The 221,705-nt window shown below is 71.9% G+C and carries 223 protein-coding genes and 1 rRNA gene (1 of these 224 running past the window's edge); 99 read left to right on the top strand and 125 right to left on the bottom strand.

Annotation, left to right across the window (positions count from 1 at the left end; genetic code table 11):
* Both ACZ7OU_RS19065 and ACZ7OU_RS19060 read right to left on the bottom strand, forming a co-directional pair.
* A protein-coding gene (locus ACZ7OU_RS19065; RefSeq protein WP_470256086.1) for a beta-1,3-glucanase family protein crosses the window boundary here: on the bottom strand, nt 1-951 show its 5' portion. It extends 408 nt beyond the left edge of the window; 951 of the gene's 1,359 nt are visible here — the first part of the coding sequence; its start codon is at nt 949-951; its stop codon lies off the left edge, out of view.
* 316 nt (nt 952-1,267) lie between these two features.
* Nucleotides 1,268-2,473, bottom strand: coding sequence for an NAD(P)/FAD-dependent oxidoreductase (locus ACZ7OU_RS19060; RefSeq protein ID WP_470256085.1), 1,206 nt, complete (start codon nt 2,471-2,473; stop codon nt 1,268-1,270).
* A gap of 116 nt (nt 2,474-2,589) precedes the next feature.
* Here ACZ7OU_RS19060 and ACZ7OU_RS19055 point away from each other — a divergent pair, with 116 nt between their 5' ends.
* Entirely contained in the window at nt 2,590-3,483 is an 894-nt protein-coding gene (locus ACZ7OU_RS19055) for a TAXI family TRAP transporter solute-binding subunit (RefSeq protein ID WP_470239031.1), read from the top strand.
* On the opposite strand, the gene ACZ7OU_RS19050 is transcribed toward ACZ7OU_RS19055, so the two are convergent.
* Together ACZ7OU_RS19050 and ACZ7OU_RS19045 are read right to left on the bottom strand one after the other, a co-directional pair.
* On the bottom strand, nt 3,480-4,877 hold the full coding sequence (locus ACZ7OU_RS19050; RefSeq protein ID WP_470238736.1) for a sensor histidine kinase: 1,398 nt from the start codon (nt 4,875-4,877) through the stop codon (nt 3,480-3,482). The genes ACZ7OU_RS19055 and ACZ7OU_RS19050 overlap by 4 nt on opposite strands.
* A 4-nt stretch (nt 4,878-4,881) precedes the next feature.
* Entirely contained in the window at nt 4,882-5,556 is a 675-nt protein-coding gene (locus ACZ7OU_RS19045) for a response regulator transcription factor (RefSeq protein ID WP_470239032.1), read from the bottom strand.
* 295 nt (nt 5,557-5,851) lie between these two features.
* On the opposite strand from ACZ7OU_RS19045, the gene ACZ7OU_RS19040 reads away from it, so the two are divergent.
* The 5 genes from ACZ7OU_RS19040 (at nt 5,852) to ACZ7OU_RS19020 (ending at nt 10,010) form a co-directional block, all read left to right on the top strand.
* Nucleotides 5,852-6,580: an amino acid ABC transporter ATP-binding protein gene (locus ACZ7OU_RS19040; protein ID WP_470239033.1), complete on the top strand. Its 729-nt coding sequence runs from the start codon at nt 5,852-5,854 to the stop codon at nt 6,578-6,580.
* 56 nt (nt 6,581-6,636) lie between these two features.
* Complete coding sequence (locus ACZ7OU_RS19035; RefSeq protein ID WP_470238737.1) at nt 6,637-7,494, top strand: glutamate ABC transporter substrate-binding protein; 858 nt, start codon at nt 6,637-6,639, stop codon at nt 7,492-7,494.
* Nucleotides 7,495-7,569: 75 nt separating this feature from the next.
* Nucleotides 7,570-8,256 (top strand): amino acid ABC transporter permease, encoded by a 687-nt coding sequence (locus ACZ7OU_RS19030; RefSeq protein WP_470238738.1) that lies wholly within the window; start codon nt 7,570-7,572, stop codon nt 8,254-8,256.
* Nucleotides 8,253-9,158 (top strand): amino acid ABC transporter permease, encoded by a 906-nt coding sequence (locus ACZ7OU_RS19025; RefSeq protein WP_470256084.1) that lies wholly within the window; start codon nt 8,253-8,255, stop codon nt 9,156-9,158. Before ACZ7OU_RS19030 ends, ACZ7OU_RS19025 begins: the two co-directional genes overlap by 4 nt.
* A 114-nt stretch (nt 9,159-9,272) precedes the next feature.
* The gene (locus tag ACZ7OU_RS19020; protein ID WP_470256083.1) at nt 9,273-10,010 is read left to right on the top strand and encodes an SDR family NAD(P)-dependent oxidoreductase; all 738 of its coding nucleotides are present in this window, start codon (nt 9,273-9,275) and stop codon (nt 10,008-10,010) included.
* Here ACZ7OU_RS19020 and ACZ7OU_RS19015 read toward each other — a convergent pair.
* Nucleotides 9,964-10,653 carry a YoaK family protein gene (locus ACZ7OU_RS19015; RefSeq protein WP_470256082.1) on the bottom strand — a complete coding sequence of 230 codons (690 nt, stop codon included), beginning with the start codon at nt 10,651-10,653 and terminating at the stop codon, nt 9,964-9,966. The two genes, ACZ7OU_RS19020 and ACZ7OU_RS19015, sit on opposite strands and share 47 nt — an antisense overlap.
* Nucleotides 10,646-11,590 carry a DUF4037 domain-containing protein gene (locus tag ACZ7OU_RS19010; RefSeq protein ID WP_470256081.1) on the bottom strand — a complete coding sequence of 315 codons (945 nt, stop codon included), beginning with the start codon at nt 11,588-11,590 and terminating at the stop codon, nt 10,646-10,648. Before ACZ7OU_RS19010 ends, ACZ7OU_RS19015 begins: the two co-directional genes overlap by 8 nt.
* A gap of 173 nt (nt 11,591-11,763) precedes the next feature.
* Here ACZ7OU_RS19010 and ACZ7OU_RS19005 point away from each other — a divergent pair, with 173 nt between their 5' ends.
* Nucleotides 11,764-12,615: a helix-turn-helix domain-containing protein gene (locus ACZ7OU_RS19005; RefSeq protein ID WP_470238743.1), complete on the top strand. Its 852-nt coding sequence runs from the start codon at nt 11,764-11,766 to the stop codon at nt 12,613-12,615.
* Here the strand turns inward: ACZ7OU_RS19005 and ACZ7OU_RS19000 are convergent.
* From ACZ7OU_RS19000 to ACZ7OU_RS18975, 6 genes are all read right to left on the bottom strand, one after another.
* Nucleotides 12,602-13,726: an amidohydrolase family protein gene (locus ACZ7OU_RS19000; protein ID WP_470256080.1), complete on the bottom strand. Its 1,125-nt coding sequence runs from the start codon at nt 13,724-13,726 to the stop codon at nt 12,602-12,604. The genes ACZ7OU_RS19005 and ACZ7OU_RS19000 overlap by 14 nt on opposite strands.
* Nucleotides 13,723-14,247, bottom strand: a complete 525-nt coding sequence (locus ACZ7OU_RS18995) for a GNAT family N-acetyltransferase (RefSeq protein WP_470256079.1) — start codon at nt 14,245-14,247, stop codon at nt 13,723-13,725. The genes ACZ7OU_RS19000 and ACZ7OU_RS18995 overlap by 4 nt, the downstream gene beginning before the upstream one ends.
* 116 nt (nt 14,248-14,363) lie before the next feature.
* Complete coding sequence (locus ACZ7OU_RS18990; RefSeq protein WP_284741074.1) at nt 14,364-15,116, bottom strand: succinate dehydrogenase/fumarate reductase iron-sulfur subunit; 753 nt, start codon at nt 15,114-15,116, stop codon at nt 14,364-14,366.
* On the bottom strand, nt 15,113-17,029 hold the full coding sequence (locus ACZ7OU_RS18985; protein WP_470238746.1) for a fumarate reductase/succinate dehydrogenase flavoprotein subunit: 1,917 nt from the start codon (nt 17,027-17,029) through the stop codon (nt 15,113-15,115). Before ACZ7OU_RS18985 ends, ACZ7OU_RS18990 begins: the two co-directional genes overlap by 4 nt.
* Before the next feature lie 61 nt (nt 17,030-17,090).
* On the bottom strand, nt 17,091-17,915 hold the full coding sequence (locus ACZ7OU_RS18980; RefSeq protein ID WP_470238747.1) for a hypothetical protein: 825 nt from the start codon (nt 17,913-17,915) through the stop codon (nt 17,091-17,093).
* A complete protein-coding gene (locus tag ACZ7OU_RS18975; protein WP_163046790.1) occupies nt 17,912-18,199 on the bottom strand; it encodes a hypothetical protein in 288 nt (95 codons plus the stop codon). The genes ACZ7OU_RS18980 and ACZ7OU_RS18975 overlap by 4 nt, the downstream gene beginning before the upstream one ends.
* A 254-nt stretch (nt 18,200-18,453) precedes the next feature.
* On the opposite strand from ACZ7OU_RS18975, the gene edd reads away from it, so the two are divergent.
* The 4 genes from edd to ACZ7OU_RS18955 all read left to right on the top strand — a co-directional run bounded on the left by edd (nt 18,454) and on the right by ACZ7OU_RS18955 (nt 24,516).
* Nucleotides 18,454-20,334, top strand: a complete 1,881-nt coding sequence (gene edd / locus ACZ7OU_RS18970) for a phosphogluconate dehydratase (protein ID WP_470256078.1) — start codon at nt 18,454-18,456, stop codon at nt 20,332-20,334.
* Entirely contained in the window at nt 20,331-20,936 is a 606-nt protein-coding gene (gene eda, locus ACZ7OU_RS18965) for a bifunctional 4-hydroxy-2-oxoglutarate aldolase/2-dehydro-3-deoxy-phosphogluconate aldolase (RefSeq protein ID WP_470256077.1), read from the top strand. The genes edd and eda overlap by 4 nt, the downstream gene beginning before the upstream one ends.
* A 212-nt stretch (nt 20,937-21,148) precedes the next feature.
* Nucleotides 21,149-23,116 carry a PEP/pyruvate-binding domain-containing protein gene (locus ACZ7OU_RS18960; protein WP_470256076.1) on the top strand — a complete coding sequence of 656 codons (1,968 nt, stop codon included), beginning with the start codon at nt 21,149-21,151 and terminating at the stop codon, nt 23,114-23,116.
* Between the two features lie 17 nt (nt 23,117-23,133).
* Nucleotides 23,134-24,516, top strand: coding sequence for an MFS transporter (locus tag ACZ7OU_RS18955; protein ID WP_470256075.1), 1,383 nt, complete (start codon nt 23,134-23,136; stop codon nt 24,514-24,516).
* Nucleotides 24,517-24,563: 47 nt separating this feature from the next.
* Here the strand turns inward: ACZ7OU_RS18955 and ACZ7OU_RS18950 are convergent, their stop codons facing one another.
* The 4 genes from ACZ7OU_RS18950 to ACZ7OU_RS18935 all read right to left on the bottom strand — a co-directional run bounded on the left by ACZ7OU_RS18950 (nt 24,564) and on the right by ACZ7OU_RS18935 (nt 28,663).
* On the bottom strand, nt 24,564-25,091 hold the full coding sequence (locus tag ACZ7OU_RS18950) for a regulatory protein RecX (protein ID WP_470239034.1): 528 nt from the start codon (nt 25,089-25,091) through the stop codon (nt 24,564-24,566).
* Between the two features lie 205 nt (nt 25,092-25,296).
* Nucleotides 25,297-26,343, bottom strand: a complete 1,047-nt coding sequence (recA, locus tag ACZ7OU_RS18945) for a recombinase RecA (RefSeq protein ID WP_247012292.1) — start codon at nt 26,341-26,343, stop codon at nt 25,297-25,299.
* Nucleotides 26,344-26,581: 238 nt separating this feature from the next.
* Complete coding sequence (locus tag ACZ7OU_RS18940) at nt 26,582-26,776, bottom strand: DUF3046 domain-containing protein (protein ID WP_470238752.1); 195 nt, start codon at nt 26,774-26,776, stop codon at nt 26,582-26,584.
* A gap of 39 nt (nt 26,777-26,815) precedes the next feature.
* Nucleotides 26,816-28,663 (bottom strand): Hsp70 family protein, encoded by a 1,848-nt coding sequence (locus ACZ7OU_RS18935; protein WP_470257624.1) that lies wholly within the window; start codon nt 28,661-28,663, stop codon nt 26,816-26,818.
* Nucleotides 28,664-28,844: 181 nt separating this feature from the next.
* On the opposite strand from ACZ7OU_RS18935, the gene ACZ7OU_RS18930 reads away from it, so the two are divergent.
* From ACZ7OU_RS18930 to def, 6 genes are read left to right on the top strand one after another with little or no spacing between them, the layout of a single operon-like run.
* Nucleotides 28,845-30,095, top strand: coding sequence for a four-carbon acid sugar kinase family protein (locus ACZ7OU_RS18930; protein ID WP_470256074.1), 1,251 nt, complete (start codon nt 28,845-28,847; stop codon nt 30,093-30,095).
* Nucleotides 30,092-31,120, top strand: coding sequence for a 4-hydroxythreonine-4-phosphate dehydrogenase PdxA (gene pdxA, locus ACZ7OU_RS18925; RefSeq protein WP_086680486.1), 1,029 nt, complete (start codon nt 30,092-30,094; stop codon nt 31,118-31,120). Before ACZ7OU_RS18930 ends, pdxA begins: the two co-directional genes overlap by 4 nt.
* On the top strand, nt 31,117-32,394 hold the full coding sequence (locus tag ACZ7OU_RS18920) for an MFS transporter (protein WP_470256073.1): 1,278 nt from the start codon (nt 31,117-31,119) through the stop codon (nt 32,392-32,394). Before pdxA ends, ACZ7OU_RS18920 begins: the two co-directional genes overlap by 4 nt.
* Nucleotides 32,366-33,166, top strand: coding sequence for a DeoR/GlpR family DNA-binding transcription regulator (locus ACZ7OU_RS18915; protein WP_470238757.1), 801 nt, complete (start codon nt 32,366-32,368; stop codon nt 33,164-33,166). Before ACZ7OU_RS18920 ends, ACZ7OU_RS18915 begins: the two co-directional genes overlap by 29 nt.
* Nucleotides 33,147-37,808 (top strand): DEAD/DEAH box helicase, encoded by a 4,662-nt coding sequence (locus ACZ7OU_RS18910; RefSeq protein WP_470256072.1) that lies wholly within the window; start codon nt 33,147-33,149, stop codon nt 37,806-37,808. The genes ACZ7OU_RS18915 and ACZ7OU_RS18910 overlap by 20 nt, the downstream gene beginning before the upstream one ends.
* A gap of 36 nt (nt 37,809-37,844) precedes the next feature.
* A complete protein-coding gene (gene def / locus ACZ7OU_RS18905) occupies nt 37,845-38,345 on the top strand; it encodes a peptide deformylase (protein ID WP_470238759.1) in 501 nt (166 codons plus the stop codon).
* Between the two features lie 418 nt (nt 38,346-38,763).
* Here def and ACZ7OU_RS18900 read toward each other — a convergent pair whose 3' ends face one another.
* The 5 genes from ACZ7OU_RS18900 to ACZ7OU_RS18880 all read right to left on the bottom strand — a co-directional run bounded on the left by ACZ7OU_RS18900 (nt 38,764) and on the right by ACZ7OU_RS18880 (nt 42,679).
* Nucleotides 38,764-38,940 carry a hypothetical protein gene (locus ACZ7OU_RS18900; protein WP_470256071.1) on the bottom strand — a complete coding sequence of 59 codons (177 nt, stop codon included), beginning with the start codon at nt 38,938-38,940 and terminating at the stop codon, nt 38,764-38,766.
* A gap of 73 nt (nt 38,941-39,013) precedes the next feature.
* Nucleotides 39,014-40,093: a GNAT family N-acetyltransferase gene (locus ACZ7OU_RS18895; RefSeq protein WP_470238760.1), complete on the bottom strand. Its 1,080-nt coding sequence runs from the start codon at nt 40,091-40,093 to the stop codon at nt 39,014-39,016.
* A 94-nt stretch (nt 40,094-40,187) separates the two neighbouring features.
* Entirely contained in the window at nt 40,188-40,919 is a 732-nt protein-coding gene (locus ACZ7OU_RS18890; RefSeq protein ID WP_470238761.1) for a VOC family protein, read from the bottom strand.
* Between the two features lie 58 nt (nt 40,920-40,977).
* Nucleotides 40,978-41,748 (bottom strand): maleylpyruvate isomerase family mycothiol-dependent enzyme, encoded by a 771-nt coding sequence (locus ACZ7OU_RS18885; protein WP_470256070.1) that lies wholly within the window; start codon nt 41,746-41,748, stop codon nt 40,978-40,980.
* The gene (locus ACZ7OU_RS18880; protein ID WP_470256069.1) at nt 41,738-42,679 is read right to left on the bottom strand and encodes an SAV_6107 family HEPN domain-containing protein; all 942 of its coding nucleotides are present in this window, start codon (nt 42,677-42,679) and stop codon (nt 41,738-41,740) included. Before ACZ7OU_RS18880 ends, ACZ7OU_RS18885 begins: the two co-directional genes overlap by 11 nt.
* Nucleotides 42,680-43,087: 408 nt before the next feature.
* On the opposite strand from ACZ7OU_RS18880, the gene ACZ7OU_RS18875 reads away from it, so the two are divergent.
* Both ACZ7OU_RS18875 and ACZ7OU_RS18870 read left to right on the top strand, forming a co-directional pair.
* Entirely contained in the window at nt 43,088-43,600 is a 513-nt protein-coding gene (locus ACZ7OU_RS18875) for a YbaK/EbsC family protein (protein WP_470256068.1), read from the top strand.
* A complete protein-coding gene (locus ACZ7OU_RS18870) occupies nt 43,597-44,169 on the top strand; it encodes a GNAT family N-acetyltransferase (RefSeq protein WP_470238765.1) in 573 nt (190 codons plus the stop codon). Before ACZ7OU_RS18875 ends, ACZ7OU_RS18870 begins: the two co-directional genes overlap by 4 nt.
* Before the next feature lie 3 nt (nt 44,170-44,172).
* On the opposite strand, the gene ACZ7OU_RS18865 is transcribed toward ACZ7OU_RS18870, so the two are convergent.
* The 3 genes from ACZ7OU_RS18865 to metF all read right to left on the bottom strand — a co-directional run bounded on the left by ACZ7OU_RS18865 (nt 44,173) and on the right by metF (nt 47,876).
* Nucleotides 44,173-45,045: a DMT family transporter gene (locus ACZ7OU_RS18865; protein ID WP_470256067.1), complete on the bottom strand. Its 873-nt coding sequence runs from the start codon at nt 45,043-45,045 to the stop codon at nt 44,173-44,175.
* A gap of 215 nt (nt 45,046-45,260) precedes the next feature.
* Nucleotides 45,261-46,949 (bottom strand): DUF885 domain-containing protein, encoded by a 1,689-nt coding sequence (locus tag ACZ7OU_RS18860; RefSeq protein ID WP_470256066.1) that lies wholly within the window; start codon nt 46,947-46,949, stop codon nt 45,261-45,263.
* 42 nt (nt 46,950-46,991) lie between these two features.
* Nucleotides 46,992-47,876, bottom strand: a complete 885-nt coding sequence (gene metF / locus ACZ7OU_RS18855) for a methylenetetrahydrofolate reductase [NAD(P)H] (protein ID WP_470238768.1) — start codon at nt 47,874-47,876, stop codon at nt 46,992-46,994.
* Nucleotides 47,877-47,925: 49 nt separating this feature from the next.
* On the opposite strand from metF, the gene merB reads away from it, so the two are divergent.
* The 5 genes from merB (at nt 47,926) to ACZ7OU_RS18830 (ending at nt 53,052) form a co-directional block, all read left to right on the top strand.
* Nucleotides 47,926-48,615: an organomercurial lyase gene (merB, locus tag ACZ7OU_RS18850; protein ID WP_470256065.1), complete on the top strand. Its 690-nt coding sequence runs from the start codon at nt 47,926-47,928 to the stop codon at nt 48,613-48,615.
* 70 nt (nt 48,616-48,685) lie between these two features.
* A complete protein-coding gene (locus ACZ7OU_RS18845) occupies nt 48,686-49,777 on the top strand; it encodes a polyprenyl synthetase family protein (RefSeq protein WP_470256064.1) in 1,092 nt (363 codons plus the stop codon).
* 1 nt (nt 49,778) lies between these two features.
* Complete coding sequence (gene crtI / locus ACZ7OU_RS18840) at nt 49,779-51,251, top strand: phytoene desaturase family protein (protein WP_470256063.1); 1,473 nt, start codon at nt 49,779-49,781, stop codon at nt 51,249-51,251.
* 77 nt (nt 51,252-51,328) lie between these two features.
* Nucleotides 51,329-52,276, top strand: coding sequence for a phytoene/squalene synthase family protein (locus ACZ7OU_RS18835; protein WP_470256062.1), 948 nt, complete (start codon nt 51,329-51,331; stop codon nt 52,274-52,276).
* Complete coding sequence (locus ACZ7OU_RS18830) at nt 52,273-53,052, top strand: LLM class F420-dependent oxidoreductase (RefSeq protein WP_470238773.1); 780 nt, start codon at nt 52,273-52,275, stop codon at nt 53,050-53,052. The genes ACZ7OU_RS18835 and ACZ7OU_RS18830 overlap by 4 nt, the downstream gene beginning before the upstream one ends.
* Nucleotides 53,053-53,055: 3 nt before the next feature.
* Here the strand turns inward: ACZ7OU_RS18830 and ACZ7OU_RS18825 are convergent, their stop codons facing one another.
* From ACZ7OU_RS18825 to ACZ7OU_RS18810, 4 genes are all read right to left on the bottom strand, one after another.
* Nucleotides 53,056-53,574, bottom strand: coding sequence for a CGNR zinc finger domain-containing protein (locus tag ACZ7OU_RS18825; protein WP_470257623.1), 519 nt, complete (start codon nt 53,572-53,574; stop codon nt 53,056-53,058).
* A gap of 360 nt (nt 53,575-53,934) precedes the next feature.
* Entirely contained in the window at nt 53,935-54,234 is a 300-nt protein-coding gene (locus ACZ7OU_RS18820) for a hypothetical protein (protein ID WP_470256061.1), read from the bottom strand.
* 6 nt (nt 54,235-54,240) lie between these two features.
* Complete coding sequence (locus ACZ7OU_RS18815; protein WP_470256060.1) at nt 54,241-54,579, bottom strand: hypothetical protein; 339 nt, start codon at nt 54,577-54,579, stop codon at nt 54,241-54,243.
* A gap of 115 nt (nt 54,580-54,694) precedes the next feature.
* Nucleotides 54,695-55,063, bottom strand: coding sequence for an Rv2175c family DNA-binding protein (locus ACZ7OU_RS18810; RefSeq protein WP_470256059.1), 369 nt, complete (start codon nt 55,061-55,063; stop codon nt 54,695-54,697).
* Between the two features lie 103 nt (nt 55,064-55,166).
* On the opposite strand from ACZ7OU_RS18810, the gene pknB reads away from it, so the two are divergent.
* The 5 genes from pknB to ACZ7OU_RS18785 all read left to right on the top strand — a co-directional run bounded on the left by pknB (nt 55,167) and on the right by ACZ7OU_RS18785 (nt 61,329).
* Nucleotides 55,167-57,197: a Stk1 family PASTA domain-containing Ser/Thr kinase gene (pknB, locus tag ACZ7OU_RS18805; protein ID WP_470256058.1), complete on the top strand. Its 2,031-nt coding sequence runs from the start codon at nt 55,167-55,169 to the stop codon at nt 57,195-57,197.
* A gap of 17 nt (nt 57,198-57,214) precedes the next feature.
* Nucleotides 57,215-57,403 (top strand): hypothetical protein, encoded by a 189-nt coding sequence (locus tag ACZ7OU_RS18800; RefSeq protein WP_470256057.1) that lies wholly within the window; start codon nt 57,215-57,217, stop codon nt 57,401-57,403.
* A 60-nt stretch (nt 57,404-57,463) separates the two neighbouring features.
* Nucleotides 57,464-58,957, top strand: a complete 1,494-nt coding sequence (locus tag ACZ7OU_RS18795; RefSeq protein ID WP_470238779.1) for an SPFH domain-containing protein — start codon at nt 57,464-57,466, stop codon at nt 58,955-58,957.
* 173 nt (nt 58,958-59,130) lie between these two features.
* Nucleotides 59,131-59,832, top strand: a complete 702-nt coding sequence (locus tag ACZ7OU_RS18790; RefSeq protein ID WP_470256056.1) for a hypothetical protein — start codon at nt 59,131-59,133, stop codon at nt 59,830-59,832.
* Between the two features lie 252 nt (nt 59,833-60,084).
* Nucleotides 60,085-61,329 (top strand): wax ester/triacylglycerol synthase family O-acyltransferase, encoded by a 1,245-nt coding sequence (locus ACZ7OU_RS18785; RefSeq protein WP_470257622.1) that lies wholly within the window; start codon nt 60,085-60,087, stop codon nt 61,327-61,329.
* Between the two features lie 21 nt (nt 61,330-61,350).
* Here the strand turns inward: ACZ7OU_RS18785 and ACZ7OU_RS18780 are convergent, their stop codons facing one another.
* The 4 genes from ACZ7OU_RS18780 to gltB all read right to left on the bottom strand — a co-directional run bounded on the left by ACZ7OU_RS18780 (nt 61,351) and on the right by gltB (nt 70,056).
* Nucleotides 61,351-62,742 (bottom strand): class II 3-deoxy-7-phosphoheptulonate synthase, encoded by a 1,392-nt coding sequence (locus ACZ7OU_RS18780; RefSeq protein WP_470238781.1) that lies wholly within the window; start codon nt 62,740-62,742, stop codon nt 61,351-61,353.
* Between the two features lie 212 nt (nt 62,743-62,954).
* Entirely contained in the window at nt 62,955-63,842 is an 888-nt protein-coding gene (locus ACZ7OU_RS18775; protein ID WP_470256055.1) for a trypsin-like serine peptidase, read from the bottom strand.
* A gap of 159 nt (nt 63,843-64,001) precedes the next feature.
* Nucleotides 64,002-65,510: a glutamate synthase subunit beta gene (locus tag ACZ7OU_RS18770; RefSeq protein ID WP_470256054.1), complete on the bottom strand. Its 1,509-nt coding sequence runs from the start codon at nt 65,508-65,510 to the stop codon at nt 64,002-64,004.
* Nucleotides 65,503-70,056: a glutamate synthase large subunit gene (gene gltB / locus ACZ7OU_RS18765; protein ID WP_470256053.1), complete on the bottom strand. Its 4,554-nt coding sequence runs from the start codon at nt 70,054-70,056 to the stop codon at nt 65,503-65,505. Before gltB ends, ACZ7OU_RS18770 begins: the two co-directional genes overlap by 8 nt.
* A gap of 312 nt (nt 70,057-70,368) precedes the next feature.
* Between gltB and ACZ7OU_RS18760 the strand changes: the two genes are divergently transcribed.
* Nucleotides 70,369-71,154 (top strand): SDR family oxidoreductase, encoded by a 786-nt coding sequence (locus tag ACZ7OU_RS18760; RefSeq protein WP_470256052.1) that lies wholly within the window; start codon nt 70,369-70,371, stop codon nt 71,152-71,154.
* Between the two features lie 3 nt (nt 71,155-71,157).
* Here the strand turns inward: ACZ7OU_RS18760 and lgt are convergent, their stop codons facing one another.
* Genes lgt through ACZ7OU_RS18740 form a run of 4 tightly spaced genes read right to left on the bottom strand, consistent with a single transcriptional unit; the run spans nt 71,158 to nt 75,922 of the window.
* Nucleotides 71,158-72,183 carry a prolipoprotein diacylglyceryl transferase gene (lgt, locus tag ACZ7OU_RS18755; RefSeq protein ID WP_470256051.1) on the bottom strand — a complete coding sequence of 342 codons (1,026 nt, stop codon included), beginning with the start codon at nt 72,181-72,183 and terminating at the stop codon, nt 71,158-71,160.
* Between the two features lie 18 nt (nt 72,184-72,201).
* Entirely contained in the window at nt 72,202-73,371 is a 1,170-nt protein-coding gene (locus tag ACZ7OU_RS18750) for a M20 metallopeptidase family protein (RefSeq protein ID WP_470238787.1), read from the bottom strand.
* Nucleotides 73,368-74,492, bottom strand: coding sequence for an amidohydrolase family protein (locus ACZ7OU_RS18745; RefSeq protein WP_470256050.1), 1,125 nt, complete (start codon nt 74,490-74,492; stop codon nt 73,368-73,370). The genes ACZ7OU_RS18750 and ACZ7OU_RS18745 overlap by 4 nt, the downstream gene beginning before the upstream one ends.
* Nucleotides 74,489-75,922 carry an APC family permease gene (locus ACZ7OU_RS18740; RefSeq protein ID WP_470256048.1) on the bottom strand — a complete coding sequence of 478 codons (1,434 nt, stop codon included), beginning with the start codon at nt 75,920-75,922 and terminating at the stop codon, nt 74,489-74,491. The genes ACZ7OU_RS18745 and ACZ7OU_RS18740 overlap by 4 nt, the downstream gene beginning before the upstream one ends.
* Before the next feature lie 50 nt (nt 75,923-75,972).
* Between ACZ7OU_RS18740 and ACZ7OU_RS18735 the strand changes: the two genes are divergently transcribed.
* The gene (locus ACZ7OU_RS18735; RefSeq protein ID WP_470256047.1) at nt 75,973-77,331 is read left to right on the top strand and encodes a type I glutamate--ammonia ligase; all 1,359 of its coding nucleotides are present in this window, start codon (nt 75,973-75,975) and stop codon (nt 77,329-77,331) included.
* On the opposite strand, the gene ACZ7OU_RS18730 is transcribed toward ACZ7OU_RS18735, so the two are convergent.
* The 8 genes from ACZ7OU_RS18730 to ACZ7OU_RS18695 all read right to left on the bottom strand — a co-directional run bounded on the left by ACZ7OU_RS18730 (nt 77,323) and on the right by ACZ7OU_RS18695 (nt 84,213).
* Nucleotides 77,323-77,973, bottom strand: coding sequence for a peptidoglycan recognition protein family protein (locus ACZ7OU_RS18730; RefSeq protein ID WP_470238831.1), 651 nt, complete (start codon nt 77,971-77,973; stop codon nt 77,323-77,325). The two genes, ACZ7OU_RS18735 and ACZ7OU_RS18730, sit on opposite strands and share 9 nt — an antisense overlap.
* Before the next feature lie 46 nt (nt 77,974-78,019).
* On the bottom strand, nt 78,020-78,577 hold the full coding sequence (locus ACZ7OU_RS18725) for a Uma2 family endonuclease (protein ID WP_470256046.1): 558 nt from the start codon (nt 78,575-78,577) through the stop codon (nt 78,020-78,022).
* A gap of 134 nt (nt 78,578-78,711) precedes the next feature.
* Nucleotides 78,712-79,092 carry a MerR family transcriptional regulator gene (locus ACZ7OU_RS18720; protein WP_470256045.1) on the bottom strand — a complete coding sequence of 127 codons (381 nt, stop codon included), beginning with the start codon at nt 79,090-79,092 and terminating at the stop codon, nt 78,712-78,714.
* Nucleotides 79,093-79,125: 33 nt separating this feature from the next.
* On the bottom strand, nt 79,126-79,917 hold the full coding sequence (gene trpA / locus ACZ7OU_RS18715) for a tryptophan synthase subunit alpha (protein ID WP_470256044.1): 792 nt from the start codon (nt 79,915-79,917) through the stop codon (nt 79,126-79,128).
* Nucleotides 79,914-81,167 (bottom strand): tryptophan synthase subunit beta, encoded by a 1,254-nt coding sequence (gene trpB, locus ACZ7OU_RS18710; RefSeq protein ID WP_470257621.1) that lies wholly within the window; start codon nt 81,165-81,167, stop codon nt 79,914-79,916. Before trpB ends, trpA begins: the two co-directional genes overlap by 4 nt.
* Entirely contained in the window at nt 81,146-81,955 is an 810-nt protein-coding gene (gene trpC, locus ACZ7OU_RS18705) for an indole-3-glycerol phosphate synthase TrpC (protein ID WP_470238835.1), read from the bottom strand. Before trpC ends, trpB begins: the two co-directional genes overlap by 22 nt.
* Before the next feature lie 124 nt (nt 81,956-82,079).
* Nucleotides 82,080-82,664: a Trp biosynthesis-associated membrane protein gene (locus ACZ7OU_RS18700; protein ID WP_470256043.1), complete on the bottom strand. Its 585-nt coding sequence runs from the start codon at nt 82,662-82,664 to the stop codon at nt 82,080-82,082.
* On the bottom strand, nt 82,657-84,213 hold the full coding sequence (locus ACZ7OU_RS18695) for an anthranilate synthase component I (RefSeq protein WP_470238836.1): 1,557 nt from the start codon (nt 84,211-84,213) through the stop codon (nt 82,657-82,659). Before ACZ7OU_RS18695 ends, ACZ7OU_RS18700 begins: the two co-directional genes overlap by 8 nt.
* Before the next feature lie 95 nt (nt 84,214-84,308).
* Here ACZ7OU_RS18695 and ACZ7OU_RS18690 point away from each other — a divergent pair, with 95 nt between their 5' ends.
* The gene (locus tag ACZ7OU_RS18690; protein ID WP_470256042.1) at nt 84,309-84,914 is read left to right on the top strand and encodes a TetR/AcrR family transcriptional regulator; all 606 of its coding nucleotides are present in this window, start codon (nt 84,309-84,311) and stop codon (nt 84,912-84,914) included.
* Here ACZ7OU_RS18690 and ACZ7OU_RS18685 read toward each other — a convergent pair.
* The 6 genes from ACZ7OU_RS18685 to hisF all read right to left on the bottom strand — a co-directional run bounded on the left by ACZ7OU_RS18685 (nt 84,895) and on the right by hisF (nt 87,805).
* Nucleotides 84,895-85,119, bottom strand: a complete 225-nt coding sequence (locus tag ACZ7OU_RS18685; RefSeq protein WP_470256041.1) for a hypothetical protein — start codon at nt 85,117-85,119, stop codon at nt 84,895-84,897. The genes ACZ7OU_RS18690 and ACZ7OU_RS18685 overlap by 20 nt on opposite strands.
* A 271-nt stretch (nt 85,120-85,390) precedes the next feature.
* Nucleotides 85,391-85,918, bottom strand: coding sequence for a hypothetical protein (locus ACZ7OU_RS18680; RefSeq protein ID WP_470256040.1), 528 nt, complete (start codon nt 85,916-85,918; stop codon nt 85,391-85,393).
* Between the two features lie 21 nt (nt 85,919-85,939).
* Nucleotides 85,940-86,302, bottom strand: a complete 363-nt coding sequence (locus tag ACZ7OU_RS18675) for a DUF1304 domain-containing protein (RefSeq protein WP_364628204.1) — start codon at nt 86,300-86,302, stop codon at nt 85,940-85,942.
* Complete coding sequence (gene hisI / locus ACZ7OU_RS18670; RefSeq protein WP_470238840.1) at nt 86,299-86,661, bottom strand: phosphoribosyl-AMP cyclohydrolase; 363 nt, start codon at nt 86,659-86,661, stop codon at nt 86,299-86,301. The genes ACZ7OU_RS18675 and hisI overlap by 4 nt, the downstream gene beginning before the upstream one ends.
* Nucleotides 86,658-87,035 carry a hypothetical protein gene (locus ACZ7OU_RS18665; protein WP_470238841.1) on the bottom strand — a complete coding sequence of 126 codons (378 nt, stop codon included), beginning with the start codon at nt 87,033-87,035 and terminating at the stop codon, nt 86,658-86,660. Before ACZ7OU_RS18665 ends, hisI begins: the two co-directional genes overlap by 4 nt.
* Nucleotides 87,032-87,805, bottom strand: coding sequence for an imidazole glycerol phosphate synthase subunit HisF (hisF, locus tag ACZ7OU_RS18660; RefSeq protein WP_470256039.1), 774 nt, complete (start codon nt 87,803-87,805; stop codon nt 87,032-87,034). The genes ACZ7OU_RS18665 and hisF overlap by 4 nt, the downstream gene beginning before the upstream one ends.
* 38 nt (nt 87,806-87,843) lie before the next feature.
* Here hisF and ACZ7OU_RS18655 point away from each other — a divergent pair, with 38 nt between their 5' ends.
* Both ACZ7OU_RS18655 and ACZ7OU_RS18650 read left to right on the top strand, forming a co-directional pair.
* Nucleotides 87,844-88,440 carry a TetR/AcrR family transcriptional regulator gene (locus ACZ7OU_RS18655; protein WP_470256038.1) on the top strand — a complete coding sequence of 199 codons (597 nt, stop codon included), beginning with the start codon at nt 87,844-87,846 and terminating at the stop codon, nt 88,438-88,440.
* Nucleotides 88,441-88,528: 88 nt separating this feature from the next.
* Nucleotides 88,529-89,659 carry a phytase gene (locus tag ACZ7OU_RS18650; RefSeq protein ID WP_470257620.1) on the top strand — a complete coding sequence of 377 codons (1,131 nt, stop codon included), beginning with the start codon at nt 88,529-88,531 and terminating at the stop codon, nt 89,657-89,659.
* Here the strand turns inward: ACZ7OU_RS18650 and ACZ7OU_RS18645 are convergent.
* Together ACZ7OU_RS18645 and ACZ7OU_RS18640 are read right to left on the bottom strand one after the other, a co-directional pair.
* The gene (locus ACZ7OU_RS18645) at nt 89,646-90,476 is read right to left on the bottom strand and encodes an NAD(P)H-binding protein (protein ID WP_470256037.1); all 831 of its coding nucleotides are present in this window, start codon (nt 90,474-90,476) and stop codon (nt 89,646-89,648) included. The two genes, ACZ7OU_RS18650 and ACZ7OU_RS18645, sit on opposite strands and share 14 nt — an antisense overlap.
* Nucleotides 90,473-91,039 (bottom strand): TetR/AcrR family transcriptional regulator, encoded by a 567-nt coding sequence (locus tag ACZ7OU_RS18640; RefSeq protein WP_470256036.1) that lies wholly within the window; start codon nt 91,037-91,039, stop codon nt 90,473-90,475. The genes ACZ7OU_RS18645 and ACZ7OU_RS18640 overlap by 4 nt, the downstream gene beginning before the upstream one ends.
* A gap of 121 nt (nt 91,040-91,160) precedes the next feature.
* Here ACZ7OU_RS18640 and ACZ7OU_RS18635 point away from each other — a divergent pair, with 121 nt between their 5' ends.
* A complete protein-coding gene (locus ACZ7OU_RS18635) occupies nt 91,161-91,655 on the top strand; it encodes an RNA polymerase sigma factor (RefSeq protein WP_470238845.1) in 495 nt (164 codons plus the stop codon).
* On the top strand, nt 91,652-92,617 hold the full coding sequence (locus ACZ7OU_RS18630) for a hypothetical protein (RefSeq protein WP_470238846.1): 966 nt from the start codon (nt 91,652-91,654) through the stop codon (nt 92,615-92,617). Before ACZ7OU_RS18635 ends, ACZ7OU_RS18630 begins: the two co-directional genes overlap by 4 nt.
* Here the strand turns inward: ACZ7OU_RS18630 and ACZ7OU_RS18625 are convergent.
* Nucleotides 92,607-93,554 carry a hypothetical protein gene (locus ACZ7OU_RS18625; protein ID WP_470256035.1) on the bottom strand — a complete coding sequence of 316 codons (948 nt, stop codon included), beginning with the start codon at nt 93,552-93,554 and terminating at the stop codon, nt 92,607-92,609. The two genes, ACZ7OU_RS18630 and ACZ7OU_RS18625, sit on opposite strands and share 11 nt — an antisense overlap.
* 170 nt (nt 93,555-93,724) lie before the next feature.
* Here ACZ7OU_RS18625 and ACZ7OU_RS18620 point away from each other — a divergent pair, with 170 nt between their 5' ends.
* The 3 genes from ACZ7OU_RS18620 to ACZ7OU_RS18610 are packed head-to-tail and all read left to right on the top strand — an operon-like array spanning nt 93,725 to nt 95,569.
* On the top strand, nt 93,725-94,438 hold the full coding sequence (locus ACZ7OU_RS18620) for an ABC transporter ATP-binding protein (protein ID WP_470238848.1): 714 nt from the start codon (nt 93,725-93,727) through the stop codon (nt 94,436-94,438).
* Nucleotides 94,435-95,169: an ABC transporter permease gene (locus ACZ7OU_RS18615; RefSeq protein WP_470256034.1), complete on the top strand. Its 735-nt coding sequence runs from the start codon at nt 94,435-94,437 to the stop codon at nt 95,167-95,169. The genes ACZ7OU_RS18620 and ACZ7OU_RS18615 overlap by 4 nt, the downstream gene beginning before the upstream one ends.
* A gap of 13 nt (nt 95,170-95,182) precedes the next feature.
* Nucleotides 95,183-95,569 carry a PPOX class F420-dependent oxidoreductase gene (locus ACZ7OU_RS18610; RefSeq protein ID WP_470238850.1) on the top strand — a complete coding sequence of 129 codons (387 nt, stop codon included), beginning with the start codon at nt 95,183-95,185 and terminating at the stop codon, nt 95,567-95,569.
* Here ACZ7OU_RS18610 and ACZ7OU_RS18605 read toward each other — a convergent pair.
* Genes ACZ7OU_RS18605 through ACZ7OU_RS18595 form a run of 3 tightly spaced genes read right to left on the bottom strand, consistent with a single transcriptional unit; the run spans nt 95,553 to nt 97,292 of the window.
* Entirely contained in the window at nt 95,553-96,029 is a 477-nt protein-coding gene (locus tag ACZ7OU_RS18605; protein WP_470238851.1) for a GNAT family N-acetyltransferase, read from the bottom strand. The genes ACZ7OU_RS18610 and ACZ7OU_RS18605 overlap by 17 nt on opposite strands.
* Before the next feature lie 32 nt (nt 96,030-96,061).
* Entirely contained in the window at nt 96,062-96,409 is a 348-nt protein-coding gene (locus ACZ7OU_RS18600) for a DUF1330 domain-containing protein (protein ID WP_470256033.1), read from the bottom strand.
* A gap of 58 nt (nt 96,410-96,467) precedes the next feature.
* Nucleotides 96,468-97,292 (bottom strand): helix-turn-helix transcriptional regulator, encoded by an 825-nt coding sequence (locus ACZ7OU_RS18595; protein ID WP_470256032.1) that lies wholly within the window; start codon nt 97,290-97,292, stop codon nt 96,468-96,470.
* 50 nt (nt 97,293-97,342) lie between these two features.
* On the opposite strand from ACZ7OU_RS18595, the gene ACZ7OU_RS18590 reads away from it, so the two are divergent.
* Complete coding sequence (locus ACZ7OU_RS18590; RefSeq protein WP_470256031.1) at nt 97,343-97,885, top strand: YceI family protein; 543 nt, start codon at nt 97,343-97,345, stop codon at nt 97,883-97,885.
* Here ACZ7OU_RS18590 and priA read toward each other — a convergent pair.
* The 3 genes from priA to ACZ7OU_RS18575 are packed head-to-tail and all read right to left on the bottom strand — an operon-like array spanning nt 97,882 to nt 100,162.
* The gene (gene priA / locus ACZ7OU_RS18585) at nt 97,882-98,619 is read right to left on the bottom strand and encodes a bifunctional 1-(5-phosphoribosyl)-5-((5-phosphoribosylamino)methylideneamino)imidazole-4-carboxamide isomerase/phosphoribosylanthranilate isomerase PriA (RefSeq protein WP_470256030.1); all 738 of its coding nucleotides are present in this window, start codon (nt 98,617-98,619) and stop codon (nt 97,882-97,884) included. The two genes, ACZ7OU_RS18590 and priA, sit on opposite strands and share 4 nt — an antisense overlap.
* A gap of 36 nt (nt 98,620-98,655) precedes the next feature.
* Nucleotides 98,656-99,276 (bottom strand): imidazole glycerol phosphate synthase subunit HisH, encoded by a 621-nt coding sequence (gene hisH, locus ACZ7OU_RS18580; RefSeq protein WP_470239040.1) that lies wholly within the window; start codon nt 99,274-99,276, stop codon nt 98,656-98,658.
* Between the two features lie 31 nt (nt 99,277-99,307).
* Nucleotides 99,308-100,162, bottom strand: coding sequence for a hypothetical protein (locus ACZ7OU_RS18575; protein WP_470256029.1), 855 nt, complete (start codon nt 100,160-100,162; stop codon nt 99,308-99,310).
* A gap of 171 nt (nt 100,163-100,333) precedes the next feature.
* Here ACZ7OU_RS18575 and ACZ7OU_RS18570 point away from each other — a divergent pair, with 171 nt between their 5' ends.
* Genes ACZ7OU_RS18570 through ACZ7OU_RS18560 form a run of 3 tightly spaced genes read left to right on the top strand, consistent with a single transcriptional unit; the run spans nt 100,334 to nt 102,297 of the window.
* Nucleotides 100,334-100,510, top strand: a complete 177-nt coding sequence (locus ACZ7OU_RS18570; RefSeq protein ID WP_470256028.1) for a hypothetical protein — start codon at nt 100,334-100,336, stop codon at nt 100,508-100,510.
* Between the two features lie 48 nt (nt 100,511-100,558).
* Nucleotides 100,559-101,731, top strand: a complete 1,173-nt coding sequence (locus ACZ7OU_RS18565; RefSeq protein ID WP_470238858.1) for an acyl-CoA dehydrogenase family protein — start codon at nt 100,559-100,561, stop codon at nt 101,729-101,731.
* A gap of 35 nt (nt 101,732-101,766) precedes the next feature.
* Nucleotides 101,767-102,297 (top strand): NIPSNAP family protein, encoded by a 531-nt coding sequence (locus ACZ7OU_RS18560; RefSeq protein ID WP_470256027.1) that lies wholly within the window; start codon nt 101,767-101,769, stop codon nt 102,295-102,297.
* Here the strand turns inward: ACZ7OU_RS18560 and ACZ7OU_RS18555 are convergent.
* Genes ACZ7OU_RS18555 through ACZ7OU_RS18545 form a run of 3 tightly spaced genes read right to left on the bottom strand, consistent with a single transcriptional unit; the run spans nt 102,283 to nt 104,326 of the window.
* Nucleotides 102,283-102,711, bottom strand: coding sequence for an NUDIX hydrolase (locus ACZ7OU_RS18555; RefSeq protein ID WP_470256026.1), 429 nt, complete (start codon nt 102,709-102,711; stop codon nt 102,283-102,285). The two genes, ACZ7OU_RS18560 and ACZ7OU_RS18555, sit on opposite strands and share 15 nt — an antisense overlap.
* 35 nt (nt 102,712-102,746) lie before the next feature.
* Entirely contained in the window at nt 102,747-103,637 is an 891-nt protein-coding gene (locus ACZ7OU_RS18550; RefSeq protein WP_470257619.1) for a transketolase family protein, read from the bottom strand.
* A complete protein-coding gene (locus ACZ7OU_RS18545; RefSeq protein WP_470238863.1) occupies nt 103,637-104,326 on the bottom strand; it encodes a thiamine pyrophosphate-dependent enzyme in 690 nt (229 codons plus the stop codon). The genes ACZ7OU_RS18550 and ACZ7OU_RS18545 overlap by 1 nt, the downstream gene beginning before the upstream one ends.
* Nucleotides 104,327-104,378: 52 nt before the next feature.
* Between ACZ7OU_RS18545 and soxR the strand changes: the two genes are divergently transcribed.
* Both soxR and ACZ7OU_RS18535 read left to right on the top strand, forming a co-directional pair.
* Nucleotides 104,379-104,840 (top strand): redox-sensitive transcriptional activator SoxR, encoded by a 462-nt coding sequence (gene soxR, locus ACZ7OU_RS18540; protein WP_470238864.1) that lies wholly within the window; start codon nt 104,379-104,381, stop codon nt 104,838-104,840.
* A gap of 33 nt (nt 104,841-104,873) precedes the next feature.
* Entirely contained in the window at nt 104,874-105,407 is a 534-nt protein-coding gene (locus ACZ7OU_RS18535; protein WP_470256025.1) for an RNA 2'-phosphotransferase, read from the top strand.
* Between the two features lie 403 nt (nt 105,408-105,810).
* Here the strand turns inward: ACZ7OU_RS18535 and ACZ7OU_RS18530 are convergent, their stop codons facing one another.
* Nucleotides 105,811-106,404 carry a TetR/AcrR family transcriptional regulator gene (locus ACZ7OU_RS18530; RefSeq protein ID WP_470256024.1) on the bottom strand — a complete coding sequence of 198 codons (594 nt, stop codon included), beginning with the start codon at nt 106,402-106,404 and terminating at the stop codon, nt 105,811-105,813.
* Nucleotides 106,405-106,609: 205 nt separating this feature from the next.
* Here ACZ7OU_RS18530 and ACZ7OU_RS18525 point away from each other — a divergent pair, with 205 nt between their 5' ends.
* Complete coding sequence (locus ACZ7OU_RS18525) at nt 106,610-108,805, top strand: MMPL family transporter (RefSeq protein ID WP_470238867.1); 2,196 nt, start codon at nt 106,610-106,612, stop codon at nt 108,803-108,805.
* On the opposite strand, the gene ACZ7OU_RS18520 is transcribed toward ACZ7OU_RS18525, so the two are convergent.
* From ACZ7OU_RS18520 to hisD, 6 genes are read right to left on the bottom strand one after another with little or no spacing between them, the layout of a single operon-like run.
* Nucleotides 108,802-109,230: a nitroreductase/quinone reductase family protein gene (locus ACZ7OU_RS18520; RefSeq protein WP_470256023.1), complete on the bottom strand. Its 429-nt coding sequence runs from the start codon at nt 109,228-109,230 to the stop codon at nt 108,802-108,804. The two genes, ACZ7OU_RS18525 and ACZ7OU_RS18520, sit on opposite strands and share 4 nt — an antisense overlap.
* Nucleotides 109,220-110,185, bottom strand: a complete 966-nt coding sequence (locus ACZ7OU_RS18515; RefSeq protein ID WP_470256022.1) for an RNA polymerase subunit sigma-70 — start codon at nt 110,183-110,185, stop codon at nt 109,220-109,222. The genes ACZ7OU_RS18520 and ACZ7OU_RS18515 overlap by 11 nt, the downstream gene beginning before the upstream one ends.
* Before the next feature lie 49 nt (nt 110,186-110,234).
* Nucleotides 110,235-110,393: a hypothetical protein gene (locus ACZ7OU_RS18510; RefSeq protein ID WP_470256021.1), complete on the bottom strand. Its 159-nt coding sequence runs from the start codon at nt 110,391-110,393 to the stop codon at nt 110,235-110,237.
* On the bottom strand, nt 110,390-110,989 hold the full coding sequence (gene hisB, locus ACZ7OU_RS18505; RefSeq protein ID WP_125306859.1) for an imidazoleglycerol-phosphate dehydratase HisB: 600 nt from the start codon (nt 110,987-110,989) through the stop codon (nt 110,390-110,392). Before hisB ends, ACZ7OU_RS18510 begins: the two co-directional genes overlap by 4 nt.
* Nucleotides 110,986-112,086, bottom strand: coding sequence for a histidinol-phosphate transaminase (locus ACZ7OU_RS18500; protein WP_470256020.1), 1,101 nt, complete (start codon nt 112,084-112,086; stop codon nt 110,986-110,988). The genes hisB and ACZ7OU_RS18500 overlap by 4 nt, the downstream gene beginning before the upstream one ends.
* Nucleotides 112,083-113,408 (bottom strand): histidinol dehydrogenase, encoded by a 1,326-nt coding sequence (gene hisD, locus ACZ7OU_RS18495; protein ID WP_470256019.1) that lies wholly within the window; start codon nt 113,406-113,408, stop codon nt 112,083-112,085. Before hisD ends, ACZ7OU_RS18500 begins: the two co-directional genes overlap by 4 nt.
* 84 nt (nt 113,409-113,492) lie before the next feature.
* Between hisD and ACZ7OU_RS18490 the strand changes: the two genes are divergently transcribed.
* Complete coding sequence (locus tag ACZ7OU_RS18490) at nt 113,493-114,287, top strand: carbon-nitrogen hydrolase family protein (protein ID WP_470239042.1); 795 nt, start codon at nt 113,493-113,495, stop codon at nt 114,285-114,287.
* Here ACZ7OU_RS18490 and ACZ7OU_RS18485 read toward each other — a convergent pair.
* From ACZ7OU_RS18485 to eccB, 3 genes are read right to left on the bottom strand one after another with little or no spacing between them, the layout of a single operon-like run.
* Entirely contained in the window at nt 114,284-114,943 is a 660-nt protein-coding gene (locus tag ACZ7OU_RS18485; protein WP_470238873.1) for a response regulator, read from the bottom strand. The genes ACZ7OU_RS18490 and ACZ7OU_RS18485 overlap by 4 nt on opposite strands.
* The gene (locus ACZ7OU_RS18480) at nt 114,940-115,635 is read right to left on the bottom strand and encodes a response regulator transcription factor (RefSeq protein WP_364628146.1); all 696 of its coding nucleotides are present in this window, start codon (nt 115,633-115,635) and stop codon (nt 114,940-114,942) included. The genes ACZ7OU_RS18485 and ACZ7OU_RS18480 overlap by 4 nt, the downstream gene beginning before the upstream one ends.
* A gap of 11 nt (nt 115,636-115,646) precedes the next feature.
* A complete protein-coding gene (gene eccB, locus ACZ7OU_RS18475; protein WP_470256018.1) occupies nt 115,647-117,068 on the bottom strand; it encodes a type VII secretion protein EccB in 1,422 nt (473 codons plus the stop codon).
* Nucleotides 117,069-117,209: 141 nt separating this feature from the next.
* Here eccB and ACZ7OU_RS18470 point away from each other — a divergent pair, with 141 nt between their 5' ends.
* Together ACZ7OU_RS18470 and ACZ7OU_RS18465 are read left to right on the top strand one after the other, a co-directional pair.
* Entirely contained in the window at nt 117,210-118,256 is a 1,047-nt protein-coding gene (locus tag ACZ7OU_RS18470; protein ID WP_470256017.1) for a type VII secretion protein EccE, read from the top strand.
* 67 nt (nt 118,257-118,323) lie between these two features.
* Complete coding sequence (locus ACZ7OU_RS18465) at nt 118,324-119,118, top strand: hypothetical protein (protein WP_470256016.1); 795 nt, start codon at nt 118,324-118,326, stop codon at nt 119,116-119,118.
* Nucleotides 119,119-119,187: 69 nt separating this feature from the next.
* Here the strand turns inward: ACZ7OU_RS18465 and eccD are convergent, their stop codons facing one another.
* Genes eccD through ACZ7OU_RS18435 form a run of 6 tightly spaced genes read right to left on the bottom strand, consistent with a single transcriptional unit; the run spans nt 119,188 to nt 124,603 of the window.
* Nucleotides 119,188-120,561 (bottom strand): type VII secretion integral membrane protein EccD, encoded by a 1,374-nt coding sequence (gene eccD / locus ACZ7OU_RS18460; RefSeq protein WP_470256015.1) that lies wholly within the window; start codon nt 120,559-120,561, stop codon nt 119,188-119,190.
* Nucleotides 120,561-120,881 carry a YbaB/EbfC family nucleoid-associated protein gene (locus ACZ7OU_RS18455; protein ID WP_284740983.1) on the bottom strand — a complete coding sequence of 107 codons (321 nt, stop codon included), beginning with the start codon at nt 120,879-120,881 and terminating at the stop codon, nt 120,561-120,563. The genes eccD and ACZ7OU_RS18455 overlap by 1 nt, the downstream gene beginning before the upstream one ends.
* A complete protein-coding gene (locus tag ACZ7OU_RS18450; RefSeq protein WP_470256014.1) occupies nt 120,878-121,348 on the bottom strand; it encodes a hypothetical protein in 471 nt (156 codons plus the stop codon). The genes ACZ7OU_RS18455 and ACZ7OU_RS18450 overlap by 4 nt, the downstream gene beginning before the upstream one ends.
* Nucleotides 121,348-122,709 carry a WXG100 family type VII secretion target gene (locus ACZ7OU_RS18445; protein ID WP_470256013.1) on the bottom strand — a complete coding sequence of 454 codons (1,362 nt, stop codon included), beginning with the start codon at nt 122,707-122,709 and terminating at the stop codon, nt 121,348-121,350. The genes ACZ7OU_RS18450 and ACZ7OU_RS18445 overlap by 1 nt, the downstream gene beginning before the upstream one ends.
* A gap of 3 nt (nt 122,710-122,712) precedes the next feature.
* Nucleotides 122,713-123,789, bottom strand: a complete 1,077-nt coding sequence (locus ACZ7OU_RS18440; protein ID WP_470256011.1) for a WXG100 family type VII secretion target — start codon at nt 123,787-123,789, stop codon at nt 122,713-122,715.
* 37 nt (nt 123,790-123,826) lie between these two features.
* Nucleotides 123,827-124,603, bottom strand: coding sequence for a WXG100 family type VII secretion target (locus ACZ7OU_RS18435; protein ID WP_470256010.1), 777 nt, complete (start codon nt 124,601-124,603; stop codon nt 123,827-123,829).
* A 143-nt stretch (nt 124,604-124,746) separates the two neighbouring features.
* Here ACZ7OU_RS18435 and eccCa point away from each other — a divergent pair, with 143 nt between their 5' ends.
* Complete coding sequence (eccCa, locus tag ACZ7OU_RS18430) at nt 124,747-128,673, top strand: type VII secretion protein EccCa (RefSeq protein WP_470238881.1); 3,927 nt, start codon at nt 124,747-124,749, stop codon at nt 128,671-128,673.
* On the opposite strand, the gene ACZ7OU_RS18425 is transcribed toward eccCa, so the two are convergent.
* The 3 genes from ACZ7OU_RS18425 to ACZ7OU_RS18415 all read right to left on the bottom strand — a co-directional run bounded on the left by ACZ7OU_RS18425 (nt 128,674) and on the right by ACZ7OU_RS18415 (nt 134,006).
* A complete protein-coding gene (locus tag ACZ7OU_RS18425) occupies nt 128,674-129,180 on the bottom strand; it encodes a hypothetical protein (protein ID WP_470256009.1) in 507 nt (168 codons plus the stop codon). It abuts the gene before it with no gap.
* Nucleotides 129,181-129,393: 213 nt separating this feature from the next.
* On the bottom strand, nt 129,394-129,963 hold the full coding sequence (locus ACZ7OU_RS18420) for a hypothetical protein (protein WP_470238883.1): 570 nt from the start codon (nt 129,961-129,963) through the stop codon (nt 129,394-129,396).
* On the bottom strand, nt 129,963-134,006 hold the full coding sequence (locus tag ACZ7OU_RS18415) for a polymorphic toxin-type HINT domain-containing protein (protein ID WP_470256008.1): 4,044 nt from the start codon (nt 134,004-134,006) through the stop codon (nt 129,963-129,965). Before ACZ7OU_RS18415 ends, ACZ7OU_RS18420 begins: the two co-directional genes overlap by 1 nt.
* Nucleotides 134,007-134,383: 377 nt before the next feature.
* Here ACZ7OU_RS18415 and ACZ7OU_RS18410 point away from each other — a divergent pair, with 377 nt between their 5' ends.
* From ACZ7OU_RS18410 to ACZ7OU_RS18385, 6 genes are all read left to right on the top strand, one after another.
* Nucleotides 134,384-134,890: a hypothetical protein gene (locus ACZ7OU_RS18410; RefSeq protein WP_470256007.1), complete on the top strand. Its 507-nt coding sequence runs from the start codon at nt 134,384-134,386 to the stop codon at nt 134,888-134,890.
* A 121-nt stretch (nt 134,891-135,011) separates the two neighbouring features.
* Nucleotides 135,012-137,006 (top strand): FG-GAP-like repeat-containing protein, encoded by a 1,995-nt coding sequence (locus ACZ7OU_RS18405; RefSeq protein WP_470256006.1) that lies wholly within the window; start codon nt 135,012-135,014, stop codon nt 137,004-137,006.
* A gap of 50 nt (nt 137,007-137,056) precedes the next feature.
* Nucleotides 137,057-138,022 carry a trypsin-like serine protease gene (locus tag ACZ7OU_RS18400; protein WP_470256005.1) on the top strand — a complete coding sequence of 322 codons (966 nt, stop codon included), beginning with the start codon at nt 137,057-137,059 and terminating at the stop codon, nt 138,020-138,022.
* A 141-nt stretch (nt 138,023-138,163) separates the two neighbouring features.
* A complete protein-coding gene (locus tag ACZ7OU_RS18395; RefSeq protein ID WP_470256004.1) occupies nt 138,164-138,868 on the top strand; it encodes a S1 family peptidase in 705 nt (234 codons plus the stop codon).
* Between the two features lie 58 nt (nt 138,869-138,926).
* Nucleotides 138,927-139,370: a YdeI/OmpD-associated family protein gene (locus ACZ7OU_RS18390; RefSeq protein ID WP_470256003.1), complete on the top strand. Its 444-nt coding sequence runs from the start codon at nt 138,927-138,929 to the stop codon at nt 139,368-139,370.
* A complete protein-coding gene (locus tag ACZ7OU_RS18385; RefSeq protein WP_470256002.1) occupies nt 139,367-139,675 on the top strand; it encodes a nucleotidyltransferase domain-containing protein in 309 nt (102 codons plus the stop codon). Before ACZ7OU_RS18390 ends, ACZ7OU_RS18385 begins: the two co-directional genes overlap by 4 nt.
* On the opposite strand, the gene ACZ7OU_RS18380 is transcribed toward ACZ7OU_RS18385, so the two are convergent.
* Nucleotides 139,672-141,135 (bottom strand): class I adenylate-forming enzyme family protein, encoded by a 1,464-nt coding sequence (locus tag ACZ7OU_RS18380; RefSeq protein ID WP_470256001.1) that lies wholly within the window; start codon nt 141,133-141,135, stop codon nt 139,672-139,674. The genes ACZ7OU_RS18385 and ACZ7OU_RS18380 overlap by 4 nt on opposite strands.
* Nucleotides 141,136-141,390: 255 nt before the next feature.
* Between ACZ7OU_RS18380 and ACZ7OU_RS18375 the strand changes: the two genes are divergently transcribed.
* From ACZ7OU_RS18375 to ACZ7OU_RS18350, 6 genes are all read left to right on the top strand, one after another.
* Nucleotides 141,391-141,735 carry a WXG100 family type VII secretion target gene (locus tag ACZ7OU_RS18375; RefSeq protein ID WP_086856673.1) on the top strand — a complete coding sequence of 115 codons (345 nt, stop codon included), beginning with the start codon at nt 141,391-141,393 and terminating at the stop codon, nt 141,733-141,735.
* Between the two features lie 17 nt (nt 141,736-141,752).
* Complete coding sequence (locus tag ACZ7OU_RS18370) at nt 141,753-142,055, top strand: hypothetical protein (RefSeq protein WP_020644701.1); 303 nt, start codon at nt 141,753-141,755, stop codon at nt 142,053-142,055.
* A gap of 97 nt (nt 142,056-142,152) precedes the next feature.
* Nucleotides 142,153-142,539, top strand: coding sequence for a hypothetical protein (locus ACZ7OU_RS18365; protein ID WP_470238892.1), 387 nt, complete (start codon nt 142,153-142,155; stop codon nt 142,537-142,539).
* A complete protein-coding gene (locus ACZ7OU_RS18360) occupies nt 142,536-143,828 on the top strand; it encodes a WXG100 family type VII secretion target (RefSeq protein WP_470256000.1) in 1,293 nt (430 codons plus the stop codon). The genes ACZ7OU_RS18365 and ACZ7OU_RS18360 overlap by 4 nt, the downstream gene beginning before the upstream one ends.
* A 25-nt stretch (nt 143,829-143,853) precedes the next feature.
* On the top strand, nt 143,854-145,194 hold the full coding sequence (locus ACZ7OU_RS18355; protein WP_470255999.1) for an alpha/beta hydrolase: 1,341 nt from the start codon (nt 143,854-143,856) through the stop codon (nt 145,192-145,194).
* Nucleotides 145,191-145,559, top strand: coding sequence for a hypothetical protein (locus ACZ7OU_RS18350; protein WP_470255998.1), 369 nt, complete (start codon nt 145,191-145,193; stop codon nt 145,557-145,559). The genes ACZ7OU_RS18355 and ACZ7OU_RS18350 overlap by 4 nt, the downstream gene beginning before the upstream one ends.
* Nucleotides 145,560-145,717: 158 nt before the next feature.
* On the opposite strand, the gene ACZ7OU_RS18345 is transcribed toward ACZ7OU_RS18350, so the two are convergent.
* From ACZ7OU_RS18345 to nadA, 4 genes are all read right to left on the bottom strand, one after another.
* Entirely contained in the window at nt 145,718-146,893 is a 1,176-nt protein-coding gene (locus ACZ7OU_RS18345) for a S8 family serine peptidase (RefSeq protein WP_470255997.1), read from the bottom strand.
* Between the two features lie 72 nt (nt 146,894-146,965).
* Nucleotides 146,966-147,859, bottom strand: a complete 894-nt coding sequence (gene nadC, locus ACZ7OU_RS18340) for a carboxylating nicotinate-nucleotide diphosphorylase (protein WP_470255996.1) — start codon at nt 147,857-147,859, stop codon at nt 146,966-146,968.
* Nucleotides 147,856-149,499: an L-aspartate oxidase gene (locus tag ACZ7OU_RS18335; RefSeq protein ID WP_470255995.1), complete on the bottom strand. Its 1,644-nt coding sequence runs from the start codon at nt 149,497-149,499 to the stop codon at nt 147,856-147,858. The genes nadC and ACZ7OU_RS18335 overlap by 4 nt, the downstream gene beginning before the upstream one ends.
* Nucleotides 149,496-150,509, bottom strand: a complete 1,014-nt coding sequence (gene nadA, locus ACZ7OU_RS18330; RefSeq protein WP_470238899.1) for a quinolinate synthase NadA — start codon at nt 150,507-150,509, stop codon at nt 149,496-149,498. The genes ACZ7OU_RS18335 and nadA overlap by 4 nt, the downstream gene beginning before the upstream one ends.
* 111 nt (nt 150,510-150,620) lie before the next feature.
* Between nadA and ACZ7OU_RS18325 the strand changes: the two genes are divergently transcribed.
* The gene (locus ACZ7OU_RS18325) at nt 150,621-151,253 is read left to right on the top strand and encodes an NUDIX hydrolase (RefSeq protein WP_470255994.1); all 633 of its coding nucleotides are present in this window, start codon (nt 150,621-150,623) and stop codon (nt 151,251-151,253) included.
* Nucleotides 151,254-151,293: 40 nt separating this feature from the next.
* Entirely contained in the window at nt 151,294-152,010 is a 717-nt protein-coding gene (locus ACZ7OU_RS18320) for an LON peptidase substrate-binding domain-containing protein (RefSeq protein ID WP_470238901.1), read from the top strand.
* Nucleotide 152,011: 1 nt separating this feature from the next.
* On the opposite strand, the gene ACZ7OU_RS18315 is transcribed toward ACZ7OU_RS18320, so the two are convergent.
* The 11 genes from ACZ7OU_RS18315 to ACZ7OU_RS18265 all read right to left on the bottom strand — a co-directional run bounded on the left by ACZ7OU_RS18315 (nt 152,012) and on the right by ACZ7OU_RS18265 (nt 165,737).
* Entirely contained in the window at nt 152,012-153,052 is a 1,041-nt protein-coding gene (locus ACZ7OU_RS18315; protein ID WP_470238902.1) for a M48 family metallopeptidase, read from the bottom strand.
* Nucleotides 153,053-153,111: 59 nt separating this feature from the next.
* Nucleotides 153,112-153,708 (bottom strand): DUF2567 domain-containing protein, encoded by a 597-nt coding sequence (locus ACZ7OU_RS18310; protein WP_470238903.1) that lies wholly within the window; start codon nt 153,706-153,708, stop codon nt 153,112-153,114.
* 114 nt (nt 153,709-153,822) lie between these two features.
* Nucleotides 153,823-154,026 (bottom strand): biotin synthase auxiliary protein BsaP, encoded by a 204-nt coding sequence (gene bsaP / locus ACZ7OU_RS18305; protein ID WP_470238904.1) that lies wholly within the window; start codon nt 154,024-154,026, stop codon nt 153,823-153,825.
* Nucleotides 154,013-155,026, bottom strand: coding sequence for a biotin synthase BioB (gene bioB / locus ACZ7OU_RS18300; protein ID WP_470255993.1), 1,014 nt, complete (start codon nt 155,024-155,026; stop codon nt 154,013-154,015). Before bioB ends, bsaP begins: the two co-directional genes overlap by 14 nt.
* Before the next feature lie 72 nt (nt 155,027-155,098).
* Nucleotides 155,099-155,824, bottom strand: coding sequence for a dethiobiotin synthase (gene bioD / locus ACZ7OU_RS18295; protein ID WP_470255992.1), 726 nt, complete (start codon nt 155,822-155,824; stop codon nt 155,099-155,101).
* A gap of 732 nt (nt 155,825-156,556) precedes the next feature.
* A complete protein-coding gene (locus ACZ7OU_RS18290; RefSeq protein ID WP_470255991.1) occupies nt 156,557-158,731 on the bottom strand; it encodes a SulP family inorganic anion transporter in 2,175 nt (724 codons plus the stop codon).
* 197 nt (nt 158,732-158,928) lie between these two features.
* The gene (locus tag ACZ7OU_RS18285) at nt 158,929-161,160 is read right to left on the bottom strand and encodes a bifunctional SulP family inorganic anion transporter/carbonic anhydrase (protein ID WP_470255990.1); all 2,232 of its coding nucleotides are present in this window, start codon (nt 161,158-161,160) and stop codon (nt 158,929-158,931) included.
* 217 nt (nt 161,161-161,377) lie between these two features.
* On the bottom strand, nt 161,378-162,658 hold the full coding sequence (locus ACZ7OU_RS18280) for an adenosylmethionine--8-amino-7-oxononanoate transaminase (RefSeq protein WP_470255989.1): 1,281 nt from the start codon (nt 162,656-162,658) through the stop codon (nt 161,378-161,380).
* 18 nt (nt 162,659-162,676) lie between these two features.
* Nucleotides 162,677-164,023, bottom strand: coding sequence for an SdrD B-like domain-containing protein (locus ACZ7OU_RS18275; RefSeq protein ID WP_470255988.1), 1,347 nt, complete (start codon nt 164,021-164,023; stop codon nt 162,677-162,679).
* 93 nt (nt 164,024-164,116) lie between these two features.
* On the bottom strand, nt 164,117-165,313 hold the full coding sequence (locus ACZ7OU_RS18270) for a cytochrome P450 family protein (protein WP_470255987.1): 1,197 nt from the start codon (nt 165,311-165,313) through the stop codon (nt 164,117-164,119).
* A gap of 22 nt (nt 165,314-165,335) precedes the next feature.
* The gene (locus ACZ7OU_RS18265) at nt 165,336-165,737 is read right to left on the bottom strand and encodes an SRPBCC family protein (protein WP_470257618.1); all 402 of its coding nucleotides are present in this window, start codon (nt 165,735-165,737) and stop codon (nt 165,336-165,338) included.
* A 76-nt stretch (nt 165,738-165,813) separates the two neighbouring features.
* Here ACZ7OU_RS18265 and ACZ7OU_RS18260 point away from each other — a divergent pair, with 76 nt between their 5' ends.
* The gene (locus ACZ7OU_RS18260; RefSeq protein ID WP_470238912.1) at nt 165,814-166,437 is read left to right on the top strand and encodes a nucleoside/nucleotide kinase family protein; all 624 of its coding nucleotides are present in this window, start codon (nt 165,814-165,816) and stop codon (nt 166,435-166,437) included.
* On the opposite strand, the gene ACZ7OU_RS18255 is transcribed toward ACZ7OU_RS18260, so the two are convergent.
* The 4 genes from ACZ7OU_RS18255 to ACZ7OU_RS18240 all read right to left on the bottom strand — a co-directional run bounded on the left by ACZ7OU_RS18255 (nt 166,434) and on the right by ACZ7OU_RS18240 (nt 170,902).
* Complete coding sequence (locus ACZ7OU_RS18255; RefSeq protein WP_470238913.1) at nt 166,434-167,591, bottom strand: glycosyltransferase family 4 protein; 1,158 nt, start codon at nt 167,589-167,591, stop codon at nt 166,434-166,436. The genes ACZ7OU_RS18260 and ACZ7OU_RS18255 overlap by 4 nt on opposite strands.
* A gap of 71 nt (nt 167,592-167,662) precedes the next feature.
* Nucleotides 167,663-168,715, bottom strand: coding sequence for a C40 family peptidase (locus ACZ7OU_RS18250; protein ID WP_470255986.1), 1,053 nt, complete (start codon nt 168,713-168,715; stop codon nt 167,663-167,665).
* Nucleotides 168,716-169,142: 427 nt separating this feature from the next.
* Complete coding sequence (locus ACZ7OU_RS18245; protein ID WP_470255985.1) at nt 169,143-169,400, bottom strand: hypothetical protein; 258 nt, start codon at nt 169,398-169,400, stop codon at nt 169,143-169,145.
* A gap of 80 nt (nt 169,401-169,480) precedes the next feature.
* Nucleotides 169,481-170,902: an NYN domain-containing protein gene (locus ACZ7OU_RS18240; protein ID WP_470255984.1), complete on the bottom strand. Its 1,422-nt coding sequence runs from the start codon at nt 170,900-170,902 to the stop codon at nt 169,481-169,483.
* A gap of 127 nt (nt 170,903-171,029) precedes the next feature.
* Between ACZ7OU_RS18240 and ACZ7OU_RS18235 the strand changes: the two genes are divergently transcribed.
* Nucleotides 171,030-172,733 carry a DEDD exonuclease domain-containing protein gene (locus tag ACZ7OU_RS18235; protein WP_470255983.1) on the top strand — a complete coding sequence of 568 codons (1,704 nt, stop codon included), beginning with the start codon at nt 171,030-171,032 and terminating at the stop codon, nt 172,731-172,733.
* 157 nt (nt 172,734-172,890) lie between these two features.
* On the opposite strand, the gene ACZ7OU_RS18230 is transcribed toward ACZ7OU_RS18235, so the two are convergent.
* Nucleotides 172,891-173,796, bottom strand: coding sequence for a MerR family transcriptional regulator (locus ACZ7OU_RS18230; RefSeq protein ID WP_470255982.1), 906 nt, complete (start codon nt 173,794-173,796; stop codon nt 172,891-172,893).
* A gap of 44 nt (nt 173,797-173,840) precedes the next feature.
* Between ACZ7OU_RS18230 and ACZ7OU_RS18225 the strand changes: the two genes are divergently transcribed.
* Genes ACZ7OU_RS18225 through ACZ7OU_RS18215 form a run of 3 tightly spaced genes read left to right on the top strand, consistent with a single transcriptional unit; the run spans nt 173,841 to nt 175,089 of the window.
* Nucleotides 173,841-174,578, top strand: coding sequence for a maleylpyruvate isomerase family mycothiol-dependent enzyme (locus ACZ7OU_RS18225; RefSeq protein ID WP_470255981.1), 738 nt, complete (start codon nt 173,841-173,843; stop codon nt 174,576-174,578).
* Between the two features lie 41 nt (nt 174,579-174,619).
* On the top strand, nt 174,620-174,901 hold the full coding sequence (locus ACZ7OU_RS18220) for an Lrp/AsnC family transcriptional regulator (protein ID WP_155541919.1): 282 nt from the start codon (nt 174,620-174,622) through the stop codon (nt 174,899-174,901).
* Nucleotides 174,898-175,089 carry a YdeI/OmpD-associated family protein gene (locus ACZ7OU_RS18215; protein WP_470255980.1) on the top strand — a complete coding sequence of 64 codons (192 nt, stop codon included), beginning with the start codon at nt 174,898-174,900 and terminating at the stop codon, nt 175,087-175,089. Before ACZ7OU_RS18220 ends, ACZ7OU_RS18215 begins: the two co-directional genes overlap by 4 nt.
* 52 nt (nt 175,090-175,141) lie before the next feature.
* On the opposite strand, the gene qcrB is transcribed toward ACZ7OU_RS18215, so the two are convergent.
* From qcrB to ctaE, 4 genes are all read right to left on the bottom strand, one after another.
* A complete protein-coding gene (qcrB, locus tag ACZ7OU_RS18210) occupies nt 175,142-176,821 on the bottom strand; it encodes a cytochrome bc1 complex cytochrome b subunit (protein WP_470255979.1) in 1,680 nt (559 codons plus the stop codon).
* Nucleotides 176,818-177,984 (bottom strand): cytochrome bc1 complex Rieske iron-sulfur subunit, encoded by a 1,167-nt coding sequence (qcrA, locus tag ACZ7OU_RS18205; RefSeq protein WP_470238922.1) that lies wholly within the window; start codon nt 177,982-177,984, stop codon nt 176,818-176,820. Before qcrA ends, qcrB begins: the two co-directional genes overlap by 4 nt.
* Nucleotides 177,981-178,799, bottom strand: coding sequence for a cytochrome bc1 complex diheme cytochrome c subunit (gene qcrC, locus ACZ7OU_RS18200; RefSeq protein WP_470255978.1), 819 nt, complete (start codon nt 178,797-178,799; stop codon nt 177,981-177,983). The genes qcrA and qcrC overlap by 4 nt, the downstream gene beginning before the upstream one ends.
* Nucleotides 178,800-178,861: 62 nt before the next feature.
* The gene (gene ctaE / locus ACZ7OU_RS18195; RefSeq protein ID WP_470238924.1) at nt 178,862-179,485 is read right to left on the bottom strand and encodes an aa3-type cytochrome oxidase subunit III; all 624 of its coding nucleotides are present in this window, start codon (nt 179,483-179,485) and stop codon (nt 178,862-178,864) included.
* Between the two features lie 95 nt (nt 179,486-179,580).
* Between ctaE and ACZ7OU_RS18190 the strand changes: the two genes are divergently transcribed.
* The 3 genes from ACZ7OU_RS18190 to trpD all read left to right on the top strand — a co-directional run bounded on the left by ACZ7OU_RS18190 (nt 179,581) and on the right by trpD (nt 181,506).
* Entirely contained in the window at nt 179,581-179,994 is a 414-nt protein-coding gene (locus ACZ7OU_RS18190; protein WP_470255977.1) for a hypothetical protein, read from the top strand.
* Nucleotides 179,995-180,055: 61 nt separating this feature from the next.
* The gene (locus tag ACZ7OU_RS18185; RefSeq protein WP_470238926.1) at nt 180,056-180,466 is read left to right on the top strand and encodes a response regulator; all 411 of its coding nucleotides are present in this window, start codon (nt 180,056-180,058) and stop codon (nt 180,464-180,466) included.
* A 5-nt stretch (nt 180,467-180,471) separates the two neighbouring features.
* Nucleotides 180,472-181,506, top strand: a complete 1,035-nt coding sequence (gene trpD / locus ACZ7OU_RS18180; RefSeq protein ID WP_470255976.1) for an anthranilate phosphoribosyltransferase — start codon at nt 180,472-180,474, stop codon at nt 181,504-181,506.
* A gap of 6 nt (nt 181,507-181,512) precedes the next feature.
* On the opposite strand, the gene ACZ7OU_RS18175 is transcribed toward trpD, so the two are convergent.
* Nucleotides 181,513-182,466 carry a GlxA family transcriptional regulator gene (locus tag ACZ7OU_RS18175; protein ID WP_470257617.1) on the bottom strand — a complete coding sequence of 318 codons (954 nt, stop codon included), beginning with the start codon at nt 182,464-182,466 and terminating at the stop codon, nt 181,513-181,515.
* Nucleotides 182,467-182,549: 83 nt separating this feature from the next.
* Here ACZ7OU_RS18175 and ACZ7OU_RS18170 point away from each other — a divergent pair, with 83 nt between their 5' ends.
* Nucleotides 182,550-183,497 carry a DMT family transporter gene (locus ACZ7OU_RS18170; protein WP_470255975.1) on the top strand — a complete coding sequence of 316 codons (948 nt, stop codon included), beginning with the start codon at nt 182,550-182,552 and terminating at the stop codon, nt 183,495-183,497.
* Here the strand turns inward: ACZ7OU_RS18170 and ACZ7OU_RS18165 are convergent.
* Both ACZ7OU_RS18165 and ctaC read right to left on the bottom strand, forming a co-directional pair.
* Nucleotides 183,445-183,864, bottom strand: a complete 420-nt coding sequence (locus ACZ7OU_RS18165) for a cytochrome c oxidase subunit 4 (protein ID WP_470238929.1) — start codon at nt 183,862-183,864, stop codon at nt 183,445-183,447. The genes ACZ7OU_RS18170 and ACZ7OU_RS18165 overlap by 53 nt on opposite strands.
* A gap of 33 nt (nt 183,865-183,897) precedes the next feature.
* Nucleotides 183,898-184,842: an aa3-type cytochrome oxidase subunit II gene (ctaC, locus tag ACZ7OU_RS18160; RefSeq protein WP_470238930.1), complete on the bottom strand. Its 945-nt coding sequence runs from the start codon at nt 184,840-184,842 to the stop codon at nt 183,898-183,900.
* 184 nt (nt 184,843-185,026) lie between these two features.
* Between ctaC and asnB the strand changes: the two genes are divergently transcribed.
* Nucleotides 185,027-186,961 (top strand): asparagine synthase (glutamine-hydrolyzing), encoded by a 1,935-nt coding sequence (asnB, locus tag ACZ7OU_RS18155; protein WP_470238931.1) that lies wholly within the window; start codon nt 185,027-185,029, stop codon nt 186,959-186,961.
* Between the two features lie 69 nt (nt 186,962-187,030).
* Here the strand turns inward: asnB and ACZ7OU_RS18150 are convergent, their stop codons facing one another.
* Complete coding sequence (locus ACZ7OU_RS18150) at nt 187,031-188,020, bottom strand: carbohydrate kinase family protein (RefSeq protein ID WP_470238932.1); 990 nt, start codon at nt 188,018-188,020, stop codon at nt 187,031-187,033.
* A gap of 148 nt (nt 188,021-188,168) precedes the next feature.
* Here ACZ7OU_RS18150 and ACZ7OU_RS18145 point away from each other — a divergent pair, with 148 nt between their 5' ends.
* On the top strand, nt 188,169-188,339 hold the full coding sequence (locus ACZ7OU_RS18145) for a hypothetical protein (RefSeq protein ID WP_470238933.1): 171 nt from the start codon (nt 188,169-188,171) through the stop codon (nt 188,337-188,339).
* A 70-nt stretch (nt 188,340-188,409) separates the two neighbouring features.
* Here ACZ7OU_RS18145 and ACZ7OU_RS18140 read toward each other — a convergent pair whose 3' ends face one another.
* A complete protein-coding gene (locus ACZ7OU_RS18140; protein ID WP_470238934.1) occupies nt 188,410-188,787 on the bottom strand; it encodes a HesB/IscA family protein in 378 nt (125 codons plus the stop codon).
* Between the two features lie 145 nt (nt 188,788-188,932).
* Here ACZ7OU_RS18140 and ACZ7OU_RS18135 point away from each other — a divergent pair, with 145 nt between their 5' ends.
* From ACZ7OU_RS18135 to ACZ7OU_RS18125, 3 genes are all read left to right on the top strand, one after another.
* Nucleotides 188,933-189,580, top strand: coding sequence for a DUF3043 domain-containing protein (locus ACZ7OU_RS18135; protein ID WP_470238935.1), 648 nt, complete (start codon nt 188,933-188,935; stop codon nt 189,578-189,580).
* Between the two features lie 377 nt (nt 189,581-189,957).
* Nucleotides 189,958-190,167: a hypothetical protein gene (locus ACZ7OU_RS18130; RefSeq protein ID WP_470238936.1), complete on the top strand. Its 210-nt coding sequence runs from the start codon at nt 189,958-189,960 to the stop codon at nt 190,165-190,167.
* 58 nt (nt 190,168-190,225) lie between these two features.
* Complete coding sequence (locus ACZ7OU_RS18125; RefSeq protein ID WP_470238937.1) at nt 190,226-191,215, top strand: aldo/keto reductase family protein; 990 nt, start codon at nt 190,226-190,228, stop codon at nt 191,213-191,215.
* Here ACZ7OU_RS18125 and ACZ7OU_RS18120 read toward each other — a convergent pair.
* Genes ACZ7OU_RS18120 through ACZ7OU_RS18110 form a run of 3 tightly spaced genes read right to left on the bottom strand, consistent with a single transcriptional unit; the run spans nt 191,212 to nt 193,005 of the window.
* Entirely contained in the window at nt 191,212-191,424 is a 213-nt protein-coding gene (locus ACZ7OU_RS18120) for a hypothetical protein (RefSeq protein ID WP_470238938.1), read from the bottom strand. The genes ACZ7OU_RS18125 and ACZ7OU_RS18120 overlap by 4 nt on opposite strands.
* Entirely contained in the window at nt 191,417-192,259 is an 843-nt protein-coding gene (locus tag ACZ7OU_RS18115) for a phosphoribosylaminoimidazolesuccinocarboxamide synthase (RefSeq protein WP_470238939.1), read from the bottom strand. The genes ACZ7OU_RS18120 and ACZ7OU_RS18115 overlap by 8 nt, the downstream gene beginning before the upstream one ends.
* A complete protein-coding gene (locus ACZ7OU_RS18110; protein ID WP_470238940.1) occupies nt 192,256-193,005 on the bottom strand; it encodes a GntR family transcriptional regulator in 750 nt (249 codons plus the stop codon). Before ACZ7OU_RS18110 ends, ACZ7OU_RS18115 begins: the two co-directional genes overlap by 4 nt.
* Nucleotides 193,006-193,144: 139 nt before the next feature.
* On the opposite strand from ACZ7OU_RS18110, the gene ACZ7OU_RS18105 reads away from it, so the two are divergent.
* Entirely contained in the window at nt 193,145-193,606 is a 462-nt protein-coding gene (locus ACZ7OU_RS18105; protein WP_470238941.1) for a hypothetical protein, read from the top strand.
* A 6-nt stretch (nt 193,607-193,612) separates the two neighbouring features.
* Here ACZ7OU_RS18105 and ACZ7OU_RS18100 read toward each other — a convergent pair whose 3' ends face one another.
* Nucleotides 193,613-194,296, bottom strand: coding sequence for an IspD/TarI family cytidylyltransferase (locus ACZ7OU_RS18100; RefSeq protein WP_470238942.1), 684 nt, complete (start codon nt 194,294-194,296; stop codon nt 193,613-193,615).
* A gap of 86 nt (nt 194,297-194,382) precedes the next feature.
* Between ACZ7OU_RS18100 and cobT the strand changes: the two genes are divergently transcribed.
* A complete protein-coding gene (gene cobT, locus ACZ7OU_RS18095) occupies nt 194,383-195,459 on the top strand; it encodes a nicotinate-nucleotide--dimethylbenzimidazole phosphoribosyltransferase (RefSeq protein WP_470255974.1) in 1,077 nt (358 codons plus the stop codon).
* A gap of 48 nt (nt 195,460-195,507) precedes the next feature.
* On the opposite strand, the gene ACZ7OU_RS18090 is transcribed toward cobT, so the two are convergent.
* Nucleotides 195,508-196,611, bottom strand: a complete 1,104-nt coding sequence (locus ACZ7OU_RS18090) for a branched-chain amino acid aminotransferase (protein WP_470238944.1) — start codon at nt 196,609-196,611, stop codon at nt 195,508-195,510.
* Between the two features lie 108 nt (nt 196,612-196,719).
* On the opposite strand from ACZ7OU_RS18090, the gene ACZ7OU_RS18085 reads away from it, so the two are divergent.
* Nucleotides 196,720-197,019, top strand: a complete 300-nt coding sequence (locus tag ACZ7OU_RS18085; protein WP_155541897.1) for a hypothetical protein — start codon at nt 196,720-196,722, stop codon at nt 197,017-197,019.
* On the opposite strand, the gene ACZ7OU_RS18080 is transcribed toward ACZ7OU_RS18085, so the two are convergent.
* The gene (locus tag ACZ7OU_RS18080; RefSeq protein ID WP_470255973.1) at nt 196,976-197,650 is read right to left on the bottom strand and encodes a DUF402 domain-containing protein; all 675 of its coding nucleotides are present in this window, start codon (nt 197,648-197,650) and stop codon (nt 196,976-196,978) included. The genes ACZ7OU_RS18085 and ACZ7OU_RS18080 overlap by 44 nt on opposite strands.
* Nucleotides 197,643-198,491, bottom strand: coding sequence for a hypothetical protein (locus ACZ7OU_RS18075; RefSeq protein ID WP_470255972.1), 849 nt, complete (start codon nt 198,489-198,491; stop codon nt 197,643-197,645). Before ACZ7OU_RS18075 ends, ACZ7OU_RS18080 begins: the two co-directional genes overlap by 8 nt.
* Before the next feature lie 111 nt (nt 198,492-198,602).
* Between ACZ7OU_RS18075 and ACZ7OU_RS18070 the strand changes: the two genes are divergently transcribed.
* From ACZ7OU_RS18070 to ACZ7OU_RS18050, 5 genes are all read left to right on the top strand, one after another.
* Complete coding sequence (locus ACZ7OU_RS18070) at nt 198,603-200,102, top strand: leucyl aminopeptidase (RefSeq protein ID WP_470238948.1); 1,500 nt, start codon at nt 198,603-198,605, stop codon at nt 200,100-200,102.
* A 118-nt stretch (nt 200,103-200,220) separates the two neighbouring features.
* On the top strand, nt 200,221-202,191 hold the full coding sequence (locus ACZ7OU_RS18065) for a TRAP transporter permease (RefSeq protein WP_470255971.1): 1,971 nt from the start codon (nt 200,221-200,223) through the stop codon (nt 202,189-202,191).
* Nucleotides 202,188-203,159, top strand: a complete 972-nt coding sequence (locus ACZ7OU_RS18060) for a TAXI family TRAP transporter solute-binding subunit (RefSeq protein WP_470255970.1) — start codon at nt 202,188-202,190, stop codon at nt 203,157-203,159. The genes ACZ7OU_RS18065 and ACZ7OU_RS18060 overlap by 4 nt, the downstream gene beginning before the upstream one ends.
* A 10-nt stretch (nt 203,160-203,169) precedes the next feature.
* Complete coding sequence (locus tag ACZ7OU_RS18055; RefSeq protein WP_470255969.1) at nt 203,170-204,222, top strand: SMI1/KNR4 family protein; 1,053 nt, start codon at nt 203,170-203,172, stop codon at nt 204,220-204,222.
* Between the two features lie 10 nt (nt 204,223-204,232).
* Nucleotides 204,233-204,685: a GNAT family N-acetyltransferase gene (locus ACZ7OU_RS18050; RefSeq protein WP_470255968.1), complete on the top strand. Its 453-nt coding sequence runs from the start codon at nt 204,233-204,235 to the stop codon at nt 204,683-204,685.
* Here the strand turns inward: ACZ7OU_RS18050 and ACZ7OU_RS18045 are convergent.
* Nucleotides 204,682-205,026 carry an oxidoreductase gene (locus tag ACZ7OU_RS18045; protein WP_155541890.1) on the bottom strand — a complete coding sequence of 115 codons (345 nt, stop codon included), beginning with the start codon at nt 205,024-205,026 and terminating at the stop codon, nt 204,682-204,684. The genes ACZ7OU_RS18050 and ACZ7OU_RS18045 overlap by 4 nt on opposite strands.
* Nucleotides 205,027-205,208: 182 nt before the next feature.
* On the opposite strand from ACZ7OU_RS18045, the gene lpdA reads away from it, so the two are divergent.
* The 7 genes from lpdA to lipB are packed head-to-tail and all read left to right on the top strand — an operon-like array spanning nt 205,209 to nt 211,605.
* Nucleotides 205,209-206,582, top strand: a complete 1,374-nt coding sequence (gene lpdA / locus ACZ7OU_RS18040) for a dihydrolipoyl dehydrogenase (RefSeq protein ID WP_470238953.1) — start codon at nt 205,209-205,211, stop codon at nt 206,580-206,582.
* Between the two features lie 55 nt (nt 206,583-206,637).
* Nucleotides 206,638-208,407, top strand: a complete 1,770-nt coding sequence (sucB, locus tag ACZ7OU_RS18035; RefSeq protein WP_470255967.1) for a 2-oxoglutarate dehydrogenase, E2 component, dihydrolipoamide succinyltransferase — start codon at nt 206,638-206,640, stop codon at nt 208,405-208,407.
* A gap of 10 nt (nt 208,408-208,417) precedes the next feature.
* A complete protein-coding gene (locus tag ACZ7OU_RS18030; protein WP_470255966.1) occupies nt 208,418-208,963 on the top strand; it encodes a serine hydrolase in 546 nt (181 codons plus the stop codon).
* Entirely contained in the window at nt 208,951-209,382 is a 432-nt protein-coding gene (locus ACZ7OU_RS18025) for a hypothetical protein (protein WP_470255965.1), read from the top strand. The genes ACZ7OU_RS18030 and ACZ7OU_RS18025 overlap by 13 nt, the downstream gene beginning before the upstream one ends.
* Entirely contained in the window at nt 209,370-210,245 is an 876-nt protein-coding gene (locus ACZ7OU_RS18020; protein ID WP_470255964.1) for a TIGR01777 family oxidoreductase, read from the top strand. The genes ACZ7OU_RS18025 and ACZ7OU_RS18020 overlap by 13 nt, the downstream gene beginning before the upstream one ends.
* Nucleotides 210,242-210,865, top strand: a complete 624-nt coding sequence (locus tag ACZ7OU_RS18015; RefSeq protein WP_470238957.1) for a phosphatase PAP2 family protein — start codon at nt 210,242-210,244, stop codon at nt 210,863-210,865. The genes ACZ7OU_RS18020 and ACZ7OU_RS18015 overlap by 4 nt, the downstream gene beginning before the upstream one ends.
* Nucleotides 210,862-211,605, top strand: a complete 744-nt coding sequence (lipB, locus tag ACZ7OU_RS18010) for a lipoyl(octanoyl) transferase LipB (RefSeq protein ID WP_470238958.1) — start codon at nt 210,862-210,864, stop codon at nt 211,603-211,605. The genes ACZ7OU_RS18015 and lipB overlap by 4 nt, the downstream gene beginning before the upstream one ends.
* Before the next feature lie 39 nt (nt 211,606-211,644).
* On the opposite strand, the gene ACZ7OU_RS18005 is transcribed toward lipB, so the two are convergent.
* Complete coding sequence (locus ACZ7OU_RS18005; RefSeq protein ID WP_470255963.1) at nt 211,645-212,580, bottom strand: LLM class F420-dependent oxidoreductase; 936 nt, start codon at nt 212,578-212,580, stop codon at nt 211,645-211,647.
* A gap of 5 nt (nt 212,581-212,585) precedes the next feature.
* On the bottom strand, nt 212,586-213,197 hold the full coding sequence (locus ACZ7OU_RS18000; RefSeq protein WP_155541882.1) for a TetR/AcrR family transcriptional regulator: 612 nt from the start codon (nt 213,195-213,197) through the stop codon (nt 212,586-212,588).
* Nucleotides 213,198-213,328: 131 nt separating this feature from the next.
* Between ACZ7OU_RS18000 and ACZ7OU_RS17995 the strand changes: the two genes are divergently transcribed.
* From ACZ7OU_RS17995 to ACZ7OU_RS17980, 4 genes are read left to right on the top strand one after another with little or no spacing between them, the layout of a single operon-like run.
* Nucleotides 213,329-213,850: a hypothetical protein gene (locus tag ACZ7OU_RS17995; protein WP_470238960.1), complete on the top strand. Its 522-nt coding sequence runs from the start codon at nt 213,329-213,331 to the stop codon at nt 213,848-213,850.
* Nucleotides 213,851-213,868: 18 nt separating this feature from the next.
* A complete protein-coding gene (locus ACZ7OU_RS17990; RefSeq protein ID WP_470255962.1) occupies nt 213,869-214,819 on the top strand; it encodes an oxidoreductase in 951 nt (316 codons plus the stop codon).
* Nucleotides 214,820-214,844: 25 nt separating this feature from the next.
* A complete protein-coding gene (gene lipA, locus ACZ7OU_RS17985; RefSeq protein WP_470255961.1) occupies nt 214,845-215,846 on the top strand; it encodes a lipoyl synthase in 1,002 nt (333 codons plus the stop codon).
* Between the two features lie 46 nt (nt 215,847-215,892).
* A complete protein-coding gene (locus ACZ7OU_RS17980) occupies nt 215,893-216,540 on the top strand; it encodes a DedA family protein (protein WP_470255960.1) in 648 nt (215 codons plus the stop codon).
* Between the two features lie 46 nt (nt 216,541-216,586).
* On the opposite strand, the gene ACZ7OU_RS17975 is transcribed toward ACZ7OU_RS17980, so the two are convergent.
* The 3 genes from ACZ7OU_RS17975 to ACZ7OU_RS17965 all read right to left on the bottom strand — a co-directional run bounded on the left by ACZ7OU_RS17975 (nt 216,587) and on the right by ACZ7OU_RS17965 (nt 218,949).
* Nucleotides 216,587-217,348: a hypothetical protein gene (locus ACZ7OU_RS17975; RefSeq protein WP_470255959.1), complete on the bottom strand. Its 762-nt coding sequence runs from the start codon at nt 217,346-217,348 to the stop codon at nt 216,587-216,589.
* A complete protein-coding gene (locus tag ACZ7OU_RS17970) occupies nt 217,345-217,908 on the bottom strand; it encodes a papain-like cysteine protease family protein (protein ID WP_470255958.1) in 564 nt (187 codons plus the stop codon). Before ACZ7OU_RS17970 ends, ACZ7OU_RS17975 begins: the two co-directional genes overlap by 4 nt.
* A 99-nt stretch (nt 217,909-218,007) precedes the next feature.
* Nucleotides 218,008-218,949 carry a LysR family transcriptional regulator gene (locus ACZ7OU_RS17965; RefSeq protein ID WP_470255957.1) on the bottom strand — a complete coding sequence of 314 codons (942 nt, stop codon included), beginning with the start codon at nt 218,947-218,949 and terminating at the stop codon, nt 218,008-218,010.
* A gap of 70 nt (nt 218,950-219,019) precedes the next feature.
* Here ACZ7OU_RS17965 and ACZ7OU_RS17960 point away from each other — a divergent pair, with 70 nt between their 5' ends.
* The gene (locus tag ACZ7OU_RS17960) at nt 219,020-219,889 is read left to right on the top strand and encodes a patatin-like phospholipase family protein (RefSeq protein WP_470238967.1); all 870 of its coding nucleotides are present in this window, start codon (nt 219,020-219,022) and stop codon (nt 219,887-219,889) included.
* A 105-nt stretch (nt 219,890-219,994) separates the two neighbouring features.
* Nucleotides 219,995-221,206 (top strand): L,D-transpeptidase, encoded by a 1,212-nt coding sequence (locus ACZ7OU_RS17955; protein WP_470255956.1) that lies wholly within the window; start codon nt 219,995-219,997, stop codon nt 221,204-221,206.
* A 407-nt stretch (nt 221,207-221,613) separates the two neighbouring features.
* Here ACZ7OU_RS17955 and rrf read toward each other — a convergent pair.
* Nucleotides 221,614-221,705, bottom strand: a 5S ribosomal RNA gene (gene rrf / locus ACZ7OU_RS17950); the annotation flags it as partial.

Raw genomic sequence — 221,705 nt, 5'->3', positions numbered from 1 at the left:
CGTCGGCACCTCGGCCTGGAACTTGGCGAAGGTGGCCGCCCGGTCCTCCTGGAAGGTCCCGTAGTCGTCACCGACCTGGACGTCGTAGCCGTCGTGGGCGTGCAGCCGCATGGCCAGCTTCAGCGCGAACGCGTCGACGCGGGTCGTGTTGCCGTTGAACACGTCCGGCCCGACGGTGAACTCGATGAAGTCGGCGTACTGGCCGTTCGGCGTGCCGAGGTAGAAGTACATCCGGCCGGCCGAGTTGGCCGGCATGTCGATGTAGGGCTGCTCGGCGATCGAGTGGGTCTGGCCGCCGAAGTTCCAGTACACCTGGCTGTCCGGGTACTTGCCGTTGGTCCGGTTGAGCACCTTCACGGTGAGCACGTTGCGCGCGGCCGGGATGCTCGCGGTGTCGCCCCAGAAGGAGTCGGGCGGGGTGCCGGCCCCGGGCTGCGTGGTCCCGCCGCCGGTGCCGAACACCTGGAACTCCCACAGCGAGACGCCGTACGGGGTGGCCCGCGCGGTCGTGGCGAGGCGCACGTACCGCCCGGACCCGGTGACGGTCAGCGTCTGCGTGCCGCCGGTCCCGGTCGTCGTCTGGTACACAGTGGACCACGTGGAACCGTTGGCGGATAACTGGATCTGGTAGGCCGTGGCGTAGGCGGCCTCCCAGTTCAGCACGACGCGGCTGACGGTCGCCGCGCCGCCGAGGTCGACCTGGATCCACTGTGGATCGCTGAACTGGGACGACCAGCGGGTGCCGGTGTTCCCGTCCACCGCGGCGGATGCGGGCGTCCCGGCGTTCTCGACCGAGGACGCCGTGGCGGGTTTTCCTTGCGAGATCAGGCTGTCCGCCGCGTTCGCGGCAGGAGCGGCGAAGCCGAGCACGGCGACCGCGAGGGCCGCCGCGAGCGCCGCCAAGCGGGTACCGGGTCCGCGGCGGCGCCGCGGCAGGGTGTTCGAGGGCATGGTTCCTCCCTGGCCGGGAAGTGGGGCGGACCCGCCGCCGGTCAGGGGACGGCGTCGTCCGGCTCGTCCCCGAGCGCCGGGCGGATGCCCTCGAGGGCCGGCGGGGACGATCGATGAAAAGGTTCATACCACCGCCCCCGACCTGTCAACCCTTGACAGTTCGGAGCTACGGGGCGATCCTCGGAACCGGTTCCATCGACCCTCTGCGTGGCGCCGCCACCCGCTCAGGGGCCGGCTCACCGGGAGTCAGCCATGTCCAGCGGTGCCCTGCGCACGACGTCCACCGTGTCCACCGTGTCCACTATGGACACTGTGCTCAAGCCACGAGATCGGCCAGCACCGCGACCGCCGCCCGCCGGCCCGACACGAGCGCGCCCTGCACCGACGGCGTGTCCCGGTGGTCACCGCAGACGTACCGGCCGGGGCCGACCCGCACCGGACGCCGCAGCGGAGCACCGGGGCCGAACACCGGCAGCGCCTTCGGGACCGCGTACGTCCGCAGCAGCTCCCACCCCCGTGTGTCGGTGTCGTAGATCCGCGCCAGCCGCTGCCGCACCCGCGGCTCGAGACCGGGATCGGCACGATCGGGCACCGACGCGCTGATCAGCGCCGACCCGGGCGGGGCGTACCCCGCCGCCACCTCGCTGAGCACGGCCGTGTTGAGCAGCAGCTCGTCGAGGCCGTCGACCAGCAAGGTCGGCGACCGGAGCGGGCTCACCGGAGCGCGGTAGTAGAAGGTCGTCACCGCGTGCCACGCCGGGGCCTCGACGCCGGGCAGCAGGCGGGCGGCGGTGTCCCCGTCGGTCGCGACGACCACGGCCCGCGCGGCGATGTCTTCGCCGTCGCGCGTGCGCACGCCGTCCTCGGTGATCGAGCCGACCTCGACGCCGGTGCGGACCCGCAGCCCGGCGGCCAGCTGACGCGGCAGAGCCTGCATGCCCTCGGCCGGCAGCACTCCCCCGCCGCGCAGGAAACTGCGCCAGATCAAGTGGAACAGCCGGCCCGACGTCGCCAGGTCGCGGTCGAGGAACACCCCGGCGAGGAACGGCCGCAGCACCTCCTCGACCGTGGACTCCGTCAGCCCCCAGCGTCGCAGCTCCTCGGCGGTGGTGCGCCCGGTGTCGGCGCGGTCGGCCTTCAGCACGTCGCGGGCCGCGAGCGCCGCCATCCGCGCGCCGTCGGCGGGGCGGCCCGCGACGAACCCCGCCGCCCCGCGCACCGCCGGCAGCCCGTGCCACGGGCCGGCGAGCCAGCGGCGCCCGGAGCCGGTCATCGCGATCGTCCCGCGCGTGAACGGGCGCGGCCGCAACGCGCCGACGTCGGCCAGCCGCCGCAGCGCCGGGTAAGCCGGCAGCAGCACCTGGAAGCCGCGGTCGAGGCGGAACCCGTCGACGACGTCGGTGCGCACCCGGCCGCCGACGTCGTCGCCCGCCTCCAGCACCGTGACCGACGCCCCGGCCCCGCTCAGCCGCCGCGCCGCGCTCAGCCCGGCCAGCCCGCCACCCACGACCACGACGTCCATCCCGGTCTCCTTCCGTCCTCCCGGGGAGTGCCCGGATCGGCCGTCGCCAACCACCGGGCCGCCGGATCTGGCACGATCGGGCGGTGGTCGGGACGCGGCGGGGGCGAGTGCTCGCGATGGCGGCCGCCCTGCTGCTGGTACTCGCCTCCTGCAGCGCCGGCTTCGGCGAGCTCAAGCTGCGGATCGCCGCGGGCAACCCGGGCGGGGTCTACGACAAGCTCGCCCAGACCCTCGCCACCGCGTGGGCCGCGGGCCTCGACATCGACCGGCCCACCGTGCTGCAGACCCAGGGGTCGCCCGACAACCTCGACAAGGTCCTCGCCGGGAAGGCCGACGTCGCGTTCGTCGCCGCGGACGTCGCCGCCGACCGGTACAAGGACGACCGGCGGCTGGCCACCCTCGCCCGGATCCACGACGACTACCTGCACATCGTCGTGCGCTCCGACTCCGACATCCGGACCGTCGACCAGCTGCGGGGCCGGCGGATCGCGATCGGCTCGCCGTCGTCGGGCGTCGAGTACATCGCCACCCGGCTGCTGGGGGCGACCGGGCTCACCGGGTCGGTGACCACCAGCGCCCGCGGGCTCGACGACTCCGTCAAGGCGCTGCTGAACGGCGAGATCGACGCGTTCTTCTGGTCCGGCGGCCTGCCGACACCCGGCCTGGCCAAGTACAACGACAAGCAGTCCCTGCGCCTGCTCGACATCGCCGACGTGATGCCGAAGATGCAGGAGGTCAACCAGGTCTACGGCACCGCGTCCATCCCGGCCACCACCTACAACCAGCCGGGCCCGGTGACCACGCTGCTGGTGCCGAACTTCCTGGTCGTCCCGACGTCGATGAGCGACGACGTCGCCGAGGCGCTGGTCCGCGGCCTGTTCGACGCCCGCCAGCAGCTGGCGGTGGCCAACCCGGCGGCGCTGTCGATCGACGTCCACCCGGGCATCGAGACCCAGCCGATCCCCCTGCACCCCGGCGCGCTGCGCTACTACCGCGCGAAGAAGACCTAAGCGGCCGGGAACGTCATCGCGATCCGCAGGCCGCCGCCTTCGGGCAGGTCCAGCGCCAGCTCGCCGTCGGAGTGCGCGGTCAGCTCGGACACGATCGCCAGGCCCAGCCCCGACCCCGGCACGTTCTGGTGCGCGGGACTCCGCCAGAACCGGTCCAGCGCGCGGTCGAGCTCGTCCGGCGGCAGCCCCGGCCCGTGGTCGCGCACCGACAGGCGCACGCGGTCGCCGTCGCGCTCGACGGCGACCCGGATCTCGGTGCCGGACGCGGTGAACTTGAGCGCGTTGTCGAGCAGCGCGTCGAGGATCGTCTCGGCGCCGCGCGGCGGCACGCGGACCCGGGCGCCGTCGCCCGCGGTGTCGACGACCAGCCGCACGTCCCTGGCCTCGCCGACCACCGTCCAGTCGGCGACCCGCTCGGCGACGACCTCGTCGAGCACGACCGGGTCGAGCTCGCCGCCGGACGCCTCGGCGCGGGCCATCGACAGCAGGCCGTCGAGGATCTGGTGCAGCCGCCCGGCGTCGATGCGCGCGGCTTCCAGGTCGGCGGCCGACTGGTCGTCCACGACGTGACCGTCGAGGTTCCCGAGCCGGATCTTCAACGCGGTCAGCGGGTTGCGCAGCTGGTGCGAGGCATCCGCGACGAACGCGCGCTGCGCGGCCAGCGCACCCGACACGCTCTCGGCCATCCGGTCGAAGGACCGGCCGAGCTGCCGCAGCTCCGGCGGGCCGCCGCCCTCCCCCACCGGCTCGGCCTCCCGCCCGCTGACCACCGAGGCCACCAGCGCGCCGGTCGCGTCGTCGAGCCGCTTCACCGGCTTGAGGATCCACCGGACCACCGGGATCGCCACGGCCAGCGCGACCACGAAAGCGAGGATGCCGCCCGCGGCGAGCAGCAGCCACCACCACAGCACGGCGGCGCGCTCGGAGTCGGTGGCGGACACGGTGAGCACCGCCCCGCGCACCTCGCCGTCGGCGAGCACCGGTTCGGAGAGCACCAGCGGCGTCGAGTCCCACGGCATCAGCACGCCGGAGGGCTGCGACCGGCGGCCGGCCAGCGCCTCGTGGACGGGGTCGCTGATCCGCTCGTCGTGCAGGTCGATGCGCGCGGCGGCCGGGCCGAGCGAGGTGACGACCGGCTTGCCGTCCTGGTCGACGACCACCACCTGGACGCCGTACACCTCGGTGTAGCGGCGCACGTCGGGCTCGATCAGGTACGGCTTGTTGTCCAGCAGCGGACGCTGGGCCAGCGACGCGAACCGCGCGGTGTCGGTGAGCCGGTCGAGGAACAGGTCCTGCTGCGCGCCGGCGGCGATCGAGATGGCCAGCGGGATGCCGAGGCCGAAGACCAGCAGCGCGACCAGCGTCAGCACGATGCCCTGCAGCCGGACGCGCACGCCGTCAGCTCCGGGCGGTCTGGCCGCCGAGCCGGTAGCCGACCCCGCGCACCGTCTCGATCAGCGCCGGGCGGCCCAGTTTCGTCCGCAGCGTCGCGACGTGGACGTCGAGCGACCGGCTCTCCGCGGGACCCCGGTGCCCCCACACCTCGGTGAGCACGTGCTCGCGCGAGCACACCGCGCCGCGCGCGCCCGCCACGAGGGCGAGCACCTGGAACTCCTTGCGGGACAACGCGATCGCCTGCCCGTCGACCAGCACCTCGTGCCGGGCCAGGTCGACGCTGACGTCCCCCACCTTGATGACCGCCGGCTCGGCGGCCGCGTGCTCCGGGCGCCGACGGCGCACCGCCTCGACGCGGGCGAGCAGCTCCTCGACGTCGTAGGGCTTGACCAGGTAGTCGTCGGCGCCCGCGCGCAGGCCCCGGATCCGGTCGTCGACCTCGCCGCGGGCCGACACGACGATGATCGCGACGTCGCTGACCGCGCGGATCTGGGTGCACAGGGTCACGCCGTCGATGTCCGGCAGGCCGAGGTCGAGGAGGATGACGTCGACTTCGTGGACGCGCTCGAGGACGCCCGCGCCGGTCGCCAGCCGGGCGATCGCCAGACCGCGGCGGGCCAGCGCCGGGATGAGCGCACCCGCGACCCGGTCGTCGTCCTCCACCAGCAGCACCCGCACCCGTCCGCCTCCCATGGTGACCTGCTCCACCGGCCGGTAGCGCCGAACTCTAGGACCTCGGGGAGCGGCGCGCACGAGCCACCCGTACGGTCACCCTCAGTGAGTATCGGGGTACGCGGGTGGCGGCCACCCCGATACCCCCCAAAATGGACATCGATACGCAGTTGAAACCCTAAGTATTGCTCAAGCGGCCTTGCGGGCCGGTAAAGCAACGGTAGGTTCTCGCCATCGCGGGTGACCCACGCCGCATTCGAACGACCCTGGAGGCCAGATGACCGCGGAGGTGGCGGCGCCGATGATCAAGGCGTCCGTCGTGAACAAGTACTTCGGCGACCTGCACGTGCTCAGGGAGATCACGCTCGAGGTACCTCGCGGCCAGGTTGTCGTGGTGCTGGGTCCGTCGGGGTCGGGCAAGTCGACCCTCTGCCGGGCGATCAACCGGCTCGAGCCCATCAACTCGGGCGAGATCGCCGTCGACGGCGTCCCCCTGCCCGCGGAGGGCAAGGCACTGGCCGCGCTGCGCGCCGACGTCGGCATGGTGTTCCAGTCGTTCAACCTGTTCGCGCACAAGACCATCGTCGAGAACGTGATGCTGGCGCCGACGAAGGTCCGCAAGGCCTCGAAGGAAGAGGCCCGCAAGACCGCGATGGAGCTGCTGGAGCGCGTCGGCATCGCCAACCAGGCCGACAAGTACCCGGCGCAGCTTTCCGGTGGCCAGCAGCAGCGCGTCGCCATCGCGCGGGCGCTGGCGATGCGGCCCAAGGTCATGCTGTTCGACGAGCCGACCTCGGCGCTGGACCCGGAGATGGTCCAGGAGGTCCTCGACGTCATGACCGGCCTGGCCAAGGACGGCATGACCATGCTGGTCGTCACCCACGAGATGGGTTTCGCCCGCAGGGCAGCCGATCGGGTGATCTTCATGGCCGACGGCGAGATCGTCGAGGACACGACGCCGGAAGAGTTCTTCACCGCGCCGAAGAGCGAGCGCGCGAAGGACTTCCTCGGCAAGATCCTGACCCACTGAACACTTTTTCCCCGGCCCGCGTGGCCGGACATGATTCGGAAGGAACCTGAGAGACGATGCGGTTGAACCGAGTTCTGCAGGTCGGCGCGGTCGTGCTGGCCGCCGGGCTGGCCCTGACGGCCTGCGGCGGTGGCTCCGGCAGCGGCAGCGGCGCGAGCGGCGACAAGAACCTGGTCCAGCGGGCCAAGGACAACAAGAAGCTGGTCATCGGCATCAAGTTCGACCAGCCGGGCCTCGGCCTGAAGAAGCCGGACGGCAGCTACGCCGGCTTCGACGTCGACGTCGCGAAGTACATCGCGAAGCAGCTCGGCGTCGAAGAGTCGGGGATCACCTGGAAGGAAGCGCAGTCGGCGCAGCGCGAGGACCTGATCAAGAAGGGTGAGGTCGACTTCATCGTCGCCACCTACTCGATCACGGACAAGCGCAAGAACGACGTCTCCTTCGGTGGCCCCTACTTCGTCGCGCACCAGGACCTGCTCGTGCGTCAGGACAACACCGACATCACCGGCCCCGAGTCGCTGACCGGCAACAAGAAGCTCTGCTCGGTCAAGGGCTCGACCCCGGCGCAGAACGTCAAGACGAAGTACGCCAAGGACGTGCAGCTGCAGGAAGTCGGCAAGTACACCGACTGCGTGACCGCGCTCCTCAACGGCACCGTCGACGCGATGACCACGGACGACGTGATCCTCGCGGGTTACGCCGCGCAGCAGCCCGGCAAGCTGAAGCTGGTCGGCAAGGGCTTCTCCGACGAGAACTACGGCGTCGGCCTGAAGAAGGACGACGCCGACGGCAAGGCCGCGATCAACAAGGCGATCCAGGCCATGGAGCAGGACGGTTCCTGGGAGAAGGCGCTGCAGACCAACGTCGGCCCCTCGGGCTACAAGATCCCGGCCGCGCCGGCGATCGCGCCCTGATATCCGGTTCCGAAGTCGAACGGTGCGCCGTGCAAGCGGCGCACCGTTCCCGTTCCGAGGCCAGGTTGGACAACCGTGTTCGATTTCCTCAGCAATCCTGAGTACGACTTAGTCGGCGCCTTCTGGATGACGCTCCAGCTGACGTTCTTCTCCGCGATCGGCTCGCTCATCTGGGGCACCGTCCTCGTCGGGATGCGCGTCAGCCCGGTCCCCATCATGCGGGGCTTCGCCGCGACGTACGTCAACATCTTCCGGAACACCCCGTTGACCGTGATCATCGTGTTCACGTCGCTGGGGCTGTCGTCGACGCTCGGCATCAACCTGGCCGACCCCAACTCGCCGACGTCGCTGGACGACAACGCGTTCCGGCTGGCGATCCTCGGGTTCATCGTCTACACGTCGACCTTCGTCTGCGAATCGCTGCGCTCGGGCATCAACACGGTGCCCGTCGGCCAAGCCGAGGCCGCACGGGCGCTGGGCCTGAACTTCCTGCAGGTACTGCGCATCATCGTGCTGCCCCAGGCGTTCCGGGCGGTGATCGCGCCGCTGGCGAACGTCCTGATCGCGCTGCTGAAGAACACCACCGTGGCCTCGGTGATCGGCGTGGCCGAAGCCGCCGCCCTGATGGCCGCCATGGTGGAGAACGAGTCGAGCTCGCTCTTCCTGGTCTTCGTCGTCTTCGCCGCGGTGTTCGTCGCGATCGTCCTGCCACTCGGCCTCCTGCTGGGCTGGGTCGCCAAGAAAGCCGAGGTCAAGCGATGAGCACGCAGTCCGTCCTCTACGACGTCCCCGGCCCGAAGGCCCGCGCTCGCAACTGGCTCTACAGCGTGCTGTTCGTGCTGGTGATGCTCCTGGTCGCGTGGTTCGTCTACAAGGGCTTCGACGAGAAGGGCCAGTGGGCCGGTGCTCTCTGGAAGCCGTTCATCGACGGGTCGACCTGGACCCAGTTCCTGCTGCCGGGCCTGCTCAACACGCTCAAGGCCGCCGCGCTGTCGATCGTGATCGCCCTGCCGATCGGCGCGCTGCTGGGCATCGGCCGGCTGTCCGCGCACAAGTGGGTGCGCATCCCGGTCGGCGCGGTCGTCGAGTTCTTCCGGGCGATCCCGGTGCTGCTGCTGATGGTGTTCGCCGCGTCGTTCTACGCCTACTACACCGGCATCGAGGCCGACACCCGCCCGCTGTTCGCCGCGGTCACGGGCCTGGTGCTCTACAACGGATCGGTGATGGCCGAGGTGTTCCGGGCCGGCATCCTTTCGCTCCCGAAGGGACAGACCGAAGCCGCTTCGGCGCTCGGCCTGCGCAAGACGCAGCTGATGACCAACGTTCTGCTCCCGCAGGCCATCACGCTCATGCTGCCGGCGCTGGTGAGCCAGCTCGTGGTCATCCTGAAGGACACGGCTCTGGCCGGTCAGCTGACCATCGGCTACGACGAGCTGATCCGCGGTTCGGGACCGATCACCGGCAACTTCAACAACACGATCCCGACGCTGATCGTCATCGCGCTCATCTTCATCGTGCTGAACCTGCTGCTGACGCGGCTCGCTTCGTACCTGGAGCGCAAGCTGTCGCGGCGGAAGAAGGCACCTCGGGGCGCGAAGCCGCTGGAGGGACCGCCGGCGGCGGTGACGGCGGCGACCGACTTCAACACCGGCCGGGCGGTCTGACCCTCGGCCACGGAAGCGGGTGGGTGCGCATCGTCGCACCCACCCGTTTTCTTTTGCCCCGATCGAGGCTCGCCGGGGTTGTCCTACCCGGGGGTCTCCCCTAGCGTCGGACTCATGGGTGTCGCACTGGTGACCGGAAGTTCCCGAGGGCTGGGCCGGGTGATCGCCCGGCGGCTGGCCCGCGACGGGCTCGCGGTCGCGGTGAACGGCCTGCACGACGACCCCGACCTCAAGACCGCCGCGGAGGGCGTCCTCGCCGAGGGCGGCAAGGCCGCGGCCTTCGCGGCCGACGTGACCGACCGGCACCAGGTCGGCGAGCTGGTCGACGCGGTGACGGCGTTGCTGGGCCCGATCACCGTGCTGGTGCTCAACGCGACGGGTCCGCAGCCGGACGTCTTCCTGTCCGAAGTGGACTGGGCGGACCACCTGGGCCACCTGGACTTCTTCGTGCGGTCGCCGGTGCTGCTGGGCCACGCGGTGCTCCCGGGCATGCGCGCCCGCGGCTACGGCCGGATCATCCACATCGATTCGGAGGTCGCCGAGCGCCCGCCGCCCGGCCGTTCGGCGTACGCGACGGCCAAGGCGGCCCAGGTCGGCCTGGCCCGGTCGTGGGCCCGCGAACTGGCCCCGGACGGCATCACGGTCAACTCGGTCGCCCCGGGTTTCGTCCCGGTCGAGCGCCACGCGGACGTCCCCCAGGCCGAGCGCGAGGCCTATCTGGCGGGTGTGCCGGTGGGCCGCCTGGGCACCCCCGACGACGTCGCGGCGGCGGTGAGCTTCTTCGCTTCGGAGGAGGCCGGCTTCGTCACGGGCCAGCGGCTCCTGGTCGACGGCGGCCGCGCCCTCGGCTGATCTGCAGCATCGCCAGCACGCCGAGGATGAGCACCCAGGCCAGCGCGAGCGCCGTCCACATGGCGACGTGCAGCTGGAGCAGGCCGCCCGCGAAGGCACCCACCAGCATCGCGCCCACGGCGACGACCTTCCGCAGCGGGTGCGACCCCGGCCCGCCGGCCGCCTTCGAGTCCGCCGCGAAGCCCGTCAGCGTCATCGTCAGAACCGTCGTCGTCAGGTCGGGCGCGCCGATCCGGCGGACCGCGGCGTTCTGCAGGCCCATCGCCACGCCCAGCACGACGATCAGCAGCTCGCTGCCGAGCCGGGTGCCGCTGCCGAGCGTCGCGGACAGCACGACCGCCACCGCGACCAGCGCCGCCTGGACCGCGGTCGCCTGGCGGAGCGCGTCGTAGTCGTCCTCGCGGCGGGCCAGCCGGCCACCGGCGAGCGCACCCGCCAGGAACGCCAGCACCGCGGTCAGCGACGCGAGCACCGACAGCGTCGCCTCCCCCGCGGCCGCGAACCCGAGGAAGACGACGTTCCCGGTCATGTTGGCCACGAACACCCGGCCCAGCCCGAGGAAGCTGACGGCGTCGACGATCCCGGTCACGACGGTCAGGGTCAGCAGCAGGGCGGCCAGGTCCCGTGGTTTCGGTTCAGCCATGCGCGCAGTCAACCACCGCGCGGGTCAGCGTGCGGTGTCCCAGCGCGTCGGTGCTGTCGACGAACTGGTCGATCGCCCCGATCGGGTGTGTCCACGACGTCCCGGCCAGCAGCGGTGGCACGAACCGGCCGGCGTCGACGACCTGGAACGGCCGGTCGAAGTACGGCCTGGTCCGCGGGTCCAGTCGTTCGGTGAGGCCGAGCGCGTTGTGCAGTTCGGCGACGGTCTCGTAGGCCGCGACGAGGTGCCGTTCGCGCTCCGGCCAGGTCGTCGCCGCGAGGGCGCCGGTGAGGTGGGGCGACAGCGTCGCGGCCGCGGGCAGCCGCGCGAACGCGCTGCCGAGCCACTTGCCGTACGGCGGGTACCGGCGCGCCATGAGCAGGCACAGCCGCATGAGGTCCCGCGCGAGCCGCGCCGCGACGACGGCCGACCCCAGCTCGTCGCCGGCCTCCCCGCAGCGCCCGACAAAGGCCTCCTCCTGGCCGATCCGCTGCCACTGGCAGGCGAGGACGTACCGCCAGACGTCGTCGGGGTACCAGGCGACGCGCTGCCGGAGCGCTTCGAGCCCGAGGTCGTCGTGGAAGACGGCGCCCCCGGTGAACTCGGCGAAGACCTGGGTCGGCGTGGCGAGCCAGTCGCGCGGTTCCGGGCATCGCGGGTCGAAGCCGAGGAAGCCGCGCGTCCAGCCGTCGAGCGTCGCGACGACCGGTTTCGCCGGGTGCCCGAGGAACGTGGCCGGAACCCGGATTTCGCGGACTTCGGGGAGGAACAGGAAGACGCGGGCGGTCCAGTCGTGGTCGGTGGAGCGTCCGGTGTCGAAGCCGAGCACCTCGGAGCCGGGTCCGACCAGCGCCGCGCTGTGGGGTTCATGCAGTTGCGGCGCAACGGTTTCGGTGTAGAACCGGCGGCTCAGTTCGATTCCCGGAATGAACGTCATGAATGCCATTGTGGCTTACTAGTGCTGCGAAGCGCGCTTCATTATGCGAAGGTGCTTCGCAGCGCTTCGCGCGCGAAACCTGTTGTCACACAGGCAGAACAGCAACATCCCTTCCGGTGAACCACTGCGCGGCAAGGGCCGTTTTGTCGGTGCTTGCCCTTAACGTGCGGGGCATGACCGAAACGAGCACGGTGCGCACCCGGGAGATGGGTGTCGAGCTGAAGACCCAGCGCGAGGCGAGACAGATGTCGCTGCGCGAGGTCGCCCGGCGCGCCCACTGGTCGGCGTCGAAGGTGTCCGGCTGGGAGAACGGCCGGCGGATCTCGCCGATCGACGCGGCGATCTACCTCGCGCACTGCGGAACCGACGCACCGGAACGCGAACGGCTGCTGCACCTGACCCGGCCACCGAGCGACCTGTACTGGGTGCGGCCGTACTTCGACAAGTTCGTCGACCCGATGAAGTCCCTGATCATCCAGGAAAACCTGGCCACAGCGGTGATCTCGAACAGCCCGCTGGCCCTGCCGGGCATGCTCCAGACGGAAGACTACGTGCGCACCGCCTTCGAGCTGTCCGGCCGGTACACCAGCGATCGGCTGCAGGCGCTCGTCCAAGCGAGGGTCGAGCGGCAACAGCTGCTGCAACGCCGGAACCCGCCGCAGTGCCTCTACTTCGTCTACGAGCACACCCTGAGGTCGGTCCTGCGCGACCCGGCGCTGATGCACGAACAGCTGCAGTACCTGGTGCTGGCCACCAACCTCCCGCACTGCACCATCCGCGTCATCCCCGCCTCCGCGCCGCCGTACCACCTGGTCGGCAGCCGGTTCACGATCCTCGAGTTCGCCGAACACCCGCCGGTGGCCTACGAAGAGACCTTCGCCGCCGGGCTGTTCATCGACGAACGCATAGCAGTCGAAGCGTTCTACGTCCTCCGCACGCGGCTGGAGCAGGTGGCCTTGTCCGAGCACGAGTCCCGGCAGTTCCTGGTCCGGCTGGCCGAGGAGTTCGATCTCATGACGAAGTGACCTCGCCGGCCCGTTTCCCGTCGTGCCAGACAGCGCGGACCCGCCCGGGCAGGTCCGTCACGTCCAGGTCCGTGCCGTCGAGCAGGACGAGGTCCGCGCGCAGGCCCGGTTCGACGCGGCCACGGTCGTCGTCGAGCCGGAGCAGTCGGGCGGCCTCGGACGTGGCTGCCTTCAGGGCCGCCGCGTCGCCGAGGACCGCGGCCAGCAAACGCAGCTCGGTCGTCAAGTCGACATGCGGACGCGGAGCGAGGTCGGACCCCGCGGCGATCCGGACGCCCGCTTCCACCGCGAGGCGCAGCGAACGCCGGTGCGTGCCGGCGAACTCGGTGTCGCTCATCGGCGACAGCGTCGGCACGTACCAGGCGTTCGCCAGGGCCGCGACGGCGTCGTCGTCGAGGAACGTGCCGTGCTCGATGCTGCGCACCCCCGCGCGGGCCGCCGACACCACCGCCGCCGACGTGTGCGCGTGGGCCAGGACGTCACGGCCGCAGCGGGCGGCCTCGTCGGTCACGGCGGCGAGCTCGTCGTCGGTCGGGCGGACGTCCACGCCCGCACGGACCGCCCGCATCGAGCCGCTCGCGCCGACCTTGATCCAGTCGGCACCCGCCCGCACCATCCGGCGGACGGCCGCGCGAGCCGCGTCCGGGCCGTCGAACAGCGGGTCCGGCAGCGACGGGTCACCGTAGTTGTCGACGGCGCCCGCGGCCGGGTCCCACGTGTCGCCGAGCCCGCCGGTCGGCCCGAGCTGACGCAGGCTGACCAGCAGGTCCGGCCCGGTGATCCAGCCCTCGCGCAGCGCGTGCTGGAACCCGGCGTCGGCACCCCAGGCGTCCCGCACGGTGGTGATCCCCCGTGCCAGCAACCGGCGCAGCACCGGCACGGCTTCGAGGACGCGCGCACTGCGTGGCAGGGACCCGGGCCGCCGGAACGCGACGTGCACGTGGCAGTCGATGAGCCCGGGGATCAGCAGCCCACCGGAACAGTCGACGCGCTCGTCGCCGTCGAGGCCCGGCCCGACCTCGGCGATCCGCGAGCCGTCGAGCCGGACGTCCGCGCGGGTCGTCTCACCGGTTTCGGGGTTGAAGACGCGTGCCCCGGCGAGCAGCGTCACGCGAGATCCTTGCGGTAGACGAGGAAATCGCACGGCGTGGCCAGCGACGGCGCGAGGTGCGGGTAGTCCTCGGCGAGGTCGGCGCGGTGCGTCACGCGGTAGCCGAGCCGGTCGTACCACTCGGCGAGGAACTGTTTGGCCGGATGCGTCCACTCGCGCGGCACGAGCAGTTCCAGCTGCATCTCCCCACAGCCCGCCTCCCGGCTGGCCCGCTCGGCGAACCGCACCAGTTCCCGTCCGATGCCGAGCCCGCGCCGCGCAGGGTCGGCCGCGAGCATGCCGAACTCGCCGGTCGCGTCGTCGAGCCGCTGGACCCGCACCGATCCGGCGACGTCACCGTCGACCCGGGCGACGGCGATCTCCCCGGCCCGCACGAACCCGGCCACCTCGTCGGAGGAGGTCCGGTCGGTGCTGCCGAGCCAGAGCCCCTTCTCGGACTCGGCGTAGACCTGGTTGACCAGCGCCGTGATCCGCGCGATCACAGCAGGACCGGCGGACGGCGGCAGCAGCGCGATCTCCATGCCCCCACCTTGTCACGCGAGCCCGCCGAGGCCGGCCGCGCAACGACGCTCGCGAACCGGCGACCGCCGCCTCGAGGGCGGCCGGCACACGGTTCGCGAGCGTCGAACGGAAAGCGTTACTTGTCCCGGCGGAAGAGCTTGTTGCCCAGCCACACGATGGGGTCGTACTTGCGGTCCGCGACGCGCTCCTTCATCGGGATGAGCGCGTTGTCAGTGATGTGGATGCCCTCCGGGCAGACCTCGCTGCAGCACTTGGTGATGTTGCAGTAGCCGAGGCCGTGCTCCTCCTGCGCAGCGTCACGGCGATCCGCGACGTCGAGCGGGTGCATCTCCAGCTCGGCGATGCGCATCAGGTACCGCGGCCCGGCGAAGGACTCCTTGTTCTCCTCGTGGTCGCGCACCACGTGGCAGGTGTTCTGGCACAGGAAGCACTCGATGCACTTCCGGAACTCCTGCGACCGCTCGACGTCCACCTGCTGCATCCGGTAGTCGCCGGGCTTCAGGTCCGCGGGCGGGGTGAACGACGGGATCTCCCGTGCCTTCGTGTAGTTGAAGGACACGTCGGTGACGAGGTCGCGGATCACCGGGAACGTCCGCATCGGCGTCACCGTGATCACCTCTTCCTCGGTGAACGTCGACATCCGCGTCATGCACAGCAGGCGCGGCTTGCCGTTGATCTCCGCCGAGCACGAACCGCACTTGCCCGCCTTGCAGTTCCAGCGCACCGCGAGGTCCGACGCCTGGGTGGCCTGCAGCCGGTGGATGATGTCGAGGACGACCTCGCCCTCGTTCACCTCCACCGTGAAGTCCTGCAGCGCGCCGCCCGTGTCGTCGCCGCGCCAAACCCGGAAACTCGCCTTGTAGCTCATTCCTTGCTCCCCGGGTGCGTCTCGAGCTCTCCGCCGGTGTAGTACTTCCCGAGCTCGCCGAACTCGAACAACTCCAGCAGGTCCTGCCGCAGCGGCACCTGCTCCTTCACCACGACGCCGATGTCCGGGACGACCGGGTTGTCACCCGGCGACGACGAGCACACCAGCAGCTTGTGGCGCCACTCGGCGTCCATACCCGGGAAGTCGTCGCGGGTGTGCCCGCCACGGCTTTCGGTCCGCGTCAACGCGGCCTTCGCGACACACTCGCTGACCATCAGCATGTTCCGCAGGTCGATCGCGAGGTGCCAGCCGGGGTTGAACTGCCGGTGCCCCTCCACGGTGACGCGCAGGATCCGCTGCCGCAGCTCGCCCAGCTTCTCCAGCGCCTGCTCGATCTCGCCGGCCTTGCGGATGATGCCGACCAGGTCGTTCATCGACTGCTGCAGCTCGGTGTGCAGGGTGTACGGGTTCTCGGCCGACGCGCCCTCGGGCGGGTCGAACGGCGCGAGCGCCATCTTCGCCGCCGCGTCCACATCGGACTGCGCGACCGCGGGCCGCTCGGCCAGGCCGTCCACGTACTCGGCGGCGCCGAGTCCCGCGCGACGGCCGAACACCAGCAGGTCGGACAGCGAGTTGCCGCCGAGCCGGTTGGAGCCGTGCATGCCGCCCGAGCACTCGCCGGCCGCGAACAGGCCGGGCACGCTCGCCGCGGCCGTGTCCGGGTCGACCTCGATGCCGCCCATGACGTAGTGGCAGGTCGGGCCGACCTCCATCGGCTCGGCCGTGATGTCGACGTCCGCCAGCTCCTTGAACTGGTGGTACATCGACGGCAGCCGCTTCTTGATCTCCTCGGTCGGCAGCCGGCTGGCGATGTCGAGGAAGACGCCGCCGTGCGGGGAGCCGCGCCCCTCCTTGACCTCGGAGTTGATCGCGCGGGCCACCTCGTCGCGGGGCAGCAGGTCCGGCGTGCGCCGGTTGTTGTCCGCGTCGGCGTACCAGCGGTCGGCTTCCTCTTCGCTTTCGGCGTACTGGCCCTTGAAGACGTCGGGCACGTACTCGAACATGAACCGCTTGCCGTCGGAGTTCTTGAGCACCCCGCCGTCGCCGCGCACGCCCTCGGTGACGAGGATGCCCTTGACGCTCGGCGGCCAGACCATCCCGGTCGGGTGGAACTGGACGAACTCCATGTTGATCAGGTTCGCGCCCGCCCGCATGGCCAGCGCGTGGCCGTCGCCGGTGTACTCCCACGAGTTCGACGTCACCTTGAACGACTTGCCGATGCCGCCGGTGGCGAGCACGACCGCGGGCGCGTCGAACAGGATGAACCGGCCGCTCTCGCGCCAGTAGCCGAACGCGCCGGCGATGGCGCCGTCGGTGGTGAGCAGCTCGGTGACCGTGCACTCGGCGAAGACCTTGATCTTCGCTTCGTAGTCGCCGGTCTCGGCGAAGTCCTCCTGCTGCAGCGACACGATCTTCTGCTGCATCGTGCGGATCAGCTCGAGGCCGGTGCGGTCACCGACGTGCGCCAGCCGCGGGTAGGTGTGCCCGCCGAAGTTGCGCTGGCTGATCCGGCCGTCGGCGGTGCGGTCGAACAGCGCGCCGTAGGTCTCCAGCTCCCAGACGCGGTCGGGCGCCTCCTTGGCGTGCAGCTCGGCCATCCGCCAGTTGTTGAGGAACTTGCCGCCGCGCATGGTGTCGCGGAAGTGGACCTGCCAGTTGTCGTTCGAGTTCGCGTTGCCCATCGACGCCGCGCACCCGCCCTCGGCCATCACCGTGTGCGCCTTGCCGAACAGGGACTTGCACACGACGGCGACGCGGAAGCCGCGCTCGCGCGCCTCGATCACAGCGCGCAGCCCGGCACCACCGGCACCGATCACCACCACGTCGTAGCTGTGGCGTTCGACCTCGGTCATAGAGAAATTCCACCTCGGAACTGGGGACGTCAGTTTTTGGGGAGCACTGTCGGGACGGGGACTAGTTGACGAATCTCAGGTCCGAGATCGCGCCACTGGCGACGAGCATGACGTAGAAGTCGGTCAGCACCAGCGTGCCGAGCGTCGTCCAGGCCAGCGCCATGTGGCGGGTGTTGAGCTTCGAGACCTTCGTCCAGATCCAGTAGCGCACCGGGTGCTTGGAGAAGTGCTTCAACCGGCCACCGGTCACGTGCCGGCACGAGTGACAGGAAAGCGTGTACGCCCACAGGAGGATCACGTTCGCGAGCAGGACGATGTTGCCCAGCCCGAACCCGAAGCCACCGGTCTTCCCGTGGAACGCCGTGATGGCGTCGTAGGTGTTGATCAGCGAAACGACCAGCGCGACGTAGAAGAAGTAGCGGTGGACGTTCTGGATGATCAGCGGCAGCCGCGTCTCGCCGGTGTACTTCGCGTGCGGCTCCGCGACCGCGCAGGCAGGCGGGGAGAACCACACGGCCCGGTAGTAGGCCTTGCGGTAGTAGTAGCAGGTCAGGCGGAACCCGAGCAGGAACGGCAGCACGACGAAGCCGAGCGGGATGAACCCGGGCAGGTCGCCGAACCAGTGGCCGAAGTGGCTCGAGCCCTCGACGCAGGACGTCGAGAGGCAGGGTGAGTAGAACGGCGTCAGGTAGTGGTAGTCGGGCACCCAGTACGCGGTGCGCACGAACGACCGGACCGTCGCGTAGATGATGAACGCCGACAGACCGAGCACGGTCAGCAGCGGCTGGAGCCACCACCGGTCCGTGCGGAGGGTGCGCTCGGCGATCCGGGCCCGCTTGGGGGCCCGGACGCCGGTGCCGACGCCGTTGTCAGCCGGAGCGCTCACCGCTGGTCGCGCTTGTAGCCGCCGACGCCTTCGTCATCGGCGCCGTGCCAGAGCGCCGGGTCGTAGGGGGTGTCGGGTACCGGGACGCGCTCGGCGGGTTTCGCCTGGGCGGGCACGGCGAGCGGCGTGCCGTCGAGGTCCGCGGTGTCGATGTCGAGGCGCTCCACGTCGTTGGCGAGCCGGCGGACCGCCGAAGCGTCGCCGTAACGCGAGCGCAGTGCGCCGACGCACTGCCTGAGCTGGCCGATGGTTCGCCGCAGCTCGGCGATCTCGGAGGTGGACATCATTCCTCCCGGGTGGTGGTGGGGCTGGCAGGGAGCCGGCCGGGCGATCGCTCGCCGTAGGGCTTTGCCACGCGTCGTGCAGTGTGACAACTAGCACACTAACGGTTCCCCGGGTGATCGGGGTCACGCGGGTGGATCTTCTGAATCGATTTTGATTCGGCGTTTTCCCGAGGTACTGTGGCCAGTGTCACGACCCAGAGGCGTCAGCGCTGCCGTCCCGCGGACCACCACACACCAGTGATCCGGAGCCGGACATGAGCCCCACCTCCCTGAACGACACCGTCGCCGAAGTCACCGCCCGCATCACCGCGCGCAGTGCCGCGACCCGCACCGCCTATCTCGGCCGCATGGCCGCCGCGCACGAAGAAGGCCCGGTCCGCCGCGGCCTCGCGTGCAGCAACCTCGCCCACGGTTTCGCCGCCATGGAAGGCGCCGACAAGGCGGCTCTGCGGGCCGCGCGCGCTCCCGGCGTCGCCATCGTGTCGTCCTACAACGACATGCTCTCGGCGCACCAGCCGATGCAGGAGTACCCGGCCTGGCTGAAGAAGTCCGTGCGTTCCGCCGGGGGTGTCGCCCAGTTCGCCGGCGGTGTCCCGGCCATGTGCGACGGCATCACCCAGGGCCGCGCGGGCATGGAGCTGTCGCTGTTCAGCCGCGAGGTCATCGCGATGTCGACGGCGATCGCGCTCTCCCACGACATGTTCGACGCGGCCCTGCTGCTGGGCGTCTGCGACAAGATCGTGCCCGGCCTGCTGATCGGCGCGCTGTCCTTCGGGCACCTGCCGGCTCTGTTGGTCCCGGCCGGGCCGATGAACTCCGGGCTGCCGAACAAGGAGAAGGCGCGCGTCCGCCAGCTGTACGCCGAGGGCCTCGCGACCCGCGAAGACCTGCTGGACGCCGAAGCGGCGTCGTACCACTCGGCCGGCACCTGCACCTTCTACGGCACGGCCAACTCGAACCAGATGGTCGTCGAGGTCATGGGTCTGCACCTGCCCGGCGCCAGCTTCGTCCAGCCCGGCTCCGCGCTGCGTCAGGCGCTGACCGAGGAAGCCGGACGGCGCGTCGTCGCGATCTCGCGCGGCGAGGAGTACACACCGGTCTCGCGGATCCTCGACGAGAAGGCGTTCGTGAACGGCGTCATCGCGCTGCTCGCGACCGGCGGGTCGACGAACCACACAATGCACCTGGTCGCCGTCGCCGCGGCCGCGGGCATCCAGCTGACCTGGGACGACTTCTCCGACCTCTCGGCCGTCGTGCCGCTGCTGGCGCGGGTCTACCCGAACGGCAGCGCCGACATCAACCACTTCCACGCCGCCGGCGGCATCCAGTTCCTGGTCGGCACGCTCCTCGACGCCGGGCTGCTGCACGAGGACGTCCACACGGTGGCCGGCTTCGGGCTGCACCGCTACCGGGCCGAGCCGATCCTGTCCGACGGCGAGCTGGTCTGGCGTGACGTCCCCACCCGCAGCCTCGACGAGGAGGTGCTGCGCCCGGCGTGGCGGCCGTTCGCCGCGGACGGCGGGCTGCGGATGGTCGAGGGCAACCTCGGCCGCGCGGTCGTCAAGGTGTCCGCGGTGGCGCCCGAGCACCGGGTCGTCCAGGCGCCGGCCCGGGTGTTCACCACCCAGGAAGCGTTCACGGCCGCGTTCGAGGCGGGCGAGCTGGACCGCGACGTCGTCGTGGTGGTCCGGCAGCAAGGTCCGCAGGCCAACGGCATGCCGGAGCTGCACGGCCTCACCCCGGCGCTGGGTGTGCTGATGGACCGCGGGCACGCCGTGGCGTTGCTCACCGACGGCCGGATGTCGGGCGCGTCGGGCAAGATCCCGGCCGCCATCCAGGTGACGCCGGAAGCCGCGGCGGGCGGCCCGATCGCCCGCGTCGCGGACGGCGACGTCATCCGGCTCGACGCGTCCACGGGCAGCCTCGACGCGCTCGTCGGTGACGAAGAACTCGCCCGCCGTGAGCTTGTGGACGCACCGCCGTCCGAAGCATCCTGGACCGGCACCGGCCGAGAGCTGTTCGCCGCGTTGCGCCGTGCCGTCGGCCCCGCCGACCAGGGCGCTTCGGTGTTCGGGGGCCTGACGCCGGAGCACTTCGGAACGCCCGTTTTCGCAACCCAGGAGGTCGGTCAGTGACCACCGGTCAGGACCTGCTCGAGCTGTCCCCCGTGATGCCCGTCGTGGTGATCGACGACGCCGCCGACGCGGTGCCGGTCGCCCGGGCGCTGCTCGCCGGCGGGATCGGGGTCATCGAGCTGACCCTGCGTACTGCGGCTGCGTTGTCGGCGATCGAACGCGTCGCCACCGAGGTGCCGGACATCGTCGTCGGTGCCGGCACCGTCACCGCGGCGGACCACGCGAAGCAGGCGGCCGACGCGGGCGCGAAGTTCCTCGTGACACCCGGCTGCACCGACGCGGTCGTCGACGCGTGCTTCGAGACCGGGCTGCCGTTCCTGCCCGGCGCGAGCACCGTGTCCGAGGCGATGCGGCTGGCCGAACGCGGGCTGTCGGCGCTGAAGTTCTTCCCGGCGGAGGCGTCCGGCGGCGTCGCCTACCTGAAGTCGATCGCGGGCCCGTTGCCGTCGTTGAAGTTCTGCCCGACGGGCGGCATCACCGTGGCGTCGGCGCCTTCCTACCTGGCGCTGCCGAACGTCGGCTGCATCGGCGGCTCGTGGCTGACGGCCTCGCTCGACGTCGCGACGATCGAGAAGCTGGCCGCGGAAGCCGCGAAGCTGTAGCCGAGATCACCCCGTGGAATTCCGGCCCGAACGGCGCAATTGACGTCCGGATTCCGGGAGCACCGTTCCCAGACACTGGAACGGTGCTCCTAACGGGTGTGGCGCCGGTCATGCGTTCGCCCATTTGTGCCAGTGATCGGTCCATTTGCCTGACGGTGGGTGATTCACCCCCTGTTATCGTTCCTCCTCGCTGTTTCGAGCGAGGAGAACCGGTGCCCCTGACCAGCGTGGTCGCCCCCAGTCCTGCCCCCGAGAACGTCGCCGCACTCATCGGCGAACGCCTTTCACTGTCCGCCCTCAACCAGCTGGGCGGCACCCTCGGTGGCTATTCCTTCGTCAAGGTCGTGGTGGACCGCGAGAATTCGGTCATCCACTTCCTGAACGACGCGCGTCATTCCTTTCACGCGATCTATATCGGGGAAGAGATCCTCGGCGTCCCCGGAGAACGGGTGCGCGCCGAGATCGACTCCTACAACCAGGACTTCTACCACGCGCCGGACCGCCGGTTCCTGCTCGGCATCCTGGCCCGGCACCCGCAGATGCTTTCGCTGGAGACGGTCGAGGTCGACACCATGCCGGCCGCGCTGATCCGGGAGTTCCACGCCTTCGTCGCGCAGTACGTCGACCCGGCGCTGCCGCTGGTGTTCAAGCCGGCCAACCAGCTGCAGGAGCGGATCGTCCGGGAGATCCCGGCCGGCGAGCTGCCGCGCGTGTTCGCACACGAGCTGTTCTCGACGGCGCCGTTCGTCGCGCTGAACCCCGGCACGGCCACGGGCCGGCTGCGCGCGTTCCGCACCGAGGCCGAGTACCGGGCGGCGACGCTGGACTGGTCGGACATCATCGTGATGGACCGCGTGCCCGACGACATCCCGCGCCTGTCGGGCATCGTCAACGCCCGGCACACGACGCCGTTGTCGCACACCAACGTCCTCGCCACCGGCTGGCAGATCCCGAACGCCGTCCAGCTCGGCGCGCTGGCCGACATCGAGCGCCGCGGGCTCGACGGCAAGTGGGTCGAGTACACGGTGGACGCCCAGGCGCTCTCGCTGCGGGAGATCGCCGAGCCGGCCTCGGCCCCGCCGCCGAGCTGGTACGCCCAGCGCGTCACGCTGGAGGAACCGGAGTCCGAGCGCAGCCCGATCGTGAACCTCGCGCGGGTGCGCGCGGCCGACCGCTACCGCTACGGCACCAAGGCGGCCAACCTCGGCGAGCTGCACCACGTGCTGGCCCACGGCTCGCAGCGGCTGCTCGGCTTCTACCAGGTGCCCCGGCCGCCGCGGGAGAACCTGCTCCCCTACCTGGCCCGGCTGCTGGACGTCCCCGCCGGCGCTGACCTCGCCGCGGCCGCGCACCGGCTGCTCGACGACCACGTCCGCGTACCCCGCGGCATCGCACTGCCGTTCTCGCTGCAGCGGCGGTTCCTGGAGTCGTCGCCGCGGATCCAGCAGGCCATCGGCAAGCTGAAGATGGCCCTGGAGCTGGACGCCCGCGAGATCGAGCCGCTGTGCGTCGAGCTGCAGAGCCTGATCCGGTCGGCCCGGATGCCGGGCGCGCTGGCCGGGGAGATCGACTCCGCGCTCGTGTCACAGCTGGCCGGCGTGCGGACGTTCGTCGTGCGCAGTTCGTCGAACGCCGAAGACCTGGCCGGGTTCTCGGCGGCCGGGATCTACGAGTCGCTCAACCACGTCACCACGGCCGAGCGGATCTTCGCCAGCGTCAAGGAGGTCTGGGCTTCGCTGGTGTCGGTGCGCAGCGTCCGGCTACGGCGGCAGGCTGGGATCTCCCTCGACGAGTGCTACATGGGTGTCGTGATCCAGGAGCAGGTCGCGGCGGACTTCGGCGGCGTGCTGGTGACGACGAACCCGATGAACCGCGCGGACTTCCGCACGGTGTACGTCAACGTGTCGCCTCGCGTGACCGACGTCGTCGACGGTTCGGCCCTGCCGATGCAGTACCTGTACTCGACGGTCGAGGGCGGCGGCCGCACGGTGTCGCTCGGCGACGCGACGTCGGACCTCGACTCGCGGGCGCACGACCAGCTGCAGCGGCTCGCGATCGCCGGGCGCCTGCTGCAGGGGCACTTCTCGCCCGACTACACGTTCGGCTCGCCGGTGGACGTCGAGTGGCTCGCCGACGGCGACCACCTCCACCTCGTGCAGCTGCGTCCGTATTCCGTTTGAGTTCAGGAGAAAGCGTCATGCTGGGCCTTCGCCTGCCCGCGAACCCCGCCGTCCGCCGCACCGTCCGGCTGACCTACGGGTTCCAGTTCTTCTTCGGCCTGCTGCTGTGGGTGCCGATCTTCTACCAGTACCAGAAGCTCGTCGGCCTGTCCGACGGCGAGATCTTCGGCATCCAGAGCATCTACTACATCGTGTTCTGCCTGCTGGAGATCCCGACCGGGATGATCGCCGACCGGTTCGACTACCGCACCTCGCTGGCGGCCGGCGCCGGCGTGCTCGTGGCGGCGAACCTGGTGCCGGTGTTCCTCGGCTCGTACACGGGGTTCCTGCTGCACTTCATCCTGATCGCACTGGCGCGGTCGCTGGTGTCCGGCGCGCAGAGCGCGTACCTGTACGAGTACCTGCACGCGTCCGGTTCCGGGGAGGACTACCTGCGGGTCGAAGGGGTCGGGCGCGCGTTCAGCCTGATCGGCAAGATCGTGTACTGGCCGGTGATCGGCCTGCTGATGACGTGGAACCTCCCTTCCCCGTACTGGCTGACGGCGCTCAACGCGGGTGTCGCGCTCGTGTTCGCCTTGAAGCTCCCGGCGATCCCGGGCGGCCGGCGCGCCGCGGGCAAGACGGCCTCGCTGCTCGCCGGAGTCGGCGGCGCACTGTCGGCGTTGCGTTCGTCGCGGTGGCTGGTGTTGTTGATGGTGCAGGGCATCGCGATGTTCACGCTGGTCCGGATCTGCCAGGTGAACCTGTTCCAGCCGATCCTGGAGTCGAAGTCGCTGTCGGTGAACTGGTACGGCGCGGTCCTGGCCGCGATGACGGTCTTCGAGGCACTGGGCGCGGCCCGACCCCACCGGCTCCGCCGCGCGATCGGCCCGGTGGGGTCGGTGTTCACACTGACGATCGTGATGGCGCTCTGCCTGGGCGTGGTCGTGTTCGTGGGCTCCTTCGCGACGGTGCTCGCGTTGTGCGTCTTCGCGGTGGCGACGGGGATTTCGTTCCCGGTCCAGAAGCAGCTGCTGAACGACTCCATCCCGGACTCCCGCTACCGCGCGACGCTCCTGTCGATGGAGTCCATTGTGGACCGTGCGGTGTGCGCGGTGGTGGCGGTGGCACTGGGCGCGTACCTGGCGGCCGGGCAGCTGAACGAGTTCCTGGTGCTGTCGGCGGTCGTCACGTGCGGGGTGATGGGGTTGCTCGCGGTGCTGTTGCTGGTGGTCCGCAAGCACCGCTCGGACCGCCGGACACCGGTCCGCGAAACCGCGACAGTCGCGGCGACCGCACCGGTTTCGCCGGCACCGACCCGCGTCGCCGCGCCCGTGTCCCGCTTCCCGGCGGCCGGCCCGGAGCGCCGCTGCCACGGCTCGGAGCTGCGCGAGGTGGACGTGGAGAAGCTCCGGAACTGACGCACCGGACTCCCCCGCTCACACGCCGTCGAGGGAGCCGGCCGCCGTCAGTCGATGTAGGCGTCGTCGAGCAGGGTGGACTCCGCGCCGTACTCGCGGAGTTCCTCCTTGATCACCTTGTACGCCAGCCCTTGCGGGTAGCCCTTGCGAGCCAGGAAGCCGAGCAGCCGCCGCAGCGCCGTCTGTTCGTCGACGTTGCCCAGCGAGCCGAGGCGCTTGCGGACCAGCTCCCTGGCCATCTGCTCCTCGGACTCGCGGTCGACTTCACCCGCCGCCTGCGCGGCGACCTCGTCGTCGACGCCCTTGCGTCGCAACTCGGCCATCAGCGCGGTGCGGGACAAGCCCTGGGTCTCGTGCCGGGACTTCACCCACAGCTCCGCGAACTCCGCGTCGTTCACCAACCCTGCCCGGTCGAGCTTGCCGAGCAGGGTTTCGCTGGTCTCCTCGTCGAACCCCTTGCGGCGCAAGGCCTGCCGGAGCTCCTCCTGAGTCCGCGCACGCACGGCCAAGAGGTCGTAACAGATCTCCTTGGCCTTCTTGTAGCGCTCCTCGGGAGGCAGCTCGGCCGGCGGGATCTTCGGCGCCCTCGCCACCCTCGATCACTCCTCGTCTTCACAAACCCCAAGCACCACAGCGCAACGCAACCACCGCGGGGGTCCAGGGGGCTCGCCCCCTGGCGGGGGTCCGGGGGTTCGACCCCCGGAGGACACGGCGAAGGGATCAGGGCGAGCTCACTCCGCGAGCACACCTCACCCAATCCCGCACCCGGAACTCCTTCGATCAGAAGTCGACCGGCGCCGGCACGGCTTCGACGGCCTCGGCGTCGACCTGCGCGCCGATGCCCAGCTTCTCCTTGATCCGCTTCTCGATCTCGTTGGCGATGTCCGGGTTGTCGCGCAGGAACTTCCGCGCGTTCTCCTTGCCCTGGCCGAGCTGGTCGCCTTCGTAGGTGTACCAGGCACCGGACTTGCGCAGGATCGCCTGGTCGACACCCATGTCGATGAGCGAACCCTCGCGGGAGACGCCGTGGCCGTACAGGATGTCGAACTCGGCCTGCTTGAAGGGCGGGGCCATCTTGTTCTTCACGACCTTGACGCGGGTGCGGTTGCCGACCGGCTCGCCGCCGTCCTTCAGCGTCTCGATGCGGCGCACGTCGAGGCGGACCGACGCGTAGAACTTCAGCGCCTTACCACCGGTCGTCGTCTCCGGGGAGCCGAACATGACGCCGATCTTCTCGCGCAGCTGGTTGATGAAGATCGCGGTGGTGCCGGAGTTGTTCATCGCACCGGTCATCTTGCGCAGCGCCTGGCTCATCAGGCGGGCCTGGAGACCGACGTGCGAGTCACCCATCTCGCCCTCGATCTCGGCGCGCGGCACGAGCGCGGCCACGGAGTCGATGACCAGGATGTCGAGCGCGCCGGAGCGGATCAGCATGTCCGCGATCTCGAGCGCCTGCTCACCGGTGTCCGGCTGGGAGACGAGCAGCGCGTCGGTGTCGACGCCGAGCTTCTTGGCGTACTCCGGGTCGAGCGCGTGCTCCGCGTCGATGAACGCCGCGATGCCGCCGGCACGCTGCGCGTTCGCCACCGCGTGCAGGGCGACCGTGGTCTTACCGGAGGACTCCGGGCCGTAGATCTCGACCACGCGGCCGCGGGGCAGCCCGCCGATGCCGAGCGCGACGTCGAGGGCGATGGCGCCGGTCGGGATCACGGAGACGGGCGCGCGGCCGTCCTGGCCGAGCCGCATGACCGAGCCCTTGCCGTACTGCTTGTCGATCTGCGCGAGCGCGAGCTCGAGCGCCTTGTCCTTGTCGGGTGCTGCAGGCATGGAAGTCCACCTCGCTGGTCGAAGCCCCCCGTCCCGAGGGCTCTGTGTCGGTTCTTCAGCTGTCCGGTCCGACGCTAGCGGCGGGGACCGACAATTCCAGGCGCGGCGCCCAATCTGTGGATCGCTGGACCCGATGTGGACAACACCTTAGACGAACACCTGTTCGAGGTCGGCAGCGACACACCCTTGCGCTAGAGTTTTCGCCCGCCCGGGTCAGGTTCGTGCGCATCCGCCCAGGTCAGCGCCGTTCACGCGGAACGTCGAAGGCGTCGCAGACCTCGTGCCAGATCTCCTTGGCCGGAATTCCCGCGGTCAGCGCCTGGTCGACCGTGCGGCCGCCGAGCGCGCTGATCACGTGGTCCCTGGCCAGCACCTGCGCCCGCCCGGGGCCGAACTCCTCGGCCATCAGCCGCCGGAAAACCGTGATCCGCATCGGAACCACTCTAACCGGAGGGCGCGAACGGTCCGTTCGCTACCCGCCCGGCTGGACACTCGCCTCGAAGTAGTTGGCGAGCGTGTCCGGCGTGGTCGCCTGGGCCTGGTCGCTCGAGTTCAGCTGGTAGATGAACCCTGCCAGCGGCCGGTCCGAGACCGTGAACACGAGCACCGCCGACGTCCGGCCCGCGGCCGACGAGTAGTGGCCGGTGAGCCCGTTGCCGCCCCAGTCGGCCTCGGTGCGGTCGCCGCCCGCCGAGGTCAGCAGGCCGTCGGTGTACTGCTTGAGCGAGTCGGCGCTGCTGCCCTGGACGTAGGTGACCTGCGTGCCCGCGCGGCCCGGCGCGGAGCAGGTCGAGGCCACCCCGAGGTTCTCCGCCGGCGCCGCCGGGCCGTTGCCCATGCCCGGCTTGCAGTCACCGGTGTCGGCGATCTTCCCGGCGAGCTGGCGCAGGCAGCCGGTGAGCCCCTTGTCGTCGGCCTGGCCGGGCGTCTTGCACTGGTCGGCGGTGTAGGTGGCCGCAGAGGACGACGACGTCAGGAAGAAGGTCAGCCCGGCCGCGAGCACCACGACGACCGCGACCACGATGCCGATGAGCAGCTTCTTCTTCCCGCCGGGCTTCGGCTCGGCCCGCTCCGGCGCGGGCGAGTAGCTGGGGAAGTTCGACGGCGCCGGGTTCTGCACCTGCTGCGGGCCGCTGGGCGGGAAGTTCGCCGGCGCGTAGCCCGGGTACTGCGGTGGAGGGGGCGGCGGCGCGTACTGCGGGCGGCCCGCGGCCACCGCCCCTTCGACGTTCTGGGTGCGCGCGCCCAAGCCGTCGCGGGCCACGTGCTGGGCACCGAGCGCGACGGCGGTCTCCGGCTGGTCGAGGCTGCCCGGCACGACACCGAGCTTCTCCGCGATCATCGTGCCGACCAGCGGCAGCCGGCTCGACCCGCCGACGAGGTAGATGCCGGCCAGGCGGTCCGGGGTCAGCCCGGACGAGCGCAGCGTCCGCGCGAGCAGCTCGACGCTGCGCAGCATCGCCGGCCGGACCAGGCCTTCCAGCTCACCGCGCGTGACGAGGACGTCCTTGAACGGCTCGGGCATCGGCACCTCGGTCTGTGGGTGCCGCGACAGCGCCTCCTTGGCCGCCTTGACGTCTTCCTGCAGCGCGCGCCGGGTGCGCCGGTCGCCGGTGGATTCGGGCCGCAGGAGCCGCTGCCAGCGCTGCGGGTCCGAGTGCGAGACCTCGCGCCCGACGTGCACCATCAGCGCCTGGTCGACGTCGAGGCCGCCGAGGTCGGGCAGGCCGTCCTCGGCGAGCACGGTGAACCCGTTCTGCGTGGCGCCGACGACGGCGACGTCGAAGGTGCCCGCCCCGAGGTCGTAGACCGCGAGCGCCTGGCCGGGGGCCAGCGACTTGCCGGGGAACGACGCGAAGTGCGCCGCCGCGGCGACCGGTTCGGGCACCAGCAGGATGTTCCGGTCCATCCCGGCGAGCCGGGCGGCGGACATCAGGACGTTGCGGCGGGTCTGGCCCCACTGCGCGGGGTGGGTCAGCCGGACCTCGTCGGGCTGCTCGCCGCCGAGCTGGCGGGAAGTCTCTTCGAGCACGCGGCGCAGGATGGCGGCCAGCGCGTCGGTCACCGGGACGACGTCGGTGCCGAGCAGCAGGGTCTGCTCGTCGATGCGGCGCTTGGGGTTCGGCTCGAAGCGCGTCGGGTCGAGGCGGGCGCGGCGCTCGGCGTCGCGGCCGACCATGATCGTGCCCTCTTCGGTCGCGAACACCGCCGACGGCATGTTGGCCGAGCCGTCCACCTCGACGACCCGGGGCGGCATGCCGTGCGCCGAAAGGACGGCGACGGTGTTGGACGTCCCGAGGTCCACCGACAGGATCCGCACTGCACTCCCCTTCACGAAAAACACGCCTTGACGGCGTTCGCCGTGATGCTGCCATGTGCGCGGTCACCGTGCGTGCGGACCCGCGAAAGTCATCGCTCCTTGACTTGGGCGGTGATCTCGGGCACGATAGTTGCGCAGTTCGGTCAACCGAGTTGCTCAGATCGCGCAAAGGAGCGTCCGGATGCCGAAGCTGCTCGTCCTCGGGGACGACCTGACCGGCAGCAACGCGACCGGAGCGCTGTACGCCCGCTTCGGGCTGCGCGCGGTTTCCGTCAACGCGCCGCTCGAGCCGGACGCGCCCTGCTTCCGCGCGGAGAGCGGGATCGACGCCCTCGTGGTCAACCTGGGTACCCGCCACGCACCGCCACCACACGCCGCGCAAGCAGTGCGAACCGCGATCGAGCTGGCCGGGCCCGTCGCGCTGACGGTGAAGCGCGTGGACACGACGTTGCGCGGCAACGTCGGCGTGGAGACCGAGGCCGTCCTGGCTTCGGCGCCGGACGCCCGGGCTCTGGTCGTGCCCGCGTTCCCGGACGCCGGCCGGGTCACCCTCGGCGGCCTGCACCTGGTCGACGGCGTACCGCTGGCCGAAAGCCCGGCGGCGCGCGATCCGCTGGCTCCCGTCCGGTCGTCGCGGATCCGCACGCTCCTGCAGCCCACCGATCGGGAGATCGCCGAACTGCCACTGGACGTCGTCGAAGAGGGCGTGGAGGCGGTCGTGGCCGCGTTGCGCCGCCCGGCCGGGATCGTCGTCTGCGATGCCACGACGAACCGGCACCTCACCACCGTCGCCAAGGCCGCGGCCCGGCTGGCGGCCGAAGGCACGCGGTGGATCTCGGTGGACTCCGGGCCGTTCGGCGTCCGGCTGGCGGCCGCGCTGGGCCTCGCACCCGGCCACGGCACCGTCCCGCCGGTCCTTTCCGTGGTCGGCAGCATCACCGGGCAGACCCGTGACCAGCTGCTGGAAACCGAGCTGGTGCTGGACGCGCGGTACGTCGACGTCGACCCGGAGCACCCGGATCCACCGTCGATCGCCGCCGCGGCGGGCGAACTCCTGGATGCCGGGCACCGGGTCGTGGGCATCCGGACGCGGGCTCCCGCGCCCGGTGTCCCGGTCGACCCGGAGGTGGCGGCGCGGATCCCGCCGGCGCTCGGCGAGGCGGCCCGGCTGGTGCTCGGCACGCACCGGATCGGCGGGCTGTACGCCACCGGCGGCGACATCGCCGTCGAGGTCACGAAGTCACTCGGCGCCGAGGGCTTCGAGATCGACACCGAAGTACTGCCCCTGGCGGTCGCCGGGCGGCTTTCCGGCGGCCCGCACGACGGGCTGCCCTTCGCCACCAAAGGCGGGCTGATCGGCGGGCGCGACGCCGCCGTCGCCTGCCTGGAACACCTGAACCACGTGCTGGCCACCGGAAGGAAGAACCCGTGAGCGACCTCCCCATCCTCGCCGTCACCCTCGGCGACCCCGTGGGCATCGGCCCGGAAATCACCCTCAAGACCCTCGCCGAACCCGAGTCGTTGCAGATGGCCCGCGGGGTCGCGGTCGGTGACGCGGTCGTGCTGGAACGCCTGGTCCGGCACCTCGGCCTGCACCTGGAGATCAACCCCATCGCCACGGTCGCCGACGCGCGCTTCACCACCGGCGTGATCGACATCCTCAACCTCGGCGTCGTCCGGGAAGACCTGCCGTGGGGCGAGGTCAACGCGACCGCGGGCGCCGCCGCCGTGGGCGCGATCGAAGTGGCCACCCGGCTCGCGCTGGCCGGCGAGGTCGACGCGGTCGTGACCGCGCCGATCAACAAGGAGGCGATCTGGGCGGCGGGCTCCCAGCACCTCGGGCACACCGAGATGCTCGGCGAGCTGACCGGCTCGACCCGGTTCAACACGATGTTCTGGGTGTCGGGGCTGAAGATCTTCTTCGCCACCCGGCACCTTTCCCTGCGCGAGGCAATCAACCAGATCACCCGCGAGAACATCGAGCACGCCATCCGCGAGGCCTACACCGCGCTCGAGGTGTTCGGCACCGAGAAACCGAGACTCGCCGTGGCGGCGCTGAACCCGCACGGCGGGGAGAACGGCAAGTTCGGCGACGAGGAGATCGTCGCGATCGCCCCGGCGGTCGCCGCCGCGCGGGCGGCCGGGCTCGACGTGGTCGGCCCGATCCCGGCGGACTCCGTGTTCCACCAAGGGATCCAGGGCCGGTTCGACGGCGTGCTCTCGCTCTACCACGACCAGGGGCACATCGCGTCGAAGACGTACGACTTCGACGGCACGGTGTCGGTGACGGTCGGCCTGCCGATCCTGCGCACGTCGGTCGACCACGGCACGGCGTTCGACATCGCCGGCACCGGCCGCGCGTCCCACGGCACGATGGTCGCCGCGTTCAAGGCGGCGGCGACACTGGCGCCGTACGCGCGGAAGCTGCCCGCCATCTACCCGCCGGGCGTCCGGTGATCCCCCGCAAGCGCTGGGCGTACGTCATCCCGGTCGCGGTGGTCATGTACATGCTGGCCTACCTCGACCGCACGAACGTCGCGGTGATCCTGCCCTACATCGGCGACGACTTCCCGCTGTCGGCCAGCGCCAAGGGACTCGCGAGCGGCATCTTCTTCGTCGGCTACCTCGTATTGCAGATCCCGGCGGCGGTGCTGGCGGTGAAGTGGAGCGCCCGCAAGACCGTGCTGCTGTTGATGATCGCGTGGTCCGTCGCGGCGGTGCTGTGCGGACTGGTCCGGAACGAGACCCAGCTGCACCTGGCCCGGCTGCTGCTCGGGCTGTTCGAAGGCGGCGTGTGGCCGGCGGTGCTGATCCTGCTGGCGTCGTGGTTCCCGCAGGCCGAACGGGCCAGGGCGAACGCGCTGTGGATGACCTGCCTGCCGATCTCGGCGATCGTCATGTCCCCGCTGTCCGGGCTGATGCTCGACCACATGTCCTGGCGCTGGGTGTTCGTGATCCAGGGCCTGCCGCCGCTGCTGTGGGCGGTGGTCTGGTGGTTCGCGGTGGCCGACCGGCCGGCGAAGGCCCGCTGGATCTCCGCCGAGGAGCGGGAGTACCTCGAAACCACCCTGAAGGCCGAAGAAGAGGCGAAGCCGGCGTTCGCGAAACAGGGCTACCGGCAGGCGCTGGCGAACCGGCAGGTGCTGCTGCTGATCGGCATCTACTTCTTCTGGATCACCGGGTTCTACGGCTTTTCGCTCTGGCTGCCGTCGGTGGTGAAGACGATGACCGGGGGTTCGGCGACCGCCGTCGGGTTCCTGTCGGCCGTGCCGTACGTCCTCGCGCTGGCCGGGATGGTCGCGTGCGCGCACTGGTCGGACCGGACCGGGGACCGGCGGCTCGCGGTCACCGTCCCGCTGCTCGTAGCGATCGCCGGACTGCTGCTCGGCAACCTCGTGCACTGGCCGGCGGCGGTCCAGCTGGTGCTGCTCTGCGTCGTCGCGACCGGCGTCTACATGCCCTACGGGCCGTTCTGGGCGATCCCCAGCCGGATCCTCGGCATCGAAGTCGTCGCCGTGGCGATGGGCCTGATCAACGCGCTGGGCAACCTCGGCGGGTTCGCCGGGCCGTACCTGGTCGGCTGGCTCACCGATGTCACCGGCAGCGCGACCACCGGGTTCGTGGTACTGGCGGCGTTCCTCGCCGTGGCCGCCGGGCTGGCGTTCTTCGGGCTGAAACCCGCGACTGTGGAAGAGTCGGCGCATGTCCCAGCCGCGACCAGGCACCCGTGACCGGCGCGCGATGCTCCTGGAGGCCGTCCGCGACGGCTCCGGCGGCATCGCGGAGCTGGCCGAGGAATTCGGCGTCTCGGAGTCGACGATCCGCCGCGACCTCGCCTCGCTCGCCGGGGCCGGGCACGTCGTCCGCACCTACGGCGGCGCGCTCGACACCGAACGCAGTCCCCGGGAAAAGGACCAGGAGCACGCGGCGGCCAAGGACGCCATCGCCCGCGAGGCCGCCGCGCTGGTCGAGGACGGCGAGGTCGTGCTGCTCGACGCCGGCACGACCACCGGCAGGCTCGCCCGCCACCTCGCCCACCGCGAAGGGCTGACCGTCGTCACGAACGGCGTCAACGCCATCCGCGAGCTCGCGGGCTTCGCGGGGATCGACCTGATCGTCCTCGGCGGCCGCCTCCGGCACCCGAACGAAGCGATCCTGGGCGAGACCGTGCTGGCGCAGCTGCGGCACATCTCACCCGACCGGGTGTTCCTGGGGGCCGACGGCCTCGTCGCCGGCCGGGGCCTGTGCTGCCCGTCACTGGAGCAGTCGGTGGTCAAGCACGCGATGCTGCACGCGGGCGCGGAGGCGTACGTCCTGGCCGACCACTCCAAGCTGGACCAGGCCCCTTTTTCCTACTGGACGCCGCTCGACCGCGACTACCGGCTGATCACCGACGAACCGAAGGTCGACGTCACGTATCCGCAGTTCGCCCAGAGCGTGATCCTCGCCGGAGGATCGGAAACTGTCGGGGGTGCCGCGCATCATGGACGACGTGGCAGCTGACGTGCTCGACCTGTTCTCCCCCGCGACCCGCGACTGGTTCGCGGGGGCCTTCGCCGCGCCCACCGCGGCGCAGGAAGGGGCCTGGCGGGCGGCGTACGCGGGCGAGCACGCCCTCGTCGTCGCGCCGACCGGGTCCGGCAAGACGCTGTCCGCGTTCCTCTGGGCACTGGACCGGCTGTCGGTGGAACCGCCGCCGGCGGAGGCCACGAAACGCTGCCGGATCCTCTACGTCTCCCCGCTGAAGGCCCTCGCCGTCGACGTCCAGCGGAACCTCCGCGCACCGCTGGCCGGCATCTCGCAGGCCTCGCGGCGGCTCGGGCTCCCGGTGCCGGCGATCGAGGTCGGCATGCGCACCGGCGACACCACCGCGGCCGAGCGCCGCTCCTTCACCAAGACCCCGCCCGACGTGCTGGTGACCACACCGGAGTCGCTGTTCCTGATCCTCACGTCGTCGGCGCGGGAGTCGCTGCGCGGCGTCGAGACCGTGATCGTCGACGAGGTGCACGCCGTCGCCGGCGGCAAGCGCGGGGCGCACCTCGCGCTGTCGCTGGAGCGGCTGGACTCGCTGCTGCCGAAGCCGGCGCAGCGGATCGGCCTGTCGGCGACGGTCCGCCCGGTCGACGAGGTGAGCGCGTTCCTGGCCGGCGGCCGTCCGGTGCGGGTGGTCCAGCCGAAGCTGGCGAAGACCATCGAGGTGCGCGTCGAGGTCCCGGTGGAGGACATGAGCAACCTCGACGCGCCGCGCGGCGGTCCGGCGCCGAGCCCGCTCGACGAACTGGAATCGCTGACCGAGGCGTTCCCACCCGGCGACATCGCGCCCGGTGGCCTGGGCACGCTGGAGGAGATCGCCGGCAACCCCGTGCAGCGGCCGTCCATCTGGCCCGCGGTCGAGGAACGGGTGCTGAGCCTGATCCAGGACCACCGCTCGACCATCGTGTTCGCCAACTCCCGGCGGCTCACCGAGCGGATGACGGCCAGGCTCAACGAGCTGGCCGCCGAACAGACGGAGCTGACGCCCGCCGAAACGTTCCCGGCCGAGGCCGTCGGGCAGTCCGGGGTGAGCACCGGCGCGCCGCCCGTGATCGCCCGCGCGCACCACGGGTCGATGTCGCGGGAGCAGCGCACGCGCGTCGAGGAAGACCTCAAGTCCGGGCGGCTGCCGTGCGTGGTGGCGACGTCGTCGCTGGAGCTGGGCATCGACATGGGCGCGGTCGACCTGGTGGTGCAGATCGAGGCGCCGCCGACGGTGGCGTCCGGGCTGCAGCGCGTCGGCCGGGCCGGGCACCAGGTCGGCGCGGTGTCGTCCGGCGTCATGTTCCCCAAGTTCCGCGGCGACCTCGTCTCCTGCGCGGTGGTCGCCGAGCGGATGGCGAGTGGGGCGATCGAAGCGGTCCGCTACCCGCGCAACCCCCTGGACGTCCTGGCGCAGCACGTGGTCGCGATGGTGGCGCTGGAGCCGTGGACGGTGGCGGACCTCGCGTCCCTGGTGCGCCGGGCGGCGCCGTTCGCCTCGCTGCCGGACGACGCGCTGCACGCGGTGCTCGACATGCTCGCCGGCCGGTACCCGAGCGAGGAGTTCGGCGAGCTGCGGGCCCGCATCACCTGGGACCGCATCGCCGGCGAGCTGCGCGGCCGGCCGGGTTCGCAGCGGCTGGCCGTCACCTCCGGCGGCACGATCCCGGATCGCGGCCTGTTCACCGTGATGACGCCGGGCGGGGACGACAAGCCCGGTTCGCGCGTCGGCGAGTTCGACGAGGAGATGGTGTACGAGTCGCGCGTCGGCGACACCATCCTGCTCGGCACGTCGTCGTGGCGGATCACCGACATCACGCACGACCGGGTCATCGTGGTGCCCGCGCCGGGCGAGCCGGCACGGATGCCGTTCTGGAAGGGCGACGCGCCGGGCCGCCCGCTGGAACTCGGCCGGGCGCTGGGGAAGTTCGTCCGCGAACTGTCCACATCGGACGACGAAAAGGCGCGCGAGCGGGCCACCGCGGCGGGGCTGGACGAGCGGGCGTGCGACAACCTCCTCGCCTACCTGGCCGAGCAGAAGTCCGCCACCCGGCACGTGCCGAACGACCGGACGATCCTGCTGGAGCGCTACCGCGACGAGCTGGGCGACTGGCGGATCATCGTGCACTCGCCGTTCGGCGCACAGGTGAACGCGCCGTGGGCGCTGGCCATCGCCGCTCGGCTGCGGGAGAACCGCGGGATCGACGCGCAGGTCGCGCACTCCGACGACGGCATCGTGCTGCGCCTGCCGGACGCGCTCGATTCCGAGGGCGGCGACGTCACCATCGGCGCGGACGACATCCTGCTCGATCCCGAAGAGGTCGAGCAGCTGATCGTCGCGGAGGTCGGCGGCTCGGCCGTCTTCGCGGCGCGGTTCCGGGAGTGCGCGGCCCGGTCCCTGCTGCTGCCGCGCCGGGACCCGCGGCGCCGCACTCCCCTGTGGCAGCAACGGCAACGCGCGTCGCAGCTGCTGTCGGTCGCGTCGAAGTACGAACGGTTCCCGGTCGTCCTCGAAGCGATGCGGGAGGTCCTGCAGGACGTCTACGACGTGGGCGGACTGCGTGAGCTGATGGCCGACGTCCGGGCTCGCAAGGTCCGGCTGGTGGAGGTCGAGACGCCGGCCGCTTCGCCGTTCGCACGCAGCCTGCTCTTCGGCTACGTCGGGATGTTCCTTTACGAGACCGACGCGCCGCTGGCCGAGCGGCGCGCGGCGGCGCTGTCGCTGGACTCGGGGCTGCTGGCCGAGCTCCTGGGCACCGAAGCGATCCGCGAACTGCTCGACCCGGAAGCCGTGCGCGAGGTCGAACGGTCGCTGCAGCGGCTCGAGCCCGACCGGCACGCACGCTCGGCGGAGGACGCCGCCGACCTGTTGCGGTTCCTCGGCGACCTGACCGTCGAGGATGCGGCCGAGCGCGGCATCCAGGCGGAGTGGCTCACCGAGCTGGAGGCGGCGCGGCGGGCGATCCGGGTCCGGATCGGCGGCACGGAACGGTTCCTGGCCATCGAAGACTCCGGCAAGGTGCGGGACGCGCTGGGCACCGCGCTGCCGGTGGGGGTGCCCGAGGCGTTCACCGAACCGGTCGCGGACCCGCTCGGCGACCTGCTGTCCCGCTACGCCCGCGGCCGCGGGCCGTTCGCGGCGGCGACCGTGGCCGCCCGGTTCGGGCTGGGCATGGCGGTCGTCACCGGCGTCCTCGACCGGATGACCGGGGAAGGCCGCCTGGTGCGTGGCGAGCTGAGCCCGATCGGTCATCCGGACACCCACGGAGTCGGTGTCGAGTACTGCGATTCGGCGGTCCTGCGGCGGCTGCGGCGGGCGTCGCTGGCGAAGCTGCGGGCCGAGGTGGAGCCGGTCGAACCGGCGGCGCTGGGCCGGTTCCTGCCGTCGTGGCACGGGTTCGGCGGCCGCGTCCGGGCGGCACCCACGGCGGACGACGTGCTGTCGGTGGTCGAGCAGCTCGCCGGGGCACCGTTGCCGGCGAGCGCGGTGGAGTCGCTGATCCTGCCCGGCCGGCTGCCGGGCTACTCCCCCGCGTTGCTGGACGAGCTGACGACCGCGGGCGAGGTCACGTGGGCGGGCTGCGGCGCGCTGTCCGGCGGGGACGGGTGGATCGCCCTCGCTCCCACGGACGTCGCCGACCTGCTGCTGCCGGAGGTCGTCGAGGACATCCCGACCGGCCCGCTGCACGACGCGATCGTGTCCACTTTGGAGGGTGGCGCGCTGTTCTTCCGCCAGCTGGTGGACCGCGCGAGCGTGCTGGTGGACAAGGCACCGGACGACGCCGAAGTCGTGGCGGCACTGTGGGACCTGGTGTGGGCCGGGCTGGTCACGGGCGACACGCTGGGACCGTTGCGGGCCCAGGTGGCCGGGCACGGCGCGCACAAGCCGCGACGCCAGGCGCCCCGCGGCCGGTACGCGCGGTTGCGGGCGGGGCGGCCGCAGATGCCGTCGCGGTCGGGACCACCGACGGTCGCCGGCCGCTGGGCGCTGACGCCGTCGCGCGAAACCGACGCGACCCGGCGGGCCCACGCGCGGACGGAAGCGTTCCTGGAGCGCCACGGCGTCCTGACCCGCGGCGCGCTCGACACCGAACGCGTCACCGGCGGTTTTTCGGGGATCTACAAGGTGCTCCGCGGCATGGAAGACACCGGTCAGGTGATCCGGGGCTACGTCGTGGAGGGCCTGGGCGCGGCCCAGTTCGCGGCGAAGGGGGCGGTGGACAGGCTGCGCGCGCTGTCGGGCCCGGGCCGCCCGGCACCCGGCCGCGCGGTGGTGCTGGCGGCGGCGGACCCGGCCCAGCCGTACGGCGCGGCGCTCCCCTGGCCGGCCGCGACGGGCGACACGAAACACCGTCCGGCGCGCAAGGCCGGTGCGCTGGCGGTGCTGGTGGACGGAGTTCCGGCGTTGTACGTCGAGCGAGGAGGCCGGTCACTGCTGAGCTTCACCGAGGAACGGCAACCGCTGTCGGACGCGGCGCAGGCGCTGTCGGCCGCGGTCCGGGAAGGCTGGCTGGGCCAGCTGGCGGTCCAGCGCGCGGACGGCGAGCAGGCGCTGACGTCGGAGCTGGCGGAGGTCCTGCGGGAAGCCGGTTTCCGGGCCACACCCTCAGGCCTGCGTCTGCGGGCCTAAGCTGCCAGTCCGACACGCACGAAGGATGTTCTGCTCATGGCCATGCGCGAACTGCGCTATTTCGGGGACCCGATCCTCAAGTCCGTCTGCGACCCGGTCAAGGTGTTCGACGCGAAGCTCGAGGCGCTCGTGCGGGACCTGGTCGACTCGGTGAAGCCGGCGGGGCGCGCCGGGCTGGCCGCGCCGCAGATCGGTGTCGGGCTGCGCATCTTCAGCTACGACGTCGCCGGGCTCGCCGGGTACGTCGTCAACCCGGAGATCGTCGAGCTGTCCGAGGAGACGCACGAGATCGACGAGGGCTGCCTGTCGGTACCGGAGCTGTGGTTCCCCACGAAGCGCGCGAAGCACGCGAAGGTCCGAGGCGTCGACATCCACAACGAGCCGATCGAGGTCGAAGGCGAGGACGTGCTGGCCCAGTGCCTCCAGCACGAAACCGACCACCTCGACGGAGTGCTCTACCTGGACCGCCTCACAGCCGAGCGCAAGAAGACGGCCATGCGCGAAGCGCGCGACAAGGACTGGTTCTGGAAGCGCTGACCAGCTGAGCCCGGCGGCGGGGGTCCGCCACTGCCGCGCGATGGCATCGCGCCCACAGGCGGCACTCGCGGCACCGAGACCATCCCGCCAACCGGGCGACGACGTGTCCTCCAGGCCCAGCACGATCCCGCCGCGCGGCCGGCCCTCGGCCCCGCGCCATCTGGCGTCGGTGAGGCCGCGTAGCCGGCCCCTGGCGCGGGCCACCTCGGCGTCAGTCAGGCCGCGTAGCCGGCTCTCGGCCCCGGGCCACCTCGGCTCGGTCAGACCGCGCAACTGGCCCCTGGTCCCAGGCCACCTCGGCTCAGTCAGGCCGCGCAGCCGGCCCCTGGCGCAGGCCACCTCGGCGTCGGCCAGACCGCGTAGCGGGCCCCTCGGCCCCGAGCCCCGAGCCCCGAGCCACGGGCCACCTCGGCATCGGTCAGGCCGCGTAGCCGGCCCTGGCGCTGGCCACCTCGGTGTCAGTCAGGCCGCGTAGCCGGCCCTCGGCCCCAGGCCACCCGGCGCCGGTCAAGCCGCGCAGCCGGCCCCTGGCGCGGGCCATCTCGGCGTCGGTCAGGCCGCGTAGCCAGCCCTCGGCCCCGAGCCACCTCGGCATCGGTCAAGCCGCGCAGCCGGCCTTGGCGCGGGCCACCTCGGTGTCAGTCAGGCCGTCGCCGAGGTCGGGTCGGTCAGGCCGGGAGGACCATCCGCAGCTGGGTGCCGTCCTCGGTGGTGCGTTCCGTCCGCAAGCCCGCTCGGGCCGCCGTGCGGGCCAGGACCTCGTCGCCGGGGAGGCAGTCAGCCCGCAGCTCCCTGATGCCTTCGGCCTCCGCGAGCACCGCCACCCTGTCCAGCAGGGCCGTGCCGATGCCCTGGCGCTGCCAGTCGTCCTCCACCAGCAGGGAAATCTCGGCGCCGCCCGCCGCGGACGGGATCAGCTGGGCCAGACCGATCACCTCGCGGCCGAAGACCGCGAGCACGCTCGTCCCGCGCGGGGGCACCAGCAGCCGGTGCAGCCAGCGGCGCGGGACCGTCCGGACTCCCGTGTGGTAGCGGCGGAAGAGCGTCGCCGTCGAACAGCGGCGGTGCAGTCCGGACACCGCTTCGGCGTCGGCGGGGACGCCCTTGCGCAGGACGATCGCCGCGCCGTCCGGGCGGTTCAGCACCACCGGGCCCGAGACGTTCCGGGCCGCCGCGGTCAGCAGCGTCACCAGCGCTTCGGCGCGGGTCAGCTCCAGCTGCACGAACGGCGCCCATTGACGCCGCGCCACCAGCGCGTCCCCGCCGCTCAGCCCGAACACGGCCCGGTGCCCGCTCTCGGTGCGGGCCGGGTTCGCCTCGGCCGTGGGGACGCGCGTGACCACGTCCGCGGCCAGCACGTCCTTCAGCACCTCGGCGAGCCGAGCGGGCTGGTCGACCGCGCGGCGGACCGCGAGCAGCGTCGACGACGCCGGGTCGACCAGCTCGTGGACGTCGGCGTCGATGATCGCCGTGCACTCGCAGCCCTCGGCGCGGATGGCGTCGACGAGGTGCCGCCGGGGCAGGCCGGTCGCCGGGCGCAGGACGATCTCGTCGAGCACGCCGCCGGGTACGGGCAGCACGGCCAGGCCGAGGATGTTGCACTCGAGGTCGGCGAGCCGGATCGCGATGCGGGCCAGCGTGCCGGGATGGTCGTGCATCCGGATCCGCACCCGCCACACCGGCGGCTCGGCCGCCACTTCGACGGCCGTGTCCAGGCCGAGCTGGGGCAACGCTCTGGAGGTCTTCATGCCCCCCACGGTCCTCCGCGCTTGTTGCAGCTCCGGGACGCGAGTGTTTCGCGCAGATCAGCGTTCGCCGCGGCCGGCAACCCGGCCGAAACGGTCAGCGCGGCGTCAGCACGCAGAACTCGTTGCCCTCCGGGTCCATCAGCACTCGCCACGGCAGCGCCGGCCCACCGAGGTCCGCGGGCGCCGCACCCGCGGCCACGACCTCCGACACCGCCTCCGCGTGCTCGGTACCCGAAGGCGGCGCGACATCGAGGTGCACCCGATTCTTGACGCGCTTCACGTCGTCGTTGCGGAGGAACTCCAGCCACGGCCCGCGCCCCGACGGCGCGCGCAGCCCCACCAGGACGTCACCCTCGCGGGCACCGACCGGCCAGCCGGTGAGCCGCGCCCAGAAGCCGGCCATGAGGTCCGGGTCATGGGCGTCGACGACGATCGACGCCACCGCGCCCGCCCCCGCGTACCGGTCGCGGGGCTCGAGGACGCAGAACTCGTTGCCCTCCGGGTCCGCCAGCACGACCCACGGCACCGCGCCCTGCCCGAGGTCGACCCGGCTGCCGCCGAGCTCCAAGGCACGCGACACCAGCTCGGCCTGGTGCGAGAGCGTCGTGCTCGCCAGGTCGAGGTGGATCCGGTTCTTCACTTCCTTGGGCTCGGGAACGGGCACGAAGACGAGGTCCAGGCCCCAGCCGTCGGCTTCCGGGGCGCGCACGTCGACCTCGTCCGGCTCCTCGAGCGCGACGTGCCAGCCGAGCAACGCGGCCCAGAAGTCCGCCAGGACCCTCGGCCGCGCCGCGTCGATCACCAGGTTCACCAGGCGCGTGGTCATGCGCCGCAGGCTAACCGCCACCCCCGACAGTTCCGGTTCGGCTTCCCCACCGGCCGGGTCATCGGGTCGCGAGCCGCATCAGCGCCCAGAGCTGGGCGGCCTGGTCGTGCACTCCCCGCACGGTCACCGAGGTCAGGGACGAACGGCCCCACAACCACAGGTAGATCCGCCCGGGTTCGGCGGCCGTGACGACGTCGTCCGCGGCCTCGGCCTCCTCGGCCGAACAGCGCCAGGCCTCCGTCGCCTCGGGTCCGGCCCGCGCGATCCAGCTGTGCGCGCCGGTGCGCACGCCGACCGAGCCCGCTTTCGTGCCGGTCAGCCCCAGCATCGGCAGCTTCTGGCCGAACCAGAGGGTCAGCGCCTCGTCGATGCCGTCGATCGCGAGGTCTTCGGCGATGTCACGCTCCGGGGTGCCCGCCGCCTGCTCGACGTCGACGCGGTGGACCAGCGTCTCGTGCAGCATCCGCCGCCGCCAGAACCCGTACGTCGGGTCCGCCGGCCACCAGGTGTCGGCGCGCTCTTCCGGTTCGTGCGCGGCCAGCTCGTCGAGCAGCTCGGTCAGGCCGGTCTCCAGGTAGGCCGCCACGCTCTGGCTCGGCTCGGGGTCGCGCTGCCAGTCTTCGGGGTTGCGGCCTTCGGCGAGCCGGCGCCGGACCATCCGGTAGAGGCTCCCGACGTGCCGCGCCACCTCGGCGGCCGACCAGCCCGGGCAGGCGGGCACCGGCGCTTCGGCGGGCGCCGCGTGGACGGCCTCGGCCAGCACCCGGCCTTCGATCCCCAGCGCCGTGAGCAGCCGACCTTGGTCGACCGGGCCGTGCTCACGCGACATGGGCTTCCCCGGTGATCGGGAGGCCGTGCACCAGGCGCCGGACCAGTTCGAGGAACGGCGTAGCGGCGCGCACCAGCCCATCGGCCGACTCGGCGGTGACCTTGCCGGTGATCCCGGCCTGCGCGGCGGCGCGCGCGGACGAGTTGCCCGCGAAGAAGGCCGACCATTCCCGCAGTTCAGGGGCGACGGAGTCGAGCAGGAGCCAGGTGCTGGCCGGCCGCGCACGCCCCCGGTGCGGCCGCCCCCGCGCAGCGAGCACGGCGGCGGCCCCGCGCAGGGCGGCGAGGTAGGCACCGATGAAGCGTTCGGCGGGAGCGGTCTCCCGTTCGGCCTCGGCGAGCCCGCGCCGAGCTTGGGCGAGCAGCCCGGCCGCAACGGGCGGCGCGGGCGGGCGCAGGGACATGGGCAGCTGGGACTGGGTGTGCTCGGCATCGGCCGCGGGCGGGCGTAGCTCCGCACCGGCGACCGGCGAGCGCGGAGATGCGGGCAGCTCGGGCTGATCGCCATCCGCACCGGCGGCGGTGGGCGGGCGCAGCGAGGTCGGCAACTCAGGCTGACCGAGGTCCGCGGTCGGCGCAGGCGGGTGCGGCATCGGCAGCTGGGCCTGCTCAAGCTCCGCACCGGCGACCGGCGCGCGCTCCGCACGGGCGGCAGGCGAGCGCTGAGAGGCGAGCAGCTCGGACCGCCCACCATCCGCATCGGCGGAGGCCGGGCGCGGCGAGGCGGGCAACTCGGACTGGTCGCCATCCGCACCGGCGGCAGCCAGGCGCTCTGGCTGCCCCGACACCGCGGTCGGCATCGACGGGTGCGGCATCGGCAGCTGGGCCTGCTCAAGCTCGGCATCAGCGACCGACGAGCGCTCCGCACGAGCAGCAGACGTGCGCTGGGAGGTGGGCAGCTGGGAATCCGCACCCACCGGACGCGGCGACATCGGCAGCTCAGGCTGTCCAGAGTCGGCCGGAACCGACGAGTGCGGACGGGACCCCGCGGGCCTCGGCGGGGTTCGCCGGGGACGGCCGTGATGGGTGCCGGCCGCTGGTGGGGTTACCGGCGGGCGCAGCGGCATGGGCAGCTGCGGCTGCCCGGACTCCGTGGGGGACACGACCTTGACGGACATGACGACCCTCCTCCTGCGCGGGGTGAGCCCGATCGAGCACCCGGCGGCGGGACGCTTCCCCCGCCCCGCCGCCGGGCACCTGACCGGTGCGCGCTCACCGATGTCGAACGTCTGTTCGAACAATTTCCAGAGTAACCCCGACCCGGTGTCCGCTCAACCCCACGGGTGGAATCCCCGGACGTGGTGCGGGACACCAGGTCGGTGGCGTGATCTCATAGGTTCATGAGTTCGCTGGACCACCCCGCCGTCGCCAAGGTGGCGGCCGCGCTGGCCGAAGCCGGGCAGCACGCCGCCGCCGAGGGCATCCGCGTGCTGCCCGCCGAGGTCCGGACCGCCGCTCAGGCGGCCGAAGCGCTCGACGTGCCCGTGGGGGCCATCGCCAACAGCCTCATCTTCCGCCTGGGGTCCGACAAAAAAGCGCTCCTCGCGCTGACCTCGGGTGCGCACCGCGCGGATCCGGCCACCCTCGAGCGCCTGGCCGGGGCCGGAATCGGCAAGGCCGACGCGACTTTTGTGCGAGAGCACACAGGCCAGCCGATCGGCGGCGTCGCCCCGGCCGGGCACCCGTCGCCGCTGCCGACCCTCGTCGACACCGCCCTGCGCGCCCACGACGTCGTGTGGGCCGCCGCCGGGCACCCCAAGACCGTCTACCCCACCACCTTCGCGGAGCTGGTCGCCTTGACCGGGGGCACCCCGGGCGCGCTCAGCGGCGCGGAGGAAGATGGACAGCCGTGACCGCGATGCCCGCCGGCTGCTCCCGCTACGTCCAGCTCTCCTCGGACGAGTTCCGCGCCCGCCTGCCCGAGGCGCTGGACATCTACGTCCGGGCGATGCGCTACCCGGCCGGCACCGCCGAGCAGCGCGCGCCGATGTGGCTCACGCACGCGCTGCGTGAGGGCTGGCGCTGCATGGCCGCGCTCGACGCCGACGGCGTCCTGCTCGGCCTCGCCTACGGCTACCGCGGCCGGGCCGGGCAGTGGTGGCACGAGCAGGTGCGCCACGGCTTGAGCCGCCGCTTCGGGCCCGAAGCGGCGGAGCGCTGGCTGTCGGACTACTTCGAGCTGACCGAGATCCACGTCAAGCCGGAGAACCAGGGCCACCAGATCGGCGAGGACTTGCTGCGGAGCCTGCTGGACAGCGTGCCGAGCGCGAACGTCCTGCTGTCGACGCCCGAGGGCACCAGCCGCGCGTGGAAGCTCTACCGCCGGACCGGGTTCGTCGACGTCCTGCGCGACTACCACTTCGCCGGCGACCCGCGGCCGTTCGCGATCCTCGGGCGCGCGCTGCCCCTCGACCCGCGCTGAACCTCAGCGTCGCTCGGGCCGCCAGTACCCGATCGCCAGCGCCCCGGCCAGGACGGCGGCGCCGCACCAGGCCGTGACGCTGAGCCGTTCCCCGAGGAACGCGGCGGACAGGACCGCGGCCGTCAGCGGCTCGAGCACCGCCGACAGCGCGCCCAGGACGGGGTGCGCCGTCGCCAGGCCGCGCAGGTAGGCGGCGTAGGCGAGCGCGGTGGGCACCACGCCGAGGTAGCAGACCACCGCGAGGACGTCCGCGTGCAGCGGCAGCGCCATGCCCGTCCAGCTCGCCACGGGCGTGAGCAGGAGGCCACCGGTCAGGCAGCCGAACGCCGTCGTGGGCAGCGGCCCCAGGCCGTCGACCGGCTTCGCGGTGAGCAGCGTCAGGGTCGCGAAGCCCGCCGCGGCGAGGAGCGCGAGGCCGAGGCCGCCGAACAGGTGGGCGGGTTCGTCCGGTGACCAGCGGAGCAGCGCCAGGCCGGCGAGCGTGCCGGCGAGGGAGAGCACCGTCCAGCGATGGGGCCGGCGCACCGCGGCGAGCGTGACGAAGACGGGTGCCGCGCCGATGGTGGTCATCGTGGCGACGCTGACCGAGCTGAGCGCGACGGCGGCGAAGTAGCTCGCCTGGAAGAGCGCGAAGAGCGCCCCGACGGCGAGAAGGCGCTTCGCTGCTTCGGCCGTGCGCGGGAGGGCGCCGCCTTTCAGCAGGACGAAGAGGGTGGCGACGCCGCCGCCGACGAGCAGCCGGTACGCGGCCACGGCGAGCGGGTGGAGGCCGGCGAGCTGACCGAGCAGCGAGCCGGCGAGGCCACCGGTGCCCCAGAGGACACCGGCGAGAACGAGCGCGGCCGAGGAACGGGCGCGCGTGGGTAGTGACAGCAAAGGAAACGCTCCTGCGTCGAAGGATTCGGGAGATCGACGACGCGGGGCGGTGCGCACCAGAAATCAGCCGCGGGCACTGAAGGCCACGCGGCGAGGGACCACCCCGCTCAGGCGCGGGGCGGTGGGGTGACGAAGAGAATTCGGCGCACGAGGGCGAACTTAACGGCGGTGAGCGCCGCGCGGCCACCGGTTTTCCGGCGACCGCACGGCGAACCTCAGTCCAGCTGGGCCAGCTGCTCCCGCAGCGTGTCCAGCCCCATCCCGCCCATCCTCAACGCCTGCGTGTGGAACCGCTTGATGTCGAACCCGGCACCAGCGCGACTCTGGGCCTCCGAACGGGCCGCCAGCCAGAGGCGCTCGCCGATCTTGTAAGCCGGGGCCTGGCCGGGCCAGCCCAGGTACCTGTCGATCTCGTCGCGTACGTGGGCTTCGTCCGTGATCGTGCGGGTCAGCATGAACTCCAGACCGAGCTCCGGCGTCCACCGCGAACCCTCGTGGAAGCCCGTTCCCGCCGGGATCTCCAGCTCCAGGTGCATGCCCAGGTCCACCACCACGCGCGCCGCGCGGAAGAGCTGCTCGGACAGCATTCCCAGGAGGTCTCCGTCGTCGGACAGGTAGCCCAGTTCCTCCATCAGGCGCTCCGAATACAGCGCCCAGCCCTCCGCGTGGCCCGACGTGAACGCCATCAGGCGCTGGTACTTGTTCAGCCCCTCGGACTGGTCCACCGCCGTCGCGATCTGGAGGTGGTGGCCCGGTGCGCCCTCGTGGTACACCGTGCTCGTCTCGCGCCACGTGACGAACTCCTCGCGGCCGGACGGCAGAGACCACCACATCCGGCCCGGGCGGCCGAAGTCCTCGCTCGGGCCCGTGTAGTACGCGCCGACGCCGCCGCCCGGTGGGGCGATCTTGCACTCCAGTGCCATCACGCGGTCGGAGATGTCGAAGTGCTTGCCGCGCAACGACTTCAGCGCTTCGTCCGACAGGCTCTGCATCCACGCCTCGAACTCCGCGCGGCCGCAGACGCGGTAGCGGGGGTCGGCGTCGAGGATCGCGGCGGCCTCCGTCAGGGACGCACCCGCCTTGACGCGGTTCGCGACGGCCCGCATCTCCGACTCGATCCGCGCGAACTCCGCCCAGCCCCACTCGTAGGCCTCGCGCAGGTCCAGCGCCGCGCCGACGAAGTACCGCGACCACAGGCGGTAGACGTCCTCGCCGACGGCGTCCTTGACCGGGGCCTTCGGCGCCAGCTCGGCCCGCAGGAACCCGGCGAACTCCGCGAACGCCTCCTCGGCGGCCCGCGCGCCGTGCGCGAGGTCCCCCTTCAGCGCCTCACCCTGCGCGGACGCGCCGCCGACGAGCTGGCTGAAGAACCCCGTCTCCTCCTTCAGCCCGGCCCACGTCTCGCACTGCTCCGCCACCTTCGCGACCTGACGCAGCGCCGAGACGTGCCCCGCGTCGGCCGCCGTGAGCAGGCCGTTGCGCACGTTCGCGAGGGCCTGCGGGACCTCGCCGATCCGGGCCGAGACGACCGACCAGTCCTGCTCGGTGTCGAGCGGCATCAGGTCGAACGCCATCCGCAGCTCCTGCACCGGACTGGAGATGACGTTCAGGCTCGCGACGTCGAGGCCGGCCTCGTGGATCTCCAGCTCCAGCCCGACGCGCTCGGTGAACACGGCCTTGGCGGCGCGCTCGGCGGCGTCCCGCGGCTCGGCGGCCGTGACGCCGGCGTGCGCGCGGGCGCCGAGCCCGGCGCGTTCGGCGAACCCGTCCGCCGAGTAGTCGGTCAGCCGGCGGTCGTGACCCTTGACGCCGATGACCGTCGCGACGACCGGGTCCGCGGCCGCGTAGTCGTCGACGTAGCGGTCACAGATCTCGTGAACGCCTTCGGAAGCAGTAGAAGCCATGCGCCGCACGCTACCGGGCCACTACGGGCCCGCGGTACGGACTTAAGTGCGGGCCGGGACGAGCCCCAGCCGCGCGATGACCTCGCGCGTCGCCTTCGACCGGTTGAACGTGTAGAAGTGCAGGTTCGGCACGCCCTCGGCGATCAGCTTCTCGCACAGCTCCGTGATGACGTCGATGCCCGCCGCGCGGAACGCCTTCGGGTCGTCGGCCAGCGGCTCGAGCCGGTCGAGCAGCTTGCGGGGCGCCGGCGCGCCGGACAGCTTGATCGTCGTCTGCAGGGTCCGCAGCGTCGTCAGCGGCATGACGCCGGGCAGCACCGGGACGTCGCAGCCGGTCGCGGCGACCCGGTCGCGCAGCCGGAGGAAGTCCTCGGCGTCGTGGAACAGCTGCGCGATCGCGAAGTCCGCGCCCGCGCGCAGCTTGCGGACCAGGTACTTCGTGTCGGTCTCCAGGTCGGCCGAGCGCGGGTGGCCGTAGGTGTACGCCGACACGCCGACGCAGAAGTCGCCCAGCTCGCGCACCAGCTGGACAAGCTCTTCGGCGTAGGTCAGGCCCTCCGGGTGCGGGACCCAGTCGCCGTAGACGTCGCCCGGCGGGTCGCCGCGCAACGCGAGGATGTTGCGGACGCCGACCGAGGCGTACCAGCCGATCACGTTCCGCAGCTCGGCGACGGTGTGGTTGACCGCGGTCAGGTGCGCCATCGGCACCAGCGTGGTCTCGGTGGCGACGCGCGCGATGCTGCGGATCGTGCCGTCGCGGCTGGAGCCGCCGGCACCGTAGGTGATCGACATGTAGGCCGGGTCGTACGGCTCGAGCTCCCGGATCGCCTTCCAGAGGACGGCCTCGTCCGCCGTGTCCCGGGGCGGGAAGAACTCGATGGAGAACTTCGGCCCTTCTCCGCGCAACCGCTCGATCACCGACGTCATACCTCGAATGTTAAGGGTCCCGGCTCTAGACTCGATACAGGAGTGAGCGATGAGGGATGACGACGCGAGCTGGGACGAGGACGTGCGCCTCGCCGTCTACCACGCCTTCGCCGACCGCGGCCGCGCGCCGACCGGGCCGGAGCTGGCCGACGCGGCGGGCGGTTCCCTCGCCGTGGCCAAGCAGGCGCTGCACCGCCTCGCCGGCGCTCACCACCTGGTGCTCGACGAGTGCGAGCACGTCGTGCTGGCCCACCCGTTCGCGGCGAAGTCGCTCGGCTTCTCGGTGATGGGCTCGCACACGCTGTGGTGGGGCGGCTGCGCGTGGGACTCCTTCGCCATCCCCCACCTGGTGGCCGACGAGCCGGAGGTGCTCGTCGCGACCCGCTGTCCCGGCTGCGACCAGCCGCACGCACTGGTCGTCGACCGCGCCGCGCCGCCCGCGGGCGCGCAGGTGGCGCACTTCCTCGTGCCCGCCGCGCGGATGTGGGACGACGTGCTGCACACGTGCGGGCACCAGCGGCTGTTCTGCTGCGAGTCCTGTGTGGACGCCTGGCTGGCGGCGACCGGGCAGGCCAAGGGGTACGTCATGGACCTCGTCACGCTCTGGCGGCTCGCCCGCGGCTGGTACGAAGGCCGGCTCGAGCGCGGCTACCGGCGGCGCGAACCGGACAGCGCCGTCGCCTACTTCGCCGAAGCGGGCCTGACCGGCCCGTTCTGGGCCGCCACAGCCGGAGTCTGACGGAGTCTGATTCGCCACATCCGGGTGCCCCGGCGGCCCGCGGCCCCGCCGGTTCCGCGAGGATGGCCGCATGAACACGCCCGTTTCCGACGCCGATCTGCCCGCCGACGTCGAGCGCGCGCTGGCCGGGTTCCTCGGCCGGGCGAGCGCGGAAATCGTGGCGACCGAACCGACCGTGAAGGCCGGGATCGACGCGCTGAGCGGGTTCGTGCTGACCGGGGGCAAACGCTTGCGCCCCACGTTCGCCTGGTGGGGCTGGCGCGGCGCGGGCGGCGACCCGGCGGGCCCGGACGCCGAGGGCGTGCTGCAGGCGGTGTCCAGCCTCGAGCTGATCCAGGCGTGCGCGCTGATCCACGACGACCTGATCGACTCCTCCGACTCCCGCCGCGGTTTCCCGACCGTGCACATCGCGGGCGCGAAGCTGCACGCCGACCAGGGCTGGCTCGGCTCCCCCGCGACGTTCGGCCTGGCCACCGCGGTGCTCGTCGGCGACCTGGCCCTGGCCTGGGCCGACGACATGTTCGCCGACGCCCCGCTGCCCGCCGAAACGCTCGCCGCTGCCCGCCCCGCGTGGCGCGCGATGCGCACCGAGGTGCTCGCCGGGCAGTACCTCGACGTCCGCACGCAGGCGACCGGCGACGCCTCCGTCGAGGCCGCGCTCAAGATCGACCGGCTCAAGACCGCCGCCTACACCGTCCAGCGGCCGCTGCACCTCGGCGCCGCGCTCGGCGGAGCCTCCCCTGAGCTGATCGACACGCTGCTCGAGTTCGGCGGCGAGGTCGGCATCGCGTTCCAGCTGCGTGACGACCTGCTGGGCGTGTTCGGCGACCCGTCGGTCACCGGCAAGCCCGCCGGCGACGACCTGCGCGAGGGCAAGCGCACGCTGCTCGTCGCGCTCGGCCTGCAGCTCGCCGCCGAGAAGGGCGAGACGGCCGCGGCGACGGTCATCGCCGACGCGATCGGCGACGCGGACCTCTCCGACGAGGGCGTCGAGACCGTGCGGATGGCGTTGCAGCAGGTCGGCGCGGTCGACGCCGTCGAGCGGCGGATCGACGAGCTGACCACCGCGGCGATGGCCGCCCTCGAGCGCGCGCACCTGGCCGAGCCCGCGCCGGAGGCGCTGACCGGGCTGGTCGTCAAGGCCACCCAGCGGACGTACTGACGTGCGGCGGATCGACGGCCCGGCCGACCACGTCGTCGTCATCGGGGCCGGGCTGGCCGGGCTTTCCGCGACCCTGCACCTGCTCGGCGCGGGGCGCCGCGTCACGCTGCTGGAGCAGGCCGACGTCCCAGGCGGGCGCGCCGGGCAGGCGAACTTCGACGGCAACGCCGTGGACACCGGCGCGAGCGTGCTGACCATGCCCGAGCTGCTCGAAGAGGCGTTCGCCGCGGTCGGCGAGCCACTGGCCAAGAACCTGCGCCTGACCAGGCTGGATCCGGCGTACCGGGCGCGGTTCGCCGACGGCCGCGAGCTGGCGCTGCACACCGACGGCGACGCGATGGAGGCCGAGATCCGCGCCTTCGCGGGTGCTCGCGAGGCGGCGGGCTACCGGGCGCTGCGACGCTGGCTGAGCGAGCTGTACGCCGTGCAGAAGGACCGGTTCCTCGCGACGAACTTCGATTCGCCGTTCGACCTGGCCCGTCCCGAGCTGGCGAAGCTCGCCGCGCTGGGCGGGTTCGGCCGGCTCGGCCCGCGCGTCGGCCGCTACCTGCTCGACGAGCGGGTCCGGCGGCTGTTCACCTTCCAGGCGCTCTACGCGGGTCTCGACCCGGCGAGCGCGATCGGCGCGTACGGCGTCATCGCCTACATGGACACCGTCGGCGGCGTCTACTACCCCGAAGGCGGGATGGGCGAGATCGGCCGGGCGATGACCGGCGCGGCGGCCCGGGCGGGCGCGGACGTGCGGTTCGGCACCGAGGCCGCGTGGCTCGAGCGGGTGAATTCGCGGGTGCGCGCGGTCCGGACGCGCTCGGGCGAGCGGATCGTCTGCGACGCCGTCGTCCTCGCCACCGAGCTGACCGCGGCCTACCGGCTCATCGGCGCCCGGCCCCGGCGGCCGGTGCCGCTGCGGTACTCGCCGTCCGCCGTCGTCCTGCACGGCCGGACGACGCGGGCGTGGGACCTCGGGCACCACACGATCTACTTCGGCGACGCCTGGGAGCGGACGTTCGCGGAGATCATCCGCGAGGGGAAGCTCATGAGCGACCCGTCGCTGCTGGTCACGCGCCCGACGGCGACCGACCCGGGGCTCGCCGGGCGCGGCGGCGAGATCGTCTCGGTGCTCGCGCCGGCGCCGAACCTGCGTCGCGGGCCGATCGACTGGGAGCGTGTACGCGGGCCGTACCGCGAAGAGCTCCTTCGCACGCTCGAAGCGCGCGGCCTGACCGGCTTCGGCGACGACTTCACCCTCGACGAGACGATCACCCCGGCGGACTGGGCGGCGCGCGGGCTCGCGGCCGGGACGCCGTTCTCGCTGGCGCACACGTTCGCGCAGACCGGCCCGTTCCGGCCCGCGAACCTGGTGCGCGCGGCGGGCAACGTCGTGCTCGCCGGCTGCGGCACGACCCCCGGCGTCGGCATCCCGCCCGTGCTCATCTCCGGACGACTGGCAGCGGAAAGGATCACCGGCCGGTGAACGACTTTGCCGATAGTTCCCGATCCGACCGGCAGTCACGGCGGAAACCCTCGCCTCATGCGGATCGGCTGCGGGCCGTGTCCGCCTGCTTTCGGCCGAATCGGGAACTGGACGCCGCGGGCATCGCCGACCCGGGCCTGCGGGCCGCGTACACGGAGTGCCGCCGCATCAACGCCCACCACGGGCGCACGTTCTTCCTGGCCACCCGGCTGCTGCCGGCGCGGGCCCGCCCGGCCGCGCACACGCTCTACGGGTTCGCGCGGATGGCCGACGAACTGGTCGACAACCCCGAGCCGGGCAGCGATCCGGCGGTGGCCCTCGACCGGGTGGCCGCGCTCGTCGACGTCGTCTTCGACGGCGGGACCCCGGCCGACCCGGTGCTCGCGGCGCTGGCCGACACGGTGCGCCGGTACGGCATCGAGCGCGGCCTGTTCGACGCGTTCCTGAAGTCGATGCGGATGGATCTCAAGCCGGTCGAGTACCGGACGTTCGCCGAGCTGGGCGAGTACATGTACGGCTCGGCCGCGGTGATCGGGCTGCAGATGCTGCCGGTGTTCGGCACGGTCGGCGCTCTGGAGGACGCCGCCCCGGGCGCGATCGCGCTGGGCGAGGCGTTCCAGCTGACGAACTTCCTGCGCGACGTCGGCGAGGACCTCGATCGTGGCCGGCTGTACCTGCCGACTTCGGAACTGGCGGCGTTCGGCGTCTCACGGTCGTTGCTGGAGCAGCGGCGGCCCGACCCGCGGATCCGGGCGGCGCTGGCGTACTTCGTCTCGCGGACGCGGGCGGTGTACCGGCGGGCCGAAGCGGGGGTTCCGTTGCTGCGTCCCGAATCGCGGGCGTGCGTGCGGACGGCGTTGACGCTGTACGAAGGCATCCTGGACGAGATCGTGGCCCTGGACTACGACATCCTGACGCGGCGCGCCGTGGTGCCGAAGTCCCGCAGGCTGGTAGTCGCGCTACCACCCTTGGCCACGGTTTGGGCGCGCGAGACGTTCCGGGGCGGTCGTAGGCTGCGTTCATGACCGAACGACGCATCCGGATCGGGCTGCAGCTCCAGCCGCAGCACGCCGACTACGACACCATCCGGCGCACCGCCTCGGCCGCCGAGGACCTCGGCGCCGACATCGTCTTCAACTGGGACCACTTCTACCCGCTGTACGGCGATCCCGAGGGCAAGCACTTCGAGTGCTGGACCATGCTCGGCGCGTGGGCGGAGTCGACGTCGCGCGTGGAGATCGGCGCGCTGGTGACCTGCAACAGCTACCGCAACCCCGAGCTGCTGGCCGACATGGCCCGCACGGTCGACCACATCTCCGGCGGCCGGCTCATCCTCGGCATCGGCTCCGGCTGGTTCGAGAAGGACTACGACGAGTACGGCTACGAGTTCGGCACCGCCGGCGGCCGCTTGGACAACCTGGCGGAGTCGCTCCCCCGCATCGAAGCCCGCTTCGGCAAGCTGAACCCGCCGCCGACCCGCAAGATCCCGGTCCTCATCGGCGGCGGCGGGGAGAAGAAGACCCTCAAGCTCGTGGCGAAGCACGGAGATATCTGGCACGGCTTCGGCGACCCGGAGGTCGTCGAGCGCAAGGTGAAGATCCTCGACCAGCACTGCGCGGACGTCGGCCGCGACCCGGCCGAGATCGAGCGTTCGTGCGGCGTCCAGGGCGAGCCGGACGAGCTGGGCCCGAAGCTGCTGAGCCTGGGCGTCACGACGTTCACGGTCGGCGTGGGCGGCCCGGACTACGACCTGGGCGCCCTCAAGTCCTGGATCGCCTGGCGCGACAAGAACAACGGCTGAGTTTCACTCTCGCGCCCGGTGCGCGGCGACGCGTTCGCGGGTCGCGCACCGGGGTGAGCAGTACCTCCGGGGGCTTCCGCCGCCCGTGTGGGCGAATGGCTTGCCGCACGACGGTGACGCGCACAGTCCTCCCGGGACGTCCTGGCGCTCGGCCAGCAGCGCTGCCAGCCCCAGTGCCGATGACGTCACCAGCCACGCTCCCCACGGGCCGTCATCCGCCGCGTCCGCGTGCAGGTGCCAGCCGTAGCCCTCTTCATGGTTCGTCAAGCGCGGTGGACCTGCGTACGCCGCGAAGAGACCGTTGAGCACCGAAGCCGCCGAAGCCATGTCGCGCGCCGCGAACACCTCGCGGAGCGAAACCGCCGCCGCGCGCAGCTCCGCCAGATCCGACGGCGACAGCTGGACCTCCGGCTCCCCGTGCGCACGCAAGACACCAGCGACCGCGGCCGAGTCGCCGTCGAAGAGCAGCACACCCAGCAGGTCGACCGCGCGCTGCACGGAATCGCGGTGTGGAAAGGCCATACCCCACTGTAACGTCTTGCTCATGATAAGGCGTTACCTGGTCGGGGCGACGCTGGCGCGGACCGGCGACGAGCTGTCCGGCCCCGCCCTCCTCCTGCTCGGACTGACCGCCAGTCCGCACGCCGGCGCCGCGCTGCTCGCCGGTCTGACCGCGGCCGCCGCCGTGGGCGGGCCCGTGTTCGGGGCCTTCCTCGACCGCTCCGCCACCCCGGGACGGCTGCTGGCCATCGCCCTGGCCGGGTACGCCGGTGGGATCGCCGTCATCACCGCCCTCTTCGGGCACCTGCCCCTCGGCACCCTCGTCGCCGGAGCGGCCGTGACCGGCCTGCTCAACCCGGCCATCGCCGGCGGCTGGACCGCTCAGCTGCCCTCGGTCGCCCGACCGGAGATCCAGCGGGCCAGCCGGCTCGACGCGCTGACGTTCACCGCCGCCGCCCTGGCCGGTCCCGGGTTCGCCGGGCTCCTCGGCGGGCCGCTCGGGCTGGGGGTGGCCGTCGTCCTGGTCGCCGCCGCGATCCCGGTCGCGTGGTCACTTCCCGGGAAACGGCCCGCCGCCGCGAGCCGGCTCAAGGACGGCTTCACGGTTCTCGTGCGCAACGCCCCGCTGAGGCGGGCGACCCGCGCGTCGGCGATCTCCTGCGCGGGCATCGGAATGGTCACCGTCTGTTACCCGCTGCTGGGCGCGGCCCACCTCCGCGGGCCGGCCGACGGCGCCCTCCTGCTGACCGTCCTGGCGACCGCGTCCCTGCTGGCCAACGCGGTCCTCGCGAAGTACCCGCTGCCGTGGTCCCCGGACCGGACGGTCTGGCTGAGCACGCTCGTCCTGGGCGCGAGCGCCACCCTGGCCGCGTTCGCGACCGACGCGAAGACGCTGGTCACGGCGGCCGCGATCGCCGGGGTCGCCGAAGGACCGCAGCTCACGGCGTTGTTCGCGATCCGCCACCGCGAAGCGCCGGAGCACGTCCGGGCGCAGGTGTTCACGACCGCGGCCAGCGTGAAGATCACCGGTCTCGCGGCCGGGGCGGCCGCCGCCGGGCCGCTCGCGACGTGGTCGCTGCCGGCGTGCCTGAGCGTCGCCGCGGCCGTTCAGCTCACCGCTGCTGCCAGCTGTCTGCGCAGGTCAGAAGGCCATCGCCTGCGCGCGCCGCTTCACCTCGGTGCCGTGGCTGGTGCGCAGGGCGTTGACCGGCGTCTTGCCCGGCAGGGACTCGTCGGTCTCGAAGAGCCACCGGAGCATCTCGGTCCGGGAGAACCCGGAGTCGGCCAGCACCGTGATCGTCCCGGCCAGGCCCTTCACGATCCCGTCCTTGACGAAGAAAGCGCCGGGAACGCACAGGTCACCGTCACGCCTGACGGCGATCAGCTGCCCGTCTCGCAGCATCTGGCGGACCTTGTTGGCCGACGTCCCGAGTACTTTCGCGACCTCTCCCACCGGGAGGACCGCGATGGCGGTGCCGAGGACGTCGTCGGCGACAGGAATCCCACTCACACGTGACACTCTGCCACATTCCGCACTCACGCCCGTTAGTGCGCACGGGTGACCCGTGAGGTCTCCTCCACCAACCGTGTGCGGTTCCGTACGATCCATACTCGTGACTCGCACCCAACCCAGCTTGGTCGGCACGCTCCTCGAGCGGCGCTACCGGGTGGACCGGCTGCTCGCGCACGGGGGGATGTCCTCCGTCTACCGGGGGACCGACACCCGGCTGGACCGTCCGGTCGCGATCAAGATCATGGACCCGCGGTTCGCCGACGACCGGTCGTTCGTGGACCGGTTCGTGCGGGAGGCGCAGTCGGCGGCCCAGCTGCACCACCCCCACGTGGTGGCGGTGCACGACCAGGGCTTCGACCTGCCCCAGGGCGCCGAGTCCGGGCTCGCGTTCCTGGTGATGGAGCTGGTCGACGGCGGGACGCTGCGCGACCTGCTGGAGGACAAGGGCCCCCTGGACATCGCGCTGGCGCTGAGCGTGGCCGAGCCGGTGCTCTCGGCGCTGGCCGCCGCGCACCGGGCGGGACTGGTGCACCGGGACGTCAAGCCGGAGAACGTGCTGATCGGCCGTTCCGGGCCGCACACCGGCGGCGTCGTGAAGGTCGCCGACTTCGGTCTCGTGCGGGCCGTGGCGAGCGCGGGCACGACGAGCTCCAGCGTCATCCTGGGCACGGTCGCCTACCTGTCGCCGGAGCAGGTCGAGACGGGCGCGGCGTCCTCGCAGGGCGACGTCTACTCGGCCGGCATCCTGCTCTACGAAATGCTCACCGGGCAGGTCCCCTACACCGGCGACACCGCGATCTCGGTGGCGTACCGGCACGTGAACGACGACGTCCCGCGCCCGAGCGAGCTGCGCCCCGACCTGCCGCCCGCGCTGGACGAGCTGATCATGCGCGCGACCCGGCGGGCCCCGGCGCTGCGCCCCGCCGACGCCGGGGAGTTCCTGACCGAGCTGACGGCGGTGCGCGCGCAGCTGGGCCTGCTGCCGGTGACCGTGCCCGTCCCGGTCTCCCACGGCCAGGGCGACCTCGCCGACACCGAGCGCACGCTGCCGCGGATCCCGCAGGTGCCGGACACCGAGAAGACGATGCCGGTGAGCCGCCCGAACGCGACCCAGGCGCTGAGCCACCCCGGCACCCCTCCCCCGGGCTTCACCCAGCAGCTCCCGCCCGTGCGGCCGCCGTCGGCGCGGCGCCGCGGCGAGCCGGAGCCGGAGAAGCCGCGGGACAACCGGAAGCGGATCGCCATCATCGCCGGCGCGGTGCTGCTGTTCGGCGGGCTGATCACGGCGTTCATCTTCATGCTCACCGACACCGGCGGGGACAAGACCGCGACCGTCCCGAAGCTCGTCGGGCTGAACCAGGCCGCGGCGGGTGACGCACTGCGGGCGGTGAAGCTGAACCCGCAGTTCAGCCAGGAGTACGACAACTCGGTGCCGTCGAACACGGTGCTGCGGGCCGAGCCCGCGGAGGGCACGCCGCTGCAGCCGAACTCGCAGGTGTCGGTCGTGCTGTCCAAGGGCCGCCCGGCGGTGCCGGACATCCGGCCGGGCACCGCGCTGGCCGACGCCGAGCAGGCGATCAAGACCGCGCAGCTGACCCCGACCCGCGGCGCCGACGACTTCGACGCCGACGTCCCGCAGGGCGCGGTCATCCGCACCACGCCGGGCGCGGGCAGCCAGCTGAACATCGGCGGCCAGGTCACGATCATCGTGTCGAAGGGCCCGATCCCGCTGCCGCCGGTCCCGGACGTCACCGGCCGGAGCAAGGACGAGGCGTTCCAGCTGCTGCAGCAGGCCGGCTTCGAGCCGTTCCAGGCGGGCGAGGAGTTCAAGCAGGACGTCGCGGGCGGCGCCGTCACCCGCACCGACCCGCCGGCCAACGCGCAGGCCAGGGAAAAGCGGATCGGCGTCTTCGTCAACAACGCCGTCCAGGTGCCGGACGTGCGGTTCCGCTCGTTCGACGACGCCCAGAAGATCCTCGAGCAGGCCGGGCTGAAGGCCGACCGCGACGGCAAGGGCGGCGGCCGGGGCGGGGGCGGCGGCGGGTTCGACTTCGTCTTCCAGCAGGACCCGCAGCCGGGCACGTTCGTGCAGAAGGGCAGCAAGGTCAAGCTGAAGGGCTTCGGGGGATGATCGGCAGCCGAGGCCGTGTGACCGGCACGATCGGCCCCGGCCTCATCGGCGAGGTGCTCCTGAACGTCCGGGGCGGCACGGAGGCGTTCTACGCTTACCCGATCGACCCCGAAGCGACCTTCACGTCCGGCACGCAGGTGCTCGTCGTGGACTTCGAACCTCCCCGCACGGTTTATGTCGAACGGTGGCAACCGCTGAGCGTCTAGCGGCGTCGTAGGGCTACCAACCGACTGCAACAACTGAAAACCGAGGGGTGTGGGAGGCCAATGAACATCCTGCTGATCGTCGGCATCGCCGTCGTGGGCGTGATCGTGATCTTCGGGCTGCTGCGGATCCTGTACAAGGTCGCGGAGCCGAACGAGGCGCTGATCGTGTCCGGCTGGGGGATCCGGGTCGAACGCAGCGAGACCGCGGACAGCCTGGGCTTCAAGATCATCACCGGCCGCGGCGTGAACGTCATCCCCGGCTTCCAGACCGCCCGGCGGCTGTCCCTGGACACCCGCGGCGTCAACCTGCAGGTCTCGTGCGTGACCCGGCAGGGGCTGCCGGTCACCGTGCGCGCGGTGGTGATCTACAAGGTCGGTGACGACTTCTCGTCGATCGCCAACGCCGCCCGCCGGTTCCTGGACCAGCAGAAGGGCATGAACGACACCATCCACGAGCTCTTCTCCGGGCACCTGCGCTCGATCGTGGGCGGGCTGACGATCGAAGAGATGATCCACAACCGGGACGCGCTCACCGGCGAGGTGCGCCAGTCCTCGGCCACGGAGATGATCAAGCTCGGGCTGATCGTGGACTCCCTGCAGATCCAGGAGATCGACGACGAGTCCGGCTACATCCTGAACCTGGGGAAGCCGCACGCGGCCGCGATCGCCGCGTCCGCCCGCATCGCCGAGGCCGAGCGCGACCAGGAGGCCACCGAGGCCGAGCAGGTCGCGGCCGCCAAGCGCGCGGCGGCCATGCGCGAAAGCCAGATCAAGCAGGCCGGCTACCAGGCCGAGGTCGACCAGGCCAAGGCGAAGGCGAGCCAGTCCGGCCCGCTGGCCGAGGCGACGGCCCGGCAGGAGGTCGTCGTCCAGGAGACGCGGGCCGCCGAGCTCGAAGCGGCGCTGGCCGAGCAGCGGCTGCAGTCGCAGGTCCGCAAGCCCGCGGACGCGAAGGCGTACGACACGCGGACGTCGGCCGACGCCGCCCGTGACGCTTCGATCGCCAAGGCGCAGGCCGAGGCGAAGGAGACCGAGCTGCGGGCCGCGGCGGACGCGACCCGCGTGAAGACCGCGGCCGAGGCCGAGGCGCAGGCCACGAAGGCGCGGGCCGAGGCGATGGCGGGCGCGACCCGGGCGACCGGTGAGGCCGAGGCCGCCGCGGCCAAGGCCCGCGGTCTGGCCGAGGCGGAAGCGGCCAAGGCGAAGGGGCTCGCCGAAGCCGAGTCGGCGCGGGCGAAGGGCCTGGCCGAGGCCGACGCCATCAAGGCGCGGGCCGCGGCACTGGCCGAGAACCAGGAAGCGGTCGTCGCGCAGCAGCTGGCCGAGCGCTGGCCGGAGATCGTCGAGGCGGGCGCCGGCGCGTTCGGCAACATCGACCACATGGTCGTCCTCAACGGCGCCGAGGGCATGTCCGACATGTTCGCCAAGGCGCTGTCGCTCGGCGGCACCGGCCTCGGCCTGGCCCGCCAGCTGATGGACTCCATGGGCAAGCCGGCCGACAAGGAACTCGAGAAGCAGGCCCAGGCGAACGGCGAGCTGAAGCTGACCGACTAGACGCTGTCCTGCAAGTCTGTCCTGGTTCAGCGACCGGTGCGTCACGCTGCGTGCGGCCCTTGTGTCCCGGATCACGGGAGGCAAGGGCCGTACGCCCGTTCGGGGGCGGAAATTCCCGGGCGGTTGTCCTACCGTTGGCGCATGGTGCCGGACAGCGGGTCGCGGGCCGCCCGATGAGCTTCTTCACCGGCGGCCCCCGCGAGCGTCCCCTGTTCCCCGTCCCGGAGCAGGAGCTCTACGCGTTCAACGGCCGGCACTGGACCGATCCCCCGCGCGAGTACATCGTCCCGGCCGTGCTGCCGCTGGCGCAGCCGCTGGGCCGCTCCGAGCGCACGGTGGTCGCACTGCGGTCCGTCGAGGTGTGGCCGGAGGCGCTGACGCTGCGCATCACGGTGTTCTCCCGGGACAGCCTGGTCGACGACCCCGCCGAGGGCCTGATCGACCACCGGCGCAAGCCCGACTACAACGGGCTGCTCATCGGCGTGCTCTACGCCGACGGCAGCCGGGCGAGCTCCGAGACGGTCTCGGTGCCGTCCGCGTCCGAGCCCGAGGACCCGGTGCTGCGGGCGCAGCCCGTCGGCGGCACGCGCTTCGCCGTCGAGCACGAAGTGTTCCTGTGGCCGCTGCCGCCGGCCGGCCCGCTGAAGCTGGTCGTGCAGTGGACGGACCGCGAGATCCCCGAGACGCGCACGACGCTCGACGGCGGCGCGATCCGGGCCGCGGCGAAGGACGCCGCGGAAATCTGGCCGGGGCTGCACAAGCGGCAGGTGAACGGCCTGCCGGTGCGCCGCGTCGGCAAGCAGGTGGCGCTCACCCCCGAATGGGGGACCCCGGTGGTGCGGGCGGAAGAACCCGGGGCCACCCCCGCGGAGTAGCGCGTTTCCTGATCTGTGACCCCGCGCACCGGCGCCCGGGGTATCTCGAATGGATGAACCGGGTGGGTCGTTAGCGTCGTGGAAACACTTCGACCACCCGGCCGTCATGTCGGGCTGGTGGAGTGGGTCTCCTCCCCTTCCGACGCACGTGGCCGTGCACACCCCGCGAACCCGGAAAGGTCGCCCATGGCAGGCTCTCCGCTCAGCGCCCTCGACGTCGCTTTCCTTTGCCTGGAAAGCGAAACCTCCCCGATGCACATGGGAGCGGTGGTCACCTTCACCGCTCGCGGCCCGGTGGACCCCGCCGCGCTGACCGCGGTGCTGGCCGAACGCGCCGCCCGGCTGCCGAAGCTGCGCCAGCGGGCCCGCGCCGAGCTGTTCCCGCCGGGCTCGGCCAGCTGGGCCGAAGACCCGGGATTCGCTGCCGCGGACCACATCCACCACGTGACGCTGAGCTCGCTGTACGAACCGGACCCCCTCCCGGCGTACGCGTCGCGGTGGATCGCCGAGCCGCTCGACACTTCCCGGCCGCTGTGGGACCTCACCCTGGTCACCGGACTGCCGGACGGGAAGTTCGCACTGCTGCTGAAACTGCACCACGCGCTCACCGACGGCGCCGGCGCGTACGCGGTCGCGGCCGGCCTGCTCGACGGCGTCAAGCTGCCGGAGCGCATCCCCGCTCAGCGGACCCCGGCCCGGCGGTCCACTTTGGACACGATGAAGGACGCGCTCGGCACCGCGTGGGACCAGGCGAACGAGGCCGCCGGCATCGCGTCGTCGGTGGTGCGGGCCACCCGGCCGACGCTGTCCCCGGTATCGGCGCCCGCGTCCGCCGAGCGGCGGCTCGGGTTCGTGCGGCTGCCGCTGGCGGAGCTGCGCCAGGTGCGCAAGGCCCACGGCGGCACGACCAACGACGTCGTGCTGGCGGTGCTTTCCGGCGCACTGCGCGAATGGCTGGTGAACCGCGGCCACCGCGCCGACGGCCGCACGCTGCGCGCGCTGATCCCGGTGAGCGTCCGCGGCCGGGCGCGTGACGAGCTCGGCGGCAACAAGCTTTCGGGGTACCTCTGCGACCTGCCGGTCGGCGAGGACGACCCGGTCGAGCGGCTGCGCGTGGTCCGCCGGGAGATGGCCCGCAACAAGGCGGCGGGCCCGAGCCGCGGCGCGGGCGCGCTGCCGCTGCTGGCCGGCCGCGTCCCGCCGCTGCTGCACCGGCTGGGCGCCCGCACCGCGGGCCAGGCGGCCCCGCTGCTGTTCGACCTGGTGATCACGACGGTCCCGGTCCCGCCGGCCCGCCTGTCGATCGACGGCGCCCGGCTTTCGGAGGTTTACCCGTTCGTGCCGCTGGCCCCGCGTCACGCGGTCGGCATCGCGGTCGCGACCTATCGCGATTCCGTCCACATCGGACTGCAAGTGAACGGCGAAGCGGTGCCGGACGTCGGTTCGCTGCGGGACGCGGTGCTGAAGTCGACAGCCCGCCTGCTCGACGTCTCCTGACGCCGAGCAAGCGGGCGGGCGTCAGCCGCGGAGCATCTCCGCGACTAGGAACGCCAGCTCCAGGGACTGCTGCGTGTTCAGGCGCGGGTCGCAGGCCGTCTCGTAGCGGCCGGACAGGTCGACGTCCGAGATCTCCTGGGCGCCGCCCAGGCACTCCGTGACGTCCTCGCCCGTCAGCTCCACGTGGATGCCGCCCGGGTAGGTGCCCAGCTGGTTGTGGACCTCGAAGAAGCCCTGGACCTCGTCGACGATCCGGTCGAAGTGGCGGGTCTTGTAGCCGGTGGACGACTCGTGCGTGTTGCCGTGCATCGGGTCGCACTGCCAGATGACCTTGTGCCCGGACGCCTCGACCCGCTCGACGATGCCCGGCAGCACCTCGCGGACGTTGCCGTTGCCCATCCGCGCGATCAGCGTCAGCCGGCCCGGCTCGAAGCGCGGGTCGAGCCGCTCGACGTACTCGACGGCCTGGTCGGGCGTGGTCGTCGGGCCGATCTTCAACCCGATCGGGTTGGCCAGCAGCTCGGCGAACGCGATGTGCGCGCCGTCCAGCTGACGGGTCCGCTCGCCGATCCAGAGGAAGTGCGACGACAGGTTGTACAGCTTCGGGTTGGCCGCGTCGGCGTTGTCCAGGCGCAGCATCGAACGCTCGTAGTCGAGCAGCAGCGCTTCGTGGCTGGCGAAGATCTCGGTGGACTGCAGCGACGTGTCGGTGACGCCGCACGCCGACATGAACCGCAGGCCGCGGTCGATCTCGTTGGCCAGCGCCTCGAAGCGCTGCGCCGCCGGCGACGCCGACACGAAGTCCTTGTTCCAGTCGTGCACCTGGTGCAGGTCGGCCATGCCGGCGCCGGTGAGGGCGCGGACCAGGTTCATCGCCGCGCCCGCGTTCGCGTAGGCGCGGATCATCCGGCCGGGGTCCGGCACGCGCAGCTCGGGCTTCGGGACCAGCGAGTTGATGATGTCGCCGCGGTACACCGGCAGGCCCAGCGCGTCCGTCGCGGCCGAGCGCGGCTTCGCGTACTGGCCGGCGATGCGCCCGACCTTGACCACCGGCAGGCTGGCGCCGTAGGTCAGCACGACGGCCATCTGCAGCAGCGTGCGCAGGTTGGCGCGGATGTGCGGCTCGGTGTTGGACTCGAACGTCTCCGCGCAGTCACCGCCCTGCAGGAGGAAGGCCTCGCCGCGGGCGACCATCGCGAGCCGGCCCTTGAGGCGGTCGATCTCCGCCGGGACGGTGATCGGCGGCACGCTCTCCAGGACACCCCGGACGCGGTTGGTCAGCTCGGGATCCGGCCACTCCGGCTGCTGCGCGGCCGGGAGGGCGAGTGCCTTGTCGAGCCGGGCCCGGAGCTCGGGCGGGAGCGGCGGCAGTTCGGGCAGTGTGTCGACGGGGACGTCCACAGTCCAGTTCACGAACACCAGGATAAGGTTCCCGCCCCACTCCGCTTCGCCCGGTTCGCTCCCGAGCTGGCAGACCACTAGAAGTGGCGAAGCGGGAAACCCCCGGTTTTCCCCGCCGAGCTGGGAACTCGTGCCCGGCGGGCCGGGCACGAGTCCGCACGGCGGGAGAACCCGCCCGGTTCAGCAGGGACGTCCGGACGCGAACGCGGACGGCCCAGGGGACGTCAGCCGGCTTGCGCGCGGTTGTAGAGGTTCTGCGCGTCCGTGCCGAAGTACGGCCCGAACATGTAGCCGGGCAGGAACGTGTACCCGAAGCTGTTCACCGAGGCCTGGATACCGGTGCCGGTGCCCTCGGCGAACGACAGGAACCACGGCCCGCCGCTCGAACCGCCGGTCATGTTGCACCTCATGCCGTGGTCCTTGGTCAGCAGGAAATCCGTGAACGTGCTGCCGCTGCAGTAGATCAGCTTCGTGCCGTCGTAGGGCGCCGCGGCCGGGTAGCCGAACGTGTACATGCTCTGGTTCTTCGGCTGGTTGAAGGCGATGCCCTGCGCGCCGACGACGTCCGTGAGCCGCTGGCCGTTGAGCGGGTTCACCACGGCCATGCCGACGTCGTAGTTCATGTCCTCACTGGCTTCCCACTGCGGGGTGGTCAGCGTGGTCTTGGCCGCCCACTGGCCGTAGGGCGCGTTGCCGTTGTCGTAGCCCGGGACGAAGGTCCACTGCGTGTGCCAGGTGCCCTGGTACTTGACGCAGTGGCCGGCCGTGACGACGACGCTGCCGTTGGTGCTCGTGACGGCGTCGCCGGAGCAGGAGGCGTTCTGTCCGTTGAAGACGAAGAACACGCGCCCGGCGGTGTGCGTGACCTGGCCGCCGCCGGTCCAGGCGCCGCCGCCGTTGGGGATGCTCTGGATGATCGCGCTCCGCCCGCGCTCGACGTCCTTCGGTGTGAAGGCGGGGGCCTTGACGAGGGTGTCCATCGGGACGGCCGCCCGCATGGCATCGGGCGTCCAGAAGGGTTTCGGCGCGGCCTGGGCGGGCATGCCGACCAGGGCGAACGCGAGGGAGAGGACCGCGGTGACGACCGCTGCTCGGAACGAAGTGTGCTTCAAGACGCCCCACCTTCCGCGAAAGTGAATTGTCGCAAAACCGGCACAACTACTCGAAAGTAGTTGTCCGTGTACACAGAGCACAGCCACCGTTCGGCGTAATGGGTCGAAACGGTCGAAAGACCCCTCACCAGCGGCGAGGGGGCCTTCGGACTCGGGAACTCAGACGACGGCGAGCGGCAGCGCCGTCGGGTGGACCGGGGCCGGCAGGTCCGAAGCGCCGGTGAGGAACGCGTCGACCGCGTTCGCCACCGAACGGCCCTCCGCGATCGCCCAGACCACCAGCGACGCGCCGCGGTGGGCGTCGCCGCAGACGAAGACCCCCGGGGTCTCCGTCTGCCAGTCCGCGCCGCACGACAGCGTGCCGCGGCGGGTCAGCGACAGGCCGAGACCCTCCAGCAGCGGCATCTCCTCGACGCCCTCGAAGCCGATTGCCAGCAGGACCAGGTCGGCCGGCAGCGTCTCGATCTCGTCGTTGACCGGGATGACCTCGCGGCGGCCGGTCGTGGGGTCCTTCCGGACGCGGACCTGCTGGAGCTCCACCGCCGTCACGCGACCGTCCGAGGAGCCGACGAACCGCTTGACCGCGACCGCGAACTTCCGCTCGCCCGCCTCCTCGTGCGCCGGGTAGGTGCGGAGGATGTACGGCCAGGTCGGCCACGGCGACCGCTCGTCGTCGCGGACGGACGGCGGCGTCGGGTACTGGTCCAGCTGCGTCACCGAAAGCGCGCCCTGGCGGGTGGCGGTGCCGTAGGAGTCGGCGCCGGTGTCGCCGCCGCCGATGATCACCACGTGCTTGCCGCGCGCGTCGATCGGCGACGGGCCGTCGCCCTCGACGTACTTGTTGGCCGGCACCAGGTGTTCCATCGCCAGGTGGACGCCGGCCAGCTCGCGGCCGGGCGTCGTCGTGTCGTCGCGGCCGCGCAGGGCGCCGACCGCGAGCACGACGGCGTCGTACTGCGCGCGCAGGTCGTCCACCGAAAGGTCGACGCCGACCTCGCAGCCGGTGACGAACTTGGTGCCCTCCTTGCGCAGCTGCGCGAGGCGCCGGTCGAGGACCTTCTTCTCCATCTTGAACTCGGGGATGCCGTAGCGCAGCAGGCCGCCGAGGCGGTCGTCGCGCTCGAACACCGTGACCTCGTGACCGGCGCGCGTCAGCTGCTGGGCGGCGGCGAGCCCGGCCGGGCCCGACCCGACCACGGCGACCCGCTGCCCACTGGCCACTTCGGACACCTGCGGCTGGACGTAGCCCGCTTCCCACGACTGGTCGGCGATCGCCTGCTCGACGCGCTTGATCGCCACCGGCCCGCCCGAGTCCGGCGAGATCGACAGGACGCAGCCCGCCTCGCACGGCGCCGGGCACAGCTTCCCGGTGAACTCGGGGAAGTTGTTGGTGGCGTGCAGCCGGTCGCTCGCCGCGGCCCAGTCGCCGCGGCGGACGAGGTCGTTCCACTCCGGGATCAGGTTGCCGAGCGGGCAGCCGGAACCGCCGGAGTGGCAGAACGGGATGCCGCAGTCCATGCAGCGGGACGCCTGCTTGCGCACCTTTTCGTTGCGCTCGCCCGGGTCGACGTCCGCGTAGACCTCGCCCCACGAGTGCAGCCGGTCCTCTTTGGACTTCTTCTTCGGCTCTTCGCGGTCGTACTTGAGAAAGCCCGTCGGGTCAGCCACGAGCGGCCTCCATGATCGCCTCGTCGACGTCGCGGCCGGCGGCCTTGGCCGCCTTCGCCGCGTCCAGGACCCGCTGGTAGTCACGCGGCATCACCTTGGTGAACGCCACGGAGCGGCGCGGCCAGTCGCCGAGCAGCGAGGCCGCCACCGCGGAGCGGGTGAGATCGTAGTGCTGTTGCACGGTTTTCTTGAGCCAGGCCAGGTCGTCCGCGGTCGGCTTGAGCAGGTCCACCATGTCCTGGTTGACCTTCTTGCGGTCGACGTCGAGCACGAACGCCATGCCGCCGGACATGCCGGCCGCCAGGTTGCGCCCGGTCGGGCCGAGCACCACCGCGCGGCCGCCGGTCATGTACTCGAAGGCGTGGTCGCCGACGCCCTCGGCGACGACGGTGGCGCCGGAGTTGCGGACGCAGAAGCGTTCGCCGACCTGGCCGCGCAGGAAGATCTCGCCGCCGGTCGCGCCGTAGGCGATCGTGTTGCCCGCGATCGTCTGGGCCTCGGCGGCGAACGCGGCCTCCGGGTCGGGCCGGACGACGATCCGGCCGCCGGACAGGCCCTTGCCGACGTAGTCGTTCGCGTCGCCGACCATGTCGAGGGTGAGCCCGCGCGGCAGGAACGCGCCGAGCGACTGGCCCGCCGACCCGGTCAGCGTGACGGTGATCGTGCCCTCGGGCAGGCCGTCGCCGCCGTAGCGGCGGGTGATTTCCGAGCCGAGCAGCGTGCCGACGGTCCGGTTCACGTTGCGCACCGGCAGTTCGAGCCGCACCGGGTGCGCGTCCTCCAGGGCCGCCTCGGCGAGCTGGATGAGCGTGCGGTCCAGGGCGTGCTCGAGGCCGTGGTCCTGGCCGCGGGTGCGCCGCTTCGCGCCGCCGTACGGCGTCTCCGAAGGCATCTCGAAGATCGGCGCCAGGTCCAGACCGGACGCCTTCCAGTGGTGGACGGCTTCGTCGGTGTCCAGCAGCTCGGCGTGCCCGATGGCCTCGTCGAGCGTGCGGAAGCCCAGCGAGGCCAGGGTTTCGCGGACCTCTTCGGCGACGAACTTGAAGAAGTTCACCACGTGCTCGACCTGGCCGGTGTAGCGCTTGCGGAGCTCGGGACTCTGCGTGGCGACGCCGACCGGGCAGGTGTCGAGGTGGCAGACGCGCATCATGATGCAGCCCGCGACGACGAGGGGGGCCGTCGCGAAGCCGTACTCCTCGGCGCCGAGCAGCGCCGCGATGACGACGTCGCGCCCGGTCTTCATGGCGCCGTCGACCTGCACGGTGATCCGGTCGCGCAAACCGTTGAGCAGCAACGTCTGCTGGGTCTCGGCGAGGCCGATCTCCCACGGCGTGCCCGCGTGCTTGAGCGAGTTCATCGGGGACGCGCCGGTGCCGCCGTCGTGCCCGGAGATGAGCACGACGTCCGCGTGCGCCTTGGACACGCCCGCCGCGACCGTGCCGACGCCGAGCGAGGACACCAGCTTCACGTGGATGCGGGCGTGCTCGTTGGCGTTCTTGAGGTCGTGGATCAGCTGGGCCAGGTCCTCGATGGAGTAGATGTCGTGGTGCGGCGGCGGGGAAATCAGCCCCACGCCCGGCGTCGAGTGCCGGGTCCGCGCGATCCACGGGTACACCTTGTTCGGCGGCAGCTGGCCGCCCTCACCGGGCTTCGCGCCCTGCGCCATCTTGATCTGGATGTCGTCGGCATTGACCAGGTACTCGCTCGTGACGCCGAAGCGGCCCGAAGCCACCTGCTTGATCGCGCTGCGGCGCTCGGGGTCGTAAAGCCGCTCGGGGTCCTCGCCGCCCTCGCCGGTGTTGGACCGGCCGCCGATGCGGTTCATCGCGATGGCCAGGGTTTCGTGGGCCTCGGCCGAAATCGAGCCGTACGACATCGCGCCCGTGTTGAAGCGCTTGAAGATCGCTTCGGCGGGCTCGACCTCGTCGAGCGGGATCGGCTCGCGGACGCCGCCCCGGAAGGAGAACAGCCCGCGCAGCGTGCCGCCCTCGCGGTAGAGGCGGTGCACCTCGTCGGTGTACTTGCGGTACACCTCTTCGCGGCCGGTCTTGGACGCGTGCTGCAGCAGGAACACCGTCTCCGGCGTGAACAGGTGCAGCTCGCCCTCGCGGCGGTAGGCGTACTCGCCGCCGGTGTCGAGTCCACGGTGGACGCGCTCGGTCGGGTTGTCCGGGTACGCGCGGCGGTGCCGCACGGCCACCTCTTCGGCGAGCACCTCGAGGCCGACGCCGCCGAGCTTCGACGACGTCCCGGTGAAGTACTCGTCGAGCAGGTCCTGGGCCAGGCCGAGGGATTCGAAGACCTGGGCGGCGGTGTACGCGCCGACCGTCGAGATGCCCATCTTGGACATGATCTTCAGGACGCCCTTGACCAGCGCCTGCACGTAGTTGCGGATCGCCTTGCCGGACTCGATGCCCGTCACGGCGCCCTGCCCGATCATGTCCTCGATGGTCTCGAAGGCCAGGTACGGGTTGACCGCGGCGGCGCCGTAGCCGAGCAGCAGCGCGATGTGGTGCACCTCGCGCGCGTCACCGGATTCGACGACCAGCGCGACGCGCAGGCGTTCCTTGGTGCGCACCAGGTGGTGGTGCACTGAGGAGACCAGCAGCAGCGACGGGATCGGCGCCATCCGGTGGTCGGAGTCGCGGTCGGACAGCACGAGCGTGCGTGCCCCGGCCGCGATGGCCTCGGACGCCTCACGCCGGACGCGCTCGATCGCGCCGGCCAGCGCCTCGGCGCCGCCGTCCACTTCGTACAGTCCGGAAAGGACACTGCACGCGAAGCCGGGGAGGTCGCCGTCGTCGTTGATGTGGATGAGCTTGGCGAGCTCGTCGTTGTCGATGACGGGGTACGGCAGCTTGAGGTGGCGGCACGACGCCGGGCCGGGGGCCAGGAGGTTGCGCTCCGGGCCCATGATCCGCGCCATGCAGGTGACGAGCTCTTCGCGGATCGCGTCGAGCGGCGGGTTGGTCACCTGCGCGAAGTTCTGCTTGAAGTAGTCGTAGAGAAGGCGAGATCGCTGGGACAGCACCGCGGGCGGGGTGTCCGAGCCCATCGAGCCGATCGGCTCGGCGCCCTTCTCGGCCATCGGCGCGAGCAGGATCTTCAGCTCTTCTTCGGTGTAGCCGAAGGAAAGCTGGCGACGCAGCACCGAGTCGTGGCTCTGCACGACGTGGTCGCGGTCGGGCAGCTCGGCGAGCTTCAGCAGGCCCGCGTGCAGCCAACCCTCGTACGGGAGCTTGCCGGCCAGCGCGGACTTGACCTCTTCGTCGTCCACGATCCGGCCGGCTTCGGTGTCCACGAGGAACATCCGGCCCGGCTTCAGCCGGCCCTTCGCCACGACGTCCTTGGGGGCGACGTCGAGGACGCCGGCCTCGCTGGCCAGCACGACGCGGTCGTCGGCCGTGCGCCACCAGCGCGCCGGGCGCAGGCCGTTGCGGTCGAGGACCGCGCCGACCAGGGTACCGTCGGTGAAGGTGACGCACGCCGGGCCGTCCCACGGCTCCATGAGACTCGCGTGGAACTGGTAGAAGGCACGGCGTTCGGGCTTCATGGTGGCGTGGTTCTCCCACGCCTCCGGGATCATCATGAGCACGGCGTGCGGCAGCGACCGCCCGCCCAGGTGCAGCAGCTCGAGGACCTCGTCGAAGGACGCCGAGTCGGACGCGTCCGGCGAGCAGATCGGGAACAGCCGGGACAGGTCGCCGTCGAGGAGCTCGGACTCGAGCAGCGCCTCGCGGGCCCGCATGCGGTTGCGGTTGCCGCGGATGGTGTTGATCTCGCCGTTGTGGGCCACGAACCGGAACGGGTGGGCCAGCGGCCAGGACGGAAAGGTGTTGGTGGAGAAACGCGAGTGCACCAGCGCGATGGCGCTTTCCAGCCGCTCGTCGCGCAGGTCGGCGAAGAACGCGGGCAGCTGCTCCGGCGTCACCATTCCCTTGTAGACGATCGTCCGCGAGGACAGCGACGGGAAGTACGTGCCACAGCCGGAGTTCGCGCTTTCGTGCTCGACGCGCTTGCGCAGGCAGAAGGCCAGGCGGTCGAGCTCGATGCCCGCTTTTCCTTCCGAGGCCACGAAAAGCATGGCGAAGTGCGGCATGACCGAGCGGGCGGTCGGGCCGATGTCCGCGCGGTCGGCATCCACCGGCACCTCGCGCCAGCCGAGGACCTCCAGGCCCTCTTCGACGGCGATGCGTCCGGCCAGCTCGACGGCCTTGCGGCGCTGCTCGGCGTCTTCGGGCAGGAACGCGATGCCGGCGGCATAGGCGTGGTTGCCGTGCTCGTCGGGTTCGGGAAGCGCGAAGCCGGCTTCGGCGCGCAGCAACGTGTCGGGGAGTTGCAACAGGATGCCGGCGCCGTCGCCGCTGGTGGGTTCGGCGCCGGCGGCGCCGCGGTGGTCGAGGTTGGTCAACGCGGCCAAGCCGTCGGTGACGATTCCGTGGGAGCGCCGCCCGCGGATGTCGGCCACCATGGCCACACCGCAGGAGTCCTGTTCGGTCTCGGGGTCGTAGAGACCCTGCTTGCCGGGGATGGCGGAGAAGATCATGAAGGGACCTCCTTCGTCGTCTTGTCGTGCGGGGCCGGGCTACCGGCCGGGGAGCGCACGGGACGACGATGGCCCGCTTGTTAGCGCGACTTTAACACCTGGGAAACATGCCAGCACCCGTTCAGAGCGCCCCGAGCGACGTCGGACGGTAACGATCTGGCTGCGCGGAACGACGTAGTTCCTGATGGGTTCCCGGTAGTTCGTTCTGCTAAGTATACGGCTCGGAAACTCACGTCAAGCCTAACGTGACGGGCCCGACGCGGCACCTCGGAAATGTGTTGCCGATCACTAGAACGTGTTACATTTCGCCGCATGATCCTCGATCGGTTCAAGCTCACCGACCAGGTCGCGGTGATCACCGGCGCCAGCCGCGGGATCGGCGCGGCCACCGCCGTGGCCCTCGCGGAAGCGGGCGCCGACGTGGTCATCGCCTCCCGCACCGCCGCTCAGCTTTCCGAAGTCGCTTCGCGCGTTTCGGCCGTCGGCCGCCGGGCTCACGCCGTGCCGGTGGACCTCTCGTCGCCGGACGCCGCGGCGGAGCTGGCCGCGACGGCGGTGGCCGAGTTCGGGCGGCTCGACCTGGTGGTCAACAACGTCGGCGGCACGTACCCGCGCCCGTTGCTGGAGTCTTCGGTGGACTTCATGGAGGAAGCGTTCCGCTTCAACGTGGCGACGGCCCACGCGCTGACGGTCGCGGCGGCGCCTTCGCTGGTGAAGACGGGCGGCTCGATCGTCAACATTTCGTCAGTGATGGGCCGGCTGTCCGGCCGCGGCTTCGCGGCGTACGGAACGGCGAAGGCGGCCCTGGCCCACTACACCCGCCTGGCGGCCGCGGACCTGGCGCCGAAGGTGCGCGTCAACGCGATCTCCGTGGGCTCGGTGGCGACGTCGGCGCTGGAGATCGTTGTCGGCAACCCGGAGCTGAAGGAGAAGATGGAGTCCGCGACGCCGCTGGGTCGCATCGGCGAGGCGGAGGACATCGCGGCGACGGTGGTGTTCCTGGCATCCCGCGCCGGCGGGTACATCACGGGCAAGATCCTCGAGGTCGACGGCGGCCTGCAGGCGCCCAACCTGGAGCTGGGCCTGCCCGACCTCTGACCCTCAGCTCTCGTCGGTCTTCTTCGGCTCCTCGGCCGGGGTGTCCTCCGACGCGGGCTTCTCCGATGCCGGGGCCTCGGCGGCCACCTTCGCGTGCTCGGGCTCCTCTTCCGAAGCGGGCTCCGCCGCCACCGGAACTTCGGCGTCGGTGACCGCGTCCTTGCTCACCAGCGTCTCCGGCAGCTCCCGCGGCCCGCGCTTGCCCGCGAGCACGAAGTACACCACCGCCGCGATGAACAGCAGGATCGACGTCCACACGTTCACCCGCAGGCCGAGGATGTGGTTCGCCGTGTCCGTGCGCATCATCTCGATCCAGCCGCGGCCGACCGTGTACCCCGCGACGTACAGCGCGAACACCCGTCCGTGCCCGAGCTTGAAGCGCCGGTCGGCCCACACCACCACGAGCGCGACCAGGAGGTTCCAGATCAGCTCGTACAGGAACGTCGGGTGGACCGGGCTCTCCGGCAGCGGGATGTGCCCCGTCGCGACGCCGTTCAGCAGGTTGTTGGGGTCGTCCGGGTTGAAGCGCTGGTAGACCTCGAGGCCCCACGGCAGGTCCGTGTGCGCGCCGTAGAGCTCCTGGTTGAAGTAGTTGCCGATGCGGCCGATGGCCTGCGCGACGACGATGCCCGGGGCGATGGCGTCCGCCATCGCCGGCAGCGGGACGCCCTTGCGGCGGCACGCGATGAGCGCGCCCACCGCGCCGAGCGCGATGGCGCCCCAGATGCCGAGGCCGCCGTCCCAGATCGCGAACGCGTTCCAGGGGTTCTTGCCCTCGGTGAAGTACAGCTCGGGGTCGGTGATCACGTGGTACAACCGGCCGCCGACCAGGCCGAACGGCACGGCGAACACCGCCATGTCGATCACGGTGCCCTTGGTGCCGCCGCGGGCGGCCCAGCGCCGCTCACCCCACCAGATCGCCACGATGATGCCGGCGATGATGCACAGGGCGTACGCACGGACCGGGATCGGCCCCAGGTGCCAGACGCCCTGGTCCGGGCTCGGGATCGTCGCGAGGTAGGCGCTCATCACGCGGCCACCGTAGCGCTAGCGGCTCTCGGCTTCCACAGCGGCCAGGTAGCCCGCCACCAGCGCGTGCGCCACCCGGACCACAGCCTGGTCGCGCGGGAGGAACCGTTCGTCGTGGAGGCTGGGGACGCCCGCGGTGTCGCCGAGGCCGACGAACAGCATCAGCCCGCGGGTCGCGCCGCCGCAGTAGTGGGCGAAGTCGTCCGCGCCGAACGAACGGAACTGGTCGTCGACGGTGAAGCCGGCGCGGCTCAGCCACTTCCGGGCCCCCGTCGCCAGCGCCGGGTCGTTGGCCAGCACCGGCTCGCACGGGCTGATCTCCAGCTCGGCGGTGCAGCCGTGCGCCTTCGCCGTGCCGTGCACGATCTCCGCCAGCGTCTCCAGCGCGCGCTCGCGGTCGACCTCGCGCATCAGGCGCAGTGAGCCGAACGCGCTCGCGCTGTTCGGGACGACGTTGGCCGCGGTGCCGCCCTGGATCCGGCCGACCGAGCAGACCGCGCCGTGGACCGGGTCGATCCGGCGCGACGCGAGCTGCTGCAGGCTCACCACCAGCTGCGCCAGCGCCAGGATCGGGTCGCGCAGCAGGTGCGGGTAGCCGGCGTGGCCGCCCTGGCCGCGCATCGTCACCTCGAACTCGTCGGTCGACGCGTTGACCGGGCCGGGCACCGCCGCGACGACGCCGTGCGCGAGCCGCGGCTGGACGTGCGCGCCGATCACGGCGTCCACCCCGGCCTCGGCCAGCACGCCGGCTTCGACGATGTCGAGCGCGCCGGGCGGCGACGTCTCCTCCCGCGGCTGCAGCAGCGCCAGGATCGGCCGCGGCACGCCGACGCGCACCGCCGCGCGGCCGGCCGCGACCAGCGCGGCGAGGTGGACGTCGTGGCCGCACGCGTGCATGAACTCGTTGCCCGACGCCCACGGCACGCCCGTGCCCTCCAGCACCGGCAGCGCGTCGAGCTCCGCCCGCAGCGCCACGACCGGGCCGTCGCCGCCGGGCAGCGGGATCGCGCGGCCGGTCTTGGCGACGCGGGTGCCGTCACCGGCGCCGAGGGCCTCGGCCACCAGCCGGGCGGTGTCCTCCTCGTCGCCGGAACCGCGCGGGTCGGCGTGCACCGCGTGCCGGAGTTCGATCGCGGCGGGCAGTTCCTCGTCGATCGCCCGCGTCCAGCGGTCCCAAAGGTCGTTCACCCGTGCTCCAAGCGGTAGATCCTCTTCGCGTTCTCGTGTCCCACCAAAGCACACAGCCGGACGGCGTCCACTTCGGACATCGCGCCGGCGGCGAGCCCGGCGCGCAGGAAGTCCGAAAGTCCCTGGCGGAACAGGGCCGTGCCCAGGTGGTACAGCTCGGCCAGGCCGAACGCGTCGGTGGAGAAGAGGACCTTCCCGAACGGCGCGATCTCCAGCAGCTCGGCCAGGATCGCCGGCGCGCGGAAGCCCGCGTTGTGGGTGGCGAGGCCGACGTCGACGAAGACGTGCTCGAAGACCTGCGCCAGGTAGGCGGCGTTGCGGTGGAACGGGTAGTTGTGCAGCAGCAGGATCGGCACGCCGCGGTCGCGGGTGGCCCGCAGCAGCCCGGTGAGCCGCAGCGGGTCGCAGCGGTGCAGGTCGACGTCGGCGTCGCCGTACCCGACGTGGAACTGCACCGGCAGGCCGAGGTCGAGCCCGGTGAAGACGAGGAACCGGTGCAGGACCTCGTCGGCGAGCCGCCCGCCGCCCCCGGCGAGCCACCGTCCGGCGGCCGCTTCGACCTCCGGCGGCGACGGCCGCTCCCCCGCCAGCTCGAGGCCGACACGGTAGGCGGCGATCGACTTGAACCCGACGGCGGTCGCGGCCCGTTTCCCCAGCTCGTCGGTGCAGGCCGCGGCGAACCCGGAGGCGGTCGTGCCGCGGATCACCTGCTCGGCGACCTGTTCCAGCCGGACGACGTCGTGCGCGCGGGCGCCGGCCAGCTCCGCGAACTGGGCCGTCGTGGTCAGCGCGTCCGGCTGGAACCCGCCGTCCAGCAGGAAGTCCGTCGTGCCGGTGGAGCGCAGGAACCGCCGCGCCACCTCGGCCGCGCCCAGTTCGGCCCGGCGTTCGAGGTAGGCATCGGCTTCCGCGTGCTCGGGCAGATCGAGCACCGGTGCGCAGCGTGCGCGCACGGCCAGCCCGATCAGCGAGTCGAACAGGCTGGTGCCGAGCGGCGACGTCGTGTCCGCCTCGGTCAGCATCGCCTCGAAGTCCGCGCGGGCCACGCCACCGGTGGCGACACCGTGGCAGTGGTGGTCCACCAGTGGCAGGTCCGCGACGAACGGGAGCAGGTCGGTCATGCGCCTCCGTCCATGGTGGTCAGCCTGTCCCCCACCCTACGAGCGAAGCCCGGCGCGGACAGCACCAAGATCACCGCGAGCACCAGCACGGCCCCGGCCACCACGGGGAACCACCGCGCCGGACCTTCGGTCGGGTACGGCACGACGTTGACGTACACCGTGTACCCGAGCACGGCGAGCGCGCCGATCGGGAACACGAGGTGCCAGCCCGGCACGCGCATCCGGCGCTTCACGAACAGCAGCAGGATCGCGCCGACGGTCGTGAGCAGGTAGATCACCAGCAGGATCAGCGTGCCGATCGAGCCGGACCACGCGAAGGTGTCCGACGCCGTCGCGCCGAAGAACAGCGCGCAGACCAGGATGATCAGCACCGCCGCGCCGGTGACCGCGCTGACCGCGGCGACCGGGGTGCCGCGGCTCGACGTCCGGCCGATGCCGCGGCCGCCGTAGGCGTCGCGCCCGAGGGCGAACAGCAGCCGCGAGCCGCCGACGACGCAGGCCAGGCAGCAGCCGAACGCGCTGATCGCCGCGCCGACGCTGATCACGTCGCCGACCCACGCGCCCGCGTACCGGCTGCCGAGGTCGCCGAGCAGGGACGGCGAGTCGTGGAACGCCGTCGCGTCCGTGCCGAACGCCATCATCTCGACCGCGGTGACGACGACGAAGTAGACGCCGCCGAAGATCGCCGTGCCGAGGATCGCGCGCGGGATGTTGCGCTTCGGGTCGTGGGTCTCCTCGCCGAGCGTCGCGGCGGCTTCGAACCCGGCGAAGGACAGGAAGCCGAACACCGCACCGAGAAACACCCCGGACACCCCGGTCTCCGGGACGAACACGTCCATCGTGAAGCGGCCGCCCCCGGGTGCGTTCCCGGCGAGCAGCCGGACCAGGATCACGACCGTGACCAGCAGGATCACCGCGATCGTGGCGCCTTCTACGGCGAGCAGCGTGCTCGTGCCGCGGCGCGCGGGCACCACGGACAGCAGCCAGGCGCCGACCAGCGCGACCGCCGTCAGCACGAACGGGCCCCACGACGGCGGGTTCGGCCAGATCCCCACCTGGGTCAGGAACGCGGTCCCGAGCGTGCCCGCGGCCGAGCTCGTGACGACGGCGTAGAACGTGTACGTGCCGAGCAGGCCGATGCCGGAGACGACGCCGGCGCGCGGGCCGAGCGTCGCGCCGACGAACGCGTACACCGAACCGGCGTGCTGGTAGTGCTGACAGAGCTTGACGAAGCCGTACGCGACCAGCAGGACGCCGACCGCGGAGAGCAGGAAGGCGAGCGGGACGGCGCGGCCGGCGGCGGACGCGGTCTGCTGGGGGTTGATGTTGGCGGCCATGCTGGGGGCCATCAACGCCACGGACAGGCCGACAGCCTGCCAGACGGAGAGGGAGCGGCGCAGCCCTGGACGGGTTTCGACGGTGTCTGACACGATCTCCACCTCTTTTCTGGAAGTACTCAGTGAACATCGACGGGAGCAGGATGAGCCAGCTCGATCGGGCCGAACTCGCACAACAGGGCGCGCTCCGGGCGGACGGCCTGCGCGCGGCCGGGGTCGAGCTCGTCGCGCTGACCTTCGTGGACAACAGCGGCATCGCGCGGGTCAAGGCCGTCCCGGTGGACCGGCTGTGGTCGGCGGCGGCGTGGGGCGTCGGCGCGTCGAACTCGTTCGACTTCTTCCTGGCGACCGACGACATCACCGACGGGACGTACTCGCGGGGTCCGGTCGGCGACCTGCGGCTGCACCCGGACCTCGACGCGCTCGTGCCGCTGGCCGCGCAGCCCGGCTGGGCGTGGGCGCCGGTCCGCAAGTACGACCAGGAGGGCGAGCCGCACCCGCAGGACGCGCGGGCGCTGGCCGCGACGGCGACGGCCCGGCTCGCGTCGCTGGGCTACAACGTGCGGACGGCCTTCGAGATCGAGTGGGTGATCACGGCGGAGGACGCGCCGGACGACCCGCGCTCGGCCACCGCGGGCCCGGCCTACGGCTTCGCACGGCTTTCCGCGCGGGCTTCGTACTTGCGTTCGCTGGTATCCACTTTGTCCGCTCAGGGCGTGACGGTGGAGCAGGTCCACCCGGAGTACGCGGCCGGGCAGTTCGAGCTGTCGGTGGCGCCGGACGACCCGGTGCGCGCGGCGGACATCGCGGTGCTGACGCGCGAGACGATCCGGATGGTGAGCGAGCAGCACGGGTTGCGGGCGTCGTTCACGCCGAAGTTCTCGCCCGACGGGGTGGGCAACGGCGGCCACGTCCACCTGAGCCTCTGGGACGGCGACCGCAACCTGTGCGCCGGCGGCGACGGCCGGTTCGGCCTGACGCCGACGGCGGAGGCGTTCGGCGCCGGGATCTTCTCGCGGCTGCCGGCGCTGCTGGCGATCGGCGCGCCGTCGGTGGTCAGCTACCTGCGCCTGGAGCCGCACCACTGGGCCGGCGTCTTTTCGGTGTGGGGCTTGGAGAACCGCGAGGCCCCGCTGCGGCTGGTGCGGGGCCCGGCCGGGCAGCGCGACCGGGCGGCGAACTTCGAGGTCAAGTGCTTCGACCTGACCGCGAACCCGTACCTGGTGGTGGCGGCGCTGCTGTTCGCGGGCCTGGCCGGGGTTTCGGCGTTGGCTTCGTTGCCGGAGCCGGTGGACGTGGACCCGGGGACGCTCCCGTCGGCGGTCCGCTTGCCGACGTCGTTGGCGGACGCGGTGAAGGCGTTCGAAGCGGACTCCGAGCTGACCTCGGCGTTCGGGGCGGAGCTGGCGACGACGTTGATGGACGTGCGCCGCGGGGAGATCGCCCGCCTGGGTTCCCTGCCGCCGGACGAGCTGTGCTCGGTCATGCGCTACCTACATTGACGCGGCCACTTCGTCGCGCAGCTGCGGGAGCTTCGCGTAGAGGCGGTCGCCGGGGCATTCGGTGTTGTAGTAGTCGCGGTGGCCCTTGATCTCCTCGACGGGGATGCCGTACTGGCGGCAGACATAGGCACAGAAGATCACGAGCGCCGCCCACTGCGCTTCGGGCGGCTCGACGCTCGTGTAGGTGCCTTCGTTCTCGATGCCGATGGCGTTGGTGTTCTGGCCGGGGCAGTGCGCGCCCTGGATCATGGTGGTGCGGCTCTTGAGCGCATCCAGGCTGCCGTGCCGCCCTTCGAGCCGGTACCCGCCGCGGCTGACGGTGAAGTGCTGACCGGTGTCGGACCAGCCGTTGTTGTCCATGTGGTCGTGCTGGTCGTCGCGCGCGACCTGGAAGGCGTGCGCGAGGGAGTAGTCGGTGCTGTTGGCGCTGGCGATGTGGTGGATGAGCACGCGGTTCGCCGGGTGGTCGAGGGTGGTGAGCGCATCCGAGGGCGGCCGGGCACCCCACTCGGCACAGCTGTAGATCCGCGGTTCGGTCGCGGCACGGGCCGCTTGCGGGAGGAGGAGCCCGGTGGCGCCCGCGGCGGCCAGGCCGGCGGCACCGCGGAGGAAGGTGCGCCGCGGGAGGTGGCTGAGGTCCATGGGACGGACTCTCCCGCGCCGCTGTACAGCTTTCGTACAAACGCCGTCAGAGCTCGAGGGTGGCCTCGAAGGGGCGGGTGAGGTGGAGTTCGCCGTTCTCGCTCTTGGCTATGGGCGCGTACTCGCCGCCTTCGAGCGCGAAGAGCGTGGCGCTGACCGGCTCCGGCGGCTCGACCAGGAGGTAGAACGGGACCAGAGCCTCGGCGTAGATCGCCCGTTTGAGGATCCGGTCCTGCATCTTCGTCGAAGGCGACACGATCTCCGCCGCCAGCAGGACATCGCTCGCCGCGGAGACCAAGGTGTCAACCTCGGCGCAGGTCAAGATCACCAGGTCCGGGATCAGCAGCCGGCGTCCGCCGAAACGTACGTTCACGCCCGGCAGCAGCTCGGTGCCGTCCGGCAGTGCGGGCGCGAAGGCGAACTGCAACTTCTGCAGAAGCCGCTGGTGCACCGAGGTCGGGGCGGGGCTCACGAGAAGCACCCCGTCCACGAGTTCGATTCGCTGAAGGGAGGTCTGGTCCTCGGGCAGGGCGAGAACATCCTCGGCAGTCCAGCCTTCGGGCCGTAGTGGGATGCCGGGCTGGGGCTCAGTCGGTGCTGCCATCGCGCTTCACCTCCGCTCCAGCCGATCGCCGCAGGTCTGTTCCAGTGTGGCAGGCCCGCTCGGTCCCCTCGTTGTGGATCATCACACGAGGAGTATGCGGACCGCCACCGACAGTTCTGGATCAGGTGAGGGCCTCACGCGGAGGTGACAGCCAGCTGGCCCGCGCCGCTGTACAGCCGGATCTTGAACTGGATGTGCTCCTGGTGCTCCCGCAGCCGCGCGATCTGGGACGCCACCCGCTCTTCGTGCTCGCGCAGGACGTCCACCCGCTCTTCGCGCGTCGCCTCACCTGAGCGCAGCAGCTCCACGAACCGGAGCATCTCCGCCACCGGCATGCCCGTGTACCGCAGGCACCTCAGCAGCTGCAGGAACTCCACGTCCTGGTCGGTGAACACCCGCCGCCCGCCGGCTGTGCGGCCTACCTCGTGCAGCAGGCCGATGCGCTCGTAGTACCGCAGGGTGTCGATCGTGAAACCGGTCTTTTCGGTCACCTGGGCCGGGGTGTAGGACGTCACCGACCCAGAGTGGCACCTGGAGTGCACTCCAGGTCAAGCGGTCGCGACCGCCCGGCGCACGCCCTCGGCCAGCTCGGCGGACAGTGCCCGGACGCCGGACGGACCCTCGGCCGCCGCCGTGACCAGGGCCGATCCCACGATCACCGCGTCCGCGAACGACGCCACCTGGGCCGCCTGCTCGCCGGACCGCACGCCCAGACCCACGCCGATCGGCAGGGACGTGTGCGCCCGGGTGCGGCGGACCAGCGTCTCCGCGCCCGCGCCCACCTGGTCGCGCGCGCCCGTCACGCCCATCACCGCCGTCGCGTACACGAAGCCCGACGACGCCGAAACCGTGCGCGCGAGCCGCTCCTCCGACGACGACGGCGCCACCAGGAACGTCCGGTCCAGTCCGTGCTCGGCCGAAGCCGTCATCCACGCCGCGGCCTCGTCCGGGATCAGGTCCGGCGTGATCAGGCCGAGCCCGCCGGCCGAAGCGAGGTCACGCGCGAAGCGGTCCACGCCGTAGCGGTTCACCGGGTTCCAGTACGTCATGACGACCGCGTTGCCGCCGCGGGCCGACACCGACTCGACCACCTCGAACAGGTGCTTGAGGCGGAAACCGTTGTCCAGCGCGGTCACGGACGCCGCCTGGATCGTCGGGCCGTCCATCACCGGGTCCGAATACGGCACGCCGACCTCGATGAGGTCCGCGCCGCCGTCGACGCACGCCGCGATCAGGTCCTTCGACCCGGACACCGTCGGGAAGCCCGCCGGGAGGTAGCCGATCAGCGCGCCACGCCCTTCGGCGCGCGTCGTCGCGAAGAGGTCGTCGAGCTTGCTCATCCGTTCACCAGCCCGAACCACTTCGCCGCCGTGTCCATGTCCTTGTCGCCGCGGCCCGAGAGGTTCACGACGATCAGGCCGTCGGGACCCAGCTCGCGGCCGAGCACCAGCGCGCCGGCCAGCGCGTGCGCCGACTCGATCGCCGGGATGATGCCCTCGGTGCGCGACAGCAGCTTGAACGCGTCCATCGCCTCGGCGTCGGTGACCGGCCGGTACTCGGCGCGGCCGGTGTCCTTCAGCCACGCGTGCTCCGGGCCGACGCCCGGGTAGTCCAGCCCGGCCGAGATCGAGTGCGACTCGACCGTCTGGCCGTCTTCGTCCTGCAGCAGGTACGTCATCGCGCCGTGCAGGTTGCCCGGAGAGCCCTTCGTGAGCGTCGCCCCGTGGCGGTTGCCCTCGATGCCCTCGCCACCCGGCTCCAGGCCGACCAGCCGCACCGACGGGTCGTCGTAGAAGCCGGAGAAGATGCCGATCGCGTTCGACCCGCCGCCGACGCACGCCGCCACGACGTCGGGCAGGCGGCCGGCCTGCTCGAGGATCTGCTCGCGGGCCTCGGCGCCGATGACGTGGTGGAAGTTGCGGACCATCGTCGGGAACGGCGCCGGACCGGCCGCCGTGCCGAACAGGTAGTGCGTGGTGTCGGCGTTGGTGACCCAGTCGCGCAGCGCCTCGTTGATCGCGTCCTTGAGCGTCCGCGAACCGGTCTTGACCGGGATGACCTCGGCGCCGAGCAGCTTCATGCGGGCGACGTTCAGCGCCTGGCGCTCGGTGTCGACCTCGCCCATGTAGACGACGCAGTCGAGGTCGAGCAGCGCGCACGCGGTCGCCGTCGCGACGCCGTGCTGGCCCGCGCCGGTCTCGGCGATGACGCGCTTCTTGCCCATCCGCTTGGTGAGCAGCGCCTGGCCCAGCACGTTGTTGATCTTGTGCGAGCCGGTGTGGTTCAGGTCCTCGCGCTTGAGGAAGACGCGCGCGCCGCCGGCGTGCTCGCCGAAGCGCTTGGCCTCGGTGAGCAGCGACGGGCGGCCCGCGTAGTCCTTCAGCAGGCGGTTGAACTCGTTCAGGAACTCCGGGTCGTGCCGGGCCTTCTCGTACTCGGCGGCGACCTCGTCGACGACGCCGATCAGCGCCTCCGGCATGAACCGGCCACCGTACGGGCCGTAGTAGCCACGGTCGTCCGGGTCGTGCGTGCCGAACTCATGAGGCCGTTCAACACCGTGCTCTTCGGTCACCGGGAGGGCCTCGGGCAGGCGGGGTGGGAACCGGCGGTGACCAGCTTGACCAGGGAGCCCTTCGGGTCGCCGGAAGCGACGAGCCCCTCGCCGACCAGCACCGCGTCGGCGCCGTGGCCGGCGTAGGACATCAGGTCGCCCGGGCCGCGGACGCCCGACTCGGCGACCTTGTAGACGTCCATCGGCAGGCCGGGGGCCAGCCGCGAGAAGACGTCGCGGTCCACCTCGAGGGTATGCAGGTTGCGCGCGTTGACGCCGATGACCTTGGCGCCCGCCTCGAGGGCCTTGTCGGCCTCCTCGGCGTTGTGGATCTCCACCAGCGCGGTCATCCCGAGGGATTCGACGCGGTCGAGCAGCGCGGCGAGGGCGTTCTTCTCCAGCGCGGCGACGATCAGCAGCACCATGTCGGCGCCGTGCAGGCGGGCCTCGTGCACCTGGTAGGGGCTGACGATGAAGTCCTTGCGCAGGATCGGGATGTCGACCGCCGCGCGCACCGCGTCCAGGTCGGCCAGCGAGCCGCCGAAGCGGCGCTGCTCGGTGAGCACGCTGATCACGCGCGCGCCGCCGTCTTCGTAGTCCTTCGCCAGCGCGGCGGGGTCGGGGATGTCGGCCAGCTCGCCCTTGGAGGGGCTGCGGCGCTTCACCTCGGCGATCACGCCGATGCCGGACTCGCGCAGCGCGGACATCACGTCGCGGGGCGCCGGGGCGGCCGCCGCGCGGATCTTCAGCTCGTCGAACGGCAGCACGGACTCGCGTGCCGCGAGGTCCTCGCGCACGCCGGCGACGATGTCTTCGAGCACGCTCACCGGGCGCCCCCGCCCGGGTATGCGCTCACGGATTCCTTCGCAAGGTCGCTCACAAAAACCTTCCCCTTCCCGCCGAAACGATGCTAACCCCCGCATCTGGAGCGCCCGGTTCCGGGTGCGCGCGTTACTCCGAATGCCTCCCCCGGACCTCCGTCGGATCCTCTCCTTCCGACAGTGCTTCCCACAGCTCGGCGTCCGGATCACGCGCCTTCTTGCGCGTGGCCGGAGCCGCGTACCGGGCACCGAGCCGCGCGGCACCGGCACCCTTGACGGCTGCCAACCCGCCGGCCGCGACGAGAATTCCCCCGAGCACGGCCAGGCCGCGCCCGAGCAGCATCTGCGTCACGGGCAGCCCGTCGGCCCAGCCGGAGAACTTCACCCCGGACACGCCGGACCACACCGCGGCGACGCCGGCCAGCGCGAGGACGACGCCCAGCACGCGCCGCGCCCAGCCGCCGGTCGCGATCACCCCGGCCACGCCAGCGAGCGCGAGCAGGGCCAGCGGCACGAGCGCCGTCGCGCGCTGCTCGCCGGTCTCGCGGTAGAGGACCGTGCCGCGCACGCCGCCGTCGCGGAACTCGGCGAACCACGTCAGCCGTGACGCTCCCCACAGCGCGAGCGCGCCGAGCAGGAGCGCGACCACGATCATCCACAGTGGACGCCGCGACGGCTTGGCGGTCTCCGGTGCCTCGGCCGGTGCCTCAGACATGCGCGCTGTCCGCGGCCGGGTCGAGGACGCCCGCGGCGACCATCGTCTGCGCGGCGGCCACGGCCGACAGCACGGTCCTGGCCTTGTTCAGCGACTCGGTGTCCTCGTAGTCCGGCACCGAGTCGGCGACGACGCCGCCGCCGGCCTGGACGTGCGCGATCCCGTCCTTGACCAGCGCCGTGCGGATCGCGATCGCGGTGTCGGCGTCGCCGGCGAAGTCGAGGTAGCCGACGACCCCGCCGTACAGCGCGCGGCGGACCGGCTCCAGCTCCTCGATCAGCTCCATCGCGCGGACCTTCGGCGCGCCGGACAGCGTCCCGGCCGGGAAGCACGCCGTGACCGCGTCGAACGCCGTCTTGCCCTCGGCCAGCTCGCCGGTGACGGTCGACACGATGTGCATGACGTGGCTGTAGCGCTCGATCTGGAAGAAGTCGACCACGCGCACGGTGCCCGGCTTGCAGACCTTGCCGAGGTCGTTGCGGCCGAGGTCGACGAGCATCAGGTGCTCCGAGCGCTCCTTCTCGTCGGCGAGGAGGTCCTTGGCCAGCTGGGCGTCCTCCTCCGGGTCGGCGCCGCGCCAGCGCGTGCCCGCGATCGGGTGCGTGGTCGCACGGCCGTCCCGCACGGTGACGAGCGACTCGGGGCTGGAGCCGACGATGTCGAAGCCCTCCAGCCGCAGCAGGTACATGTACGGGCTCGGGTTGGACGTCCGCAGCACGCGGTAGATGTCGAGCGCGTCGGCGGCGGTGGGGATCTCGAAGCGTTGCGACGGCACGATCTGGAACGCTTCGCCGGCCTTGATCGCCTCGACGGCCTTTTCGACCGCCGCGTGGAAGTCCGCCTTGGAGCGCTTGCGCGTGAACTCGGGCTCGGGCCGGTCGAACGCGGCGACCGTGGCCGGCGCGGGCACCTGCAGCTGCTCGGTCATCGCGCTGAGCCGGGCGACGGCGTCGTCGTAGGCCGCGTCCACGCGCTCGGGCGAGTCGTCCCAGTTGACGGCGTTCGCGATCAGCGTGACCGTGCCCTCGTGGTGGTCGAACGCCGCGAGGTCGGTGGCCAGGAGCATCGTCAGCTCGGGGATGTCGAGGTCGCGTTCGGCCAGCTCGGGCAGCTTTTCCAGCCAGCGAACGGAGTCGTAGCCGATGTAGCCGACCATGCCGCCGGTCAGCGGCGGCAATCCGGGCAGCGGCTCGGTGTGCAACGCTTCGATCGTTTCGCGCAGCACGGTGAGCGGGTTGCCGACCGAGGGCAGGCCGACCGGCGGGGTGCCGGTCCAGACCGCTTCGCCGTCGCGGACGGTGAGCGCGGCCGGGCTGCGGACGCCGATGAACGACCAGCGCGTCCAGGAGGCGCCGTTCTCCGCGGACTCGAACAGGAACGTGCCCGGCCGGTCGGCGGCGAGCTTGCGGTAGACCCCGATCGGCGTCTCGCCGTCGGCGAGGACCCGGCGCACGACCGGGATGACGCGGCGGCTCTCGGCGAGGGCGCGGAAGTCCTCACGGGACGGGCTGACCGAGCCGGGACCGGACCCGGCGAATGCGCTGACCATGACCCTCATTGTGCTGCACCCCCGGGAAGGGGTTTTCCCAGACCCTGAATTCAATGTTTGTTGAATTCAGCGGGGACGTGCGTCATGATGGAGACGTGAGCACCACCGAGCCTACTTCGCGACGCCGCGGACGGCGCCCCGCCGGCCAGGACACCCGCACCGCACTGATCGAAGCCGCGCGGGCCGTGTTCGCGGAGAACGGCTACGACGGGGCCACCGTGCGCGCGATCGCCACCCGCGCGGGCGTCGACGCGGCCATGGTCAACCACTGGTTCGGCGGCAAGGAGGGCCTGTTCGCGCGGGCGGTGCTCGAGCTGCCGTTCGACCCGATGGAACTCCTCAAGGTCCTGCGCGACGGCCCGGACGAAGAGCTCGGCGAACGGATCGTCCGCACGTTCATCACCCGCTGGGACGGCGCGGGCGGCGGGGTGTTCGTGGCGCTGATCCGCAGCGTCACCGGCCACGAGCAGGCCGGGCACGTGCTGCGCGACTTCTTCCAGAAGTTCTTCACCGCGCTGATCTCGTCGATCGGCTCGGACGACGTCTCGCTGCGCATGACGCTCTGCGCGTCCCAGATGGTCGGCATGGGCATGATCCGGTACGTGGCGAAGTTCGAGCCGTTCGCGACCGAGGAGGTCGAGGTCCTGGTGCGGGCGGTGGCGCCGAACCTGCAGCGCTACCTCACCGGCGAGATCGGCTGACCCGCTCCCGGAGTCCGTACGCGGGCACGGCGTACGGGCCGGGCCGCCCCCGGCCGCCGATCCACGCCCGCCGGTTCTCCCTGCCGGTCGGCGTGCCGGGGCCGTGCGTCGACAGCGCGCAGCGCAGCACGATCCCGCTGCCGTCACGGAAGCGGACCCGGACCTCCGGGCGGACGGCCCGGCGCCCGAGGTCGCCGACGCTCACCTCCGCGACCCGCCACCCGGTGCGGGCGGCCGCGCGGGCCCGGCGTCGCCGCGAACGCGAACGGCAGCCAGGCCCCGTGGTCCGGCACGAGAGTGAGCAGCCGGTGGTCGACCGCCCGCAGGCGGGACACGCCGAACGCGGCGAGCGCCAGGGACCCGGTCAGGACCGCGGCCACCGTGAGGACCAGCCGGCCGCGCCGCCGTCTTTCGTACTCCATCGGCGAAGGTCAGGACCGCCGGACGACGTCGCCGGGCGTGCGTGCGGGAGTGCGTCAAGATCGCGGCCGCCAGCGGGCGGCCTCGGCGCGTGCCCCGAACAGCACCGGGCCGTCGCGCAGGGGCGGGTTCGGGGGCACGAGCACCGACATCGCGGGTCCGTCCCCGGCGACGATCGCCGGCACACCGGGCACCAGGGCCCGCACGGCCATCCCGGCCTGCCACGAGCGGAGGTCGAGCCGGCTGCCGTCCGCGAAGCGCACGGCGACGGGGGCCGAAGTGGCCTTCGGGCGCACATCGCCGACCGTGACGGCCGCGCTCCGCCAGCCCGTCCGGCGGGCCGCCTGCGCGCGCCTTTCCGCGACGAAGCCGCAGTAGCCCCCGTACGCCGCGATCGCCGGGCCGAGCACCATGAGCGGCACCCGGCCGCTGAACAGGCACGCGACCGCGACCAGGATCGCCAGGACCATGAACGCCGCCAGCCGCCGGAACCGCCGCTCCAGCGCGGCCGTGCCCCGCGCGGACCACGCCGGCTCGCTCTTTTCCCGCGGTGGCAGGCAATCCGCGTACCGCTCTTCCCCCATTCGCCCAGCTTACGCCGGGGGTCAGCGGGCGAGCAGCAGCGCGATCAGGGCCAGGGTGCCCGGCAGGACCTGGACGAACAGGATGCGCTTGTTCGCCGTCGCCGCGCCGTAGAGGCCCGCGATGATCACGCAGACGATGCCGTAGAGCTTGAGCTGGAAGCCCGTCGGGTCGCTCGCGATGAGGCCCCACACCAGCGCGAGCGCCAGGAAACCGTTGTACAGCCCCTGGTTCGCGGCCAGCGGCGCGCTCTCCTTCGCGAACTCCTCGGTGGTGCCGAAGGCCGCGCGGGCCCGGGGCGTCGTCCAGAGGAACATCTCCAGGACGACGATGTAGACGTGGATCAGGGCGACCAGCCCGACCAGGACGTCGGCGACGATTGTCACGCGTGCTCTTTCTCGTCGGCCAGGAGCAGGCGCTCCTCGGTGTCGAAACAGGTGTGCGTGCCGGTGTGACAGGCCGGGCCGGTCTGGTCGACGCGCAGCAGGACAGTATCGCCGTCGCAGTCGATCCGCACCTCGCGGACGTGCTGGTAGTGGCCGGACGTCTCGCCCTTGACCCACAGCTTCCGCCGGCTGCGCGACCAGTACGTGCCGCGGCGGGTCGCGAGGGTGGCGGCGAGCGCGTCGTCGTTCATCCAGGCCATCATCAGCACGTCCGAAGTGGCGTGCTCGACGACGACCGCCGCGATCAGGCCGTCGGCGTTGCGCTTGAGGCGCGCCGAGACGGCCGTTTCCAGGGTCATGCGCGTACTCCCAGGATGTGCCGCTTCAGCGGCATCGAGTTGAACAGGACGAACGCGTAGCCGTAGCCGAGGAAGGACAGGCCGGAGAACAGCTTGTTCCACCACAGCGCGGCGCCGAGCAGCAGGAAGGCGTGCAGCAGCGCGAACACGACGGTGATGACGAGCCCGCCGATCCGGGCGCTGCCCAGCTTGAGCACGAGCCCGGTCGTCACGACGCCGCCGAGGACCAGCGCGAGCGCGGGGATCCGGAAGATCTCCGGGCCCGAGCCGGCGCCGAGCACCGGGACGAGGTCGAGCAGCGCCCAGGCGACCGGCAGCCCGACCAGCAGGGCGGCGGTGACCTTGACCTCGACGGGTGCCTGCCAGGACTTCATCGGACCTCGACCCCGCCTTCGCGCAGCGCGTCCTTGACGTCGCCGATCTTGAGCTGTCCGAAGTGGAACACGCTGGCCGCGAGCACCGCGTCCGCGCCCGTTCGCACCGCCGGCAGGAAGTGTTCGACCGCGCCCGCTCCCCCGCTGGCGATCACCGGGACCCGGACGGCCTTGCGGACGAGCTCGATGAGCTCGAGGTCGAAGCCGTTCTTGGTGCCGTCGGCGTCCATGGAGTTCAGCAGGATCTCGCCGACGCCGAGCTCCTCGCCGCGCGCGGCCCACTCGACGGCGTCGATGCCGGTGCCGCGGCGGCCGCCGTGGGTGGTGACCTCGAACCCGGACGCGGTCGGCTCGCCGCCCTCGGGCACGCGGCGCGCGTCGACCGACAGGACGATGCACTGGGCGCCGAACCGCCGGGACGCCTCGTGGAGGAACTCCGGCCGGGCGATCGCGGCGGTATTGATGCTCACCTTGTCCGCGCCGGTGCGCAGCAGCCGGTTGACGTCGTCGTTGCTGCGGACGCCACCTCCGACGGTGAGCGGGATGAACACCTGCTCGGCGGTGCGGCGGACCACGTGGTAGGTGGTCTCGCGGTCGCCCGAGGACGCCGTGACGTCGAGGAACGTCAGTTCGTCGGCCCCCTCGGCGTCGTAGCGCCGGGCCAGCTCGACGGGGTCGCCGGCGTCGCGGAGGCCGGCGAAGTTGACGCCCTTGACGACCCGGCCCGCGTCGACGTCGAGACAGGGGATCACCCGCACCGCGACAGACATGGTCACCAGCGTAGTCAAAGGGGTTCTAAGCTCGGGCAATGGCACGGGCGGGGCGGCGGCCGGGACAGACCGAGACGCGCGAGAAGATCCTCGACGCGGCGCGGCACCGGTTCGCCGAGCTGGGGTACGACGGCGCGACGGTCCGCGGGATCGCCGCCGACGCGGGTGTGAACGCGGCCCTGCTGCACCACTTCTTCGGCAGCAAGCAGCAGCTCTTCGCGGCGGCGATGAACCTGCCGGTGAACCCGGCCGAGCTGGTCCCGGTGATCCTCGCGGGTCCGCGCGAGAGCGTCGGCGAGCGGCTGGTGCGCGCGTTCCTGGCGGTGTGGGCTTCGCCGGAGGGGCGGACGCCGTTCATCGCGATGCTGCGCGCGGCGGCGACGAACGAGCAGGTGGCGCTGATGATGCGCCAGTTCATCGAGCGCACGGTGCTGGCCGAGGTGGCGCGGGCGCTGGACGTGCCGAAGATCCGGGTGACCGGGATCGCGTCGCAGATGATGGGCGTGGCGCTGCTGCGGTACGTGATCAAGCTCCCCCCGCTGGCCGAGGCGGACGAGGAGGAGATCGTGGCCCTGCTGGCCCCGGTGGCGCAGTACTACCTCGAAGGCCGCGAAACCGTCGGTGGCCCACCGTAAGCTCGAATTCGGGGGCTGCTCATCACGGCTCGTTCACGTCGCGGCCATCCGATTCGTCTAGTTTGCCGCCGTGCGCAGACTTCTTCCGGTGGCCGTGGCCGCCGTCTCCCTGCTGACCGCCGTTCCCGCCTCCGCCGCGCCTCGCGAGCCTTCGCCGGTGGTCCAGACGCAGGCGTTCGCCGAGCCCGCCGACGCCGACGACCCCGCCATCTGGGTCCACCCGCACGACCCGTCGCGCAGCATCGTGCTCGGGACGCTGAAGGAGGGCGGGCTGGCGGCGTTCGACCTGGACGCGCGGACCCTGCAGCGGGTCCCCGCCGGGCCGGGCGGGCGGTTCAACAACGTCGACGTCGTCGGCGACCTCGCGGTGGTCAGCGACCGCGGTCAGGACCGCATCCGGGTGTACAAGATCGACCCGGACGGCCCGCAGGTGCTGCGCGACGTCACCGACCCGGCCGCCACCCGGGTGTTCCCGGAGTCCGAAGTGGACGAACAGCGCACCGCGTACGGCCTCGCGGCGGGCCGCGACCCGGTCACCGGCCTCCGCTGGGTGGCGGTGACCCGCCGCCACGAGACTCGGGTGGCGCTGCTGCGGCTGGTCGACAAACCGGGCGGCGTCGGGACGGCTCCGCTCGCGACGATCGACCTGCCGTCGTCCTTCCGGCTGCCCAACGGTGCTTCCTGGTCGCCGTGCGAGGAGCCCGGTGAGGGCCCGCAGCTGGAGGGCTCGGTGCTCGACGGCCGGGTGCTCTACACCGCGCAAGAAGACGTCGGGATCTGGCGGATCCCGCTGAGCCCGGCCGGTTTCGGGCGGCCGGAGCTGGTCGACCGCGTGCGCTCGTACGGCGTCCCGCAGCGCTGGGACGACGTCGCCGAGGAGTGCGTGCCGGACGGCGCCGACCCGGGTTTCGGCGGCGAGTGGCTCACCGCCGACGCCGAGGGCCTGGCGGTGGCGCACGGCACGCTGTTCGCCTCCAGCCAGGGCGACTCGCGGTTCGTCGTGTACGGCCCCCGGACGCGTGACCTGCGGATCGTCGCGGGCCGCGGCACGGACTCGGTGGAACACTCCGACGGCTCGGCGATCAGCACGGCGTACCTGGGCCGGAAGTTCCCGCACGGCCTGCTGGTGGTCCACGACGGCGAGCGCCGCCCGGCGATCGGCGACCTCGCGACCACAGGCTTCGCCTTCCTGCGGCTGGACGACGTCATCCCCCGCTGACCTGACCGGAGACCGGCCGCGGCTCCCGGCCGAGCAGCTCGGCCAGCACCGGGCCGGTCTCCGCGAAGTGGCCCTCGCGCGCGGCTTCGAAGAACCCCAGCAGCATCCGGGCGACGGGCTCCGCGGTGCCGGCCGCGACCTGGCCGGCGACCCAGTGCTCGTCGTCGACGACGACCCGTTCGACCCCGGCGAACCCGGCCAGGTCGTCGAAGGTGACAGCCTGGCCGGCGGTCAGCGTGACCGGCCCGTCGAAGGAACGCCCGCCGGCGAGGACGACCGACGCCGCCTCGGCCGCGTCGGCGCGGTCGGTCCAGGAGACGGGACCGTCCGCGGGCGCGGCGATCTTCCCGGTCTCCCGCCACGGGCCGAGCAGCCACCGGAGACTGTGGGCGTAGAAGCCGTTGCGCAGCGACGTCCACGCGACGCCCGAGCCGGCCAGGATCTCTTCGGTGGCGCGGTGGTCGCGGGCCGGGCCGAACGGGCTGTCGCCCCGCACGTTCTGGTGACTGGTGTAGAGGATCCGCCGGGCGCCCGCGGCGACGGCGGCCTCGATCGCGGTGCGGTGCAGGGCGACCGCGTCGGCGCTCGGATCGTTCGAGGACACCAGCAGCACCTGGTCGGCGCCGTCGAATGAGTCGCGCAAAGCGGCCGGGTCGTCGTACGCGCCGCGCCGGACCCGCACCCCCCGCTCGGCGAAGTGCCGGGCCTTGGCGACGTCGCGCACGCTGACGCCGAGCTCCCCGGGCGGCACGCGCTCGAGGAGGTGCTCGACCGTGGCCCCGTTGAGGGCGCCGGTCGCGCCGGTGACGACGATCATGGCCGGGAGTCCTTTCGCAGCAGGGGAAGCAGCACGTCGTCGACGAGGTGCTCGAGGAACGGCCGGTCGCACGGCTCCCCCGTGACGACCAGCCGGTGCACGACGACCGCCGGGGCGATCTCGGCGAACAACGCCGCTCCGCGCGGGTCGAGGTGGCCGTCGGCGAGCGGCCGGGCGGTCATCGCCGCCTGGTCGCGACGCAGGATCCGCCGCATCGCCGCGGCGAGCGCGGGGTCGCCGCGCATGCCGGCGAACAGGGCGCCGAGCAGCCCGACCTCCTGGTCGGCGATCTCGCGCGCCAGCCACCCGACGGTCTCCAGCAGGGCGCCGCGCAAGTCGGCGGCTGCGACGGCCGGCGGGGTCGCCCCCGCCCGGCGTTCGACGGCCGCTGCGACCAGTTCGGCCTTGTCGGCGTACCGGCGGTAGATCGTCGCCTTGCCCACCCCGGCCGCGGCGGCGACCGCGTCGATCGACAACCGGTCGTACCCGGAGCGGGTCAGCAGCCGCAGCGTCGCGTCGAAGATGACGACGTCCCGCGCGGCGTCCCGCGGTCTGCCCGGCATCCACCCTCCAATACGAAACGGGACCGTTCCGTATCGAATGTACCCGGGAATGGGAAAATCGGCGAACGCGTGCATCACCCCGGCCCACTCGCGCGTCCAAGGGGTGACGGAAGGGGCGCGGGTGCGCTTTGAAGAGTTCGTGGCGGAGCGGCTGGACGGGCTGCTGCGCTACGCCACCGTCCTGACGAACGACCCGCACCTGGCGCAGGACGTCGTCCAGGACGTCCTGCTGCGCGCCCAGCAGCGCTGGGACGGCATCGACGCCCCGCCGACCTACGTGCGGCGGATGATCACCAACGAGTACCTCTCGTGGCGCCGGCGGGCGGTGCGGCGGATGGTGCCGAGCAGCCACGACGTCCTCGACGCGCTCGGTCCGCCGGAAGCCGACCCGTCGGCCGCCTTCGACGAGCGCGACGCCATGCTCGGCCTCCTGGAGACGCTGCCCCGCAAGCAGCGCGCGGCCGTCGTCCTGCGCTACTACGAGGGCTACTCCGACGACGAAATCGCCGCCGTCCTCCGCTGCGGCACCTCCACCGTGCGCAGCCAGATCTCCCGCGCCCTCGCGACCCTCCGCCGGGCCCCGCACCCCACGACCCTCACCGGAGCCCCCGAATGACCCGCAGCGAGCACGACACCGAGACGCTGATCCGGGACAGCCTCGACCGGCTCGCCGCCCGCGCCCCGGACGGCCGGGCGGTCCGCGAAGCACTGGCCCGGCGCAAGCCCCGGCCGGGGGCGCGGCTCGCGCTGGTGGCCGCCGCCGTGGTCGTGCTGGTCGCCGGGGTCTTCGTGGGCACGCGGGCGATCACCACCCCGGACCTCGACCCGGCCGCGAGCCGCCCGGTGCTCGGCTACAGCCCGGGCTGGCTGCCGGACGGCTTCACCGAGCAGTACCGCGAAGGCGGCCCCGGCACCACGCCGCAGGTCCGGCGGTGGTTCGCCGGCCACGCGGAGGTCACGCTGTCGGTCTACTCGACCGCCGACCCCGAGTGGTCGCAGACCGAGCTGCGGATCGCGTCGATCCGCGACCAGGTCCTGGTGCGCGGCCGCGTCGCCATGATCACCGGCGACACCGGGACGGCCGCGCTGCTCACCTGGCTCGCCGACGACGACCACGTCCTGACCGCGCGGGTCGACGGGGTGCCGGACGCCCGCGTGGTGGCCCTGTGGATCGCGGAGGGGGTCACCGCCGCGCCGGTCGGTGTCCGCGGCGAACTGCGCTTCGGCGCACTTCCGGCGGGGCTGGCCGAACGGTCGGCCGCCGTCAAGGGCACCGGCCCGGCCGACGCGAGCACCGAGCTGACCGCGGCCGATCCCGCGCGGCCGTCGGTGCCCGCGGTCCGCGTCACGGCGAGCGCGGGCTCCCCCGGCGTGAACGGTGCCGCGCCCGTCATCGTGCGCGGCGACCGCGGCTTCTTCGTGGCGGGGCAGGAAGCGTTCGTCGCGGTCAAGCTCCCGTCGGGGCGCTGGCTGACGGTGGCGGGCCCGCGACCGGAGGCCGAGCTGGTCGCCGTCGCGAACGGCGTCCAGCTCGACCCGGCACCCGACTACCGGTGGCTCGGCCGGGCTACCAGCTGACCGTGGGGAACCAGATGATCCCGAGCCGGCCGAGCACGCGAACGTCCCAGTAGAGCAGCGTGAACGTGCCGCCGACGAGCAGCGCCGCACCGGTCACGGTCGCGATCCGGGCGGGTTTCGCGGCGAGCCAGCGCTGCACGCGACCGCCGGTGGCGTGGGTCAGGATCAGGAACAGCACGCCCATGATCACGATGTTGCCGAGTGACTGCAGGGCGAACGCGGCGGCGCCGTAGAAGACGTTGTGCTGCTCGGCGGCGCTGCGGAACATGATCCGGAACAGCGGGTAGGGCCGGCCGATGAGGAACCCGCCGATGAGCGCGCCCATCAGGACGAGCGGCGCGGCGGGGTGCCGGGCGACGAAGCCCTTGGCCGGGTTCGGGATGATGCCGAGCGCGATCAGGCCCATCACCAGGAAGACCAGGCCGACGACGCCGAACGCGACCATCGACTGGATGCTGCGCGGGCTGAGCCCGGACGTCGGCGCGGTGGAGAACTGCGGCATCCGCGTGCCGACGAGCGCGACGATCACGCCGTAGACGATCGACACGGTGAGCATGCCCGCGGCGATCCAGCCGAACGGCTTGAGCGTGGTGGCGAAGCGCCGTTTCTCGCCGGCCTGGCCGCCGACCAGCGGGGCGACCGCGCCGAAGGCGGCGATGTTGCAGGCGGTGAAGGAGCCCGCGAGGCCGGAGACGAACGCGAAGAGCGTCCCGGCGAGGACTCCGCTGATCGGGGTGGCCTTCGCGTCGTAGCCGAGCAGGCCGTTCGCGACGCTGTCGCCGATGACGGAGTCGACGAACGGCGCCGACCACAGCGCCGTCAGCGCGAAGCCGGCGAGGACCGCGACGACGGCGATCGCGACCCGGCGCGTGGGATAGGGCCCCGCGCCGAAGAACTGTGCTTGCGGATGAACCGGTACCTGCTGAGTGACGGCCATCGACATTCCCTCCAGGTCAGGGGAAACCCCAAGACCACAAAGCGTTTCAGACAACAGTGTTGAAACGCTTCCGCCGGTCGTGTGGGTTCGGGAGGCGAACGGACTAGGCGTTTTCACGCCGCCCGACGGCCTCTTGACTCCGGGAACTCATCGGGCGCAGAATTAAACGCATGACTAATTCTGCCCTCGAAGTCACCGGCCTCCGGGTCCGGCGCGGTGGCCGGCCGGTGGTGCGGGACGTGAGCTTCGCGGTGCCGCGCGGCGCCGTCACCGGGCTGCTCGGCCCGAGCGGCTGCGGCAAGACCACGCTGATGCGGGCGATCGTCGGCGTGCAGATCGTCGAAGGCGGCACCGTCACCGTCCTCGGCCTGCCCGCCGGCAGCCCGCCGCTGCGGCGCCGGATCGGCTACGCCACCCAGAATCCGGCCATCTACGCCGACCTGACCGTGCGGGAAGCCCTGCGCTACTTCGCCGCGGTGCTGCGCGCACCGGCGTCCGATGTGGACAGAGTGATCGCCGAGGTCGGCCTCGAAGACCACGCCGGCAAGCTCGTCGGGTCGCTCTCGGGCGGGCAGCACAACCGCGCGAACCTCGCCGTCGCGCTGCTCGGCAAGCCCGAGCTGCTGGTGCTCGACGAACCGACCGTCGGGCTCGACCCGCTGCTGCGCGACGAGCTCTGGGCGCTCTTCCGCCGGCTCGCCGACGGCGGCGCCACGCTGCTGGTGTCCAGCCACGTCATGGACGAAGCCGCGCGCTGCGACCGTCTTCTGCTCATGCGCGAAGGCACGCTCCTGGCCGACGACGCACCGCTCGCCCTGCGCGAGCGCACCGGCGCCGCCGACCTCGAAGGCGCCTTCCTGCACCTGGTGAGGGCCGCCTCGTGAACCCCGCGCTGACGCTCGCGACGACGCGGCGCATCCTCCTGCAGCTGCGGCACGACCCGCGCACCGTCGTGATGCTGATCGTGGTGCCCACGCTCCTGATGGTGCTGCTGCGCTACGTCTTCAACTCGACGCTGGTGTTCAGCCACGTCGCGCCCGCGCTGCTCGGCGTGTTCCCGTTCCTGATCATGTTCCTCATCGCGTCGATCACGACGCTGCGGGAGCGGACCACGGCCACCCTCGAACGCCTGATGACACTCCCCATCGGCCGGCTCGACCTACTCTTCGGCTACGCGCTGGCGTTCGGCTCGATCGCCGTCGTCCAGGTGGCGCTCGCGGCGGGCGTTTCGCTGTGGTGGCTCGGCCTCGACCTCGCGGGGTCCGTCGTGATGCTGCTGGTGATCGCCGTCCTCGACGCGCTGCTCGGCATGGCGCTCGGGCTGTTCGTCAGCGCGTTCGCCCGCACCGAGTTCCAGGCCATCCAGTTCATGCCGGTGTTCGTGCTGCCGCAGATCCTGCTGTGCGGGCTGTTCGTGCCGCGCGACGACATGGGCTGGCTGCTGCGGTGGCTTTCGGACGTCATGCCGCTGTCGTACGCGGTCGAGGCGCTGACCCGCGTGACGGCGTCTTCGACGGTGGACGCGGTGATCCTGCGCAACCTCCTGGTCGTGGCGTGCTGCGCGCTGCTGGCGCTGGTGCTCGGCGCGGCGACGCTGCGCCGCCGGACGCCGTGACTACCGTGGTGCCATGGCATCCGAAACGGATCGGCTCGCGGCCGAGCGTTACGTCGTCCTGACCACGTTCCGCAAGGACGGGCGGGCGGTGCCGACCCCGATCTGGGTGGCCGGCGACGCCGGCGAGCTCGTGCTGTGGTCGGAGCGCAAGGCCGGGAAGGTCAAGCGCATCCGCAACAGCGGCCGGGTCGAGGTCCAGGCGTGCGACCTGCGCGGGCAGAAGACGCACGGCGCGGTCGCCTCCGGGCAGGCCCGGCTGCTGGACCTGCCGGAGCTCGAACGCGTCCGGAAGGCGATCGCGCGCAAGTACGGCATCGTCGGGTGGATCACGATGTTCTTCTCGAAGCTGCGCGGCCCGGCGGACCGGACGGTCGGGATCGCCGTCAAGCTGGACGGCTGAAGCTCCGGAAGCCGCGCCGCAGGTAGTTCGGCAGCGCGTTCGGGTGGTCGAGCGACGAGGTGTGCAGCCAGACGCGCCGGGTACCGGGCAGCGTCCACGCGTCGGCCACGACGAGGGTGAGCGCGTAGCCGCCGAGCCCCTTGCCGACGAACTCCGGCAGCAGGCCGAAGGTGGTGAGCTCGACGTCGCCGCCGGGCCGCGGCTCGACGTCGGCGGCACCCGCGACGTCGCCGCGGTACTCGATGAGCCGGTACCGCCGGTCCGGTTCGGCGAGCCAGCTCGCCCAGTCTTCGTCGGTCCGGGACGCGCTCGGCCACCGGTACGGCGTCCCGATCCGGACGTGCAGGTCGCGGATGACCGGCCCCGCCGCGGTGGCTTCGAGCGCGACGCCGTCGACGACCGGCGCGGGGTTGAGCTGGTCGGCGGCGGTCATTTCGAGCTGGGTGACGATCTCCTCCACCCGCGGCAACCTACGGCCCCCGAGGGCCGCTGTCAGCCCCTTAACGGGGCCCGCATCGCCGCGGCCATCGCGGCCGAGTCGTGCTCCGGGCCGCAGCCTTCGACGAGCACCAGGTCACCGGGGATGTGGTCCGCGCGCAGCGGCAGGATCTCCCGGTAGGCGGGTGAGTCGTACCACTCGCGCGCCGCGGCGAGGCTCGGGAACTCGATGACGACGAGTGCGCCGGGCCACTCGCCTTCCATCACCTCCACCGGGGAGCCGTGGACGACGAACTTGCCGCCGTGGGGGTCGAGCGTCGCCTGGATCCGCTCCAAGTACCGGAAGACGTCCTCGGGCAGCACAGCGGGTGGGCGCAGATGGGCGAGTCCGTAGGCGGTCATGGTGTGGTCCTTTCGTTGTCCTGAAAGGAATCCTGACGCCTCGCGGGAACGACGTCGATTACGCCGGAGGTAATGCCAGTGCGGCGCGGGTCGCGTCGTCGGCCGGGACCAGCACCCGCAGCCGCAGCTCCGGGTGCCCCGCCGGGACGCTCTGCAGCTGGTGCACGAGCAGCGGCCCCAGCGAGGCGTGCCGGATCGTCTTGCGCGCCGGCTCGTACGCGCGGACGTCGTGCTCCGCCCACCACTCGCGGAACGTCGCGCTCTCCGCGGACAACGCCGTCACCAGCTCCACGAAGGACGGGTCACCCGGCCGCCGCGCGTACTCCGCGCGGAAGTCCGCCAGGTTCGCGCGCGCCGTCTCCGCCCAGCCGGTCACCGAACCCCAGTCCGTCGCGAACAGCCACCGCAGCAGGTTCCCGGGCGGCGCCGCGACGAGGTCGTGGAGCACCAGCGCGGCCGCCGCGTTGTGCGCGAGGACGTCCATCCGCGGGCCCATCAGGTAGGCCGGGTGGGGCAGGAGCCCGTGGACGATCTCGACGAGCTCGGCGGGCGCGGACCGCGGGTAGTCCCCGGCGGGCCGGGAGACGCCGGCGAGGTGGAACAGGTGCGCGTGCTCGGCGGGCGTCAGCAGCAGGGCCCGCGCCAGCGCGTCCAGCACCTGCGACGACGGCGTGACGTCCCGGCCCTGCTCCAGCCAGGTGTACCAGGAGACGCCGACCCCGGCGTGCTGCGCGACCTCCTCGCGCCGCAGCCCCGGCGTCCGGCGGCGGCGCCCGTCGTCGGCCAGGCCGACGTCGGCCGGGCGGACCGCCGCGCGGCGCGTCCGCAGGAAGTCCGCCAGCTCCTGTCGGCGGACAGCCGAAGGTGGTGGTGCCGCACCCACGATAAGCGCTCCTCTCCACCTTTCCGCCGTCCTGCGGCAGCGTGGGGATCATGACACAGGCACTCGACATCCCCGGCTACGTCGCCGGCACCTGGACCATCGACCCCGGGCACTCCGAGGTCTCCTTCACCGTCCGCCACCTCATGATGACCAAGGTCCGCGGCCGGTTCACCCGGTTCTCCGGGCAGCTGACGACGGCGTCGGAGCCGCTGGACTCGCAGGTGACCGCGGAGATCGACATGACGTCGATCGACACGAACAACCCGCAGCGCGACAACGACCTGCGCACCCGCGACTTCTTCGAGACGGAGAAGTACCCGGTGATGACCTACCGCTCGAGGTCGCTCGAGCCGGGCTTCCTCCTGCTCGGCGACCTGACGTGCCACGGGGTGACGGCCGAGGTGCCGCTGAGCCTGGAGCTCAACGGCTTCGGCAAGGGCCGCTTCGGCGACACGCGGGCGGCGTTCACGGCCACCGGCGAGCTGAGCCGCAAGGCCTTCGGCATCACCATCGACCTGCCGATGGAAGGCGGCGGAGTGGTGATCGGCGACAAGATCACCCTCGCGCTGGAGATCCAGGCGGTGCTGGACTAGACCTTCGCGACGGCGGCGAGGGCCTCGGGCAGCGTGAACGCCCCGGCGTAGAGCGCCTTGCCGACGATCGAGCCCTCGACGCCGTCGGCGGCCAGGCCGGCCAGTGCGACGAGGTCGTCCACACTGGACACCCCGCCGGAGGCGATCACCGGCGCGTCGGTGCGGGCGACGACGTCGCGCAGCAGCTCGAGGTTCGGGCCCTTCAGGGTGCCGTCCTTGCTGACGTCCGTCACGACGTAGCGGGACGCGCCGTCGCGGTCCAGCCGCTCCAGGACCTCCCAGAGGTCGCCGCCGTCGGACGTCCAGCCGCGGGCCGAGAGCCGGTGGCCGGCCTCGGTGATGCGGACGTCGAGGCCGATCGCGACGCGGTCGCCGTACTCGCCGATCACGCGCGCGGTCCACTCCGGGTCTTCGAGCGCGGCGGTGCCGAGGTTGACGCGGCGGGCGCCGGTGGCCAGCGCGGCCTTCAGCGACGCGTCGTCGCGGATGCCGCCGGAGAGCTCCACCTGCACGTCGAGCCGGCCGACGACGTCGGCGAGCAGCTCGCGGTTGCCGCCCTTGCCGAACGCGGCGTCGAGGTCGACCAGGTGGATCCACTCGGCGCCGTCGCGCTCCCAGGCGAGCGCCGCTTCGAGCGGGCTGCCATAGGAGGTCTCGGTGCCGGCCTCGCCCTGGACGAGTCGCACGGCCTGGCCATCGGCCACATCAACGGCGGGAAGCAGCGTGAAGGTCACGCCGGTAACTCTAAAGCGGAGACCCCCGTCACCCGGTCAGAGGGTCGCGAGCCAGTTGCGCAGCAGCTGCGCGCCGGCGTCGCCGGACTTCTCCGGGTGGAACTGGGTGGCCCAGAGCGGCCCGTTCTCGACCGCCGCGACGAAGTCCTCGCCGTGGTTGGCCCAGGTGACCTTCGGCGCCTGGCCGGGCAGGCCCGACTCCAGCTCCCACGTGCGCGCGGCGTAGGAGTGCACGAAGTAGAAGCGCTCGTCCGGGTCGACCCCGGCGAACAGCTGCGTGTCGGCGGGCGCGCGCACGGTGTTCCAGCCCATGTGCGGCAGGACGTCGGCGTTCAGCCGGTCGACGACGCCCGGCCACTCCCCCGTGCCCTCGGTCTCTTCGCCGTGCTCGACGCCGCGGGAGAAGAGGATCTGCATGCCGACGCAGATGCCGAGCACCGGGCGGCCGCCGGCGAGGCGCTTGCCGATGATCCGCTCGCCCTTGACCTCCAGCAGCCCCGCCATGCACGCCGAGTACGCGCCGACGCCGGGCACGACCAGGCCGTCGGCCTCGATCGCGGCATGCGGGTCGGCGGTGACCTCGACTTCGGCCCCGGCGCGCGCCACCGCGCGTTCGGCGGAGCGGAGGTTGCCGGAACCGTAGTCGAGAATCACCACACGAGACACGCACCCAGCGTAGCCGTCACCCTCAGCGGCGCTCGAACGAATAGACGTCCGTCACGGTGTTGCACGGCGCCGGCGGCACGACCTCGACGCGCAGCACGCCGCCGTCGTAGTCGACGCCCTCCGGCGTGAACGTGCCGGTGCAGGTGCTGACCAGCGGAACCTGGCTGATTTCGCGCACCTTCGCCGTGACGTCGTGGCCGTTCAGGGCCCGCGGGAGGTCGATCTGCAGGAGCTGCAGGTTGGTCGGGAACAGGTCGTTGTTCGGATCGCTCGTCGCGCAGATCAGGCGCGTCGGGCTGACGAAGTCACAACCCTGGGCGCTGCGGATGTGGTGGTCGAGGTGGACGCGGGCGGCGACGGGGAGGTCGCCGGCGAGCTTCGGGCCGCGGGGGTTGAGGAACGGCGTCGGCGAGACGTAGAGGCGGTCGATCTCGCCGAGCGGGCCGGAGACCAGCCACTGGCCGTCGGGGGTGGCCGCGACCTGGGCGTTGGCGTTCGGCGCGGGCTCGTCGGCCTGGAGTGGGTGGACGAACTCCGTCGTCGTGCCGTCGGGCTTGGTGACCAGGTACATCTTCTTGGTCGGCGTCGGGGTGACGGTGTCCTGGTAGACGTCGAAGACGTAGCCGCGCAGCGAGTCCGGGTCGCCGACGTGGCCCCAGCCCTCGTTCTTCAGCGGCTGCGGGATGGTGGCGCCGTTGCGGTAGACGGTCTCGGGGGCGTGGCCGGGCAGGCGCAGCGTGGTGATGCCCTCGCCGCTGACCCGGTTCTCGGCGGTGGTGTGCCCGGCCTGGCGCCAGGAGCTTTCGTGCGCCGTGGCGACGCCGGTGGCCGTGAGCAGGGTGGCGGTGGTGAGGGCGAGCAGACTGGCCGCGCGCATGTGCGCTCCTCGGGAGTAGAGGCCTTGGCGGCGGCGACGCGATTCTGCCACGGCGGGGTCATCGGCCGGAAGAATCTTGAAGAAGGACGTTTGAAGCTCCCGGCCACCGGGTATCAAGTCAGCCGATCGTGTGCGCCGACCCCGGCACGACCGGACGCCGAGGAGGCGAAGATGGCCGAGGACGACCTGCTGTCCCAGATGCTGTGCGCCTGGCGTGACGACATCGAGAGCGTGCCGTTTCCGCAGTTCAGCGAGCTGCTGATCCCTCGCCAGCAGATCCGGCCGCGGTGTTCGCCGTCCGCGTCTGCCGTCCGCGTGACGAACGCCACGAGGAGTACAGACGCCTGACTGTGGTTTCCTGCGAGGGCCGCATCGACGCGTCCCCCGGGAGCCTTCATGAGTCGCACCCCTGATCCGCACGACTTCCTCGACCTCGACGCGGGACTTGCCGAGGAGGAGCGCGGCATCCGCGACGCCGTCCGCGCGTACGCGAAGGACAACCTGCTGGACCACGTCGCCGACTGGTACGAATCGGGCGCGTTGCCGGCCGCCGAGCTGGCCAAGGGCTTCGGTTCGCTCGGGCTGCTGGGCATGCACCTGGAGGGCTACGGCTGCGCCGGCACCAGCGCGGTCGCGTACGGCATCGCGTGCCGTGAGCTGGAAGCCGTCGACTCGGGGCTGCGGAGTTTCGTGTCGGTGCAGGGTTCGCTGGCGATGTACGCGATCCACAAGTGGGGTAGCGAAGAGCAGCGTCAGGAGTGGCTGCCGCGGATGGCCACCGGCGACGCGCTGGGCTGCTTCGGCCTGACCGAGCCGGACGCGGGCAGCGACCCGGGCGCGATGCGGACGCGGGCGACGCGCGACGGGTCGGACTGGGTGCTCTCGGGCACGAAGATGTGGATCACCAACGGAACGGTCGCCGACGTCGCGGTGGTCTGGGCCCAGACCGACGACGGGATCCGCGGTTTCGTCGTCCCGACGTCGACGCCGGGGTTCACGGCCAACGAGGTCAAGCACAAGCTGTCCCTGCGGGCCTCCCTGACGGCGGAACTGGTCCTGGACGGCGTCCGGCTGCCTTCCACGGCAGCGTTTCCCGAGGTCCGCGGCTTGCGCGGACCGTTGTCATGCCTGAACGAAGCGCGTTACGGGATCCTGTTCGGCGTCGTCGGAGCGGCTCGCGCCTGCTACGAGACGGCGCTGGAGTACACGCTGTCGCGGTCGCAGTTCGGCAAGCCGCTGGCGGGGTTCCAGCTGACGCAGCGCAAGCTGGCCGACCTGCTGGTCGAGGTCAACCGCGCGGGCCTGGTGGCGATGCAGATCGGCCGACTGAAGGACGCGGGGTCGTTGCACCACAACCACGTGAGCTTCGGCAAGATGGCGAACGTCCGCTCGGCCCTGTCCGTGGCGCGCGAGGCCCGCTCGATGCTGGGCGCGAACGGGATTTCCCTGGAGTACCCGGTGATGCGCCACATGGCGAACCTGGAGACGGTCCTGACGTACGAGGGCACGGAGGAGATGCACGCGCTGTCGCTGGGCCAGGCGGTGACGGGGCTGGCGGCGTTCCGCTGATCCGTTTTGTCGGTGGTGACGGCTAGCTTCTTTTTGTGGACTTTTCTTCGCATGAGACGGTGCTGGAGCTGCGCCGCTACACGTTGCACCCGGGGCGTCGCGACGAGCTGATCGCGTTGTTCGAGCGCGAGTTCATCGCGCCTCAGGAGGCGGTCGGAGCGCACCTGTTCGGGCTGTTCCGGACTTCGGCTTCGCCCGACGAGTTCGTGTGGCTGCGGGGGTTCTCTTCGTTCGCCGCGCGCGCCGACGCGCTTACCGCGTTCTACTCCGGGCCGGTGTGGAAGGCGCATCGGTCGGCGGCGAACGCGACGATGGTGGACTCGGACAACGTGTTGCTGCTGCGTCCGGTTGTTCGCGGGTTGGCTGCTCCGCCGCCGGGGTCCGGGGTCTACGTTTCCTTCGGGGCGTCGCCTTCGGCTTTCGCGGTGTTCGAGACTGAGCCTTCGCCGAACAACTTCCCGCAGCTGCCGGTGCGGACTGATGGGCCGTTCACGGTGTCCTTCAGCCGTGTCGCTTCGGCCGGGTCTGAGTCTTTGGAGCCGACGGCGCGGTCACTGCTCCGATGAGAGCAGTTCGGTGAGGCCGTTCGGGTAGAGGATCTTGCTGCCGCCGGTGAAGTCGTTCAGGTCGACCCACCGGGCGGTGGCGGGGTCGTCGAGGATCTTCATCTCGTCTTTGGTGTAGAAATCCGGGTCGACGAACTCGGCTTCGTGGATGAAGGCGATCTCGTGCCCCGGGCGGTTTCGCCAGGTGAAGACGTTCTCGAGGACACCGAGCCGTTTGCCGACCTTGACCTCGGCGTCGAGCTCTTCGCGGAACTCGCGCTTGAGGGCGTCCTTGCTGCTCTCGCCGAACTCGACCCCACCACCGAGGGGGCGGTAGTAGGTCTCGTCCTTGAAGTCGTCCCGCCCTTCGAAGACAAGGATTTCCGTACGCCGCCGAATCAGGCCGAGCGCGATCGGCCGAATGCTGAACCCCATGGCGGTCACGCTATCGGTCTGCCGGTCGTTCAGCGCTACTCCCCCAGGAAATCCTTGATCGACAGCCTCAACGAGCCCGCGTCCAACCCATGCGCCAGATCGTGGTCGGCGATCCCCCCGTAAGTCCGCACCTCCGCATCCCGCCGAACCCCCAGCGACCGCAACCGATGCGGCATATCCGACAACGCCTCCGACACCCAGAAAGCCGAAGTCCCCGCCAGATAAGGCTCCACGAGAACGACCGAACCGGAAGCCGAAAGCACCGCCGACCGCAGACCGGCGGAGTCGAAAGGCCGGATGGTCGACGCATAAAGCACCGTCACATCCAACCCGGCGGTAGCCCGCAACACCCGATCCAGCACCGGCCCCACCGCGATGACCACACCAGACGAACCGAACCGCAGCCGAGTGAACCCGACACCGAGGTGCGGCGAAGCGTTCGTCTGAGCCGAAAGTCGCAGGTAGACCCGCCCGTCCCCGGGAACGGACTCAAGCAACAACCGGCGGGCCTCGTCGGCGTGGCCAGGCACGTGGACCGTCCACCCCGGCAGCGAGTCGATCAGCGCGACGTCACCCGGCGACTGGTGCGTCCGCCCTGCCGTCGACATGTCGTACGACGCTCCGTACGACACCAGCACCCCGCCCACCTCCTGGTGCGAGAAGTCCAGCTTGATCTGCTCGAACGCGCGCTCCACCAGGAACGACGGGAACGTGTGCACGATCGGCCGCAGCCCCGCCAGCGCCAGGCCCGCGCCCGTGCTGACCAGCAGCTGCTCGCGGATTCCCACGTTGATCACGCGGTCCGGGTGCCGACGCGCCGCGCCGGCCAGCTGGGCCGCCGAAATGTCGGCCAGCACCACCGCCACGTCCGGGTCGACGTCCAGGATCTCTTCGGTCGTCTTCAAAAACGTTTCCCTCATGGAAATCAGCCTTTCGGTTCGACGACGGCGACCACGGCCAGCGGCCGGCCGGGATGCGCGCCGGTGAACGCGTCGTACAGCGCGGAGTGGTCGCGGCCGGACACCGTGCGCGTCTCCCAGCCCTCCACGTCGAAGCGGCGCGCGATGCCGCCCGGCCAGCCGCGCGTCGACGACTGGTTGTCGACCACCACCGTCGTCAGGTTCTCGAGGCCGAAACGGGCCGCGACGACGATCGCCTCGTGGTTCGACCCCTCGTCCAGCTCGGCGTCGCCGATCAGCGTCACGACCTTCGACGTCAGCCCGCGGGCGCGGAGGCCCAGCGCCGTGCCGAGGGCGATCGGCAGGCCGTGGCCGAGGGAGCCGCTCGAGATCTCGACGCCGGGGACGCGCCGGCGGTCGGGGTGGTGCCCGAGGCGCGACAGCGCGTTGGACCACGTCGGCAGCTCGGCTTCGTCGAGAAAGCCCTTCACCGTGAGCACGGCGTAGTACGCCATCGGACCGTGCCCTTTGGACAACAGGAAGCGGTCGCGGTCCGGTGAGCGGAAGTTCGACGGCGTGACGTCGAGCACGCGGTCGTAGAGCACCCACAGGACGTCCACAGTGGACTCCGCGGCGGCGTGGTGCTTGTCGTCGCCGGTCATCAGTGAAATCAGCCGTGGCAGCTCGGCGTAGCCCGGTTCGGTCGCAGTGGTCATACTCCGACGATGCAACCTCGACTAAACTCGAAGTCAAGGATAGCCTGAGCTGGTGACGAGGCTCGCTGAACATCTCAGCATCGGACAGGTGGCGGACCGCAGCGGCGTACCGCACACGGCACTGCGGTTCTACGAGGAGAAAGGGCTGATCAGCTCGGAGCGGTCGGCGGGCAACCAGCGCCGCTACCCGCGCTCGGTGCTGCGGCGGATCGCGTTCATCCGCGCCGCGCAACGGGTCGGGCTCTCCCTCGAAGACATCAGCTCGGCGCTGGTGACGCTGCCCGCCGACCACGCCCCGACGAAGGCCGACTGGGCCCGGCTGTCACGTGATTGGCAGCACGAGCTCGACGCGCGGATCGACGCCCTGCAACGGCTTCGCGACCGGCTCACGGGCTGCGTCGGCTGCGGGTGCCTGTCCCTGCGCAGCTGCGCGCTCTACAACAACGACGACGAGCTGGCCCGCTTCGGCCCGGGAGCGAGCAAACTGCGTCCGGCGGTCGAGGGCGGCATCTAAATCGCTTGCCCGCCGAGGGATCCTGGGGAGGAAATGAACGAGAAAGAACTGACCCGCATCTCCAAGCGGATGTCCCTGCACCTGCGCCACAACCCGGCCGCGGCCGGCCTCACCCTCTCTCCCGACGGCTGGGTCGACGTGGACGCGTTGCTGCGCGCGCTGAAGATCACGCGCGAACAGCTCGACGAAGTCGTCGAGACGAACAACAAGCGCCGCTTCGCGTTCGACGAGACCGGCACGCGCATCCGCGCGAGCCAGGGCCACAGCGTCACGGTCGACCTCGGCCTAGCGGACGCGCCGCCGCCGGACGTGCTCTACCACGGCACGGTGGCGAAGTTCCTCGACGCGATCCTGCGCGAGGGGTTGCGCCCGATGAACCGCCACGCCGTCCATCTGTCGGCAACGGTCGAAACAGCCCGGACGGTCGGCGCTCGCCGCGGCAAGCCGGTAATCCTCCGAGTCGACGCCGCGGCAATGTCCGAGACGGGACACGCGTTCCAGGTGAGCGCGAACGGAGTCTGGCTGACGGCAAGCGTGCCACCGAAGTACCTCTACCGCATCGGCTGAGCCGCGCCGCCGCGGCCGGCTGGCGCACCGAGACGGACGACACGCGTACCCGGACGACCGACACGCGTACCTAGGCGGACGACACGCGTACCTGGATGGACGACACGCGCGCCGAAAGCCGGATCTCGCGTGATCGAGCGCGCCACTCGCGTGCTCAGCGGGGCATCACGCGTGACTGGCGAGGCATCTCCCGGAGCCGGGGGGCACCTCGCGTGACTAGCGAGGCATCACGCGTGACTGGGCGGGCATCTCGCGTGATTGGCGGGGCATCTCCCGTAGCTGGGGCGCACCTCACGTGACCAGCGAGGCATCACGCGTGATCGAGCGCGCGACTCGCGTGACCGGCGGGGCATCACGCGTGACTGGGCGGGCATCGCGCGTGGTCGGGCGTGACTTGTGTCGGTTAGGCCGTGGGGAGGGGGGTTGTCAGGCGGCGGCGGGGGCGGCCTAGGAGGCGGCGGCCCACGTCCAGGAGTTCCGTGCGCAGCTCGTCGTCGCCCAGGGGGGCCAGGTCCGGGGAGCCGCCCGCCATCGCGATGCCCGTCAACGTCACCATTGCGTTCACCCGCGCCGACGGCGTCGGGTCCGGGCCGGACAGGATGCCCAGCAGCGCCTGGCCGAAGCCCTCCATGCCGCCGTGTGCCGACTTTTCGATCGCGCGGACCAGGCCCGGGTCGCTCGAGAACAGCGCCACCAGCGCGCGGTGGCGGATCACCAGGTCGACGAACCCCTCCAGCAGCAGGTCCACCTGCGCGCCGCGGCGTTTCTGCGCGGCCGCGCGCAGCACCAGCTCGTCCAGGTCACGCACGCCCGGCTCGGCCACCGCCTCGGTGAGCTCCGCCTTCGTCTTGAAGTGGTAGTAGACCGCCGCCTTCGTGATCCCGAGCGCGTCGGCGATCATCTGCAGCGACGTGCCCTCGACCCCGTGTTCGGTGAACAGCCGCAACGCGGTCTGCAGCAGTCGGGACCGGGTGTCCTCGGCCGGGCCGGCGGTCATTCTTCCTCCTCAGCGAGCCGTCGGAGCGTACGTCACTCCCTGTCGATCGGCAAACCAGCTCCTAGCCGATCGGCTGGGATAAACCTTGCTGTTCGGCAAGTCACATCCTTGCCGATCGGCTTGGAGGTCTCCTTGCCGATCGGCTAGCTTGGTCAGTAATCAGATGGAGTGAACCGACCCCGTTCGGGCGAAACGGAGCTGACTCGTGGCGACCTTCCTGTACCGGCTCGGCCGGTTGTCCTTCCGACGGCGAGCGCTGGTCGCCGCCGTCTGGGCGGCCGTCCTGGTAGCACTCGGGCTGGGCGCCCTGACGCTGTCCGGCCAGCTGTCGAACTCGGTGACGATCCCCGGGACCGAGTCGCAGCGCGCCATCGACCAGCTGACCGAGAAGTTTCCGCAGGCCAACGCCGGTGGCGCCACCGCGCGCGTCGTCATCGAGGCGCCGGCCGGCACCTCGGTCACCGACGCCAAGGGCAAGGCCGCCGTCGAGTCCCTGGTCGGGCAGCTGAAGACGGCACCGAAGGTCGCCGTCGTCGTGGACCCGTTCCAGGCGCAGTCGATCTCACCCGACAAGCGCGTCGCGCTCGCCCAGGTGAGCTACGGCGCGAAGGCCTACGAGCTCACCGACGGTGACCGTCAAGCCCTCCTGAACGCCGCCGACGCAGCCCGCGCCCAAGGATTCACCGTCGAGTTCGGCGGCGACGCCGTGCAGGGCATCCCCGAAACCGGCGCGACCGAAGGCCTCGGTGTCGCGGTCGCCGCCGTCGTGCTGATCATCACGTTCGGCTCGCTGGTCGCCGCCGGGATCCCGCTGCTCACCGCGCTGATCGGCGTCGGCACCGGGATGGCGGGCATCTTCCTCGCCTCCGGGTTCCTCGAGCTGAACTCGAACACGCCGATCCTGGCGCTGATGATCGGGCTGGCCGTCGGCATCGACTACGCGCTGTTCATCGTCTCGCGCTACCGGCACGAACTGAAGCTCGGCCGCGATCCCGAGGAGGCCGCGGGCCGCGCCACCGGCACCGCCGGCTCGGCCGTCGTGTTCGCCGGGCTCACCGTCATCATCGCGCTGGCCGGCCTCACCGTCATCGGCATCCCGTTCCTCGGCCAGATGGGCGTGGCCGCCGCGGTGACCGTCGCGGTCGCCGTGGTCATCGCCCTGACGCTGCTGCCCGCGATCCTCGGCTTCGCCGGCACCCGGGTCGCCGGCGAGCGCATCCGGCTGCGCCGCAAGCCGGTCGAAACGACGCACGGCGAGCGCTGGGCGCGGTTCGTCGCCCGCCACCGGTGGCCGGTGCTGCTCGTCGCGCTGGCCGGGATGGCCGTCGTCGCGCTGCCCGCGCTCGGCATGCAGCTCGGCCTGCCCAACGACGCCACCGCCGCACCGGAGTCCACGCAGCACAAGGCGTACGAAATCGCGAGCCGCAGCTTCGGCGAGGGCTCGAACGGGCCGCTGCTGGTCGTCGTCGACGCCGGGGCGAGCGGCAACCGGCAGGCCGCGTTCGGCCAGGCCGCGGCCGACATCCAGAAGCTGCCCGACGTCGCCGCCGTCACTCCGGCGCGGGTCAACCAGTCCGGAGACACGGCGTTGCTGACGGTGATCCCGAAGAGCGGGCCGAGCAGCACCCAGACCGAGGACCTGGTCGCCGCGATCCGCACCGAGTCCGGTGCGCTGGAGAACGCGACCGGCGCGAAGCTGGCCGTCACCGGGCAGACCGCGGCGAACATCGACGTCTCCGAGAAGCTCTCGGACGCGATGCTCCCCTACCTCGGCCTGATCGTCGGGCTGGCGTTCATCCTGCTGATGCTGGTGTTCCGCTCGGTCGTGGTGCCGCTGAAGGCGACGATCGGCTTCCTCGGCTCGGTCGCGGCGACGTTCGGCGCGGTCGTCGCGGTGTTCCAGTGGGGCTGGCTGACCGACCTGCTCGGCGTCGAGTCGACCGGGCCGATCATGAGCATGCTGCCGATCCTGCTCATCGGTGTCCTTTTCGGACTCGCGATGGACTACCAGGTGTTCCTGGTGACGCGGATGCGCGAGGAGCACGTCCACGGCGCGGAGCCGCAGGAAGCGATGGTCACCGGCTTCCGCCACGGCGCGCGGGTGGTCGTCGCGGCGGCGCTGATCATGATCAGCGTGTTCGCCGGGTTCATCCTGGCCGAGTCGACGCTGATCCAGTCGATCGGCTTCGCGCTGGCGTTCGGCGTGCTGGTGGACGCGTTCGTGGTCCGGATGACGCTGGTGCCGGCGGTGATGTCGCTGCTCGGCCGCGGCGCGTGGTGGCTACCGAAGTGGCTCGACCGGATCCTGCCGGACGTCGACGTCGAGGGCGAGAAGCTCACCAAGCACCTCGACGCCGCGCCCGACGACGACGAGCGCGAGCTGGTCGGCGCGAGCCGCTAGCCCCCGGCCGGGGCGGGGACGCCGTCGAGGACGACCACCGGGAAGACCCGGTCGGTGCTCCGCTCGTAAGCGGAGGTGCCGTCGGACACCCGGCGGTGGAGGCGGTCGCGTTCCTCGCCGGTCGTCACGACGGCCCGGGCCTCGTAGGACGCGTCACCCAGCTCGACCGTCACCGCCGGGTCGGCGCGCAGGTTGTGGAACCAGGCCGGGTGCCGGGGAGCACCCGCCTTGGCGGCGACGACGAAGACGCGGCCGTCGTCGTCGACCGCGAAGCCGAGCGGCACGGTCGTCCGCCGTCCGGTGCGCGCCCCGGTCGTGGTCAGCAGCAGGATCGGGAACGGCGGCACGCTGACCACGCCGTGGTGCGCGCGGAAGTCGCTGACGACGCCTTCGTTGTAGGCCAGGAACTCCTCGTCAGTGGGCATGGTTCGCCTCGGTTCTCGTCGCGGGAAGACCGAACCGCGCCACCAGCGCGGGACCGCCGGGGAAGACGGTGACGCGGGCGATCCCGGCGGGGGTCGCGTCGAGGACGGCGACACCGAGCGCGTCACCGCGGTAGTAGGTGGCGGCGGCCGGCCCGCCGTTCGCCCGGGTCGGGGTCATCAGCCAGTCGCCGGGCGAGCCGAGCACGTGCGCCAGGTACCGCAGGCACGTCACCTTGCCGGAGAACCAGGTCCGCGTGCCCACCAGCTCGATGGCGGCGTCGGCGCGCAGCGCCTTCTCCAGGACGGCCAGGTCGGCGTTCTCGAACCCGGCGATGTACTGGCGCAGCAGGTCACGGGCGTGCGGTTCGGCCGGCTCGACGACGTCGTCCGGCGACGGCGAGATCTCGTCGAGCCGGGCGCGGGCCCGTTGCAGCGCGCTCTTGACCGCGGCCGTCGAGATCTCGAGCATGGCCGCGACCTCGGCGGCGCTGAACCCGAGCACCTCCCGGAGCAGGAGGACGGCGCGTTGCCGGGCCGGCAGGTACTGCAGCGCGGCGACGAGCGCCAGCCGCACGCTGTCCCGCTCGGCCGAGAGCGTGGCCGGGTCGAGGGTCGTCAGGGCGTCCGGCACCGGCCCGAGCCAGGCGACCTCGGGCGACGCCGGGCTCGGCATCGCGTCGGGGTCACCGGCCGGGCCGCCCAGCCCGGACGGCAGCACCCGCCGTCCGCCGTGGTCCAGGGCCGACAGGCAGGCGTTGGTGGCGATGCGGTGCAGCCACGTGCGCACCGAGGAACGGCCCTCGAAAGCGCCGTACGCCCGCCACGCCCGCAGGTAGGTCTCCTGCACCAGGTCGGCCGCGTCGTCGGCCGAGCCGACCATGCGGTAGCAGTGCGCGAGCAGCTCGCGCCGGAACGGCTCGGCCTGCCGCGCGAAGTCCTCCGACCAGTCCGTCATCGTCATGCAAGGTAGACCGACTGCGGTCCCGAAAGGAATCGGTCGCTAGCTAGCTGGCGAACCAGAAGATCGCGCCGCCGACGGCGAGCAGGGCCGCGATGCCCAGCACCCCGGCCATGAACTTCGCCGTCTTCCACGTCGAGTAGACGCCGCCCGCCAGGAAGCCCCCGAGGGCGAGCAGGAGCACTCCGATTACTTCCTTGCTCACAGAACGCCCTTCGTGGAGGGGATGCCGCCCGCGCGCGGGTCCGGCTCGGTCGCCGCGCGCAGGGCGCGGGCCACCGCCTTGTACTCGGCTTCGGCGATGTGGTGGGGGTCGCGGCCGTGGATGACCCGGACGTGCAGCGCGATCTGCGCGTGGAACGCCAGCGAGTCGAACACGTGCCGCGTCAGCACGAACGGGTAGTTGCCGCCGATCGTGAACGTGTTGAACTGCTCCGGCTCGCCCACGTGCACGCAGTACGGCCGGCCCGAGACGTCGATCGCCGCGTGGGCCAGGGTCTCGTCCATCGGGATCCACGCGTCGCCGAAGCGGCGGATGCCGCTCTTGTCGCCCAGGGCCTGGCGGATCGCCTGGCCCAGCACGATCGCCGTGTCCTCCACCGTGTGGTGCGCGTCGATGTGGACGTCGCCGGTCGCCTCGACCTTGAGGTCCAGGGAGCCGTGGACGCCGAACGCCGTCAGCATGTGGTCGTAGAACGGGACGCCGGTCGAGATGTCGACCTCGCCCGTGCCGTCGAGGTCGAGCTGGACGAAGATCGAGGACTCCTTGGTGGTCCGCTCGACCTTGCCGATCCGGGTCATCGGGAAACTTCCTTACTCGCCTCGAGGAAGGCGTCGTTCTCTTCCGGGGTGCCGATGCTCACGCGCAGGTGCCCGTCGATGCCGGGGTCGCGGATCAGCACTCCCTGGTCCAAATAGGCCTGCCAAGCGGCCTTGGGTGACGCGAACGGTCCGAAGAGGACGAAGTTCGAGTCGCTCGGCACCGGGTCGAACCCGAGGCCGGCCAGCGCTTCCACGACGCGGTCACGTTCCGCCGCCAGCTTGTGCACACTGTCCAAAGTGGCGTCCGCGTGGCGCAGCGCCGCGCGCGCGGCCGCCTGCGTGAGCCGCGACAGGTGGTACGGGAGCCGCACCAGCTGCAGCGCGTCGACCACCGCCGGCGCCGCGGCCAGGTAGCCGAGCCGCCCGCCCGCGAAGGCGAACGCCTTGCTCATCGTGCGCGACACGATCAGCCGCGCCGGGTAGTCGGCCAGCAGCCCGACCGCGCTCGGCTGCGACGAAAACTCCGCGTACGCCTCGTCGACCACGACGATCCCGGTGGCCGCGTCGAGCAAAGAACGCAGCTCGGAAAGCGGGATCGAACCGCCCGTCGGGTTGTTCGGGCTCGTGACGAACACGACGTCCGGCCGCTTCTCGGCGATCAGCACCGCCGCCGCGGCCGTGTCGAGCGTGAAGTCGGCGCGGCGCGGCGCCGGGACCCACTCGGTGCGCGTGCCCGACGCGATGATCGGGTGCATCGAGTACGACGGCTCGAAGCCGAGCGCACTGCGCCCGGGACCGCCGAAGGCCTGCAGGATCTGCTGCAGCACCTCGTTGGACCCGTTGGCGGCCCAGACGTTCGCCTCCGACAGCACCACCCGCGTCGACACGCTCAGGTAGTCGGCCAGGTCCTGGCGCAGCGCCACGGCGTCACGGTCCGGGTACCGGTGCAGCTCGGCCGCCTCCGCGCGGACCGCCTCGGCCACGTCCTCGATCAACGAAAGCGGCGGCGGGTACGGGTTTTCGTTGGTGTTGAGCCGGACCGGGACGTCCAGCTGCGGTGCGCCGTACGGGCTCTTGCCGCGCAGGTCGTCGCGCAGCGGCAGCTCGTCGAGGGTGACGTCTTCGCCGATCGTCATCGGACCGAACCTCCGAAGCGCGCGGCGACGGCCTCGCCGTGCGCGGGCAGGTCCTCGGCGTTGGCCAGCGCGACGACGCGGCCGGCGACCTCGCGCAGCGCGTCCTCGGAGTAGTCCACGACGTGGATGCCCTTGAGGAAGCTCTGCACGGACAGGCCCGAGGAGTGGCGGGCGAACCCGCCGGTGGGCAGGACGTGGTTGGACCCGGCGCAGTAGTCGCCGAGCGACACCGGGGCGTACGCGCCGACGAAGATCGCGCCCGCGTTGCGGACCCGGGCGGCGACCGCGCGGGCGTCCGCCGTCTGGATCTCCAGGTGCTCGGCGGCGTAGGCGTCGACGACGCGCAGGCCGTCGTCCACTGTGGACACCAGGATGACGCCGGACTGCTTGCCGGCCAGCGCTTCGGCGACGCGTTCGGAGTGCTTCGTCGCCGCGACGCGGTTCACGAGGTCCTTGTCGACGGCGTCGGCGAGCTCGACCGACGTCGTCACCAGCACGCTCGCGGCCAGGGGGTCGTGCTCGGCCTGGCTGATCAGGTCGGCGGCGACGTGCACCGGGTCGGCCGTCTCGTCGGCGAGGATGGCGATCTCGGTCGGGCCGGCCTCGGAGTCGATGCCGATCAGGCCGCGCAGCAGGCGCTTGGCCGCGGTCAGGTAGATGTTGCCCGGCCCGGTGACGACGTCGACCGGGGTCAGCTCGGTGCCGTCGGTGTCCGTGCCGCCGTACGCCAGCAGCGCGACGGCCTGCGCGCCGCCGGCCGCCCACACTTCGTCGACGCCGAGCAGCTCGGCCGCGGCGAGGATGGTCGGGTGCGGCAGGCCGTCGAACGCGGCCTGCGGCGGCGAGCAGACGACCAGCGAGCCGACGCCGGCGATCTGCGCCGGGACGACGTTCATCACCACGGTCGAGGGGTACACCGCGAGCCCGCCCGGCGCGTACAGCCCGACGCGCTCGACCGGCACCCACTTCTCGGTGACCGTGCCGCCGTCGACGACGGTGGTCGTGACGTCGGTGCGGCGCTGCTCGGCGTGCACCTTGCGGGCGCGGGTGATCGACTCCTCCAGCGCGGCGCGCACGGCCGGGTCCAGCTCGGCCAGTGCCCGCGTCAGCCGCTCGCGCGGCACCCGCACGGACGCGGGGCGGACCTTGTCGAACTTCTCGGTGTACTCGAGGACGGCTTCGACACCGCGGTCACGGACCGCCTCGACCACCGGGCGCACGTGGTGCAGCGCCGCGTCCACGTCGTATTCGGCGCGGGGCAGCGTGGCGCGCAGTTCGGCGGCGGTCGGGACCTGCCCACGCAGGTCGGTGCGGTTCAACATGCCCTCCAGGGTACGAGGTCACACTGGGACCCTCGTCGGCGATACTCCCCGGTGACGGCGGATCCCAGCATGCAGGAGGCAGCGGTGGCGCGAATCGCGTTGTGCCAGGTCAACTCGGGTGACGACCCGGAAGCGAACCTGAAGCTGATTCGCTCCGGGGTGGAGGCCGCGGTAGCGGACGGCGCGCGGATCGTCGTGTTCCCGGAGGCGACGATGGCCCGGTTCGGCCGTCCGCTGGAGCCGGTCGCCGAGGACCTGGACGGGCCGTGGGCGGCCGCGGTCGCCGCGGTGGCCGCCGAGCACGACGTGGTGGTCGTCGCCGGGATGTTCACCCCGGCGGACGGCGGCCGGGTGCGCAACACGCTGCTGGTCACCGGCGGCGGGCAGCACCGCGGCTACGACAAGATCCACCTCTACGACGCGTTCGGCTTCGCCGAGTCGGACACGGTGGCGCCGGGCTCGGCTCCGGTGACGTTCGAGCTGGACGGCGTCGTCTACGGCGTCGCGACGTGCTACGACCTGCGGTTCCCGGAGCTGTTCCGGGCGCTGGCCGACGACGGCGCCGACGTCGTGCTGCTCCCGGCGTCCTGGGGCGCCGGCGAGGGCAAGCGCGAGCAGTGGGAGGTGCTGGTGCGGGCCCGCGCCCTGGACTCGGGCTGCTGGGTACTGGCCTGCGGCCAGGCCGACCCGGCGGCGACGGGCGTCACGGTCAACCCGAAGGCGCCGACGGGCATCGGGTACTCGACGGTCTCGGACGGCTTCGGCCGGGTCGTCGCCCAGGCGGGCGCCGAGCCGGAGATGCTGCTGGTGGACGTCGACCCGGCCGTGTCGGCCAAGGCCCGCACGGCGACGGGAGCCCTGGCCAACCGCCGGCTCTAGCGGAGCAGGCCCTCGCGGATGGCGACCCGCACGAAGCCCGCCCGGCGGCGCTCGCCCGTCTTGTCGCGGATCCGGTCCAGGTACGACCGGACCGTCCGGACGCTGATGTTGAGGATCTCCGCCACGTCGACGTCGCGCTCCCCCGCCGCCACCAGGCGGAGGACCTGCTTCTCGCGCTCCGACAGCACGATCTTCGGGCCCGCGTGCCGCTCTTCGCTGTCCTGGATGATCATCCCGGCCAGCGTCGGCGAGACGTACGCGTTGTCGTCGGCGATCGTGCGGATCGCGCGCAGGAGCTCGTCGCCGTCGACGTCCTTCGACAGGAAGCCCTTCGCGCCCGCCTGCATCGCGCCGAGCACCTCCGGCTGTTCCGCGTGCGCGGACACCACCAGCACCCGGTGCCCCATCTGCCCCACTTCCAGGACCGCGGCCGCGTCCTGGACACCGCGGAGCTTCAGGTCGAGGACCACGACGCTGCCGGCCGGCTGGTCCTGGACCGCGAACCGGGCCACGGAGTCGGCGACCGCGCCGAGCTCGATGTCCGGGGCCTCGGTGAGCACGCGGGTGAGCGCGTACCGGTAGAGCGGGTGGTCCTCGATGACCCCGACGTGGATCTTCCGCGGCGCCTTGGCCGCCGCTTGGTCGTCGTCGCTCATTTGCGGCCGCCGCGCCGCGGGCCGGAGCCGCCGATCAGGCCGCGCCGGATGGCTTCCTTGACCAGGCCCGGCCGCCGCCGTTCGCCGGTCTTGTCGCGGATGCGGTCGAGGTAGCCCCGCACGGTCCGGACGCCGATGCCGAGGATCAGCGCGATGTCCACATCGCGCTCCCCCGCCGCCACCAGCCGCAGCACCTGCTCTTCACGCGGCGACAGCTCGACGTCGGCCGAGACGGCCGGCCGGTCCGCGTTGTCCTTCATGATCATCCCGGCGACCACCGCGGAGACGTACGCGCCGCCGCCGGCCACCGTCTTGATCGCGATCAGCAGCTCGTCCGCGTCGACGTCCTTGGAGAGGAATCCCCGCGCCCCCGCGGCGATCGCCCCCAGCACGACTTCGGGCTCCGCCTGCGCGGAGACCACGAGGACGTGGTGCCCGAGCTCGCAGACCTCCAGGACCGCCGCCGCCCCGGCGACGCCCGGGAGGCCGAGGTCCAGCAGCACCACGCTGCCCGGTGGCTGCCGGTGGACGTGGAACCGCGCCACCGAGTCGACCACCGCCCCGAGCTCGATGAATTCGGCTTCGGCCAGCACCCGCTCCACCGAAACGCGGTACAGCGGGTGGTCTTCGATGACCGCGACCCGGACGCGGCCCCGGTCCAGGTCGTCTTCGGCCGAGCGCTCTTGTGTCATGTGCACGACTTTCACCCCGTTCCACCCGACGGGGCCGGCTGCCCGGCCGTGGCCGGGTCCAGCGCGGGGCCCATCGGCACCAATGCCAGCAAACTACCGTTGACCGGTGATCTGTCCACGCCTCCGTAGCCGAGCGCGGCCAATGCTTGCGCGTTCACCACCGGGTACTTCCGGCCCGTGTCGGTCACCAGGTACGTGGTGGCCGAGCCGGATTCGACGACGACGGCTCCCCCCGACGGAGGTACCCACACCTCGTCCGCCACCCGTGCTTCGGTCCTCGTGGCGACCTGGATTGCTTTGGCTCCAGGGGAAAGCGGGAATTCGGCCGAAACGAGCAACCGGCTGCCCTGGATGCACAACGCGACGGAGTTGCCGGTGATCGGCGCCTTGCCCGGGATGCGGTCCGGGAAGGCCGCGGGGTCGGCACCGCCGGCGCGGGGCGCGGCGACCTTCGGCGTGGCGGCGACGTCGGCCGCGCGGACGTCCACCGGCGCCGGCGTGCCCGGGTAGGCGGCCGCGTTGGCCGCCGTCGTCACCAGGAGGCTCGCCTCGGTCTGCCCGATGGGCTCGAGCCCGTCGCGGCGGACGAGGTAGTACGACGTCGCGGTGCCGGGCGCGGCCAGCGCGTCCACGACGGCCAGGACCTCGCCGACGCGGGTGCCGCGGCCGCCGACCCCGGGCCCCCGGTCACCGGCGCCGTCGACCGGCAGCGCGGTGAGGTCGCGCCCGGCCGGGACGGTGTCGATCCACCGCGCGGACACCGCGATCGTCGGGTAGCTGTCGAACTGCAGCGCGGTCGCGGCCTCGTCGGACAGCTTGTACCGGCGGCCGCCGGTGAGCAGGAACCGGTCGCCCCAGGGCAGCCGGACGATCACGCCCTGGTCGCGGGGCAGTTCGACGCCGGACGCGGGCGCCGACAGCAGGACGGCGGTGCGCGGCTCGGCCGACGCGGGCGCGTCCTGGGTGGTGCGGCTGCAGCTCGTCCACGGCGTCGTGACGAGCGCGCCGGCGGCGGGCACCGAGTCGGGCGCGCCCGGGATGCCGATCGGGGTGCCGCGGCCGGCCTTGCCGAGGTTCTCCGACGAGACGGACACGGTCGCGTCGCCGTTGCCGCCGGCCAGCAGCCGCGCGGAGGCGTAGTTGAGGACCGGGTGCAGGACGCCGTCGGCACCGAGCACGAACCGCGCGCCGGTGCCTTCCTCGACGATCACCTTGCCGCCGGCCAGCCAGTCCTTGCCGCCGGAGGGGTTGAGCAGGCCGATGATCCCGAAGACGGCGGTGACGAGCAGCGCGGCCACGAGCCCCAGCACGGTGCCGAGCACGAGCCGGCGGCTGGGCGAGACGGGGTGGTTGGCATCAGCCGCGACGAGGGCGGAAACGAGCCTGCGGCGGAGGAACTGGTACGCCTGGATCTGGTCCCGCTGCGTCCACACGCGCTGTGCCCCCGGCTGTGTGCGTCGTCCTCCCGAGTGCTCGACGTTAGGCACCCGGATGGCGGAAGGGGAGGGTAATTTTTACGCCCACGCGGTATCCGGGGAGGCAGTAGCGTCGGAGACCCGGGGAAAGGGGAGCCCGTGTCCGTCGAAACCGCCGGCGCCGTGCGCCCGGCACCACCGCGGCCCGCGTCGACGCCGCTGCCCTGGCTGCTGCCGATCCGGCCGCTGCAGGCCGCACTGTGGGAGATCGCCGGCATCGCCGTCCTGCTCGCGTGGATGGTCGACAGCGTTTCGCAGCCGGTGCGGCTCGGCGTGAGCGTGGCGGCCGGGCTGGTGGTGCTGCTGACGTCCGTGCGCTTCGCCGGGCGCCACGTGGCGGGCTGGGCCCTGACGTGGACGGCGTTCCGGCTGCGCCGCCACGACACGCGCCGCGACAGCCCCGACCCGCTGCTGTGGGTGGCCGGCTCGGTGAAGGTCCGTCAGCACGTCGACCGCGCGGGCAACCGCTTCGGCGTCGCCGAGATCGACGGCGGCTGGAGCGCGCTGGTCCGGCTGACTCAGGGGCCTGGGGCGCCGGGGCCGCTGGTGGAGGCGTTGCGTTCGGCGTACGCGCGCACGGACGTGCCGTTGTCGTCGGCGCAGCTGCTGACGTGGGCGGTTCCGCGTGGCGACCAGATGTTGCGGGTGCGCTGGCTGGCGGTGCGCTACCGGCCGGACCTGGCCCCGATCGCGGCGCTGGCCCGTGGTGGTGGCGATCTCGGAGCGTTGCGGAGCACGGCGTCGGCGGCGTTGAGCTTGATGGGGACGCTGGCGGAGGCGGGGTACCAGAGCACGGTCCTGGAGGCCGGCGAGCTGGCGAAGGAGCTGCGGGTGGCGTTGGGCGTCCAGGGGGCGGCGTCCGGGCCACCGGACCGCTGGAAGTCGTGGACGTGGAGCGACGCGGCCCAGATGTGCTTCCGGCCGCGGTCTTCGCGGATGGTGGATTTCGCGGTGCCGGGGGCGGCTTTCACGGCGACGTCGTACATGCTGACGCGGACCGCTGGGGGGCGGGAGAAGGTCGAGGTGACGGTGCGGGTGGGAGGTCGGCCGGGGGCTCCGGTGCCATCGCCGGGAGCGGCGGTCCCGCTGCACGGACGGCACGGTGCCTCGGTGCGGCAGACGTTGCCGCTGGCGCTGGATTCCTGAAAGCTGGACGTGTGTCGGCTCGCCCCGGCGAGTAGTCTCCCGCGAAACGCGAAGAAGGAGACCAACCGTGGGTGAACTGACCACGCCACAACGCTATGCTTATTGGGGCCACAGGCGCATCAGCGAATTTGCGGATGACAATGATCTCAATATTGGGCCGCGCGGCAAACGAGCGACAAAGATTCGCCTGGCGCCGTTCCTTCCCGAGTTCGAATTCGGCCAGGAAGGCCGTACTCTTCGACGAGCCGAGATCGCCAAGCGTGTCGAAGCAGCGCTCGGCATCCATGCTGTTGAGGACTTCGTGACGCCGCCACCAACGAGGTTCGCCAAGGGGACCGGCTTCGTCTCCTTCGCCGAGTTCGCGGGTTGGCACTCCCAAGGCGGCGTCGTGATTCACACAACCACGACGAGCAGTACCGGCGTCCGCGTAGCGCTATGCCTGTTCGGCAGTTTGCACAATACCTCGGACTACATCGGAGCCAGAGACAAGTCCGACGCAGGCTGGTCGTCTTCGGCAGCGTGGGAAATCGAGAAGTTTCTCCGTGGCCAGGGAGGAGACGAAAGCTACACAGAGGACCTCGAATACCTGTCAATCGAAGCACTCAAGATCTGCCGTCATCAAGGCGAAACCGGCCGCCACGAGGAACACGCGGGCAAGCCACACACGCGCGGCTTCACACTCGGCCACGCGGAGGACTCCGAATGGCTTGCCGAAATCTACAGTGATGTCGTCTTGGACAAGCAGCGATGGCTCGATGATTGGGAGGTCGATCGTATCCTGATCGGTGCTCCGTTTTGGGTCCGGACACCTGGTCCTCGGGCAATCACGCGATACCGCGACCTGCGTGCATCAAAGCATTGACCGACCAGGCCGGCACCTGAGGTGACGGACCGCCACGGTCTCCCGTGACGGCCTCGTCGCCGAACAAGTTCAGCCGCGGACTGCTTCGTACACCCCCGCGATCATGCCGACGAACGGAACCAACGAAAGCAACACCAGAAACTCCGAAACATCCAAAAGCCGCGACCAGTAAGGCGACCGAAGCCCCCGCGCGACTCGCGTCGCATAAACCAAGCACACCACCGCCGCCAGCACGACCACGCAACCCGCCGCGAACACCACCGTCCGGTCGCCCGACGCCACCAGCCACACCCCGGCACAAACCAGGGACAGCACGCCGAACCCCACCAGAACCAAACGCTGGACCCGACCCGCATACGACCGGGACCGCAAAATCCACGCCACCCCGAGCAGCCCCGCCAAACCCGCGTCCCACGGCCCGCCCGCGGACAGCACCACCGACGACGCCAGCACCACCGAACCCAAGCCGACCAGCAACCCCGTCAGCACGGCCTGCGCCCGGGACGTGCGGCCGATCATCTCCGTTCCCACCGACGGCTGTTCGTCCGCGCGGAACGCCTCCATGTCGTCCGGGACCCTCGGCAGCGGCAACCGGGCCAAGCGCAACGACAGCATCGGGGCCACCGCCGCCAATGCCGTGCACAGCACCGCCACCACCGCCGCGGCCGACACCGGCTTGACGCCCGCCAGGAGCACCACGCCCGTCGTGATCGCGCCGGCACCCGCCGCGCTCGTGATCGCCACGAACCACGGCAGGCGGTCGGCCACCGACACCGCCGCCAGTACTCCGTACACCGTCACCGCCGCCAACCCCGCCGCCAGCGGGCCCGCCGACAACGAAAACAGCGGATGCGGTGCCAGCACGGACATCCCCGCCAGCAGCGCGACGCCGACACCCGCGACCGCGCCGGCCGCGCCCGCCTCGGCGTCGCCGTACGCGCGGCTCAACGCGCCGCCGCCGAGGAGCAGCACCAACGCCAGCAGCCCGGTGCCGATCGGTGCCAGGACACTGCCGGACGCCGCCGCCTGCACCAGCAGACCGCCGGCCAGCAGGAGCACCACCGCCGCCACCAGGCCGGACCGCCGCGCCACCGATGGCCCCCAGCCGCCGGACGAATCGGCGACGCTGGCGATCGAGTCGACCACGTCGTCGAACAGCAGCGGACCCCGCGGGCGTTCCCGCGGGGTCAGGTGGAGCACTTCGCCGTCCCGGATCTGGGCCGCGGCCACGCTCAGGCCCAACGCCAGTGGCGCGCCGCCGAGCCGGGAAAGCACCCAGCCCGGATGCTCGGCCGACGCCTGCCCGGACGCGCCGGCCAGCCGGACCAGCTGCGGCACCAGCTCGGCGAACGTCGACTGCTGGGGCAGCGCGACGTCCACCCGGGCCCTCGGCGTCACCACCGTGACCCGGCGGGTCGTGCCCGTCAAAGACGCCGTGGTCATCAGACGTTCTTCGCGGCCGAGATCACCGGGGCGAACTTGGCGTTCGACGCCTCGGCGAGCTTCGAGAGCCCGGCGTTCACCGCCTCGAGGACGATCTCCGAGAGGTTGCGGGCGTCGTACTCGCGGATCGCGCGGGGGTCGATGTCGATCGAGGTGAAGCGCCCGTCGCCGCGGAGGGTGACGGTGACCTCGTTCTGCCGCGAGTGCGCCTTGACCTCCATCGCCTCGACCGTGCGCTGGATCCGCTGGACCTCTTCGGTCTGCTTGCGCACCTGTGCGAGCAGCTCGTCCATGTCCGGCACCGCGTACGGATCGGTCACTGTTGCATCCCTTCGTGCTGGCGGACGCGGACACTGCCCACGAACCGCTGGAAACCGGGTGAGAGCCGCCGCGCGGTCGCGGGTGCGGCCGTGCAGGCGAGCTCGAGCACCAGCCGGTCCGCCGGCGCGGGGCCGGGAACCGTCAGGTGCACCTGGGTCTGGATCAGCTCGTCGCCTTCGCCGGTGCGCAGGCGCAGCAGCTGCATGACGCCGGGCGCGGCCGAGGCGCCCACGTCGCGGCGGCTCAGTACCTCCAGCCCGGCCAGCGTCAGCGAAAGGCGTTCGACGGCTTCGGTGGCGATGGCGTCGATCGACGCGTCGTCCGGCCGTTGCTGGACGCTGACCGTGATGTTCGGGACGAACTCGCCCGGTGAAGCGTCGTGCACGGCGACGAACACCGCGCCCGAGTCGCCCGGGTCGACGGCCGTCCAGCCGTCCGGGATGACGAAGTCCAGGGGAAGTGTCATCACAGCCCCACGTAGGAAACGGCGTCGTCCCAAGCGGATCCGACGGCGTTGGCCGCGTCGTTCGCCGCGGTCCCGACGTAGTCCGCGGCCGCGCCGCCGTACTCGGTGATGGTGTGGCCGAGCTTCGGCAGGTCGATGTCGATCTTCGCGCCGACCCCGGCGCCGAGGCCGAGCGCCGCGCCCGCCTTGAAGTTGACCTTGATGTGCCCGGCGTCGTAGGTGGCCTGGGCGTCGAGCTGCGCGCCGATGCCGTACTGCAGGGTGCCGTTCGCGCCGACGCCGATGCCCGCGACGTCCGCGGCGACCTCGCCTTCGACCTTGCCGCCGGCGAAGACGTTCGCGTGCGCGCCCACGCCGTGCGCCCCGATCGTGCCGGACGCGCTCGCCTCACCGCCGGCGAAGACCGTCCCCTTGGCGTGCGCCGCGGCGGGACCCCAGTCGCCCTTGGCTTCGAGCTCTTCCTTCACCGCGGCCAGCTCGGTGTGCCCGGACGCGCCGACGTCCCAGCCCTTCGACGTGATCTTGCCGTCGTACTCCGGGGTGAGCCCGTCCTGCTCGTGCTTGAACTTGTAGTACGTGATCTCGGTGTTGTTGCCGAGCTTGTCCTTGAACCCCTCGGGCTTCGGCTGGCCGAACGGCGTGTCCGCCTTCTTCGGCGCGCGCGTGCCTTCCAGGCCGTCCCAGGTGAGCTTCTTCCAGCCCGAGTTGCCGAACCACGACGGCGCGCCCCGCGGCCGCTTGCGCCCGTCGAGGGTGCTGCCGTTGAGCCAGCCCAGCGGGCCGCCCGTCTTCTTGCCCAGCTTGTACTCCAGCCGCTGGGTGCCCTCGGGCGGGAACAGCTCGGCCAGCGCGTCGGAGAACTCGTCGACGACCTGGCGGGCGGCCTTGACGCTCTGCTCCCCCAGCTGCCGCGCGGCCTGGATGAACGCGCCGACCGAGCCGGAGTTCACCGCGCGCGCCTGCGCGGTCAGCTGCTGGGCGTACTGGTCGAACTGCGCGATGACCGAGTCCACGGCGGCCTTCGCCGACTGGACGAGCTGCGACGCCGTCGAGAGCCGTTTCGCCTGGTCGTCGAGCTTCGCGGCGGCGTCGGTGAGCTCCTCGCCCAGCTTCCCCGCCGCCGTCGCGAACGCGGTGTAGGCGTCGCCGTCCCAGTCCGCGTGCAGCGTCTTGGCGGACTCGTCGATCTCGCGAGCCTTGCCCGACACCGTCGAGGACTGGGTGGCGACCCGCTGCGAAGCGGCGCTCAGCGCACCGGGGTCACCGGTGACCCGTCTCTGGCATTCGACCAGGACCTGCCGGTAGCCGGACAGCACGGAGCTGACCACCCCCGACGCGTCGACGACCCCCGAGGACCACATGGGCTAGTTCCCGGCGGCCGCGTCGTAGCCGACGTGCTGGCTGAAGTGCTTGCCGTCGAAGTCCAGGTCGATGTCGAGGTCGAAGTCCTGGCCGCCCGGAGCCTCCACAGTGGACTCCCCGGTGGTCAGGTTGGTGTGGATGACGACCTCGTCGGCGGCGTGCACCGGAGCCGGAGCGGGGGCCGGAGCCGGTGACGGGGTGGTGGGAACCGATCCGGTACCCGGCGCCGTCGAAGAGTGGTCGACGGGGATCCAGCTGTTCGAGGGGTCCAGCGGGGTCCCGTTGGCGGTCACCGGCACGGTCGCACCGTTCGCGCCCGTGCCGGTGCCCGAACCGCCGCCGGTGGCGAGCGCGGGCGGGGTGTAGTCGGTGAACGAAGGCTGCTGCGGGATCCCCCCGCCGCTCCCGCCCGCCACCGCCTGCTGCCCGGCCGGACTCGCCACCGACGACGGGGCCTGGGGCGCCGTGACCGGGGTGTTCCCGATCGACGGCGTCGTCGCGCCCGAGCTGCCGGAGTCGTGGTGGAAGAGCTTCTCGATCTGGCCGATGACCTGCGCGAGCTGCGTGACCTGCTGCGCGAGGTCGACCGCGCCGAGCGCCTTGAGCAGCGCGCCGATCGCGGTGATGAACGCCCGCAGCGACGCGCTCGTCGCGGTCGACAAAGCGACCGCCGCGCCGTAGGTCCACGGGTTCGACATCAGCGAGGCGACCGTCGGGTTCACCGCGGCGACCACCGAGCGGTAGGCCTGCTGCGCCGTCTTGATCAGCGTGCCCGAGATCCCGAGCAGCTCGGCGCCCTTCTGGACGACGTTGATGATCGACTCGAGCTGCTTGAGGGAGTCACCGATCTTCTTCAGCGCCGACTCGCTCGCCGCGCCCGACCAGATCTTGCCGAGCTGGTCGGCGGCCTTGGTGAGCTCGGTGTACATGCTCAGGAACTGCTCGGCCTTCTTGACCAGGTCGACCACGTGCTGCGCGATCTGCTCCGGCTGGCCGGTGACGATCTGCGGCAGGATGGTGATCGGCCCGCCCGAGGACGCGGTCGCGTCCATCGCGCTGGAGTTCGGGAAAGTCAGCATCGGACCTCACAAGGTTCTGTAGTGCCAGACAGGACGATCAGGCGACGACGGAGGCGGGCCGGTAGACGCTGACCTTCGCCAGACCGCCGATGCGGGCGTCGAGGAGCCCGTGGTTGTACAGGCGGCCGCCGTCGCCGGCGACGCCGATGACCGGCTGGCGGTCGGAGAACAGCAACGGCTCGACCACCACGACGTCCCCGCTGTGCACGCCGCCGGGAACGTCGGAGAAGGTGCGCGCGGTACCCGCGTAGACCTCGATGAGCCCGACGCGCGCCTGGTTGTCGGCGTCGCCGGCCAGCCAGTCGTTGAAGTCGGCGACGCCGTGGAAGCGCGTGTCGGTGATCGGGTGGTCCCCGAGCCGGCCGAGCCGCGCGTCCCCCAGGTAGCGCAGCACGTTCCCGACCGACGACGGCTCGCCGTGGGCGCCCGCGCTGTCGTTGATCGCCAGGGTGGCGAGCTCCGAAGCGTGCGAGCTCCCCCAGATCGACGACGTGGGCGCCGCGGACCCGTCGTGCCCCCCGCCGTAGCCGGCGGCCGCGGCCCGGTCCGCCGCCTGGTAGGCGTCGGCACTGGCCTTGACCAGCCCGTTGACCTGCTGCAGCAGCTGCAGGAGCGTGCGGACGGCGGTGACCTGGCTGGAGTGCAGGGCGGCGTTGGCGGCGGCGACAGCGCTGCCGAAACCCGCGAACGACATCGGTTGCACGACGAGCCGTTCGAGGTCGGCCACGGCGTTGATGCCGTGCGCGATGATGCCGCCGACGTTGCCGACGGACGAGCGCATCGCCTCGGGCTCAGCCCGGTACTCGCCGGCCATGGCTCTCCTTCCGCGGGTGGCTGCTCGGCAGAGCGTAAGTTCGGCCCCGGAAGCGGGCGGACGGCAAAAGTACCCACCGCGCCGGGTCGGCGAGTGGCCAAAATACCGGTCAGAGCCACCCCGATCTGCTGGAGCCTTACCCCATGAGCCTGTCGCCGGAGCGCCCTTCCGAGATCGTGCTGCAGTCGCCGCCGATGCTCCCGAAGAGCTCGTCCGGCGGGATGATGCAGCTGATGATGTTCCTGCCGATGATGCTCGGCATGGGCGCGATGTCGTTCGTCTACATCGGACGCGACGGCGGCGTGATGACCTACATCTTCGGCGCGCTGTTCATCTGCGCCATGGGCGGCATGGTCGTGATGTCGCTGGGCCGCGGCGGCATGGCGAAGAAGGCGCAGATCAACGACGAGCGCCGCGACTACCAGCGTTATCTCTCCGGGCTGCGGGCCCAGGTCCGGGACATCGCCGACGGCCAGCGCGCCGCGATGGTCGCCGTCCAGCCCGACCCCGCCGACCTCTGGGCCTACGTCGAGACCGGCAAGCTGTGGGACCGGCGGCGCACCGACGGGCAGTTCGCGCAGGTGCGCGCGGGCACCGGGCCCCAGCGGCTGGCGACGCCGCTGAAGGCGCCGCAGACCGTGCCCCTGGAGGACCTGGACCCGGTGTGCTCCACCAGCCTCAAGCACTTCATCCGCACCTACTCGACGGTCGACGACCTGCCGGTGGCGCTTTCGCTGCGCTCGTTCGCCGCGGTCACCATCGCCGGGCGGCGGCCGGACGTGCTCGGCCTGGTGCGGTCGCTGCTGTGCCAGCTCGTCACCTTCCACTCCCCGTCGGACCTGCGGGTCGCGCTGTGCGTGCCGGCGGACCGGCAGCACGACTGGGAATGGGCGAAGTGGCTGCCGCACGCGACCGCGGCCGGCGCGACCGACGCCGTCGGCTCCCGGCGCCTCGCCGCCGACTCGGCGGCCGGCCTGGCCGAGCTGCTCGGCGCGGACCTCGGCGAACGGCCCGTGTTCAGCCGGCGCGCCGCGGCCGAGCTCGACCTGCCGCACCTGGTGGTCGTCGTCGACCGCGGCAACGCCCACGGCGAGCCCCGGCTGATCGGCGAGGACGGCAGGCTCGGCGTCACGGTGATCGAGATCGGGCAGGAACACCCGCGGACGTACTCGACCGAGCGGCTGCTGAGCCTGCACACCACCCCCGACTCCCTGGGCATGGTCGTCGGCGACGCCAGTGAGCAGCAGCTCGGGTTCCTCGGCCGCCCGGACATCCTGGACCGCGGCGCCGCGGAGGCACTGGCCCGGATGCTGACGCCGTTGCACACGCCGGCCGCCGTCGTCGGCGACAAGCCGATGTCGGCGACGTTCGGGCTGTCCGGGCTGCTCGGCATCGGCGACCCGCGCGACACCGACACCGCCGTGACGTGGGCGCCTCGCGCGGCCCGCGACCGGCTGCGGATCCCGCTGGGCGTCAACCCGGAGGGCCGGCCGGTGGAGCTGGACCTCAAGGAGTCGGCCGAGGGCGGGATGGGACCGCACGGCCTGGTCATCGGCGCGACCGGGTCCGGCAAGAGCGAGCTGCTGCGGACGCTGGTGACGGCGCTGGCGGTGATGCATTCGTCGGAGACGCTGAACCTGGCGCTGATCGACTTCAAGGGCGGCGCGACCTTCGCCGGGATGACCGGCCTGCCGCACACGTGCGCCGTCATCACGAACCTGTCCGACGACCTCGCGCTGGTCGACCGCATGGCCGACGCGCTCAACGGCGAGCTGCTGCGGCGCCAGGAACTGCTGCACGCGGCCGGGAACTACGCGTCGGTGCGCGACTACGAGAAGGCGCGCGCGGACGGCGTCGCGCTCGACCCGCTGCCGTCGCTGCTGGTGATCATCGACGAGTTCAGCGAGCTGCTGTCGGCGCGGCCGGAGTTCATCGACCTGTTCGTCGCGATCGGCCGGCTCGGACGCTCACTGGGCATCCACCTCCTGCTGGCGTCGCAGCGGCTGGAGGAGGGCCGGCTGCGCGGGCTCGACTCCCACCTGTCGTACCGGATCGGCCTGCGGACGTTCTCGGCGTCGGAAAGCCGGACCGTGCTGGGCGTCGCCGACGCCTACCACCTGCCGCCGGTGCCGGGCTCGGCGTACCTGAAATCCGACACCGACACGCTGATCCGGCTCAAGGCCGCGTACGTCTCCGGGGAGCTGCCGCCGCGCAGCACGGTCGTGCGCGAGGACGGGCAGGAGCTCGGCGTCCTGCCGTTCTCCCTGGCCCCGGTGGAGATCCCGGTGACGACCGAGATCGCGGAGTCCCCGGCCGCCGACGGCACCGGCGAGACGATCATCCACGCGATGCTGTCGCGCCTGGACGGCAAGGGGCCGGCCGCGCACCAGATCTGGCTGCCGCCGCTGGCCGAACCGCCGACGCTGGAGCAGCTCCTGCCGCCGCTGGGCGAGGACGCCGCGCGCGGCCTGTGCCCGCTCGGCTGGGGCGGCAACGGGAAGCTGACGATCCCGGTGGCGCTGGTGGACAAGCCGTTCGAGCAGCGCCGCGACATGCTGTGGGCCGACTTCTCCGGCGCGGGCGGGCACGCGCTGATCGTCGGCGCCCCGCAGAGCGGCAAGTCGACGCTGATGAAGGACATCGCGGGCATGCTCGCGCTGACCCACACCCCGGCCGAGGTGCAGCTGTTCGTGCTGGACATGGGTGGCGGCGCGCTGGCCCCGATCGCCGGGCTGCCGCACACGTCCGGCTACGCCACCCGCCGCGACGCGCAACGCTGCCGCCGGGTCGTCGCCGAGCTGACGACGTTGCTGGAGCAGCGCGAGGAGTTCTTCTCCGCGCACGGGATCGAGTCGATCACGACGTTCCGCCAGCGGCGGGCGGAGTTCACCGAGAGCACCGACGGACGCGAGTTCGGCGACGTGTTCCTGCTGGTGGACAACTGGACCACGATCCGGCAGGAGTACGAGCAGCTGGAGGAGCAGATCACCGGGCTGGCCGCGCGCGGGCTCGGGTTCGGCATCCACGTGATCGTCTCGCTCAACCAGTGGATCGGCGTCCGAGCGCAGTTGCGCGACGCGATCGGCACACGCTTCGAGCTGCGCCTGGGCGACCCGATGGACTCGTCGATCGACCGCAAGGTGGCGGTGAACGTCCCGGCCGACCGCCCCGGACGCGGCATCACGGCGGAGAAGCTGCATTTCTTGGCGGCGCTCCCCCGCATCGACGGCGACCAGCGCCCGGAGACGGTCGGCGCGGGCGGCGTCGACCTGGTCCGCAAGATTTCCGAGGCGTGGAAGGGACCGCGCGCGCCGCAGGTCCGGCTGCTGCCACCGGAGGTCCCGCTGGACACGCTGGCGCCGCCACCGCCGCACCAGGTGACGCTGGGCATCGCGGAGTCGACGTTGCGGCCGGTGTACCTGGACTTCTCGACGGACCCGCACTTCGTGGCCTTCGGCGACGTGGAGTCGGGCAAGTCGTCGCTGCTGCGGGCGTTGGCACAGGGCATCACATCGGCGTACACCCCGGACGAGGCGGCGATCATCGTCGCGGACTACCGGCGAGGGTTGCTCGGCGCGGTGCCCGAGGCGCACTTGCTGGGCTACGCGGGCGCGGAAGGCAAGCTGACAGAGCTGATCACGGAGTGCGCGACGGCGATGCGCAACCGCCTGCCGGGCCCATCGGTGACGCCGGAGCAGCTGCGCAACCGTTCGTGGTGGCGGGGGCCGGAGCTGTTCGTGCTGGTGGACGACTACGAGCTGGTGGCGACGGTGGGGCGGAACCCGTTGCAGCCGTTGCTCGAGTTCTTGCCGCAGGCGCGGGACATCGGGTTGCACGTGATCATCGTGCGGGGTTCGGGTGGGGCTGGTCGGGCGTTGTTCGAGCCGGTGCTGCAGCGGTTGCGGGAGCTGGGATCGCCGGGGTTGATCATGTCGGGGACGAAGGACGAGGGTGCGTTGCTGGCGGATGTGAAGCCGTCCCCGCAGCCGCCGGGGCGGGGGACGCTGGTTTCCCGTCGGCATGGGACCGGGCTTGTGCAGGTGGCTTGGACCAAGCCGGTGGAGAGCTGATCACCGCGCGGGCGCGATCATCTCCGTGGCGAAGCGGTAGTAGCAGACCGCGCGGTGCTTGCCCTGGTTCCAGGTCTCCGCGGTCGGCGTGACGACCTGGACGCGCACGCCCGCGATCGCCCGGGCGTCGGCCTCGCACCGGGCCAGCGAGCGCCGGTAGACGTCGAGGATGTCCGGCATCGGCCCCGCCCCCAACGGAAGCACCTCGAACGCCTCCCCGGTGTGCGCCTCGCCGCACGACCGCCGCACGACATCGGTGCTGCCGGAAGCCGGCGGCGCCCAGAAGCAGTCCCCCGCGACGAGATCGGCCCCGTGAACCGCGCCGGCCGCCGAGCCGTCCGGCTGCGGGCGCTGCTGCCACCACGCCGTCCCGGTGCCGATCCGGTAGCCGAGGAACCCCATCCAGCAGGCGAAGGCGACCAGCCCGCAGACCACGAGCACCCGCCCCCGCTGCCGCTGCTTGCGGATCTGCCCGAAGGCGAGGACGGCGAACACCGGCGCGAGCAACCCGCCGATGAGCCCGGAGACGAGCGTCGCGACGGCGAACCGGCTGCCGGCTCAGTTCGGTGCGCATCAGTTCGTCGAAGAGCTCAGGATCGTGCTGCGGCGCCGCCATGGTTCCCCCTCGTGTGCAAACGCGGGGAGACTCTACTTCCCGGCGAACTCCGCGCTCCCCGGCCGGCCTGCCCGTCGCAACGACGCGCAGGCCGGCCGGCTCGCTCAAGGCAACGCGGAAACGACCGGCTGCCAGCTCGACACAGTGGCCGCAATGGCCGGGTCGGTGAGGTGCTCACGCAGCTCGAGGGCGAGCTTCATGAGCTGTTTGAGGTGCCGGACACGGAGCATTTCGGCTCGCTCCAGGGTTGTCCAGACCGCCCCCAGCCGTTCCGCCTCGGCCAGCCGCTCCGGGGTGACCACGGCGAGGACCGAACGGACGACCCGGTCGGCCGCCAGTGGCGAGTCAGGGAGCGGGATCCCGGACGCCGCGAGTGCGGCCGCCAGGGCGAGCCGCCGGGTCAGCACGTCGTGCGCGTCCATCAGCTGCCGCTGTTCGAGGAACGTGAACAGCTCGTCGGCCGCGCGGAGGTACCGGTCCAGCTCCGCGGCCGGCAGCCGGTCCCCCGTCGCCTCGGGGTGCCGCAGCTGCCGGACCAGCGGCATGGTCAGCAGCTGCACCACCCCGAGCCAGACGTTCGGCCCGGCGTCGTCCGCCAGGCGGCCGCCGGCCAGCCACCACTCGAAGCGTTCCCGCCACGGCACCGAATCCAGGCTCCCGAGCACGTCCGCCATCAGAAGTGGATACCCAGCTTCCCGAACGCGTCCATGCCCAGCCGCCGGATCGGCTCCCAGAGTGCCTGGTCGCTGCCGACGAAGTGGCCGCTGCGGCTGGAGATTTCCAGGCCGTAGTACCCCATCTCGGCAGACCCGGCGATGGTCGCCTCGCCGGCCGCCCGGACCGCTTGGCCACCACTGAGGACGGCGTGGGAGATCTCGAGCCCTTGGACCGTGTGCGGCATCACCACGAGGCTACCGTCCTCCAGGATCGCCCACTTGATCTGCCCTTCCAGGTCCGCCCGGGCGAGCGCGGCGTCCAGCTCCGCGCCCTGCGCGGCCCGGACCGGCCGGACGTTGACGCGGGCGGCGTCCGCCAGCTCCTTCTCCAGGTTGCCCGGCAGCTGGTTCGGCAGCGGCTTGCACATGTTGTGCACCAGTAGCGCGCGCTGCGAGACGCGGTAGTCGTGATCGGTCTCGACCTCGAAGTTGTAGACCGTGACCGCCGCGGTTTCCCGCGTCAGCGAGGTCACCCGCGCCGGTGCGCCGTCCCCGGAGTCGAGCTCGTCGCCCGCCCGCAGGTCGGACGCCGACGTCCAGCCCTTTCCGGTGACCCAGAACGGGTGCTCCGTGGTCGACCGGACGAGGGTCGTGCCGACCCCCACGACCACCAGCGAATCCACCTGGCGGTGGAAGGTGGCGGTGACCGCCCTCAGCTGCGAGGCGCCGGTGACCGGGTCCTTCGACCAGACGCGATCGCCGGCCGAGACGTCTTCGATCGGTTCGGGTCCGGTTTCCGTCTGGACGATCGTCCCGGCGGGGAAACAGTTCCCGGCCCGGGCCGCCTCGATGATCTCCTTGCCCCGGCCCAGGAAGGTCCGGGCTCGGGCGACGTCGTCGACGAACCTGCCGACGCCGGCGATGATGCGCCACAGCGCCTTGCCGACTTCGAACGCCTTGAGCGCGGCGAGGCCGAGCGACGCGATGTCGACCGCGCCCATGATGCAGTTGACGATGCCCGGGTCGTTGACGCAGGCCTTGATCCCGCCGATGAACAGGTCGATCAGGATCTGCCCGCCGTTTTCGATGATCCAGTCGATGAGGCTCTTCTCGGCGAGCGCCTTCGCCTGGTTGTACTGGTCGACCAGCTCCTGTCCGCCCGCCGCCCGCAGCGCGGCTTCGTCGTCCGGGGTCAGCGGGCCCGTTCCGGAACCGCTCTCCTGGTTCTTCGCGTCCTCCGCGGCCCGCTTGTCCGCCGCGATCTTCGCTGCCTCGTCAGCCGCCTTCGCCGCCTCGTCCGCGTCCTTCCCGGCCGCGACGGCCGAAGCTCGCGCTTGTTCCGCGTACGTCTGCGCGGCCGCGGCGGAGTTGTTCGCCCGCACCGCGGAGGCGCGGGCGCGGGTCGCGGAGGCCGCGGCGGACTGGGCGTCGCGCTGGGCATTCTGCGCCGCGCCCCGAGCCTGGCGGGCGGACTGGGCCGCCTGGTCCGCCGACCGCTGGGCCTGCTCGGCGGACTCGCGGGCCTGGTCGGCGTAGACCTTGGCCTGATCGGCCTGCCGCCGCGCTTCCGCCGCCGCCTGCGAAGCTTCGTCAGCCGCGTTCCGCGCCCTCGCCGCGGCTTCGGCCGCCGTGGCGGCGTCGGCGCGGGCGGTCGCCGCGACACTCGCCGCCTCGGTGACGAAGCGGTGGACGTCGGCGGCGTGCGTGGCGGTGTCGATGTCCCGCTGCTCAGCGTCGTACTGCTCGGTCTGCAGGAACGTCTTCAGCGACGACACCGGGCCGGACAACGCGGCCTGGGCCGCGGCCTGCACTTCCGGGCCGCCCGTGGTGAGGAACCGCGTGACGGCGATGCGGTCGTCGTGTTCCGCCGCGACGTACTGGCCGGCGCGCAGGAACTCGGCGATGTCGGCCGCGCTGCCGTTGAGCGCCCGGTTGGCCGCCTCCTTCGTGGCGGGCCCACCGGTGTTGAGGATCAGCTGGACGGCGACGCGGTCGTCGTCCGCCTTGCCCGGGTAGTCACGCGTCCGGAGGAACTCCGCGACCTGCGGGTACGGCGCGGCGAACGCGGTGCGCGCCGCCTGCTGGAACCGGGTGTTGTCCGAGGTGTCGCGAAGGCTCGCGACACTGGCGCGGTCGTCCTGCTGGGTCGCGGTGGCGAGTCCGGTCCGGGCGAACTGCTTGAGCCCGGCCGCGTCGGCCGACAGCGCCGAGGCGGCCGCCGCCTTCGTCCACGGGCCGCCGCTGCCGAGGAGCTGGACCGCCGCCTTGCGGATGTCGAGCACGACGGTCTCCGGGTCGGTCGCCGGGTTCGCCGCCTCGTCCAGCAGGCGCTGGGTCTCCGCCGACCTCGCCGCCGCCTCGCCGGCCTTCCACTCGCCCGCCGCCTTGCGGTTGTCCTCGGCCTGCTTCGCCGCTTCCGCGTCCGCTATCGCCTGGTCCTTCTGGGCCTCCAAGCGCGCCGCGTCCGCGTCGCGGGACGTCTTCTCCAGCTGGGCCGCCTGGTCCGCCGCCGTGGTCGCCGTGTCCGCCGATGTCTTCGCCGACGCCGCGTAGCGGGCCGCCGCGTCCGCGTCCTTCTTCGCCTGCTCCGCCGCCGCTGCCGCCTGGTCGGCCGCCGTGGCCGCCGCTTCCGCGTGGGCCGCCGACGCGTTCGCCGCGTCGCGGGCCTGGCGGGCCGCCGTGGCCGCCTGGTTCGCCAGGGACTCCGCCGCGTTCGCCGCCCGGTTCGCGCGGGCCGCCGCCGCGCGGGCCGTGGCCGCCGCCTGCTCGGCCTGGCTCGCGTTCGCGCCCGCCGAGCGCGCGTAGCCCGCGGCTTCGCTCGCCGCCGACGCCGCCGCGTCCGCGTTGGAGCTCGCGCTGCGCGCCGCACCCGCGGCCCGGCCCGAAGCGTCCGCCGCCTGCCCCGCCGCGTTCGCCGCGTCCGCCGCCGCCCGGGCGCCGGCCGCGACGTTCCGCGCGTCCACCGCGGCCTGCCGGGCTTCGGCGGCGTGCGCGCCGTCCGCCGCCGCGGCCGATGCCGCCGAATACGCCCGCGAACACGCCTGCTCCGCCAGCGAAGCGGCCGTCGCGGCCTGTGCCGCCGCGCTCGCCGCGACGCGGGACGCGCGGTTGGCCTCGGCCGCCGCGCCGATCGCGGTCTTCGCCGCTTCGGCCGCGCTGCGCGCCGCGGTGGCCGCCCGCCCGGCCGCGCCGGCCGCCTGCACCGAGGAGTCGCGCGCCGCCTGGGTTTCGGCCGCGGCCCGCTGGGCGGCTTCCTTCGCCCGCTGCGCCGCCGCGATCGCCCGGTCCGCGGCGTCCTGCGCCTGCTTGGTCTGGGCCGCCGCCTGCGCGCCCGCGTCCCGCGCCAGGTCGGCGAGGTGCGCGACGCTGGTGGTCTCCTGGTCCCGTTCGGCCGCGAGCGCGTAGCCGGTCTCCAGGAACGCCTGGACGTCTTCGACGGTCCCGTCGAGGGCGCGCTGCGCCGCCTTCTTGACCTCCGGACCGCCCGTGGTCAGCAGCTGGCTGACCTTGATCCGGTCGTCGTCGTTCTGCGCCTGCTGACGGCCGGAGTCGAGGAACTTCTGGACGTCGGACTCGCTGCCGTCGAGCGCTTTCTGCCCCGCCACCTGGACCCAGTGCCCACCGGTGGCGATGTACCGCGAGACCTGGGCGCGGTTGTCGTCGCGCCACGGCTGCTGCCAGCCGGTCGCCAGGAACGTGTGCACGTCCGCCGCGGTGCCGTTCAGCGCCGTCTGCGACGCACGCCGCAGGCCCGACCCGGCGAACGTCAGCAGCTGGCTGACCTTGATCCGGTCGTCGTGCTCCGCCGCCACCGCCTTGCCGGTGGCCAGGAACGTGTGCACCTCGGCGTCGGAGCCCACCAGGGCCGCGGCCGCCGCGTCCTTCGTCGCCGGGCCACCCGCCTGCCACAAGGCGACCACCTGCGCGCGTTCGCCCGGCCCGGCGGTCTCCGCCACCGCCGGCGCGGGCACCGCGACCGCACCCGCCCCCACCGCGGCGACCAGCGTCACCGCCAGTGCCGCGCGCGCTCTCGCCGCGCTCTTCATCCTCGTGAACCGCACCTGGCCGTCCCTCCCGTACCTACCGGAAAACCTGGTGCCACCGGGGAGAAACGAGCGCACGGGACCACCGGCAACCGGTGTCCGGAAACCGCGCACCACGAACAGAAAAGGCTTTCCCGCCTTCACTCCTCCCCCGAAGCGGTCGAAAGTTAGCAGAAGGAAGGAACCCTCCGGAAGCCGCATTCGGGTGAGCCGGACAAGATCACACCGGGAGCCGAGTCAGCTTGACGGACATTTGTTGACTCCGCGACCGAAAGCCGTTTAAAGTCCGGATCGCGTCCGCTCGGGGTCGGCCGCAGCCCTTTCGTGTCCAGTCGCGGCGAAGCTCTCGCCGCGATCCGGTCATGCCGCATTTTCGACTACCTGAGGGGGAAGTCATGCGCGCTCGCGCACGCATCACCGCAGTGGCCTCGGCAGGCGCCGCACTGGCCATCGCCGGTACGGCCTTCGGCGCATCGGCCGCGACCGGCGCTTCGTCGCCGTCCGACGACACGCCGCCGTCCATCGTCGAGGACTACTCGTACCCGGGCGCCGCGAAGGTCCTGCAGGACCGCGCCCTGACCCTGATCAGCGGCGACGGTCACATCACCCTCGTCGACTGCGGACCGGCGTCCGGCCTGCTCGAGGTGCACGCCTACAACTCCGCCGACCACAGCCCCGACCCCGGCCACTACTGCTTCAAGGTCACCGGCTCGACCGGCTCCCTGCGCCTCGAGGTGCCCTTCGCCTACCAGGTGAAGGGGGACAGCCACACCGTCCAGGCGACCGTCGAGATCAACGGCCAGAACAGCACGGTCCCGGTCGCCAAGAACGGCTGGACCGGCATCGGCGAAGGCGCCGGGACCGACCCCTCCACGCTGCTGGAACTGCGCGCCTCCGCCTGACCCCGACGCCGGTCCCGTATTCACCGGCCATTCGGCGCCGTTACGTCCGCGATTTCCGCGGGCGCGGTTTTCCGCGCCCGCGAATCGTTCGCGCGCAAAACATCTTTTCGAGGGGAAACACATGTCCACCCGACAGACCGGAGCGGTCGCCGTGGCCGCGGCCGTCCTGGCCACCGCCGCGCTGACCGCGGCGCCCGCCGGTGCCGTCTCCCACGGCACCGCGGCCGTCCCGGGCGCCCACTCCTACGCCGCCAAGCTGACCGCCGACGGGCGCGCCTGTGGTGGTGCGCTCGTCGAACCCGACCTGATCCTCACCGCCGCCTCCTGCTTCCCCGAAAACCCGCAGGGTGGCGTGCCCGCCAAGGCGACCACCGCGACCGTCGGCCGGACCGTGCTCGGCGGTGCCGGTGGCCACGTCGCGAACGTCACGAACGTCGTCGTGCGCGGTGACCGGGACATCGCGCTCGCGCGGATCGACGTCCCGATCACCGATATCGCCCCGCTGCCGCTGAGCACCGGCGTGGCAGGCGCCGACGAGACGCTCACCCTCGCCGGGTACGGCCGCACCGAGGCCGAATGGGTGCCCGACACCCTGCACACCGGCACGTTCAAGACGACGTCGTCGGCCGCCACCACGCTCGCACTGACCGGCACGAACGGCACCGACGCCTGCCGGGGCGACGCGGGTGCGCCGATCTTCCGCGGCACCGGCGTCGTCGCGGTGGCGAGCACGTCGTGGCAGCACGGCTGCTTCGGCGAGACGACGACGCGGCAGGGCACCGTCGCCGCCCGGACCGACGACATCGCCGGCTGGGTCCGCCAGCAGGCGCTGGCCCCCGCGGCCAAGGCCGTGGGCCACGCGATCACCGTCGGCTGGCACGCACTGTCCCCAGTGGACAGTGCGAGTTACCGGGTGTACGGCTCGGCCACCCCGGACGTGCCGATCGACAGCGCGCACCTGCTGGCCACCACCGGCTCGACGGCCGCCACCCAGACCGGCCTGCCGGGCCGGCAGACGCGCTACTACCGCGTCGTCGCCGCGACGGCCGACGGCGGGACGAGCACGCCGACCGACGTGATCTCGGCGACCACTCCCGTCTCACCGGGCAACGACTTCACCGGTGACGGCAAGGACGACGCGGGCGCAGGCTACGACCTCAAGAACGCCCGCACCGGCGTGTACGTGTGGCCGACGACCGCGGCCGGCGTCGACGCCCCGCAGCTGAAGTGGAGCGCCGACGGCTGGGAAGCCTCCCGGGCCCGCTGGGTCACCGGCGACTTCAACGGCGACGGCCGGACCGACTTCGGCGCCTTCTACGACTACCTGGACGGCGGCACGAACCTCTTCGTCTGGTACGCCAACGCTTCCGGTGGCTTCGACGCCGCGGTCATCAAGTGGAGTGGCGCGTTGCGGCCGCTCAACGCGCGGTTCACCGCCGGGGACTTCGACGGCGACGGCCGCACGGACATCGCCGCCGCCTACGACAACGGCAACGCCGACCTGAGCGTGCTGACCTGGCACGCGACGGCGAACGGGTTCGACGCACCGGTCACGCAGTGGCGCACCGGGCCGGGCAACTGGGCCCTGCTCCAGTCGACCTGGCGGGCCGGCGACCTCAACGGCGACGGCCGGGCCGACCTCGCCGCGTTCTACGACTACCGGGACAACACGGCGAACCTGTTCCTCTGGTACGCCAACGCTTCCGGGAAGTTCGACGCGCAGGGCGTCAAGTGGAACGGCGCGATCCCGTCCGGCAAGGCGCAGTTCGTCTCCGGCGACTTCGACGGCGACGGGCGCACGGACCTCGGCGCGGCGATCGACCTCGGCGGCGCGAACCTGACGTTCCGCACCTGGCACGCGACCACCACCGGCGTCGACGCCCCGGTGACGCAGTGGACCACCGGCACCGGGGTGTGGAACCTCGGCCAGTCCCGGTGGACCGTGGGCGACTTCGACGGCGACGGCCGCACCGACCTGCTGGCCACCTACGACTACGGCAGCTCGAACGCCAACCTGTTCCGCTGGCACGCCACCGCTTCCGGCGGGTTCGACGCCGAAGGCGTGAAGTGGAGCAGCAACGGCACGTTCGACGCCGCGCAGTCGGCGATGTTCTGAGCCACCCCGCCCGGCGGCCGAGGCCGCCATCCCGATCGAGGAGAACTTCGATGCCTTCACGCACCGGATCGAGAGTCGTCGCGGCTTCGGCCGCGCTGCTCGCCGCGGCCGCGGTGAGCGCCACCCCGGCGTCCGCCGTCTCGAACGGCACCCCGACCGACGCCTACCCCTTCGCCGCCAAGCTGACCGCCGACGGCCGGGGCTGCAGCGGCGCGCTCGTGTCGCCCGCCTTCGTGCTCACCGCGGCCGGCTGCTTCCCGGAGAACCCGCAGGGCGGCGTCCCGGCCAAGGCCACGACGGTGCTCGTGGGCCGGCCGGGCCACACCGCGCAGGTGACGAACGTCGTCGTCCGCGCGGACCGCGGCCTCGCGCTGGCGCGCCTGAACACCGCGGTCACCGACCCGGCGGTGGCGCTTCCCGCGTCCTCACTGGTGATGGGCGAGCCGCTGCGCCTCGTCGGGTACGGCCGCACGGCCACCGAGTGGGTGCCGGACCAGCCGCATTCCGCGACCTTCACCACGGCGCCGGGCACGACCGGGACGCTCGCGCTGACCGGCGCCGGCGGCGCGGACGCCTGCAAGGGTGACGCGGGCGCGCCGGTCATCCGGGAGATCGGCGGCGTCACGGAGATCTTCGCGGTGGCCGGGTCGTCGTGGCAGCACGGCTGCTTGGCCGAATCCGGAACGCGGCAGGGCACCACGGGCCTGCGCGTCGACGACCTGAACAGCTGGATCCGCCAGCAGGTGCTCGCCCCGGCCGCGCAGGGCGGCAGCAAGAGCATCACCGTCTCGTGGTCGCCGCTGTCCGCGGAGAGCAGCGCTTCCTACACCGTCTACGGCGGGGACGACGCGCAGGTGCCGATCGACGCGGCGCACCTGCTCGGCCAGACCTCGGCGACCTCGTACACCGAGACTTCGCTGACGACGGGGAAAACCCGGTACTACCGGATCGTCGCGCGCATACGCACCGGGTCGACGAGCCTCCCGACCGACCCCGTCTCCGCCACGGCGAAGTGACCGCCCCTTCCCCGGGACACGCGTCCCGGGGAAGGGTTTCCCGACTTCGGTAGGTTTCGCGAATCCTTCACGGCTTTTAGCGTGAGCTGGTCGTCCCGTTCGGGACGAATATCCGGATCACCCGGGCCGAAGGGCATTTTCATGCGAATGTCGAGGGCTGTTGCCGCGGTGGGTGCTGCCGCCGCGGCGCTGAGCGTGGTCTCAGCAGGGGTCGCGGACGCCCAGCAGGACATCATCGGCGGGAGCACCGTCTCCTCCGCGCCGTGGGGCGCCCAGATCTACTGGAACAACGTGACGACGTACGGTGGGTTCGAGTGCTCGGGGACGATCATCGCCCCGCAGTGGGTGCTCACCGCGCGGCACTGCCTGAACTCGCCGGGCATGCACGTCAAGGTCGGCAACGTGACGCTGCAGCAGGGCACGAACGCCACTGTGGACCAGCAGAAGGCCTCGCCCAACGGCGACATCGCGCTGCTGCACCTGACGACGGCGGTGACCACGACGTTCATGAAGCTCGGCACCGGCAACCCGGCGACCGGGTCGACCAACCAGATCTACGGCTGGGGCCGCACGCAGGGCACCAGCCCGCCGTCGACCACCCTCAAGACCGCCAACGTGCGCGTGACGGGCACCAGCACCGACGCGTTCGGCGGCACGGCCATCGCCAGCCAGGGCATCAACGGCTCGGCGTGGCACGGCGACTCGGGCGGCCCGCAGCTCTCGGGCGGCCTGCAGGTCGGGGTGTGCTCCACGGGCAGCAACTCCGGGTCGAACCCGCAGGGCACGCAGAACTACGCGAGCATCGCGTCGAGCCGGAGCTGGATCCGCACCACCGCCGGCGTCTGACACGCGGCCCCGTGCCGGCCTCACCGCCCGGGAGGCCGGCCCGGGGCATACTCGCGTGATGAAGTTCCGCACCACGGTCCTGCTCGGCGGCAAGACGGCGACCGGCCTGCCGGTGCCCGGCGACGTCGTCGAGGCCCTCGGCGCCGGCAAGAAGCCCGCGGTCACCGTGAAGCTCGGCGGGCACACCTACCGTTCGACGATCGCGAGCCGCGGCGGGCAGTACCTGCTGCCGCTCAGCGCGGAGAACCGCGAGCAGGCCGGCGTCGCGGCGGGCGACGAGGTCGACGTCGAGGTCGCCCTGGACACGGCGCCGCGCGAGCTGGAGATCCCGGCGGACCTGGCCTCGGCGCTGGCCGCCGACGACGAGGCCCGGGCCCGGTTCGAAAGCCTGTCCTACAGCGCGAAACAGCGGTTCGTGCTGCCGATCGGCCAGGCGAAGACCGAGGAGACCCGGCAGCGGCGCGTCGCCAAGGTGATCACCGACCTGCGCGCCGGGAAGTGACGGACGCGCGCACGGTCCTGCGCGTGCTCACGGCGCTGGCCGGCGCCGAGGTCTGGCTGGCCGGCGGCTGGGGCATCGACGCACTCCTCGGCCGGCAGACGCGCGAACACCGCGACCTCGACCTGCATCCGCTCGTCTTCGCGGCCGACGGATCGGCCGTCCAGACCGCTCCCGACGGGACTTTCCCTTACCCCGCAGGCTGTTTCGTCACCGGGCGGATCGACGGCGTCGAGGTGCCGTGCGTGTCCGCGGCGGCGGACATGCGTCACCTCCGCGAGGTCTTCGGGGTCCGCACCCACTTCTAGTCCACGACGGACGCCCGCAGCGCCGCCTTGTCCGGCTTTCCGGACGGCGCGACGGGGACCGCGCCGACGAAGCTGAACCGCGCCGGCACCGCCGCCTCCCCCAGCTCCGCCGCCACCGCCTTGCGCACCGCGTCGAGGTCCGGCTTGCGGCCGGGGACCGGCACCACGAACGCGTGCGCCGCCTCGCCCGTCACCTCGTCCGGGACCGCCACGACGTACGCCTGGTCGACGTCCGGGTGCGCCGCGATCGCGCGCTCGATCGGGCCGGTGTAGTGGATGACGGCGTTGACGATCACGACGTCGCGCGCCCGGCCGGACAGGTGCAGGTACCCGGCGGCGTCCAGCGACCCGAGGTCCTGCGTGCGCACCCAGCCGTCGCGCAGCACCTCCGCTGTCGTGGCTTCGTCGCGCCAGTACCCGGCCAGCGCCGACGGCGTCCGCACCCAGACCTCGCCTTCCGAGCCGGCCGGCAGGGGCACGCCCGCGCCGTCGCGGACCTCGATTTCGACGGTGTCACAAGCCTTCCCGACGGATCCGGGCCCCTCGCCGGCGCCGCAGATCGTCAGCATCCCGGTCTCGGTCTGCCCGTAGGCGTGGTGCATCGCGGGCCCGATCAGCTCCAGTGCCTCGGCCAGCTTGTGCGGCGGCACCGGCGAGCCGGCCACGACGAGCGTCCGCAGGCCGCTCAGGTCGACGTCCTCGGTGCGCAGCACGTCGAGGACCTGGTGCAGCCGCGGCACGGTCATCAGCGCCGCGGTGATCCGCAGCCGCGGCAGCACCCACGGGAAGTCCGGCAGCTCGTCGGGGACCACCGCGGTGCCGCCGGCGAGCAGGCACACGCCCAGCTGCTCCAGCATCACCGCGCTGGTGAGCGTGCCGAACAACAGGAACCGCCCGAAGCCGGCGCCGAGCCGTTCGTGGGCCGAGCCGGGCACCGGCGCCTGCCACACCCGGCCTTCGCTCAGGGCGCGGTAGCTGTAGGCGACGCCCTTCGGCACGCCGGTGCTGCCGCTCGTGTAGACGACCGTCGCGATGTCGTCCGGGCGTCCTCGCGGCACCGGCTCCTCGTAGCTCGCGAGCAGCTCGGGCCCGACCCGCAGGATCGGCAGGCCGGCGACGGTGCCGAGCAGCTCCGGTGTTTCGGACGCGGCGTCGACGACCAGCGCGCCGACGTCGCCCACGACGTGGCGCAGCTGCGGCACGGGCAGGCCGGGCCGCACCCCGACGACCCGGCAGCCGAGCACCTGCGCGGCGATGATCGCGGCGAACCCCGCCGGCGTGACGGCGGTGGCGATGCCGACGCCGTCACCCGGGCCGAGCCCGGCCGCCCGCAGGCCCGCGGTGAACCGGCCGACCAGCTCCCGCAGCTCGCGCCGCGACGTGACGTGCGAGCCGTGTTCGAACGCGGGAACGTCCGGGGCGCGCCCCAGCTCGTCCAGCAGTGCCTGCGGGTGGACCATCTCGACCGCCTTTCGCCCGGGGCGTCCGGGTCTACCGGGCGGATCTCAGAATTTCGGCAGAATCGCGCTGACCAGCGGTTTTCCCCGTATGCCACGGCAGACGGCCGGTCGGGGCCACCCCTGTGGGTATAAGTGCCGTCAGTACGACCGGCAGTTGTGCCGTTTGACCACACCAAGCTCTTTTCTAGCGTGACTTTCACACCGCGCGGACCACCGCGCCAGGGGTATTCGCTTCAGGAAGGAGGTGGCCCGTCGATGTCAAGTCCGGGATTCCAGGCAGATTCCGCTGCCATGACGCGCGCCGTCCAGGGTTTCGAGGAAACCGCGACGAACGCCAAGTCCACGATGGCCAGCTTGGAGTCCGAGCTGACCGAGGCGCTCCGCAACTACAAGGGTGACCAGGCCGTCGCGTTCTGGGACCTCCAGCGCCGGCTCCAGGAGAAGATGACGGTCGCGGTGAAGGAGCTCGACACCATGTCGCAGCTCGTCCACACCAGCCACCAGAACTACGGCCGCGGCGACGCCGACGTCCACCAGAGCTTCCAGGGGGTCGGGAACTCCCTCGAGGGCTCGGGCGTGATCCCCCGCCTCAACCCCTGACCTGAGAGGACAGATCGATGGCCGACGTCGTCGAAATCAACTTCGCCGCGCTGCAGCACAGCTCGGCGTCCCTGGCCGCCAAGGCCAAGGCGCTCACCTCACAGCTGGAGCAGCTGCACCAGAACCTCCAGCCGATCACCGCGACCTGGTACGCCTCCGGCAGCTCCGCCGGTGACGCGGCCCGCCAGTCGGAGACCCGGCTGCGGCAGGCCACCGCGGACATCGTCGCCATCATCGCCCAGTTCGGTGGCAAGGTCGGCGAGGCCCACGACCTCCAGCAGTCGCTGGAGAACCGCAACCAGGGACTGTTCGCGGGCTGAACCGCGCCCAGACGTCGGTCGGCCGGTGCGGGAAACCCCCCGCTCGCACCGGCCGACCGGCTTTCCCCCCAACGTGCGACGAGAGAGCCGGGACCCGATGCACGACCAGTCGTACTACGTCCACCTGGAATCGCTGAAGGACTTCGTGCGGGAGCTGGAGACCCAGATCCACGCGATGGCCAAACCGAACGACTTCCTGCTCACCCTCGGCGAGGAGCCGCTGTTGTTCGGCGAGTTCGGCGAGGCCGGGTCGCTGGCCGACGCCCACCGCGCGGCGGTCTCGGAGATGCAGGGCCTGCTCGACCAGGTCCGCAGCGCGATCGGGTTCGCGCAGGACGTCACCACCACGGTCGCCGACGGCTACCAGAACGCCGACGAGACGGTCGCCGGAGACCTCCACACCTCGGGCGCCGTCACCGGTCTGCTCGACCCCGTGCTCGGCCTGCTCGGCCTGGGCGACTCGGACGGGAGCCGCAAGGGATGACGAACACCGCGCACACGAACTTCGCCGCGTACAGCCACCAGCAGCTGTACGCGATGCTGCAGGCGGGCGACCCGAACAGCGCGCGCCACGCCGCCGACAAGTGGAAGTCCGCCGCGCTGCACCTGCACGAGCAGGCCCACAACCTCAACTCGGAGCTCACCGAGTTCAAGGACCAGTGGACCGGCGGCGCCGCCGACCAGTACCAGCACATGATCGTCGACCTCGCGAACGGCATCTCCAAGGTGGCGCAGACCGCCGAGGCGATGAACGTGATGCTCGACGACGCCGCCGACGCTCTGGTGAAGGCCAAGAAGGAGATGCCGCCGCCGGTCTCGGTGCCGGACGTCTCCCCCTCCGACGTCGCGCTCGCGGTGAACCCGCCGCTGCTGCCGCCGGACTCCTCGCCCGCCGTCGTCCAGGCCGCCGCGCAGCAGCGTCAGCAGGCCATCGCGAACGTCGAGGCCCAGCAGTCCGCGGCGAACGCGGCCGGGTCGGCGCACGGCAAGGCGATCGTCGTGATGACCCAGCTGGCCGGCGAGTACAGCACCGCCGAGGAGTCGATCCCGGCGTCGCCCAACGCCGTGCAGACGCCCACCACCCTGCCCACCGGCGGCGGTGCCGGGAGCGCGGGTTCGCCCGGGCTGGTCGGCAACGGCCTCACCGATCCCGGCGTCGTCGTCACCCCGGCCGACGGGCACCCGCTGCCCTCGACCGGCACGCCGCAGCAGCCGGGCACCGTGCCGACGTCGAACCCGCTGTTCGGCGACATGTTCACCGCCGGGCTGGCCGCGGCTTCGGCCGCCGCGTTCGGCCGGTTCGGGTCGATCATGCCGAAGGTGCCGCCGTGGGCCAGCGGCAAGGACCCCAAGGACGGCAAGGAAGAAGCGCCCGGCACGAAGCTCGGCGGCGGTGCCGGCGTCGAAGGCGGCGCCGGTGGCGGCATCCCGATCGGCGGGGGTGACGCGCCGTCGATCGGCGGCGGTGTCCCCGGCGGGGCCGGGATCGGCGGCGGCGCCGACGGCCCGGCGGCGCACTCCGGGCTGGCCGGCGACGGCGGCGCGGGCAACGCGCTGAGCGGGCTCGCCGGCGGTGCGGCCGGAGCCGCGGGCGCGGCGGCGGCCAAGGGCGCGATGCCGATGATGCCCATGATGCCGATGGGCATGGGCGGGGGCGGCGACATGGGGTCCGGGCGCCGGATCCCGGCGTGGCTGGTCGAGACGGAGAACGTCTGGGGCCAGTCGGCCCCGGTCGCGCCGCCGGTGATCGGCGAAGAGCCGGAAGCGTACTGACGCACTCTGAGAACGGAGGCGGGCCGTGACGGCTGCCGGATATCGCGTCGCTCCGGCCCGCCTCGACACCGTGGCGGGCGAGTTCGGCACGCGGGCGGACACCTTGGGCACCGCCCAGGCGGCGGTCGCGGGCGAGAAGGTCCCGGCCGCCGCGTTCGGTCAGGTCAGCGCGTCCGCCGCCGCGGCCAAGACGTTCGAGAAGACCATGAAGGAGCTGGGTTCGAAGCTCGACTCCGGCGTCTCCCGGCTGCAGACGCTCCAAAGTGGACTGACCGAGTCGGCGGCCGGGTACCGGCGGGCCGACACGCAGGTCGCCGCGATGTACCGGGCGCTCCTGCCCGAGGATCCCCTGCCGTCCGCCGGAAACCCCGCCGGGATCGGTGGTTCGGCCGACACCGGCGCGTGGGCGCGGGCGATCGAGCAGAACCGCACGAAGGTCGCCGACGCGCTGACCGCCGAACGGGCGAAACTCGCCGGGCTCACCGACGCCGACGAGATCAAGCGGTCACAGGCGCGGATCTCGTTGTACGAAGACATCCTCGCGAACAACCGGCAGATCCTGAAGTTCGACCCGTCCGGCAACGGCCGGATCGCCGAGCTCGTCGGGCACATCGAACCGGGCACGCGCAACGTCGGGCTGTTCGTGCCCGGCGTCAACACGCAGATGTCCAACTTCGACGCCTACGCCGGCCTCGGGCGAAGCCTGGTGGCCGCGGACCCGACCGGGCGCACGGCGATGGTCGTCTGGGCCGACGGCGTGTTCCCGCAGAACCCGGTGACCCAGGGGCCGGACGCGAGCTACGCGCAGACGATGGCGCCCGACCTCAAGCACTTCACCGACGACCTGCGCGGCGAGATCGCGGGCCACGCGGGCTCCGACGTCACGCTGACGGCGATCGGGCACAGCTACGGCGGCGCGACCGTCGGGCTGGCCGAGACGCAGGGTCTCGACGTCGACCGCGTCCTGCACGTCGAGTCGGCGGGCATGGGCCACGGCGTGTGGTCGCCGTCGGACCTTCCGGCGAGCCAGGCGGGCGTGCAGCGGTTCTCGATGACGGCGCCGCTCGACCCGATCGAGATCGCCCAGGGCAACGCGTGGGGCCTGGAGTGGACCGGCATCGGCCACGGCGCGGACCCGGACACGTTCCCGGGCGTCACGGAGCTGGAGACCGGGCGGTCCGCTTCCGGGGACCAGCTGTGGGGCCTGTCCTCGCACAGTGACGTGCTGAAGCCGGGTTCGGAGTCGTGGACGAACATGTACCGCGTGATCACCACCGGGCCCACCACGCCCGACGGGAGCTTCGACGCGCATGGCATCCTCGAGAACGGCGTCGAGTTCCTGAACAACGGGGGTGTGCTGCGATGACCTCTCCGGACCTGGACCGCTTGGCGAGCGAGCTGACGAACGTCATCGACGACGTCGCGGCGGTGTTCGGCCCGTCGGCGGACCCTACGGTCAACGGCGAGCTGGACTGCGACCCGACCAGCCCGGGTCAGCTGGTGTGCTGGCAGTACGGCGTCCGCCTGGAGCACCCGGGCGAGCCGGAACGCCGTCTCACCGAGGTGGTCCTCCCGACGCTGGAGCAGCGCGGCTGGCAGGCCCACGACCGCAGCACCCCACGCGAACTGATCGCAAGATTCAGCCGCGACGGCGCGGACTTCACGATCCACGTCGCCCGGGCCAGCCACGCGGTGGCGATCATCGGCTCAACCCGCCCAGTCCCCGCCTGACCGTGTCGTCCATCCACGTACGCGTGTCGTCCACCTGAGTACGCGAGTCGTCCGTCCGGGTACACGGAGACGTGCGTCCGGCGGCCGGCTCGCGTTCTCCACCGGACGACACGCGTACCTGGGCGGACGACACGCGTACACCGATGGACGACACGGGTTTACGGCGTGAAGCGGGACGGGCGCCAGTTCCGGTGCCGGGCCCGGCGGACCGCCGCCATCGCCACTCCGGCGGCTGCCGCGAGAGCCACGCCGGCCACCGCGATCGTGCCCGCCGTGACGTCGGACGTCGGACGCGCGGGCGCCGCGGCCGGGACCACCGCCGGTGCCGAGCCGGACGCGGGAACCGCGCCCGGCGGCGGGACGTCGGCCGGCAACGTCGAGGACACCGCCGCGTACGCGTCCAGGACTCCCCAGCCCAGCCGCGCGTCGTGGCGCCCCGACGAGGCGCGGTGCGCCGTCAGCTCGAGCCGCGTCACGACCTGGTCGCCGGTCAGGTTCGGGTGGTACGCCCGGACCAGCGCCGCGACGCCGGCGACGTACGCCGCCGCCAGTCCCGGGTCGGTCACCGGGAACCGGTGCGCGACCGCGCCGCCCGCGCCCGCCGACGTGCTGACCAGCTCCGCTCCCGGCGCGGCGACGCCGACGTAGTCGCCCGCCTCCGTCTGCACCGGCTCGCCCGCGGGGTTCACCGACCCGACGGACAGCACTCCGGGCGTCGCCGTCGGGTACGACCGGGCGCCCTGCTGGGTCGCCGACGCCGCCGAAACCACCACCGCCCCCGCCGAACGCGCCCGCGCGACCGCGCCGGACAGCGCCGGGCTGTCGAACGCCGCGGGCACCGCGATCAGGACTACGCTCGCGCGCCGGTCGACCGCTGTGTCGATGGCGCCGGCCAGCGCGCCCGGGTCACCGGCGCCGTCGCCGGCCGTCGAGGAGCCCGAGCCTTCGGTGTAGCGGATCGGCAGCAGGTGCGCGCCGGGCGCGACGCCGGCGAACGTCGTCGACGCGTCCGGTTGCGCGCCGACGATCCCGGCCGCGATCGTGCCGCGGCCGTCGCAGTCCGAGCGCTCGGTGCCGGTGCCGCCTTCGAGCTGCCCGGGCGCGAACTGCGTGTTCTGCCCGTCGACGCCGGTGCCGATGACGGCCACCAGCTGGCCCTCGCCCCGGGTCAGCGGCCAGAGCCGCGCCGGGTCGACCAGGCGCTGCCCCCACGGGACCGCGCCGGTGTAGGTGCCGGACGGGTTCGCGCACTGGCCCGCCGGGGCGGCGACGGCGGACGCGGGAAGACTCAGCGCCACCACGCCCGACACCGCGAGCACCGCCGGTAACCGCACCCGAACCCCCGAACAGAAAGACGGTGGCGGGAAAGAACTTCCGCCACCGCCAGTCTACCCGCGAAACACCGTTCAGCGAAGGTCCATGCCCAGATCCAACGCGGGCGAAGAGTGGGTCAGCCCACCCACCGACAGATAGTCCACACCGGACTCCGCGTAGGCCCTACCACGGTCGAGGGTGAGGCCACCAGAGGATTCCAGCCGCGTCTTGGGGGAAACCTCGTCGCGGCGCGCCACCGCCTGCCGGCACTGCTCCGGCGTGAAGTTGTCCAGCAGCACCTCATCCGCTGCCGCGGCCAGCGCCTCCTCCAGCTGCTCGAGTGTGTCGACCTCCACCTCGCAGGCCAGTTCCGGCGCGTGCGCCCGGGCCGCGGCCAGCGCCGCGGTCACCGAACCGGCGGCGACGACGTGGTTGTCCTTGATCAGCACCGCGTCGCCCAGCCCGAGCCGGTGGTTCACCCCGCCGCCGCACCGGACGGCGTACTTCTGCAGCAGCCGCAGTCCCGGCAACGTCTTGCGGGAGTCCCGGATCGCGCAGCCGGTACCGTCCACTTCGGACACCCACGCGGCGGTCGCGGTCGCGACGCCGGAGAGGTGGCACAGCAGGTTCAGCGCCGTCCGCTCGGCGGTGAGCAGCCCGCGCACGGGACCGCGCAGCACCAGCGCGGGCTCCCCCGCCACCAGCCGGTCGCCGTCTTCCCGCCCGGCCAGCACCTCGTACCCGTCGCCCAGCACCATGTCGAACACGGCCAGCGCGACCGGCAGCCCGGCCACGACACCGTCGACGCGCGGGGTCAGCTCGGCCACCGCGATCGCTTCGGAGGGCACCGTCGACGCCGTCGTCGCGTCCGGCCCGTACCGCAGGTCCTCGCCCAGCGCCGTGGAAACCACCCGCGTCACGTCCTCGACGTCGAGGCCGGACGCGGCGATCAGTTTCAGGACCGGTTCGGAGATCGGGAAAGTCATGCCACGCCCTCCAGGGGGATCGGGTCGGCCAGCACCGGCTGGCCGGACGGGCTGAGCCGGATGTGCTGGCTGCGCCGCCAGTTCTCGTCCGGCGCCGGGAAGTCGGTCCGCACGTGGCAGCCGCGCGACTCGGTGCGCCGGACCGCCGCCGAGAGCAACGCCTGCGCCACCACCGTGAGCGCTGCGTCTTCGACCGCCGCGTGTGTCCACAGCGGACTGTCCTGGGTCGACAGGTCGATCACCGAACCGGCTGCCGCCAGGCCGTCGGCGTCCCGGCCGATCGCCGCGTACCGGCTCATCACGCGCTGCAGCGCGTCCCGCCCGGCGGCCGGCGCGACGGTCCACGTAGGCAACCGCCCCCGCGAAGGATCGGCCAGCAGCCCGGCCGCGAGGTCCGCCGCGACGGCCTCCGCCACGCGCTGCCCGACGACCAGTCCTTCGAGCAAGCTGTTGGACGCCAACCGGTTCGCGCCGTGCAGCCCGGTCCGCGCGACCTCGCCGGCGGCGTACAGCCCGGGCACCGACGAGCGTCCGTCCACAGTGGTCGCCACGCCACCGCACGAGAAGTGCGCCGCGGGGACCACCGGGATCGGGTCCGACGCCGGGTCGAGGCCCAGCGCCGCGCACGCCGCGAACACCGTCGGGAACCGCTGCCCGAACCCGGCGATCGACGTCGCGTCCAGGAAGACGTGGTCGTCGATCCCGCCGGGCGCCGAAGCCATCCGGCGCGTGATCGCCGCCGAGACGACGTCGCGGGGCGCCAGGTCGCCGAGCGGGTGCACGCCCGCCATGACCGCCAGCCCGGCGCCGTCGACCAGCGTCGCGCCCTCGCCGCGGACGGCCTCGGTGACCAGCGGGCGGCGCCCCCGCGCGCCCGGGGTGAACAGGACGGTCGGGTGGAACTGGACGAACTCGATGTCCGCGACGGTCGCCCCGGCCCGCAGCGCGAGCGCGAGCCCGTCACCGGTGGCGATCTCCGGGTTCGACGTCGCCTGGTAGAGCTGCCCGATCCCGCCGCTGGCCAGCAGCACGGCCGGCGCCCGGACGACGCCGGGGACGCCGTTGCGATCGAGCACGGTGATGCCGGCGACCCGTCCGCCCGGCGTGCGCAGCGCGTCGACGGCGATGTGGTGCTCCAGCACCGGCACCCGCGCCTGCCCGGCCTGCGCGACCAGGGCGCGTTCGACCTCGGCGCCGGTGGCGTCCCCGCCCGCGTGGATGACGCGGAACGCGCTGTGCCCGCCCTCGCGGGCCCGGGCCAGCAGGCCGTCACCCGAAGAGTCGAACGTCGCGCCGTCGGCCCGCAGCCGGGCGATCGCCGCCGGGCCGCCGTCGAGGATCGAGCGGGCGGCGGCCTCGTCGACCAGCCCGGCACCCGCGGTGAAGGTGTCCTCCGCGTGCTTCGCGACCGAGTCGTCGAGGTCGTGCTGGTCTTCCAGGACCACGGCGACGCCGCCCTGGGCCCAGCGCGTGTTGCCGTCCTCGACCGCCGCCTTGGTGACGACCAGGACGTGCAGCCCGAGTGCCTGCGCGCGCAGCGCCGCGGTCAGGCCGGCGACGCCGCTGCCGACCACGACCAGATCCGCGCGAGCCTCCCAAACCGGAGTTTTCGCCTGGGGGTCATTAACCGGCGTGGTCATTCGCCGCCGCCAGGCTGCCCGATCTCGATCATCCGCTGCACCGAAGCACGAGCCTTCGAGGCGGTTTCGAGGTCGACGTGGACCTCGTCCAGGCCGTCACGCAGGCAGCGCAGCAGGGCCGCGGGCGTGATCATCTTCATGTACCGGCAGGACGCGCGGTCGTTCACCGCGCGGAAGTCGATGCCCGGCGCGGCCTTGCGGAGCTGGTGGATCATGCCGATCTCGGTGGCCACCAGGACGGTCTTGGCCTTCGTGTCGCGGGCCTCGTGGACCATGTCGCCGGTCGAGAGGATCTTGACCCGATCCGGCGCCACCGCGCCCTCGCCCGCCAGGTAGAGCGCCGACGTCGCGCACCCGCACTCGGGGTGGATGAACAGGTCCGCGTCCGGGTTCGCGGCCGCGCGCTCGGCCAGCTCGGCGCCGTTGATCCCGGCGTGGACGTGGCACTCCCCGGCCCAGATGTGGATGTTGTCCCGGCCGGTCACGCGCTTGACGTGCGCGCCGAGGAACTGGTCGGGCAGGAAGAGAACCTCCTGGTCAGCGGGGATGGACGCGACGACGTCGACCGCGTTCGAGGACGTGCAGCAGATGTCCGTCTCGGCCTTCACCTCGGCCGTGGTGTTGACGTAGGAGACGACGACGGCGCCCGGGTGCTCGGCCTTCCAGGCGCGCAGCTCGGCGCCGGTGATGGAGTCGGCCAGCGAGCAGCCGGCCCGCGCGTCCGGGATCAGGACGGTCTTCTCCGGGGCGAGGATCTTCGCGGTCTCGGCCATGAAGTGCACACCGCAGAAGACGATGGTGGACGCGTCGCTGCTCGCCGCGATGCGGCTGAGCGCGAGGGAGTCGCCGGTGTGGTCGGCGATGTCCTGGATCTCCGGGACCTGGTAGTTGTGCGCGAGCAGGACCGCGTCGCGCTGCTTCGCCAGGCGCCGCACCTCCTCCGCCCACTCCGCGTTCGCCTCGACCCCGCCGAACGGGGTGAGACCTTCCGGAACCAACGTGCTGGTCATCGGGCCCTCCTGGACCTGTCTCCGGTTTTCGCCTTATAATCGAAAACCGTGCGAAGTCATCTTAACACCCAGGCACCCCTGGCCCACGAGGTTTTGGGAGCGGTCCTTCAAGTGCGCTCGGACACACTGCGGGTGCTGCTGTGGCGCCGCGCGCTCGACCCGCACCTCGGCCGCTGGTCACTGCCGGGCGGGCGGCTGCGGCCCGACGAGGACGTCGAGACGTCGGTCCGGCGCCAGCTCAAGGAGAAGGTCGACGTCCGCCGGATCGAGCACGTCGAGCAGCTCGCGGTGTTCAGCGACCCCCACCGGGTCCCCGGCCCGCGCGTGGTGGCGACGGCGTTCCTCGCCCTGGTCCCCTCCGACGCCGACCCCGAGGTGCCCGAGGACACCGAGTGGCACGACGTCGCGAAGCTGCCGCGGACGGCGTTCGACCACGAGGCGATCGTGCTGCGCGCCCGCGACCGGCTGCGCTCGAAGCTCTCCTACACCAACCTCGGGTTCGCGCTGGCACCCGAGGAGTTCACGATCTCCGCGCTGCGCGGGCTGTATTCGGCGGCGCTGGGCTACCGCGTCTCGGCGACCAACCTGCAGCGGGTGCTCTCCCGGCGCGGCCTGCTGGTTCCCACTGGTCACACGGCCCCGCCCGGCCGCGCGGGCGGGCGTCCCGCGGCCCTGTTCTCCTTCGCCGGCAAAGGCATGCAGATCACCGATCCGTTCGCGGTGCTCAAGCCGCCCAACCGGTGACCATCCTGCGCGGAAGGCGTTCTCCCCTTACGGTTGACGCGTGACAGAGCCGGAATCGGAAAGCGACGCGACGACGACCTTGCTGCCGTTGTTCCCGCTGCAGACGGTTCTGCTCCCGGGGACCAAGCTGCCGCTGCACATCTTCGAGCCGCGGTACCGGCAGCTGATGGCCGATCTCGTCAGCGGCACCGTGCCGGGGCGCGAGTTCGGCGTGGTGGCCCTGCGGTCGTCACTGACCCGCGAGGTCCGTGGTCTGGACCAGCTGTACGAAATCGGCTGCAGCACGGTGCTGCGCGAGGCGAAGCGCCTGCCGGACGGCCGGTTCGACGTCGTCACGCAGGCCCAGCGCCGCTTCCGCCTCACCGAGCTCGACTGCGTCTCGGCGCCGTACCTGATCGCCTCGGTCGAGTGGGTCGACGACGACCCGGTGGCGCCGTCCGGCGACATGGCCGAACGCCTCGCCGTGGTCGCCCGCACGGCGCACCGGCGCTACTGCGAAACGGCGTGGCGCAGCGACGACTGGAACACCCCGGACGCGGACACCGAACTCGCCGAGCTGGCCTACCAGCTGGCTGCGGACTGCCTGCTGCCGCTGGAAGACCGTCAGCGGCTGCTGGAGGAACGCCACCCCCTGCGCCGGCTCCGCATCGCGTGCCGGCTGCTGACGCGGGAGGCGGGGTTCCTGGACACGCTGGGCGCGGTGCCGCTGCCGCCGGGCGAGCTCACCGATCTCGGCAAGCCCGCCAGCCTCAACTGACTCAGTCCCCGGCGCCGTTGCCGTTCCCGTTGCCGAACTTGTTCCAGACCTTGCCCGCCGTGCTGGAAACCGCTTCGCCGACGTCGCTGAACACCTTCGTCAGCGGGTCGGTCGACGAGCTCCACGAGTCCTTGTACGACTTCGCGGCCGACTTCAGGTCGTCCTTCCAGTCGGACGTCGGCGCGTCGTCGTCGCGGCGCGGGTAGTCGCCGGCCAGGATCGCGCGGTACTCCTCCGAGGCCGCCCACTTCTGCAGCTGCGCCGCGCGGACCACCGCGAACGGGTGCGTCTCGGTTTCGACGAACCGCAGCTTGAGGAAGCTGTCGCGGATGTCGTCGACCGACTCGTACTCGTTGGCCTGCTGGAGGAACGACGGGATGTCGATGCGGGCCGGGTCGACGCCGCCGGCGATCTGGATCTGGGCGCGCAGCGCGGCCGTCGGGTCCTGGCCGCACAGCAGCCCGGCGCGGTCGCACGACAGCTCGGCCTTGCGGTACCACTCGCGCAGCGCCGCGATGATCGCCCGGATGCCGAGCGCGCTCACCGGCGTCCACGACAGCGACATCTGCAGGCCGATCAGGCGCACCATGATCGTGCGGTAGACGGTGTGCCCGGACAGCACGTGCCCCATCTCGTGCCCGATCGCGAACCGCAGCGACTCGTGGCCCATCAGCTCGACGAGCCCGGTGCTGACCCGGATGAACGGCTCGTCCATCCCGACCGCCGACGCCTGGGCCCGCGGGTCCTGGTAGACGAACACGTTCGGCACGGCGGGCAGGTCCAGCGTCTCGGCGCACTCGTGGCGCAGGCGATCGATCTCCGGGTACTGCTTGGGCCCGACGCGGATCGACGACGCGAGCGCCATCAGCCGCTCGCCGCGCTCGTTGTAGAACCCCGAAACGGCCTTGACGACCTGGGCGAACCCCGGCACCGCCCGCAGGGTCGCGAGCGCGCCGCGATCCACCGGGTGTTCGTAGGCGCGCGGGCTGATGCCCGGGAAACGGACGGCGTTGGGCCGCGAAACCTCGATGTCTTCGGTCACTGAACCCCCTGTGGTCGAGGGCACCACTCTAGGGGAAACGCCCCGGCCCGGGGCGGGGTTCAGCCGAGGCGGCGGCCGAGGTCGTCGCGGCCGTTCCAGGTGGCGAGCAGGCTGTAGACGACCGTCACGCCGAGCGGGCCGGTGAGCAGCACCCACCACGACTCCAGGCGGGGCGCCAGTTCGATGACCGAGCCGAGCGCGGGCGCGCTGGCGATCGCGTAGTGGCTGTTCGCCCAGCCGACGCCGAGCAGCATGGCCAGCGCGCTCGCGAGGGCGACGCCGAGCACCGCGGCGAGGAACACGACCGGCCCGCGGCGCTCGCGCAGCAGCCAGACGACGACCCCGACGACGATCCCCAGCCCGAGCGTCATGAGCCCGAAGACGGCGAGGTCGTCGAAGCGGTGCCAGCTCTCCAGCTCGAGGGCGCCCTGGGTGCCGTCGGAGCCGATGATGCGCACGCGCTCCGGCGGCGCGAGGCGCGACCAGGCGAAGGCGAGCGGGAAGCTCAGCAGGCTGAGGGTGCCGAGCACGCTCACGGCGGGCAGCAGGTCGGCCTTGACGACGACCCGCGGCCGCCGCTCCCGGACCAGCACGGGCACCGACCACGGGCCGGCCACGGCCGACGGCCGGTGCGCGGGCCCCGACGACTCACTCACCCGGACTCCCTCCTGCGCCATGCTCCTGCGACACGGTGCGACTGAGGGTAACCGGTCGGTGCGTGGCGGCGGTGAGCCGCCGGTCGTGTCGCGGGGCCCGGCGCGACGCCGTCGTCAGCCGCTCGCCGTCTCGCCGTGGCGGCTGCAGCGGGCCGTCCACCCCAGCGGGCTCACCTGGACCACCAGCCGCCGCGCGCAGAACGTGCAGTAGCGCGGTGGCTCCAGCGCCGTCCTCGGGTTGTGGCACGCCGGGTGGTCGGCGCCGCCGTCCGACGACTGTCCACAGTGGACGCAGAAGGCAGCGTCAGAGGCTGTCACTGAGGGCCTTGATGGGCATCTTGAGGTCGTCGAGCATCGCGAGGTCCGCCGAAGCCGGGCGGCCGAGGTTGGTCAGGTAGTTGCCGACGATGATCGCGTTGACGCCGCCGAGCATGCCCTGCTCCGCACCGAGGTCGCCCAGCGTCAGCTCGCGGCCGCCGGCGAAGCGCAGCATGGTGCGCGGCATCGCGAGCCGGAACGCCGCGACCGTCCGCAGCGCGTCCTTGCCCTCGACGATTTCGTAGTGCTCGTACGGCGTGCCCGGCTGCGGGATGAGGAAGTTCATCGGCACCTCGTGCGGGCTGAGCTCGGCCAGCTGCACCGCGAACTCCGCGCGCTGCTCGACCGTCTCCCCCATGCCGATGATGCCGCCGCAGCAGACCTCCATGCCCGCCTTCGCGACCATCCGGAGCGTGTCCGCGCGCTCTTCCCACGTGTGGGTGGTGACGACCTCGGGGAAGTGCGAGCGCGCCGTCTCGAGGTTGTGGTTGTAGCGGTGCACGCCCATGTCGACGAGCTCGTCGACCTGCTCCTGCGTGAGCATGCCGAGCGAGCAGGCGATCTGGATGTCGTTGCCGTCCTCGCGGATGGCCTTCACACCCTCGCGGACCTGCGCGAGCAGCCGCTTGTCCGGCCCGCGGACGGCGGCGACGATGCAGAACTCCGTCGCGCCGGTCTCGGCGGTCTGCCGGGCGGCCTTGACCAGGTTCGGGATGTCGAGCCACGCCGAGCGCACCGGCGTCGGGAAGCGGCCGGACTGGGAGCAGAAGTGGCAGTCTTCCGGGCAGCCGCCGGTCTTGAGGCTGATGATGCCTTCGACCTCGACCTCGGGTCCGCACCAGCGCATCCGCACGTCGTGCGCCAGGGCGAGCAGGTCGGGCAGCCGGTCGTCGGGGAGCCGGAGCACCTCGAGGACTTCGGCTTCGCCCAGGCCGACGCCGTTTTCGAGGACGTGCTCGCGCGCGTAGGCGAGGACATCGGTGTCCGGGACTGCGGTCACGGCGTCTCCTTGATCGTGGTGGAAGCGTCCCTCATCGTGCACGACGGCACGCCGGGACGACAGCGACGCAGGTCACTTCCCGGCGGAAGCGCAGCCCGCGAAGAGCTCGGGGTCGAATTCGCCGCCGAACCACGGCGACAGCCCGGCCCGCGCGGCGGACAGGAACTCCTCGGGCGAGGCGTCCCCGAGCCCGGCGGGCAGCGCACCGAGCAGCGGCGCCCCGGCCGCGACGGGCAGGTCTTCGAGGTTGGACAGCGCGGCGAGGTCCGGTTCGGCGGGCCACGAGCCGATGATGACCCCGGCGACGGTCAGGCCCCGCTTGGTGGCGACCTCGGCGGTGAGCGCGGTGGCGTTGAGCGTCCCGAGCCCGGCTTCGGCGACGACGATGACGAGCGACCCGAGCGACCAGGCGACGTCGGCGAGGCTGGAGCCGGCCTTGTCGAAGCGCACGAGCAGTCCCCCGGCACCTTCGATGAGGGTGAGGTCGTGCCCGCTGTCGAGGTCGGAGGCGGCCCGCGCGATCTCCCCGGGATCGAGCGAGGGAAGCCCACTACGCCGCGCGGCGGCCTCCGGCGAGAGGGGATCGGGATATCGCCGCAGCTCCCGGGTGGTGACGTCCCGGCCGGCGAGGCGCCGGACATCGGCGAGGTCCCCGGGCTCATCAGGGCCGACCCCGGTCTGCGCGGGTTTCAGGACGGCAACGCGCTGCCCCCCGGCCACCGCGAGCGCGGCGATGGCCGCCGTGGTGATCGTCTTGCCGACCCCGGTCCCGGTCCCCGTCATCACCAGCATGGTCACGGACCATCAACTTAGTGACTGCGGTAGTGGGCGCGCACCGCGGGCACCGGATGGCCGGGGGTGGTGGGGGAAGGTGCCCTGGTCGGAGGCGGGTTCGGGGGGTCGGGGGGTGAGGCGCGGCCCGGGTGCGGCCGCGGCCGACGAATCTCCGACCGGCCGCGGCCGGCCCGGCTGGTGCCGGGGGCCGACCGCCCCACGCCCGCGGCCCGGCGGGCCCGGCGGCCCAGCAGCCCCGCGGCCCAGCGGCCCAGCAGCCCCGCGGCCCAGCGGCCCAGCAGCCCCGCGGCCCAGCGGCCCAGCGGCCCCGCGGCCGAGCGGCCGAGCGGCCCAGCGGCCCAGCGGCAGAGCGGCAGAGCGGCAGAGCGGACCCTACGGTCGCGGCCGAGCGAGGCCGCAGCGCCATGGCCCCCGGACCCGCTGCCGCAAGCCGCCCGCCAAACGGAGCCCGGAGCGGCTGAGCGAAGCTCGGCCGCTCCGGGCGAGTGAGGCGGACCGGAGAGACTTGGTCCCGGACCTCGCTGACCACAACCCGCCGCCGGGCGGCCTCGGCCGGGCCCGCCCGGGCGTCCAGCCTCCGGCCCCAATCACCGAGGCCCAGACTCCGGCCGGGGTCGGTGCAGGCCCGACCAGGCTCCGGCACAAACCACCGAAGCCACCTCCAGCCAAGCCTGCACCGCAACCACCCCGGCGCAAGCCCGCACCGCAACCACCCGCAGCGCGAGCCACTCCGCCTCAAGCGCCCGGCACCACCGCCGAAGCCCCCGCCGGGCGGAACGTCCGCTCCACCCCATCGAACAAATAAACCTGCGCCGTCCCCACCGCGAAGTACATCCCCGTCAGCTGGACCTTCCCCGCCGCCTCCGCGGCCGCCACCGACGGGTACTCCCGCAGGTGCTCCAGCTGCTGCAGCACGTTGTGCAACGCCAGCCGATCACCCTCCCGCTCCGGAACCCCGCCGTCCAACGTCGCCGAGCCCGTGCGGTGCGCGCTCGGCTCCGCGTGCCGGAGCCACACGGACAACGGCCCGGCCGGTGGGCCGTCGGCCAGGGCCGCCATCGCGCCGCAGCCCGAATGGCCGCACACCACGATCTCCTCCACCCCCAGCACCCCGACCGCGTACTCGATCGACGCGTTCATCGAGGGGTCCGCCTGCCCCGGCGGCACCAGGTTGCCGATGTTGCGGATCGTGAACAGGTCGCCCGGGCCGCTGGTCGTGATCAGGTTCGGCACGATCCGGGAGTCGCCGCAGGTGATGAACAACGTCCGCGGCCGCTGGCCGTCCGCCAGGCCGGACAGCGTGTCGCGCAGCAATGGCGCCGCCCGGCGGTGGAACTCCGTCGCGCCGCGGCGGGTCTGCTGGGCCGGGATCCCTTCCACCGCCTGCCACGCCGACCACGGCGCGAGCCAGCGGGGCACCGCCCGGCTCGCGGCGAGCCGGGACCGCGTCGGACGGCCCGCCTTGCCCTCGCCGAACCACGGGTGGCCGACCTCGTCGACGTCCACCGCGCCGCCGGCGCGCTCGTGCGCCTGCTGCCACGTCGTCAAGCTCTCGAACGCCGCGTGGTCGAGGTAGTCGACGACCAGCTCCAGCCGCACCGGCACCCCGGCCGGGATGCCGCCGAGCACCTTCGACAGCCGGGGCACCGACAGGAACGTCAGGACGCCTTCGACGACCACGCGCCAGGCGTCGCCTTCGTGCTCGACGTGGATGCCGGACCACAACGTCCGGCGCAGCATCAGCACCAGCGCGAGCCCGATCCCGGCGAGGACGCCGGTGAGCAGGTCGAACACGACGACGCCGGCCAACGTCAGCAGGTACACCGGCAGGTCACCGTGGGCGAGGACGGTCCTCATGTGCCCGGGGTTGACCAGCTTCGCGCCGACGTGCACCAGCAGCCCGGCCAGCGCCGCCAGCGGGATGCTCTGGATCAGCCCGGCCAGCAGGACGACGAACAGCAGCACCCAGACGCCGTGCAGCACCGCCGACACCCGCGTCTTCGCACCGGCGGCGACGTTCGTCGAGCTGCGGACGATGACGCCGGTGACCGGCAGCCCGCCGATCGCGCCGGACAGCATGTTGGCCGCGCCCTGCCCGACCAGCTCGCGGTCGAGGTTCGCGCGCGGGCCGGTGTGCAGGCGGTCGACCGCGACCGCCGAGAGCAGGCTCTCCACGCTGGCGATCAGGGCGATGGTGACGACGGCGAGCGCGAACCCGCCCCAGCTGCCCGGCAGCTGCGGGACCAGGTGGACGTCCAGCAGGTCACCGGGCAGCTCGACGCGGGGCAGCGTCATCCCGGCGACCACCGAAACGCCCGTGGCGACGGCGATCGCGGCCAGCGGCCCCGGCACCTTGCGGACGGCGGCCGGGAGCTTCGGCCAGAGCAGCAGGATCGCGATGGTGAGCAGGCCGATCAGGGCAGCGGAGTCGTGGTGGGCGACGATCTGGCCGGGCAGCTCGGCGACGTTCTCCACCGCCGAGCTCTGGGCCTTCCCGCCGAGGATGACGTGCAGCTGGCCGAGCACGATCGTGACGCCGATGCCGGCCAGCATGCCGTGCACGATGGCAGGCGAGATGGCCAGCGCGGCGCGGGCGATCCGGCTCAGTCCGAGCAGGATCTGCAACGCGCCGGCGGCGACGGTGATCGCGCAGGTGACGGCCCACCCGAACGTCTGGATGGTTTCGGCCATGACGACGGTCAGGCCGGCGGCCGGCCCGCTCACCTGGAGCGCGGAGCCGCCGAGGGCGCCGGCGACGATGCCACCGACGACAGCGGCGATCAGCCCGGCGGCGACCGGCGCGCCCGAAGCGAGGGCGATACCGAGGGACAAGGGCACTGCGACGAGGAAGACGACCAGTGAGGCCGGCAGGTCGTGGCGGAGCACGGCGAGGGGTCTCATGATCACCATGCAACCGGAAATCGTGTGAAATGTCCGCTATGTGCCACCCGTTCGAGTGAACAACTGGCCATATTTAGCCTGAACGTCACAAATCGGACGTCGAGTTCACTCGCCGTTCACAAGATCATTTCGGTCGCGTGACAGTTGAAAGCCGTACGACACAAGCGAAGGCCGCCCCCGAACCCCGGAGACGGCCCTCGCCCGCGTCAGTGCTCCAGCGCCCCCGCCGGCACGAACCCGCGCGCCGCATCGTCCAAAAGGGACACTTGCGCGGCGCCGACGTCGAAGTACATCCCGGTCAGCCGGAGCCCGCCGCGCGCCAGCGCCTCCGCGACGACCGGGTAGCCGCGCAGGGTTTCCAGCTGCTGCACCACGTTCTGCAACGCGAGCTGGTCGGCCTCGGCGGCGGGCCGGCCGCCGCCGAGCAGCAGCGGAGCCTCACGACTCCGTCGACGCAACGTCGCTTCGCCGTGCCGCAGCCAGCTGCCCAGCTGCACCAGCCCATCCGGTGCCTGCCCGAGCAATGCCTTCATCGCCCCGCAGCCGGAATGCCCGCACACCACGATCTCGGCGACCCCGAGCACCCCGACGGCGTACTCGATCGCCGCCCCGACCGACGAGTCGTCCCCGTCGGCCGGTGGCACCAGGTTGCCGATGTTCCGCACCGTGAACAGGTCCCCCGGCCCGCTCGTCGTGATGAGGTTCGGCACGATCCGCGCGTCCCCGCACGTGATGAACAGCGTGTGCGGCTGCTGCCCGTTCGCCAGCCCGCTCCAGGTGTCGCGCAGCAGCGGCGCCGTGCGGCGGTGGAACTCCGAAGCACCGCGGCACAGCAGGGAACTGGCCGTGCGCTGGGCCGGCAGCACGACGTGCTCGGCCTGCCACTCCGACCACGGCGCGAGCCACCGCGGCACGACGCGCGCGGCGACGCTGCGGCGCACGGTCGGCGCGCCGGCGGTGCCGCGTTCGAACCACGGGTGCCCGATCTCGTCGACCGTCACCGGCCCGGCGTGGGCCTGCTGCCAGCCGCGCAGGCAGTCGAACGCGGCGTGGTCGAGGTAGTCGACGAGCAGTTCCAGCCGGACTTCGGCGTGCGGCGGCACCTCGGCGAGCACCCGGGTCAGCCGCGGCACGGACAGGAACGTCAGCGCCCCTTCGATGACGACGCGGTGGCGGTCGCCGTCCTTCTCGATGTGGATCCCGGAGAAGATCATCCGCCGCAGCATCATCGCGAGCGCCAGCAGGACCCCGGCCGCGACGCCGGTCAGCAGGTTGACGGCGACCGCGCCGGCGAGCGTGACGGCGTACACCGGCAGGTCGCCGTGGCGCCGCACTTCCTTGAGCCCGTGGAGGTTCACGAGCTTCGCGCCAACGTAGACCAGCAACGCGGCGAGCGCGGCCAGCGGGATCAGCCGCAGGACACCGGTGAACAGCAGGCACGCGGCGAGGATCCAGGCACAGTGCAGGATCGCCGACGCGCGGGTGCGCGCGCCCGCTTCGTAGTTGGTCATGCTGCGCACGATGACGCCGGTGACCGGGAACCCGCCGAGGACGCCGGCGGCGACGTTCGCCGCGCCCTGCCCGACGAGCTCGCGGTCGAGATCGGTGCGCTGGCCGCCGCGGAGCTTGTCGACGGACACCGCGGACAGCAGGCTTTCCAGGCCGGCGATCAGCGCGATGGTGAGCGCGGCGAGCGCGAAACCGCCCCAGCCGCCGTCCGGCAGCCGCGGCACGACGTGCAGCTCCGGCAGCCCGGCCGGGAGGTCGACGCGCGGCAGGGTCATGCCCACCGCGACGGAAAGACCGGTGGCCAGCGCGATCGCGGCCAGCGGCGCGGGCACCCGGCGGACGGGGCGCGGCAGCCGCGGCCAGGCCAGCAGCACCGCGAGGGTCACGACGCCGACGAGCACGGCCTGGTCGTGGTGCGCGGCGATCTGCCCGGGCAACGCGAGGACGTTGGCCAGCGCCGAACCCTGCGCCGAGCCGCCGAGCACGACGTGCAGCTGGCCGAGCACGAGCGTGACGCCGATGCCGGCGAGCAGGCCGTGGACGATGGCCGGCGACACGGCGAGCGCGGCGCGGGCGAGGCGGGTCAGGCCGAAGAGGATCTGGAGCAGGCCCGCGGCGACGGTGATCGCGCAGGTGACGGGCCAGCCGTGGGTGGCGATCGTGTCGGCCAGCACCACGGTGAGGGCGGCGGACGGGCCGCTGACCTGCAGCGGCGATCCGCCGAGGAGGCTCGCGACCAGCCCGCCGACGACGGCGGAGATCAGGCCCGAGAGCAGCGGCGCCCCGGCGGCGAAGGCCACGCCGAGGGACAGGGGGACGGCGACGAGGAAGACGACTATCGAAGCGAGGACATCGTGCTTGAGGTTCTCCGGGAGTTTCGGGCTCTTCGGCGGTCCGGTGTCGTGTTCACCACGAACGATCTCGATCATGGACGCAGGATCGCCGATGCGACGCGAAAAGTCCGCTACGCAAGCATTTCTCGCGTTTGTCCCGGTACGGTCCGGTTCGGTTTCCCGGACCTTTCCGGGGAAAACCGGCCCGGAACCTCCGCCGATCGCGTGGTGTGGACCGCGCACCGGCACGCAGCGCGACGGTGAGAGACCTTCGGGTCTCGGTGTGCGCGTGGTCACACCCGATGTGCTGAATTCACGCCTTTTCGGCCACGGCAAGCATCGCACGGGTGATCGCGGCGAGGTCGTCGTCAGTCGAAACGTACGGCGGCATTGCGTAGACGAGGTCCCGGAACGGCCGCAGCCAGACGCCCAGCCCGGTGGCGGCGTCGGTGGCCACCGCCATGTCGACCGCGTGGTCGAGCTGCAGCACGCCGATGCCGCCGAGCACCCGGACGTCCACCACCGAGCCGAGGTCGCGCGCCGTCGCCAAGCCGTCCAGCAGGCCCTTCTCGAGCCGGCTGACGTCCTGGCGCCACGCGCCGCCGGCGAGGAGTCCCAGCGAGGCGTTCGCCACCGCCGAGGCCAGCGGGTTGCCCATGAACGTCGGCCCGTGCGCGAGGACCGGCAGCGCGCCGCGGGAGATCCCCGCCGCGACCTCCGGCGTGCACAGCGCGGCCGCCATGCTCAGGTAGCCGCCGGTCAGCGCCTTGCCGAGGCAGAGCACGTCCGGCGTCACACCCGCGTGCTCGGCGGCGAAGAACGCGCCGGTGCGGCCGAAGCCGGTCGCGATCTCGTCGAAGATCAGCAGCACGTCGTGCGCTTCGGTCATTTCCCGCAGCGCACGCAGGTAGGCGGGGTGGTGGAACCGCATCCCGCCGGCACCCTGCACGACCGGTTCGACGATCACCGCGGCCAGTTCCCCGGCGTGGGCACCGATCGCGTCCGCCAGCGTGTCCAAGTAGGACTGGTCGGGCGGGGTGTCGAAGCCGGACGGCGGGGCCGGCACGAAGACCTGCTCGGGCAGCACGCCCCGCCACAGCGAGTGCATGCCGCCGTCGGGGTCGCACACGCTCATCGGCGTGAACGTGTCGCCGTGGTAACCACCGCGCCAGGTCAGCAGCCGGCGCTTCTCCGGCAGCCCGCGGGAACGCTGGTACTGCAGGCACATCTTCGCGGCGACCTCGACCGACACAGAGCCGGAGTCGCAGAGGAAGACGTGCTCGAGGCCCTCGGGCGTCACGTCGACCAGGGTCTTGGCGAGGGTGATCGCGGGCTCGTGGGTCAGGCCGCCGAACATGACGTGGCTCATCCGCCCGGCCTGTTCGGCGAGCGCGGCGTCGAGCACCGGGTGCCGGTAGCCGTGCACGGCCGACCACCACGACGACATCCCGTCGACCAGCTCGCGGCCGTCGGCGAGCTTCAGCCGGACGCCGCTCGCCTCGGTCACCAGCAGCGAAGGCACCTTCGCCGGCATCGGCGCGTAGGGGTGCCAAACGTGCTGAGCGTCGAGGGCGAGCAGGTCGGCGGAGTCCATCCGCCGACCTTAACCGGCTCAGGCCGCGCGCCTCGTGAACACCCATCCGTTGCCGTTCAGGGGCGCCGCCACGACGTACACCGGCGCCGCCCCGTCGAGCACCCACGGCCCGCGCACCGACAGCTCGTAGCGCCCCGCGGGACCGGTGAAGGTGAGGCTGCCGTCGGCACCCGTCGTCGCGGTGATCACCCGGTGCGTGTCGACGTCGGTGGCCTTGACCGGCTGCCCGGCCAGGCCGTCACCGGTTTCCGTGACGATCCGGCCGGTGCTCGTCCCGGTCCGCCCGGTCACCTTCGCCGTGTCCCGGCCCTTCGGTTCGCCGCTGTACTTCTCGTAGTTGCCGAAGTCGCAGTACTGCTCGAGGAACCCCCAGCTCCCCGAGACGTCGCGAACCGTGCCGGGCACCCGGAACACGCGGGTCTCCCCCGGCCGGATCGTGGCTCCGGCACCGAAGTAGTCCAGCTCGCCCCAGCCGGCCGAGGTGATGTCGAGGTCGCGGCCGTAGCCGATGCCGTCACAGGCGCCGTAAAGGCCCGAAATGACCCGCGAGCCGGTGTTCACCAGCTTCACCGTCATGACCGCGGGGTCACCCGCGTGGTAGGTCTCCTTGTCCAGCGAGAGCTTCGCGCGCAGCGTCTCGGACAACGGGCGCACGGCCGGCAGCGGCACGTCGACCACGGGTACGGAGCCGTCGACACGGACGGTCCGCCCTCCGCCGAGCGGCAGCCAGCCGTCGGGCGCGCTCGAGAGGTAGAGGTCGTAACTGCCGGGCGGCAGGTCCGGGAAGGAGAACCGGCCGTCGGCGCCGGTCGTCCGGGTCTCGTGCACGTTGTAGCCGTTCAGCTCGACGTGCGCTCCGGCGAGTTCCTCGCCGGGGTCGGCGACACCGTCCTGGTCGGCGTCCCCGAACACCTGACCGCCGATGGCGCTGCGGCCCTCGGCGCGCACCACGGGCACGGCCACGTCGGCGACCGCGAGGAGCGGGCCGTCCCCGGACCGCACCGCCAAGCGCAGTGCGGAATCGCCGTTCGCGACGCCGCCGAGGTGGCCCTTGAGCAGGTAGTCCCGCGACTCCCCGGGCGCGAAGTTCGCGCCGAGCCCGTCGGGCCCCAGGTCGCCCCAGCCCTCTTCCACGCCGAACCCCGTGCCGCCCAGCACGACCGAATAGCCGCGGGCGTAGTACACCCCGCTGTCGCCGGCGTTGGTGACCGTGTACTTGACGGTCACCTGGTCACCGGGCAGGTACGGCCCGCCTTCGACCACCGCCGTGCCGCGCAGGTCGACCCCGGCCGCGGCCGCCGGGACCGCCCAGCCCACGACCGCCACGACCACGGCGAGCACCATCGCGAAAAATCTGGTTCTCAAGGTGACTCCCCCTCACCCGGCCCGCACCTCTCGTGCGGGCTTCGGCGCTTTCACGCGCGAGGGAGCCTCTCGGCCGATAACGAGTGATACGCGTCACAAGCGGACGGGCAGGGCCTCCAGGCCGTGCACCAGCGAGCTGTACCGGTAGACCAGCTCGTCCGGCTTCGCGTCCAGCGCGAGGTCCGGGAACCGCGCCAGCAGGCCGGCCAGGGCGATCTCGGCCTCCAGGCGGGCCAGCGGCGCGCCCACGCAGTAGTGGATGCCGTGCCCGAAGGCCAGATGCCCGCCCGCCGCCCGCGTGACGTCGAGACGGTCCGCGTCCGGGAACCGCTCGTCGTCGCGGTTCGCGCCCAGCAGCGAGATCAGCACGAACTCGCCCGCCGGGATCGTCACCTCGCCCGCCTCGACCGCCTCGTCGGTGAACCGCAGCGTGGCCAGGTGGATCGGGCCGTCGAAGCGCAGGAACTCCTCGACCGCGCCCGGCATCAGCGACGGGTCGGCGCGCAGCAGCGCCAGCTGCTCCGGCTCCCGCAGCAGCGCCAGGACGCTGTTGGCGATCAGGTTGACCGTGGTCTCGTGGCCGGCGACCAGCAGCAGGAACGCCATCGCGATGAGCTCGTCCTGCGACAGCGAGTCGCCGTCGTCGCTCGCGTGGACCAGGTCCGACAGCAGGTCTTCGGCCGGCTCGGCGCGCTTCTGCTCGACCAGGCCGGTGAGGTAGGTGAGCATGCTCTGCGCCGCGTGCTGCGCGTCTTCCGGCGTCGACGAGCTCAGCAGCGTCTTCGACCAGGCCGAGAACTCGTTGCGGTCCTCCGGCGCGACGCCCAGCAGCTCGCAGATCACCGTGATGGGCAGCGGCGCGGCGAACGCCGGCAGCAGGTCGACGCGCTCCTGCCCGGCCAGCGCGTCGAGCAGCTCGGTGGTGATCTCTTCGATCCGCGGCCGCAGCCGGGCCACCGTCCGCCCGGTGAACGCCTTGTTGACCAGTTTGCGCAGCCGCGAGTGGTCCGGCGGGTCGGTGTTGAGCATGTGGCGCCCGAGCGCTTCGCCGAAGCCGCCCTGGTTCGTCGCCCCGGCCGGGAGCTTCGCCTCGAACAGCTCGTACGCGCGCCGGTTGTCCTTGTGCAGCCGGGAATCCGCCAGCAGAGCCCGTGCCAGTGCGAAATCCGTGACGACGAAGCAGTCCAGCCCACGCGGCATCCGGACCCGGCGCACCGGCCCGCCCGCCCGCAGCATCGCCGCGAACAGGTGCGCGTCCTGCGCGAAGTCTTCGGCCACTTCCAGAGTCATACCCGCCCCCATGCAGTCAGCCTCAGCGCTCGGCGAGTGCCGCCACCACGCGCTCGGTCACGTCCTGCCAGTATGCCCGCTGTTCCTCGCGTTCCTCCGCGCCCGAAAGCCATTCCTGGTGGAACCGCAGCGTGGTCTTGGCGCCCGAGCCGCTCAGGCGGACCTGGACCGTCGAGTCGTGGTCCCAGTCGCTCGGCCGCCACGTCAGCCGCACCCGGTCGTTTTCGACGTAGGCGCGGATCTCCCCGACCGTGCCGTTCACCGTCTCGTACTCCGCGCCCTTCACCCGGGGCAGCTCGACCCCGGGGCCGAGCCAGATGGCGACGCCTTCGCGGCTGACCAGGAAGTCCCACACCGTTTCCGCCGCGTACGGCAAGGTCCGGGAAACCCCGATGTTCCACCCCACATCGGCCGTCTTCCCCATTGAAGAAGTCATGTCCCCATCCTCCCACCGGGGTACGACAAAACCCGGCCCCGGCCCGGGTGCAGGATCGTCACCTGTGCGCTACCGCCCGATTTCCCCCGCCGTGCTGGCCGAAGAACTGACCGAACGCATCGACGCGCTCACCGGGCGCCGACGGATCGCGGTCGCCGTCGACGGCGCGGCGGGTGCGACGGAAACCACAGAACTCGCCGATGCCCTGGCCGGCCCGCTGCGCCTGCGCGGCCGCGCGGCCCTGCGCGTCTCGGCGCACGACTTCCTGCGGCCCGCGTCCCTGCGCTTCGAGCACGGCCGCACCAACCCCGACGCGCGCTACACCGGCTGGCTCGACCTCGGCGCCCTCCGCCGCGAAGTCCTCGACCCGCTGGGGGAAACCGGGTCCGGCGAGGTCCTGCCGTCGCTGTGGGACGCCGAGCGCGACCGCGCGACCCGCGCCGAGCGCGTGCCGGTCCCCGAAGGCGGGGTCGTGCTCCTCGACGGCGAACTGCTGCTGGGTGCCGGCCTGGCCTTCGACCTGGCCGTGCACCTGTGGCTCTCCCCCGCCGCCCTGCGCCGCCGCGTGCCGGACGCCTGGGCGGTCCCGGCCTACGAGCGGTACGAAGAAGAAGTCGATCCGGGCTCGCTCGCCGACGTCGTCGTGCGCGTCGACGACCCGCGGCACCCGGCCCTGCGCACGCCTTAGCGGACGACGGAGACGGGATCGCCGTCCAGCAGCCCGGACAGCCGCCCGGCCATGGCGTCCCAGCGCCAGTTCTCGGTCACCCAGGCCCGCCCGGCCTGGCCCATCCGGCGGGCCCGCACGGGGTCCGCGAGCAGGCTGGACAGGGTGTCGGCCAGCTGGCCGGCGTCCCGGCCCTCGACGACGTGCCCGGTGACCTCGTCGAGCACCGTCTCGGGCGCGCCGCCGGAGTTGCCCGCGACCACCGGCAGGCCGGTCGCCGAGGCCTCCAGGTAGACGATGCCGAGCCCTTCGACGTCGAGGCCCTTCCCGCGGGTGCGGGCCGGCATGGCGAAGACGTCGCCGGCGGCGTAGTGCGCGGGCAGCTCGGCCCACGGCACGGACCCGGTGAGCACGACGTCGCGCCCGAGGCCCAGTTCGGCGACGAGCCCGGTCAGCGTCTTGCGGTACGGGCCGCCGCCGACGATCAGCAGCGCCGCGTCCGGCACGCGCTCGCGGATCTTCGGCAGCGCGCGGATCAGCTGGTCCTGGCCCTTGCGCGGGACGAGCCGGGACACGCAGACGATCGTCGGGCGGTCGGCCAGGCCGTGCCGCGCCCGGATTTCCGCGCGGCCCGCGGGGTCCGGTTTGTACAGCTCGGTGTCCACTCCGGACGGCAGCAGCTCCAGCCCGGCCATCGCGCCGAAGGCGGCGGCGAACCGGCCGCGGGTGTAGCGGCTGACGTAGGTGACGACGTCGGCGGTGTCGCCGATGCGCCGCAGGGCCTGCCGCGAGCCCGGCAGCATGGACCAGCCGACCTCGTGGCCGTGCGTGGACGCCACGATGCGGCGCGCGCCGGCCTGGCGCAGCGAATGCCCCAGCAGCGCGAGCGGCGCGGCGGCACCGAACCAGACGGCTTCGCAGTCCCGCGCCCGCATGATCTGCTTCGCGCGGCGAAGGACGTCCGGCGTCGGCAGCATCAGCGACGTCGGGTGCCGGACGACCTCGAACGGCGCCTCCGCGTCGAACTCCTCGTGCGACCCCGTCCGCGACTCCCACGACGGCGCGTAGACGACCAGGTCGTCCGCCGGCAGCCGGGTGGCGAGGGAGTTCAGGTAGTTCTGGATCCCCCCGGGCCGGGGCGGGAAGTCGTTGGTCACGAGCAGGGTCTTGAGCACGTCCCAGAGGCTAGCGCGACGAAGGGGCGGCACCGCGTGTGCGGTACCGCCCCTTCACGAGCTGCCCGGGGTCACGACGTCGGGCGTCGCGCTCCCGCGTACTGGCTCTGCAGCGGCGAGATCTTCACGACGTCACCGGTGTCGGGCGCGTGGACCATCTTGCCGTCGCCGATGTACATGCCGACGTGCGAAACGGGCGAGTAGTAGAACACGAGGTCGCCCGGCTGGAGCTGGTCCCTCGGCACCGCGGCGCCGAAGGTGGACTGCTCGCGGCTCGACCGCGGCAGCGTGATGCCGGCCTGCTTGTAGGCCCACAGCATCAGGCCGGAGCAGTCGAACGTGCTCGGCCCGGTGGCGCCCCAGACGTACGCGCTGCCCCGCTTGCCCAGCGCCGCGTCCAGCGCGGTCTGGGCGGCCGCGGTGGGCGCCTTGAGTCCGGTGGGCGAGCCGCCCTTGTCGCCCTGGGCGGCCTTGTCGACCGCGCTCAGGCTCTTGTTGGCCGCCTTGAGCTGGTCGATCTGGTCGTTCAGGGACTTCTGCTTGCCCCGGATGTCATCGGTCAGCTTCGCCGCCGCGTCACGCGCGTCTGTCGCACGCTTCGCCGCGTCGGAAGCCTTGTTCGTGGCATCGGTGGCCTGCTGGACGGCGCCGGTGAGGTTGCCCATCGCGCCGTTCTTCTCGGTCGCGATGACTTCCAGCGCCGAGGAGCGGTCGAGGAAGTCCTGAGTGGACGTCCCGGCCAGCAGTGCCGACAGCTTGTTCAGCTGGACGCCGCTGGTGAACGACGCGCCGGCGAACTTGTCGACCTGGGTCTGGTACTTCTTCTGGTTCTCGGTCGCCGAAGCGGCCTGGTCCTTCGCCGCGTTGACATCCGCGGTGGCCTTGTCGAGCTCACCCTGCTTGGCCTTCAGGTCGTCCTGGGCCTTGAGCAGGTCTTCGTTGAGCTTCTCGGCCTGGGCCGCGAGGTCGCGGTACTTGGCGAGGGCGTCCGAACCGGTGGGGGGAGCCTGGAGGACGGGGATGGGGGCGGCGGTGGCCGACGGCTGCGCCACGGTGACGAGGGTGATCACCGAAGCCGCGGCGAGGGCACCTGAAACCACGCGCCTGAGGGAATGCGACTGCACGGTCGCGCGGGTCTCCTTTGCGTCTCGGCCGCCGACGGGGACCGGGGCACGAAGAGGTCGGGGGGTTCCTCTTCGCCGCTGTCCCACACCGCGTGCGAGCCGTCTTCTGCTGCAACAACTTCAGCACGCGGTGGTGGTTCCGGTTCCCAGCTTCCCGACAAAGCTGCGTCCGGCGGCGATCCCGTGTCGCCGCCCTTATCGACGGCCAGGGGCCACGAGATCTCGGACAGGTTACGAAAAGACCGCCACCGCGTCCACCACCCGGGGGGCAAAAACTCTCCGTAGTGCCGCTAAACACCATCGGACCAGCATCGAAGAAAAGTTGTGATGGGCGTTACACGCTGGGGTTTCTTCCGACCTCGATTCGGCTACCTACCGTTCACCTGACCCGATCGACCACTCGGCGCGCCGACACGAAACGGGCCCGTCAGGCCGTGTGCGGGAGCGGTCCTTCGACCAGCCGCAGCCGGGGCATCATCCCCGCGTCGGCGAACGCGTCGAGGGCCCGCCGCTCGTCGGCGTCCCACACGACGGCGGGTGGCGCGCCCAGCAGGACGCTGACGACGCAGTCGTGGCAGGAAATGCCGCGGACGACACAGCGGTCGCAGTCGACCACCACGGTTTCGATGTCCGCAACCGAAATGTGCGAGACGTCCACTTCGGACAGCTCGGGGTTGTCGTTCATGTGCTCCTCCTCACGCCGGGACTGACTACCGGGACTTGCTGAGGAGGACGGTAGGCGACACCACCGACAATTTCCGTCGGTCAGACCCGCGAGAGGCGGCTGACCAGCACCGCGGACGGCGTCGGGTGTGCCCCGCCGCCCCGCACGGAGTCCGCCACCGCGCGGTCGGACGTCGCCACGACCATGGGCCGGCCCGCGGGCTCGGCCGCGACCAGGTTGCGGATCACGTCGTCGGCGAGCACCCCGCGGTCGGAGAACAGCACCCGCACCCCGCGGGGCACCGAAGCCGGGACCGACAGCACGCCCGCGCCGTCGAACACGACCGTCACCTCGGCCGAGGTGCGCGCCGCCAGCGCGGACAGCTGGTGGATCAGCCGGTCGCGCTGGTCGGCCAGCGCGAGCTCGGGATAGCCGGTCTTGGTGACGTTGTAGCCGTCGACGATCAGATGCACGTTCGGCAGCGCCAGGTAGCGGTCCAACGTGGACACGTCGGCGATCTTGCCGCCCTGGCCGGAGCCGGTGCTGGCGCCGCGGACCATGTCTGCGGGCCGCGCGCCGCGGGCGCCGAGGGCGAGCTCGCGACGCAGGCCGGTGACGGCGCCGTCGATGGTGTCGATGAGCAGCGCCAGCCGCACTTCGTCGGCCTCCCGGGCCTCGCGGGCGGACTGGCGGGCGATTTCGGCGTCACCCACCGCGCGTTCGGCGCGGGCGCGTTCGGTGGCGACGCGCTGGCGTTCGCGCCCGAGCTGGGCGGTCAGGGCGGCGATCTCCTCGACGCGGGCGGCGGACCCGCGCGCCGTCTCCGCCGACGCCGCTTCGACCGCGTCCCTGGCCTGACGGAGCTGGACGCCTTGCTCGCGAAGGCGCTTCAAGAGCTTCTCGACTTCGCCCTCGCGCTCGCCTCGCACGCTTTCGGCGGCCTTCTTGGCCTCGGCGAGCTCGACGCGCACTTGCATGAGCTCGGCTTCGAGGCGCTGGCTGCGGGCCAGCGCGGCGTCGCGTTCGGCGCGCAGAGCGTTTTCCTCGGCGTTCTTGGCGACGAGCCGGACACGCCCGGCGGCACCGGACTCACCGAGCAGCACGGCGGCGGCCGCCGCGGCGACCGAGTCGGCGGCGTTGGGGTCGAGCGCGTCGGTGCGGTGCTCGCGCAGCCATTCGATGACAGCGGTCCGGAACTGGGCCGACTCGCCGAGCGCGGCGAGCAGGGCGGCACCGCCGAGCTTGGCCCGCTTGGCCGGGGCGAACTTGGCGACGGGCCGCAGGTGGCGGGGCACATCCGTGGCCGGGAGCTTCGCGACGGCGGCCGCCGAGAGCTCGGCGATCCGGTCGCGGACGGGCTCCGGCAGCGCCGGCCAGGTGGCCGGATCGGGCCGCTCGTCCTGGTCGGCGGACCCCTCGGCCGGGTCGTCGGCCCGGCCCTCGACCTGCTCCGGCCGCGACGCGACACCCGAGGGACCGGCGGGGTCCTCGGGCTGCTCCGGCACGAGCGGCTGCGGGTGCATTGGTCCAGGGTAGGCCCCGGCCCCCCATCACGCGCCGCGCGGCACACGGACCGGGCACGGTCGGAAACCGACAGTGCCCTTCGGGACGCTCCCGAAATTGTCGGTGGTCGCCTCTAAGGTCCCGCACATGAGTTCGATCCAGGCCCAGCTCGCGTTCGACGAGCTCGGAACTCCCTTGCGGGACACGACTTTCGTGGTGTTCGACCTCGAGACGACCGGGGCCGCGCCGGGGCCGTCGGGGATCACCGAGATCGGCGCGGTGAAGGTCCGCTCGGGCGAGGTGCTGGGCGAGTTCGCGACGCTGGTGAACCCCGGGATGGCGATCCCGCCGCAGATCGTGTCGCTGACGGGCATCACGCAGGCGATGGTCTACGACGCCCCGCCGATCGAGGAGGTGCTGCCGGCGTTCCTGGAGTTCATCGGCGGCTCGGTGCTGGTGGCGCACAACTCGGGGTTCGACACGTCCCACATGCGGGCGGCCTGCGAAGGCCACGGGTACGTCTGGCCGAAGCTGACGGTCGTCTGCACGGTCCGGCTGGCCCGGCGGGTGGTGCCGCGCGACGAGGTGGGCCGGTACAACCTGACGGCGCTGGCCATGCTGTTCGGCGCGCGGACCCGGCCGACGCACCGGGCGCTCGACGACGCGCGCGCGACGGTCGACGTGCTGCACGGGCTGCTGGAGCGCGTCGGCAACCTGGGCGTCCATTCGCTCGAGGAGCTGATGGGGTACCTGCCCGAGGTCACGGTGGCGCAGCGGGCGAAGCGGCACCTGGCGGCGGACCTGCCGTCGGCGCCGGGCGTCTACCTCTTCCGGGGGCCGAAGGAGGAGGTCCTGTACGTCGGCACGGCGAAGGACCTCCGGCGGCGCGTGCGGACGTACTTCACCGGCTCGGAGAACCGGAGCCGGATCCGCGAAATGGTCGCGCTGGCCGAGCGCGTCGACCACGTGGTGTGCTCGCACGCGCTGGAGGCGGAGGTGCGCGAGCTGCGGCTGATCGCGGCACACCGGCCCGCGTACAACCGGCGGTCGAAGAACCGGCACCAGGGCTGGTGGGTCGGGCTGACGGAGGAGGCGTTCCCGCGGCTGTCGGTGGTCCGGCTGCCGCGGCCGGGGGTGCTGGGCCCGTTCCGCAACCAGGCGGACGCGAAGGCGACGGCGGACACGCTGGCCGGGGCGTCGGGGCTGCGGACGTGCACCCAGCGGATCTCGCCCCGGACGGCGAACGGAACCCCGTGCGTACTGGCGGAGCTGGGACGCTGCGGAGCGCCGTGCGCGGGACGGCAGAGCGTGGAGGCGTACGTCCCGGCGGTGGAGTCGGTGTCGGGGCTGATCGCGGGCCTGGACGGCCGTCCCCTGCACGTGGCGGCGGCCCAGGTGGAGCGGCTGGCGGAGGGCAGGCACTACGAGCAGGCGGCCCGCCACCGCGACGAGCTGGCGGGCCTGATCCGAGCACTGGGAAGGGCCCACCGCCAGACGGCGCTGGCGTCGATAGCGGAGCTGATCGCGGCGGCCCCGGACGGCAACGGAGGCTGGGAGCTGTCGGTGATCCGCTACGGCCGCCTGGCCTCGGCGGGAGTGGCCCGGCGCGGGGTGCCACCGATGCCGGTGGTGGAGGCACTGGTCGCCTCGGCGGAGACGGTGCTCCCCGACCCGGGGCCGTTGAGCGGAGCACCACCGGAGGAGGTGGGGGTGCTGCTGCGCTGGCTGGCCCGGCCGGGGGTCCGGCTGGTGCGGACGACGAGGCCGTGGGCAGAGCCGGCCGCGGTGGCCGGGTGGCTGGGCTGGCTGGACCTGGTCTCGACGGCACATTCCCTGGAGCACGTGGGCTGAGGAGAACCGGCTCGGCGCGAGGGGCCGGCTCCGCCCTGTGGCTGAGGGTCGCCGGTCGGCTTCGGCGGGCTGAAGGGCACCCTGGCGGTCCAGGCAAGAGCCGAGCCCGACCCACGCGAAACCGAGCGCCAGGCCCGCCGAAACGAACCGACCGCGCTCAGGCCACCGAGCCGTCCAGGGCGTCCAGCAGCCACGTGTGCGTGACCCCCATCGGCGCGGGCTCCCCCGTGACCTCCCCCGCCAGCTGCCAATACCGCCGCACCCGCGCATCCCGATCAGGCGCCGTGCGGAGGTTCAACGCCCGGCGGAACGAAGGCGTGTCCCCCGCCCCCACCGCCGCCGCGTGCGCCGCCACGAAGCGGTCCAAAGCCTCCCCCGGCTCCGGCGCCGCGCCCGAAGCCACCGACGCGAACGCCAGCGAGCACGCCTCCGCCACCGAAGCGTGCAACGCACCCAGATCCGTCACCCGCTCGTGGCCGGTCAGCGTGCTCGCCCGGACGTGGGCGGCCAGCGTCCGGTCCGCCGCCAGCACCACCAGGGACGCGTACGCCACCACCTGTCCCGTCGACGGCTGCTCCGGCGGCCGCGGGGCGCTGATGTCCAGGAACATGCGTGCCGTGTCCGGGGGGATCGGGCCCGTCGTCATCGGGTGCCACAAGCGGACCAGCGCCTCGTGCGCCGCGAACCCGTCCCGTACCGCCGTCAGCAGCTCCAGGCGGGCCGCGCGGTCGGCCGGTGCCGACTCCTCCACCGCGCGCAGCACCGAACGCCGCCACGCCAGCGTCGCCACCTCACGGTCCAGTGCCGCACGCTCGCATGCCACCGCTTCGTCCAGCGACCGGGCGCCGGTCAGGACGTCGGTGATCGACCGGAGCCCCAGGCCGAGCCCGCGCAACCGCCGGACCAGGTTCAGGCGCTCGACCGTCGCCCGGTCGAACCGGCGGTGGCCGCCGACGCTGCGGGCGGGCTCCAGCAGCCCCTCGTCGCAGTAGAAGCGGATCGTGCGGACGGGCACCCCCGTCCGCCGGGCGAGGTCGCCGATCCCGAGTGTGTCTTCGGTCACCTTCGGTCGAACCTCCAGCCGGGTGGAATTCCTACGGTACGGCCATGGACACCCCCAGCCTCGCCGAGGCACTGCACGCCCGCACCGCCGCGTTCGCGGAGACCGTCACCGGCGCCGACCCCGACGCCCGCGTCCCGACCTGCCCGGACTGGCCGCTGCGGGTGCTCGTCGGCCACATCGGCCAGGCCCACCGCTGGTCCGCCGACATCGTCCGGTCCGGGCCGTCGCCGGTCCCCGACCCGGTCGACGCCGACCCCGGCACCCCCGCGGCCTGGGCCGACTGGCTCCGCCAGGGCGCCGACGACCTCGCCAAGACGGTCCTCGACGCGGGTGAGACGCCGGTCTGGACGTTCTTCGGCCCGCAACCGGCGCGGTTCTGGCTGCGCCGGATGCTCCACGACACGACGATCCACCACGCTGACGCCGCACTCGCCACCGGAAAGACCGTCGAAATCGCCCCTGACCTCGCGGCCGACGCGATCAGCGAGTGGCTGGAGATGCTGTCCAACCCGGTCACCGCGAGCCTCCGGCCGGACTTCGCCGAGCTGTGCGGCACCGGCCAGACCCTCCAGCTCCGGCCCGGACAGGACCCGGGCTGGCTGGTCACCCGCGAACCCGGCGGCGTCCGGTGGACCCGGGAGACGGCCGCCGCGGACGTCACCCTCGCCGGCCCCGTCCAGGACCTGCTGCTCGTCCTCACCCGGCGCCGGCCCGCCGCAGACGTCACCATCACCGGTGACCGCGCGCTGGCTGACCATTGGCTGGCGCACAGCGCGGCCTAGGATCGCGGGCGACCCCCGCAGACGAGTCTTGGAGGACCCAGGTGATCACCGCGATCGTGTTGATCCAGGTTGAGGCGGACGCGATCCCGGACGCGGCGCAGGCGATCGCCGACATCGACGGCGTCGGCGAGGTCTACTCGTGCGCCGGGGACGTCGACCTCATCGCCACCGTCCAGGTGTCCGCGCACGAGGAGCTGGCCGACCTCATCCCCGGCCGGATCGGGAAGGTGCCGGGGGTGCTCGACACCGTCACGCACATCGCGTTCCGGTCGTACTCCCGCGCCGACACCGAGCAGGCCTTCGCGATCGGCGCCGAAGATTGAGCGACCTCCCCGAAGAGCTGACCGACGCCCTGGCCGGGGCGCCGGACGCGAAGGCCGCGTTCGAGGCCCTGCCGCCCTCACACCGGCGCGAATACGTCCAGTGGGTGGCGGAGGCCAAGAAGCCCGAGACACGCGTCTCACGGGCCCAGAAGACCGTCGCACGGCTTCGCGGTGGCGACAAAGCCTGACAACGACGAAGGCCACCTCCCGCGGGAGGTGGCCTTCGTCGTGTGCGGAGAACTAGTGGTCCGAGCCCTTGGCGGTCTCGACGCTCTCGATCTCGCCGTGCTCGCCCTGGGTGACGGAATGCCCGTTGCCGTTGCCGTGCCCGTTGCCGTGGGCCCGCTGCAGCGCGACGGTCTCCTCGGCCGGGTCCGGCGACCAGAACGTGCCCGGGACGGCCTGACCGGCCGAGCCCAGCTTGTTCATCTTCTTCGGCACCGAGGCGCCCTGGTACTCGAGCGGGATCGCGTGGCCGTGGCTGTCGACGCCACCGAGCGGCTGGTGGATCTCGATGAACTCACCGTGCGGCAGCCGCTTGATGATGCCCGTCTCGACGCCGTGCTCCAGCACCTCGCGGTCGGCCCGCTGCAGGCCCAGGCAGAGCCGGTAGGTCAGGTAGTAGGCCACCGGCGGCACGATGAGCACGCCGATGCGGCCCGCCCACGTCGTCGCGTTCAGGGAGATGTCGAAGCTGTCCGCGATGATGTCGTTGAAGCCCGACAGCTCGATGACCATGAAGAAGCCCAGCGCCATCGCGCCCAGCGCCGTGCGGACCGGTGCGTCACGGGGCCGCTGGAGCAGGTTGTGGTGCGCGGTGTCCTTGGACAGCCTCCGCTCGAGGAACGGGTAGGCCAGCAGCAGGCCGATCAGGACCGGCATGCCGATCGCGCCGGGGAAGAACACCGCCGGGATCGTGTAGTTCCCGAGGTAGACCTCCCACGCCGGCCAGATCCGGAGCATGCCGTCGGCCCAGGCCATGTACCAGTCGGGCTGCGAGCCCGCCGACACCTGCGCCGGGTTGTACGGGCCGAAGTTCCACACCGGGTTGATCTGGAACAGGCCCGACATCAGCGCCAGCACACCCACGACCAGGGTGAAGAACGCCCCGCCCTTGAGCGCGAAGTACGGCATGATCCGGACGCCGACGACGTTGGTCTCCTTGCGGCGCACGCCCGGGAACTGCGTGTGCTTCTGGTACCAGACCAGCGCCAGGTGCGCCCCGACCAGGGCGAGCATGATGCCCGGCAGCAGCAGGATGTGCAGCGTGTACAGGCGCGGGATGATCTGGTCGCCGGGGAACTCCCCGCCGAACAGCGCCCAGTGGATCCAGGTGCCCATCACCGGCACCGAGAGCACGATGCCCGAGAGCGTCGCGCGGATACCGGTACCGGAGAGCAGGTCGTCCGGCAGCGAGTAGCCGAAGAAGCCCTCGAAGCAGCCCAGGATCAGCAGCAGGCCGCCGATCACCCAGTTGGCCTCACGCGGGCGCCGGAACGCGCCGGTGAAGAAGATGCGCAGCATGTGCACGGCCATCGCCGCGACGAAGATCAGCGCGGCCCAGTGGTGCAGCTGCCGCATGAACAGGCCACCGCGCACGTCGAACGACAGGTCCAGCGTGGTCGCGAAGGCCCGCGACATCTCCAGGCCCTGCATGTTCTTGAAGCTGCCCTGGTAGACGACCTCCTTCATGGAGGGGTCGAAGAACAGCGTCAGGTACACGCCGGTGAGCAGCAGGATGATGAAGCTGTAGAGCGCGATCTCGCCCAGCAGGAACGACCAGTGGGTCGGGAACACCTTGTTGAGCTGGTGCCGCAGGCCCTTGGCCGCGTGGTACCGCTGGTCCGCGTTGTCCGCGGCCTCGCCCAAAGCCTTCTCGACCGGGTTCGACCCCTTGGTCGGCGTGGTGAGTGAACTCATGACTTACGCTCCCAAAAGGCCGGACCGATGGCCTCGATGAAGTCGCCTCGCGCGATCAAGTATCCCTCTTCGTCCACCGTGATCGGTAGTTGGGCCAGCGGACGGGTCGCCGGGCCGAAAATCGGCTTGGCGTAGTGGAGGGCGTCGAACTGCGACTGGTGGCACGGGCACAGGATCCGGTTGGTCCGCTGCTCGTACAGGGAGGTCGGGCAGCCGACGTGGCTGCAGATCTTCGTGTACGCGTAGAGGTCGCCGAAGTTGAAGTCCTCCTGGCCGGCCCGCTTGACCACCTTGGCGGCGTCGGTCGGGCGCAGGCGGATGAGCATGACCGGGTTGTCGATCCGGGTCAGCGCGGCCGCCAGGGCCTCCTGGTCGTTCCGCTCGGACTCGCGGAACGGGAACACGGTCTCCATCGCGCCGGCGTCGAGGTCCTCGGCCTTGAGCAGGGGAACCTCGGTCTCCTTGCCGTGCTCGACCTCGATGGGCTTGCCGGTGTCGCGGCGCAGGTAGACCTTCTCGCCGGGGTAGTTCGGCAGCCAGCCGGTGTGCCAGAGCGACGCCCGGTTGTCGGTGTCCTTCCACGGGTCCTTGATGAAGGACGCGAGCGGCAGCGCCGCGGCCGCGAGGCCCAGCGCGCCGGCACCGGCGATCGCCGAGCGCTTGACCAGCGACCGGCGGGCGATGGTGCTGCGGCTCCCGGCGTCGGCCAGGTGCGCGAGGATCGTCTGGCGGTCGACCTCGGCCGACCCCTTCCCGTCGCCGTCGTGGCGCTCCTGCACCGCGACCTCGGCGGGCACGAACTTCTTCGTGTACAGGATCACGCCGATGCCGAGGCCGAGGATGGCCAGGCCGAGCGTGAGACCGAGCATCGGGGTGTAGAGGCTGTACCAGAAGTGGCCGCTCTCGTTGTCCGGCGCCTCGTACTGCCACGGCCACCAGATGAGCGAGACGACGAAGCCGATCCCGGCCAGTGCGGACAGTCCGAACCAGAACGCCACCAGGCGCTCGGCCCGCTTCTCCGCCCGCGTGCCCTCCACGGGCCACGGGGTCGGGTACTCGACGAGCTCGACGCCGTCGAGCGCGCCGCCCAGCTTGACCAGCTGGTCCCGGTCCATCTCCGCCAGCTCCGCCTCCGTCGGCGGCTTAGGCCCCTCGGCACTCATGCCTTCGATCCAATCCACAACGTCGCGCCGATCAGCGCGGCGATCCCGACGATGAAGGCGATCACGCCCTCGGATGCGGGGCCGACCCCGCCGAGGCCGTTACCACCCGGGTTGTTGTTGCCGTCGGACACCGACTTCACGTAGGCGACGATGTCCTTCTTCTCCTCCGGCGACAGCTGCCGGTCGGAGAACTTCGGCATGTTCTGCGGCCCGGTGAGCATGGCCGTGTAGATCTGCTCTTCGCTGGCCGGGTCCAGGTTCGGCGCGTACTTGCCGGCGGACAGCGCGCCGCCGCGGCCGGTGAAGTTGTGGCACGAAGCGCAGTTGAGGCGGAACAGCTCGCCACCGCGGGCCGGGTCGGAGCCGCGCAGGGCCTCGCCCTTCTCGGCGGGACGCTGGGCACCGCCGCCGTGCGCCTGGATGTAGGCGCCGACCGCGTCGATCTCGGCCTCGCTCAGCTTCGGCGGCTTGCGCTCGACCTGCGCCTCCTGGCGCGAGGCGGGCATGCGGCCCGAAGAAGTCTGGAAGTACACCGCGGCGTCGCCGATGCCGATCAGGCTCGGCCCGCGGTCCTGCACGCCCTCGAGGTTCGCGCCGTGGCACGCGATGCAGGTGTTGTTGTAGACCTGCTCGCCGAGGCGCAGCTGCGCCGGGGTGCCCTGGGCCTGCGCGGTCTGCGGCTCGGGGGCGAACACGGCGTACAGAGCGCCGGCGCCCACCAGCGCGATACCGAGCGCGAGCAGGCCGGCGAACCGCCTCCGCAGCTTCGACCGCGCGCGGTAGCGGCGCTCCGAGGACTTGGTGCTGGTGGTCATCTTGCGGCAACCCTTGCTGTCAGTTCAGGCCGATGGTGAAGGTGGTGGCGGCTGGGTGGGACCTACGGAAGGAGGTAGATCACACCGAAGAGGCCGACCCACACGATGTCGACGAAGTGCCAGTAGTAGGACACGACGATCGCCGACGTGGCCTGGGCGGGCGTGAACTTGCTCAGTTTCGTGCGGATGAGCAGGTACACGAAGGCGATGAGCCCGCCGATGACGTGCAGGCCGTGGAACCCGGTCGCGAGGTAGAAGACCGTGCCGAACGGGCCGGACGGGATCGTCATCCCCTCTTCGACGAGGTTGTGGTACTCGTTGGCCTGGCCGCCGACGAAGATCGCGCCCATGATCAACGTGATGATGTACCAGCGGCGGAGTCCGTAGACGTCGCCGCGCTCGGCGGCGAACACGCCGAACTGGCAAGTCAGCGAGGACAGCACGAGGATCACCGTGAACGGGATCGCGTACGCCACGTTGAGGTGGAACGGCTCGTCGTGCAGAGGTGGTGGCCACGCGCCGGTCGAGTTCTGCGCCTTGACGGTGAAGAACATCGCGAAGAGTCCGGCGAAGAACATCAGTTCGCTGGACAGCCACACGATGGTGCCGACACTGACCATGTTCGGCCGGTTCAGCGAGTGAACCCGCTGACTGATGGTGGGAGCTGCCGTTGTCACGTCCCGCATTATGTCCTCCCGCACCGCCGTCCCGCCGGGTGGGTCCACGGCAAGTCGCGTGCGGACCCGATCACACTGGGAGCCCGGGAAGGTGAGGGCTACTCATGGGTTTACTCGGACGGCTGCGTGACCTGGTCAAGAAGCGCGAAAGCGCCGGTCTGACGCCTGATACGCCCGGGTTGAAGATCGTCGCCGAGGCCTTCGACCCGGCCGTCGCCGACTCGGCCGTGCTCGCCGGTTCACCCGCCTGGGTCAGCACGGCACCGGCCGTCCTGCGGCACCACCTGCTCCTCCCGCCGGACAGGCTCGCCGAAGCGGCGTCGATCCTCGCCCAGGACGGCTACGACCTGCGGGAACAGGGGATTTCGGGTGACCTGGCCCTGGCGCACGCCGTCCGCGTCCAGGTGCTCGACGCCCTGCACTGCGCCCAGGAACGGTCCCGGATGGCCGGTCTGGCGCAGCGGCTCGGGGGCGACGCGCCGGGCTGGGACGCGCTCCAGCCGGAGGCGCCCGCGTGATGTCGGTCTCGGCCGATACGATCGGGCCCGGACGTGTGGTGACGAGAGTGAGGCGGGCTCAATGGGCGAGCGGTCGATGCGGGTCCTGGTGTTCAGCCACAAGGCGGAGGTGCGCGAGGCGATCGTGAACGCGGTCGGCCGTCGGCCCGCCGCCGACCTGGGCCGCGTGGAGTACGTCGAGGCGGACGGGATCGCCGACGTGCTGTCCGAGGTGGACGCCGGCAACGTCGACCTGGCGATCCTCGACGGCGAAGCGCAGCCGACCGGCGGCATCGGCCTGTGCCGTCAGCTGAAGAGCGAGATCGCCGAATGTCCCCCGATCGTGGTCGCGGTGCGGCGCAAGGACGACCGGTGGCTGGCGACGTGGTCGCAGGCGGACGCCGTGCTGGTGCACCCGCTGGACCCGTTGACCGCCGCGGAGACCGTCGCCGACGTGCTGCGCGCGCGACGGGTCCCCGTCGTGAACGGCTGAGCCCGGTGACCACCCCGGTCCCCCGCACCTGGCCGCCGTTGCTCAAGCAGCTCGTCGCCCGCGTCGACCTGTCCGAAGAGGACACGGCGTGGGCGATGGACCAGATCATGAGCGGCGCGGCGAGCCCGGCCCGGATCGCCGGGTTCGCGGTGGCGCTGCGCGCCAAGGGCGAGACGCCGTCGGAGATCGCGGGCATGGCGGCGACGATGCTGGCGCACGCCAAGCGGGTCGCGCTGGACCGCCCGGCGGTCGACATCGTCGGCACCGGCGGCGACGGCTCGAACTCGGTGAACATCTCGACGATGGCGACGATCGTCACAGCGGCGGCCGGTGCGCCGGTGGCCAAGCACGGCAACCGCAGCGCGTCGTCGAAGTCCGGCGCGGCGGACGTGCTGGAGGCGCTCGGCGTCACGATTTCGCTGCCCCCGGAGGACGTCCGGCGCAGCCTCACCGAGGTCGGCGTGGGGTTCTTCCTGGCGTCGGCGTTCCACCCGGCGCTGCGGCACGCGGGCCCGGTCCGCGGCGAGCTCGGCATCCCGACGACGTTCAACCTGCTCGGCCCGCTGACCAACCCGGCCCAGCCGGGCAGCGCGCTGATCGGCTGCGCGTACGAGGACAAGACGCACGTGCTGGCCGAGGTGTTCGCCCGCCGGGGGACGCGCGCCCTGATCGTCCGCGGCGACGACGGCCTGGACGAGATCACGACGACGACCACCTCGTCGGTGTGGGTGGTCTCGGACGGAACGGTGACCCGCACGTCGTTCGACCCGGCTTCGGTGGGCATCCCCCGTGCCACGGCGGCCGACCTGCGCGGCGGCGACGCGGCGGCGAACGCCGAGGTGGTCCGCGAGCTGGTGGGCGGCAAGCCCGGCCCGGTCCGGGACGCGGTGCTGATCAACGCGGCCGCGGCACTGGCGGCGTTCACGGGCTTCTCGGGGTCGCTCGAGGACGATCTGCGCAGCGGACTGACGCGGGCGGCCGAGGCCATCGATTCCGGAGCCGCCGCGGCGGTCCTGGACCGCTGGATCGCGTTCGCCTGAGCGCGCTCAGCCGCGGAAGGCCGTCCGGTACGACGTCGGGCTCGTCCCCCGCAGCCGGCTGAACTGGTGGCGCAGCGCCGCCGCCGACGCGTACCCGCAGGCCGTCGCGATGTCCTCCACCGACAGGCGGCCCTCCTCCAGCAGCGCCTGAGCGCGGTCCAGGCGCCGCTCGGTCAGCCAGCGGTGCGGTGTCGTGCCCGTGGCCGCCGAAAACCGCCGCAGGAACGTCCGTTCGCCCAGGCCGCTGCGCCGGGCCAGCTCGGCCACCGTGAACGGCTGGTCCAGCCGCCGCTCGACCCACTCCAGGGCCTCCGCCACCACCGAGTCGTCCGGCACGGACGGCACCGGCGCCTGGACGAACTGCGCCTGCCCGCCCGCCCGGAACGGCGCCGCCACCATCCGGCGGGCCAGCGTCGTCGCCGCCGTGACGCCGCGCAGCCGCCGGACGAGGTGCAGGCACAGGTCGACCGCCGCGACCGTGCCCGCGCTCGTCAGGATCCCGCCGTCGTCGGCGTACAGCGCCTGCGTGTCCACCGACGCCGTCGGGAAGCGGGCGCGGAACTCCGCCTCGTACACCCAGTGGACCGTGCAGCGACGGCCGTCGAGCAGGCCCGCGTAGCCCAGCGTGAACACGCCCGCGCAGAACCCCGCGACCCACGCGCCCCGCGCCGCCGCGTCGCGCAGGACGTCCAGCACCGGCGCGGGCGGCGGTTCCGTCCGGGGCGCGCACGTCGGCACGATCAGCAGCTCGGCCGACGCCGCGAAGTCCAGGCCGCGAAGCCCGGTCAGCCCGAACCCCGACCAGCTGGCCACCGGCGCCCCCGTGGGCGAGCAGACCCCGAACTCCCAGCCCTCGATGCCGTCGGCGCTGCGGTCGGTGCCGAAGACCTCGCACGCGACCCCCAGCTCGAACGGCGAAACGTGGTCCGCGAGCACCACCGCGACCCGGTTGACGTCCATGCCGGCCAGCATGTCACAAGTTTTGCGGTCGTTGTCATCTCTGACACTGGTTGACCGAGCGCGACCGGACGAACCTGAACGCCATGACGAACTCCGAAACCCGCCCGCTGCTCCAGTGGTCCGCGGCGATGGCGATGTCCGGCACGATCGGCGCCGTCGTCCTCGAGAGCGGCGCGGCCGCGCCGGCTGTGGCCTTCGCCCGCTGCTTCGTCGGCGGGACGCTGCTGGTCCTCTGGTGCCTCGCCCGCGGCTGGCTGCCGGCCTGGCGGCCGTCGAAGCGCGACCTCGGGCTGGCTGTCCTCGGTGGCCTGTTCCTCGTCGGTAACTGGGTGCTGCTATTCGCGTCCTACGCGCTGTCGTCGATCTCGGTCAGCACGGTCGTCTACCACACCCAGCCGCTCATCCTGGTCGGCCTGGCGGCGGCGTTCCTCGGCGAGAAGGTCGCCAAGAGCCACCTGGTCCGGGCCGCGATCGCGTTCGGCGGCGTGACGCTGATCTCCCTGTCCGCGCACGGCGAGGACGGCAAGCCCGTCCAGCTGGCCGGGATCGGGCTGGCCCTCGGCGCAGCCCTGCTCTACGCCGGCGCGTCCTTCGTCGCGAAGCAGCTGAAGCACATCCGCCCGCACCTGCTCGCGGCCGTGCAGACGACGGTCGGCGCGGTTCTGCTGGCGCCCGTGCTGTTCGTCACGCCGTTGCCGACGGCTCCGCGCGAGCTGCTCTGGCTGGTGCTGCTGGGCACCGTCCACACCGCACTGATGTACGTCCTGATGTACGCGAGCATCGGCAAGCTGCCGACCACGACCGTGGCGCTGCTGTCCTACCTCTACCCGGTGGTCGCCGTGCTGGTGGACATCGCTTTCTACGGCCACCGCCCGACCTGGCCCGAGGCACTGGGCATGCTCGCAGTACTGGCCGCCGCGCTGAGTCCTCAGCGGGGCGGCCAGTCAGCGAAAACAGTGTCCGATCGAAAGCGGCGGGTCAGTCGTGCGACGGACCCGTGTGGTACTCGAACACCAGCCCGCCGATCGTGATGAGCAGCGCGACCAGGGCGATCACGAGCAGCCAGATGTGGAAGAACGCCAGCGCCAGCGCGGCGAGCGCCGCGGTGGCCGCCATGGAGACCGGCCAGTAGCTGCCGGGGCTGAAGAAGCCCAGCTCGCCGGCGCCGTCGCTGATCTCGGCGTCCTCGCGGTCTTCCGGGCGCGGTTCGATGCGCCGGGCGACGAACTGCATGTAGCTGCCCGCGAGGAACGCCAGGCCACCGGTCAGGAACAGCGAGACGATGCCCACCGGCTCGGGCCCGTGGGTGGCGGCCAGCGCGGTCCACACCCAGTACACCGCCGCCATGAACACGGCGAAGGTCGCCACGATGAAGAAGATGCGGGCTTCGGCCTTCATGGGTCTTTCCCTACTCCCTGTGTGACTGCGGCGTCAGTTGGACGCGCTGCGCGCTGTGCGGTCGGTGTTGAACGGCTGGGTGGTCACCGCGTGCGGGGTGCACAGCTCGCCGCAGTTCATCTTCGAAAGCGCCTCGGACGCGGTGAACGTCTGGCCGGTGGCCGGGTTCACCTGCTTGCGCAGCGCGATGTACGCGTCGTACTTGTCCGGCGACAGCGCGCGGACCTCGAAGTTCATCACCGAGTGGTAGGTACCGCACAGCTCCGCGCACCGGCCGACGAAGGAGCCTTCGCGGTCGATCGTGTTCTGGAAGGAGCTGTCCTGGTTGTTCTTGTCCGGGTTCGGCATGACGTCCCGCTTGAAGTTGAACTCCGGGACCCAGAACGAGTGGATGACGTCGGTGGAGATCAGGTCGTACTGGATGACCTTGCCGACCGGGAGCACCAGCAGCGGGATCTCGCCGGACGAGCCGACCGTGCTGACCTGGCCGCTGCCGTCGGGCTTCGCCGCGTTCGCGTCCTCGTACTTGAACTCCCAGTTCCACTGGAAGGCCACGATCTGGACCTTGACGTCCGGGTTCGGGACCTTGTCCAGGACCTTCGACTCCGTCGTCGCGGTGAAGAAGAACAGGACGCAGACCATGATCGTCGGGACGACGACCGTGAACAGCTCGAGCGGGATGTTGTACTGGAACTGCCGGGGCAGCTCCTCCGGCTCGCCGTCGGCCGTCTTCTTCTTGCGGTGGAACGTCGCGGTCCAGAAGATCAGGGCCCACACGATGGCGCCGACGACCAGCGCGGCCACCACGGTCCAGGTCCACAGCGTGCGCATCTCGTCGGCCTGGCGCGTGACGCCCACCGGCCAGCCGAACCGCAGGATCTCGTCGCCGGAGCAGCCCGTCGCGGTCAGCGCGACCAGCACGGCCAACGCGGCTACGCGCACGGTCCGCTTCCCCAGGGTGCGCTTGGGTTGTCCCACTGCGCCTCGCCCTTTCACCCAGAGCCTCCTACGACAGATCTTTGTGACAGGCCGGAGCCTAGCCGAGTTCACGCTCCCCGCTGACCAAGGGGTAACCGATGACGCGCGTGGTACTCGCCACGGCGTGCCCGGCATACTGGGCGCTCCCCAGCCCCACGAAGACCCTGAAGGTGTGTGAGTACCCGTGTGCGGCCTGCTTGGACTGATCTGCGCGACCGAGACCGGCGCGGCGAACGCGCGTGACGCCGTCGGCGCGGCCATGCGCTGCCAGCGCCACCGCGGCCCCGACGAGCAGGACACCTGGGCCGACGCCGAGGTCGTCTACGGCTTCAACCGGCTCGCCTTCATCGACGTCGAGCACGCCCACCAGCCGCTGGTCTGGGGGCCGCCGGAGGCGCCGGGCCGCTACACGATGAACTTCAACGGCGAGATCTACAACTACCTGGAGCTGCGGGCCGAGCTGGCCGAGCAGCACGGGGCGAAGTTCGAGACCGAGGGCGACGGCGAGGCCATCGTCGCGGGCTTCCACTACCTGGGTGCCGACTGGGTCAAGCGGCTGCGCGGGATGTTCGCCTTCATGATCTGGGACTCCCAGGAGAAGCGGGTCTTCGGCGCGCGCGACCCGTTCGGCATCAAGCCGCTCTTCTACTCGGCCGGCCCCGGCGGGGTGGCGTTCTCCAGTGAGAAGAAGAGCCTGCTGGAGCTTTCGGACGTCCTCGGCGTCGCGCAGGAGCTGGACCGGAAGGCGCTGCAGCACTACCTCGTCCTGCAGTACGTGCCCGAGCCGGAGTCGCTGCACACCGCGATCCGCCGCGTCGAGTCCGGCACTTCGTTCGAGGTGGCCCCCGGCGGCGAGGTGGCGTTCACCCGCTACTTCCACCCGCAGTTCACCGCCAAGCCGGTGAACACCCAGGCCGAGGCCGAGGAGCTGCACCAGCGCATCGCCGATGTGATGCGCGACTCGGTCGGCAAGCACATGATCTCCGACCCGGACGTCACCGTCGGCGCGTTCCTCTCGGGCGGCATCGACTCGACGGCCACCGCCACGCTGGCCAAGGAGCACAACCCGAACCTGATCGCGTTCACCACCGGGTTCGAGCGCGAGGGCTACTCCGAGGTCGACGTCGCCGCCGAGTCGGCCGCCGCGATCGGCGTGAAGCACGTGGTCCGGACGGTGTCGGCGGACGAGATGATGGAGGCGCTGCCGCTCATCGTCTGGTACCTCGACGACCCGGTGGCCGACCCGGCGCTGGTCCCGCTGTGGTTCATCGCCCGCGAGGCCCGCAAGCACGTCAAGGCGGTGCTGTCCGGCGAGGGCGCGGACGAGCTGTTCGGCGGCTACACGATCTACGGCGAGCCGATCTCGCTGGCACCGTTCGAGAAGATCCCGGGCGGCATGCGGAAGCTGATCGGCAAGGTCTCCACGAAGATCCCGGAGGGCACCCGCGGCAAGGACCTGCTGCGCCGCGGCGCGCTGCCGCTGGAGGACCGCTACTACGGCAACGCCCGCAACTTCCGCGACGACCAGCTGCGCAACGTGTTGAAGACCTACCAGGAAGGCGTGGGCTTCAAGGACGTCACGGCGCCCTGGTACGACGTCTCGCGCGGCTGGGACCCGGTGGCCCGGATGCAGCACGTCGACCTCTACACGTGGCTGCGCGGCGACATCCTGGTCAAGGCCGACAAGGTGACGATGGCGAACTCGCTGGAGCTGCGGGTGCCGTTCCTCGACGCCGAGGTGTTCAAGGTCGCGGCGTCGATCCCGCTGGACCAGAAGCTGGCCCACGGCACGACGAAGTACGCGCTGCGCCAGGCGCTGGCCAAGATCATCCCGGCGCACGTGCTGAACCGCCGCAAGCTCGGGTTCCCGGTGCCGATCCGGCTGTGGCTGCGCAACGAGATGTACGACTGGGCCAAGGGCATCATCTCGGATTCGAAGACCGAGGAGCTGCTGGACAAGAAGGCGATCCTGGCGCTGCTCGAGGAGCACAAGGCGGGTCAGCTGGACCGCAGCCGCCAGCTGTGGGCGCTGATCGTGTTCATGCTCTGGCACGGCATCTTCGTCGAGCACCGGATCAAGCCCGAGATCCCGGAGCCGGTGTACCCGGTCAAGCTCTGACCTCTGCCGCGGCCGGTCGTGAGTGAGAAACAGTGTTCTAACCCTGTTTCCCACTCACGACCACGGGCGTCAGGCGGGCAGGACCGCCGAGATCTCGTCCGCCGCGTCCGGGCCGAAGGCCTCGCCGATGCGGGCGAGGGCGTCCGCGCGGTCGAACGTCCACTCCTGGGTGCCCACGGTCTCCAGCACCAGCACCGCGATCAGCGAGCCGAGCTGGGCCGCGCGCTCGACGTTCAAGCCGCCGTCGAGGCCCGCCAGGAAGCCCGCGCGGAAGCCGTCGCCGACGCCCGTCGGGTCGGCCTTCGCGCGCTCGGGGACCGCGCCGATCTGCAGGGCGACGAAGTCCTTGCCGACGATCTCGACGCCCTTCTCCCCCAGCGTCGTGATCCGCAGGCCGACCTGGTCGAGCACGTCGGCCTCGGTCCAGCCCGTCTTCTGGAGCAGCAGCTCCCACTCGTAGTCGTTGCTGAACAGGTACTTCGCGCCGGCCACGAACGCCCGCGCCTGCTCGCCGCTCATCCGCGCCAGCTGCTGCGACGGGTCGACGGCGAACTCGTACCCGCGCTGGCGGCACTCCTCGGCGTGGCGGACCATGCCCTCGGGGTCGTCCGGGCTGATCAGCACCAGGCTGAGCGTGCCGGCGCGCTCGGCGATGGGCTGCAGCTCGATGTTGCGGGACTCGGCCATCGCGCCGGCGTAGAACGTCGCGATCTGGCAGAGGTCCTCGTCGGTCGTGCAGACGAACCGCGCGGTGTGCGCGACCTCCGAGACGTGCACCCCGGACGTGTCGACGCCGTGCCGCTCCAGCCAGGACCGGTAGTCCGCGAAGTCGGCGCCCACCGCGCCCACGAGCACCGGCTGCACACCGAGCACCCCGAGACCGAAGGCGATGTTCGCGCCGATGCCGCCGCGCCGGACCACGAGGTCGTCGGCGAGGAAGCTCAGCGAAACCCGGTGCAGCTGCTCGGCGACCAGCTGCTCCGCGAACCTGCCCGGGAAGTGCATCAGGTGGTCGGTTGCGATACTGCCGGACACTGCGATCCTGGCCTTGTCTGCCACCGCTGCTCCTTGTGTGGTCGACCTCACGGCAAATGGCGCGAAGTTACCCCCGGGTCATGACCCAACCGGGTAGTTCGCGCACGCCCAGCCGACACTACCGGCTGGTACTCCTTCTCCAGTCGAGAGCGGCTCAATAGCGTTACGAATCGTGAACGCCGTCACCGAACCCGAGACCCTGTCCGAGCTGATCGCCGACTGCGCGCTCATCCCGGCGACGCTCCAGGCGGAAGACCTCCCGCTGCCCCGTGTCACGGCCAAGCCGTGGCAGGTCGACGAGGCGTGCCACGCGCAGGTCGCGGAGCTCGACGCCTACGTGTAAGCCCCCTCAAGAACGGAAAAGGCCCCGCCCTCCGAACGGAGGCGGGGCCTTTTCGCGTGGCGCTGTCGACTCAGTGGAACGAGTCGCCGCAGGCGCAGGACCCGGTGGCGTTCGGGTTGTCGATCGTGAAGCCCTGCTTCTCGATCGTGTCCACGAAGTCGATGACGGCTTCCGACACGTACGGCGCGCTCATCCGGTCGACGGCGACCTTGAGGCCGTCGAAGTCGCGGAACAGGTCGCCGTCGAGCGAGCGCTCGTCGAAGAACAGCTGGTAGCGCAGGCCCGCACAGCCACCGGGCTGGACGGCGATACGCAGGTGCATGTCGTCGCGGCCCTCCTGCTCGAGCAGGGCCTTCGCCTTGGAAGCCGCGGTGTCGGTCAGCGTGACGCCGTGGGTTTCTTCGGCGGTCTCGGCCTGCGTCGCGCCGGCGTGCTCAGCGGTCGTCATGGCACTCCCTCTAAGTTCGAACTCACTGCGGATACTCCTCGTGCTGAGCGTTCAACACCCGGAGCGTCCGTTCTGTTCCCCCACCATGGTCGCACATCGATCGACCTGGTGAACGGCGGCGTGACGCCTGCAATACCCTGGTGAGGTGAGGTTCCTGCGCCGAAGCACCACAGACACCGCCGCCGACGAGCCGGAGGCGACGGAAGCCGTCGACGTCAGCGGCAAGTCGTACACGCCCGGTAAGGGCAAGGCTACGCCGAAGCGACGCGACGCCGAGGCGAAGCGGCGCGGCCCGGTGGCCCCGCCGCCCACCTCCATGCGCGAGGCGATGAAGCGCAACAAGGAGCTCCGCAAGACGAACCCGCAGACGAAGGAAGACCGCCGCGCGGCGGCCAAGCTCCGCCGCGACCGCATGATGGCGGGCGACGACAAGTACCTGCTCCCGCGCGACCGCGGGCCGGTCAAGGCGTACGTCCGCGACCTGGTCGACACGCGGCGCAACCTCCTCGGCCTGTTCATGCCGCTGGCGATCCTGGTGTTCCTGGCGCTGCTGGTGCCGCTGCCCCAGGTCCAGTCGTACATCACGCTGCTGTGCACGGCGATGCTGCTGGTGATGGCGATCGAGGGCTTCGTGAACGGGCGCAAGATCGCGAAGCTGGCGCGGGAGAAGTTCCCGAAGGAGGCGATCGCGGGCCGCTCGATCGGCTGGTACGCGTTCGTCCGCGCCTCCCAGATCCGGCGGCTGCGGGTGCCTAAGCCGCGGCTCAAGCCGGGGGATCCGATCCCGAACTGAGCCGGGTTTCGGACTGAGTCTGTTTCGAACCGAGCTGGTTTCGAGAAGGCGGGTGGAGCGAGCCTCTACCCGCCTTCTTGCTGTCCGCGATACCCTGACCATGTACGGAGCGGGGCACACCCCTCGCGCTATCGCGCTCGAACGCACGGTAGCGCGCGGAGTCTGCCCCGCTCCCGCCCAGGTACGGGTGATTTCTCGGTCGTGCCCGGGCACAAAGGTGTTCCGCTGACCCTCGTGCTATCGGAGCGCGAAGGTCATCCGAGGCCGGAATACCGAGCACGACCGCCGGCGTGAGCCGGCAGCGCAGTACACGCGGACACCGACCCCTGACCGGCCGGTGAGGACGCCTCGAGACTCGTCGGCGGTGAGGGCTGCGCGTGTCGTTCGAAGTCGTCCTGTCCCGCGTCGCCGGGATGTCCGCGGCCGGCCTCTGGGCCATCGCCGCCATCCTCGTCATCGTCTTCCTCGGCGCCTGGCTGATCTACCGGCTCCACCTTGCGAAACGCAAGGACGGCGAGCGCTTCCGCCTCAAGCTGCCGTTCTTCGAGATCGAGACCGGCCCGCCGGCCGAGAAGAAGGACGAATGAAGCTGGAGTCACTCCAGGATCGTTAGCAAAGCAAACGATTACCGCCTAAGCTCGCACCATGGAGTTTCGTCGTCTCGGCCGTAGCGGCCTCAACGTCAGTGAGATCTCGTACGGGAACTGGCTCACCCACGGTTCCCAGGTCGAAGAAGACCAGGCGCACGCCTGCATCAAAGCCGCCCTCGACGCGGGCATAACCACGTTCGACACCGCCGACGTCTATGCCAACACCGCCGCCGAATCGGTCCTGGGCCGCGGGCTGAAGGGGCAGCGGCGCGAGAGCCTGGAGATCTTCACCAAGGTCTTCTGGCCCACCGGCCCCAAGGGCCCCAACGACAAGGGCCTGTCCCGCAAGCACATCATGGAGTCGGCCAACGCGTCCCTCGAGCGGCTCGGCACCGACTACCTCGACCTCTACCAGGCGCACCGGTTCGACCGGACCGTGCCGCTCGAAGAGACCATGCTCGCCTTCGCCGACCTCGTCCGCCAGGGCAAGGTGCTCTACGTCGGCGTCTCCGAGTGGACCGCCGAGCAGATCAGCCGCGGTGCCGCCCTCGCGCGGGAGCTGAAGATCCCCTTCGTCTCCAACCAGCCGCAGTACAACATGCTCTGGCGCGTCATCGAAGACCAGGTCATCCCCGCTTCCGAGCGCGAAGGCCTGAGCCAGATCGTCTGGTCGCCGATCGCGCAGGGCGTCCTCACCGGGAAGTACAAGCCCGGTGCCGACTTCCCCGCCGGCTCGCGGGCCACCGACGAGAAGGGCGGCGCCAACATGGTCGCCCGCTTCCTCGACGAGAACGTCCTCAAGCGCGTCGCCGAGCTGGAGCCGCTCGCGAAGCAGGCGGACCTCTCCCTCGCTCAGCTGGCCGTCGCGTGGGTGCTGCAGAACCCGAACGTCGCCTCGGCGATCATCGGGGCTTCGCGCCCGGAGCAGGTGCACGAGAACGTCAAGGCCGCCGGCAAGAAGCTCGACGCCGACCTGCTCAAGGCCATCGACGACGTCCTCGGTGACGTCGTCGAGCGTGACGCCAGCCTGACCAAGAGCCCCTAATCCTGGTTGATCCGCCCCTGGACCGGCACCCCGAGGTCGAACGCGTCCTCGGGGGCCATCCGGGGCTCGAGCCCGAACCCGCGCAGGAGGCGGCTGGCCCCGGCCAGCCGGTCGCCGCCGCGGCCGGGCACCCGCGCGGGTGCCAGCCCGCGCGATGTCAGCAGCGTCTCGACGTCGTCGATCAGCTGGTACGGGTCGCAGTCAGCCACGGACCCAGGTCTCCCCCGTGATCCGCTCGTAGACCTCGGTGTAGCGCTGCCGCGTCTGCTCGACGATGTCCGCCGGGATCTCCGGCCCGGGCGGGGTCTGGTCCCAGCCCGTCGAACGCGACCAGTCGCGGACGAACTGCTTGTCGAACGCGTGCTGCGGACGGCCCGGCTCCCACTCGTCGGCGGGCCAGAAGCGCGACGAGTCCGACGTCAGGACCTCGTCGCCGAGGGTCAGCGTGCCGTCGGCGTCGAAACCGAACTCCAGCTTCGTGTCCGCGATGATCACGCCCTGCTTCGCCGCGTGCTCGGCGCCCTGTGTGTAGATCTCCAGCGTCAGCTCGCGAAGCCGCTTCGCGGTGTCTTCGCCGATCTCGTTCAGCACCTCGTCGAAGGTCATGAACTCGTCGTGGCCGGTGTCGGAGATCTTCGTCGTCGGCGTGAAGATCGGCTCCGGGAGCTTGTCGCCCTCGACCAGGCCCGGCGGCAGCGCGACGCCGGAAATCGCCCCGTCGCGCTGGTACTCGCGCAGGCCCAGGCCGGCGAGGTGGCCGCGTGCGATGCACTCGACCTGGACCATCTTCAGCGGCTTGCAGCGCATCGCGCGCCCGGCGAACTGCTCCGGGACGTCCGTCGTCGACACGACGTGGTTCGGGACCACGCCGGACATCCGCTCGAACCACCACGCCGACAGCTGGTTGAGCAGCGCGCCCTTGTCCGGGATCGGCGTCGGCAGCGAGACGTCGTAGACCGAGACGCGGTCGGACGCGACGAGCAGGATGTCCCCGCCGTCGAGTTCGTACAGGTCACGGACCTTGCCCGCGTGGATGTGCTTCATTCGCCGTCCTCAGTCGTGTACTCGTAGAAAACCCAGTGGTCGGGCAAGGCGGCGGACTCACCGTACTCGACGACCGTCCCGTCGGCCGCCAGGAAGGTGCTCCGGCCCAGCAGCACCGGCGACCCGGCGGGCAGCCCCAGCTCGGCCGCCTCCTCCTCGTCCGCGCGGCCCGCCGCGTGCCGTTCCTGCGTCGTCACGATCTTCGTGCCGAGCCGCGCGGCCGCGTGGGCCGAGGTGCCCTCGACGATCCGGTCGGGCACCAGCAGCGCCGGCGCCTTGGCCGACAACGCGCCGTCGAACCACGACGTCGACGTCGACAGCGGCCGCGAGTCCGGCCCGTAGGTGGTGCGCCGCCGGCGGATCGCCGGGGCGCCCTCCTCCAGGCCCAGCGCGGCCGCGGCGCGATCGGAGACCTGCTCGAGGCCGGCGGACCGGATCACGGCGAAGTGGCCGGGTGGGTAGATGCGGCCGCTGCGGGCCGAAGCGGCGCTGCGGTCGCGGGCCGTGCGGTGCAGGCCGCCGCGGTCGACGACCGTGCCGACGCCGCGCACGGGGCGCACGAGCCCCTGCGAGCGCAGCGTGGCCAGGACCTTGGTGGCCGTCGCCATGGCGACGGCCCACGTGCGCGCGATCTCGCGGGCGGACGGCACCGCGTCGCCCTCCTGCAGCCGGCCGGACAGGATGTCTTCACGAATCCGGCCCGCGATCTGCAGGTACGGCGGCTCAGGACGATCGAGGGTGGGCAAGGCGGCTCCTCACGCCGGAAATCACGCACAAGTGTTCTAGCACGCCGGAGTGTGTCCCACAAAGGCCTGTTCAGAACCACCCAGGTGTACTAGTACACGTGCTGGACTGCGCTCTAGTGCGCAAGTTACCCTCGAAAGTGTGTCCCCGCCCACAGCACACAGCGGTTCGAGCGGCCCGGGCCTCGAGGAACTCCTCGAGGAGCTCCGGCGCCGCAAGTGGGTATTGCACCTGTTCGGCGGCCGCGAGGCCCCGGAGCTCTACGCCGCGGTCCACACCTGGCCGACCTGCGCCGACGTCATCGTCCTCCGGGACGAGCACCGCGCCAGCGCCTACCGAGTACCGACTTTTCCCGGCACCGACGTGTTCAGCCCGCGGGTGGTGACCTGGCAGTACCACGCCACCCCGGTCTGGACGCTGCGGGCGGTGCTCACGCTCGCGGAGCCCGGCACCCCGGGCGCGCCGCTGCAGGCGCTGCGGCCACAGCCGCAGTGCCACATCCCGCCGGAGCTGCGTCACGACGTGATGATCCGGCCGACGAGCACCACGCCCGAGTCCGCCCGGGAAAAGGACGACGGTGGCGGCCCGCCCGCGTGCGCCTAGCGGTTTTCAGGCTCGGCGGGCGAGCAGCCGCTCCGCGACCACCAGGTCGTGGGGATAGGTGATCTTGAGGTTCTCGGGAGCCCCCGGGACCCAGCGGATCGGCAGGGAGGAGAACCGCTCCATGCACGACGAAGTGTCCGTCCCGAGAAAGCCTTCCCGCTCGGCCTGTTCGTAGGCCTCGAGCAGCGGTCCGGCCCGGAAGCCCTGAGGCGTCTGGACGCGGATCGCGCCGGGCACCTGGGCGACCAGGTGCCCGGCATCCACCCCGACGACGTCGTCAGCGGCCAGGCCCGGCACAGCCCCCCCGTCCTCGCGTGTCCGGGTCAGCACCGCTTCGACCAGCTGTGGGTGGACCAGCGGCCGGGCCGCGTCGTGCAGCAGCACGGCGTCGACCCGGCCGCCTGCGATTCTCGGGGCGAGGTGGCGCAGCGCGTTGAGCTCCGACGCCTGGCGGGTGTCGCCGCCGGGCACGATCTCGACGCCGTCGCCGGCCACCTCGTCGGCGAGTTCCCGGTCCTGCGGCCGGATCACCAGCACCAGCACGCCGATGCCCGGGACGCGCTTGAAGGCGTCCAGCGACCAGGCGACCACCCGCCGGCCGGCCAGGGGCAGGTAGACCTTGTTCAGCTTCGCGCCGACGCGGGTGCCCGCGCCGCTGGCCAGCACCACCGCGGCCGCCGTCGTCTCCACGAGCCGCGAGACTACCGGCCGCGTCCCACCGGTAGGTTGGCCACAGCGTTGCAGTGGACGTTGCCGTGCACGAGAAAGGGCCTGGTGTGGAGCCGGAAGACATCGAGTTCCCCGAGATCACCCCGCCCGACGACCACGCCCGGTCCGGCGCGATCGCCCTGCACGACAAGCTGGTCAAGCCGGCCGGGTCGCTGGGCAGGCTCGAAGAGCTGGGTGTCTGGATCGCGGCCTGCCAGGGCCAGTCGCCGCCGCGGCCGTTCACCCGGCCGCGCGTGATCGTCTTCGCCGGCGACCACGGCATCGCCGCGAAGGGCGTCTCCGCCTATCCCGCCGAGGTCACCGCGCAGCTGCTGGGCACGATGCTGACCGGCGGCGCCGCGATCAACGTCCTGGCCGCCGCCGCGGGCGCGAGCGTCCGCGTGGTCGACATGGCCGTCGACACCGAGGCGCCCGCGACGCGCTCGATCGGCGAGTACAAGGTCCGCCGCGGGTCCGGGTCCATCGACGTCGAGGACGCCCTGACCGCCGACGAGGTCAAGGCCGCGGTCCGCGCCGGGATCGCGATCGCCGACGCCGAGGTCGACGGCGGCGCGGACCTGCTCATCCCCGGTGACCTCGGGATCGGCAACAGCACGCCCGCGTCGGTACTGGTGGCCGCGCTGACCGGCACCGAGCCGGTCGCGGTGGTCGGCCGCGGCTCCGGCATCGACGACGACGCGTGGATGCGCAAGGCGACGGCGGTGCGCGACGCGCTGCGCCGGGCCCGCGCGGTCCTGGCCGACCCGATCGCCCTGCTGCGCACCACGGCCGGCGCGGACCTCGCGGCGATGGCCGGGTTCCTGGCCCAGGCCGCGGTCCGCCGGACGCCGGTGGTGCTGGACGGGCTCGTCGCGTGCGCCGCGGCGCTCGTCGCCGAGGACCTGGCTCCCGGCGCGCGACGCTGGTGGGTGGCCGGGCAGCGGACCGCCGAACCCGCCCACTCGCTCGCGCTGGAGCACCTGGACCTCGGCCCGCTGCTGGAGCTGGACGTCCGCCTCGGTGAGGGCACCGGCGCCGTGACGGCGTTGCCGCTGCTGATGATGGCCGCCCGCGTCCTCGCCGAAACCGCGACGCACGAGCAGGCCGGCGTCTCCGGCCCGGTCATCCCGGCCACCGCCTCCTGAGCACGCGAAAAGGGCCCCGCACGGGAAGTGCGGGGCCCTTTGCCGTCGTCAGGCGAGCGGGACCATCCAGTGGTCGGCGTCGGGACGGGTGCCCTCCTGGATCCCCGTCAGCTCTTCGCGCAGCTTCATCGTCAGCGTGCCCGGCTGCCCGTCGGCGATCGTGAACTCGCCGCCCGCGTGCTTGACGTGCCCGACCGGCGTGATCACCGCCGCCGTGCCGCACGCGAACGTCTCGGTCAGCTCGCCCGAAGCCGCCGCCTTCTCCCACTCGTCGGTGGAGATGCGGCGCTCCTCGATCTTGTAGCCGAGCCGCGAAGCGAGCTGCAGCAGCGACTTGCGGGTGACGCCGGGCAGCAGCGAGCCGGTCAGCTCGGGCGTGACCACCCGGGCGTTCTCGCCGGAGCCGAAGACGAAGAACAGGTTCATCCCGCCCATCTCCTCGACCCAGCGCCGCTCCACCGCGTCGAGCCAGACGACCTGGTCACAGCCCTTTTCGACGGCCTGCGCCTGCGCCACGAACGACGCCGCGTAGTTGCCGGCGCACTTGGCCGCGCCGGTGCCGCCGGGTGCCGCGCGGACGTACTCCGTCGACAGCCAGACGCTCACCGGCTTCACGCCGCCGGAGAAATACGAGCCGGCCGGGGACGCGATGACCGCGTACACGTAGTCGGCGGCCGGGCTGTTGACGCCGAGCCCGGTGGACGTCGAGATCATGAACGGCCGCAGGTAAAGGGAATCACCCTGGCGGGTGGGCACCCAGCGGCTGTCGACGGCGACGAGCTCCCGCAGGGACTCGAGGAAGACGTCCTCGGGCAGCTGCGGCATCGCGAGCCGCTCGGCCGACTGCCGGAACCGCGCGGCGTTGGCGTCCGGGCGGAACGACGCGATCGTGCCGTCCGGCTGACGGTAGGCCTTGAGCCCCTCGAAGATGGCCTGGCCGTAGTGCAGCACCGACGTCGCCGGGTCGAGCGTGAAGGGCGCGTAGGGGCCGACCTGGGCGTCGTGCCAGCCTTCGGTCTTCGACCACTTGACGGTCGCCATGTGGTCGGTGAAGTAGAGCCCGAAACCGGGCTTCTCGAGTACCTCCGCGACACGGTCCGCGCTCGCAGGACTCGGGTGCGGGACGTGGGCGAACTGCGTCGAGGTGGTCATGGCTACACGATACCGTTTGGTCGGAGGCGCGTTAGTCGGATGTCCCACTGTTCCGGGCGGTTCCGCCACCTCCCCGCGCTCGCGCCGGGATGACCCTAGGATGACACCGTGACCTACCACTCCACGGAGCCGGTCCCCCGGCCCAAGACCGGCGGGGCCGACGTCAAGACGTTCGTCACCGCGGTGCTGCTGACCTTCGGCGTCGGCTTGCTCGGCATGGTCGGCTGGGCTGTGCTCAGCAGCGGCTTCGGCGGCTTCCTCGGCCTCGTCGCGGGCGTCTTCGGCGTCGTGTGGTGGCGGAAGATCCACGGCAAGGCGTTCCCGGCGGTGCTCCCGACGAAGTCGGTCGTCATCCTCGCGGTCGTCAACGCGGTGCTGGCGCTGGTCCTCTTCCTGACCGCGGGCTGAGCTCCGCGAGCAGCCCCGCGGGCAGCTCGGGCACCGGCCAGTCCGGGTCCGGGCGGAAGTCGGTGTCCGTCCCGTCGAACGGGTAGGCGCCGCGCTCGGCCAGCGCCCCGATCCGCTCGCCCTCCGCGCGCAGCCGGTCCAGCTGCTCGTGCGTCAGGCGGCCGGCGTCGATCGCGACCTCGGCCTCGTCCTCGTCGTCCCAGCGCCAGGTGCCGTCCCGCTCGACGACGACGTCGAGCACGCCGTCGACCCGGTCCACCCCGGCCGGGCTCCGGCCCAGCGGGACCTCGAGGTTGACGTACCAGTTCGTGAACTCGCCGGCGGCGTCGAAGAACCACCAGACCGACGACCACTCGTCGTCGGCGATGCGCCGCAGCGTGGACGTGCGGTGCCAGAAGTCCGGCACGGCCACGCGCGGGATGCGGAACCGCTGTTCCAGGGGCGCGTCCGCCATGTGCCGGCCGTCCACCAGCCTGCTGCCGACGATCGGGGTGCCGGCCGGCAGCCAGGCGAGCAGGACGCGGCCGTCGTCGGCGAGCACGCGCAGCGGGTGGACCTGGCCGATCGAGCCGTCGGGGCGGTGGAACCGCTCGACCACGGTCTCCCCCGGCCGCCAGCGTCGATCACTCACGCGACCCACTGTACCGACGCGCGCGCACGCCCAGTAGCAGCTCGATCACGGTCACCAGTCCCGCGACGACGAGCACGGGCAGCGCCGGCAGGAAGTACGCGGCCACCGCGGCGACGGCGATCCCCGCGAGTCCCGGCACGCCGGCCCGCTCCCGGACCTCGGCTCCGGCGGCGAGCGCCGGCACCACGGTCGCGACCACGGCGAACGCCGTGAGCAGCGGCTGCAGCGAGTCCGCGTCGGCGGCGGAAAGCAGGTCACGCAACGACGTCAGCGAAAGCCCGAGCCGGACCGAGCCGAGCTGGTACAGCGCGGCGAAGGCGGCGAACACGGCGACCGCGCCGAGCAGCAGCACCCGCCAGCCCGCGCCTTCGCGGCCGCCGGGGCGGAGGAACGGCAGGAAGACCACCGCGGCGACGATGATGCCCGCGAAGTCCGGGATCTGCAGCCCGCCCCCGGCCGTCGACACGGGCGGCACGGCCACGCACACCGCGACCAGGACCAGCCCCGCCGCGAGCAGCAGCCCGCCCGCGATCCGTACGACGATCGTCGGGATCTTCAGCCCGGCGAACCCGGCGCCGGTCACCACCACGGCGAACGCCACGGCCGCCAGCTCCCGGTGCGTGGGGACGACGTAAGCGCCGAACGCGATCGCGTAGACGGTCACCTCGGCCAGTCTCGCGAAGGCCACCACGACCCGGTCGACCTGCGCGTCCGCCGGTTCCGGGACCCGCGCCGTCACCCCCGCCGCGATCGCCGCCAGCACCAGCCCCGCGAGCAGCCACCAGCCCGCGCCCGCCGCTCCCGCCGCCAGCGCCACCAGCAGCCCACCGCCCAGCCGCACGAGGCCCCTCCCTCTCCCTCTGTTCACCCGTGGTCCGGTCGTCATTAGCATGGCTCACGATCCCGACCGGGCCGGCGCCCGGTACCACCGCGAACGCGCGAGGAGCCAGAAGTGACCGTGCCTAAGCTCGCCCTGTCCGACAACACCGGGGAGGCACTGGCCAAGACGCGCGCCGACGTGATCGTCATCGGCACCCTGGCCGGCGAGGACGGCCCGCTGCTCGCCGCGGGTGCCGCCGCCGTGGACGCCGCCTTCGACGGCCGCCTCGCGGGGCTGCTCGCCACCCTCGGTGCCAGCGGCAAGGCCGAAGAGGTCGTCAAGATCCCGACGCTGGGCAAGCTCCCGGCGGGGGTCGTGCTCGCGGTCGGCCTGGGCAAGGACGGCGGCGCCGTCACCCCCGAGCAGGTCCGCCGCGCCGCCGGGGCCGCCGGTCGCGCGCTGGCCGGCACCGACCGCGCGTTCGTGACGCTCTCGGAGCTCGACCTGCAGGCCGCGGTCGAGGGCACCGTCCTCGGCTCGTACGTCTTCACCGCCTACCGCTCCGAGAAGGGCGACGCCCCGGTCGCGAAGGTCGACTTCGCGAGCCCGGCCGACGGCACCGCGCGCGAGCACAAGGCGACGCTGAAGGCCGCGACCTCCATCGCCGAGGCCGTCCTCACCGCCCGCGACCTGATCAACACCCCGCCGAACGACCTCTACCCGGCCTCCTTCGCCGACCGCGCGAAGAAGCTGGCCGAGGACAACGGCCTCGAGTTCGAGGTCCTCGACGAGAAGGCCCTCAAGCGCAAGGGCTTCGGCGGCATCCTCGGCGTCGGCGGCGGCTCCGCGCGCCAGCCGCGCCTGGTGCGCATCGCCTACAAGCCGGCCAAAGCCGTCAAGAAGGTCGCGCTGGTCGGCAAGGGCATCACGTTCGACTCGGGCGGCATCTCGCTCAAGCCCGCCGCGAACATGGACCACATGACCTCCGACATGTCCGGCGCGGCCGGCGTGCTCGCGTCGGTGGTGCTGGCGGCGAAGCTGAAGTACCCGCTGGAAGTCGTGGCGCACATCCCGCTGGCGGAGAACCTGCCGTCGGCGACGTCGTACCGCCCGGGTGACGTCCTGACCATGTACGGCGGCAAGACCGTCGAGGTCCTCAACACCGACGCCGAGGGCCGGCTCGTGCTGGTCGACGCGATGGTGCGCGCGGCCGAGGAGAACCCGGACTACCTGATCGAGACCTCGACGCTGACCGGCGCCCAGGTCGTCGCGCTCGGCAACCGCACCGCGGGCGTCATGGGCTCGGACGACTTCCGCGACCGCGTCGCCGGCGTCATGCAGGCCACCGGCGAGAACGGCTGGGCGATGCCGCTGCCGGAGGAGCTGCGGGCCGACCTCGACTCGCGGCTGGCCGACCTCGCCAACGTGACGGGCCACCGCTGGGGCGGGATGCTCGCGGCCGGGATCTTCCTGCGCGAGTTCGTCGCCGACGGCCTCGACTGGGTCCACATCGACATCGCGGGCCCGTCGTTCAACACCGGTTCGCCGTGGGGCTACACCGGCAAGGGCGGCACCGGCGTCCCGGTCCGGACGATCGCCGCGGTCCTGGCGGACATCGCCGCCAACGGCTGACGCTTTTCCTCGCGAAGGGGCTCCCGCCACGGCGGGGGCCCCTTCGTTTTGGGCCGGAAGATCCCTTTCGATGTGATCCGGGACACCGTACGGTGACACCATCGCGAAGGGGGCAGTGATGACCCAACCGACCCAACCGGTCGAAGAGGACACTCACGCCGCGATCGCCGCCGAGCACGACGAAGAACGTCCCGCCCGCACCCTCTCCCGCGTTCCCGACCGCGTCGTCTACTTCGTCGCGCTCGCGGTCGCCGTGCTGGTGCTCAAGCAGGTGTTCTTCCCCTTCGCCAAGGGCAACCAGTTCTACCTGGTGCTCTTCCTCGGCGTGACGCTCCCGCTGGTCTTCCTCTGCTACCGCCCCCGGCTGCGCGGCCGGGACGACCCCGGCTGGACCGACTGGGCCCTCGCGATCATCGCCCTCGCCGTCGGCCTCTACCCCGTGCTCGTCGGCTACGACGACTTCCTGAACCGCCAAGGCATCCTGTCGCCACTGGACATCGTCGCCGGCGCGCTGCTGCTGGTGCTGGTCCTGGAAGCCACCCGCCGCACGACCGGGCTGGTGCTGCCGATCGTCTGCCTGCTCTTCCTCGCCTACGCCTACTACGGCGGCTACCTCCCGCAGAACTGGGGCATCGCCCACGCCGGGATCGACTTCAGCCAGATCGTCAACGCGCTCTACAACGACGCCAGCGGTTTCTACGGCACCCCGCTCGACGTCGCGGCGAGCTACATCGTGCTGTTCACGCTCTACGGCGCCGTGCTCAACGCCTCCGGCGCCGGCCGGTTCTTCGTGGACATCTCGTTCGCGGCCTTCCGGAAGTCCCGGACGGCGCCGGGCCGGACGACCGTCCTGTCGGGCTTCCTGCTCGGCACGGTCTCGGGTTCGGGCACCGCGACGGCGGTCAGCCTCGGCTCGATCACCTGGCCGATCCTCAAGAAAGCCGGGTACCCCAAGGAAAACGCGGGCGGGCTGCTCGCCGCGGCCGGCATCGGCGCGATCCTCTCGCCGCCGACGCTGGGCGCCGCCGCGTTCATCATCGCCGAGTACCTGCAGACGTCGTACCTGACCGTGCTGATCTGGGCGACCGTCCCGACGCTGCTCTACTACCTCGGCATCGTCTTCGCGATGGAGGCCGACGCGCGGCGCTTCGAGGCCGAACCGGTCGACGTCCCGCACGGCAACCCGTGGCAACTGCTGCGGCAAGGCGGCTACCACTTCCTGTCGCTGGCGATCATCGTCGTGTTCCTGGCCTTGGACATCCCGCCGTTCGCCGCGGTCGTCTACGCCACCGGTGTCGCCGCGCTCTTCGCGCTGATCGCCCGCCGCCACGACGTGCGCGGCTGGGCGAAGGACATGGTCGACGCGCTTTCGGCCGGGGTCCGCGGGGCGCTGCCGGTGATCGCGGTGTGCGCGGCGGCCGGCGTGATCACCTCGACCATCACCAAGACCGGGCTCGGCCTCGAGCTCGCGGACGCCCTGGTGGAGCTGGCCGGCGCGTTCACCGACAACGGCACGGTGATCCTGATCCTGACGGTGCTGCTCTCGGCGGTCGCCGTCGGCGTGCTCGGGCTCGCGGTGCCGGTCACCGCGAGCTTCATCATCGCGTGGGTGGTGATCGGCCCGGCCCTGGAGACGCTGGGGGTCGCCGACGCCGAGCGCGCGATGTTCATCTTCTACTACGCCGTGCTTTCCGAGGTCACGCCGCCGACCGCGCTCGCCGCCGTCGCGTCCGCGGCCATCACCGGCGGGTCGGTGCTCGGCACCATGTGGCAGTGCTGGAAGTACACGCTGCCGGCCTTCCTGGTGCCGATCGCCTTCGTGCTCACCGACAACGGCGCCGCGCTGCTGCTGCAGTCCGATGTGCTCACCGTGCTGTGGGTGGCGGCGGTGTCCGCGGTGGCCGTGGCCGCGCTGGCGGTGGTGACCGGCGGCCGGCTGTTCGGGCCGGTCAGCCTGCCGGTGCGGCTGCTGTTCGTCCCGGCCGCCCTGTGCCTGCTCTACCTGGAGCCGGTGCCGATCGCGGTCGGTGCCGCGTTCGGCGTCGTCGCCGTGCTCGCCCACGCCGTGATCAGAAGGAGGACAGCATGAAACGCGCACTGGCCGCTGCCGCGGTACTCGCTCTGGCCGTCACGGGCTGCGGCGGCAAACAGCAGACGGACTCCCCGGCCGCCGGCGGGACCCAGTCCTGTGAAGCGGGCGAAGGGCGGATCACCATCGCCACCGGCAACAGCGGCGGCGTCTACTACGTGCTCGGCGGCGGGCTGGCGCAGCTGATCAGCAACAACACCAAGCTGCGCGCGACGGCGGCCGAGACCGGCGCGTCGGTGCAGAACATCCAGCAGCTGGTGGCCGGCAACTACGACGTCGCGTTCTCTCTGGCGGACACCGCGGCGGACGCGGTGCGCGGCAAGGGATCCTTCGACGGCAAGCCGCAGAAGATCCAGGCGCTGTCCCGGATCTACCCGAACTCGACGCAGGTGCTGGTGCGCACCGACTCGGGCATCTCCAGCGTCGCGGACATGAAGGGCAAGCGGATCTCGACGGGCTCGCCGAAGTCGGGCACCGAGGTCATCGCCAACCGGCTCCTGCAGGCCGCGGGTCTGAAGGACACCGACGTCCAGGCGCAGCGGCTCGACCTGGCCAAGACCGCGGACGGGATGAAGTCGGGCACGCTCGACGGGCTCGTCTGGTCCGGCGGCCTGCCGACCGCGCAGATCACCGACATCACGACGGCGTTGAAGGACAAGGTGAAGTTCCTCGACGTCACGCCGTTGCTGCCGAAGCTCAAGCAGGTCAACGACGTCTACGACCAGGCCGTCATCCCGAAGGCGACGTACGGCCAGCCGTCGGACGTGCCGACGGTCGTGGTGCCCAACCTGCTGCTGGTGCGCGAGGACTTCCCGGCGAACAACGCGTGCGCGCTCACCAAGCTGCTCTTCGACAAGCAGGCGGAGCTGGCGAAGGTCCACCCGGCGGCGAAGGAGTTCACGAAGCAGCTGGCCACGCGGACCGACCCCGTCCCGCTGCACCCGGGGGCCAAGCAAGCCCTCGGCTAGGGTTCGGGGGATGGACGCCGGTGAGTACCTCGAGTCGGCGGTCCGGGACGTCCTGACCGCCACCGAACCGGTCCTCGACGACCAGATCGGGTACGCGGCCTTGCTGCTCGCCGTCACCGGCGCGCTCGACGAGGCCGACCGGCTCGTCGAGCAGTGGCTCGCCCGCACGGAACGGACGGTGGACGCGCTCGCCGCGGCACCGGTGCGGGCTCGCGCGTGGGCGATGCTGTTCGAAGCCCGCGGCAGCCGTCCGGACTGGGCCTCGGGGTTGTCCCCGCTGGATCTCGATGCCGAGGAGCGCCTGCACACGGCGTCGTTGCGGAAACCGGTCTCCGACCTCGACGGGGTGCTGCCGCCCGGCCCGATCGCGGAGGTGGTCAAGCGCGTCACACCGGCTCGCCCGGACCGCATCCGCACGGCCCTCGCGGACGGCGACCTCGCACTGTGGGCGTCCCTGGCCGGCCAGCGCCCGGATGTGGCGACGCTGGCGGCGACCCGCGCGCTCGCTCCCGCGCTGGTGGCCGGCGCGGACCCGCTGGGCCTGCGCGACTGGGCGCCGGCGTGCGCGGGCGCGCTGGTCGCGGCGCTGCACGAGCGCTACCCGGCGGAGCTCGGGACCTGGCCGGAGCTGATCGCGGAGATCATGCGGCTGCGAGGGGCGGGCGAACCGCTCCCGCGCGGCGCGGCCGGACCGCGGCTCGGCGCGGCCCCGGGCAGCGCACCCACCGCACCGCTCCTGCGCAGCCGGTCCACTCTCCCGCCCCCGGCCTCCGAAGCGGCGATCCGCTCGGCCGAACTCCGGCTCGGCGTCGAGCTGCCGGAAGATCACCGCGACTTCCTCCGGACCTGCGACGGCCTGCCCGCGGACGTGGTCTTCCCCCGCTTGCTGGGCACGGCGGAGCTGCGGGCCGAGAACGGCGTGGTGATCCTGGCCGAACCGGCGGTGCTGCTGCTCTCGGCGTCGCACGTGGTCGAGGTCGACCCGGTGCTCGGCAGCACCGTCCACCCGTCGTTCCGTGCGGCGCTGGTCCGGCACGCCGCGCTGCTCGCCCAGGCAGGCTAGCTTGGTCCGGGTGACCACCCTCACCGTGGAGAAGATCACCCCGGACAACGTCGCCGCGGCGTGCCAGCTGGCCGTCCAACCGCACCAGAAGGCCTTCGTCGCACCCGTCGCCGTCTCGCTCGCGGAGGCCTACGCCCAGCCGGAGATCGCCTGGCCGCGGCTGATCCTCGACGACGGCGAACCGGTCGCCTTCGTCATGGGCGGCTTCAACCGGGAAGCCGAGCTCGACTTCTTCCGCTGCGGGATCTGGCGGCTCAACGTCGGCGCCTGCGTCCAGGGCCGCGGCCTCGGCCGGTTCGCCGTCGAAACCGTCCTCGAGGAGGCGCGAAGACGCGGCGAAAAGGCCGTCACGGTGCTGTGGATCCCGGCCGAGGGCGGTCCGGCGGACTTCTACCTCAAGCTGGGCTTCCGCCCCACCGGCCAGACCCACCACGGCGAGGTCGTCGGCCGGCTCGAGCTCTAGACCTGGCCGCGCTTCTTGCGCTCGGTGTACTCGCGCATGCGCTTCGGGTAGCCGACCCGCGCGACCTCGTACACCGGGATCGACCGGCGGTGGCCGAACTGCTGGGCCGCCTCCAGGCTGCCGATCCGGCGGCGGGTCCACTCACCGTCGTGGGCGATCAACACCACAGTGGTCTCGGTGACGTTCGTCTTCGGCTCGACGAAGGCCTCGACACCCCGCCGCGACGCCGCCCACTCGTCGAGGTGATGGGTATCCTCGGAGCTGGCTTTCCGCAGCGTACCGGCCTTCTGCCCGCCCTTGGCGCGCCTGCGCAGCGAGTCGAACAACCCCACCGCGACCACCTTCCCTCCCGAGACTTTCCCCACTCATTATCCCGATGTCCGCGTGTGGTCGGTGTCGCACACCCGGCTAGCTCGCAGCCCCGCCCGGCGTAGTGACAAGATGGCGAGTGTCGCGCGCGCGGTTATACCGGGCACGGGCGACAACAGAGCACCACCCCACTGCTTGCCGAGGAGCTATTGAAGTGACCGACACCTCCGCCGACCTCGTGATCCTGGGAGGCGGATCGGGCGGCTACGCCGCGGCGTTCCGCGCGGCCGAGCTGGGCCTTTCCGTCACGTTGATCGAGAAGGACAAGCTCGGCGGGACCTGCCTCCACCGGGGCTGCATCCCGACCAAGGCCCTGCTGCACGCGGCCGAGGTCGCCGACGAAACCCGCGAAGCCGAGGCGGTCGGCGTCAAGGCCGTGTTCGAAGGCATCGACATCGCCGGGGTCAACAAGTACAAGGACGGGATCGTCTCCCGCCTGTACAAGGGCCTGCAGGGCCTGGCCAAGGCGCACAAGGTGAACCTGGTCGAGGGTAGCGGCACGTTCGTCGGCGGCACGACCGTCGAGGTGGACGGCACCCGCCACACCGGCAAGAACGTCATCCTCGCCACCGGTTCGTACTCGCGCACGCTGCCCGGGCTGGAGCTCGGCGGCCGCGTCATCGCCAGCGAGCAGGCCCTCTCCCTGGACTACGTACCCAAGAAGGTCGTGGTGCTGGGCGGCGGCGTCATCGGCGTCGAGTTCGCCAGCGTCTGGGCCTCCTTCGGCGTCGACGTCACCATCGTGGAAGCGCTGCCGCGGCTCGTCCCGAACGAGGACGAGTTCGCGTCCAAGCAGCTCGAGCGCGCTTTCCGCCGTCGCAAGATCGCCTTCAAGACCGGCGTCCGGTTCACCGGCGCGAAGCAGGACGACAACGGCGTGAGCGTCTCGCTGGAGTCCGGCGAGACCATCGAGGCCGACCTGCTGCTGGTCGCCGTCGGCCGCGGGCCGAACTCCGCGGGCCACGGCTACGAGGAGGCCGGCGTCAAGATCGAGCGCGGCTTCGTCATCACCGACGAGCGGTTGCGCACCAACCTGCCCAACGTCTACGCCGTCGGCGACATCGTCCCCGGCCTGCAGCTCGCGCACCGCGGCTTCCAGCAGGGCATCTTCGTCGCCGAGGAGATCGCCGGGCAGAGCCCGCGCGTCATCGACGAGAGCGGCATCCCGCGGGTCACCTACTCCCACCCGGAGGTCGCGTCGGTCGGGCTGACCGAGTCGCAGGCGAAGGACAAGTACGGCGCCGACGTCACGACGTTCACCTACGACCTCGGCGGCAACGGCAAGAGCCAGATCCTCAAGACCTCCGGCGGGGTCAAGCTGGTCAAGGCCCCGGACGGCCCGGTCGTCGGGGTCCACATGGTCGGCGACCGCGTCGGCGAGCTGATCGGCGAAGCGCAGCTGATCTACAGCTGGGAGGCTTTCCCCGAAGACGTCGCGCCGCTCATCCACGCGCACCCCACCCAGACCGAGGCCCTCGGTGAAGCGTTCCTCGCCCTCGCGGGGAAGCCGCTGCACGTGCACAGCTGACGTCCCACCAGCAGAATCCAGACCACGCAGAACTTGGAAGAGGAGTCAGCGAACGATGGCCTACTCCGTCACATTGCCGGAGCTCGGGGAGAGCGTCACCGAAGGCACCGTCACCCGGTGGCTTAAGCAGGAGGGCGACACCGTCGAGGTCGACGAGCCGTTGCTCGAGATCTCGACCGACAAGGTCGACACCGAGGTTCCGTCCCCGGTGGCGGGCACGGTCGTGAAGATCAGCGCCGCCGAAGACGAGACCGTCGAGGTCGGCGCCGAGCTCGCCGTCATCGACGACGGTTCCGGTGGCGCGCCCGAATCCTCCGCACCGGCGCAGGAAGCGCCCGCGCAGGAGGAGTCCGCGCCCGAACCGGAGCCCGAGCCCGAGCCGCAGGCCCAGGACAGCGCCCCGAGCAAGCCGGACACCGCGCCGGCCGCCGGGGGTGAAGGCACCGAGGTGAAGCTGCCCGAGCTGGGCGAGAGCGTCACCGAAGGCACCGTCACGCGCTGGCTGAAGCAGGTCGGCGACTCGGTCGAGGTCGACGAGCCGCTGCTCGAGATCTCCACCGACAAGGTCGACACCGAGGTGCCGTCGCCGGTCGCCGGCACGGTGCTGGAGATCCGCGCGGGCGAGGACGAGACCGTCGAGGTCGGCGGCGTCCTGGCCGTGATCGGCGACGCGAACGCGGCGCCGAAGGCCGAGTCCAAGCCCGAGCCGGTCCAGGAGTCCAAGCCGGAACCCAAGCCGGAGCCGAAGCCCGAGCCGAAGCCCGAGCCGGTCCAGGAGTCCAAGCCGGAACCGAAGCCCGAGCCCAAGCCGGAGCCGAAGGCCGAGCCGGCCGCGGCGAAGGAGAGCTCGGCGGACGGGCCGTACGTCACGCCGCTGGTCCGCAAGCTCGCGTCCGAGCACGGCATCGACCTCGCGTCGCTGACCGGCAGCGGCGTCGGCGGCCGGATCCGCAAGCAGGACGTCCTGGCCGCGGCCGAGGAGAAGCAGAAGGCGGCCGCCGCTCCGGCTCCGGCTCCGGCTGCTGCTGCTCCGGCCGCCGCTGCCGCCCCGTCGGCGCCCGCCGCGCGTCCGGCACCCGCGGTGTCGGCGGAGCTCGCCGCGCTGCGCGGCACCGTGCAGAAGGCCAGCCGGATCCGCCAGATCACGGCCACCAAGACCCGCGAGTCGCTGCAGATCGCCGCGCAGCTCACGCAGGTCCAGGAGGTCGACGTCACGAAGATCGCCAAGCTGCGGCAGCGGGCGAAGGCGGGCTTCAAGGAGCGCGAGGGCGTCAACCTGACGTTCCTGCCGTTCTTCGCGAAGGCCACCGTCGAGGCGCTCAAGCAGCACCCGAACGTCAACGCGTCCTACAACGAGGACACGAAGGAGATCACCTACCACGGTGCCGTGCACCTGGGCATCGCGGTGGACACCGACCGCGGCCTGCTCTCGGTGGTCATCCACGACGCGGGCGAGCTGAGCCTGGCCGGTATCGCGCACCGCATCGCCGACCTGGCGGGCCGGGCGCGCTCCGGGCAGATCAAGCCCGACGAGCTGTCCGGTGGCACGTTCTCCATCACGAACATCGGCAGTGTCGGCGCCCTGTTCGACACGCCGATCATCGTGCAGCCGCAGTCCGGCATCCTCGGGACCGGCGCGGTCGTCAAGCGCCCGATCGTCGCCACCGACGCGGACGGCAACGACACCATCGCCATCCGGTCGATGGCGTACCTCCCGCTGACGTACGACCACCGCCTGGTGGACGGCGCCGACGCGGGCCGCTTCCTGATGACGATCAAGCAGCGCCTGGAAGAAGGCAACTTCGAGGACGAGCTCGGCCTCTGAGTGCCCGACCGTGAAGGGCTCCTCATCCGCTGGTGAGGGGCCCTTCACGGCGTTCCGGGCCTGGCTGTCCGCGCACTGCGACGCCGTCTCGGTCGTGGCGGACGACGGCCGGCACCACCTGGCCCACCACGCCGAGGTGCCGCGAGTCCTGGCCTCGACGATCAAGGTCGTCCCGTTGCTCGCCTACACGACCGCGGTCGCCGGCGGTGCGCTCGACCCGGCCGAGCGGGTCCGCGTCGGCGACTGGGACGCGTTCCACCCCTTCGACGGCGACGGCCCGATCGGCGCCGGTGCCCACCACCGGGCGCTGACCTCGCTGGGCGTCGCCTGCGACGAGTACGGCGTCGCCCACGAGCCCGGCCGGCGCGTCCCGCTCGACGCGATCGCCACGGCGATGATCACCGAGAGCGACAACGCGGCCGCCGACTACCTCCGCGCCCGGCTCGGCGCGGACGCGCTGAGCACCGCCGCGGTGGCCGGCGGCTGGCCGGACGCCGACCTCGGTGGTTCTGCGGCGAAACCCTCCGCTCGCTCTACCCCGGCGTGCCGGACCTGACCGCGTGCTTCACCGGCGATCCCGCGTTCCGGCGGGAGGTCCTCGAGCGCGTGCGCGGCGAGCCGCTCTCCGCCGAAGCCGAGTGGGACTGGACGCGGGAGACCGCGCACGGCACGGCCGCGCGGCTCTTCGCCTTCCACCGCCACCTCGTCACCGCGGACACCGCCGCGGCCGCCCTCGCGTGCGGCAAACTCGGCGGGGACGTCCGCTACAAGGGCGGCGCCTTGCCCCGCAGCCGCGGTTTCGGCCTCTCCGCGGCCGGTGGGACCGTCGCGATGTTCTTCACCGGAACGGACTTCCCCGAGGTCCCGCTCGCCGAGCTGGGCTCGGTGATCCTCGCCGACCTGCCGGGTTTCGCGCGAGACCTGGGCGTGCGGCCCGGACCGGGATGGGCGACGATCGACCCATGCGAGTACTGATCGCCGGAGCGAGCGGCTTGATCGGGTCGGCGCTGGGCGACCGCCTGCGGCGCGACGGCCACGAGGTCCGCACCCTGGTGCGGCGCGAGGCGCGCGGAGGCGGCGAATTCCGCTGGGACCCGCCGTCCGGCACCATCGCGGACGGCGCCTTCGAAGGCGTGGACGCCGTCGTGAACCTCGGTGGCAAGCCGCTGTTCCCGGGGCGCTGGAGCGCGATGCGCAAGCAGGAGCTCATCGACAGCCGCGTCGAGCCGACCGAGGTGCTCGCCGAGGCCGTCGCCGAACACGGTGTCGGGGTGCTCGTCAACGCTTCCGCCGTCGGGTACTACGGCCACACGCACGAGTCCACTGTGGACGAATCGGGACCCCGGGGCGGCGGTTTCCTCGCCGAGCTCTGCGAAGCCTGGGAAGCGGCGACGGCGGGTGCGGGCGACGCGCGCGTCGTGAATCTGCGGACCGGGCTGGTGCTCTCGGCCAAGGGCGGCCTGTACGGCACGCTCCGCCCGCTCTTCCAGCTGTGCCTGGGCGGGCGGCTCGGCGACGGCCGGCAGTACATGGCGTGGATCGCCCTTGAGGACGAGGTCGGCGCGATCGTCCACGCCCTCACCCACGACGACCTGGCCGGCCCGGTCAACCTCAGCGGCCCGGCGCCGGTGACCAACGCCGAGTTCACCCGCACGGTCGGGCGGGCCCTGCACCGCCCCGCGCCGTGGTGGGTGCCCGGGATCGCGCTCAAGACCGTGCTCGGCCAGGCCGGCGAGGAGATGGCGCTGTTCGGGCAGCGGGCCGTGCCGGCCGCGTTGGAGCGGTCCGGGTACGAGTTCCGGCACCGGACCCTGGACAGCGCGCTCGCAGCGGCATGAGCGTTCCGCTGCAACGCTGGCTCGTCGTCGGCGTGGTACTCGCGGCGGCGTTCGTCGTGCTCGGCCTGAGCGTGGCGCGGCAGCCGCTGACCCTCGACGTCGAAGTCGCGAACGCGCTCCACGGCGTGTACGCGGAGCCGCTCGGCCGGGTGGCGCAGGGCGGGAGCGACGTCCTCGGGCCGGTGCTCCCGTTCGTCCTCGGCGCCGCGTTGCTCGCGCTGGCGTTGCGGCGGCGCGAGCACCTCGGGCTGTGCGTGCGGCTGGCCGTCGTGCTGGTGCTGTGCCGGCTGACGAGCCTGGTGTTCAAGCCGCTCTTCCTGCGGGAGCGCCCGCGCGACTACCCGGACCTGAGCTACCCGAGCGGGCACGTAGTGTCGGTCGCGAGCACGGGGTTCGTGCTGCTCCTACTGTGCGCGTGGCTGTGGCCGCGGCTGGTCCGCCGGGTCGCGGTGGCGGTCGTCGTGGCGGTCGTGCTGTGCGCTGCCTGCCGCGTCGTGCTGGGCGTGCACTGGGTCACCGACACGATCGGAGCAGTGCTGGCGGTGGCCGGTGTCGGACTGCTCTCAGCGTGCGCCTTGCGGCTGCTTCCCCCGGGTGACGGGCGTAGCCTCGACGGGTGAGTTCTTCCCGCACCTCCTGCCGCGCCACCACCGAGCCCGTCGACGTCCGGGAGCTCGGCACGATCGAGTACACCGAAGCCTGGGAGCTCCAGCGGAGCCGGCTCACCGAGCGCGCCGACGGCACCGCGCCGGACACGATGTTCCTGCTGCAGCACCCGTCGGTGTACACCGCGGGCAAGCGCACGGAACCCGCCGACCGCCCGGCCGACGGCACGCCGGTGATCGACGTCGACCGCGGCGGCAAGATCACCTGGCACGGCCCGGGCCAGCTGGTCGGCTACCCGATCGTGAAGCTCGGCGACCCGATCGACGTCGTGCACTACGTGCGGCGGCTGGAGGAGGCGCTGATCCACGTGTGCGACTCCCTCGGCGTGCGCACCGGCCGCGTCGAGGGCCGCAGCGGCGTCTGGATCCCGGCCGACGAACGCGGCATCGAACGCAAGATCGCGGCGATCGGCATCCGCGTCCAGCGCGGCGTGACGATGCACGGCTTCGAGCTCAACTGCAACGCCGACCTGTCGGCCTTCGACACGATCGTGCCGTGCGGAATCCGCGACGCCGGTGTGACGTCGCTGTCCTACGAGCTGCAGCGGGACGTCAGCGTGGAGGCGGTGCTCCCGCTGGCCCGCGACGCCGTCCTGGCCGCGCTCGAAGGCGAGCTGCCGGTGAGCGAGGACCGCTGGCTCCCCCGCCCCGAAGCCCCGAAGGCGCCGGGCGTCACCTTCGCGCTCCAGAACTGAAAATGGGCGCCTCCCCGGCGGGAGGCGCCCATTTCGCGATCAGTCCAGCTGGGGTGCGACCTCGGCGGCGATCAGGTCGATCTGGTCCAGGTCGGACAGGTCCAGCAGCTGCAGGTACACCCGGGTGATCCCGGTCTTCTCGCGCCACTGCCCGATCCGGTCGACGACCTCGGCCGGCGTCCCGGCCAGGCCGCTGGCCCGCAGCTCGGTGACGTCGCGACCGAGCGTCTCGGCCCGGCGCGCGACTTCGGCGTCGTCGCGCCCGACGCCGACGACCAGCGCGACCGAGCGCAGGATCTCCTTCGGGTCGCGGCCGATCTCGTGGGCCGCCGCCTCGACGCGGGCGAACTGCGCCGCCGCGACATCCTGGTCGGCGAAGGGCAGGTTGAACTCGTCGGCGAACCGCGCGGCCAGCGCCGGGGTGCGCTTCTTGCCCCCGCCGCCGATGATCACCGGCGGCGCCGGGTGCTGCGCCGGCTTCGGCAGCGCCGGCGAGTCGCTCAGCGTGTAGTAGTCGCCCTTGAAGGAGTACGTCTCCCCCGCCGGCGTCTTCCACAGCCCGGTGATGATCTCGAGCTGCTCGGCGTAGCGGTCGAAACGCTCCTTCAGCGGCGGCAGCGTCAGGCCGTACGCCTCGTGCTCGGCGTCGTACCAGCCGGCGCCCAGGCCGAACTCGACGCGCCCGCCGGACATCTGGTCGACCTGCGCGACGGAGATCGCGAGCGGGCCCGGGTACCGGAACGTCGCCGCGGTGACGAGCGTGCCGAGCCGGATCCGGCTCGTCTCCCTGGCCAGGCCGGCCAGGGTGATCCACGCGTCGGTCGGGCCGGGCAGGCCGTCGGCCGAGCCCATCTTCAGGTAGTGGTCGCTGCGGAAGAAGGCGTCGTAGCCGGCGGCTTCGGTCGCCTTGGCGACGCGCAGCAGGTCGTCGTAGCTGGCCCCTTGCTGGGGCTCGGTGAAGATCCTCAAGTCCACGAAAGTCAGCCTATAGAGACGTCGGGCTCCGTGCGCCGCAGCCGTACCAGCATGCGGACGATCACGTCCTCGATCTCGGCGCCGACCTTCTTCGGGTCCGGCGAGCTGGCGATCTCGGTCGCCGCGCTCGACAGCGCGCCGAACAGCAGCCGCGCGGTGACCTCGACCGGCACCGGCTCGACCTCGCCGGCGTCGATCAGCGACTGCAGGCCGGACCGGACGAGCCCGAAGCTGCACCGCTCCTCGGCCTCGCGCCAGCGCTCCCAGCCCATGACGACCGGCGCCTCGTGGATGGCGATCCGCTGGTAGGCCGGGTCGAGGCAGGCGCGGATGAACGCGTTGAGCCCGCCGAGCGCCCGCTCCCACGGCGAGCCCTCACCGGTCATGATCTTGTCGAGCCGGTCGTAGACGAGGCTTTCGACCTGGTCGAAAGCGGCCTCGAAGAGGGCCTGCTTGCCGCTGAAGTGGTGGTAGAGCGCACCCTTCGTGACACGGGCGCGTTTGGCGATCTCGTCGAGCGAGGTACCCGCGTAACCGCGTTTGGTGAACAGTTCCACCGCGCTGTCGACCAACGCCGACCGCGTCGACTCGGAATAGTCGAGTCGCCTGGACCTCATTGTCGCCACCTTCACAACCTTACGCCCGGAGGATCTCTCCATACTCATGGTATGTTCGCCGGGTCAGGTCCGTACCGGGAGTATGCCGCAGACCCGCGGTATGACCCGGGCCACGGAAGGGGAGCCCCACGATGAGCTGGACAGACTTCTACCGGCGTCAGGAAATCCTCGACGCCACGGTCCGCCTGGCCGCCCGCAACCCGGGCGCGCCGCTGCCGCTCGACGAGATCCCCGGCGCCGAGGAGCACTTCGGCACCGAGGAAAACGTCCTGCTGGCCCTGCAGTACCAGTGGACGAGGACGCTGAGCGGCCGCCTGCGCGCCGAGGTCACCGACCCGGACGACGCCGACGGCCTCGGTGACCACGTCGACGCCGTCACCCGCGCGTGGCGGTCCGCCGTCGAAGAGCACGAGACGCTGCGCGCGGTGCTCGACGGGGGTTACGAGCGGCACGCGTCGCTGCGCCGCATGCACGAAGGTGAGCTGCGGATGCTCGCCGTCACGGCCGGGCTGGCCGACCCGCGCGAGCCGGGTGAAGAGATCGTCAAGGTGGGTCACGCGCTCGAGGCGCTGCTGCGCACGAGCCGTGAGGAGCCCGCCCGCCGCCGTCCCGTCATGGGACACCTGCGGCGCCTGCTCGCGCCCTCGGCGTGAACAGGGTTTAGTACACGCATGACGGAGCGCTGGACCGACGCCGACATCCCCGACCAGACCGGCCGGACCGTCCTGGTCACCGGGGCGAACTCGGGGCTCGGGCTGCGCACCGCCGAGGTGTTCGCGGGCAAGGGGGCCCGCGTGCTCCTCGCCTGCCGCTCCGCCGAACGCGGGGCGAAGGCACTGGACATCGTCAAAGCGGCCGCCGCGGGCACCGGGCCCGAGCTCATCCCACTGGACCTGAGCGAGCTCGCCTCGGTGCGCGCGGCCGCCGCGTCGGCCAGGGACCTGACCGGCGACAAGCTGGACATCCTGATGAACAACGCCGGCGTGATGGCGACCGCCCGCGGCCGCACCGCCGACGGCTTCGAGCTGCAGTTCGGCACCAACTACCTCGGCCACGCGGCGCTGACCTGGCTGCTGATGCCGGCCCTGCGCGGCGGATCGCACGCCCGCGTCGTCACGCTGTCGAGCCTCGCCGCCACCGGCGCCCGCATCCACCTCGACGACCCGAACGGCGACCACCGCCGCTACAACGCGGCCGCCGCGTACGGCCAGTCGAAGCTCGCCGACCAGGTGTTCGCGGTCGAGCTGGACCGGCGCCTGCGGGCGGCCGGCTCGGAGATCCTGAGCGTCGCCGCCCACCCCGGCTACACCGCGACGGGGCTCGGCAGCGGCATGGCGCGCTCGTACTCGAACCCGGTGGTCCGGTCCCTGATCGCCGGCGGCCACCGCGTCGGCGAGGTCCTGTTCGCCCAGGGGCCACGCATCGGCGCCCTCCCGCAGCTCTACGCGGCGACGGCGGACGGCGTCTCCGGGGGTTCGTATTTCGCTCCACGAGGGCTCGGAAACCTGCGCGGCTACCCGGTGCAGGTGCCGACGCTCGCCACCGCGCGCCTCGAGCCGCTGGGGTCCGCATTGTGGGAGCTCACGGCGAAGTTGACCGGCGTCACCCCCGATCCCGCGTAGCCCGGACGGGCGTACGGTTGAGGGCGTGAGTGCTGCTCCTGAAGGCCGGAAACTGCTGCGTCTCGAAGTCCGCAACAGCGAGACGCCGATCGAGAAGAAACCCCCGTGGATCAAGACGCGGGTGCGGATGGGGCCGGAGTTCACCGAGCTCAAGGGTCTCGTGCGTCGCGAGGGTCTGCACACGGTGTGCGAAGAGGCCGGTTGTCCCAACATCTACGAGTGCTGGGAAGACCGTGAAGCCACTTTCCTGATCGGTGGCGACCAATGCACTCGTCGCTGCGACTTCTGCCAGATCGACACGGGCAAGCCGGCCGAGCTGGACCGCACCGAGCCGCGGAAGGTCGCGGAGTCCGTTCAGGCCATGGGTCTGCGGTACTCGACGGTCACCGGTGTCGCCCGTGACGACCTTCCCGATGGCGGCGCGTGGCTGTACGCGGAGACCGTCCGGCAGATCCACTCTTTGAACCCGGGCACCGGCGTCGAGCTGCTGATCCCGGACTTCAACGCCGACCCCGCCCAGCTGGCCGAGGTGTTCAGCTCGCGTCCCGAGGTGTTGGCACACAACGTGGAGACGGTGCCGCGGATCTTCAAGCGCATCCGCCCCGGCTTCCGGTACGCCCGGTCCCTGGAGGTCATCACCGCCGCCCGCGAAGCCGGCCTGGTGACGAAGTCCAACCTGATCCTCGGCATGGGCGAGACGCCCGACGAGGTCGCGCCGGCGATGCAGGACCTGGTCGACGCGGGCTGCGAGATCCTGACGATCACCCAGTACCTGCGCCCCTCCCCGCGGCACCACCCGGTCGACCGCTGGGTCAAGCCCGAGGAGTTCGTCGAGCACTCCCAGGCCGCCGAGGCGTTGGGCTTCGCGGGCGTCATGGCCGGTCCGCTCGTGCGCTCGTCGTACCGCGCGGGACGCCTCTACGCCCAGACGAAGGCCCACCGCGGCGAGGTCCTGCCGGAGAACCTGGCCCACCTGACCGCCGAAGGCCCGGCCGCGCAGGAAGCGACGTCGCTGCTGGCACGGTGACGCACGTCACCCCACCATCCTTAAAGGATCGGTAAAGTGGGGCGACATGGCCCTGGTTTCGGACCTCCTCAGCTGGTTGCAAGGACTCCCGGAGCCGGGGCTCGTCGCGGCGACCGGCGGACTGGTGTTCGCCGAGTGCACGATCGGGCTGGGTTTCCTCGCCCCCGGCGAGTCCGGGCTGCTCATCGCCGCGACGACGGCCACCACGGTCGCGCGGTTCGTGGTGCTGTGGCTGGTGGTCACGCTCTGCGCGACGGCCGGCGACGCGCTCGGCTACCTGATCGGCCGCCGGTTCGGGCCCCGGCTGCGCGAGACGAAACTGATCCGCAAGTACGGCCTCGACGCGTGGGACAAGGCGACATCGGTCCTGGAGCGCCGGGGCGCGTGGGCGGTGTTCTTCGCCCGGTTCCTGCCGGTGATCCGCACCCTGACCCCCGCCGCGGCGGGCACGTCCGGGCTGCCGTTCCGCAGGTTCCTCCCGGCCGCGGCGGCGGGCGCGTTCTGCTGGTCGCTGGTCCACATCAGCATCGGCGCGGCCCTGGGCGAAGCGGCGAAGCGCATCGAGGGCGTGCTGAACACGGGCGGGCTCATCGTGGTCGGCGTGCTCGCCGCTGTAGGGGTGTTCTTCTTGCTGCGTCTGAAGAAGCGCAAGGCGTTGGCGACGCCGGAACCCGAGCCCGAGCGCGTCCCCTGAACGCCACGAGGGTGCGGCCCGGGTTCCGAGCCGCACCCTCCCGGCGTCAACGGCGGGCGCGCGCCGCCTTGCCGGTGGCCCAGCCGACCAAGCCGAGCGCCAGCAGCGCCCCACCGGCGACGAACGGCCAGGATCCGGTGCCTGGCGACGGAACCGGCGCCGGGGCCGGCGCGGCGAGGTCGTACCCGCCGAGCTTGCCCTGCGCCCGGTACGCCGACCCGGGCAGCTTGTCGCCGTAGAGCCGGTGCACCAGCTGCTGGTACGCCGCCAGCGTCACGCCGTCGCCGACCCGCTGGCGAGCCGGGTCGTTGAGCGCCAGCACGCGGCCGTCGCGCACCCGGTACCACGCGTTGACCTGCGGTTCGGTGAACACGAGGTCGCCACCGGCCTGCGCCGGGTAGGTCAGCTCCTCGGTGCCGGTCGTGAAGTTGGTCGCGGCCCAGCCACCCGCTTCCGGCGCCACCCACACGGTGGCCTGCCGCCCGGTCGAGGCCGACGCGCGCACCGCGTAGAACGCGAACGACGCGGGCGCGGCGCCCGGCTTACCGGCGACGAAAGCCGGGTCCAGCGAATAGACCGGCTGCGGCGAGCCGTCCACTTTTGGCGCCTGCGCGACGCCCGCCTGTGCGACGCCCGCCCGCCGGTCGAGCTGGCCGAAGAACGCCGAAAGCTGCGCGTCCGCCGCCTTGACCGCGGCGGTGACCTCGCCGGGCGAAGGCTGTGAGGCCGAGGCCGTGCCACCGAAACCGAGCACCAGGGCCGCACCGGCGACCACGACTGCGAGTCCACGGAAGAGGTTCATGCTCATGCCCCGATCCGGTAGAGGGACTGCGCCCACTGGAACTGCCCGTTGCGGACGTAGCTCGAGTGCGCCATCGCGCTGTAGCGCTGGCTGCTCGGCCACGGGTCGCCGTAGTAGACGAGCCCGCTCGCGTCGTAGCCGTAGATCACCTGGGCGTGCCCGCCGCCGGCGGTCCAGTAGATGCCGGTCTCGACCGGGCGCCGCGCGCCGATTTCGGTCTGCACCGACGCGAAGCTGAGCGCGCTGGTCACCGTGCCGGGCCGCAGGCCGAGCGCCTGGTACCCGCGCTGGACGTACGTCAGCTCGCCGGCCTGGTTGGGACACTGTGATCCGGCCGGGTAGCCGCGCGAGTAGTCGCAGAAGGTGTTCTGGCTGACGTTCGCGCCGTAGCCGAGGAACCGGGCGATGGTCAGGCCGCTCGCGGCCCAGCACCACTGGTTCTGCTCCTGGACCAGCTGGCTGATCGACAGCGTGGTCGCCTCGGTGGTCGCGCTCGCGGGCGGGGAGAGCAGGCCGGTGAGGGCCACGCACAGCGCGCCGAGCGCCATTGCTCGTCTGAAGTGCATTCGTTGCTCCTTGTCGGCAACAGGTGGGGACTTCGTGAGCTTCTCCCGTTGCCGCGCCGGGCAGTAATCCCAGCGGGGATAACACCGGCGTTATGCCGCCTATCGGGCAGGCGCCAGCCCGCACCAGCGCGCGAAGTGCGGATTCCGCTGCCGGGACGCGGTATAGGCGACTTCCGCGCACCGGAACACCCGGTCGGTCGACGGCGTGCGGGCGTCGTCCTCCCGCGTCGCGAACAACAGCGTCGTCCATAGCGGGTCACCGGCCAGGGGCAGCGCCACGAGACCCGGCGGCGGCGCCGAAGCCGCCTGCGCAAGGCAGACGGCGCCCTGCGCGATGAGCGTGCCCGCGGTGCCCGCCTCCGACGTGAAGTGCCGCACCCGCGGCGTGAACCCGGCGGCCGCGCACGCCTGCAGGAACCGCACGCGCACGCAGTTTTCGTGCGGTGGCGGGAGAATCCAGTCACAGCCGGCCAGGTCGGCCAGATCGACGACGCCGTCGCGGATCGCCGGGTGCCCCTCGGCGATGCCGACGAAGATCGGTTCGGTGGCCAGCGTCCGCACGGTCAGGCCGGCGAAGTGCCGCGACTCGGTGCCGTCGAAGCGTTCCAGCAGCGCGACGTCGACCCGTCCGGTCGAGAGCAGCTTGAGCAGGGTCAGCGACGCGGGTTCGGCGTACGTCTGGACGTCGAGGGCCAGCTCCCCCAGCTCCTCGATGAACCGGCCGATGATGAGCAGCGGCACGTACCCGATCTTGAGCGTCTCGGCGACGCCTTCCCCGTGCTGCCGAGCGGAGGCGACGAGGGCCTGCATGTCCGACAGCAGCGCGTCGGCGCGGGCGAGCACGAACCGGCCGAGCTCGGTCGGGCGCACCCCGCTGGGGCCGCGGACGAACAGGTCGCCGCCGAGGATCCGCTCGATCCGCTTGAGCTGCGCGGTGAGCGCGGGCTGGCTGACGCCGAGGACGGTCGCGGCGCGGCTCACGCTGCCGCCGTCCGCGACCGCGCGGACGGCCCTGAGATGCCGCAGCTCCAGCTCGGCCACGCCCAGCAGGCTAACGCCGTCTTCCCGGCCGGCACGACCTGCGAAAGTCGGGCTTACTACATTCGGCGGTATGAGTCTCGCGGATCTTCCCCGGCCGATCGGGTTCGTCCTCGGCGGGGGCGGCAGCCTCGGCGCCATGCAGGTCGGCATGCTGCGCGCGCTCACCGAGGCCGGCGTCGCGCCGGACCTGGTGGCGGGCACGTCGGTCGGCTCGCTCAACGCGGCGGTGCTGGCCCTGCCCGGCGACGACGCTTTGGCGCGCCTGCACGGCATCTGGGCGCACATGACGCGCGCCGAGGCGTTCCCCGGCGGCGTGCTGAGCCGCGTCCGGACGCTGACGCAGAGCAAGACGCACCTGTTCCCCAACAGCGGCCTGACGACGATCATCGCCGACCACGTCGGCGCCGAGACCCGCTTCGAGGACCTGGCGCTGCCGCTCGGCGTCGTCACGACCCAGGTGGACAGCGCCGAGCCGCTGCTGATCCGGTCCGGGCGGCTGCTCGAGCCGTTGCTGGCGAGCTGCGCGATCCCGGGGATCTTCCCGCCGGTGGAGCACGAGGGGCGGCTGCTCTACGACGGCGGGCTCGTCGCGAACGTGCCGATGCGGCAGGCGCTGGCGATGGGTGCGAAGTCGCTCGTGGTGCTCGACTGCGCGTTCCCCGGCAAGATGCCCGCCGCGCCGCGGACCATCGCCGAGGTGATGATGTTCACCGCGATGATCAGCATGCGGAACCAGGCCGTGCTGGAAGCGCCGCTGGCGGCGGGGCGGGTGCCGGTGGTGTACCTGCCGGGACCGGCACCGGTGCGTGTGAACCCGCTCGATTTCGGGCACACCGAAGCACTGGCGGAAGAGGCGTACTCGGCCGCTCGCGAGTTCCTCGACGGGATCTCCGTGAGCGGGCCGGGACTTTACGGGGCACCGGGCCTCGTCGTCACGTGATCCGCGTCACGTCGATGCACCGATCCGCCGGGAAGAACGTCATCGCTATCGCGTAGGTTTTGATGACGAATGCCCGCCGATCCCAATTTCCCAAAAAGAGATAATATGCTCCCCAAGAAGATTTTACTTTCGGTGGCCGGAATCCTCGCCGGAGCACTGCTGCTTTCCGCCTGCTCGTCCGACGGCGACGGCGGTTCACCCGCCGACGGGACGCCGGCGCCCGGCTCCGCGTCGGCGGCCGCGTCCCCGGTCGCGGTCTCGTTCGAGCCCGCGAACGGCACCGGGGTGAACCCGTCGACGCCGATCGTCGTCAAGGCGGCCAACGGGAAACTCCTCGACGTGACGGTGACCAACACCGCCAAGGGAACCAAGGTCGGCGGCAAGCTCTCCGGTGACGGGGCGAGCTGGACCTCGAGCGACGTGCTCGGCTACGGCGCGACGTACAAGATCGTCGCGCACGCCCAGGGCGCCGACGGGAAGCCGATCGAGCAGGACAACCAGATCACCACGATCGCGCCGAAGAAGCAGGCGAACGCCAACCTGATCCCGGCGCCGTCCGCGGTGGCGAGCTCGGGTGTCGGCGTCGGCCAGCCGATCGTGTTCAGCTTCGGCAAGATCGCCGTCAAGAACAAGGCGGCGGTGGAGAAGGCCCTCACGGTGGAGTCGACGCCGAAGCAGGAGGGCAGCTGGTACTGGATCGACGACTCGAACGTCCACTACCGGCCGAAGGAGTACTGGAAGGCCGGCACGACACTCAAGGTGACGGCCAAGATCTACGGCGTCGATTTCGGCAACGGTGTCTTCGGTGCGGAGGATCGCACGGAAACGTACAAGGTGCACGATTCCTGGATCGCCAAGGCGGACGGGAACACCGAGCAGATGCAGATCTTCCACAACGGCGCGATGGTGAAGTCCATGCCGATCTCGATGGGCAAGGACGCGACTCCGACGCATTTGGGCGCGCACGTCATTTCGGACAAGCAGGCGAACTACACGATGGACTCGTGCACGTACGGCGTCTGCCCGCCCGACCCGAAGGCGTACCGCTCGAACGAGAAGTTCTCGGAGCGGATCTCCAACGACGGCGAGTTCGTCCACGAGAACCCGAACAGCGTGGGACAGCAGGGAAGCTCGAACGTGTCCCACGGCTGCATCAACCTCAACGGCGCGAACGCCCAGTGGTTCTTCCAGAACATGGGCCTGGGTGACGTCGTCGAGGTGACCAACTCCGGCGGCCCCCAGCTCCCGGTGTGGGACCTGTACGGCGACTGGTCCAAGTCCTGGGCCGACTGGCAGGCCGGCTCGGCCCTGAAGTAGGACTGTTGTTGAAGTAAGCCACCGTTTGGTCGGGGCCAGGAGCACAGCTCCTGGCCCCTTCTTCATGTCCGCGGTGGCTGTATCTGGAGGGCATCGCGTGTGCCTGGCGGGGTATCGCGCGTGTCTGGAGGGGCATCATGCGTGATCAGGGAGGCATCACGCGTGACTGGGCGGGCATCAGCCCGGCGGCCGGCGCGTGGCTTGTGTGCCGCGGGCCGTCATCGGCGTGATTGGGGAGTCGACGCGCGTGATTGAACGGACGACACGCGTACCCAGCCGGCCGACACGCGTACCCAGGTGGACGACACGCGTACCCAGGTGGACGACACGATGTCGTCCGGGCATGAAAAAGGGCCTGGGCCGGGAGACTTGCGTCTCAACCGGGCCCAGGCCCTTCTCCAAATTAAGTTCGGCGGTGTCCTACTCTCCCACAACCCTTCGGTTGCAGTACCATCGGCGCTATCAGGCTTAGCTTCCGGGTTCGGAATGGGACCGGGCG

This window comes from Amycolatopsis sp. NPDC114505, assembly GCF_055633615.1.
Note: the sequence above shows the minus strand (reverse complement) of the source record. Positions and strands in the feature narration are given on the sequence as shown.

Excerpts from the sequence above, each read along its gene's own strand:
- ACZ7OU_RS18845 (WP_470256064.1), top strand. The coding sequence starts at position 48,686 with ATGAACACGCCCGTTTCCGACGCCGATCTGCCCGCCGACGTCGAGCGC.
- ACZ7OU_RS19020 (WP_470256083.1), top strand. The coding sequence starts at position 9,273 with ATGGGTGTCGCACTGGTGACCGGAAGTTCCCGAGGGCTGGGCCGGGTG.
- ACZ7OU_RS18590 (WP_470256031.1), top strand. The coding sequence starts at position 97,343 with ATGACACAGGCACTCGACATCCCCGGCTACGTCGCCGGCACCTGGACC.
- hisI (WP_470238840.1), bottom strand. The coding sequence starts at position 86,661 with ATGACCCTGGAAACGGCCGTCTCGGCGCGCCTCAAGCGCAACGCCGAC.
- qcrA (WP_470238922.1), bottom strand. The coding sequence starts at position 177,984 with ATGAGTGCCGAGGGGCCTAAGCCGCCGACGGAGGCGGAGCTGGCGGAG.
- ACZ7OU_RS19015 (WP_470256082.1), bottom strand. The coding sequence starts at position 10,653 with ATGGCTGAACCGAAACCACGGGACCTGGCCGCCCTGCTGCTGACCCTG.
- ACZ7OU_RS18725 (WP_470256046.1), bottom strand. The coding sequence starts at position 78,577 with ATGGCAGCACCGACTGAGCCCCAGCCCGGCATCCCACTACGGCCCGAA.
- ACZ7OU_RS18620 (WP_470238848.1), top strand. The coding sequence starts at position 93,725 with ATGACTAATTCTGCCCTCGAAGTCACCGGCCTCCGGGTCCGGCGCGGT.
- ACZ7OU_RS18020 (WP_470255964.1), top strand. The coding sequence starts at position 209,370 with ATGCGAGTACTGATCGCCGGAGCGAGCGGCTTGATCGGGTCGGCGCTG.
- ACZ7OU_RS18535 (WP_470256025.1), top strand. The coding sequence starts at position 104,874 with ATGAACGAGAAAGAACTGACCCGCATCTCCAAGCGGATGTCCCTGCAC.
- ACZ7OU_RS18995 (WP_470256079.1), bottom strand. The coding sequence starts at position 14,247 with ATGGAGATCGCGCTGCTGCCGCCGTCCGCCGGTCCTGCTGTGATCGCG.
- ACZ7OU_RS18485 (WP_470238873.1), bottom strand. The coding sequence starts at position 114,943 with ATGAGCGACGACGACCAAGCGGCGGCCAAGGCGCCGCGGAAGATCCAC.
- ACZ7OU_RS18830 (WP_470238773.1), top strand. The coding sequence starts at position 52,273 with ATGACCGAACGACGCATCCGGATCGGGCTGCAGCTCCAGCCGCAGCAC.
- ACZ7OU_RS18785 (WP_470257622.1), top strand. The coding sequence starts at position 60,085 with ATGCACATGGGAGCGGTGGTCACCTTCACCGCTCGCGGCCCGGTGGAC.
- ACZ7OU_RS18270 (WP_470255987.1), bottom strand. The coding sequence starts at position 165,313 with ATGACTCTGGAAGTGGCCGAAGACTTCGCGCAGGACGCGCACCTGTTC.
- ACZ7OU_RS18825 (WP_470257623.1), bottom strand. The coding sequence starts at position 53,574 with ATGGCCTTTCCACACCGCGATTCCGTGCAGCGCGCGGTCGACCTGCTG.
- ACZ7OU_RS18930 (WP_470256074.1), top strand. The coding sequence starts at position 28,845 with ATGCCGAAGCTGCTCGTCCTCGGGGACGACCTGACCGGCAGCAACGCG.
- ACZ7OU_RS17980 (WP_470255960.1), top strand. The coding sequence starts at position 215,893 with ATGGCCCTGGTTTCGGACCTCCTCAGCTGGTTGCAAGGACTCCCGGAG.
- ACZ7OU_RS18245 (WP_470255985.1), bottom strand. The coding sequence starts at position 169,400 with ATGAACGACAACCCCGAGCTGTCCGAAGTGGACGTCTCGCACATTTCG.
- ACZ7OU_RS18365 (WP_470238892.1), top strand. The coding sequence starts at position 142,153 with ATGCACGACCAGTCGTACTACGTCCACCTGGAATCGCTGAAGGACTTC.
- ACZ7OU_RS18630 (WP_470238846.1), top strand. The coding sequence starts at position 91,652 with ATGACCCGCAGCGAGCACGACACCGAGACGCTGATCCGGGACAGCCTC.
- qcrB (WP_470255979.1), bottom strand. The coding sequence starts at position 176,821 with ATGAGTTCACTCACCACGCCGACCAAGGGGTCGAACCCGGTCGAGAAG.
- ACZ7OU_RS18625 (WP_470256035.1), bottom strand. The coding sequence starts at position 93,554 with ATGGCCGTCACTCAGCAGGTACCGGTTCATCCGCAAGCACAGTTCTTC.
- gltB (WP_470256053.1), bottom strand. The coding sequence starts at position 70,056 with ATGATCTTCTCCGCCATCCCCGGCAAGCAGGGTCTCTACGACCCCGAG.
- ACZ7OU_RS18395 (WP_470256004.1), top strand. The coding sequence starts at position 138,164 with ATGCGAATGTCGAGGGCTGTTGCCGCGGTGGGTGCTGCCGCCGCGGCG.
- ACZ7OU_RS18125 (WP_470238937.1), top strand. The coding sequence starts at position 190,226 with ATGGAGTTTCGTCGTCTCGGCCGTAGCGGCCTCAACGTCAGTGAGATC.
- ctaE (WP_470238924.1), bottom strand. The coding sequence starts at position 179,485 with ATGCGGGACGTGACAACGGCAGCTCCCACCATCAGTCAGCGGGTTCAC.
- sucB (WP_470255967.1), top strand. The coding sequence starts at position 206,638 with ATGGCCTACTCCGTCACATTGCCGGAGCTCGGGGAGAGCGTCACCGAA.
- lgt (WP_470256051.1), bottom strand. The coding sequence starts at position 72,183 with ATGAGCGCCTACCTCGCGACGATCCCGAGCCCGGACCAGGGCGTCTGG.
- ACZ7OU_RS18515 (WP_470256022.1), bottom strand. The coding sequence starts at position 110,185 with ATGACGGACTGGTCGGAGGACTTCGCGCGGCAGGCCGAGCCGTTCCGG.
- ACZ7OU_RS18440 (WP_470256011.1), bottom strand. The coding sequence starts at position 123,789 with ATGCTGACTTTCCCGAACTCCAGCGCGATGGACGCGACCGCGTCCTCG.
- recA (WP_247012292.1), bottom strand. The coding sequence starts at position 26,343 with ATGCCTGCAGCACCCGACAAGGACAAGGCGCTCGAGCTCGCGCTCGCG.
- ACZ7OU_RS18500 (WP_470256020.1), bottom strand. The coding sequence starts at position 112,086 with ATGACGATCGGCGAAGACGTCACCCTCGACGAGCTGCCGCTGCGCGAC.
- ACZ7OU_RS19060 (WP_470256085.1), bottom strand. The coding sequence starts at position 2,473 with ATGGACGTCGTGGTCGTGGGTGGCGGGCTGGCCGGGCTGAGCGCGGCG.
- edd (WP_470256078.1), top strand. The coding sequence starts at position 18,454 with ATGAGCCCCACCTCCCTGAACGACACCGTCGCCGAAGTCACCGCCCGC.
- ACZ7OU_RS18730 (WP_470238831.1), bottom strand. The coding sequence starts at position 77,973 with ATGGACCTCAGCCACCTCCCGCGGCGCACCTTCCTCCGCGGTGCCGCC.
- ACZ7OU_RS18175 (WP_470257617.1), bottom strand. The coding sequence starts at position 182,466 with ATGGACGTCAACCGGGTCGCGGTGGTGCTCGCGGACCACGTTTCGCCG.
- ACZ7OU_RS18390 (WP_470256003.1), top strand. The coding sequence starts at position 138,927 with ATGAAGTTCCGCACCACGGTCCTGCTCGGCGGCAAGACGGCGACCGGC.
- ACZ7OU_RS18520 (WP_470256023.1), bottom strand. The coding sequence starts at position 109,230 with ATGCCCACTGACGAGGAGTTCCTGGCCTACAACGAAGGCGTCGTCAGC.
- ACZ7OU_RS17990 (WP_470255962.1), top strand. The coding sequence starts at position 213,869 with ATGACGGAGCGCTGGACCGACGCCGACATCCCCGACCAGACCGGCCGG.
- ACZ7OU_RS19025 (WP_470256084.1), top strand. The coding sequence starts at position 8,253 with ATGAGCACGCAGTCCGTCCTCTACGACGTCCCCGGCCCGAAGGCCCGC.
- ACZ7OU_RS18875 (WP_470256068.1), top strand. The coding sequence starts at position 43,088 with ATGAGTTCGCTGGACCACCCCGCCGTCGCCAAGGTGGCGGCCGCGCTG.
- ACZ7OU_RS18565 (WP_470238858.1), top strand. The coding sequence starts at position 100,559 with ATGAGTCGCACCCCTGATCCGCACGACTTCCTCGACCTCGACGCGGGA.
- hisB (WP_125306859.1), bottom strand. The coding sequence starts at position 110,989 with ATGACCCGGATCGGCAAGGTCGAGCGGACCACCAAGGAGTCCTCGATC.
- ACZ7OU_RS18680 (WP_470256040.1), bottom strand. The coding sequence starts at position 85,918 with ATGGGGGAAGAGCGGTACGCGGATTGCCTGCCACCGCGGGAAAAGAGC.
- eccCa (WP_470238881.1), top strand. The coding sequence starts at position 124,747 with ATGAGCCTGTCGCCGGAGCGCCCTTCCGAGATCGTGCTGCAGTCGCCG.
- hisD (WP_470256019.1), bottom strand. The coding sequence starts at position 113,408 with ATGTTGAACCGCACCGACCTGCGTGGGCAGGTCCCGACCGCCGCCGAA.
- ACZ7OU_RS18140 (WP_470238934.1), bottom strand. The coding sequence starts at position 188,787 with ATGACGACCGCTGAGCACGCCGGCGCGACGCAGGCCGAGACCGCCGAA.
- ACZ7OU_RS18115 (WP_470238939.1), bottom strand. The coding sequence starts at position 192,259 with ATGAAGCACATCCACGCGGGCAAGGTCCGTGACCTGTACGAACTCGAC.
- ACZ7OU_RS18400 (WP_470256005.1), top strand. The coding sequence starts at position 137,057 with ATGCCTTCACGCACCGGATCGAGAGTCGTCGCGGCTTCGGCCGCGCTG.
- ACZ7OU_RS18640 (WP_470256036.1), bottom strand. The coding sequence starts at position 91,039 with ATGCCGGGCAGACCGCGGGACGCCGCGCGGGACGTCGTCATCTTCGAC.
- ACZ7OU_RS18885 (WP_470256070.1), bottom strand. The coding sequence starts at position 41,748 with ATGTCGCGTGAGCACGGCCCGGTCGACCAAGGTCGGCTGCTCACGGCG.
- ACZ7OU_RS19035 (WP_470238737.1), top strand. The coding sequence starts at position 6,637 with ATGCGGTTGAACCGAGTTCTGCAGGTCGGCGCGGTCGTGCTGGCCGCC.
- ACZ7OU_RS18955 (WP_470256075.1), top strand. The coding sequence starts at position 23,134 with ATGCTGGGCCTTCGCCTGCCCGCGAACCCCGCCGTCCGCCGCACCGTC.
- ACZ7OU_RS18570 (WP_470256028.1), top strand. The coding sequence starts at position 100,334 with ATGGCCGAGGACGACCTGCTGTCCCAGATGCTGTGCGCCTGGCGTGAC.
- trpA (WP_470256044.1), bottom strand. The coding sequence starts at position 79,917 with ATGAGCAAGCTCGACGACCTCTTCGCGACGACGCGCGCCGAAGGGCGT.
- ACZ7OU_RS18450 (WP_470256014.1), bottom strand. The coding sequence starts at position 121,348 with ATGACACTTCCCCTGGACTTCGTCATCCCGGACGGCTGGACGGCCGTC.
- ACZ7OU_RS18370 (WP_020644701.1), top strand. The coding sequence starts at position 141,753 with ATGGCCGACGTCGTCGAAATCAACTTCGCCGCGCTGCAGCACAGCTCG.
- ACZ7OU_RS18065 (WP_470255971.1), top strand. The coding sequence starts at position 200,221 with ATGACCCAACCGACCCAACCGGTCGAAGAGGACACTCACGCCGCGATC.
- ACZ7OU_RS18405 (WP_470256006.1), top strand. The coding sequence starts at position 135,012 with ATGTCCACCCGACAGACCGGAGCGGTCGCCGTGGCCGCGGCCGTCCTG.
- ACZ7OU_RS17995 (WP_470238960.1), top strand. The coding sequence starts at position 213,329 with ATGAGCTGGACAGACTTCTACCGGCGTCAGGAAATCCTCGACGCCACG.
- ACZ7OU_RS19040 (WP_470239033.1), top strand. The coding sequence starts at position 5,852 with ATGATCAAGGCGTCCGTCGTGAACAAGTACTTCGGCGACCTGCACGTG.
- ACZ7OU_RS18645 (WP_470256037.1), bottom strand. The coding sequence starts at position 90,476 with ATGATCGTCGTCACCGGCGCGACCGGCGCCCTCAACGGGGCCACGGTC.
- ACZ7OU_RS18060 (WP_470255970.1), top strand. The coding sequence starts at position 202,188 with ATGAAACGCGCACTGGCCGCTGCCGCGGTACTCGCTCTGGCCGTCACG.
- ACZ7OU_RS18530 (WP_470256024.1), bottom strand. The coding sequence starts at position 106,404 with ATGACCGCCGGCCCGGCCGAGGACACCCGGTCCCGACTGCTGCAGACC.
- ACZ7OU_RS17960 (WP_470238967.1), top strand. The coding sequence starts at position 219,020 with ATGAGTCTCGCGGATCTTCCCCGGCCGATCGGGTTCGTCCTCGGCGGG.
- ACZ7OU_RS18700 (WP_470256043.1), bottom strand. The coding sequence starts at position 82,664 with ATGTCTGAGGCACCGGCCGAGGCACCGGAGACCGCCAAGCCGTCGCGG.
- eccD (WP_470256015.1), bottom strand. The coding sequence starts at position 120,561 with ATGACCACGGCGTCTTTGACGGGCACGACCCGCCGGGTCACGGTGGTG.
- ACZ7OU_RS18910 (WP_470256072.1), top strand. The coding sequence starts at position 33,147 with ATGGACGACGTGGCAGCTGACGTGCTCGACCTGTTCTCCCCCGCGACC.
- ACZ7OU_RS18610 (WP_470238850.1), top strand. The coding sequence starts at position 95,183 with ATGGCATCCGAAACGGATCGGCTCGCGGCCGAGCGTTACGTCGTCCTG.
- ACZ7OU_RS18090 (WP_470238944.1), bottom strand. The coding sequence starts at position 196,611 with ATGACCACCTCGACGCAGTTCGCCCACGTCCCGCACCCGAGTCCTGCG.
- ACZ7OU_RS18760 (WP_470256052.1), top strand. The coding sequence starts at position 70,369 with ATGATCCTCGATCGGTTCAAGCTCACCGACCAGGTCGCGGTGATCACC.
- ACZ7OU_RS18940 (WP_470238752.1), bottom strand. The coding sequence starts at position 26,776 with ATGCGGATCACGGTTTTCCGGCGGCTGATGGCCGAGGAGTTCGGCCCC.
- ACZ7OU_RS18185 (WP_470238926.1), top strand. The coding sequence starts at position 180,056 with ATGGGCGAGCGGTCGATGCGGGTCCTGGTGTTCAGCCACAAGGCGGAG.
- ACZ7OU_RS18225 (WP_470255981.1), top strand. The coding sequence starts at position 173,841 with ATGGACACCCCCAGCCTCGCCGAGGCACTGCACGCCCGCACCGCCGCG.
- qcrC (WP_470255978.1), bottom strand. The coding sequence starts at position 178,799 with ATGACCACCAGCACCAAGTCCTCGGAGCGCCGCTACCGCGCGCGGTCG.
- ACZ7OU_RS18235 (WP_470255983.1), top strand. The coding sequence starts at position 171,030 with ATGAGTTCGATCCAGGCCCAGCTCGCGTTCGACGAGCTCGGAACTCCC.
- nadC (WP_470255996.1), bottom strand. The coding sequence starts at position 147,859 with ATGACTTTCCCGATCTCCGAACCGGTCCTGAAACTGATCGCCGCGTCC.
- ACZ7OU_RS18360 (WP_470256000.1), top strand. The coding sequence starts at position 142,536 with ATGACGAACACCGCGCACACGAACTTCGCCGCGTACAGCCACCAGCAG.
- ACZ7OU_RS18895 (WP_470238760.1), bottom strand. The coding sequence starts at position 40,093 with ATGAAGACCTCCAGAGCGTTGCCCCAGCTCGGCCTGGACACGGCCGTC.
- def (WP_470238759.1), top strand. The coding sequence starts at position 37,845 with ATGGCCATGCGCGAACTGCGCTATTTCGGGGACCCGATCCTCAAGTCC.
- ACZ7OU_RS19010 (WP_470256081.1), bottom strand. The coding sequence starts at position 11,590 with ATGACGTTCATTCCGGGAATCGAACTGAGCCGCCGGTTCTACACCGAA.
- ACZ7OU_RS18480 (WP_364628146.1), bottom strand. The coding sequence starts at position 115,635 with ATGACACAAGAGCGCTCGGCCGAAGACGACCTGGACCGGGGCCGCGTC.
- ACZ7OU_RS18165 (WP_470238929.1), bottom strand. The coding sequence starts at position 183,864 with ATGAAGGCCGAAGCCCGCATCTTCTTCATCGTGGCGACCTTCGCCGTG.
- nadA (WP_470238899.1), bottom strand. The coding sequence starts at position 150,509 with ATGACCAGCACGTTGGTTCCGGAAGGTCTCACCCCGTTCGGCGGGGTC.
- ACZ7OU_RS18445 (WP_470256013.1), bottom strand. The coding sequence starts at position 122,709 with ATGTGGTCCTCGGGGGTCGTCGACGCGTCGGGGGTGGTCAGCTCCGTG.
- ACZ7OU_RS18350 (WP_470255998.1), top strand. The coding sequence starts at position 145,191 with ATGACCTCTCCGGACCTGGACCGCTTGGCGAGCGAGCTGACGAACGTC.
- hisF (WP_470256039.1), bottom strand. The coding sequence starts at position 87,805 with ATGTCTGTCGCGGTGCGGGTGATCCCCTGTCTCGACGTCGACGCGGGC.
- ACZ7OU_RS18655 (WP_470256038.1), top strand. The coding sequence starts at position 87,844 with ATGGCACGGGCGGGGCGGCGGCCGGGACAGACCGAGACGCGCGAGAAG.
- ACZ7OU_RS18665 (WP_470238841.1), bottom strand. The coding sequence starts at position 87,035 with ATGAAGTCCTGGCAGGCACCCGTCGAGGTCAAGGTCACCGCCGCCCTG.
- ACZ7OU_RS18555 (WP_470256026.1), bottom strand. The coding sequence starts at position 102,711 with ATGGGGTTCAGCATTCGGCCGATCGCGCTCGGCCTGATTCGGCGGCGT.
- ACZ7OU_RS18290 (WP_470255991.1), bottom strand. The coding sequence starts at position 158,731 with ATGGTGATCATGAGACCCCTCGCCGTGCTCCGCCACGACCTGCCGGCC.
- ACZ7OU_RS18280 (WP_470255989.1), bottom strand. The coding sequence starts at position 162,658 with ATGGACTCCGCCGACCTGCTCGCCCTCGACGCTCAGCACGTTTGGCAC.
- ACZ7OU_RS18900 (WP_470256071.1), bottom strand. The coding sequence starts at position 38,940 with ATGCCGAGGTGGCTCGGGGCCGAGGGCTGGCTACGCGGCCTGACCGAC.
- ACZ7OU_RS18265 (WP_470257618.1), bottom strand. The coding sequence starts at position 165,737 with ATGGGGAAGACGGCCGATGTGGGGTGGAACATCGGGGTTTCCCGGACC.
- ACZ7OU_RS18985 (WP_470238746.1), bottom strand. The coding sequence starts at position 17,029 with ATGACCGAGGTCGAACGCCACAGCTACGACGTGGTGGTGATCGGTGCC.
- ACZ7OU_RS18890 (WP_470238761.1), bottom strand. The coding sequence starts at position 40,919 with ATGACCACGCGCCTGGTGAACCTGGTGATCGACGCGGCGCGGCCGAGG.
- ACZ7OU_RS18600 (WP_470256033.1), bottom strand. The coding sequence starts at position 96,409 with ATGACCGCCTACGGACTCGCCCATCTGCGCCCACCCGCTGTGCTGCCC.
- ACZ7OU_RS19055 (WP_470239031.1), top strand. The coding sequence starts at position 2,590 with ATGGCGGCCGCCCTGCTGCTGGTACTCGCCTCCTGCAGCGCCGGCTTC.
- ACZ7OU_RS18860 (WP_470256066.1), bottom strand. The coding sequence starts at position 46,949 with ATGGCTTCTACTGCTTCCGAAGGCGTTCACGAGATCTGTGACCGCTAC.
- ACZ7OU_RS18790 (WP_470256056.1), top strand. The coding sequence starts at position 59,131 with ATGAGCTTCTTCACCGGCGGCCCCCGCGAGCGTCCCCTGTTCCCCGTC.
- ACZ7OU_RS18015 (WP_470238957.1), top strand. The coding sequence starts at position 210,242 with ATGAGCGTTCCGCTGCAACGCTGGCTCGTCGTCGGCGTGGTACTCGCG.
- ACZ7OU_RS18735 (WP_470256047.1), top strand. The coding sequence starts at position 75,973 with ATGAGCCAGCTCGATCGGGCCGAACTCGCACAACAGGGCGCGCTCCGG.
- ACZ7OU_RS18380 (WP_470256001.1), bottom strand. The coding sequence starts at position 141,135 with ATGGTCCACCCGCAGGCACTGCTGGACGAGCTGGGGCGCGCCCCGGAC.
- ACZ7OU_RS18795 (WP_470238779.1), top strand. The coding sequence starts at position 57,464 with ATGAACATCCTGCTGATCGTCGGCATCGCCGTCGTGGGCGTGATCGTG.
- ACZ7OU_RS18240 (WP_470255984.1), bottom strand. The coding sequence starts at position 170,902 with ATGCACCCGCAGCCGCTCGTGCCGGAGCAGCCCGAGGACCCCGCCGGT.
- ACZ7OU_RS18055 (WP_470255969.1), top strand. The coding sequence starts at position 203,170 with ATGGACGCCGGTGAGTACCTCGAGTCGGCGGTCCGGGACGTCCTGACC.
- ACZ7OU_RS18745 (WP_470256050.1), bottom strand. The coding sequence starts at position 74,492 with ATGACCGACCTGCTCCCGTTCGTCGCGGACCTGCCACTGGTGGACCAC.
- ACZ7OU_RS18000 (WP_155541882.1), bottom strand. The coding sequence starts at position 213,197 with ATGAGGTCCAGGCGACTCGACTATTCCGAGTCGACGCGGTCGGCGTTG.
- merB (WP_470256065.1), top strand. The coding sequence starts at position 47,926 with ATGAGGGATGACGACGCGAGCTGGGACGAGGACGTGCGCCTCGCCGTC.
- ACZ7OU_RS18915 (WP_470238757.1), top strand. The coding sequence starts at position 32,366 with ATGTCCCAGCCGCGACCAGGCACCCGTGACCGGCGCGCGATGCTCCTG.
- ACZ7OU_RS18190 (WP_470255977.1), top strand. The coding sequence starts at position 179,581 with ATGGGTTTACTCGGACGGCTGCGTGACCTGGTCAAGAAGCGCGAAAGC.
- ACZ7OU_RS18435 (WP_470256010.1), bottom strand. The coding sequence starts at position 124,603 with ATGGCCGGCGAGTACCGGGCTGAGCCCGAGGCGATGCGCTCGTCCGTC.
- ACZ7OU_RS18975 (WP_163046790.1), bottom strand. The coding sequence starts at position 18,199 with ATGTCCACCTCCGAGATCGCCGAGCTGCGGCGAACCATCGGCCAGCTC.
- ACZ7OU_RS18990 (WP_284741074.1), bottom strand. The coding sequence starts at position 15,116 with ATGAGCTACAAGGCGAGTTTCCGGGTTTGGCGCGGCGACGACACGGGC.
- ACZ7OU_RS17955 (WP_470255956.1), top strand. The coding sequence starts at position 219,995 with ATGCTCCCCAAGAAGATTTTACTTTCGGTGGCCGGAATCCTCGCCGGA.
- metF (WP_470238768.1), bottom strand. The coding sequence starts at position 47,876 with ATGACGTCGGTGATCGAGCGGTTGCGCGGAGAAGGGCCGAAGTTCTCC.
- ACZ7OU_RS17970 (WP_470255958.1), bottom strand. The coding sequence starts at position 217,908 with ATGCACTTCAGACGAGCAATGGCGCTCGGCGCGCTGTGCGTGGCCCTC.
- ACZ7OU_RS19005 (WP_470238743.1), top strand. The coding sequence starts at position 11,764 with ATGACCGAAACGAGCACGGTGCGCACCCGGGAGATGGGTGTCGAGCTG.
- ACZ7OU_RS17975 (WP_470255959.1), bottom strand. The coding sequence starts at position 217,348 with ATGAGCATGAACCTCTTCCGTGGACTCGCAGTCGTGGTCGCCGGTGCG.
- ACZ7OU_RS18575 (WP_470256029.1), bottom strand. The coding sequence starts at position 100,162 with ATGCGCGCGGCCAGTCTGCTCGCCCTCACCACCGCCACCCTGCTCACG.
- ACZ7OU_RS18170 (WP_470255975.1), top strand. The coding sequence starts at position 182,550 with ATGACGAACTCCGAAACCCGCCCGCTGCTCCAGTGGTCCGCGGCGATG.
- ACZ7OU_RS18335 (WP_470255995.1), bottom strand. The coding sequence starts at position 149,499 with ATGACCACGCCGGTTAATGACCCCCAGGCGAAAACTCCGGTTTGGGAG.
- ACZ7OU_RS18880 (WP_470256069.1), bottom strand. The coding sequence starts at position 42,679 with ATGTCGCCGCGTCCGGTGGGTGCGGATTCCCAGCTGCCCACCTCCCAG.
- ACZ7OU_RS18285 (WP_470255990.1), bottom strand. The coding sequence starts at position 161,160 with ATGATCGAGATCGTTCGTGGTGAACACGACACCGGACCGCCGAAGAGC.
- ACZ7OU_RS18375 (WP_086856673.1), top strand. The coding sequence starts at position 141,391 with ATGTCAAGTCCGGGATTCCAGGCAGATTCCGCTGCCATGACGCGCGCC.
- ACZ7OU_RS18410 (WP_470256007.1), top strand. The coding sequence starts at position 134,384 with ATGCGCGCTCGCGCACGCATCACCGCAGTGGCCTCGGCAGGCGCCGCA.
- ACZ7OU_RS18695 (WP_470238836.1), bottom strand. The coding sequence starts at position 84,213 with ATGGTCAGCGCATTCGCCGGGTCCGGTCCCGGCTCGGTCAGCCCGTCC.
- ACZ7OU_RS18545 (WP_470238863.1), bottom strand. The coding sequence starts at position 104,326 with ATGACCACTGCGACCGAACCGGGCTACGCCGAGCTGCCACGGCTGATT.
- ACZ7OU_RS18420 (WP_470238883.1), bottom strand. The coding sequence starts at position 129,963 with ATGGCGGACGTGCTCGGGAGCCTGGATTCGGTGCCGTGGCGGGAACGC.